The following is a 230,686-nucleotide window of genomic DNA, read 5'->3' as shown; positions in this document are numbered from 1 at the left end:
GGATCGGCATCGGCAAGACGACGACGTCGCCGTGGGGGTACGCGACGAGCGGCGCGTAGGTCGACCGCATCGGCTCGGCCTCGTCGTAGACGAACCAGCCGGGCGCGGCCGCGGCCAGCAGCGCGGCCCGGTCGGCGTCGTCGCGGCAGCGCACCGCGACGACCAGCGTCAGGTCGCCGTGGACGTGGACGCCGCCGGGCACGACCTCGGCGCCGCGCTTCCACGCCAGGGCCCGCAGCTCGGGGAACGCGTCGTCGACGGCGTACTGGACCGCCAGCACCGAGGCGCCGATCGCCACCAGCTCGCGCGGCGAGCCCTCGTCGCTCGGCCAGCTCGTCCCGGTCGCGACCTGGGCGACGCCCTCGTCGGTGAACAGCTGCTGCCACGCGGGCGAGCACCCGCCGTCGGGCACCCAGCCCGGGGTCAGCTCGGCCAGGTACGCGTCGGCGTCGGCGACGGTGGCGAAGGTCGCGACCAGCACGCACTCGCCGCTGTTGTTGCCCGAGAACGCCTGCCACACCGCGATCGGCGGCGGCGCCGCGGGGGGCGCCGTCACCGGGTGCAGCCGGGCGCAGCCGACCCGCGGCGACGGCGCCGCCAGGCGCGCCTGCTGGGTCCGCCAGGCCGCGAGGATCTCGGCGGCGGTCGCGCCCGGCAGGCCGCGGTCCTGGAACGAGCAGCTCTGGACCTGGCGGTCGGGCGTGATCGAGACGAAGTCGCGGCCGGCGCCGCAGTCCCCGGCGTCGCCGGTCGGCAGCCGCGGCGCCGCGACCCGGTCGCCGAAGCACACCGACAGCCGGCAGGCCACGGGGCTGTCGGCGATGATCGCCGCGAGGCGCGCGCGCCCGGCGTCGTCGAGGTGGCGGGCGCGCTCGGGGCCGACGTACGACAGGAGCGACGCGTCGTGACAGCCGCGGGCCGCGAGGTCGGCCAGGCGCGCGGGCAGGGTCGGCAGCGCCGCGGCGTCGACGAGCAGGTTGGCGCCCCAGCGCTGGCCGGCCCCGGCGAGCACCTCGACCGCCGGGCGCCACGGCACGTCGTCGTAGATCGACAGGCGCACCTGGCCCAGCCGGCCGGCGAACGGCGCCCAGGTCGCGGCGCGGATCAGCGTGCCGTTGGTGGTGACGTGCTGCGCCAGCGCGGTCGTCGCGTCGAGCTCGGCGACCAGCTCGGCGAAGCCGCGGAACGCGAACGGCTCGCCGCCGCCGTACGCGACCTCGAGCGTGCCGGCGTCGTGCAGCCCGCGCAGCGCCGCGGCGGCGGTCGCGACCGTCCACGCGCTCGGGCGCGCCACGTCGCGCGAGCAGAAGCCGCAGGTCAGGTTGCAGGCGTTGGTGATGCCGAACATCGCGACCCGGGGCGCCTGCCGCCGCAGCGCGCGGGTCGCCGCGGTCGCGACCCGGACGTGGACGCCGGTCGCGGGCTGGAAGAACAGCGCCGCGCCGTCGAGGGCGTGGGCGCGGAACTGGCGACGGTCGAGCCCGCGTGGCGTCTCCATCGGGCGAGCTTAGCCCCAGGGCTCGCCGGCGGTGACCCGCGGTGCTGCGCCGCGCGCTCGCGTGAGCGCTGGCGCGCGACCCGCGACAACTTGGCCCCCGCGCGGGGGGCGCCGACCCCGGGGCCGGCGCTACGATCGCCCCATGTTCGAAGCCGCCGAGCTGGGTCAGACGGTCGACAAGGAGCTCTACGAGCGCGAGGTCGCGATCCTGCGCGCCGAGCTGCTCGAGGCCCAGCAAGAGCTCCGCCGGGCCGACTTCCCGGTGATCATCGTGATCGGCGGCGTCGACGGCGCCGGCAAGGGCGAGACCGTCAACACCCTGCTCGAGTGGATGGACCCGCGCTACATCGAGACGTTCGCGCTGGGGCCGGCCACCGACGAGGAGCGCGGCCGCCCGCGCTACTGGCGGTTCTGGCGCGCGCTGCCGCCGCGGGGGAAGATCGGCATCTTCTTCGGCGGCTGGCACTCGGCGCCGATCGTCGAGCGCGCCTACAAGCGCATCAAGACCGCCGAGATGGAGCGCCAGCTGGCCGAGGTCGCGGCGTTCGAGCGCCTGCTCGTCGACGACGGCGCGGTGCTGATCAAGTTCTGGATGCACCTGTCCAAGGACCGCCAGCGCAAGCGCCTCAAGACCCTGGCCAAGGATCCGCGCACGCGGTGGCGGGTCACCGAGGCCGACTGGGAGCACTTCGGCATGTACGACCGGTTCGCGCGCATCTCGGCCCACGCGCTGCGCCGGACCTCGACCGGCGACGCGCCGTGGACGATCGTCGAGGGCTTCGACCGGCGGTTCCAGACCCTGACCGTGGGCCGGATGGTGCTGGCGCGGCTGCGGGCGCAACTCGCGGTCCGGGGCCGGCCTGCGCCGACGGCCGCCCCGACGACGGCGCCCGAGGTGACCGCGACGACGGCGCCCGAGGTGGCCGAGGCGGCCGCGACGACCGCGCCCGCGGCGCTCGCCCCGACGACCGCGCCCGAGGTGGCCGCGACGCCCGCCGCGCCGACCGCGCTCGACGTGACCGCGCCCGACGTGACCGTCGCGCCGACCGCGCCCGACGTGACCGCGCCGACCGCGCCCGACGTGACCGCGCCGACCGCGCCGGAGCGCCCCCGGACGATCGTGTCGACGCTCGACCTGACCCAGACGCTCGACGACGACACCTACGAGCGGCGCCTCGAGGAGTGCCAGGGCGCGCTCAACCTGATCTGCCGCAAGGCCGCCAAGGCCGGCCGGTCGACGGTCGTGGTCTACGAGGGCGTCGACGCCGCCGGCAAGGGCGGCAACATCCGCCGGGTGACCCAGGCGCTCGACGCGCGCATGTACCGGATCGTCCCGATCGCCGCGCCGAGCGAGGAGGAGCGCCAGCACCCATACCTGTGGCGGTTCTGGCGCCACCTGCCCCGGGGCGGCAACCTGACGATCTTCGACCGCTCGTGGTACGGGCGGGTCCTGGTCGAGCGGGTCGAGGACCTGTGCCCGCCGGCCGCCTGGATGCGCGCCTACGCCGAGATCAACGACTTCGAGGAGCAGCTGGTCGGCCACGGCATCGTGCTGGTGAAGTTCTGGCTACAGATCAGCAAGGACGAGCAGTTGCGTCGGTTCGAGGAGCGCGCCGCCACCAGCTACAAGCGCTTCAAGATCACGGACGACGACTGGCGCAACCGGGCCCGCTGGGACGCCTACGAGGGCGCGGTCAACGACCTGGTCGAGCGGACCTCGACCGAGCACGCCCCGTGGACCCTCGTCGAGAGCAACAGCAAGCAGTTCGCCCGGATCAAGACCCTGGAGACGCTCCACAACGCCATCGAACGGGCGCTCTAGCCCTGTTTCTCGAGCGCGAGCGACAGATCCTTCGATCTGGGGGCCAGCGGCCACGATCGTACGGGGCGTGCGCTTCCCGATGGCGCGGCACGACGGGATCTGCTCTAGTGCGCCGGTCGCGACATCGCGACCTGTTCGAAGTCCGCGCCGGTATCCATCGACGCGGCCACGTTCACTGATGAGATGAGAGACCCATGAGCACCCGACTGTACGTAGGCAACCTTTCCTTCAACACCTCCGGCGACACCATCCGCGAAGAGTTCTCGGCGCTCGGCGAAGTGACCGACGTCCACGTCGTCATGGACCGCGAGACCGGCCGCCCGCGCGGCTTCGCGTTCGTGACGATGGGCTCGCCGGCCGAGGCCACCAAGGCCATCAGCGAGATGAACGGCAAGATGCTCGACGGTCGGCCGCTCCGCGTCAACGAGGCTGAGGAGCGGTCGCCCCGCGGCGGCGGCGGCGGCGGCGGCGGCGGCTACGGCGGCGGCGGCGGTGGTCGCGGCGGTCGCGGCGGCGGCGGCGGCGGCGGTCGCTACTAGCCAACCCGCGGCGTCCGCGCCGGCCGTCAACCGGTCCAGCGCGGCGTCACCGATGACCGCCGATCACGTGAGTGGTCGGCGGTTCGTCGTTTCGGGCGGCGCGGCGACGGCGGCGGCGGCGGCGGTCGCTACTAGCCAACCCGCGGCGTCCGCGCCGGCCGTCATCCGGTCCAGCGCGGCGTCACCGATGACCGCCGATCACGTGAGTGGTCGGCGGTTCGTCGTTTCGGGCGGCGCGGGCGACGGCGGCGGCGGGTCGATCACCTGCGTGGTCGGCGGATCGTCGTTTCGGGCGGCGGCGGTGGCGGCGGCGGCGGGTCGATCACCTGCGTGGTCGGCGGATCGTCGTTTCGGGCGGCGGCGGCGACGGCGGCGGCGGCCGATCACCTGCGTCGTCGGCGGATCGTCGTTTCGGGCGGCGGTGGCGACGGCGGCGGCGGGTGGTCGCGGTCAGGTCTTGGTCGTCCGCAGCGGGCACTGCAGCGGCTGGCCGCTGGTCGCGACGCGGGTCAAGCCGGGATTCAGGTGCGGAAAGAAGCTCTGCACCCCGATCGGCGAGGTCGCCGCGGGGACGTTGAAGTTGTCGTTCTGCTTGAGCGCGAACCCGATCAGCCCGACCCGGTTGGGGACGTAGATCTCCTTGCAGCGGCGCGCGACCTCGGCGTCGCTCAGGTTGCCCGACAGCCCGGGCATCGGGTTCTGGTGCAGCTTGATGCCCATCTGGTACTGCGACGGGTGGAGCTTCACCTGCTCGAGCGCGCACGCGATCGACTCGGCGTGGTAGCGCTCGCCGCCGTCGTAGCCCATCGGGCGGGCGATGATGTTCGGCAGATCCCGCGCGAGCCAGAACGGCTGGGTGCGGAGGTGCGACGCCTCCTTCGAGGTCTCGCCGTCGGTCGTGAACGTGGCCGTCGCGTAGGTGACGATCCGGTTGTCGGGTGCGAGCAGCTCCGCCATGCGATGGACCAGCACGCGCATGTTCTCGACCGGCGGCGCGAGTCCGGCGATCTCGAGATCGAAGCCGAGCCCGTCGAAGTCGAGCTGACGCTTCACCCAGATGAAGTCGTAGATCGCGTCGGCGTGCGCGCGCACCTCCGCCGGCGACGCCTTGTGGATCCAGGCCTTGAAGGCCTCGCCCTCGGCGGTGTTCTTGTCCTTGGTCCCGACGATCTCGTAGCCGGCGAGGACCTGCAGGCCGCGGGCGTGGGCCTCGTCCAGCAGGGTCTTGCAGAACGCGACGCACGCGTTGTCGCGGTAGTGCGGGTCGTTGGCCTTGGGATCGCCCTTGTTCGGGAAGTTCTGGAAGCCCTGCAGGAAGCCGGCGTGCCAGCGCACCTGCTTGGTCGGATCCGCCGACCGAGGGTCGCCGACGGTCACGGTCTCCAGCGCCGACAGATCGTCGAGGTGGGGCGCCATCGCGTCGAGCACGCCGGTGGCGATCTTCATCTCGGGGATCGTGTTGGCCTTGATCAGCTTGGCGCCGAGCGACAACGACGAGATCGCGAGCCACGCCGAGTGGCGCAGGCGGGCCCGGATCGACACGTCGAGCGTGCCCCCGGGCTTGAGCGACCCCAGCGATTGCTTGGGCGTGACGATCCACTCGCCCGGCATCGCGTCCGGGCCGAGCCGGCGCACGCGCAGCTTGGTCAGCGTCCGATCGAGCACCGGGTTGACGATCAGCGCCGTGCCGTCGGGCCGGACCAGGTTCGAGCGCTCGGCGCCGTCGTCGAAGGTCAGGATCACCTCGTTGCCACGCCACCGGCGGCTGGCCTCGGACGCGGCGGCGGTCACCGGCGCGCCGGGCAGGCCCTCCTCGGTCAGCTTGATCAGGTACTCCTTCTCCCAGACGACGGTCATGGCGACTCCACCGGGTGCGGCGCCCCGTGCTCGGGCTGGGCGTTGGGCTTGCGGCGCCACCACGCGACGAAGCGGAAGTCGAGCGGCGGCGGCTGATCGAGCCGTTGCGCGACCCAGCGCACGACGACGTGGTCCTTGCCGCCGGGCGCCGAGACCGCGGCCGTCAACTCGGTGACGGTGCGGAAGGCCGCGCCGCCGTCGGAGATGCGCTTCTGCAGCGCGAACACCAGCTCGAAGTCGCCGGCGAGCGGCTGGCCCAGCTCGTCGGCGACCTCGACCCGCATCAGCAGGGAGTCGCCGACCGTGAACGGCACGTTGCGAGCGTGGGGCTGGGCCAGCACCGCGGCCACGTCGACGTCGTCGACCACGGCGAGCGGCCCGGGCTCCCCGTCGCCGGTGCGCTCGATCAGCCAGGCTGGCGTGCCCAGCGCGCCCGGCGGGTCGACCCGCAGCGGCACCGACTGCGTCGACTCCGCGCCGTCGACGAACACCTGGTAGCGCACGTCGGCGGGGAGCGCGCGGTCGTGGAGGTCGACCACCCACTCGGCCGTGGCGCGGCCGTCGGCGACGACGCCCTCGAGGTCGGCGACGCCCTCGCCGTCGACCACGGCGACCCGGAACTTCGCCGGGCGGCCGTCGCCCCCAGTCACGGTCGCGACCAGCCGCACCTTCCGGCCGGCGGTGACGCTCACCACCCGCGTCACGGCGACCCCGGCCAGTAGAAGAACTCGGCGCCCGGCAAGAACGTGTCCGCCTTCGCGGCGAGCGTGACCGCGTCGTGCGCGACGTAGGTCTTGCCGGTGGCCACGGAGGTGGCGGCGCCGACCCGCGCACCGGTGACGGCGCCAGCGGCGTCGGTCGTGAACTCGAGCGGCGTGTTCGAACCGTAGACCAGGCATTGCGTGCGCTTGCTCAGGGCCTTGGCGAACTCGTCGAGCGGGCTGCCCGCGGCGGTGGGCACGAGGCAGACCGACAGGAACTTGCCGGCGGTGAGCAGGGCGATCCACAGCGCCAGCGCGTCGGCGTCGTGCTCGAGCTTGGTCGGCCCAGCGGCCGCGGTCACCTGCGCGGCGGTGATCGTCAGCTCGACGCCCTTGGCGCCGGTGAACGCCCGGATTCCGGATCCCGGGCCGACGATCGGCGGCGCGATGATCACCAGGACGTGGCCGCGCACGCCGCCGAACGTCGCGTCCTGGACCGCGACGGGCATGGTCGCCTTGTGGACCTTGATCATCGCCTGTTCGAGCTGGTCGACGAACGACAGGTTGCGGCCGAACTCGAAGGCGACGCTGCTGTCCGGCGCGGCCGCCACCAGCGCGTCGACCCACTGCCGGGCCTGGCGCATCACCGGCGTGTCGGTCGGCGTCGCGAGCGCGAAGATGACCGACGCGGTGTGGTCGGTCGGCGCCAGCGCGGCGTAGGTCTGGATGCTCATCCGGCACCGCCATCGTGGACGGCCGTGAGCTTGGTCTGGGTGGACGCGTCGAGCGTGCCGGTCGGCGGCAGGCCGAAGTTGAGCTGGAAGCGCGTCACCGCCCACGGCAGGTCGCCGACGTCGTAGCCGAGGTTGGCGAGGCGCGCCCGCGCCCCGGCTTCGCCCCCGGGCGGCGGCAGGCTGAGCTCGACCGTCGCCTCGATCAGCGTGGCGTCGTCGGTCGGCACGTAGCGCAGCGTCAGCCGCTCGGTCCCGTCGGGGACCCGGACGGTCACCCGGCCCTGGCCGTCGCTCGCGGCGAAGATGCGGCGTGGCCCCGCGACGATCGTGACCGCGCGGTTCGCGCACGGGCGCCGGGCGTGATCGTGGATCGCGACCGTGACCTCGGTGCCGGGCGCGTCGTCGAGGCTCTCCCAGAACGCGTCGGTGATCACCGCGGGCTCGTCGGTGAAGTCGATCGTGAGGATCGTGCGGCGGAGCCACTCGGGGTACTCGGGGCAGCCGGGCGCGGGGCAGCGGGGCTGGGGCGGGGGCCTCGACCGGACCCTCGAAGAAGAACACCTCGACGCGGCGGTTGGCCTGCTCGTCGGTCTCGTCGGGCGTGGGCACGGCGTTGTGGTGCTCGCCGCAGCCGTGCCGCGCGACGTCGGTGCCGGCGGGCAGCGAGGTGCCGTCGATGCTCATGTAGTCGGTGACGAGCGCGCGGCGGGTCGCGGGGCCGGGCGCGCCGTCGACGGCGAGGCCGCGATCGGTCTGGAAGCGCCGGACGGCGTCCTGGGTGGCGGCGTCGAGCTGGCCGTGCACCGGGCCGGCGTAGTAGGGCGGGCCGCCGTCGGGCAGGGCGGTGAGCATGTGCTGATCCTCGCGCGTGCCCCAGGCCGAGGAGCCCGGGGTGCCGGCGTAGTGCTTGAGCCAGGCGTCGACGTCATCGACCAGGAACGCGGCGACCGCGCCGGCGCGCTCGTCGGACAGGCTCAGGTTGGCGCCGCCGGGGCCGACGGTGTCGGTGTGGCCGGTGACCAGGACCTTGAGGCCAGGGTGGGCCGCGTAGAAGCTGGCGAGGCCGCGGATGCCGGTCAGCGCCGCGGGCAGGATGAAGGTCTTGTTGGTGTCGAACAGGAAGCCGGTCAGGCGGCCGCGCATGACCCGCGGCGGCAGCTTGACCCTGTGACGGTCGCCGGTCGCGAGGGTGAGCGGCGCGCGCTGGTACTCGTGGTCGCTCATGCGGTGGTCGCCTCGGTGGCGCCGGGGGCGGCCGGCGGCGGCGTGTCGCCCTCCGGCACCTGCTGGTCGACGTCGGGGAAGGTCAGCGTGCAGTCGCCGGGCTGCTCGATGTCGTCGATCTTGATCATGCCATCGCCGTCGGTGGTCCCGGTGCGGGTGCGGCCGTCGGGCTGGACCAGCTGGTAGTAGACGCCGACGGCGGGTTGATCGAGCGCGTTGACCACCGCGATCTCGATCTGGTGGACGTCGAGCGGCGGGCGATCCTCCACCGGCGTGTTGCCACCTGGCGTCGGGCCGCCGCCGCCGTTGTCGCCGCCGCCGCCGTCGCCGCCGCCGCCGTTGCCGTTGCCGCCCCCAGCCCCACCGCCCGCGCCGCCTGCGCCGCCCGCGCCGCCCCCGGCCGCGCCACCGCCCGCGCCGGAGCCGGCGCCGCCGTTGGTGCCCGGATCCTCGCCGTCGCCCGACACCTGCCCGTCGCACTTCGCGGCCTTGGGCACGCCGCCGGGGTTGATGTCGATCGTCGAGCCCTTGAGGGCCACCGCGTTGCCCTTGATCGTGAAGGTCGCCGTCGAGGACGCGTCGACGCCCGACGACTTCCCGTACAGCCCCACGGTCGTGCCCTTGACCTCGATCTCACCGGCGCAGATGTCCAGCGCGCTCTGGCACTGCAGCGCGACGTCGCCCTGGCTGGCGGTGAACACGACGCCGTCCTTCGACATCTTGATCGAGCCGACCCCGCCGCCGTCGGTGATCGTCAGCTCCTTCTCCTTGTCGTCGAACGTCAGCTTCGAGCCGGTCTTGGACACGATCGTCCGGCGCTCGTTGGCGCCGTCGTTCTTGTCGGCCGGCTTGTCCTTGCCGTTCCAGAGCGCGCCCAGGATCACCGGGCGCGAGATGTCGCCGTGCTCGAACATGCACAGCACCTCGTCGTCGACCTCGGGCAGCGTGAACCAGCCGCGGTCCTTGCCGGCGCCGGGGCTGACCACGGTCGCCCACCACGACGCGTCCGACATCGACAGGCACGGGAACCGGACCCGCACCCGGCACAGCTTGGCGGGGTCGTCGATGCTGGTGACGACGCCGATCACCGGCTCGTAGATCCGGTCGGCCTCGGCCTCGGCCTCGCGCACGTCGCGCTGGAACAGCTGCAGCAACCCGAGCATCGCCACAGGAGTAGAGTCTCGATCCAGGCGGGTGTGACAGCCGAAAGTCGTCGCACCCGACGGGTCACCCCGCGGGGGTGAGGCGTCCGTTGTACGGTCGCGCGATGTCAGCCACATCCCGGTTCGAGGTCCGCCGCCACGAGCACCACGCCGGCGGGTTGTTCGAGCTGGAGATCACGATCAGCTGGGACGTGATCGATCGCCAGACCGGCGCGACGGTCCGCTCGTTCACCGACGAGTCCTCCGCCCGCTACGACGGCGTGGGCTGGGCTGGCGCCAGCGGCGGCTGCGTCGTCGACGTGACGCTCTCGGCCGACGGCGCGGGCGTCGACGTGCACCGCGCCGGCGGCGCGATCGAGCACGTCGCGCTCGACGGGCCCTGACGGCCGCGGAGCCCGCGGATCAGCTCACAGCCTGAGCAAGAATCGCCCGGCGGCGTAGGTCCGGCCCCCGGGGTCACGGCGCGGGCCCCGGGATGCTCCGGCTCTCAGAGCTTGTAACTCTTTCCGGTCGAGCACCGGTCGACGCGCCGGGAGTTTCGCGTCCTGGGTGGGGGCCCTCATCGGGGCTTGCCCCCGATGGGGGAGGGTTCGGCGACGAACCCTCTGGAACTCAGTACCAGGACAGGCCGAGCTGCAGCGACACGCCGACGACCAGCGCGCCGCTGTAGAGCGCGACCGTGCTCATGCCCTCGGCCGACATCGCCAGGCCGCCGCGGCGCACGAGGTCGAAGCCGGCGGCGCCGCTGCCGCCGAGCCCGCCGAACTGCTCGGTCTGGGCGTCCATCGCGTCGCGGCGGGTGAACGACGCGAAGCCGGCGCCGCCGCGCAGCCAGAACGCGTCGTGCACGTAGAGCTGGCCGCCGAACGTGACCACGGCGCTCTGGTTGGCGGTGCCGTCGTGGGGGAACGCGGTGGCGGCGAGCTCGAGCAGCCAGACCCAGCGCTTCGACGCGACCGAGCCCAGGCGCAGGTCGAAGCCGCCGCCGCCGCCGGTGGCGTTGCCGACGCCGTACCCGAGCTGGATCGCGGGCCCGACCGCGATGCCGATCGCGAAGCCCTCGCGCGCGCTCTCGGGCTCGAGGTTGGCCTCGCGCGCCGCGGCGACCGCGCGGGGATCGGGGCGGATCGGCTTGTCGTCGTCGGCGCGCGCCCGCGTCGGCGTGAGCGCCAGCGTCAGGGCCAGCAGGACCGCGGCCGCGCGCATCTCAGGCGGCAGGCTCGGCGGCGGCCGGCACGGCGGGCGGCGGCTCGGCGGCGGGCGGCACGGCGGGCGGCGGCTCGGCGGCGGGCGGCACGGCGGGCGGCGGCTCGGGGATGAGCAGCCGCGCGACCGGCTGGCCGCCGATCAGGTGCTGCTCGACGATCTCGTCGACGTCGGCGACGGTGACGCCGCCGTACCAGACCTGCTCCGGGTAGACGACGATCGCGACGCCGTGCTCGCACTGGTCGAGGCAGCCGGCGTTGTTGGCGCGGATCGCCTTGCCCAGGCCGCGCGCGGTGAGCTCCTTCTTGAGCGCGTCGCGCACCTCGTTGCCGCCCTTGGCCTTGCAGCAGCCGCGCGGATGGTCGGCGCCGCGCTCGTTGATGCACACGAACACGTGGCGGTCGAGGTGAGGCATCCACGGGCAGCGTAACACAGCGGCGGTCGCGGCCTCGTGGGCGGGCCCGGACGGTCGCGGGCGTCCGGGCCGCGGCCGAGGGCCGGACGATCTGTCCGGTTATCGGACAAACCGGACACGCGCGCGCGGCGGATCGCGTGGTTGCCGCTGGCGCGTGGCGTGCAAACTGGCGCGGGATGCTGAGGATGGTGTGGGCTGGGGGCCTGGTGGTGGCGCTCGTGGGCGGCGCGTGTGTCGAGCGGCCCGCGCCCGAGGAGTGTCGGCGCGACGCGCGCGCGGATGAGCGCGATCCGGGGCCGGCGTACACCGGCTTCCAGTGGGCGTGTCGCGAGGGCCCGCGGTGTCCGGAGCGCCTCGACTGCGACGACCCCGACTGGCGTCAGGTCGCGGACCCGGTGCTGGCCCGCGCGACCGCGTGCCTGCTCGGCCCGTGCGAGCGGCGCCGCGAGTGCGTCGACGAGGCCTTCGCGACATGCGACGCCCTCGCGCAGTGATTGCGCGAGGGCCCGCTCGGTGCGCAAGCGTTGCTGCGGAGGCGCGCGGGGCCCGTCCCGGCGAGCGGGAGCCCCTGCACCTGCCTGGGCCTGGCGACAGGCCCTCCGGGACTCAGCTGTGCGCGACGACCATGACCGGGCAGTGCGCGGTGCGCATGACGCGGTCAGCGACCGAGCCGAGGATGGCGCGCGACAGCCCGCCGCGGCCGTGGGAGCCGATCACGATCAGGTCGGCCTTGTGCTCCTTGGCGACCCGCACGAGCTCGTGCGCGGGCGCACCTTCGACGACCAGGGTGTCGACGTCGTGGGCGCCGCGCTCGATGGCGATCTTCTTCTCGGCGGCCAGGTCGCGGCTGACGCGCTCAAGGATCTCGGCGATCGCCGGGCCGCCCGCAACGAATGCGCCCTCGGGCAGCGGGTACATCGGGATCTGGAAGGCCGAGACCATGAGCAGCGGCACCTGCAACCGCGCGGAAAGCTCGGCCGCATAGTCCAGGGCGTGCCGCGCCTGCGTGGAGAAATCGGTGGCGAGCAGGATCCGATGGATGCGCATGCCCCAGACTACTGCATGGAACGGGCCGACGCAGAACGGCGCGTGCGCTGGGGTCAGCGCGCGGCGACGAGCGGCAGGCGGACGCCGAGGCCGCCCGCGACGACGCTCCCGAGGCCGCCGCCGACGCGCTCGCGCATCCCGATCTCGGCCCACGCCGCGATCGCGAGCGTGCCGACGATCCCGCCGCCGTTGCCGGTCGCCACGACCGGGCGCCACAGCTCGACCGACACCCGGCCGAACGCGCCGAGCGCGCGGGTGTCCTCGGTCGACAGCAGCTCGGCGCGGCCGCCGATCCACGCCCGCCAGTGGGCGCCCTCGGCGGCGCGGGCCTCGAGCGCCAGGAACCCGCCGCTGGTGTCGGCCGGCGGCGCAGTCGAGGTCATGCGCGCCGCCTCCGCCGTCGCGGGCGCCGGCACGAAGGTGCCGACCCAGCCGACGCTGACGTCGATCGGCGTCGGCCGCGGGTACAGCGACGCGAAGCTCAGGCCGACCAGCACCTCGGTCGCGGCGACCTCGCCCTGGGGCGTGGCGATCGAGGCCTGGCCGAGCTCCAGCTCCAGCGGCGGGAGCGCGCCGCCGCTGGCGTGGGCGGTGGCGGGCGCGAGGGCGATCAGGGCGAGCACAGCGAGGGTGAGCGGCGGCGCGAGGCGCATCGCGGGCGGTGTCGCAAGCGGCGTTCCACCGCCGATGGCAATGATTGTAGATGGTTGCGTCGTGGTCGGCGTGGCGCAGACGCCACAGCGCGACCGCGGCGTCGCGCGCGTGCGTCAGTCTGCAGGCGGGAGGTCGCCAGCATCGGCGGGCTGTCCCAGCGCCGTCAGTGCGGGCCGAAGGTCGCGCGCAGCCGGGCGTTGGCGATCGGCGTCGGATCGAAGCCGGTGTCGGCCTTGATCGCGTCGACCATGTCCTGCATCGACGCCGCCTGGTTCTTGTGCGCGCGGTAGAAGCGGCCGATCACGCCGTCGAGCACGTCGACGCCGACCGCGGCCGCGACGTCCTTGTAGAAGAACGCGCCCTGCATGTACGGCAGGTTCGTGAACAGGTCGTCCTTGATGATGTCGATGCGGTTGCAGCCGGTCGGCCACGCCGGCGCGCCGCCGGTGGCGATCGCAAGGTCGAGCTCGTCCTGGTACTCGGCCCAGACGTCGCGCTCGAGCGCGGCGCCGCCGGTGACCGCGAGCGCGCGCGCCGCGAGGTAGCTGACGGTGCCCTCGGACAGGACGAAGTCCTCCCAGCAGCGCAGGCGGACGCCGTCGCCGAACCAGCCGTGGGCGGCCTCGTGGGCGTGGGTGACCTCGTCGCTCATCGCGTCCTTGGCGACGTGCCAGTACGGGTGGTGCTCCATGCCGCCGTACAGGCCCTCGCCCCAGACCACCGACACCGACGCGACGTCGCGGCCGAACGCGTAGGGGCCGAGCACGCGCTCGTACCAGTCGAAGACCGCGCGCAGGTGCTTGGTGCCGGCGCGGCCCGCGGTGAGCCCGCCGGGCAGCGTGTACATCGCGACCTTGGTGCCGGCGGCGGTCGCGCCGAGGTCGGTGCGCGTGTACGCGCCGACGGCCCACGCCAGCATGTACGGCGGCGCGTCCGCGGTGATCTCCTCGGGGTAGATCGCCTGCTTGCCGGCGGGCACGCCGTCGAGGGTGAGCGAGAAGCGCGTGCCGTCGGCGGGCTGCGAGTGGCACGGGAACAGGTTGCCGCAGAAGTACGGCCACACCACCGTCGAGCCGCCCGGCAAGAGGCCGTCGGCGGCGTCGTGCTCGGCGAAGCGGTAGCGCACGACCAGCGGGCCGCGCACGTTGCTGACCCTCAGCGCGCCGCCGACGATCTTGTAGCGCCGGTGGCCGCGGTTGTCGGTGACGTCGTCGATCGTCAGCCCGCCGACCTCGAGCGCGACGTTGCCGTACTTCTCGAGCGTGATCGTCGCGACCGCGCGGCGGTCGGCGAGGTCGACGTCGAGGTCGGTGGCGGCGACGTTGACCGCCGAGGCGCCGTCGCCCTTGCCGTCGAGCCAGGTGTCGTCGCCGGGGTCGTCGACCAGGTCGTCGGCGGCGCAGGCGGTGGCGACGAGCGACAGGGCGAGCAACCAGCGGCGCATCCCCCTGAGAACAGCAAGCCCCCTGCCAGGGCCGACCCTACAGATCTCGAGCGGTTGCGGGCGTCTCGCGGCCGGTGGCGCCTCGGGTGGCCGGCGGCTGGGGTGGCGTCGACGCGCCGCGCCGCCCGTGCGATCGTCGCCGCCGGATGACCGAGCGCGCCGCCAGCGATCACCTCGCCGCCAACGTCCGCGCGATCCGCGAGGCGCGCGGCATGTCGCAGCAGCAGATCGCCGCGCTGGCCGGCATCCCACGCGCGACCTGGTCGCACCTGGAGTCGGGCATGGCCAACCCGACGCTCGCGGTCTTGACCAAGGTCGCCGACGCGCTGCAGGTGCGGCTCGACGAGCTGCTCGCGTCGCCGCGCGCGCCGGTGCGCCACGTGCGCGCCGCCGAGCTGCCGACCCGGACCAAGGGCGGCGTGCGCATCCGCAAGCTCTTGCCCGAGCCGCTGCCGGGCCTCGATCTCGAGCGGCTGGTGCTGCCGGCGGGCGCGCGCATGGCCGGCGTGCCGCACGCGCCCGGCACCCGCGAGTACCTCGCGTGCGAGCGCGGCACCGTCGAGCTGTTCGCGTCCGGCGAGACCTTCCGGATCGAGGTCGGCGATCTGGTCGTGTTCCGCGGCGACCAGCGGCACGGCTACCACAACCCCGGCCGCGACGAGGCCGTGGCCTACAGCGTGATCGCGTTCGTGCCGATCGCGTCGTAGCGCGCGCGCCGCGGGTGCGCGATCACGGCGCGGCGGTGGTGCAGCGCTCGGCGAGGCCGGCGGTCACGGCGCGACGGCGGTGCAGCGCTCGGCGAGGCCGGCGATCACGGCGCGGCGGCGGTGCAGCGCTCGGCGAGGCCGGCGGTCACGGCGCTGCGGCGGCGCAGCGCTCGGCGAGGCCGGCGGTCACGGCGCGGCGGCGGTGCAGCTCTCGGCGAGGCCCCCGTCGCACGCGCGCTGGAACCAGGCGCGGGCCGCCGCCGGGTCGACCGCCTCGCCGTGGCCGAAGCTCGCGAGCACGCCCAGGTTGTGGCAGCCGCGCGGCTCGTCGGCCTCGCACGCTTGCAGGTAGAGCGCGCGGGCGCGGGGGTAGTCGATCGCGACGCCGATGCCTTGCTCGTAGAGCACGCCGAGGTTGTTGCACGCGAGCTGGTCGTCGGCGGCGCACGCGCGCTCGAACAGCGTCCGCGCGCGCGGCAGGTCGCGCGCCACGCCGCGCCCGTACTTGTACATGCGCGCGAGGTTGTTGCAGTAGCCCATGAGGCCGCGGTCGCACGGGCTCCGGTACAGCTCGGCGGCGCGGGCCTCGTTCGCCGCGACGCCGCGGCCCTCCTCGTACAGCCCGCCCAGCGCGCCGCAGGCCTCGGGCAGCTCGCCGGTGCACGCGCGCTGGTAGAGCGCGGCCGCGCGCGCCAGGTTCGGCGGCAGCTCGGTGCCTTCGTCGAGCGCCCAGCCCAGGAGGTAGCAGCTCGCGAGGTCGTCGGCGGCGCAGGCCTTCTCCAGGTAGGGGGCGGCGCGCGGCACGTCGCGCAGATCGGCCAGGTCGCCCTCGGCGGTGGCGTAGAGCGCCCCGAGCTGCGCGCACACGCCGACGTCGCCCGCGGCGCACGCGCGGTCGCACGCCTCGAGATCGCCGCCCTCGCAGCGAGGCGGCGTGGCGCTGTGCGGCGCCGTCGCGGTCGTCGGGGCTGGCCGCGGGCGGGGCCCGCCACAGGCGGCGACCGCGATGACCATCATGGCGACGAGCGTGCGCATCGCGCGAGCGTACACGGTCGGGCGCGCGTCGGTCATCGGCGTCGCCGCGGCGGTCGGCGACGGCGCGGCGCGCTAGCGCGCGACCCGGACCGTGGCGGTGAACGTGACGACGCCGTCGAGCCGGCCGGTGGGCCAGGCCGCGGCCGGCAGGACCTCGCCGAGGCACCCGCGCAGGGCCGCGTCGCCCGCGGCCGAGACGATGCGCAGGCCGCGTCGGTCAGGACGATCGGTCAGCATCAGCTCGAGGGTGACGACGCCGCCGGCACCGCGCTGGCGACAGGTCTCGGCGTGCGTGCGCAGCAGGCGCCGCAGGATCGCGCGATCGAAGTCGCCTACCATCCGGGTGATCTCGACCTCCAACGCGGCCTCGGCCGGCGGCGTCACCGGCTGGCCCCCGGCCGGCGGCGTGTTGCCGTAGACCGGCGCCGGCGGCGGCGGGCTCGCGCCGCACGCGGCCGCTGCCACCAGGACCGTCACGAGCGACCGGTGCATCGCTCGAAGGTAACGTCGGGGCCGTCGAGGTGCCAGCCGCCGCGCGTCGGCGGCGCGCGTCGGTGCGTGCGACGCGGTGTGCGAACCAGCGACGGCGTCCTGGCGCGCGATCGTGCGCGGCTGTCAGGGGCGGTCGGCGTCGGCGCGTGCCAGGCTCGAGGGCATGAACCGGTCGTGGGCGTGGGGCGAGGCGTGGTCACCGCGCGGCGCCAGCTCGATGCTACCCGTGGGGGGCACGCTGACGCGTCCTTCGACCGAACGCCATTGCCTGGTTTCGATCCTGTGTGTCCTTGCGTGCGCCTGCGCTGGAACGACGCCGGCCGCGACATCACCCACGAGCCCGGTGCTCGCAGGGCGCGCGCGCACGGTCACCTTCGAGTGCTCGGGCGCGGACCCTGCGCCGAAGCAGTACCCGATGACGTGCGCCCTCGCCGGCCCACTGAGCCACTTCTGGAGCAGCATTGAGCCGCCACTCGAGTGGGCGCCAGGGAAGCTACTTCACGATCCAGCCGGCTCGCCCATCAGCCCATGCCTGAGCGGCATCACTCTTTGCGGCGTATCGGTTCGGGCTCCGGAAGGTAGCCATGCGCTCGCCTGCCGGGCTACCGACCAGCGCTTCGACGGTCCGGTGGAGGTGGTAGCGCCCGACGGGTCGCTCCTGGCCCAGGGGTACTGCGTCAAGGGCTTCCCTGCTGGCACGTGGTTCTGGTGGAACCTCGGCGAACTCGCGCGCACCTGGACCACCTCGGTGACGGCCCACGAAGGCGTCACCTACACGGCGCCCGGCACCTACACGTACGGCAAACACAAGCTCGTCCCAGTGGCGCCGGTAACGCCATGAGCAAGCAGGCGACGTGCACCTGTCAGAGGAACCCTGTGTCAACCTCTTTCGCGTCACGCGGCCTCCTTGCCGACGATGCGAGGGGTGAACGTGAGCGCGTGAATCGTCGATGAGGTTCTTGTGGTTGTTCTTGTTCTTCGTGGGCCTGGCCGCCGGGCTGGCGCTGAGCCTCGCGCTCGGTGGGGGCTCGAGGGCCGCGGGCGAAGGCGTGGGTGCGACGCCACCGACTCCGGCGAGCGACCGTGGGCGTCGCGCGTCCGCGGATGGACCTCGCCGCGATGTCTTGCGGCCCATCCGGCCGATCGCGCCGGCCAACGCAGATTGGGCTCGGTATGAACAGGACGTGACACGCGAGGAGGCCGACCTTGAGTACGCCGAGATCATGGCGGCGATCGATGGAGCGTGGCGGCGTGCGCTGTCGGGGTGCCTGGCGTTGGCGCCGCTGACCGCGATGTTCGGCTATCGCGTCGACGTCGTCAGCACGGGCGATGAGATCGTCGTGTCCGGGGCGCACATCGTCGATGATGCGGAGCAGGCTGAGCAGATCCTGACGTGTGCCGAGCGGGTCCTGGCGCAGGTCGTGCGTGTGCCGCGCCGGCGGCCTGCGGTCACGCCGTTTCGTGGCGCGATCGACATTCCTGCGCTTCGGACGAAGGTCGAGTCGCCGCGGGCGGACCAGCCGGAGTTGCCATGACGAAGCTGCTCCGGATGCGCAACGTCGGCGCGCTCGTCGCGGGGATCTGCGTCGGTGTCGCGATCGGGCAGGCTCGACGGTGCTCCGAGGGGACGCCCGAACGAAGGCAGGGGGCTGCGGACGTCGCGCGTGCGGCCCCGGGCGGCGTCGGTGTGGCACCTGCCCGTGGGACAGCGTCGGTCTCGTTCGCCACGGCGCAGGCGTGGCGGGACCCGTCGAGCCCTTCCTACGATCCGGTGCAGGCCGGCTCCTATTGGGGGATCGATCACCGCGCGATGTTCGACGTCGAGCCCAGGAACGAGGCGTTCGCCACGCCGAGAAGAGGACCTCCGGCGACGCTACGGGGCGTTGCTCGATCGTCTCGACCTCGGGGTCGCGATCGACGAGGTCGAGTGCCGGACGAGCATCTGCCGGATCCGGTTGACGGCGGGGCGCCACGTCGTCGACGAGCGCGTCGCGGGCACCGTGCCGTGGGCCGACTCGGTGAGCCACACGGTGATCGAGACCGAGGCGGGACCCGCGATCGAAGTGCTCGCCGCGTATACCGAGGAGACGCGAGATCAGGCGACGTTCGAGCAGCTCTCGTCGGGCCTGCTCGAGCGCGTCGAGCCCACGCTCGTCGAGGTGCGCGATCGCGCGCTGCGCGGGGACGCTGGCATCAGGTGAGGCGCGTCGGGCGGTGGTGTGGCGCGCGAGCGCTCGCCGCGTTCCCGCGTGGTGTCGAGCGGCCTAGCCTTCGATCAGGTGCGGGAGGAATCGTGACACGTCGGCCTCGCGGGGTCGACCCAGTGCTCCTGCGGTGTGCCGTCCAAACGCACGTCGAGTCGCTCGATCGTGTGGATCGAATGCGGGCTGCGCTCGACCAGCTCCATCGACGTGCCGTCGGAGAAGTGGAGCGTGTACGTGCCGGGCAACAGATAGAGCAGATAGCGGCCATCGGCGGCCGTCGTTGTGCGATCCCAGACTTGCCGCGGGCTGAGCGGAGTTCCTGGCGTCGTGACCTCGACCGTGGCACCAGCGGTCGGCGCGCCGTGTTCGTCGGTGATGACGCCCCACACCACGTTGGCCGTGGGTTCTGGCATGGGAGCGCGCTCGCAGCTGAGAGGCAGCGCGGGCTTGGATGGTGCGAGTGCGGTCGCGCGGCCGCTGCAACTGCCCGCCAGCGCCAGCAAGAGCCGCACGCGCATGCAGAGAGAGGATAGCACGGCCATGCCGCTCGACCGCATGTACTGGCTTGACGACAGCGAACATTGCCGGCTCGGGTTTCCCGGCCGCCCCGACACCAACGCAGGCTACGACATCCATGTAGTCCGTGACGAGCGCCGGCCCACGCCAGACTGGTCCTGGCCCGTGGTCGGCCTGGCGGTCGGCCAGCACACGGTCATGACCGAGTTCGAAGGGTGCGACAACGGCATGCGCGCGGTGCGTCGCGACGATAGCGGCACGTGGTGCGACGTTGTCAGCGGCGGCTTGCCCTGCGCGTGTGAACATCGAGGGCATGAAGGCGTCATGGGCGGCGAGTCGAAGTCGCGACGGTGCTCGGCATTGGAGTGGAACGCGCGCTGGCAGCGCCGCGACGAGGTCGGCGTGGCGAGGCTGAGGCGCTGTCACGCGGGAGGGCTCATTCGGCTGCTGTGGGACATTGCGCACGCAGGTGCGAGAGCCTGCGTGCCGCAGGTAAGACAACTTACGAACGTGCCAGCAAGTGTTTCTGATATTGGTCGTTCCACCGTGCGCTCCAGGATTGCCGCTGGTACGTGTGCGGGGTGCAGGTCAGCGGCGGGATGCGCGATGGCATCGGGATCGAGCGGGGCGACACCGCGTCGACGCGTCGGCACGCGGCGCATCGAGCGGCGACCGCGGCGCGGCGACCGGGCATCCGCTGGGGCCGCGGATTGCGGCGCCGGTCGTCTCTGGATGAGCCCGGAGTTTGTAGGGTCATCTCGTGGGCGTCACCAGGCGCTTCAGCGGCGGGATAACTGAGATCCACTTTGGCCGCCTCGATGAGATCCACCACTGCTCACATGCGCAGTGGCCTGGTTGCCACGTGGCAACCCGAGTCCGCCCCGTCGCAGCCCGTACCGAGCACGTTGCCAGCGAGCGGAGGCCGGGTCAAGGGCGGCGTAGCCGGCTCGCGGCACGCGAGCGAACCCTTGACGCGGCCGAGCACGCGGCGACCGTCGTAGCCGGGCTGGGTCAATATCCCGCCGCCGGGTGGATCCGGACTAGGTCGCCGCTGAAGCCAGGCGCGGCGGGCTCGGAGGCGTCATGTCTTCGGGACCCGACAGCTACACATACGGCGGCTTCGCGCGTGCCCGGCGCGGTGGTGCCATGACCGAGCACGCCTCGCAAGCCCCGGCCGGGCTCGCGACGATCGTTGGACGAGCGAAGGAAGATCGGTAGATGAAGCGCTTTCGTTGGCTTTCTGGGACGCGATCCACGCCCGTGCAGAGTTGCCGCATGCGATTGGTGAAGACGGGCGGGCGGGCGTTGCCACTGGCGCTGTCGATCCTCACGAGCACGGCCTGCTGCGCTCGCGCTGGCCATGAGTCGCGGCCGGGATCATACGTCGTCGAGAAGGCCCCGACGGGGCGGTGGCGCCAGGGCGACTTCCATTGCGCCGTCGGCGAAGTCGAGTCGATTGCCATTCGCGTGGAGCCGCCGTATTGCGCGGCGCGCGTGATCGATCCGCCACCGCTATCAGATGGCCGCGCCGTCATCGAACGTGATCCGCCCCGCGATCCACCACCGAGGCGAACGTCCTGCGCGCTGGGCATGGCCGTCGCATGCGCCACCACGTTCGGAGGCGATCTGGACGCGCATTTGCTATTGTGCCGCGACGCGGCCGGCTTCGTCGACGGTCCGATCGAACTCGTCGGGTCCGATGGCTCGCTCCTCGAGCACACCTTCTGCTCGGCCGGCCGCCCCGTCGGCCCGCGCGTGGTCTGGCGCCGCGGTCAGATCTTCTCGGTCAGCGCCACCGACCCGGAGCGGCGAGGTGTCCGCATCGACGGCGGCCGGTATCTGTATCCGGGACAAGCAACGAACGACGAGCGCTAAGTGGGATGTTTCTGATATTGGTCGTTCCACCTTGCGCTCCAGGATTCCCGCTGGTACGTGTGTGCTGAGGGATCCCCTCGTTTTGAGGGCGTAAATGCGTGAGATTGCTCCCGACGTTTCTTTGTCGTCGACGGAATTTCGGTTCGACGCCGCTGGTTCTCGCGGCATGATGAAACGCCGCGCGATGTCGAGCTTCGTGAAGAACCCGCTGCAGGTCGCCGAGACGATCGACCAAGTCTTCGGTGACGACCTGCACGCGCTGCGGGTGCGGTCGCTGGCGAATGGGGTCGTGGGCGTCTTGGACGCGGCGGTGCTGTCGGTGCACGCGATCGGGCGCGGCTACGCCCACGCGACGAATCACAGCGCGAAGCATGGGGTGAAGCAGACCGACCGCATGCTCAGCAACGACGGGTTCGACATGTGGTCGCTGTTCCAGCCGTGGGCCGAGTTCGTCGTCGGGCCGCGCAAGGAGATCGTGCTCGCGCTGGACTGGACCGAGTTCGACGCTGACGACCACGCGACGCTCGCGGGCTACCTGATGACGAGCCACGGGCGGGCGACGCCGCTGATCTGGCTGACCGTCAAGAAGTCGACGCTGGAGGGCAAGCGCAACGGGTACGAGTACCGGCTGATCGAGCGGCTGCATGAGTGCGTCGCGACTGACGTCAAGATCACGGTGCTGGCAGACCGTGGGTTCGGGGACCAGAAGCTGTACCGGCTGCTCGAGACGCTGGGCTGGGACTACGTGATCCGATTCCGCGCGGCTATCCACGTCGAGGATGCCACCGGTGATCAGCGTCCCGCCGGCAAGTGGTTGCCACCCAGCGGGCGCGCCACGATGATCCGCGGCGCGAAGATCACGCGCACGCGTGCCGAGGTGCCTGCCGTCGTGGTGGTGCATGCGCCGCGCATGAAGGAGGCCTGGTGCCTGGCGACGACGCGGCGCGACGACAAGGCCGCCGATGTCGTCAAACTCTATGGCCGACGGTTCACGATCGAGGAGACGTTCCGCGACCAGAAGAATCTGCGCTTCGGGCTCGGCCTCTCGGCGACGCGCATCGGCAGCACCGACCGCCGCGATCGCCTGCTGCTGCTCGCGGCAGTGGCGCAAGCGCTCTTGACGCTGCTCGGCGCCGCCGGTGAAGCGTGCGGCCTCGATCGCCTCATGAAGACGAACACGTCGAAGAAGCGCACGATGTCGCTGTTCAACCAAGGCCTCAACCTCTACGCCGCGATCCCGATGATGGGCGACGACCGCCTCGCTCCGCTGATGGTCGCGTACGACGCCGAGGTCAAGCAGCACGCGTTCTTCCGCAAGGTCTTTGGCATCATCTGAATGAGGGGATGGCTCAGACGTGTGTGGGGTGCAGGTCAGACGGGAGGTCTTGAACGAGGCGCGGCGTGTCGAGCGGCAGCATCAGACCCACGACTGGCAACCTGACCAGCGACAGAGGCAACAGAGACCTCGAAGCGGAGGCAGAAAAGTGACCGCGCTGCGTCGTGTTCGGTGGGGCGCACCATCACGTTTCGCCCCGGCGTCCCATTTCGTGGTGCGAGGTGAACGGTGATGAAGAAGGCGGGTTGGATCCTGAAGTCCGCGACAGCGTCAGCGCTCCTCTCTGGAGTCGCGTGTCCGAGCCGTCCTCCCCCCGAGGAGCCGGAGCCCGCAGAGGTGTGCACCCCGATGCCGCCGGAGGACTGGGCGCGGACGAGGACCCAGCCGCTCATCTTCGACGTTCCCGAGGTGCGAAAGAAGCTCGACATCCAGCTGGTTGCTCTCTTGCAGAACGTCGAGCGCGTCAACGCCGGCCAGCCAGCCTCCCGGCATCCCAACATCCCCGGCGTCCCGTTGCGCTGCATCCCGGCCGAACTTACGGTGTTGGTCACCCACCGCGGCATCGACATGCAGCCGCTCCTCGACGCCGGGCTACGCGCACCGGGCCAGAAGCCGCGGACTGATGTCGAGACCAATCTTGCGATTGGAGTGGTGTCGCCAGCGCGCCTGATGGATCTCGCCCGGGTGCCCTCGGTGATCAAGATCTCTGCGTCAAGGCGGATGGGCCTCGAGCTCAGCGACAGCGTCCCGCTGATCCGCGCCAAGCAGCTGCGCGATCAGTGGGACGGGGATATCGGGCGGCCGTACCCCGACGGCGCTGGCGTGATCATTGCGGTCATCGACTCGGGGATCGACTTCCGCCACCTGACGTTCCGGAAACCCGACGGCCGCACGCGCATCCTGGGCCTCTGGGATCAGTCGTTGAGCATCCACGCCGGGGATCGCACGCGCCCCGACGCGATCGCAGGCCAGGTGCGTGGACCGGTCTATGACCGTCACGACATCGACCACACGCTGGGGTACTCGACGCCGCCGGGGATTGCTCCCGTGGCGGTGCGCCACCGCGACAGCGCCGTTCGCGGATTCGCCGAGGCCTCCCATGGGACCCATGTCGCCGCGATCGCCGCCGGCAACGGGCTCGCGCCTCACTTTCTCCACTGCAGTGGAGGCAAGTAGCAAGGCGTAGCGCCGGCCGCTGACATCGTGCTCGTCAACGTGTTTGGCGGGCTGTACATTGAGGGTTTCGCCGCTGCATTGCGGTACATCGCCGAGATCGCAGACCAGGAAAACAAGCCATGCGTGGTGAACATCAGCGCCGGCATTACGTGGGGCGCCCACGACGGCAGCGATGAGCTTGAGAGCGAGGCCGAGCGCTTCATGACGCCGACGCCGGGCACCAAGACGCGCGTGGTTGTGAAGTCGGCCGGAAACGAGGCCCAGGCGCGACGACACGCGCGGGCCACCATCGACGAGCAACAGACGGCCACGTTCGCCTTTGAGATCAAGGAAGGCGAGAACCAGAACTGCGAGGTCGGCTTCTGGTACCGGGCTGACGCGACTCTCAGCCTCGAGCTGATCGTGGCCGGCCACAGCTTCGGGGTCCTGGTCCAGGGAGCTCCGAACGCCGGGCTCAATCTGGTCCCGGTCAATCCCAGTGCGCCGCCGACCAGCAGTCGACAGCCAGCCTCCTCTGGGACGAGAATTCGGTGGCCATCGATGCCCTCCATTTCGGCTGTCAATGATTCCGCCGAACGTCGGCGGCGAGCTGTTCCGGGGCCGTGGCACCTCAGGGTGACCAACACCGGCACCGCAGCGGTCGCCGTTGATGCCTGGGTCGATCGCTTCGTGGGTGACGTTCGGTTTCCGAGGCCAGGTGGCCCAGGCGACAACGTCAAGGCGACCGATCTCGGCACCATCACGATCCCGGTACCGCCGTCGGTGTGGTCACAGTCGCCAACCACGACAGCCCAACATGGCTGTCATCGGAATCGATCCAAAAGCAGTCGAGCCTGGGCCCAGCCCGGATCCTGGTAGGCGGCTACCCGAAGCCGACGATCGCGGCGCCCGGCACCAACATCAAAGCGGCCGAGGCCAACCACGACAACGTCTGCCCGCAGTGGATCTGCCCCGCGTGGGTCGAGCAGACCGGGACGAGCATGGCGGCGCCCCATGTCACCGGCGCGCTCGCGCTCCTGCTCCAGCGCTATCCCGACATGCCGCTCGCGGACATTCACGAAAGGCTGCGGACCTCGGCGCGCGGTCCCGTCGACCCGAGCAACGCGACGACATGGTACCGTTGGGGCGCTGGCAAGCTCGACGCCCAGGCGCTCGTGGACTCACCATGGCCGTGGCTGACCTTGGCGACGCCGAGTGACTCGTCGGCGCGCGTGTCGGCCCCTGACGCATCTGCGGCCGTCGTCGACGGCCGTCATCCAGTTGCGGTGTTGGCAGGCCGCGGCGACGCGCTCAACGCCGCGCTGTTCAGCCGGCACCTGAGCGAGGTGCGACGGCTGATCAACACCAACCGGCGAGTCGTGACGCTGTGGCATCGCGCCGGCGGTCCCGCGCTGCTGCACCGCCTGGGCGGACGCGCCGACGAGCGTATGCGCGACGACGAGCGTGCCGCGTACTTTGAGCGGATGCTCGGCCAGCTCACGCGTTACGGAAGCCCTGCGTTGCGCGAGAGCATCGAGCGCCACGGTCCCGGATCCGTTCGCATGATCTCCGACAGCGAGCGGGCGACGTGAGCGCGGCGGTACATCACTGGGGCGCGAGCCAGATCGCGACCGCGCTGGGCGCGCTCAGCGATCAGCCCTGGCCGGATACGACCGTCGCGCTGTTCCGGCGGATGGGCCTGCGTGCCCGGCCATCGGTGACCGGCGACGCAATGCTGATCGCCGCCTGGTCGGTGGTGCAGGAGGCGGCCGGTGGGCTCGAGGCCGCGCGCGAGACATTCGAGGCGGCCAGTGGCGCCGGCAGGATCACCGCAGGCGCCGAGTTGATCGCCGCGGTGGCCGCGGTGACCGGCGCGATCGCGGGCGCGATGGACCAACTCGCCGTGCTGTCGACGTCGGCGACCGACCTGTCAGCGACCGAGCGCGACGACCTGGCCGCGTTCGCTGGCGCGCTGCGCGGCCGGCTGCTCCACGAGGCGTTGATCGGCCTCCTCGCCGAGCACTACCCACGCGCTCGCCAGGTCTTGCAGCTGGCGGGCGTGATCGAGCAGGTCGAGGTCGCGGCAAACGCCGGCTTGGTGCTCGAGCACGCCGAGCCGCGCTTCCGCGGCGACCGGCTCCTGACCCTGTTCCGCGATCCCTGGCAGCTCCTGCGCGAGGTCTACGCCTGGGGCGAGCCAGACTTCGACGGCGTCACGCTCCACCACGCTGTCGCCGTTCTCGTCGAACAGTTGGGCCACGAGGCGACCGTCCTCGAGCCGCTCGGCCTGCCGGCCGGGGTCGAGCTGTATGGGATGGCGATGCACACCGACCCAACGGTGTCGCCGCCCGGTCTCGCCATTTCGATCCGGCAGCCGCTCGCGGTGACCGTGGCCACCGGCGACAGCCTTGGCCCGTGGCAGGGCGCGGTCGCGATCACCGCCACTGTGCCGGTCGATGTCGACCTCGCGGTGCGGCCGCCACTGACCGTCAACCTCGCTACGCCGGCGGTGACGGCCGTGCTGGACGTCGCGATCGGCGGCGCGCGCCACGCTGGCGGCGAACCGCTGCTGGTCGTCGGTGCCGTCGGCGCCTCGCGTATCGAGTTCGACGAATTGGTCGCCGGCCTTGCGGTGTCCGGGAGCTGGAGCGACCCTACTGCCGCGGTCGCGCTGACACCGCGCCTCGAGCTGTCCTGACCGGCGTTCAGCTGGTGCTCCGCGGCGGCGACGCCTTCGTGCGCGGCGCCCTCGGCGACCGCGGGCTCGAAGCCCGCTTCGACCTCGACGCGTCGTGGTCGCCGGCCGCCGGCCTGCGGCTCGGGGGGAGCGCGGCGCTCGTGATCGATCTGCCGGTGCGCACCGGCGGTAGTCGCGCGCGGGTGGACGGCGTGCGCATCACGATCGGGCTCGACGGCGACGCCGTGCACGCCGAGATCGAGGCGAGCGCGACCGCGACGCTCGGGCCGGTGACGGTCGCGATCGGTGGCGCCGGGCTACGTGGGGCGCTGGCTTTCCCCGACGGAGGCGGCAACCTCGGCCCACTGCACGTCACCGGCGGGTTGCGTGCGCCTGATCGCTTCGGCCTTGGGCTCAACGCGGGCCCGGTCTCCGGCGGTGGCTTCATCGAGCGCGACGCGAGCGCTGGACGGTATTCGGGCGCGCTTGCACTCGAGGCGATCGGCGTCGGGCTCGCGGCGATTGGCGTGCTCGACACGGCGGGCCCCGGCTACTCCCTCGCCGCCATCATCGCCGCAGAGTTCCGGCCGGTCCCGCTGCCGCTGGGCTTCACGCTCGAGGGCGTCGGCGGCCTGATCGGCATCCATCGCCGCGTCGACACCGACGCGCTGCGGGCGGCGCTCCGCACGCCGGCGGGGATGGGGGACATCTTCTTCCGGCGGACCCGATCGCGCAGGCGGGGCGGCTGACGACCGACCTGGCGCGGTACTTCCCGGCGGCGGAGGGGCGGTACGTGTTCGGGCCGGCGGTGAAGTTTGGCTGGGGCGCGCCGACGGTGGTGCGGGGACGCTGGCGGTGCTCCTGGAGCTGCCGGCGCCGGCGCGGGTGGTGGTGCTGGGGACCGTGACGACGAAGCTGCCGACGGAGGAGCACGCGGTCGTCGACCTGGCGATGGACGTGGTGGGCGAGGTGGATTTCGGGCAGCGGCGGGTGGCGGTGGACGCGTCGCTGCGGAGCTCGGCGATCGCGGGGTTCCCGCTCCCCGGGGACCTGGCGTTCCGGATGGGCTGGGGGAGCGCGCGGCGCTTCGCGCTGGCGATCGGCGGGGTCCGCTCGCAGTTCCGGCCGCCGGCGGACTTCCGACGCTGCGGCGGGTGCGGGTCGAGCTGGGGTCGGGGACGATCCGCGGCTGGACGCGGAGGGGTTCCTGGCGCTGACGTCGAACACGCTGCAGCTGGGCGCGCGGATCGATCTGTACGCGTCGGCGGGGCCGCTGAACATCACGGGCGCGCTGGGGTTCGAGACGCTGGTGCAGTTCTCGCCGTTCGGGCTGGCGGTGGACGTGTGGGCGGGGGTGGCGCTGCGGCGCGGGACGACGACGTTGGCGGCGGTGAGCTTCGAGGGCCACCTGCAGGGCCCGCAGCCGTGGCGGGTCGACGGCAAGGCGTGCCTGTCGCTGTGGTTCATCGACCTGTGCGTGCCGATCCACGTGCGGTTCGGGGACGGCGCGCCGGCGACGGTGCCGTCGCGGCAGATCTGGCCGGCGCTGCAGGCGGCGCTGGCGGAGCCGGCGGCGTGGGCCGCCGAGGTGCCGCGCGGGCTGGCGGCGGCGGTGGTCGGGACGCCGGTGGACGCCGACGCGAGCCAGCCGCCGGTGGCGCTGGTGGATCCGTGCGCGACCCTGTCGGTGACGCAGCAGGTGGTGCCGCTGGATCGGACGATCACCGCATTCGCGCACGGTCGGCCGGTCGGCGTCGATCGGTTCGAGGTGACCGAGGTGCGGGTCGGCGACGCGGTGATGCCGGCGGCGGCGGTGACGCCGGTGACCGAGTGGTTCGCGCCGGCACAGTTCGAGGCGATGAGCGAGACCGACAAGCTGGCGCGGCCGGGGTTCGAGCAGATGGTGGCGGGCGTGGCGGTGGGCGCGGCGACGGTGCGCGCGGGCTTGCCGCTGGTGCGGGCGCTCGACTACGACACGGTGGTGATCGCCGACGGGCGGCGGCAAGAGGCCGGGCGCTACCGGCCGTCGGTGACCCAGCAGCTCATCGGGACCGCGCTGTCGGCGACCGCGCAGGCGCCGCGGGGCCGCGGCGGCGTCGAGGCGTACGCGCCGCCGATCGGCGCGCCGCCGGCGCTGACGCTGGTGGAAGAGACCTACGTGGTCGCGACGACGGACGCGCTGGCGCCGCGGTGGGACCTGACCGCGGCGGCGACGCGGGGGCAGGCCGAGCTGGCGCTGCGGGCGCACCTGGCGGCGCACCCCGACGACGCGGCGCGCCTGCAGGTGGTGCCGAGCTACGAGGTGGCAGCATGAGTGACAGTGAAGCGGCCCTGCGGTTCTACCCGTGGGTGAGGCGCGGCGCGGCGGCGCAGGTGACGGCGGCGGACGCGGCGGCGGGCGGGACCCGCGCGGCGGTGCCGCGGTCAAGGCACCATGCGCCGCGCAACCGGCGCTCCAAGCAGGGTCGTTGCGTCTCCGCGATAGATCCACAGTTGGTCAGGGCTGTGGTCGCCGCTGGCGCTGCTGCTGGCGGCGAGGTCGTCGCGTCCATCGCCGTCGAAGTCGCCGACGGACAGGCTGAGTGGGAACACCTGTGCAGCCGGGGGCATGGACAATGTGACGGGCGCGACGGCCGGCGCCCCACCGCGGTAGGCCACGATGACACCAGCCGTGTGGGAGCCGGCGATCACATCGCTGCGACCGTCACCGTCGAGGTCTCCAGTGGCCAGGTAGTCGATCGTCGCGCGCGCGACTGGAAACAACAGCTCGGCTGTCCACGCCGGGGCGCCCGTGAGGCCAAGCCGAGCGAGCGACACCCCATGGTCTTTGGCGACGGCCACGGCGGCGCGGCCATCTCCATCGAAGTTGGGTACCACCAGTGGGCTCGGCGGACCGCTCTTGTTGCTGCGTGCAAGCACGTGACCTCGGTCGGCCGCGATGCCATCACTTCCACCGGTGTACACGCGCAACTCGACGACGTCAGTATCTGCTCCTGCGAAACGTGCGTAATTGGCCGCGTCGCGCTGTTGGGCCGGCAGGGTCCGCACGATCACGTCGTCGCACCCATCGCCGTCGAGGTCGCCACCGGCGATGACGTCGATAACGTCCCGGCTGTCGGGATTCGCCGGCCACAGCGCGTGGGGCGCGAGGTCGCTGCCATACACGTAGACGCCGGCACGCCACCGGGGCCGCAGCCCTTGAATGGTCGCCAGCGAGTTCGAGGGTGTTGCGGCGATCAGTTCGAGGCGCCCGTCGCCGTCGAGATCGCCGGCGGCGAGCGACGCGCCGAAACGTGGTGCGGTCCCGAGCACGGTGAGCCGCTCGGGAGTCGCCGCGCTCGAACCGCCGCGGTACAAGTACCCGGCCCCTCCTCGGAATTCGCCACCGCGCTCGCGCGAAGTGACAGTGGACGGGGCGGCGACCACCAGATCGCCGAAGCCGTCGCCGTCGAGGTCGCCGATCGGCACGAGGGCCTCGCCAAAGCCGGTGGTGTCCGCCGGCGCCGTGAGACGAAGCACCGGCCCGTCGCCAAGGCCGGCGTGACCGCCGAGCCAGATCGCCACGCTTCCGGCGGCCGAGAGCGCGAGGTCGTCGATGCCGTCGCCGTTCCAGTCCAGCCGGAACCGTCGCGGTCCGGGCGCCACCGCTTGTGCCGCACAACGAGTTACTGCGTCCGCGCCGGCCTCAGCGCTGCCCGCGCTGGATGGCGGCGGCGCCGAGCGGCCACAGGCCATTGCCACGAACAGTAGGCCGAGCGATGGTGGCATTCGCGCTGCGGCTGTCACGATGGTCACGATGGAGCTTTTTGGGTTGGACCATTGCATCGGCGATAGGTTGATGGTACCACGGCAACATCAAGCGGGAGTCTGGGAATTGGGGCTCGAAGACACCATCGTCGCGCTGGTCACGGCTGGCTTGGACCTCTCCACGGCAACGCATCGATTGCGCGCCATCCACGCGCGCCGCCGCGCTCACGCACTCGTTGAGGACAATCCGACGGGCGCGGCCGAGCAGCTCGCCCTCGTGGTCACGCGCGAGCAAGCGGTGGTCAGTGGCTTCGTAACACAACGCCTGATCGAGCTGACGGCACCCACGGCGATCATTCACGACGCGCTCGTTCCCGCGCATCTCGATCTGGATTCCGTATCGCAGCTCACCTCATCCACGGGTATGGTGGCCAGGAGCTTGCATGGTCGTAAACGCGCCGAGTATCTAGCTCAGCGAGCGCGATGGATTCCACAGATCATCTGGGAAGCGGCCGCACTGCACGGCGACGCGTTGTGGTCGGGGACTGGGGCGTCGCGGACGTTGCGAGCGGACGCCCTCGCGGATCTCTTCGACCGGCGCCTTCGTGTTGTTGAACGGATGACGTACAACGTCAATGTGAGCCCGACGATCCGCGTCTGGCAGGTGCCCGGTGGCGCCACCGGGCCCTGGTTCGATGGGAACCAGATGCGGTTGTTCGAGTACCCCGGTGTCCCCGTGCGCCCATTCCAGAGCATCCTTGGCGGCGACCCCGACTGGCAGGCAAGCGCGGTGGAGATGATCTACGAGCCGGCGGATGGCAGCCCACCCGTACGCCTCCCCGACAGCGTGGCTGACGCGTTCCAACCGATCGCCACGACCTACGGCGTGCTTTGGGTCGAGATGCGTGGCTCCCCGACCGTGACGCGTACCGACGCGTTGCTTGGGCTGTTCGATCTGCCGCGACCGGACTTTCGCCAGCGCGCGTGGCTATTTTGCGACATGGTCGGCGTCGCCTTGGCACTCGAGGCGTTGTGGTTCTCGCGGTGTCGGCGCACCGGCAGCGCGGGCGCGTTCGAGGCCATCTTCGCCGGTCGGGCGCTCGACTACGCAAGCTTGGGGCCCGTCATCTCGCACAGTGGCGTTCGCGACCTCGATATCCTTCTCGCTGACGGAAGCGCCGACCCGTACTTCGAGAACTTGGAAGTCCCGATACACGAACTGCAAATCGGAGATTTCGTGGTCTTCTGGAACAGTCGCATCTACTCGATGTTGGTACACGGCGCCTGGGGGAGCGAATATTCCTACGTGATGCACGTTGAGCGCGATGTCACGACGGGCAAGGTCCGTACGCGGGCGAGTGGGCCGCAGATCTGGCTCGCCGGGCACGGCCTGGCGACCTGTCTTTACAATGCGATGGCGATGGACCTGCTCGACCAGGTTGTGTTGATTCTCGACGGGCTGCGTCAGTTCGTCATTGCCGCAGTTGCGGCCAATCCGACTGCGGAGGAGTTGGTGGCACCGTGGCGGCAGACAAGGCTCCGACGCTGGGATCCGTACGAATCATTCGCCGCGCCGGGTGCCTGGTGGATCGAGATCCCGCGTGGGGTCTGGCAGAATGATTGGGGGTATGGGTCCGCACATGCGGCCGTTGCGGCTATCCCGCGGACCGTGGCCGGTCAGGGCCCGGGCCCGTCGGGCCCAGGCTTCCGACCACCGCCAGTTGGGGATGCGCTGTACTTTCCCCTGATGCAGCCGGTCGTCACTACACTGGCGCCCGACCACGATCCCTGGAGATCCTACCTGGCGCAACGCGCCGCGGACACCGCGTTTCGACCTTTTCTCGACTCTCTTTCTCCTCTGGTCATCGACGCGTCGGTGGCACCCGGGCTCTACTACCGGGGTAGCCAGTCGCCGATTTCGGTCGTCCGGCCACGCGTGAGCGCACCGTGAACACGATCGACGACGCGCTCGTCTGGCTCGGACACTTGCTGGAGCCGCTGGGCCTGGCGACAACCTCCGACGACGCCGTGCGGCGTCTGCTCGAGATCCTCGGGTGGAGCGTGCCCGCGGTGCCGCAATGTGTCCGCGACCTGGGCGGCCCGCTCGCAGGATTGCTCGACAATCTTGCGACGCTGCTGGAGACTCGCATGGAGGTCGAGAGCGACGACGCACCGCCGTCCAGCCTGGTCGCACCGGCGCTCGCGGTCGCGGGGGCGCTGGCCGGGAGCCTCGCAGCGGTGCGTGCACTGCCACCGCTTCTGCGAAGCGAGTTGGGCGCGGCGTGGGTCGACCTGACAGCGATCGACATTGAGTTTGAGCCGCGACTCCTGGGTTGGCTGATCGAGAGCGAGCTGCGTCGGCGCGGTGCCCTGTTGCACGCGCTTCTTGCAGCCGTCGGCGTCCTGGAACGCACCCCAATAAGCGCCGACCCAACCCGGCATCAGCCGCCGTACACGAGGATCACGCTGCGCCCAGAGCGGCTAGTCGACGCATTTCGCAATCCTGGCGACCTCGCGAGCGAGCTGTATGGTTGGCGAACGTCCGCGATCGATGAGGACCGCCTCTTGGGCTGCTTGTTCTCGCTGGGTGTCGCGCTCGGCGCGCCGGGCGAGTTTCGGCGACCGACGTCTGCACTCAGCCGCGTGTTCGCTCCCACTGCGCCGGTCGAGTCGGCGGGCCCACGGGCGGAGCTATGGCTGCCGCTGATTCGTACCGATCTGGTTGGCGTCGATCTGGTCGTGCAGACCGTGCCTGCGACCGCGCCGGGACTGCCCGAAGGCCTCGCGCTGTCCCTGGTTCCCTACGGTGACGTTGGTGGCGCGCTCGATCTCGGCGAAGGCCTGACGCTGACGCTCGAGGCCTCGGCTGCATTCGCGAGCGGGCTCGCAGTCGTGCTGCGGCCTCTGGTCGCGCCAGCGCTTCACCCTCGGGACAGCACGAGCGCGGGCGCCGCGACGACCGGAACACTGGCGCTGGTGCTGGGCGGGCGGAGTGCATCCGATGGTGCCGCAGTCGTCGAGTTGACCGCCGCCGGCGTCGGTGTCTCTCTGCACGAAGTCTCACTTGTCCTTGGCGCCGCGGCGGGAGGCGCGGCACTACCGAGCGCTTTCGCGGAGGTACGCATCGACCGCGGTGAGCTGCGACTCGCTGCCCTTGCCGCGGATGGGGGGGATGGGTTCTTCGCCAGCCTCTTGCCGGGTGGAGGCGTTACCGTGCCGCTGTCGGCGGCGCTGCGGTGGTCAGGGCGAGGGCTGTCGTTCACCGGCAGTGGCGGGCTCGAGGTCGAGACGGCGATCGATCGGCCGATCGGTCCGCTGCGGCTGGGTGCGATCCGTGCGGGGCTCGAACTGACGGACGTCTCGCTTGAGGCGCGGGTCGCGGTCGTAGCGGCGCTGAGCTGGGGCCCGGTGCACCTCGTGATGAATTCGGCGGGGTTTCGCGCTCGACTCGGGGCCAGCCCCGGCAACCTCGGGCCCGTGGATCTGAGTATTGGATGGTTCCCTCCATCGTCAATCGGACTTGCGATTGATGCAAGTGCAGTGCGTGGCGGTGGCTTCATCGAGCGCGACGCGAGCGCTGGACGGTATTCGGGCGCGCTTGCACTCGAGGCGATCGGCGTCGGGCTCGCGGCGATTGGCGTGCTCGACACGGCGGGCCCCGGCTACTCGCTCGCCGCCATCATCGCCGCAGAGTTCCGGCCGGTCCCGCTGCCGCTGGGCTTCACGCTCGAGGGCGTCGGGGGCCTGATCGGCATCCATCGCCGCGTCGACACGGACGCGCTGCGGGCGGCGCTGCGCACTCCCGCCGGCATGGGGGACATCTTCTTCCCGGCGGACCCGATCGCGCAGGCGGGGCGGCTGACGACCGACCTGGCGCGGTACTTCCCGGCGGCGGAGGGGCGGTACGTGTTCGGGCCGGCGGTGAAGTTTGGCTGGGGCGCGCCGACGGTGGTGCGGGGGACGCTGGCGGTGCTCCTGGAGCTGCCGGCGCCGGCGCGGGTGGTGGTGCTGGGCACGGTGACGACGAAGCTGCCGACGGAGGAGCACGCGGTCGTCGACCTGGCGATGGACGTGGTGGGCGAGGTGGACTTCGGGCAGAAGCGGGTGGCGGTGGACGCGTCGCTGCGGAGCTCGACGATCGCGGGGTTCCCGATCACGGGGGACCTGGCGTTCCGGATGCCGGGGACGATCCGCGGCTGGACGCGGAGGGGTTCCTGGCGCTGACGTCGAACACGCTGCAGCTGGGCGCGCGGATCGATCTGTACGCGTCGGCGGGGCCGCTGAACATCACGGGGGCGCTGGGGTTCGAGACGCTGGTGCAGTTCTCGCCGTTCGGGCTGGCGGTGGACGTGTGGGCGGGGGTGGCGCTGCGGCGCGGGACGACGACGCTGGCGGCGGTGAGCTTCGAGGGCCACCTGCAGGGGCCGCAGCCGTGGCGGGTCGACGGCAAGGCGTGCCTGTCGCTGTGGTTCATCGACCTGTGCGTGCCGGTGCACGTGCGGTTCGGGGACGGCGCGCCGGCGACGGTGCCGGCGCGGCAGATCTGGCCGGCGCTGCAGGCGGCGCTGGCGGAGCCGGCGGCGTGGGCCGCCGAGGTGCCGCGGGGGCTGGCGGCGGCGGTGGTCGGGACGCCGGTGGACGCCGACGCGAGCGCGCCGCCGGTGGCGCTGGTGGATCCGTGCGCGACGGTGTCGGTGACGCAGCAGGTGGTGCCGCTGGATCGGACGATCACCGCGTTCGCGCACGGTCGGCCGGTCGGCGTGGACCGGTTCGAGGTGACCGAGGTGCGGGTCGGCGACGCGGTGATGCCGGCGGCGGCGGTGACGCCGGTGACCGAGTGGTTCGCGCCGGCGCAGTTCGAGGCGATGAGCGAGACCGACAAGCTGGCGCGGCCGGGGTTCGAGCAGATGGTGGCGGGCGTGGCGGTGGGCGCGACGACGGTGCGCGCGGGCTTGCCGCTGGTGCGTGCGCTCGACTACGACACGGTGGTGATCGCCGGCGGGCGGCGGCAGGAGGCCGGGCGCTACCGGCCGTCGGTGACGCAGCAGCTCATCGGGACCGCGCTGTCGGCGACCGCGCAGGCGCCGCGGGGCCGCGGCGGCGTCGAGGCGTACGCGCCGCCGATCGGCGCGCCGCCCGCGCTGACGCTGGTGGAAGAGACGTTCGTGATCGCGACGACCGACGCGCTGGCGCCGCGGTGGGATCTGACCGCGGCGGCGACGCGGGGGCAGGCCGAGCTGGCGCTGCGGGCGCACCTGGCGGCGCACCCCGACGACGCGGCGCGCCTGCAGGTGGTGCCGAGCTACGAGGTGGCAGCATGAGTGACAGTGAAGCGGCCCTGCGGTTCTACCCGTGGGTGAGGCGCGGCGCGGCGGCGCAGGTGACGGCGGCGGACGCGGCGGCGGCGCCGGTGGATCGAGGTCGAGGAATTTGTCATACCAGATTGCTTCGGGGCGCCACCTCTGGTATCTTTGCACGCATGGTTGGCGACGGGGAAGCGCAGCGGGCGAAGTCGGGCAACGAGGGAGTCGTGAGGCTTCCAATGAAGCGACTGTCACGACTTTCGATGCGCGCATCGAGGCTCGCGATCGGTTCAAGTGGCTTCGGAAGTTGGTGGGTGGCGCTGCTGGTCGCGGTGCTGTGGAGTGGGTGCCGAACACCCGCGCTTGCCCCGCTGCCGAAAGTGGGGACGTGCAGTGCTCCATCGAAGAGCCGCCGCTCGGCGCTTGGTCCGCGGGTCCATCTGCGCAGAAGCGACGCGCCGACGGACTCATGCTGGCGCTTTCTGGCGGTCGGGTGATGTTCGCGGGCGGACGGGCCGGGGCGAAGGACTCGCCATGTGGCAACGACGTCGAGTTGTTCGAGCCCGCCACCGTGGCGTGGCGCGCGCTCGCGCCATTGCCTGAAGCGATGTGCGACGGCGTCGGCGTCGAGCTTGCGCGGGGTCGTGTCCTGGTCGGGATTCAGTTGCCTGGCCCTCGGCCGAAAGAGGTCGCGCGGCAAGGGTCTGTCGTCTTTGTTCTCTACGACCCATCAAACAACCAGTGGACCGAGGTGGCGCGTGCCGCTGCGCCGTTCAACCTCGATCGCATCGTGCCGCTTCGCGGCGACGAAGCACTGGTCCTAGGATACGATGAAGGTAGCGGACTCGTCGGCAAGACGTGGTCGCCTGCCGGGCTTGCGAAGGTCGTCGTTCCGCCGCAAGTCCCGTACTACAGCATTGTAGCCGTGACCGCGGCAGCTGACCGGTCGCTCGTGTGGTTCTTCGGGGACGCGTCCGTGATGATTTCTGCGGCCCCGGACGCCAGTCCGGCGCCTCTGCCGGGTGCGCGACCGCGCATGGGGATCTCCGCCGCTATCGAGCTGCCCGGCGGTCGGGTCATTGCCAGGACTGGGTCGGGGTGGAAGGGCTGGGACCCAGATGGGGCGATATGGCGCGACATAGCCCCGCCACCGCCGCAGCACCCCGAAGGTGGATTGCTCGCAGTGCCGACGGTGGACGATCGTGTCTTGATTGCGCGCACCGGCACGCTCGACACCGAAGCGAGCCTGTACACGGTTGCCACGGGGAAGTGGGAGCGGATCGCAAGCCCCACGAAGTCGACCGCTTGTTCGCCGCACTCCCCGATGGTCGCATCCTCGCGGTCGACCAGACCGGGCGGACCACGATCTGGAGCACCGAGGCGACGATGGATCTGGCGTGGCGTCGCCTGGCAGCGATCCCCATGCTCCCGCGGGCGGCTCAGTGACGCCGCTCGCGGACGGCCGCCTCCTGGTCGCGGGAGGCAACGTGGGCGACTACCGCACGTCGCAGCGCGATCGTCGTGGATCCGGAGACCGGCGCGTGGGCTGAGACCGGCGCGATGTCCACGCCGCGGATGAACCACACCGCGACGCTGCTGCCGGACGGCCGAGTCCTTGTCGCCGGTGGGAGCGATCAGAACCGCATCGTAAGAACGAGCTACTGGTTCTCGACGAAGGAGCCGGGCTCCTCTGACTACGACGAAGGAGTGTACAATCTCGACACGCTCGAGGTGTGGGATCCCCGACGGGGGCTGGAGTTCAGCTGGGCGGTTGCCGGTTCCGCTGACCGAGCATGCGGCGGCATCGCTGGCGGATGGTCGCGTCGCGCTCGTCGGCGGCTACGCGCGTCGGCGAGTCCCGCAGCGCCTCGCCAATGACAACTGGAAGGTCGCCTACGCCACCTGGAAGTTCGGCGGAGTCTGATCTGGGGATCCGGCGACCAGGCGGGTGGTCGACGTGAACGCGACGCCGCGGCGTGACAGCGTCGGCGTGCTCGCGCGCTGCGGGATGGTCGCGTGCTGGCGCTCGGTGAGGTCCAGAGGGCTAGGAACCCAAGCCACTCGATCTGATCCAGGCGCTCGGCCCGCGAGACAACTCGTTTGCCACAGTCGGCACGCTGCGCGCCCGCGTGCGTCGCCGCTGGCGGTCAGCTCGCGGACGGCACCGTGCTCGTCACGGGGGCTTCCCGCCGTTCGAGGGCACCACGCGCAGGATTGGGCTCCCGATCGAGGCGGTGGGATCCGTCACCAACGGGCCCGCGTCCGCGCTGCCCGAGTTCGACCTACCCCAAGCGCCCCAGGCCGCGCGCGTGCTCCCCGATGGGCGGGTGGTCATTGCGGGGTGCGATCGCACCATTCTGTGGGATCCGGCCACGTCCACCTGGGGCCGCACCGACGACCTCCCGGCCGGCAGCTCCGGCTGCCGGATCCTGGTCCGCAAACAGACGCTGATGGCGATCACGTCCGAGGGCTGCACGTACGAGCTCAGGGGGGCGGCGCCATGACCTCGACATCGCGGCACTCCCCTTGGTGCTCGCCGGGCCGATCGTTCGGCGCGTGACCAGCGCCGAGGCCAGCATCTGGATCGCCTTGCGCGACGCGCGTACCGTCACACTTCAGCTCTACGACGTCGCCACGTCGGTCCCTGGTTGGCACGGCGACCGCTGACTCTCAGCGCATCGGCGATCACCTTCATGTCGCGCTCGTGACGCTGTCGGGTATCTCCCCTGCCATGGGGCGCCATCTACAGCTACGACCTGTGCCTTCTTGCCGATGGCAGCCTCGACGTCACCCATGGACCCAGCGGGCGGGAGTTCGCTGTTCTCGGTGGGGGTCATGACGCGTCACGCCGACCCCGGTGACGCCCACGCGGCGGCCGCTGCCGCCTTGACGTATGGGCCGTCGATCCCGTTGCCGTCCTTCGCACTGTCCCCTGACGACGTGCGTCGCCTTCGCGTGGTGCATGGGTCCTGTCGAGATCCGGACTATGCTGGCGAGGACGGCCTGCTCGCGCTGGACGTCATGATCGCCGATACGGTAGCGCAGCCGTTGAATCGCCCCCACTTGCTGGCACTGACCGGGGATCAGATCTACGCCGATGAGCACTCTGAGCAGCTCCTCGCAATGTGCAGCGAGATCGGCGAGGCCTTGCTGGGCTGGCCCGAGATCCTCCCGCAGGTAGAGGTGCTCGGCAGCGAGCTTCCGCCCGATGAACGGGAAGGCGTCGGAACATTTTCGAGCTTGATGAGCGGCCCCGGTGCCTCCGGCTGTCACTCGCGGAGTTCTGTGCTTCCTATCTGCTCTGGTGGTCGCCAATTCTGTGGCCGACGACCACGGGGCTCTGGAATCGCGAGACGATCAGCTTTGCGACAGATCTGCATCGGGTGCGAAGGGCGCTCGCCAATATTCCCACCTACATGATCTTCGATGATCACGAGGTGAAGAACAGCTGGAACCTCAATCATGAGTGGTGCAGCCGCCTGTTGCCGTCAGTCGCTCGGTCGACGGCTCGTGATGAACGCACTTCTCTCGTTCTCGATCTTCCAAGGATGGGGAAATGATCCACGTGGACCTGGATGGGGTGCGTTTCAGCGGATGATGAGAGTCCTCGACCTCGCAAACGTCGACCGCAGCTATCTTCCTGAATACGAGAATGCGCTGCGGTGGGCGATGTCTATCCCATTCGTTCAACCTGACGGGGCAGCGTCTCCACCTGCGCACGATCTGGGTCGCTGGCACACGGAGGTCCCTCGCCCCGTGTTGATGGCGCCGTCGGTGGCTCCGCTGTCCTTTCATTTTACAGTCGCCGGGCCTGGATATCAGCTACTTGCGCCTGACGAGCGCACCTGGCGAAAGTTCTCGCAACTGGATGACAATCTGAAGGCGGGCGAGCTCCTGTCGGAGCAGGCCTTGGCTGCCCAGATCCCTCCGCCCGCCGGTGCACCGCCCGAGGTGACGTTTGTCCTGTCGTCCTCGGCCCGCGATCCAAGCTCCGATGCCCTGGGTCGTTCGTGTTGAAGCAATGGTGGAGGACATCTATGAGTGGTGGAAGAGCTACCAGGGGGGGCCAGGCCCAACTCGGGCTGGGATTGGGTGGTCGCATACTCGCCAGAGGTCGGGGACATCTGGTACCTGGACAGTGACCCGCTCGAGCGCCTCTTGGCCGCGATCGTTGGGCGCGTCGTCGCCGGAGCGCGACGGCAAGGTCATCATCCTCGCGGGCGACCTGCACTACGCCCTACGCCGCGCGCGTCGCCTATTCCGCCAAGCCGCCTTCTCGGGCGCAGCGAGGCAGCGCCCCAGCGTGCGGTCATCGCCCACTTTGTGTCGAGCGCTTGTCGACGCGAGCGTGAACTCCAACCGACAGCACCGCTGGGGCTACAACTTCCGGAGATCCACGATTCCATCCGATCCGAAACTGTGATTAGGTTGGCCCGGTGCCGTTTGAGCACGCAATCAATACCGCAAGCAGAGATCGATAGAAGCGCGTCCTGGCGCCGCGGCCTAGTGGCCCCAAGGCCCTCAGGCCGATGCCTCCTGTTGACCGTTCGTGCGGAGGATGAGCTCGGCAGCCTGGTCGGGTCGGACCGCCCCCAGACTGGCGCTATCGCATCGACTACGTGGTCGCAGAGGCGTTTGAAGCGCCCTCTCCGCCCCATGTCGAGGGCGACCCGCTTGCACACGCTCAATACTGATGACGATCGCGAGCGCGTACCAAGACTACCAAGGCTCATTCGGCAACGGGAAGGAGGATCGTCGGCAAGAACAATCTCGGGGAGATTGTGCTCGGAAGGCCCTCGCCGGGCATCGTTTCCGCAGCGACCCAGAACCTGTGGTGGCGGATGGCGCCAGGGGTCTCGCCCGAGCCGTGGAGTTCTTTCGTCGTCGGATTCGACGTCGATGACGACGAGTTCCCGATCAGCGACTGGGAGCCCTCCACATGATCGAGCTGATTGGCGCGGTCGTGCGTTGGGCGCGGAGCGTGGGCACGACGGTACGAATTGCGACGGCATCACGTGAGTTTGGGCAGGAGCTGGTGGGCGCGCTGGGCTGGGAGATCGATCGCGTCACGGGCGTGCCGCTGGACCAGGTCCTCGACCGGATCGCAGCCATCGCTGCGAGCCTTGACGAACTCGAGCGATGGGTCGACGAACCGCCGACCGACGTCAGGTCAGCCCTCGACGCACTGGCCACGGTGCAGGCGTTGGTCGACCACGTGTTCACACTGGCCGACGGGTTTGACATCAACGCCGCGCCGCCGGAACTCGATCGGTTCGTCGTCGATCTGCTCGAGGTGATGATCGCCGTGGCGCTCCGCGCGAAGCCCGCGGCGTATCAGGTTGCACTCCTTCTCGGCCTCGTGGTCAGGGATCGCGACGTGGGGCTCCAGCCAGCGATCGTCGATGCCTCAGGCGCGGTGCTTCGGCGCCCGCGCGTGGTGGATCGCGTGCGGCTCGATCGACTGCCAGCGCTGGTCGGGGCGCCGATCAGCACGCTGCGCGCCGAGTACTTCGGCGAGACGGGGCTGGCCGACGATGCCGGCGCGCGCTTGGTCGCGAGCCGCCTGTTCCCGAGACTGGCGGAGTTCCTCGCTTGGTGCGGCCTGGAGACATCGTACGGGCTCAAGTCGAGATACGGCTACGACTACGGCAGCGCGACCACCGACCTGCGGCACATGATGGCGGTGACCCATCGTGTCGATGGTGTCGCGGTAACGCTCGGCGCGGTGCTCGCGGTCGTTCCGACGACACGCGGGGGCCCGGGCTTGCTGATCCGGCCCTCGGGGAGCGGCGAGATCTCGTCCGCCGTCGGCGCGTGGCAACTGTCGACGCGCATCACGGGGAGTCTGGACGCGCTTCTCATTACGCCTGCAGGTGTCCAGACGCACGGCACAGGCGAAGCCGCCGAGATCGAACTGAGCCTCACACGCCCGGCCGGGCAGCCGTCCGGCGCCGCGTTCGATCCCGGCGCGGTGTCGGTCGCGGCCCGTGTTGCGGTGGCACCGACCTCGCGCAACGTCGCGATCCGTGCGGAGCTGCGCGGCGCCCGTCTGGCGCTGGGCGCCGCCACTCATGGCGATGGCTTGCTGGCGCGCGTCACCCCAGGCGGCGCGGCCTCAGCCCAGTTCGACGCGCTTCTCGAGTGGGACCTCGGTGGCGGACTGAGATTCTGCGGCAGCGGAGATCTGACGGCGCGCATACCCGTGGGGGGGCGGTCGAGCGCGCTCGTCTTGGATGCGGTTCGACTCGGTCTGCGGGCCGTCAGCGGCGCGATCTCGCTCGAGGTTGGCGGCGACGTACGGGTCAAGCTTGGACCGGTGGAGCTGGCGGCCGAGAACGTCGGGCTTGAGGTCCGCGTCGATCCCGGCGCGGTGGGTGGGAGCCTGGGGATCGCCGACCTGTCGTTCGGCCCGCGCTGGCCCGAAGGAGTGGGCGTCGGCGTCGACGCCGGTGTGGTGTCCGGCGGCGGCCGCATCCAGACGACGTCCGATGCCGGCGAGCGTCACTACCAAGGCGCCTTGGCCCTGTCGATCTGTGGGGTGTCGGTCTCGGCGCTCGCGGCGCTGGATGCGACTGGTCACAGCTACTCGCTCGCCGCCGTGGTCAGCGCCGAGTTCTCGACGGTCCAACTTGGCCTGGGCTTCACGCTCGAGGGCGTCGGGGGGCTGATCGGGATCCATCGGCGCGTCGACACGGACGCGCTGCGGGCGGCGCTGCGGACGCCGGCGGGCATGGGGGACATCTTCTTCCCGGCGGACCCGATCGCGCAGGCGGGGCGGCTGACGACCGACCTGGCGCGGTACTTCCCGGCGGCGGAGGGGCGGTACGTGTTCGGGCCGGCGGTGAAGTTTGGCTGGGGCGCGCCGACGGTGGTGCGGGGACGCTGGCGGTGCTCCTGGAGCTGCCGGCGCCGGCGCGGGTGGTGGTGCTGGGGACGGTGACGACGAAGCTGCCGACGGAGGAGCACGCGGTCGTCGACCTGGCGATGGACGTGGTGGGCGAGGTGGATTTCCGGGCAGCGGCGGGTGGCGGTGGACGCGTCGCCGCGGAGCTCGACGATCGCGGGGTTCCTGATCACCGGGGACCTGGCGTCCGGATGAGCTGGGGAGCCCGCGGAGCTTCGCGCTGGCGATCGGCGGGTTCCACTCGCAGTTCCGGCGCCGGCGGACTTCCCGACGCTGCGGCGGGTGCGGATCGAGCTGGGGTCGGGGGACGATCCGCGGCTGGACGCGGAGGGGTTCCTGGCGCTGACGTCGAACACGCTGCAGCTGGGCGCGCGGATCGATCTGTACGCGTCGGCGGGGCCGCTGAACATCACGGGCGCGCTGGGGTTCGAGACGCTGGTGCAGTTCTCGCCGTTCGGGCTGGCGGTGGACGTGTGGGCGGGGTGGCGCTGCGGCGCGGGACGACGACGCTGGCGGCGGTGAGCTTCGAGGGCCACCTGCAGGGGCCGCAGCCGTGGCGGGTCGACGGCAAGGCGTGCCTGTCGCTGTGGTTCATCGACCTGTGCGTGCCGGTGCACGTGCGGTTCGGGGACGGCGCGCCGGCGACGGTGCCGGCGCGGCAGATCTGGCCGGCGCTGCAGGCGGCGCTGGCGGAGCCGGCGGCGTGGGCCGCCGAGGTGCCGCGGGGCTGGCGGCGGCGGTGGGGGGGACGCCGGGGGACGCCGCGGGGGGCCAGGCGGCGGGGGCGCTGGTGGACCCGTGCGCGACGTTGTCGGTGACGCAGGAGGTGGTGCCGCTGGAGCGGACGATCACCGCGTACGCGCACGGTCGGCCGGTCGGCGTGGACCGGTTCCACGTGAGTGAGGTGCAGGTGGGTGGCGCGGTGGTGCCGGCGGCGGCGGTGACGCCGGTGAAGGACTGGTTCGCGGCTGCGCAGTTCGAGGCGATGAGCGAGGCGGACAAGCTGGCGCGGCCGGGGTTCGAGGAGATGGTGGCTGGCGTGGCGGTGGGCGCGTCGACGGTGCGCGCGGGCTTGCCGCTGGTGCGTGCGCTCGACTACGACACGGTGGTGGTCGCCAGCGGGCAGCGGCAAGAGGCCGGGCGCTACCGGCCGTCGCGGGACCTGCAGCTGGTATTGTGAATTCTGCTGGGCGCTGATAGAACTAGTCCATGGTAGGCGGAGGTCATGGCGGGCATAGCTTTCGGCGACGGTCCGCGGTCGCTGTTGCGGCGGAAGCGGGCGTGGCCGCATCGCCGGCTAATCCGTCGCGAGCGTCCGGCATCGTTGTGCATGGATGGGCGCTGCGACACCAACCAGTCAAGCGCACGCCTCAGCCTGAAAGCGAACGTTTCGCCACCGAGGTGGTCGCTGCCGGGCGACCGTCGCAGGCTTGAGATGAACTCACAGCGCTCGCGAAATTTGCTCGGGGTAGGGGCTGCCACGTTGCACCCAGGGACCCCAGGGACCAGATCAAAATCCATCGATCCCGTCAAGCGCATCCTGCTGTCACGCTTACTGCCACAACTTCCGACTTCTTCCTTCACGGAGCTCGTCATGCGCATCAGCGTCACCCCGTCGTCATTCTCTCAGCGCGGCGATCGCAATTATGATGGGGTGTCCCGCCTCCGCGCGGGGGTGGCGACCGGAGCACCGCACCCCCGCGCGGGGCGCTCGCGCGAGGCACCGCCTCGGGCCGTGCAGGCGGTGGTGGCGGTGGTGGCGCTGGTGGCGCCAAACTCAGGTTGCGTCAAACCCCCAACCCGGCAGGACGCGCCGGCCATAGCAGCGCCGCTCGAAGGGCGCACTCGCGTGCTCACCTTCCAATGCCCGGGGGCGGATCCGGATCCGATACGCCATCCAATGAGCTGTGCGGTCGAGCGTCGAGGGCCTGGAGATTATATTGTCGTGGATGACGGGCCGTGGAATAGCATCGATCCGCCGTTGCCGGGTGATCCTTTCGCCTCATCGCATGGGGGCGGGCGTCCGATTGAGCCATGTAGACACGGCATCACGATTTGTCGTGTGCCCATTCCTGCGCTCGATGGGAGTCAGGCGCTTGCATGTCGCGATTCCGACGGTCAGAGCAACGGGCCGGTAGAGGTCATCGCACATGACGGTTCCCTGGTCGCCCAGGGATACTGTGTTCATGGAAGGCCCGCTGGGGCATGGTTGCAGTGGAAGCACGGGCGAATGATCGCCATGCGCGCATACGATGAGACCTATGGAGCCTACCTTGAGTACGGCGCTCCAGATTCTTACACATACGGCCCCGACGCGCTGACAACGCGGGTGCAGCCGTGACCGTCAAGCTCTATCCCTCGACCGACGTGCATCTTCTGCGTGGCATGTCGGTCACATTCGACCTGCTGCGGAATTTTAATGAACAGCCCCTGAACGATTGGAATTGGCAGTCCGGCTTCGACTTTGATCTTCCTGCCGCAGTTTCGCTGGCGACGATGACTGGTCTCACGCTCACCGCGTCTACGTCCGCTACAGGCAGCAAGCGAACGTCGCTCATCATGCGAAGCCCTGCCGGGGGGGCGCCAGTGTTGTCGCTTCCGGTGCGCATCTCGGTTCACCGGGCGATTCATCGCTTGTGGTGCTCGACCGCCGATCTCCAGCTTGAGACACAGCGCTCCGATCGCGTCCTTGTCGTGTACGCAGAGTTCGAGGATGCCACCGGTGCGCGTATCATCGTGGACGTCACCGGCCGTGACTTTCTAGCCTACCCTGTAGCAGGGACCGCCGGTCTCACGGTCGGCAGTGACGGCCGCGTGACGACCACCGCGGCCACTGGCACCTGGGTGGTCACGATCGATGTCGCCACAGGGGTGCCCGGGTTATCGGTCACGCCGCTGACTGGGAGTGTGACCATCCAGGTCACCGCACCGTCCGCTGATCTTGCCATCCTGCGCCAGCATCACAATGGAACTGCGATCGCCAAGCGCTCGATTCTGTTTCTAGCTGAAGGCTTCACGGCGGCCACCGAGCAGGAGTTTCATGACCTTTGCAAGGTGCTGACCTTGAAGCTCAGGAAGATTGAGCCGTACGCGCGGCTGATGGAATCACTGGACGTGTTCGGGGCGTTCTTTTCATCTGCGGACGAAGGTGTCTCGATTGGCGCTGACATGGTGCAGGCATCGGCAGGTGCGCCGGCGTATGCGCTCATCCCAGATGACTCGTTCTTGCCGCGGGTGCTGGAAACAATCGGCCACCCCAGCCGTTCGTCTGCGCCGGTGTTCGCGGATCTTGTCGCATTTGTCACCGCCGCGGGCGGTTCGATCAACACGGGCAATCGCACGCTCTGGCAACAGACTTTTGACGTTTGGAGGCAGCTTGGGGTCGCACGGCAGAGCCGAGTTCGCGACACTGCATTTGGGCTTATGATCACGTATCCGCACCATGGTCCGTACGTGGAAAAGTTTCATCCCCCGGCCATCTCCGATGACACGTGGCTGGATGGGTCCGCGAAGTCACGGGGGCCAGCGCGCGCGCCGTTCTTTCCCGATCATCGCCTGCCGCCGCTTCTCGGATCGGTGCCAGTCGATCCCGCGACCGCGCACCGGCCGATGTTGGACACGCTGGTCGGCAAGCTGCGCACACCGGATGGCCCAATGCGGTTTGGGGAGCGCTGGCAGACTGGCGGCGATTCGGAGGGGATGGTCGTGTTCTTGTGTCGGACGGATCTCTATGGTGGAGTATCGATCCCGGGGGCCGTATTGCTGTGTACAGGGAATCAGGTGACTGTCGGCGTGGCCAATTCGCCAATTCATACGACGGCTTCGCCGGCTCAGCACCTCCTTGACGTGGAGGTGGGCGTCACGAGCTCGTACGAGCGTCGGCCGCTAATGGAGATGGCGGACGTGCTTGCGCACGAGCTCGCCCACAGCGCGGCCCTTGGAGCGCTCAACGATGAGTATGGCGGGCGGATGCCGGACGCTTCAGCGCTGCCGGCGGGCTTCCACCACGCCAAGTCGAAGGCGAACTCCGACACGCTTGCCAACGTGCAGGGTGTCGGGCACAGCGTCGATGCCAGCCGGCTGAAGTGGCGATGGCCGCGGGCCGCGGCCGGTGCGGTTGTCGAGGACTGCTTCGTCAGCGGAAGCGACGTCGCTTTCGTTGTCAACCTTTCGCACGCGATACGATGGAAGCGCCGCACCGGGCCTGCTCCGGTGTGGGTGCGCAATGGTCCGCTATGGGAAGCAATTCCGCCGGTGGGGCCGATCGCCGTCAATCCGTTCGAACTCGAGTTGGTGGCCTTCGATCCGCAGACGCAGATCGTACGCTGCCGGCCCCTCGGCGGGGTCAGTGCAGCGGACGTCGTCGACTCGTTCTGGACTCAACTTTCGGTTGGCGGCGCAGTTCCCGACGTGCGGATCGTGCTCCAGCGGACTGATCCAGCAGGCGCGCCGCAGTGGTTGATCAAGCCCGCGGTGCAGGCCGCACTCGCCAATGGACCTTTGACTACCAATGCCTGTAACCCGCTGGGGGTGTTCGATCGGACCGCGTCTGTGACCGGCCTGCGTGCCAGTACGCCAGCGGCCTACGAAGGCGGGGCGGGTCTCGATTGCCTTGTGGTGCGGCCTTCGCGCGCATGCAAGTTGTCGCGGCGCATGGAGGACGTGACGGTGTTGTCGTTCCCTATGATCATCAAACGTCTCCAGGCAGAGGAGTTCTGCGCCGTGTGCCAATACGTTCTGACTTACCAACTCGATGTGTCCCGCTTGCCGGCCGTGGACCGCCTCCTATGAGCACCGATCTGTTTCGCGCCCTCGTCAGCGGCGCGGCGGGCGTGGTCGAGCGACTGGCCACCGTGGGCCGCGATGCAGCGTCGCTGCGCGCGATCGGAAGCCGGCTAGGGTGGAATCTCACCACAGAGTTGGCGCCGATCATGGCGTTGGCGGCCCAGGCGCGGACGGTCGCCTTGATGGCGCAGTCTGTTGGTGACGCTAGCGCGGAGGCTGATTGGTTGGCCTTGGCTGGTTCCATCGCCGATGTGCACGATGCGATCGTTGGGCTTGAGTCCACCGCCTTCGGTGCGGAACTCGATTCCGCCGGGTTTGCTGGCGAGTTCTCAGCGCAGCTCTTGCAGTGGGCTGTGATCGACTACCTCGATCAGGAGCGTCCCGTCCTGGCAGGTGCACTGAGGGCGGCGGGGTTCGTCATGTCGGTCGCACGACCGGCGGAGGGGATCCGGCTCGCGTACGAGGATACGCGGTTTGCGGAGCCCGATTTTGGGGCGCTGTTCGAGTCACCGTCTGCCTGGCTGCGCACGGCGTGGGCGTGGGCGGCGCCAACCTTCCGCAGCGACGCCATGCTCGATCGACTGGCCGAGATGTGCGGGCAGCTGGGTATCGCAGCTGGCTTCGTCCGCGTGGCGCCCCAGGCGGGAGAGGTCGCATCATCACCGCCCGGCGCGATGCGCATGCACCTCATTGCTCGTCTGGTGCGGGGCTTTCTGCCAGCCGGTGATGTGGAGCTGGGGCTCGAGGTGGCCGCTTTCGAGGACGCAGGCGGGCCGGTGGTCGCGATCGTCCCGTACGCACTGGGTGCGCTTGCCGCTGGCGTCAGCGTTGGGGATCTGTACCTCGTCGTGAACGGGCTTGCGAGCGCAGGCGAGCGTGGCTTGGTCGTCCGTCCTGATGGTGTGCAGGTGTCTGACGATCCGCTGTCGACCGGGGCCGCGCCGGTTCACACCTCATTGACGGTCAGCCTCTCGCGCGAGGCAGGTCCGGCGGAATCTGTGACGCACGGCCCGACGAACGTGACGACGCGGGGCTGGCAGGTCATTGCCGGTGGCAAGGGTGCGTTGGCTGGTGGCAGCGAGCTGTGGATCGAACTGAAGCTTCCGAACCTGACGGTCGGGCTACCCGAGGCCGGGAGTGGTTTTGTAGCCTCGGCGATGGGGAGAGCCCCTCGCCAGGTCCCGGCACCACTGACCGTGGGGCTGTCGTCGACGCGTGGCTTGTACCTCGGGGCGACGGGCTTGGTGCTCGACCGCGCGACGTCGCTTCGCCTGGGCGCACTCGAAGTGCAACGGGTCTTGCTGGCGCTGTCCGGTGGGGAACGTGGGGTCGTTTCGGAGATGCGCACGGATTTGGCCATGGCGGTGGGGCCGGTGCAGCTGGTCGCGGAAGGTCTCGGCGTGGCGTTGTCGGTTGGCTTCCCTCGTAGGGGGGGCAACGTTGGCCCGGTTGACCTCGGAGCTGCGCTGTTGGCACCGACGGGATTTGGGGTCGCCATCGACACGGCGCTCGTACGCGGGGCAGGTGAGGTCGCGCGGTTGGGAGCAGTAGAGTACCGGGGCGCATTGGCACTCGAGGTCCAGGGCTTTGCCATCAATGGAATCGGAGTCCTCAACGACGCGCCGGGCGTACGCTCACTAGCGGCTGTGATCGCCGCGTCGTTCCGGCCGATCCCGCTGCCGCTGGGCTTCACGCTGCAGGGCGTCGGGGGGCTGATCGGCATCCATCGGCGCATCGACACGGACGCGCTGCGGGCGGCGCTGCGGACGCCGGCGGGGATGGGGGACGTCTTCTTCCCGGCGGACCCGATCGCGCAGGCGGGGCGGCTGACGACCGACCTGGCGCGGTACTTCCCGGCGGCGGAGGGGCGGTACGTGTTCGGGCCGGCGGTGAAGTTTGGCTGGGGCGCGCCGACGGTGGTGCGGGGACGCTGGCGGTGCTCCTGGAGCTGCCGGCGCCGGCGCGGGTGGTGGTGCTGGGGACGGTGACGACGAAGCTGCCGACGGAGGAGCACGCGGTCGTCGACCTGGCGATGGACGTGGTGGGCGAGGTGGATTTCGGGCAGCGGCGGGTGGCGGTGGACGCGTCGCTGCGGAGCTCGACGATCGCGGGGTTCCCGATCACCGGGGACCTGGCGTTCCGGATGAGCTGGGGGAGCCCGCGGAGCTTCGCGCTGGCGATCGGCGGGTTCCATTCGCAGTTCCGGGCGCCGGCGGACTTCCCGACGCTGCGGCGGGTGCGGATCGAGCTGGGGTCGGGGGACGATCCGCGGCTGGACGCGGAGGGGTTCCTGGCGCTGACGTCGAACACGCTGCAGCTGGGCGCGCGGATCGATCTGTACGCGTCGGCGGGGCCGCTGAACATCACGGGGCGCTGGGGTTCGAGACGCTGGTGCAGTTCTCGCCGTTCGGGCTGGCGGTGGACGTGTGGGCGGGGGTGGCGCTGCGGCGCGGGACGACGACGCTGGCGGCGGTGAGCTTCGAGGGCCACCTGCAGGGGCCGCAGCCGTGGCGGGTCGACGGCAAGGCGTGCCTGTCGCTGTGGTTCATCGACCTGTGCGTGCCGGTGCACGTGCGGTTCGGGGACGGCGCGCCGGCGACGGTGCCGGCGCGGCAGATCTGGCCGGCGCTGCAGGCGGCGCTGGCGGAGCCGGCGGCGTGGGCCGCCGAGGTGCCGCGCGGGCTGGCGGCGGCGGTGGTGGGGACGCCGGTGGACGCCGACGCGAGCGCGCCGGTGGCGCTGGTGGATCCGTGCGCGACGGTGTCGGTGACGCAGCAGGTGGTGCCGCTGGATCGGACGATCACCGCGTTCGCGCACGGTCGGCCGGTCGGCGTGGATCGGTTCCAGGTGACCGAGGTGCGGGTCGGTGACGCGGTGATGCCGGCGGCGGCGGTGACGCCGGTGACCGAGTGGTTCGCGCCGGCGCAGTTCGAGGCGATGAGCGAGACCGACAAGCTGGCGCGGCCGGGGTTCGAGCAGATGGTGGCGGGCGTGGCGGTGGGCGCGACGACGGTGCGCGCGGGCTTGCCGCTGGTGCGGGCGCTCGACTACGACACGGTGGTGATCGCCGACGGGCGGCGGCAGGAGGCCGGGCGCTACCGGCCGTCGGTGACGCAGCAGCTCATCGGGACCGCGCTGTCGGCGACCGCGCAGGCGCCGCGGGGCCGCGGCGGCGTCGAGGCGTACGCGCCGCCGATCGGCGCGCCGCCGGCGTTGACGCTGGTGGACGAGACGTTCGTGATCGCGACGACCGACGCGCTGGCGCCGCGGTGGGACCTGACCGCGGCGGCGACGCGGGGACAGGCCGAGCTGGCGCTGCGGGCGCACCTGGCGGCGCACCCCGACGACGCGGCGCGCCTGCAGGTGGTGCCGAGCTACGAGGTGGCAGCATGAGTGACAGTGAAGCGGCCCTGCGGTTCTACCCGTGGGTGAGGCGCGGCGCGGCGGCGCAGGTGACGGCGGCGGACGCGGCGGCGGGCGGGACCCGCGCGGCGGTGCCGGTGGCGCTGCGCTTCAACGACGACCCGGCGCTCGAGGGGGCGACGACCCTGACCTTGGTGGGGCCGGGCGACGTGACCGGGTTCGACGCGCGGTCGATCAGCCGGCGCTCGCCGCCGGATCGAACGCTGGACGCCGAGCCGAACTACTTCCCGGCGGTGGAGTTCGACCAGGCCGACCTGCCGTGGCGCTACACGCCGCGGGCCGAGGACGCGACCCGGCGGCTGCGGCCGTGGCTGTGCCTGGCGGCGTTCACCGAGGCGGAGCTGGGGGCGTTCGAGCCGACGACGTCGTCGCGGGCGCTGGAGGCCGTGACGATCCTCGCGGGGCCGCCCGAGCAGCCGACGCCGATGCCGCCGGCGGATCAGCTCTGGGCCTGGGCCCACGTGCAGGTGAGCGGCGACGACGGTGCGCCGCTGGCCGAGGTCGTGCTGGGCCAGCCGTCGCGGTGCCTGGCGCGGCTCCTGTGTCCGCGGCGGCTGGCGCCGAGGACGAAGTACCACGTGCTGTTGATCCCGACGTTCGAGGTGGGGCGACGGGCCGGGCTGCGGCTGGCGCTCGGCGACGCGGCGGCGTCGCTCGCGACCGCGTGGGCCGGCGCCGCGCTCGTCGAGGACCTGCGCGTCCCGATCTATCACCGGTGGACGTTCTCGACCGGCTTCGACGGTGACTTCGAGACGCTGGTGCGACGGCTGACGCCGGCGCCGCTGCCGGCCACGGCGGGCAGCCGCGGGCTGGATGTCGCGACGCCCGGCGGTGGCTTGCCGGCGGCGGCGCCGGGGCCGCTGGCGCTGGGTGGGGCGTTGCGCCCGCCGGACAGCCCGGCGCCCGAGGCGATCGCGCCGGAGTTCGTCGACGGCATCGTCACGCTCCTGGACCTGCCGGCGACGGTGCGCGCGGAGGGCGGCACGCCGCTGGTGGCGCCGCCGCTGTACGGCGCGTGGCACGCGCGGCGCGAGACCGTCGCCGAGGCGGCCGCGGCCGGGTGGTTCCGCGAGCTGAACGTGGACCCGCGCGGTCGGGTGGCGGCGGGCATGGGCACCGAGGTCGTGCAGGAGCAGCAAGAGGGGCTGATGGCGTCGGCGTGGGCGCAGGTCGCCGGGATCCGCGAGGCCAACGCGCAGCTCCGCATGGCGCAGGTCGCGCGGGCGGTCGGCGAGCGCCTGCATCGGCGCCACGTGGCAACGGCCGACGACACCCGGGTGCTGGAGCTGACGGCGCCGACCCACGGGCAGATCAAGGCCTCGACGGCGACGGTGCGCGCGCGGGTCGAGGGCAGCCCGGCGCGGCTGGCGCTGGTGTCGAGCGGGCTGCGGCGCGCGGCGCGGCCGCTGGGGCCGGTGGGCCGCCGCCAGGGGCGTCCGGACGTCGTGCGGCCGCACGTGCTCGGGCGCGTGAACGCCGGGACGCTGACGGCGCTGGCCGAGACGCCGCCGGCGCTGCCGCGGTCGGTGCCGACGGTCGGCTGGCTGGAGGACCGCATCAAGCAGACGTTCCCGAGCACGAAGGACGTCGAGGCCGCGCCGCCCGCCGAGAAGGTCTACGCGTGGGATCCGGTCGACGGCGAGGGCCCCGACAAGTGGGACGAGGGCAACGGCGAGGACAGCCCGTCGATGGCCGCGTTCCGCGAGGCGGCGCTGGCGCTCCTGGGGCGGCCCCCGACCTCGAAGGACGGCGAGACCCTGACGCGGCTCGACCTGCCGACCCTGGGCGCGACGGTGGCGGCGGCGATCGATCCGCGCACGACGATCGCGCAGGCGCTGGCCGCGCGGATGGTGCGCGCGCCGGGCTTCGCGTGGTCGCCGAGCGATCCGCTGGCGCCGGTGATGGCGCACCCGGTGTTCCCGCAGCCGATGTTCCAGCCGCTGGCGGCGCGGTCGCCGGACTGGATCTTGCCGGGGCTGTTCGACCTGCCGGCCGACCGGGTGACGCTGGCCAAGACCAACCCGGCGTTCATCGAGGCGTACATGGTGGGGCTCAACCACGAGCTCGCGCGCGAGCTGTTGTGGCGCGAGTACCCGTCGGATCAGCGTGGCAGCTACTTCCGCCAGTTCTGGGATCCGGCGGGCGTCGAGGCGACGCCGGTGCCCGAGACGTCGAAGGACGTGACGCCGCTGCACGGGTGGGACCCGGCGTCGACGCTGGGCAGTCACAGCCCGCGGCCGCTGGCGCCAGGGCAGGAGCACCTGGTGCTGGTCATCCGCGGCGAGGCGCTCCGGCGTTACCCCGGGACGCTGGTGTACGCGCAGCGCGCGACGCGCACGGGCGACGTCGTGGGGCTGGGGATCGAGCAGCTGCGGCCGGTGTTCTCGGGGCGGCTGCCGCCGGACGTGGCGATGTTCGGCTTCGCGCTCACCGACGTCGAGGTGCGCGGCGACGGCACCGCGGCGAACCCGGGCTGGTGCTTTGTCTTCGAGGAGCAGCCGGGCGATCCGCGGTTCGGCCTCGACGAGGGCGCGGCGGGGGCGCCGCCCGCGGTGACCTGGGACGACCTGTCCTGGGGCCACCTGGCGGCGACGCCGGAGGCGCTGGCGGCGATCAACTACGTCGATCTGGCGGTGGATCTGCCGGCGCGGCCGACCGGCGAGGGGGCGAGCGGCGCGGGGTGGCACCTGACCGCGAGCGCCGGGCAGCCGATCGCCCGGGGCGCCGATCACGCTGTCATCACCCTGCAACGAGCGGTGCGCGTCGCGATCCACGGGGCCGATCTGCTCCCGACGCCGACGCCCGCCTGACCCCTGACCTCTCATCCTGGTGAGTACGACCCATGGGCGATCTAGCGCTGGAGCTCGCGCAGCTCAGCACCGAGTATCCGATCGCGCTCTTGCCGGTGCGGCTCGAGACGCGCTTTGTCGCGAGTCCGCCGTCGCTGAAGATCCGGATCTATCCCGATGAGATCGTCGCGGACGGCCACCGGCGCCAGCTGACCACCGACGAGTGGACCGACGCGGTCCAGTACTGGACCGACGGCTGGGCGCCGGCGGCGGAGTACGGGGCGTGGCAGGCGCTGACCTCGCGGTACCCGGCCGAGCGCGCGGCGTGGCTGGTGGAGCGGGCGACGCCGACCAACCTGGCGGCGCGCCCGGCCGAGGCGCCGGTGTTCCCGGCGCCAGACCTGAAGGACGATCTGCTGCCGGAGGTGACGGCGGCGGCGCTGCCTCGGTCGTGGCTGGTGATCGCCTACCGCGGCGGGGTCGAGCAGCACCGGGTGACCAGCGCCGACGTCGCCGAGCCGGTCCACCTGTCGTTCGCGCCGACGGTGGCCGCGGGCGACCCGACGCTGGTGACCCGGGACGGCCTGACGATCGAGCGCGAGCTCCTGTGGACGATCGACTACGACGAGGCGGTCGCGATCGGCATGGCCGTGACCATGCCGCTGACCAGCGCCGATCTGACGGCGGGCTTCGACCGCGTGATCGTGGTCGGCGTGCGGACCCAGACCAGCGCGGCCGACGGGGCGACGCTGGTGACGGACCTGCTCGACGCGCACCGGTACACCCGCGGCGTGGCGCTGGTGCCGCAAGGGACGCCGACCAACAACACCGCGGCGGCGCCGGCGGGCTATCCGACGCCGGGTGACACCGAGGCCCGGTTCGCGCTGGAGCGCGCCAAGGCGTCGATCACGCCGGGGACCGACGGCGTGGCGGTCGCGGCCGCGCTCGGCGTCCCGGCGACGGCGCTGGCGCGGGTCGCGGGGCAGGACCGCACCGAGCAGGCGGGGGCGGCGGCGATGAACCTGGCGCTGTGGCCGTGCACGCTGGGCTACTTCCTGGGCCAGCTGATGGCGCCGCACGTGACCGACGAGCAGATCGCCGCGGCGCGGACGCACTTCCACGAGTTCGTGCGCGGGCGCGGGCCGTTGCCGGTGGTCCGGGTCGGGCGGGTGCCGTACGGCCTCTTGCCGGTGACGTCGAGCGCGCGGTGGCAGGCGGCGGCGCACCCGATCGAGACCGGGCTGGCGACGCTGCTCAAGGGCTGGCGCACGCAGTTCCTGGCGCGCGCGGCCACGGTGCCGCGGGTCGGCGCGACGGCGGATCCCGACGAGGATCTGCTCGGCGTGCTGACGCGCGACGCGCGCAGCCGCGAGGTCCGCACGCGCGAGGTCTACGGGCCGGCGTTCGTCGCCAACCTGTTCTTGCTCCTCGGCGTCGACGGCAGCGGCGCGGCGGCGGCGCGCTTGACGCTGATCGCCCAGGCCCTGGCCGAGGCCGGGTTGACCGGGCTGTCGCCGCGGGTCGCGGAGCTCACGCTGGGCGACCGCGCGCTGCGGATCGGGCGCAACTGGGTCGTCGACGGGGCGGTGTCAGAGACCGCCGCGCTGGCGCCGAACTACATCGACTGGGTCCGCACCGCGGAGCTCATCGATCTGCGGCGGGCCGGGGCCCCGTCGAACCCGGCGTTCGACAACCCGCTGCTGTTCCACCTGCTCCGGCAGGCGACGCTGGTCGAGAGCGCGCGGGTGGGCGTCGACGTCGCGGTCGGGGCTGGCCTCGCCGACGCCGTGGAGCGGGTCGAGCGCGAGCTGCATCGCATCGGCCCGGGCACCGAGGCGCGGCCGACGTCGTGGGAGCGGCTCGACGCGCCGGTGAGCGGCGTGACCGGCGGGCAGACGCTGGCGGCGTGGCTGGGTGATCCGCTGTCGACCGGTGAGATCCGGCAGACGCTGCGCGAGCACCGCGCGGCGCTGGCGACGCTGGCGACGGTGCCGACGGCGGAGCTGTCGCGGCTGTTCATCGAGACGCTCGACGTGTGCTCGCACCGGGTCGACGCGTGGCTGACGTCGCTGGCGACGCGGCGGCTGGCGACGATGCGCGGCGCGCACGCCACCGGGGTGTACGTCGGGGCCTACGGCTGGGTCGAGGAGCTGCGCCCGCGGACGGCGCCGCGGCCGGGCACCGCGGGCGGGTTCATCCACGCGCCGTCGGCGGCCCACGCGACCACCGCGGCGGTGCTGCGCAACGCGCACCTGACGCGGGTCGGGGCGCAGCGGGACCTGGCGGCGGTCGATCTGTCGTCGCGCCGGGTGCGCGGCGCGCTCGAGCTGCTCGACGCGGTCCGGCAGGGCGTGCCGCTGGCCGCGGTCCTGGGCTTCCGGGTCGAGCGCGGGCTCCACGACGCGCAGCTCGATCGCTACATCGCGCCGCTGCGCGCCGCCTTCCCGCTGGGGAACGATCCGGCGCTGCCGGTCACCGGCGGCGAGCGGATCGCCGCGCGCAACGTGGTCGACGGCCTGGCGCTACGGACCGCGCTGGGCGGGCAGACGACCGAGGCAACGATCCCGTGGGCGAGCCTGCCGCCGGTCGACGTCGCCGACCGAAAGGACCTGACGCCGGTCCTGGCCGCGCTCGAGCACGACGTCGACGCGGTCGCCGACCTGCTCCTGGCCGAGACCGTGCACCAGACCGTGCAAGGCAAGACCGAGCGCGCGGCCGGGACCCTGGCGGCGCTGGCCGGTGGCGGCGCGGTGCCGGAGCCCGAGGTGGTGTCGACGCCGCGCCGGGGCGCCAGCGTCACCCACCGGGCGGCGATCGTGCTGGGTGCGCCGGGGAGCGACCCGGCGATGGCGACCTGGACTGCGACGGTGCGCACCGCGGCCGAGCCGCGCCTGGCGAGCTGGGCTGCGCTGCGGCTGGGCGATGCCAGCGCGGTGCAGGCGCGCGTCACGTACCCGGCGCCGACCGAGGCTGATCCGGCGGCGCGCGGCAGCGCGGTCGTGACCCTGGCCCAGCTCGGGATCGGGCCGCTCGACGCGCTGGCGATGGCGCGGCGGACCGGCGCCGACGGCAGCGGCGAGCTCGACCGCCGGCTGCGGGGGCACGCCGCGACGGCGCTGGGCCAGGTCGACGGCGTCGAGATCGAGCACGCGCGCGTCGGTGGCGAGGTGACGTTCCTCGAGCTGGTCGAGGTGGCGAGCTCGCTCAACCAGGTGCTCGACCAGGCGCGGCCGCTGGCGCCCGCGGACGTCGCGGCGGCGGGGGACAAGGTCGGGGACATCGACTTCGCCGAGCTGGCGAGCCGCGCCGACGCCGCGACCGGCGCGCTGACAGCGGCGCGGACGTCGCTGGCGGATGCGCTGGCGGCGGCGGCCGCGGACGACGCGCCGAGCAGCGCGGCGCTCCGGTCCGCCCTGTGGCCGGCCGCGGCGTTCGGCGTGGCCGAGGCGCTGCCGCGTCAGCTCGACGACGGCATCGCCAGCGAGCGCGCGGCGCTCCGGGACGCGGCCGTCGCTGCGCTGGCGACGATCGATCGACGGCTGGCCGAGGCCGCCGCCGCGGCGATAGGCGACGCGCGGCTGCGCGCGCTCTTCGGCGGCACGCTGGTGGTGCTGCCGACCTTCGCGCCGGTGAACCAGCCGGAGCTCGAGCAAGCCGTGGCCTACGGCCCGACGCTGGTTCCGGATCCGGTCGGGGTTCGGCGCTGGTTCGTCGGCGCCGCCGCGGTGCGCCCGCGCCTGGCGGCCTGGCGACTGGCGACCTTGGCCAGCGAGGCGCTGTCGGCCGCGAGGACCGCGCTGGTGCCGGCGCAGGTGCCCCACCGCGTCGGCGCACCCTGGGCCGGCGGGACCTTCGACCTCGCGTCGACGGCGCGGCCGCGGCCGGGGACCGTGTCGCTGGTGATGGATCGCCAGCTCGCGTTCGGGCCGACGATCCCCTGGGCCGGGCTCCTGGTCGACGAGTGGTCCGAGGTGATCCCGAGCGAGGTGCAGGAGACCAGCATCGCGCTCCATCACGACGCGCCCGGCGCCGAGGCCGCGCAGTGCGTGCTCCTGGCGGTGCCGCCCAACCCGAAGGGCGCCTGGGATCTGCCGAGCCTCGAGGCCATCGTCAACGAGACGCTGGAGCTCGCGAAGATCCGCGCGGTCGACAACGAGGCGCTGGGGCCGCTGGGGCTCCTGGCGCCGACGACGTTCCTCGCGGCCAACCTGGCGGACGACACCATGACCGCCGACCTGGCGGCCCTGACCATCGGCGAGGCGACGGTCCTCGCCGCGGAGTAGCCATGCCCTCGATCACCTACTGGAATCGGCTCGAGCCGCGGCCGCGCGCGACGGATCTGGCCGAGGCGCTGACCGCGCGGATCGCCGATCCGGCGTGGCTCTTGGCCCGGCAGTGGCAACTCGGGGAGTTTCAGGGCGAGGACGCCGGCGCGCCCGCGTACGTGAAGGTCGACGCCCAGCTCGGGCGCGTGCGCGGCTGGGGCGCGCCCGGCGCGAGCGCCGAGGCGTTGGCGGCGACCGCGCCGGTGGAGGTCCAGGTGACCGCCGAGCCGGGCGGCGGCGATCTCGCCCACGCCGTCGAGCTGGGGCAGACCTTCGAGCTGTTCCTGGCGCAGGCGTCGGCGACCGACCTGCGCGGGTACTTCCTGACCGCGTACCCGATCGGCGGCGGCGCCGACGACGAGCCGCGGGCGGCGCGGCTGCGCGCGCTGTGGCAGGGGCGGGCGATCGACGGGCTGGCGCTGTGGGTCGCGACGACGCTGGCGGTGCCGCCGGCGCCCGCGGGCGCGGCGCCGCAGCCCAAGCCCAAGGCCGGCGTGCCGTGGGCGGTGCCGGCGGACCGGCGCGCCGCGGCGGGCGCGGCGGTGCAGGCGTTCGTGGCGTGGGTGCAGTCGACTGGCGTGCCCGGCGCCGGGGCGCCGGCGGGCTGGAGCGCCAGCGAGCTCGCCAGCCAGGCGCTGGTCTACGCCGACGCGCCGGCGGGCGGGACGCTGAGCCTGACGGCGACGCCGGACCGTCGCGGCGACCTCGACTGGTACGGCTTCGACGGCGCCAGCGCCGCGGCGCCGGCCGGGACCCCGACCGGCGTCGTCGAGACGATCACGCGCTCGGTGATCCCGGGGCCGGTGCGGTTTCGCGGGATGCCCAACGAGCGGTTCTGGGACTTCGAGGACGCGCGCTATCCGATCGACCTGCTGCGCCCCGACCGGCGCAGCCTGGCGTCGATGATCTTGCTCGACTTCATGCTGGTCCACGGCAACGACTGGTACCTGGTGCCGTTCGCGCAGCCGGTCGGCAGCGCGTGCGCCGCGACGGTGGCGGTGGTCGACGTGTTCGGCACCACGACGATCGTCCCGCGGGCCGAGCCGACCGGGCCGTCGGGGCCGGGCCGGTTCGCGATGTTCGCGATCGATCGGGGCGACGCGGGGCTGGCGGGCGTGCACCTGGTGACCGCGTCGGCGGCGACGTCGGTGCAAGAGAGCGAGCCGCTCGAGCAGGTGCGGTTCCTGCGCGACGAGCAGGCCAACCTGGTGTGGGCGGTCGAGCACGCCATCGTCGGGGCGCTGGGCGCCGGTCGGCGCGCCGCCGACGACGCGCCGGCCGCGGCGGTCGTCGAGCCGCCGCTGCCCGAGGGCGCCGCGCTGCGATATCGGGTGCAGTCGGCGGTGCCCGCGAGCTGGTTCCCGCTCCAGCCGGTCAAGCTCGGCGGGGCGGTGCCCGACGAGGTCGCGCTGGAGCTGGCCGGGTTGGTGGCGCTCGAGGGCGACGGGATCGAGGTGCGCACGCCGCGCGGGCGGATCCTGGCGAGCCCGTCGGGCGCGCCGCTGCGGGTGCGCGAGGAGCAGGTCCCGCGCGAGGGCACGCGCGTCAGCCGGATCGTGCGCCGCGCCCGCGGCACCGACGGCGCGACCTACGTCTGGGTGGCGCGGACGCGGGGCGTCGGCACCGGCGAGGGCAGCGCGGGGCTGCGGTACGACCGCGCGGTCGACGCGCCGCCGGCGGCGGGGTGACGCGCGGGCGCGTCGGGGGCAAGCCCCGACGAGCCACTCCTCCGAGACGCGAGACTCCTGCCGCTGGTCCTCGACCGAAGGAGCTCCGAGCGCGCAAGCGCGCGCTCAGAACTGCTCGGCGCACCAGGGCGCGACCGGCCAGGCGAACAGGCGATCGAGGCGGGCGACGGCGTCGGGGGCGCCGGTGATGCGGCCGGCGCGGGCGAGGGTCGAGGCGGCGACGCCGCCGAGGTAGATCGAGCCGAGGGCGGCGCGGTCGAGGGTGACGTCGACGGCGCTGATCGCGGGCACGCAGGCGGCGACGCCGTCGGTGACGGTCAGGCGCCAGCGCGACGGCTCGCCGTCGTCGCGCACGGCCAGGGTCAGCTCGCCGTCGATGGGGTAGCGGCGCGCGGTCAGCGCGGCGGCGACGTCGTCGACCCGGAGCCAGAGCGTGTCGGTCCGGCGGCGCCGGGTCACGCGCCGGTGGTCGCGCGCGAGCCAGGGCGCGACGCTGTCGACGGGCGCGTTGGCGAACGTCACCCGGGGGAACAGATCGATCGTCGCGAGGTGGCGCCAGAGCGCGGCCTCGGCGTCGGCGTCGAGCGCGATCAGCTCCTCGACGTCGACGGTGCCGGCGGGGCGGCCGTCCTCGAACGCCAGGTGCTGGCGGTAGACGACGTAGCCGCGGGTGACGCCGCCGACGCGCACGACCACGTGCCGGCGCCCGCTGCGGCCGCGCCGCCCCTGCGGGCGATCGAGGATGCGCCGCCACCGCCACCAGTCGTGGGTGCGCGCGTACATGCCGGGCCGCGTCGCGAGCGCCTCGGCGTAGATCGTCGGCAGGGTCGCGAGCGCGTCGTCGTCGGACAGCGCCACGTACGCGCGGTCGGGGCGCGGCTCGAACAGGTCGTCGCCGCCGGTCAGGGTCAGCTCGTCGCTCTCGACCGCGACGCCGTAGCCGTAGCGGCCGTAGATGCTGGCCTCGGACGCGTACAGCCCCGACAGCGGCTCGTGGCGCGCGCGCACGTCGGCGAGGTGCGCGGTCATCAGCCGCCGCAGCAGGCCGCGGCGGCGGTGGGTCGGGCGCACGGTCACGATCGTCAGGCCGCCCATCGCGACGGTGCCGCCGCACGCGGTGAGCCGCAGGTCGTACGCCGCCGTGGTCGCGACCACGGCGTCGCCGTCGAACGCGGCGAACGTGCGGTCGAGCGGCACCAGCGCGCGCACCCGCTCGACGACCTGCGGGTCGGCGGCCGGGTCGGTGCCGAACACGTCGAGCACGCACGCGACGACCGCGGGCACCTCGTCGGCGGTGATCGGGCGGATGGTCACCTCGGTCATCGCGGCACTATCGCACGAGGCCCGGGTGGCCGCCGGGGGGACACCGTTCGCGCTACGCTGGCGCGATGCGCACGCTGGCCGACTGGCTCGCCGAGGCCCCGTTCGGCCTGGGCATGTCGAGCGGGTTCTTCTCGTTCTTCGCCCACACCGGCATGCTGTCGGCGCTGACCGCGCGCGGTCTGGCGCCGGCGCATGTGGGCGGCTCGAGCGCGGGCGCGCTGGTCGCGGGCGCGTTCGCCGCTGGGGTCGCGCCCGAGGCGCTGGCCGAGGTGCTGGTCGGCCTCGACCGCCGTGACTTCTGGGATCCGACGCTGGGGCTGGGGCTCCTGGCCGGCCGCAAGTTCGACGCGCTGCTGCGGCGGGTGCTGCCGGTGACCACGTTCGCGGCGTGCGGGCGCCCGGCGATCATCAGCGTGTTCGACATCGCCAGCCGGACCACGCGGGTGGTGCGCGACGGCGACCTGCCGACGGCGATCCGGGCGTCGTGCGCGGTGCCGGGCATGTTCCAGCCGGTGCGCGTCGACGGGCGCGCCTCGTGGGACGGCGGCATCCTCGATCGACCGGGGCTGGTCGGCATGCCCGCGGGCCGGACGCTGTTCCACCACATCGCGTCGCGCTCGCCGTGGCGCCGGCGCGGCAGCCAGGCGCTGGCGCTGCCGCAGCGGGCCGGCCTGGTCAGCCTGGTGATCGCCGACCTGCCGCGGTCGGGGCCGTTCAAGCTGGCCGCCGGCCGCGCGGCGCTGGCGGCGGCCCGAGCCGCGACCGAGCGCGCGCTCGATCAGCCGCTGGTCGACGGCGTCGTCGCGGTGTGAGCGCAGGCGAGCTTCGGGTGCGCGGCCGGCCGGGCGTCGACCGCGGCGCGGTCGTCGTCGTCGTCGTCGTCGTCGTCGTCGTTCGGAGAGGCGACAGGCGCGCGCGCGCGACGGGCGAGCACGCGCGGTGTCATCGCCGGCGTCAGTGCCAGAGCAGGCTGCGGTCGGCCTCGAGCACCAGCCGATCGCCCTCGACGCGGTACACGCTGGCCGGCGTCGCCGAGGCCGTGCCGCCCCCGCACGAGCGGATGAACATGCTGTCCTCGCCGCTGGGGCGCGCCAGCACGTAGCGATGACCGCCGACGACCGCGGTGGTGATCGCCGAGACCCCGCAGCAGAAGTCGACGTCGGCCAGCGCCCCTTGATCGGCGGTGAGTCGGCGCGCGCCGGCCGCGGTGCGCAGCTCGACCTCAGGGCAGACGGTGTCCTCGGGCATCATCTCCTCGTCGGGATCGGCGGCGTCGGCGGCGTCATCGTCGTCGCGCGGGGTGTCGATCCCCTCGACCAGCGCGAAGCACGCGTCGGCGCTCGGGCAGGTCGGCGGCACGAACGCCGCCAGCTCGGCCTCGGCCGCGACGCCGCAGCGCTCGCCCAGGGCCTGCGCGGCCGCCGCGCGCTCCTCCAGCGCCTCGGGCACCTCGGCGTCCTCGAGCCCGCCGGGGTACGGCGTCGTCACCGTGGTCATCAGCGACTCGCAGTCGTGCGGGAAGCCGGCCTCGAGCAGCGCGGTCCCGAACTCGACGTACGCCGCCAGCCCAGCCGGATCGATGCCGTCGCGCTCGCCCTGCCAGTCGAGCCCGCAGGTGTCCGTCAGCGCGGCCCACGCCGCGGCCCGCGCCGCGGGTGGCTCGCTCGCGTGGGCGTCCAGCTGCTGGTAGTCGGCGGCGGCGCACCGTCGGCTGCCGTCGCCGTGGTGGTGCGTGTCCCAGAACGACGGCAACAGCCGCACGGCCTCGGCGCGACCGACGGGCGTGTTGCCCGGCGCCGCGGCGGGCGCCTTGCCGTGGCAGGCCAGCGCGAGGACGAGCAGCGAGCAAGCGAGCGGAGCGCGGCGCGCGATCATCGTGCCTCCATGGATCGCACATCCAACGCCCGGCCGGGGCGCGATCATCCGCGCCCTCGTGCGCGAGTTGCACGCCCGCGCGTCAACGGCAGGGGTACCCCGGCATCGACGCGCGCGGTCCGCTCGTGGTCTTGCGCGCTCGGCGTTCAGCGCGACGAGCGCGCCTCGTGGGCGGCCTGCTCGGCGGGCGTCGCGGGGCGGAAGGTGGAGTACGGGTACCACCAGCCGTCTTGCCAATCCCAGTCGTCGGGCATGTACGGGCTGCTGCCGTACTCGGGGAAGAGCCGCAGCTCGGCGACGGGCGAGTCCGGGAGCGCGGCGATCCACTCCTTGTCGTCGGGGCCCGCGGGGGCCGGGTTCCGCCGCACGACATAGAGGCTGTAGAGGTTCCCCGCGCCGACGATGCCGAGCTCGGCCTGCAGCTGACCGAGGCGCTCGCGCGCGTTGTCCGAGCGCAGCGCCGTGGGCGGTCGCCAGGTCGTGTGCACCGGCGAGAGCACCTCCGGCCCGCCGACGCCGGCCCAGACCGTCGTGAGGAACGGCGCGCGCTCGCCGTCGGCGCCATCGCCGCGCACGATCTGACACGCGAGCTTGCCGTCCTCGGCGACGAACAGCGCGCCGAGCAGCGCCGCCGGGACGTCGGACGGCGAGGGCGGGACGCGCGGGGCCGGGGCGTCGAGCGGTGGAGGCGCGGCCTGCGCGGGCGGCGCGTCCCGCGGCGCGCAGCGGCGGATCGACTGCGAGACGTCCGGCAGCGTCACGCCGGCGGTCTCGATCTCGCAGGCGTAGTACTGCTCGTAGCGGGTGCCGCAGCGCGGGCAGCGCAGCGCCCGTTCGACGAAGTCGATCTTGCCCTCGCTCGCGCGCCGCTCGTCGACGATCTCGAGCCAGGCGAGCTCGGCCGGCGCGCCGCTCCACCGGTCGTCGGGGTCGATCAGGTCTGGATACCGGGCGCAGACGTCGCAGTCGCCGGGCGACAGCAGGGTGCCCGCGGCGGGCGCGCGCAGGGGCCGGCCCAGGACGCCGCGCTCCACCAGCAGCTCGGCGATGCCCGCGCAGCGGACCATCGCGAGGCCGAGCGCCGTCTCGCCGTGCGCCCCGACGGCGTCGAGCTGGGCGCCGCGTTCGATCAGCAGGCGCGCGACCCGGGCCCGGCCTTCGCGACAAGCGATCATGAGCGGCGTCCAGCCGCGACCGTCGGCCTCGTCGAGGTGCGCGCCCCGGTCGATCGCCGCGCGCACCGCCTCGAGCTTGCCGTCACGGACGAGATCGGCGAACGCCATCGACCGACCGTACGCGCGTGGGGCGATGGCCGCAATCGGGTCGCGCGCTGAGGCGGGGCCCGAGACCGGTCGCGATCGTGGACCGGCGACGCACCCGCGGCGTCGCGCGGCCGATCGGTCGCGCGCGTCGCGCACCGGGCTACGCCGCCGTCGCCTGGCGAAGTTCTGACGGTGGGCGTCGGTCACCGGGCCGCCGCTGTCGAGGATCGCGCGGCCAGGCAGCGAGGCCCCGCGCGCCCGGCATCACGGGCAGCGCCCGACCGCGGTCCGCCTCGGCCCCGATGCGCGGCGCCGGCGGTGGCGCGGGCCGCGACCGACCGCGCGCTCGATCAGCCGCTGGTCGACGGCGGCGGAGCGGCGTGCGCGTCGGCGAACTGCGGGTGCGCGGCCAGCCGGGCGTCGACCGCGGCGCGGTCGGCGTCGTCGACGACGTCCCTCGGGTAGGCGGCGGTCGAGCGCGCGCGGTGGGCGAGCCAGGTCCGATCGAGCAGCCGGTAGTCGGCCAGCGCGGTCGGCGCGAGGCCGTGCAGCGCCAGCGTGGTCTCGGGCTTGGGGCCGGACGGCGCGCCGCGCGCGACGAAGAAGCCGGCGGCCAGCAGCGCCGCGCGCACCGCGGTCGAGCGCGAGTAGGTGACCAGCTCGCACGGCCGCGCGAGCCGGGCCGCGAGCGCGGCGAAGACCGCGCGGGTCCACAGCGCGCCGTCGACCTTGGTCGACCACGGGTCCCACCAGATCACGTCGGGCGCGGGCGCGGCGGCGAGGTGATCGCGCACGTCGCCGCGGGCGAGGGTCCAGGTCAGGCCCGGCCGCTCGAAGCGCGCGCGCGCGGCCAGGCGGTGCGGGCCCGGGTGGCGCAGGTGCGGGAACGCCCGCGGGTGGGCCAGCGCCAGGGTCAGCGCGTCGGTGTCGTGCTCGAAGCTGACCAGCTCGACCGGGCCGTGGCCGGGCGCGCGCGCGAGCGCGCCGAGCAGCGCCATCGCGTTGTGGCCGGCGCCGAGGCCGACGTCCCAGACCACCAGCGGCGCACCGGCGAGCGCGCGGGCGATCGCGCGGGGCTGATCGACGTACAGGCGCGCGGCCTCGTCGTCGGGGTCGTTGACCGAGTGCATCGTCTCGCCCGACGCGACGTGGCGCATCCGGCCGCGGCCGTCCGCGCCCGGCGCGATCGCGAACGCGCCCCGGGTCGGCGTCGGTGCGCGCGGCGGCCGCGGCGGCGGGCCCGGCGGGTGCGCGGGGTCGTCGGCCTCGAGCCGCGGGCGCTGGTCGGCGTAGAACCGCGCGAACGTCCCGGTCGCGAGCGCCGCGCGCATCGCGGCCATCAGCTCGACGTAGAACCGCAGGTTGTGGAAGGCCAGGAGGCTCCAGCCGGTCGGCTCGGCGGCCTTGATCAGGTGGTGCAGGTACGACCTCGGCAGGCGCGCGCACGCCTCGCACGGGCACGCCGGATCGAGCGGGCCGTCGTCGTCGCGGTAGGCCCGGCGCCGCAGCTCGACCCGGCCGACCGAGGTGAACGCGACGCCCTGCTGCGCCAGCGCGGTCGGCAGGATGCAGTCGAACAGATCGACGCCGCGGTGGACGCCCTCGAGCAGATCGATCGGCGTGCCCACGCCCATCAGGTAGCGCGGGCGGTCCCGCGGCAGGCGCTGGGTCACCTCGGCGGTCAGGTCCTCGCGCTGGGTCCGTGGCTCGCCGACCGCGAGGCCGCCGATCGCGTAGCCGTCGAAGCCGGCGATCGCCACCAGCGCGTCGGCGCTCTCGCGGCGTAGGTCGGCGAAGCCGCCGCCCTGGACGATCGCGAACAGCGCGGCCCCGGCGTCGCCGCGCGCGGTCAGCGAGCGCTGGGCCCAGGCGTGGGTGCGCGTCATCGCGGCCGCGGTGGTCGCGCGGTCGCTGGTGGTGGCGACGCACTGATCGAGCACCATCATCACGTCGCTGCCGATGACGAGCTGCGCGGCGATCGCCGACGCCGGCGTCAGCGTCACCACCGGGCCGTCGCGGTGCGGCCGGAACCGCGCGCCGACGTCGTCGATCGTGCACGCGTGCGCGAGCGAGAACACCTGGAAGCCGCCGGAGTCGGTGAGGATCGCGCCGTCCCAGCCGATCCACCGCGCCAGCCCGCCGACCCGGCCGAGCACGTCGAGCCCGGGCCGCTGGACCAGGTGGTAGGTGTTGGCGAGCAGCATGCGCGCGCCGAGCGTCGCCACCTGCGACGGCGGCTGGGTCCGCACCGAGCCGCGGGTGCCGACCGGCATGAACGCGGGCGTGGCGACCGTCGCGCGCCCGGTCTCCAGCCGCCCGAGCCGCGCGTCCGAGCCGGCGGCGGTGGCCTCGACCGCGAACCCCACCGCGGGCTACCGGCGCCGCTTGAAGAGCAGCAGCTGCTGCTCGATGACGATCCGACCGGTGAGCCCGCCGGCGAGCTCCTCGGCGCTGCCGATCGCCAGCGCCACCGGCCGGGCCGCGGCGTAGCCGCCCGGGACCTTGGCGGTCAGGTGGCCGAAGATGAACGTGTTGTCGCCGGCGGCGGCGTTGTACTCGGCGGCGGCGCCGGGCAGCACCGGCAGCTGCACCTCGGCCGCGTCGTGGGGCGCGACCACGTCCCAGGTCCAGCTCGACTTGGTCGCCGAGCGGCTGATCTCGAGCGAGATGAACGTGAGGTCGGGGGTGGCGCCGGTGGTGGCCTCGGTCCAGGTCACCGCGTGGGTGGCGTCGTCGAACGACGCCGACGCGGTGAAGACCGGCAGGAACAGGCCGGTGGTGTCGAGCGTGTAGTCGCCCGCGGTGGGCGCCTCGAGCACGACGTGCTGGCTGAAGCTGCCCTCGCTGCCCCGCGCCGAGGCCACCAGCCGCAGCCCGGCCGGCAGCGGCGGCACCGTCAGCGTCCCGGCGGCGACGCCGGCGACCACGTCGACGCCGAGCGACTCCTGGCGCAGCAGGCCGCGGCTCGACACCACCGCGCGCCCGAGCTCCATGAACGACACGCCCGCGCCGAGGTTGCTGTAGGTCAGCGTCCCGTCGACCTCGGCGGCGTAGGTCCCGGTCAGCGTGACCGCCTGACCGTTGGTGACGGCGACGTCGGTGGCGGTGAAGGTCGAGCGCGGCCCGCCGTCGCCGTTGTCGGCGGTGACCACGAAGTCGGTGGTGGCGCCGCACCCGTACAGCGACACCGGGAAGGTCACCGTCGAGCCGGGCTCGATCAGCACGTCGGCGCTGCCGCACGAGGTCCAGACCGCGTAGTGGCCGTTGGTGCCGTCGGCCGGGATCGTCAGATCGAGGAGGACGTCGAGCTGGGCGCCGGGCGCGCGGATCCGCAGCACGTCGCCGGGCGCGACCGCGAGGATCGTCGCCAGGCGCGGCGCCGAGTTGAACGGATCCGGCAGGAGCGCGGTCACCGAGCCGCCCGCGGCCATCTCGACGCTGGCGACGCCGTCGGCGCCGGTCGGCTGCAGCGCGACGAGCGCGCCGTCGGCGTCCTGGAAGTACACCGGCACGGCCGCGACCGGGCCGGCCTCGTCGACGACCACCACCCGGACCTGGGCCGGCGCCGCGTCGGGCTGGTTGTCGCCGTCGGCCGACGGCGCGTCGCTCGGCCCGGCGTCGGTGATCGAGGAGCCGCCGTCGTCGCAGGCGGCGGCGAGGGCGAGGGTCGCGAGCAGGACGGACGTACGGCGCATCGGGCCAGCCTACACGGCCGGTCGGCACAGGTCACCCGCGCGGCGGGCCGGCGCGACCTCGATCACGCCCGCCCCCACGCCGACCACACGGCGCGCCCGCCGGTCATCTGTCGCGCACACGCCGACCACACGGCGCGCCCGCCGCTCACGCGGGGCTCACACGCTCTTCTTGACGCCGTAGACCAGGAGGCCCAGGAACACCAGCACCGGGATCAGGTACGGCACGACGAACAGCCCGCCCAGCTCGAAGTGCTTCCAGCCGACGATGATCTCGGTCGCGGCCACCGAGCCGGCGATGATGAAGCCGCCGATCGCCTCGGGCCAGTCGGTCTCCATCTTGAGCCCGAGCCAGAACACGACCGCGCCGATCAAGAACGCCACCGCGACCAGCGCCCACGTCGGCAGCCCGACGAACGTGTGGACGCCGTGCTTGGCGGCGGCCGGGTTCGAGAACACCAGGTTGGCGACCAGCGCGCCGACGATCAGCAGCCCGAGCATGATGAGGTACGTCCACATCCGGCCCGCGCCCGTCCCCAGGAACTGTTTCTCTTCGGCCATGGCGCGATCGTATGGCGGCGGCGCCGCCGACGCCAGGGCCGGCGGCGGGCTCGGCACCGGGCGGACCGGCGTGCCGGCGGGCGTGCGCACGCGAGGTGACCGCGCGGACGTCACGAAGTCCGGGTCGCGGACTCCATCAGGTATGCGCATCGCCACGACCACCCTGCTCCTGACCCTCGTCACCGCCGCCGCGTGCTCCAAGAGCGACGCCACCCCGCGTCCGCCCAGCCCGCTGGTCCAGGGCCTCGAGGCCGCCGCCGACGAGAGCTGCGCGTGCAAGGACATGACCTGCTCGGACGCGGTCAACGCCAAGGTCGAGGCGCTGGCCAAGGGCGCCGGCACCATCCCGCCCGCCGACCTGCCGGCGCTGCAAGCCGCACAGGCGCGCATCGACGGGTGTCGGGTCGCGCTCAACCCGCGGCTGATCGCGTACCGGGCCCTGCTCGACGAGGCCTGTGCGTGCGAGACCCCGGCGTGCGCGACCGCGGTCGCCCGCAAGGTCTCGGCGTGGGCGGCGGAGCTCAAGGCGTCGAAGACCACGCTGCGACCCGGCGAGCTCAAGGTCGTCGTGGCGGGCGCGGCGTCGGCCAGCGCGTGCTTCACCGAGCACGGCGTGGCGGTCCCACAGTGAGCGGCGGCGTGGACCGCGCGGTGCGGTGCCGGCCGCGCGCCGAGGAAGCGGCCGACCTGGCGGCCTGACTGCAGCGCCCCGCGCGAGCGCCCCGCGGCCGCGACCGGCCGAAAGCGCTCGAGACGCTCAGCGCGAGGTCAGATCGCGCGTGATGTTCTTCTGGTGCGCCTCGATCGTGCCGCCGCCGATCTCGATCAGCTTGGCGTCGCGCCAGAACTGCTCGACGCGGTACTCGCTGCAGTAGCCGTAGCCGCCCAGCACCTGGATCGCGGCGTCGGCGATGTCCTTGGCCGCGGTCGCGCAGAACAGCTTGGCGGCGTCGGTGCCGAGCCGGTTGCGGGCGTCGGGGCCGCAGGTCGCGGCCACGCCGTAGACCATCGCGCGCATCGCGGTTAGCTTGGCGAAGCCGTCGCCGAGGTAGCGCTGGATCTGGCCGAGGTCGTGGAGCGGCTTGCCGAACGACCGGCGCTCCTGGCTGTAGCGCACCATCACGTCGAGGCAGCGCTGGCCGATGCCGACCGACATCGCGGCCAGGCCGAGGCGCTCGATCTCGAGGTTGCGCATCATGTTGGTGATGCCGCCGCCCTCGCGCCCGAGCAGGTTGGCCGCGGGCACGCGGCACTCGTCGAAGAGGAGCTCGCTCATCGTCGACGCGCGCATGCCCAGCTTGGGGATCTTGGGGCTGGTCGCGAAGCCGGCGAAGCCGCGCTCGACCACGAACGTGGTGATGCGGTCGTCGAGCTTGGCGTAGACGCAGAACAGGTCGGCCTCGGGGCCGTTGGTGATGAAGGTCTTGCGGCCGGTGAGCACGTAGTGATCGCCGTCGCGCCGGGCCACGGTCTGCATGCCGAGCACGTCGGTGCCGGCCGCGGGCTCGGTCATGCCCATCGCGCCGATGACCTCGCCGGTCAGCACCTGCGGCAGGTAGCGCGCGCGCTGGGCCGGGGTGCTGGCCCAGTAGAAGTTGTTGACGAACAGGAGCGCGTGCGCGAGGTAGGCCAGCGCGAACCCGGGGTCGGCGTAGGCCAGCTCCTCGTGGACGATCACCGACGCGACCGCGTCGAGGCCGGCGCCGCCGTCGGCCTCGGGCACGGTCACGCCGAGCAGCCCGAGCTCGCCGGCCTTGCGCAGGAGCCCGATGTTGAGCGTGCCGCGCTCGTCGTGGGCCATGGCCTGGGCCTCGACCTCGCTGCGCGCCCACGCGCGCACGGTGTCGCGCAGCATCGCGTGCTCGTCGGTGGGATGGAGCAGTCGGTCGGGGAGGACGGCCATGGCGCGTTCTACCGCGGCCAGCGCCCGTCGGAAAGCCGCGGCGCGGCGTGGCCGCAGGTATTGGTCGATCGTGAAACCCGGCGACGGCCGCGAGCATCGAAGCCGGCTGTATTACTGTCGGGCATGGCCCGGACCAAGGCAGCTCCGCCCGCGCGGCCACGGGCCAAGGCCGCGCCCACCGCACCGAAGGCGCCCACGGCGGCGAAGACGCCCACGGCGCGGACGCCCGCGAAGGCGCAGCCCGCGAAGGCGCAGCCCGCGAAGGCGCAGCCCGCGAAGGCACAGCCCGCGAAGGCGCAGCGCGCGAAGGCGCAGCGCGCGAAGGCGCAGCGCGCGAAGGCGCAGCGCGCGAAGGCACAGCCCGCGAAGGCGCAGCGCGCGAAGGCGCAGCGCGCGAAGGCGCAGCGCGCGAAGGCGCAGCGCGCGAAGGCGCAGTCGACGCACGCCTCGACCCACCCGCCCAAGCTGCGCTCGCCGGCGACGCTGGCGCTGATCGACCAACTGCGCACGATCTGTCTGGCGCTGCCCGACGCCACCGAGCAGGTGGCCTGGGCCGAGCCGACCTGGCGGATCGGCGGCAAGATCTTCGCGATGTGCGACACGTACCACCACGGCAGCGCGCACCTGTCGGTGTACCTGCCGGCTCCGCTCGGAGCCCAGGCCGCGCTGATCGACAGCGATCCGGCGCGGTTCTTCCGCCCGCCCTACGTCGGCGGCAACGGCTGGGTCGCGGTCGTGCTCGACACGTCGCCCGACTGGGACATGGTCGCGTCGCTGGTCGGCACCGCGTACGCGCTCAAGGCGCCGACGCCGCGTCCGGATCGTCCGCGCGGCCGCGCCACGTCCCCGCGTCGCTGACCGCGCCGGCCTTCGGCGCCAGGCGGCGCGACCGGCGCCGACCGAGCGCGCTACACTGCCGGGCGATGGCTACTGTCGATGCCTGGCGCGGCGACGCGCCGGTGGTGCTGTTCGCCAACCCGACCGCGCAGAGCGGCAAGGCCGCGGACGCGATCCGCACCGCCGAGCAGCTCTTGACCGACGCCGGCGTGCCGCACCGGTTCATCCCGACCGCGCCGGCCGGCGGCACGGTCGACGTCGTGCGCCGGGCGATCGACGACGACGGCGCGCGGGTGGTGATCGCGATGGGCGGCGACGGCACCTTCGCCGAGGTCGCCAAGGGCGTGCTGCGGTCGGGCCACGCCGCGCACGTCGCGATGGGCATGCTGCCGACCGGCACCGCCAACGATCAGGGCAAGTCGTTCGGCCTGGCCGCCGGCGCCGGCGCGCTGGCCGACAACGTCGGCGTGATCGCGGCCGGGCGGGTCACGGCGATCGACGCCGGGCGGATCGAGGTGATCGCCGGCGAGGCCCGGGTGATCCACCGCGATCTGTTCTTCGACTCGGCGTCGGTCGGGTTCGGCGCCGACGCGCTGGTCGCGCGCAACCGCGATCGCGAGCTGGTCGGCAAGATCCCGCTCGCGCGCTTCTTCTACCGCGACATGCTGGTCTACGCCGGCGCGGTGATGCGCAAGTTCGCCGAGAGCTACGTCAGCGACGTGAAGTTCGATCTCGCGGTCGAGATCGACGGGCACCACCACAGCTTCGATTCGCTGCTCGACGTGATCATCAAGAACACGGCGGTGTTCGGAGGCGAGTGGGTGCTCGACCCCGACACCCGCGCCGACGACGGCGTGTTCGAGCTGATCCCGATCTACGGCCGCCGCGACCTCACGTCGAAGCTGTTCGCGTCGCTGCGGCACCTGCCGGTCGACGGCGACACGCTGCGCGATCTCGGCATCGAGCACTCCGAGCCGATCGCCGGGCGCCGGTTCGCGCTGACGGTCACCCAGCCGGGCCAGGCCGGGTACCCCGGGGCCCAGATCGACGGCGAGGAGATCCCGAGCGGGCGCCGCTACCTGATCGACGTGCTGCCGCGGTGCCTGAACCTGATCGTGCCGCGGGCCGCGACCCGCTAGCGCGCCGACCCGAGGTGCGCGCGATCCGTCGACGACGTCGCGGTCCAGCACGCGCGCGCGGAAGCGCACGGCGCCAACGACCCGGGGCTCCGGGCCGGGGACCCGTGGAGGTGGAGCGACGCCCATGGACGATCGGCGTCGGACCGGCGGCGGACCGGCGGCGCCGCACGACCCAATGCGCGCGTCAACGTCGACGGCGGCGCCCCAGCAGCGCGAGCGCGAGCAGGCCCAGCGCCGCGGCGCCGTCGCCGCGCCCGCCGGTCTGGCAGCAGCCGGCGCTCTCGACCGGGAAGTCGCCGTCGTCGCCGCCGTCGGGGCCGCCGGGGCTGACGCCGGCGTCGACGTCGCCGGGGCCGGCGCCACCGACGCACGCGCCGCTGGCCAGGTCGCACGTGCGGCCGCCGCCGCAGACGACGCCGTTGCAGGTGTTGCAGCCCGGCAGGCACACGCCCGACAAGCACGCCAGCCCGGCGCCGCAGGTGACGCCCTGGCACGCGTCGACGCACTGGCCCTGGTGGCAGATGTAGCCGGCGTCGCAGGTCACGGCGGCGCAGTCGCCCTGCAGGTTCTCGCAGCCGGGCACGTCGTCGATGATGCCGTTGCAGTCGTTGTCGGCGCCGTCGCAGCGCTCGGGCGCGGGGGCGAACGAGCGCACGCACTCGATCGCAGCGCCGACGCACTGCGCGACGCCGTACTGGCACATGCCGGGCTCGCCGGTGTCGCACGCCGTGCCGCCGCCGCTGCACTCGACGCCGCTGACGCTGGTGACCAGGTCGGTGAAGTCGTTGTTGGCGGCGTCGAACGTGTCCTCCCACGCGAAGTAGAACTTGCGCGCGGTGATCGCGGAGTCGTAGACGATCAGGTGGATGATCGACTGGGCGCCGGCCTGATCGGGGTTGAGCGCGCGCTGCGAGTAGTACGCGTAGCCCGCGGCGGGCAGGCGATCGACCCGGGCGCAGCAGTCGCCGCCGGCGCACTGACCGCTGGCGCCGTGCTGCTCGGGCGTGGCCAGGAAGAACCCGATCTCGCCGCCGGTCCAGCGCGGGTCGCTGCGCACGTCGAGCACGACCTCGGTGCCCTCGGCGGCGCCGCACGCGATCATCGGGAACAGGTCGGTCGGCGCGGGCGCGCCGCCGGTCACGTTGTACCAGCCGAAGGTGTTCTGGAACCGCGCGGTGCCGCGGCTGACCACCTTGAAGGTCAGCGCGCACGTCGGCGTGAAGGTCTCGGGCGTGAGCGCGCCGTCCTGCCACGGATCGAGGCCGGTGCGCTGGGACGGGATGCAGGTGTTGTCGTTGACCGCGTGGTAGAGCGTGGTCTCGCACGTGCCGGTCGGGATCACGCACGGACCCGGCGGTGGGCACGCCGGGCCGATGTTGCAGCCCGGGCCGCTGGCGCACTCGCACGCCAGCTCGGCCGCGAGCCCGGTCGGCTGGTTGTTGGCGCAGCCCGGCTGCGATGGGATCATCGCGCCGTTGGGCTGCTGCAGCGGCGCCGCCGCGGCGATCCCGGCGGTGGTGGCGAGGACGACGACGATCGACGCGCGGGCGAGCGACATGGCGATGTCGCGAGGTCGCTACAAGGCACGTGCCACGTCGACGGTCGACCAAGTGCCCGGCATCGCGACGACGCGCTCGGTCGCGAGCGCGCGCCGACGTTGCGATCCGCAACCTGCGTGCGCCAGCGCGACGCGACCGCAGTGGCGGCCGGCGTCGCGAACGGATTGCGCGTCAGCGATGATCTTGCACGCGGTCACGACCCTTGGGCTTGTCGTGGTCATGACCGCGGGCCTGGCCGCGCGCCTGCCACGAACCAGCGACCCACGCGTGGCCCTTGCCGCGTCGCTCCCAGCGCCCCGGCTTCCAGTCGTGATCTGCGCGCGTGCGCTCATGGTAGCCATCTCGCCACACCCACTGGCTGCCGCTGCGCTCCCAGTGACCGCCCACCCACACGTAGCCCGAGCGCACCACGATCACCTCGTGGCGTGGTGGGGGCGGCGTCTCGTCGACGATGATCACCCCCGGCGTCGAGACCCAGGCGGAGCCGTGGAGACGGCAGGCGCCGACGGAGGTGGCGACGGCGCCTGCGAGGATCAGGCGAGCGAGGATAGATCGGGTGCGCATATACGACTCATTCTGCATCACCCGTGCCGGCGCTTCCACGGGCGAAGTAGCCGAGAACCTGTGGCCACTGTGGACCGCGCTTGTGCACCGTGGCGCCGTCGCCACGGTAGGCGCTACCACGACATCGGCACCTGGACCTTGGTCTCGCCGGCGGCCTTCGCGAACGCCGCCTTGCTCAGCGCCTCCTTGACGCACCCGTCGAGCTTGGCGACGCCGCTCGCGTCCTTGAGCACGATGTTCTTCACGGTGCCGTCCGCTCGGATCGTGAAGCGGACCTCGGCGCGCTTGCCGGCGACGCTGGTGGTGCCGACGCAGGTCACGATGCGCTTGTGCACCGGCACCAGCCCGGCCTGGACCTGCGTGGGCGGGAGATCGCCGCTGGTGCTCCCGGTCGGCGGCGGCTGGGAGCCGCCGGTCGGCGGCGGCGTGGGCGCGGTGGCGGTGCCCGAGAACGCGATCGCGAGCTGGTAGTTCACGGCGCCGGCCGCGCCGGTCGGGGCCAGCTTGATCGCCACCACCGCGCGCGCCACGCAGGCGTCGAGCGCGTCGCCCAGCTTCGACGTGACCGCGACGTCGCCGATCGCGCCGTCGGGGGCGATCCGCATCTTGATCGCGGCCGCGCCGGCCTTGCCGGGGGCGCGCGCCTGGCACGCCTTGATCGGCGCGCTCGCCGCGAGGAGCTGGTGCTGGATCGTGGACGCGAGGTCGGGCGTCGTGGCCGCGCCGGCGCCGATCTCGACCTCGCCCTTCCACGCGCCGCCCGGGATGGTCCAGACCGCGAGGATGCCGGCCGCGCACTGGGCCGCGGCGCCCTTGCTGACCGCGCGCGCGATGACGCCGCCGTCGGCGGCCACGGTGACCGCGACCCGCACCGCGCCCTTGGTCGGGACCCGCCAGCACACCGCCATGGCCTTGCTGGCCTCAGCCAGCGCGCCGTCGGCGAGCGCGCGCGGATCGCCGCCGGGGCCGCCCTTGACGATCGTGACGTCGGCGGTGGCGGGGGCGGCGCCGAGCGCGAGGGCGACGAGCAGCGAGGGCAGGGAGCGCATGCGGGGTGTGACGACGGCCATGGCGATGGGTTCCTCCGGGCCGCTCGATCGTGTCAGCCCGCGAAGGTCTGCGCCAGTCGCCCGCGCCGGAACACCCACGTCGTGCCCGGAGCCGCGGCGATCCAGCGCTCGTCGCTGGTCAGCGGCTGGGTCGCGACCACCGCGACCCGGTCGCGCGGGGTCGTGACCGCCGCGAAGTCGATGCTGAGATCCTCGTCGGACAGGGTCGCCTTGGCGAACGGCGCGGCCCGGATGATGTGGTGCAGCTTGGTCGAGCAGCGGGCGATCAGCTGGTGGCCGTCGCCGAGCAGGAAGTTGAACGAGCCGCCGTCGCCGATGCGGGCGCCGTGGGCGGCGATGGCCTCGGCGAGCTGGTTGGGCGCGCGCGGGTAGCCGTCGAAGTCGGCGGCGACCGCGCCCAGGAGCGCGCAGAACGCGTACTCGCTGTCGGTGGTGCCGATGGGCTGGAACCGGCCGAGCTGCTGGCGGCGCACCTTGCCGACCGTGCCGTTGTGCGCGAACACGAACTGCCGGCCCCACAGCTCGCGGATGAACGGGTGCGTGTTGACCAGGCTGACCGGCCCGCGGGTGCGCTTGCGCACGTGGGCGATCGCCAGGAGCGTCTTGATCGGGTGCTCGCGGACGAACCGGGCCAGCGGCGAGTCGGCGGCCGCGGCCGGCTCGCGGAACACCCGCGCGGCCTTGCCCTCGTACAGCGCCAGGCCCCAGCCGTCGCCGTGGGGCCCGCGCTTGCCGCCGCGCGCCGCCAGGCCAGCGAACGAGAACACGATGTCGGTCGGGACATTGCACTCCATCCCGAGCAGCTCGCACATGGCCGCGCATCATACGCGGACCACGCCGCCTGTGCGACCATGCGGCCACGTGGCCCACGACTTCCGCCTGTACGCGCACCGCGGCTGCCCGGCCGAGCTCCCCGAGAACACCCTGCCCGCGTTCCAGCGCGCGGTCGACCTCGGCGTCGACGCGCTCGAGCTCGACGTCCACCTGACCCGCGACGGGCACCCGCTGGTCTCGCACGACCCCGACGCGCAGCGCATGAGCGGTCGCGCGGCGCGCTGGACCGACCTCGACCTGCGCGAGGCCCAGGCCCTCGACGTCGGCCACGGCTTCGTCGCCGCCGACGGCAGCCGGCCCCACGCGGACCGCGGCTTCCGGGCGCCGACGCTCGACGAGCTGCTGGCGACGTTCCCGACGGTGCGGCTCAACGTCGACGTCAAGCAGTGGCTGCCCCCGATGGTGCGGCCGCTGCTGGCGCTCCTGCGGCAGCGCAAGGCCGAGGACCGGGTCACGCTCGCCAGCTTCCGTGCGCGCACGCTGATCGCGGTGCGTCGGGGCGGCTACGGCGGCGAGACCGCGCTGGCGCAGACCGAGGTCGCGGCGCTCCTGGCGCTGCCGCGGCGGGTGATCCGCGCGCTGCCGTTCGTCGGCAGCGCCGCCCAGGTGCCGCTGCGGGCCGGGCCGGTGCGGTTCGATCGGCGAGGCTTCATCGACCGCTGCCACCAGCTGGGCCTGCGGGTCGACTTCTGGACCGTCGACGATCCCGCCGAGGCCCGCCGCCTGATCGCGCTCGGCGCCGACGGCGTCATGACCGATGATCCGGCGCGCATGACCGCGGCGCTGCGACCGCCGGGTTGATCGACGACCCGATCGGCGCCCCGGCGCCCGCGCGTAAGCGCCGGGCCGTGCGAACGTTATCGCGGCGTGCGTAGCCTCCTCTTGCCCCTGATCGCCGCGGCCGCCTGTGGCGGGCCTGCGCGCGCCTACCCGCGCTGGTCCCTCGACAGCGGCACCCACCTCGATCACGGCTGCCTCGACGCCGACGCGTTCGTGCGCACGTCGGGCAAGACCGGCGTCGGCGTCACCGTCGCGCTGCGCTCGCACGCGACCTGCGCCGTGACGATCGCCCGGGCCGAGCTGGTCGTCGACGATCTGCGGGTCGCCGCCGAGCTGCCGCCGGTCCAGACCCTGCCTGGGCGCTCGCTGATCTACGCGTGGCTGCCGTTTCCGTTCGACAACAACGGCGCCTGGAACGACGGGAAGCGCCGCGGCCAGTTCGAGCTCGAGGTGATCGTCGGCGACGGCGCGCGCGCGACCTGGATCATCCCGGCCCACCACGCGTTCGCGAGCGGCCGGTACGAGCCGGGCCCGGGAGCGGTGCGATGAGCCGCGCGCTCGTCGTCGGGCTCGCGCTGGCCGCGGCCGCGGGCTGCACCCAGGCGCGCTATCACTCGACCGTCAACGCGCCCGGCATCGTGACGCTGGCGCCGCCGGCGCGCGAGAACGGCTCGCCGGAGCTCTACGTCCCGCCCCAGGACCCCGGCGAGCACGAGCTCTACGTCGCGCCCGGCGTCATCGGCGGCATGGGCGTCGGTCGCCACGAGCCGGGGCCGAACAAGAACGGCGCCGAGCTCGGTCTGTACCTGCGGATGGCGTACAAGACCACGACCCGCAGCCATCACCGCGACGACCTGCCGTGGCCGGCGCCGGGCTGGGCGCTCAACCTGGGCTGGGCGCCGTTGCAGTACGGCCCGCACGCCGAGGTCGGCCCAATCCACGTCGAGGTCGAGCGCCAGTGGTTCCTGGCCTCGGTCGGCCTCGGGGTCGCGGTCTACCCCGACGACGGCACCGCCGGCGTCCAGCTCACCGGCGCGTTCAAGCCCTACGTCGCGCGCGTCCGCTACATGGCCGAGACCGGCTTCGAGGTCTTCGCCGGTCTCCAGCTCGAGCTGCCGCGCGCGATCACCTGGAGCCGCTGAGCGACCTCGGGCGAGCCGCGGCCTGCTCGGCAGGCCTCCGCGCTAGATCGTCGGACGCGCCGATGAAGCGATCGTCGGCCAGGAGTCGAGCTCGGGCCGCGGCCTACTCGGCGGACTTCCACCCAGCTCCCCGCCCCCCCGGCGTTGGTCGGCGACGGGCCGCCCGCGGGCCGCGGCCTACTCGGCGGACTTCCACTCCAGCTCGTTGGACTCGTCGACGAGGCGGTTGTAGGCCTCGAGCAGCTGGTTGCGGCGGACGTCCTCGGCGTCGAGCGGCTTGCCGGCGATCTTCGCGGCCGCGTTGCGCTGCACGTCCTTGAAGGCTCCGAGCACCACGTTGGCGTCGGCGATGAAGGCCACCAGGCCGCCGCCCAGCTCGACCTCCTCGGGGTGCTTGGCGTGGCGGTCGAGGAGCTCGGCGTAGAGCGTCTTGTAGGCCTCGATGGCGTCGCGGACCGCCGCGGGCTCGGCGGCGGGGTCGAGCGCGACGTCGAGCGTGGCCTCGCCCTCGATCATCAACCGCCGGGTGTAGTAGCGCAGCGACTTGCCCTCGCGTTGCTCGAGGCGCGCGAGGCTCCGCGCCATGAGCTCGTCGTTCTGCGCGTCGACCGCGTCGCGGAGCGCCCGGCGGGCGGCCCGCACCGCGTCGAAGCCGGCCAGGATCTGCGGGTGGAGCTCGTTGCCGTGGGCGAAGTCATCGTCCTTGAAGTCGCCCTGCGAGTAGTAGCGATTGCCCTCGAGCAGCAGCGGCTCGAGCTGCTCCAGCGCCGCGCGGTAGGCGACCGCGCGCTGCTCCAGGTCGGGGCGCTTGGGCTCGGCCGTCGCCGCCGCTTCGAGCTCCTTGAAGCAGGGCTCGAGGCGAGCGCCGGTGCTCCGGACGTTGGGCGTGCGGACTCGGTTGATCTCGCCCTTGGCCGATAGATCCTTCGTGTAGTACTGGTAGCTCTCGCTGACGAACGGGTCGACCGTGTTGATGCACTCGATGTAGTGCGCGAGCTTGTCGGACAGGACGTCGTCGGCGGCGGCCTCCTGGTCGGCCGCCGACAGCGGCGGCGCCTCCTGGACGGTGGCGCTGGTGGTGCCGGTCGCCTTGCCCTCCCTCTTGCATGCGGGCAGGGCGAGCGTGGTCGCCGCGAGGGCGAGGGTGACGGCGACGAGACGGTAGGTGGACATGTGCGGTGACGCCTTGGTGGAGGTGGGTTCGCGGACCGAAGCGGCGATGGCTCACTTCGTCCGCGAGGTCCGACGGAGGCGCGCGTCGATATTTGTGACGTCGAATGCGATCACTTTCGGAGGGCGATCGCTCGACGACGATCGCGGGTGTGCGCCGCGGCGCGACCGATGGCGCGACGACGCAAGATCTTGCGCAGGCGCGCAACCCGCGCCCGACCGCGCGGCCGGCGCGCTTCGGGGTACGCTCGCGGGGGTGAAGGGACCCGGAGCGCCCGAGCGCGGCCCCGCCGACGCGCCGCCGGTGGATGAGACCGTCAGCGCCGCGCCGCGCCCCGAGCCGCCGCGCGGCGGCCCGACCGCCCCGGCCGCCGCGCCCACGCTGCCCGCGCGCTTCGAGGCCCGGCGCGAGCTCGGTCGGGGCGCGATGGGCACCGTGATCGTCGCGTTCGACACCGTGCTGCGACGGGAGGTCGCGGTGAAGGTGCTGTCGGGCCCGCGCAGCCGCGATCCGGCCGCGCGGAGCCAGCTCCTCGTCGAGGCCCGGGCCATCGCGCGCCTCGCGCACCCGAACATCGTGCGGGTGCTCGAGGTCGACGTCGCCGCCGGCTGCATCGTCATGGAGCTGGCCCGGGGCGAGACCCTCGCCGCGCGGATCGAGCGCGCGCCGCTCGGCCCGGCCGAGCTCCGCGGCGTCGCGGTCCAGCTGCTCGACGCCCTCGACGCCGCCCATCGGGCTGACGTCCTGCACTGCGACGTCAAGCCCGCCAACGTGATCGTCGACGACGACGGCACCGTGCGCCTCGCCGACTTCGGCGTCGCCCGCCTCGTCGACGAGGGCGTGCGCGACGTCGCGGGCACGCCCGCGTACATGGCGCCGGAGTGCTTCGACGGCGCGGTCGACGCACGGAGCGATCTGTACTCGCTGGGCGCGACGCTCTACCGATGCGCGACCGGGCAGCTGGCGGCGCGCGCGCTCGACCCCGCCGCCCGCGCCGCCGCGCTGCGCGCCCAGCTCCACGACCGCGCGCTCGCGGCCGCGATCGTGCGTGCGCTCGAGCGCGAGCCGGCGCGGCGGCCGCAGAGCGCCGCGGCGTTCCGCGCGCTGCTGGCGCCGCCGACGCCGCGCCGTCGACGGCGGTGGCTGGCGGCCGCCGCGGCGGTCCCGGTCCTGCTGGCTGCGGGTTGGTTCGCCGCGCGGCGAGACGCGCCGCGCCGCGCGTCCCGGCCGCCGCTGCCCGGGCCGGTGGCGCTCTTGCCCCTCACCGACCGCACCGGCGATCCCGAGCTGGCGTTCGCGCCCGCCGGCGTCCCGTACCTGATCGGGCTCGACCTCACGGGCGCGGCCGACGTGGAGATCGTCGACTACTACCGGCTGCGCGCGGCCATCGACGGCGCGCCGACCCCCGCGGCCTGGGACGCGGTGGCGCAGGCCCTGGGCGCCCGGGTCGCGCTCGACGCGAGCGTGGAGGCGCGCGGCGCCGGCGCGCACCTGGTCCTGCGGCTGCGGTCGCTCGCGGCGCCGTCGGTCGAGCTGCGCCGGGCCGAGGCCGACGCCCGCGCGACCGAGGTCCCGACCACCGCGCGTCGGCTCGCGCGGGAGCTGCTCGGCGTCGATCCGTCCGTGGCCACGGCGGTCCGGCCCGGCGAGGTCGAGCTCGCCCTGGCGGTCGCCGCGCTCGAGCGGCACGCGCTCGACGAGGCCGAGCGGACCGTCGAGCGCGCGCTCGCCGCCAGCCCCGCCTGGCCCGAGGCGAACTACGTCGCCGCGCTGATCGGCTGGTGGCGCGGTCGGAGCCCCGACCGCGTGCTCGCCCGCGCCCGTGCCGCTGGGGTCGGCCCGGTCGCACCGGCCCGGCGGGCGTTCCTCGACGGCCTGGTGCTCCTCGTCGGCGGACACCTGCCCGAGGCCAGCGAGCACCTGCGCGGCGCGGTGGCCCTCTACCCCGACGATCGCGATCTCCGCTACGGCCTGTTCGAGGCGCTCTGGCACGCCGGGCGAGGCGCCGAGGCCGTCGCCCAGTACGCGCGGGTCGTGACGATCGCGCCGCGGTTCCAGCTCGGGCTCGACCACGTGTGCGCGTGGGCCTTTGCCCACGGCGACGACGCCGAGCTCACGCGCTGCGTCGCGCGCGCCGACGCGGTCGAGTATCCCGACCGCACGCTCCTGCGCGCCCGCGCGGCGATCGCGCGCCGCGATCCGCGCGCCGCGGTCGCGGTGCTGACCAGCCACCTGGCCGACCCCGCCGCGGCGGCCAGCTACCACGCGGCCGACCTGCTCGTCCTGGCGCAGGCGGCCCGCTTCGATGGCGTGGCCGTGCGAGCGGCGCTCGCGGCGCTGCCGACGACGGGCCAGCGGCCCGAGGACCTGGCGCTGGCAGAGCTCGGCGTCGCGCTCGCGACCGGCGCGCCGCCGGCCGCGGTCGGTCCGCTGCGCGCCACGGCGCGGGCGCGCATGATCGCGTCCGGCGCCAGCCACGTGTTCTGGCTGCGCTACCTGGCGGTCGAGCTCGCGCTGCCCGACGACGGCCACCAGCCCGCGATCCTCGACGGGTTCGCGCGGGTCCGCGCGGCCGACGTCCGCACCGCCGTCGCCGCGGTGCTCGCGGCCGCGCAGCGCGGCGACGACGCCTACCTGGAGGCCGCGCGCGCGTCGCCGTTCGATGAGGCCCGCGAGCTCGCCACCGGCCTCGGCGCGGTGCGGCGCGGCGAGCTGGCGGCGGCCGGCTTCGCGTTCGAGCGGGCCGCTGCGCTCTCGGTCGACGGGCGCTTCTTGCTGCAGGCGCGCTTCCTCGAGGCCAGCGCGTGGCGCGCGCTCGGCGACGCGGCCCGGACCCAGGCCGCGTGCGCCGAGATCATCCATCCCCGCGTGCTCGACTGGTCGTGGACCGCGTTCGTGCGTCCGTGCCTGGGCTGGGCCGCCGCAGACCGCGACCGCTCGCCCGCCGCGGCGGCGGCCCGGGCCGCCCTCGCCGCGCTCCGCTGACGCGCGCGGCGGCCGCGGGCGCTCAATCGGTCGGCTCGTAGCGGCCGACGCGGCGGAGCCCGAAGCGCGCGAGCTTGTAGACGAGCGTGCGCTTCGGCAGGCCGAGGAGCTTGGCCGCGACGCCCTGGTTGCCCTTGGCCTGATCGAGCGCGCGGACGATCAGGCGGATCTCGACCTCGCGCAGCCGATCGCGGAGCACGCCCGTGCCGGTGTCGTCGGCGCCCGCGTCGGCGTCCGCGTCGGCGTCGCCCAGGTCGGCGGCGGCGACGCTCGCGAGCTCGGCGTCGGGGTCGTCGACGCGGACCTGCGCCGACGCGCGCAGCGCCTCCGGCAGATCGGCCAGGCTGAGGCTGTCGCCGACGGCGACCAGCGCCGCGCGCGCCATCGTGTTGCGCAGCTCGCGGACGTTGCCCGGCCACGCGTGATCGAGGAGCGCCTGGGTCACCGCGCCGTCGATCGCGAGGACGTCCTTGCCGGCCGCCGCGCACGCGTCGCGCAGGAAGTGAGCGGCGAGCTCGACCAGATCCTCGGGGCGCGCGCGCAACGGGGGCAGGGCCACCGACAGCGCGTTCAGCCGGTAGTACAGGTCGGCGCGGAACGTCCCGGCCCGGATCATCGCCTCGAGGTCGCGGTGGGTCGCGGCGACCACGCGGGCGTCGACGGCGCGCTCCGCGACCGCCCCGACCGGGGTGACCTGGCCGCGGTCGAGCACGCGCACCAGCGCCGCCTGGGCCGCGAGCGGCAGCTCGGCGATCTCGTCGAGGAAGACCGTGCCCTGGGCGGCCTCCTCGAAGACGCCGGCGCGCTCGGCGGCGGCGGCGGACGCATCCGGCACGTGGCCGAACAGGACGCGCTCGAGCGACGCCTCGGGCACCGCGCCGCAGTTGATCGTCCGGAACGGTCCAGCGCGGCCGCTCGCCCGATGGATCTCGCGCGCGATGAGCTCCTTGCCGGTCCCGGTCTCGCCCAGGATGAGCGCCGGCAGCGCGGCCGGCGCCCACCGGCGCAGCTCGTCGAGCACCGCCCGCATCTGCGCGCTGGCCGCGACCAGGGTCGGCGGCGGTGAGGCGCGCGGCGCCGCGACCTCGACGCACCCGGCGCCCGCGGTCGCCAGCGCGCCGCGGGCGGCGGCAAGGAGCGCCTGGGCGTCGGGCTCGGTCGGCGGACACGCCGCGATCCCCGCGCGCCCATCGCCGCCGAGGGCCCCCTCGATCAGCCGGGTCGCGGTCGCCGCGTCGCCCTGCGCGACCACCACCAGCACGAGATCGTCGGCGTACGGGCCGACCGCGTCGACCGGGCGCACGGCCGCCGACAGCGCCGCGCGGACCGCGCCGCTCGGGCCGGGGGCGACCAGCGCGATCGCGAGCGGTCGACCGAACGTGCGCGCGGCCGCCAGCTCGAGATCCAGCCGATCGAGCACGGCCTCGTCCGAGCGGGTCGGCGCTGGGCCGGCGACCGAGCGCGACAGCGAGGTGACCGAGATCCGGAGATCGCCCAGCTCGCAGGTGTCGCCCGGGAACAGCTCGGCCGAGGCGACCCGCCGACCGCGGACGTGCAGCCCGTTCTTCGAGTCGAGGTCGTCGATGCGCAGGCCGCCGACGAACGGCTGCACGCGCGCGTGCTCCCGCGACAGCGTCGCCTCGGCCACCACCAGATCGGCGGGTGGGCCGCGACCGATGACCACCGGATCGAGGCCGAGGCGTTCGATCCGTGGACCGCCGGCGAGCCAGATCACCAGCGCGACCGGGCTCGCCCGGGTGGCCTCCGCAGCGCGCCGATCGTGGGTCGACTCGTCCAAGCCCGGACAGTATAGGCGTCCGCTGGCGATTGGTGTCCCAGGTCGCGCCGCCGGGCGTACGCTCGCGCGATGCGGCCGACGACCTCGACCCTCGCCGCGTTGATCGCGATGACCGGGTGCCACGCGCGACCGACGGCGCAGCCGCCCGCGGTCGCCGGCGCGCCGATCTCGACCGCCGATGGCGTCACGCGCTGCGGTCCGCACGCCGCGCCGGCGGAGCTGCCGGCGAGCCCGCGGGGCGGGCCCGTGCGCGAGCCGATGTCGCTGTCATCGCGTCCGGCGGCGACCAGCGCCGCGGCGTTCAGCCCCGCCGATCCGGCCCGCGGCGTGCTCGAGGGCCGGCGCGGCCAGATCCTCGGCTGCTACCAGAAGCTCCTGGCGTGGGAGCCCGACGCCGGAGGCAAGGTCCAGACCCGCTTCACGATCAAGCGCGACGGCTCGGTGAGCGACGTCGAGGTGCGCGGCCTCCAGGCGACGATGGACGCGTGCGTGTGCGAGGTGCTCGCCGGCCTGCGGTTCGGGCCGACGATCCGCGGCGTCGTGCGCTACCCGCTGATCTTCAGCCACTGATCTTCGGCCGCTGATCTTCAGCCACGGCCCGTGACGACGGTGCCGGGACGCTCAGAACGTGCGGCGCACGAACGGCACGCGCACCTCGAGGTAGCGCTCGCCCAGGTAGCTGCGCGGCGCCAGCTCGACGTCGGGCAGCGCGATCGCGAGCCGGTGCCCGGCGACCGCGACCTCGAGGCGGGCGTCGAACGCGGCGGCGCCGCGGCGCAGGGAGATGTCGCTCGACAGGCGGAACGACAGCAGCGAGGACTCGCCGTGCAGCAGCAGGCGCGCGCGGCGGGCGCGCTTGTCGAACCGCAGCTCGATGGCGTCGAGCTCGAGCGTCGCGATCTGGGTCTCGAGGCGCGTGAGGTGCGCGTCGAACTGCTCGCCGATCGTCTGCGGGCGGGGCGTGGCGCCGGCCGCGGCCATCGGCGTGAGCAGCGCGGGCGCGGGGGGCGCGCTGGCGATCTTGGCGGCGGGCGCGATCTCGACGCGGCTCGGCGGGTCGGCGTGGGCGCGCGTGACCGCGGTCACCAGCGTCGCGATCACGACGCAGCTCCGCAGTGTGATCGACCCCATGCTCCGACGATCGCGCGGCGCGGGCGCGGCCGTCAACGGAAACCGACGGTGGCTCATCGTCGGAGACGTCGTCGAAGGTGACGCCGCGACGTACCGGTAGGTGAGCGGCGCACCCACGGCGCGGCGCCGACGCCCGCGCGACCACCTGTCACTGCGGTCGTCGTGCGACGAGCCACCGCACGCGGACGTCCCGGTCGACGACTGACCGCGCGCAGCCGGCTCCGGCCGCGCGCCGCGCCGCGCTACTGGCCCCAGGTGGTCGGCGTGTCGGACATCGTGAACGTCAGGCGCGCGGCCTGGCGCAGATCGGCCTGCGTGAGGCGCGGCGTCGTGAGCGGGACGTCGTCGAGGGCGACCGCCGCGACGTACCGGGAGGTGCTCGACGCGCCCGGGGCCTCGATCGTCAGCGCGTGGCCGTCGACGACGATGCGTGCGCGGTCGAAGATCGGCGTCGCGATGACGTAGTCGGCGCTGCCGGCCACGGGGTAGAGGCCGAGCGCGGCCAGCACGTACCACGAGCCGAGGGCGCCGCCGTCGTCGTTGCCGACCAGCCCGCTGGGCGTGTCGGTGTAGTGGTGATCGATGATCCAGCGCGCCCACTCCTGGGTGAGATCGGGGCGGCCGAGCTGCGCGAACAGGAACGCGGCGTTGAGGTCGGGCTCGTTGCCGTGCCAGTAGTACGGGCGCGGGAAGTTGGCGGCCGAGGGGTCGGCGATGTCCCAGTCGCGGCGGGCCTCGGTGAAGAAGGTCTCGAGCTTGGCGATCGCCCCGGCGCGCCCGCCGAACAGCTCGGCCAGGCCGTCGGGGTCGTGGATGCCGGCCATCCACAGCGAGTGCCAGGCGTTGGCCTCGGCGTAGTCGTCGGTCATCGCCAGCGGATCGAACGTGCCGGCGGGGAACGAGCCGTCGGCGTTGCGGGCGCGCAGGAACCCGACCGCGGGATCGAACAGCATCCGCCAGCCGTGGCTGCGGGCGCGCAAGGTCGCGGCGGCGGCGGCGTCGCCCATGTGCTCGGCCAGGTTGGCGAGCGCGAAGTCGTCGTGGGCGTACTCGGTGGTGTGGCTGACCGAGCGGCCCACCGACGCCGGCACGTAGCCGTACTGCATGTACGGCTCGACCCGGTCGCGGCCGCCGCGGCCCTCGGGCGGCGCGGTCGCGTCGAGGGCCGCCCCGCGCAGGAGCGGCCAGATCGCGTCGGCGTGCGCGGTCACGCCGCGCGCGACGGCGTCGGCGATGACCACGTCGCAGCTCGCGCCCAGCATCGTGCCGCTCTCGCCGATCGCGATCGGCCAGCGCGGGCAGCCGCCGATCGCCGCGAACGCCGCGAGCGAGCCGGTCGAGTCGCGGGCGCTGCCGGGCGCCAGCCACGCGTAGAGCGGGTGGACCGTCCGGTAGGTGTCCCACAGCGAGAAGTCGGACATGGGCGTGTAGCCGACCGCGGTCGCGGGCGTCGCCATGCCGTGCAGCTGGTAGCGGCCGTCGGCGTCGCCGATCACCGTCGGCATCAGGAACGCGTGGTACAGGCTCGTGTAGAAGGTGCGGCGCTCGGCCGGCGTGCCGCCGGTGATCGCGACCGCGCCGAGCAAGGTCCGCCAGGCCGCCTGGGCCGCGGCGTAGGTGGCGGCGGCGTCCCAGCCCGGCAGCTCGGCCGCGAGGTTGGCGTCGGCGCCGGCCGCGTCGACCAGCGACACCGCGACCTGGAGCTCGACCGGGCCGCCGGCGAACACCAGCGCCGCGCCGACGCCGGTGCCGGCGGCGTCGGTGCCGGCACCGGGCGGCTGGCCGTCGGCCCAGACCTGGGCGCTGGCCCACGGCGCGCGGGTGCGCGCGGTGAAGTAGAGATCGTAGCCGCCGTAGCCGCCGCTCATGTTGCCGGCGTGGTGGAACCGCCCGCGCACGGTCTGGGCGCCGGCGTCGAGCTGGAGCGCCGCGTCGGTGACGTCGCCGCCGAGCGCGGCCGCGAGGTCGAGCACCAGCGCGCCGCCGCCGCCGGGGAACGTGTAGACGTGGTGCGCGGCGCGGGCGGTGGCGGTGAGCTCGACGGCGACGCCGCTGGCGAGGGTGACCGCGTAGCGGCCGGCGCTGGCGTGCTCGTCGGCCTTGGCGAACTTCGCGCGGTAGTCGGACGCGCGCGGCTTTGCGGGATCGAACGCCGTCGTCGGCATCACCGCCAGCACGCCGTAGTCGGTGGCCCCGGCGCCGTGCAGGTGCAGGTGGGTGAACTGCTCGATCGTGTCGTCCTCGGCGAAGTAGCCCGAGAAGTGCTGGAAGGCGACCGTGCCGAACGCGCCGCTGGTGTCCGGGCCGAGCTTGATCAGGCCGTGGGGGACGACGGCGCCGACGAAGCTCGAGCCGTAGCCGAAGCCGAGGCCGCCGGTGCCGATCGTCGGATCGACCAGCGGCAGCGGGTCGGTGACCTCGGGCAGCGGCGCCGGGGGCGCGTCGTCGCCGCCACACGCGCCCACCAGGACGAGGACCGCGAGCCAGCTCCGCATGGGCGCATGCTACCCCAGCCGCGAGGGTGGGCGCGGCCGATGTGGTAGCGTCGCCGGCCCCATGGACCTGGCGCTCGTCATCGCGATCGCGGCCGTCGCGACCGGCGTGATGGCGGCGGTGGTCGCCGACGCGCGGCTGTGGGTGCTGGCCCCGGTGCGGGCGTTCGCGGTCATGGCGGTGGCGCTGGCGATCGCCGTCCACATCCTGCCCGAGGCCATCGACGGCGGGGGCTGGGGCGTGCTGATCGTGGCCGCCGTCGGCCTGGTCGCGCCGATCGCGCTGGGGCGCGCCACGGCCACGCTCGGCGCGCGTCACCGACGGATGGCCGCCGAGCTCGGCTACGTCGCGGTGCTGGTGCACCAGCTGTCCGACGGCCTGGCCCTGGGCGCGGCCACCGGCGGCGCGGCCGGCGGGGTCCGCCACTGGGATCTGCTGATCGGCGTCGGCGCGCACACCGTGCCGCTGATCGCGATGCTGACCCTGACGTTCGCCGAGCTGGGCGGGCGCAGGAGCGCGATCGTGCGCGCGGTCGGGCTCCTGGCCGCGACGATCGTGGGCATCCTCCTGACCCGGCTCGACGGCTCGGTGCTGCCGTCGGCCGAGCCCTGGCTCAACGCCGCGGTCAGCGGCCTGCTGCTGCACGTGCTGGTGCACGACAGCGGCGACCGCGAGGTCCCGGCGGCGACCCGTCCCCTCGAGGCCGTCGGCGTCGCGATGGGCGCGGCGCTGCCGTTCCTCACCGGCGGTCACGAGCACGGCCCGCTCACCCACGCCCTGCGCGAGAACCTGGCGACGATCGTCGTCGGCGCGTCGCCGTGGATCGTCGCGGGCGGGGCGCTGGCGGTGATCACCGCGCCGGCCTACCGCCGCTCGCCGCGGGCGATGATCAGCACCGTCACCGGTCCGCTGACCGCGCTGGGCCTGGTCGTGGCCGCGTACGCCGCGACCGGGCTGACCAACGTCGACGGGATCGGCTCGGTCGGGGCGGCGCTGATCGACGCGGCGACGGTCGTGCCGCGGCCGATCGCGCTGGTCGCGGCGATCCTGCTGGCGGCGGTGGCGCTGGCGCAGATCGCGCGGGTCGGCCTGCTGACCTGGCTCGGCACCAGCCACGCCCACGATCACGGCCCGGCGCGCGCCCACGATCACGCCGCCCACGATCACGCCGCCCACGGTCACGCCGCCCACGGTCACGCCGCCCGCGATCACGCCGCCCACGATCACGCCGCCCGCGATCACGCCGCCCACGATCACGACGCGTGATCACGCCGCCCACGATCACGCCGCCCACGATCACGCCGCCTGACCGGCGGCCGGGCTACTGGCCCATGAACTGCTCGGCGAACCGCCGCAGGCGCAGCACCGACGGGATGCCGTCCTGCGAGCTGAAGGTCAGCTGCTTGGCGAAGGTGATCTTCGCGGCCGCGCGCCACGCCACGTAGGCGCGCCCGGCTGGCGAGCCCAGGAGCGCGTTGAGCTTGGCCTCGTACTCGCCCTGGACCTTGGCCAGCATCGCGTCGCCCTCGGCCTCGAGGCGCCCGGCCACGGCCTCGCCCTCGGCGGTGACCCGCCGCTTGTACTCGAGGGTCTCGGCCTGGAGGTTCTTGGTGCCGATCAGGTAGGCGTCGGTGACGAGCGCCGGATCGCCCAGCCCGAGCGCCGTCGCGATCCGGGCGCGGGTCTCCTCGCGCGCCTCGGGGGTGAGCGCCGCCAGCGCGGCCCGGGCCTTGCCGGGCACCGGGTCGGCGATGTCGAGGCCGCCGATCTGGTAAGCGCGCTCGAGCTCAGCCTGGCGCTTCTTCCAGTCCTGCTCGCGGGCGCTGGCCAGCGCCGCGGTGCCCTGGTTGTAGTTGTCGAGCTTCTGCTGCTCGGCCGCCAGCTTCTCGCGGGCGCGGTCGAGCAGCTTGTTCTGCTCGTTGAGCTGGATCGCTGCAGCTGCTGCTCGTACTCGGGCCGGAACCGGACCGCGCGGATCAGCACCGCCTGGGCCTCGAGGTTGAGCGGCCCGAGCGCGTCGTTGAGCATGGTCAAGGCCTTGTCGGAGATCTCGAGCCGGCGCTCGGTCTTGTAGAACCCGACCGAGTCGAGGTTGGCCAGCTCCTCGCGCAGCACGCTGACCGCGGTCTGCTCGGCCAGGCGCATGTAGCGGAACCGCCCGTCGGGGTCCTTGCTGTGGTTGCCGGCCTTGACCACCTCGTTCGCGCGCCCGGGCTTGATCCGGACCGGCACCGAGACGTCGAGCGTGACGTTGTTGTTGTCCTTGGTGCGGATCGCCAGCGGCTCCTGGGGCCCGGCCGTGTCCCCGGTGTAGTCGAGGAAGAAGTAGGTCGAGGGCAGATAGGTGAGCTTGTGCAGGCCGGGGATGCGCACGCGCCAGCCAGGCCCGAGGTCGTCGGCGTCGACGCCGCTGGCGGCGCTGCGGCGCACGCCGATCTGGCCGGGCTCGACCTTGGTGAAGAAGATCCACGGCACGATCCACAGCGCGAGCGCGCCGATGACGATGACCTTGGCGACGAGGATGAGCGACTTCACTGGGCACCTCCGAGCCGCTCGACCTGGAGCCGCGACGGCGCGCTGTCGTTGGACCACGGCTGGATGTCGATGACGACGCCCTCGAGCCGCTCGCCGAGGCGCTCCATCACGCGCTCGACCGGCTGGACCCGGAACGCGTCGATCTCGGCCTTCTTCGAGGCGTACTGCGCCTCGAGCTGGCCCTTGAGCTCGATCGCGCGCTGCCGCGACGCCGACAGCGTCGCCTCGCCGCCGGCGACCTTGTCGATCTTGGTGGTGTCGACCGCGCGGTGGGTCTCGGTCTGGGCCGCGACCGCGGTGGCCAGCGCGGCCTCGAGCTCGGCGCGCTTCTCCTGGATGATCTTGTTCTGATCGCGATCGACCTCGGCCAGGCGCCGGCTGCGCTCGGTCTCGGCCCGCTGCAGGTTCGAGTCGATCACCGACAGCTCGTTCTCGGTCTGGTTGCGGGACTCGATCAGCTCCTCGTACTCGTTCGAGAACCGCGGCCGCGGCGTGACGATGCTGGTCACCTCGAGGCCGTGGTGGACCAGCAGCTGGTTGATCCGGCTGCGGGCCCGCTCGGTGGCCTGGCCGAACGTGGTCGGGTTGGACACGCTGATCGTCGACTCCTTGCCGAACTCGTCGCGCAGGATCGAGCGCGCGTAGGGCAGCATCCACATCCGGTAGCGGTTGCCCTCGCCGGCGTCGGCGATGACCCGGGCGCCCTGGGTCGGGATGACCCGGAACAGGATCGTCGTGTCGTTGAACACGAAGTTCGAGCCGTCGGACGCGCGCACGGTCAGCTCGTCGACGTTGAGCGGGTCGATGTACTTGGTGCCCTTCATGTGGAAGGTCTGGGGCGCGGCCTCGATCGTGTAGACCGTGTGGATGCCGAACGGCAGGCGCAGGATCAGCCCGGGCTGGGTGATGGTCTCGACCGCGCCGGTCAGGTTGTTGACCCGGACCGCGACGTGGCCGGGCTCGACGGTGACGCACGAGCGCATCCCGATGACGAGCAGCACGAGCGCGGCCGCGACGAGCCACAGGCGCGCGCGGTTGCCGCCCAGCGAGCGCATCGCTGCCTGGGCGCGCGCGCGCGGATTGTCAGAGCTGGACATGAGTAGCCTTTCGGGCCGTGGACCGGCCTTCCCCGGCGGCAGGATAGCGGATCTCGGCCGGCGCGGGGTAGGCTGCGCCCGGTGCGCGCCCGCCTCGCCGCGATCCGTCGCAGCCTGCCGGACGCGTTCTGGGTGGTGTGGCTGGGGACGCTGGTCAACCGCGCCGGCGGCTTCGTGCTGCCGATGCTCGGCTACTACCTGACCGCCGAGCGCGGCCTCACGCGCGGCCAGGCGGTCGCGATCGCGACCTGCCACGGCGTCGGCATGATGGGGGCGGCGCTGATCGGCGGGGTCCTGGCCGACCGCATCGGCCGGCGCGCGACGATGGCGCTGTCGCTGTTCGCGGGCGCGGTGATGCTGCTGGCGCTGGCCGAGGCCCGCGATCCGACCGCGATCGGCGCGGCCGCGGCGGCGCTGGGGCTGGTCGGCGATCTGTACCGCCCCGCGGTGATGGCGTTCGTCAGCGACGTGGTGCCGGCGGCCGACCGCCCGCGCGCCTTCGGCGTCCTGTACTGGGCGATCAACCTCGGCTTCACGATCGCGCCGCTCGCCGCCGGCGCCATGGCCGGCTGGTCGTACCGGGCGCTGTTCATCGGCGACGCCGTGACGATGGCGCTCTACGGCGTGATCGTCCTGGCGTGGGTGCCCGAGACCCGGCCGGCCGTGGTGGTCGCGCCGACGGCGCCGCGGGTGTCGCTGGCGACGGTCCTGACCGATCGGGTGTTCATGATCTTCGTCGGGCTGATCCTCGCGACGACGCTGGTCTTCCACCAGTCGACGGTGACGCTGTCGCTCCACCTCGAGCACGCCGGCTACGCGACCTCGACCTACGGCGCGATCATCGCGGTCAACGGCGTCCTGATCATCGTCGTGCAGCCGTGGGTGACGGCGTGGCTCGGCGGCCGCGCCAGCGCGCCGGTGCTGGCGGTGGCGGCGGTGCTGTGCGGCGTCGGCATGGGCGGCCACGGCCTCGCCACGACCGTGCCGCTGCACGCGGTCGCGGTCGCGGTCTGGACCTCGGGCGAGATCATGCAGTCGCCGTTCTTCGGCAGCGTGGTCGCGACCCTGGCGCCGCCCGAGGCCCGGGGCCGCTACCAGGGCGTGTTCGGGCTGTCGTCGGGCGTGGCCGCGATGCTGGCGCCGGTGACCGGGCAGGTCACCGTCGCGGCGTTCGGGCCGCGGGGGCCGTGGGCGATGTGCGCGGTGCTCGGCGTGCTCGCGGCCATCGGGCTGCTGGCGACCGCCCGCGGTCGCGCCGCGCGCGGCGTGCGCTGAAGCACCGCGGTCCGGGAGTTGCGTCGCCGGCCGGCACCGTCGACCATGGACCGATGCCGGCACTGTTGCGCCGCGGTCTCGAGACGCTGGTCCGCCCGTTCCCGGCGGCCGAGGTGACCGCGATCGGCGCGGAGGGCGATCCTGCGGCGGCCGGGGTCACCGCCGGCGACGTCGACGCGATCTGGCGCGCCGCGGTCGGCGCCTACGAGTCCGGCCTGTACCCGGCGCTGGCGCTGTGCGTCCGGCGGCGCGGCCACGTGCTGATCGATCGCGCGATCGGCCACGCCCGCGGCAACGGCCCCCACGACGCCGCCGACGTGCGCAAGGTCGCCGCCCGCACCGACGGGCTCTACTGCATGTTCTCGGCGTCGAAGATGGTGACCGCGATGCTGGTGCACCTCCTCGAGGAGCGCCACCTGGTCCACCTCGACGATCCGGTCGCGCATTACGTCCCCGAGTTCGGCAAGAAGGGCAAGCACCGGATCACGCTGCGCCACGTGCTGACCCACCGCGCCGGCATCCCGCGCATCCCGTCGCAGCTCGCCGATCCCAACCTGCTGGGGCGGCCGGCCGAGATCCTGGCGCTCCTGTGCGAGCAGTCGCCGGTGTGGCGGCCCGGGCGGCGCCTCGGCTACCACGCGCTGACCGGCGGCTTCATCCTGGGCGCGGTGATCGAGCGCGTCACCGGCCGCGACGTGCAGCAGTTCCTGCAAGACGAGATCGCGCGGCCGCTCGGGCTCAGCAGCTTCGGCTTCGGGGTGGCGCCGGACCGGCTGCGCGACGTCGCCGAGAACGCGTTCACGGGGCCGCCGGTGGTGCCGCCGCTGGCCGGGTTCATCAAGCGGGCGCTGTCGGTCGGGTTCGCCGACGCGGTGCGGATCTCCAACGACCCGCGGTTCCTGCACGCCGTGATCCCGGCCGGGAACATCTGCACCAGCGCCGGCGACGCCGCGCGGTTCATGCAGCTCTTGCTCGACGGCGGCGAGCTCGACGGCACCCGCGTGTTCGCGCCGCGCACGATCGCGCGCGCGGTCGCCGAGCAGAGCTACCTCGAGCTCGATCTCACGCTGGGCGCGCCGATCCGCTACGGCGCCGGGTTCCTGCTCGGCTCGAACGTCACCAGCCCGTTCGGCCTCGGCACGCCCAAGGCGTTCGGCCACCTCGGCTTCACCAACGTGTTCGTGTGGGCCGACCCCGAGCGCGACCTGGCCGCGGCGCTGCTCACCACCGGGAAGCCGGCGCTGTCGCCGGGGCTGGCGTCGCTGTGGTGGCTGCTGACGACGATCGCCCGGCGGATGCCGCGCGACGGGCGGCGCACGATCAAGGGCGCCTGACCCGATTCGCCAGGGCGCGCGTGTCACGGGCTGAGGCGCGGCGGCCACACTGGCGCGCCGCTGGTGGCGCGCAGGTGGCCGGAATCGCGTCGGGGGCGGCGGTGCGGGCCCCTGGAATTGCGCTTGCAAGCCTGCGTGGCGATGCGCTCGCTCCTCGCGCTCGCCCTCGCCGTCGCCCTCGCCGTCGGCCTGCTCTCGGGCTGCGACACGCTCGACTGCGCCGACGGCGGCGCGCTCCAGGCGTCGTTCGACGACGGCACCGGCGCGGCGGCCACGGCCAACCGCGACGCGTTCGCGCAGGGGCGGCGCGCCGGGCTGGCGTTGACCCGCGCCGACGGCGAGGACGAGGGCCGCGCCGACGGCTACCGCGCGGGCTACGCCGACGGCTTCGCCGGCAGCTACGCCGACGGCTACGCGGTCGGCTGGCGCGCGGGTGGCGCCGCGGGCTCGGGGCCGGGCTGCGACGACGGCGTCGCGGCCGGCGTCGCCGACGGGTGGCAGGACGCCTACGACGCGGCGTGGTCGGCGGCGTGGAGCGACGGCTACGCGCCGGGCTGGGACGACGGATGGACCGCGGGCGCGGCGACCTGCAGCTCGACCTTGCGCGCCGGCGACCGGCCCGATCCCGAGGACGTCGCCGCCTGCTACCAGCGCGGGTACCAGGCCGAGGTCGATCCGTTCGCGTACGAGCGCGGGCTCGCCGAGGGCAAGCGCGCGAACCCCGAGTTCCAGGCCGGCTATCAGGTGGGCTACGCCGCCGGGTGGCCCGCCGGGCAGGTCGACGGCGCCGCCGCCGGCTATCAGCCCGGCTACGACGATGGCTTCGGCGCCGGCTGGGATGACGCCTACGCCGCCGCGTACACGAGCTGCTACCAGCAGGCGTACCCCGACGGCTACGCCGACGGCTACGACCGCGGCTACGCCGACGGCTGGCCGGCCGGCTACGACGAGGGCTACCGCGCCGGCTACGACGAGGGCGCGCGCTGCTAGCGCACGCCGTCGACGAAGGCGTCAACGGTCCACGCCGCCGCCGCGACCGAGCCGGCGGGTGGTGCGCCTGCGTTCATCCCGGCGCGAACGTGATCTCGATCCGCGGCCGACGGTCGAGCGCGAGCACGAACGACAGCGCGTCGTGGCCGCGGCGGGCCTGCACGATCAACGCGTAGCTGCTGTGGCGGCCGGTGACGGTCCAGCCGGCGCGCGCGACCTGCGCTGTCATCGCCATCAGCCGCGCGATCGTGACGACGGCGCCGCCGTCGTAGGCGAACACCAGGTGCGTCATCGACGGCATGCAGTGCGCGGTGCACGCGCCGAGCGTCACCGTCGGGCAGCCGGGCTCGGGCACCTCGGGCGGCACCACCGGCGCCGACGCCGGCGCCGGGCAGGTCGCGGGGCGCGCGGTTGCGGTCGCGGCGGTGGTCGCCACGGTCAGGACGGCGGCCAGCCACGGGGTCGGCACGAGGGCGCTCATGCCCTGCTTGTCATCGCGGCGGCGTCAGGTGTCGCGCCGCGCGCAGCTCACGGTGCGCCGACCTCGCGGGCGACCACCAGCGCGACCAGGCGCGCGCCCAGGGCGACGTACGGGATCGTCAGCGTGGCGGCGGTGTCGGTGGCGGCGTGGTAGTACGGGGTGGTGTCGCCGGACGCGAACTCCTCGCTGACGCCGACCGCCGGGAAGCCGCGCTCGCGGAACGCCTGGTGATCGGTCGAGCCCGTGGCGGTCTCGTCGACGCCCACCCCGAGCGTGGTCGCCGCGGCCTGGTACTGCGCCCACAGGGTCGGCGTCGGCAGCTCGATCTCGAACCGGCGATCGCCGTCGCCGTCCCAGCCGAGCTGATCGAGCGTGTGGACCGCGGTGACGTCGGCGCCGGTCTGGCGCAGGCGGTTCGCGAGGTAGGTCGAGCCGATCAGGCCGATCTCCTCCTGATCGAACAGCACGAACTGGATCCGGCGATCGCGGCAGGCGACGTCGCGCAGCATGCGCGCGACCGCGAGCGTCGTGGCGACGCCCGAGGCGTTGTCGTCGGCCCCGGGGCTGCCGGCGACGGTGTCGAGGTGGGCGCCGACGATCACCAGCGCGGCCCCGGCGCCGCTGGTCGCGGGCAGCTCGCCGACGACGTTGGCGCCCTGGCCGTAGTCGTCGAGGGACGCCGCGAGCCCGAGGCCGGTCAGCTCGGCGGTGAGGAACGTCCGGGTCGCGGCGCGCCGCGTGGCGGTCGCGCGATCGGTCAGGCGGACGCCCGGCGCGAGCTCGGCGGCGCCGGTGAGCTTGGCGATGGTCGAGGTCAGGTAGGCGTCGAGCCAGGCCGGCGCCGCGGTCGGCGCCTGGCACGGGTCGGCGTCGGGCGCGCCGCCGTCGTCGTCGGCGCCGCCGCCGTCGGGCCCGTCGGCGCCCTCGGCCGCGCACGCCGCGGCCAGCGCCAGCGCCAGCGCCGCGAGCGTCCTCACGACCGCGGGCGCTTCGGCGTCGGCGGGGCGCTGAAGTCGGCGCGCGCCTCGACGTGGAAGTGATCGTAGTGGCTGGCGGGATCGTTGCGCGGCGTCAGCACCGTGCGGAACCCACCCGAGTCGTTGAGGTACGCCTCGACCGCGAGCAGCAGCGGGTCGTCCTTGAGGTAGTCGTCCTGCACGACCGCCTTGTGGCCGGTGTCGTCGACGATCGCCCGCACGTCGACGGCGAGGCCGAGCGCGTGCCGCGACAGCGCCTTGAGCACCTTGCCGCGCGTGCGCACCGGCGTGTAGCCGTAGATGCGCGAGAAGTGCAGCTCGCGGACGCCGCGGGCGTGGAGCTCCCGGCCGTGCATCGTCAGCGCCCGCGCGAGCTGGCAGTCCATCACGAACGGCGGCCGGCGGAACGTCGGCACCAGCTTGACCCCGCCGAACACCATCGCCGGCACGGTGATCGGCGTCGCGATCTTGCGCGCGGCCGTGGCCGGCTTCCAGGCCACGCCCAGCCGCGACAGCTCGGTCGTGCAGGCCTTGCCCGCGGCGCGCATCGTCTTCGAGGGCGGCCACGTCCAGCCGTCGGGCATGTTGGCGGGTCGCCGGGGCGCGCGGCGGGTCGCGTGCGCGCGCTTGTGCTTGGGCTTGGGCCGGCGGGCCTCGGCGTCGTCGACGAGGATCCCGAGCGCGAGCAGCGCGGCGAGCACGGCGATCAGGCGGGGCGCCACCGCCGCACCGTACTACGCGGCCCGCGCGCGGGCGCGGCAAAACCGGCGCGGCGGAACTTCGGTCGCCCCCGGCCCGACCAGGCGGAGCCGCGGCGGTACCCTCGCGCCATGGACACCGAGCAGCTCGAGGCCTTGGCGCTCTCCGACGATCGCACCACCGCGCTGGCGCAGCTCGTCGCCGGCAGCGAGGACCACGACTACTGGCGCGCGATCGACCTCCAGCACCGCGGCGCGCTGGCCGAGGTCGACGCGATCCTCGCGACCTGGCCGAGCCACCACGGTCACACCGACCGGTTCCAGCGGCTGCAGCGGCGCCAGCGCTTGCTGCTCGCCGGCGTCGATCTCGCGCGGCACGCCGCCGCGCTGACCGACGAGCTCGGCGTCAGCCACGAGCACCAGCCCGAGACCGAGACCGCGGCCCAGCGCTACCCGAGCGTGCTCGCGCCGACGCGGATCGACGAGGCCGCGCTGGTGGCGCAGGCGCTGGCGCGCGGGCCTGGGCTCGACGGCCTGACCGCGTGGGGCCGCCACGGCCTCGATCCGCGCACGCTCGACGCGACCCGGCGCCGGCAGTACCTCGAGCGCCTCGAGCGCGCCGGGCTGCCCGGGCTGGTCGAGGCCATCGACGACGATCTCGGCGAGCGCTCGTCGCGCGGGTTCGGGTCGCTGCCGATCCACCACCAGCTCACCGCCGCCGACCTCGCCGCGCTGGCGGCGCGGCGGCCGACGCTGCGCGCCGATCCGGCCTGGGTCGCCGCGACGGTCGCGCGCCTGCGCCCGGCCGACCACGTCGACTGGAGCGACGACGTCGACGCGCGGATCGCGTACCTCGACGCCGTGCTCGCGGCGCTGGCGCCGCTGCCGCAGGTGTTCGCGCCCCACCGCGCGCTGGTGCTGTACCACCGCCTCGCGTGCGACCTGCGCACCGGCCAGTTCGACCGCGCGCGGCTGCGCGCGTACCTGGCGCTGCCGCGCTCCGGCGCGAGCGCGAACCGCGCCATCACCGAGCGCTACCAGGCGGGCACGCTGGTCGCGATCGACGGTGGGTTCATGACCGCGGTCGGCCTGCCCGCGGTCGGCGACGATCTGGCGGTGGTGCGCCCGTACGTGCACGCGCTCCTGCGCGACGACGACGGCGCCGACCTGGCCGAGCTGCTCGACGGCGGCTGGCTCACGCGCGCCCGGGCCGAGGTGCGCCTGCTCGCGGGCGCGACCGATCCGCGCTGGGCCGGTCAGCTCGGCGCCGACGCCGTGGCGGCGCTGCGCGACCGGGTCGACCTCGAGCTGGCGCCGACCAACCCGAGCCGCTGGGGCCGGGACGGCGAGGTCGCGGTCACGGTCGCGATCAAGAACGTGCCGACGCTGCGGGTGCGGGTCTTCCGCATCAACACCGCGGCCTGGTTCCACGCCCACGGCGCCGACGTCGATCCGGCGATCGACCTCGACGGCCTGGCCGCCGGCTGGGAGGAGACGCGCGAGCTGCCCCAGGCGCCGATGGTGCGCCACGACCTGCGGCTGGCGCTGCCGGCGTGCGCCGAGCCCGGCGTCTACGTGGTCGAGCTGATCGGCGGCGGGCGCGCCAGCCGCGCGCTGATCCGCCGCGGCGACCTGCGGTGCGCGACCCGGCCGACCGCGGCCGGGATCGCGGTCGACGTCGTCGACGAACGCGGCCAGGCCTGCCCCGGCGCCAGCGTGTGGATGGGCGGCCGCGCCTACCCGGCCGGCGCCAGCGGCGCGATCACGCTGCCGTTCTCGACCCGGCCGGGCTCGACGCCGGTGCTCCTGGTCGACGGCGACGTCGCGGTCGCGGCCCGGGTCGAGCTGCGCGCCGAGACCTACCAGTTCACCGCGGCGTGGCTGCTCGATCGCCAGGCCGTCATCCCGGGCGAGACCGCGCGCGCGGTGGTCCGGCTCGATCTCGCGATCGGCGGCGCGCCGGTGTCGCTGGCCGTGCTCGAGGACGCCTACGTCGAGATCGCGACGACCGATCGCCGCGACGTGACCGCCAAGCAACGCCAGCCGCTGGTCGTGGGCGATCCGCGCGACGCCGTCGTCGAGATCCCCGTGCCGGTCGACGTCCGCGACATCGCGCTCGCGGTCGGCGGGCGCGTGCGCGTGGTGTCCGAGCAGCGCACGATCGACGTGCGCGCCGACCACGCGATCAGCGTCGGCACGATCCACGCGGGCCTGGCCACCGGCGCGGTGTACCTGCGGCCCGGCGCCGACGGCCTGCGGCTGGTCGCGCTGGGCAAGTCGGGTGAGGCGCGCGGTGGCCGGGCGCTGGCGCTGCGGCTGCGGGCCCGCGCGGTCACGCAGCCCGTCGACGTGGTGCTGGCCACCGACGAGCTCGGCGAGGTGTTCCTGGGGCCGCTGCGTGGGATCGAGGCCATCAGCGCGACGCTCGGCGACGTCACCCAGGAGTTCCGGCTCGACGCGCTGGCGCCGACCGCGCCGACCGCGCAGATCGTCGCGGCCGGGACCGAGGTCGTCGTGCTGGTCGCCACCGCACGCGGGGGCGAGGCGCTCGCGGCCCAGGCCTGGTCGCTGGTCGAGCTGCGCGGCGGCGTGCCGACCCGCGACTGCGCGGCCCAGGTGCGGGCCGAGCCCGGTCGGCTGATCGTGTCCGGGCTCGCGCCGGGCCGCTACCGCGCGTGGGCCGCGGGCGTCGACCACGACCTCATCGTCGTGCCGGCCGCGACGCCGGTCGCCCGGGGCTGGGCCGCGCTGCCCCACGCGCTGGTCGAGATCGCCGCGCGCCGGCCGACCACGGCGACGGTCACGGGGACCGCCGCTGGCGACGTCGAGATCGCGATCAGCGACGCGTCGCCGCACACGCGCGTGCACGTGCTCGCGTCCGCGCTGGCGCCGGCGCCGGCGGCCGACCCGCGCCTGACCGCGACCGTGCGCGGGCCGCAGCAGCACGGGGGCGCGCTCGGGCGCGCGACCTACCTGTCGGGCCGCGACATCGGCGACGAGTACCGCTACGTGCTCGACCGCCAGCGCCAGGGCCGCCGCGCCGGCGTGCTGCTCGACAAGCCGTCGCTCTTGCTCAACCCGTGGGCGCTGCGCGCGACCTCGACCTCGGTCCAGGAGGCGCGCCGGGGCGGCGGCTATCCGTCGCCGGCCCCGGCACCGTCGGCGCCGATGCGGGCCGCGAGCATGGCCGGCTACGGCGGCGCCCAGGCGGCGTCGATCGATCCGGCGTTCGCCGCCTACGACTTCCTGGCCGCGGGGCCGATCGTGCTGGCCAACCTCGCGCCCGACGCCGACGGGACGCTCACCGTCGCCGCGGCGGCGCTCGGCGCCGCGACCCAGGTCCACGTGGTCGTCGTCGATCCGTCGGCCACCACCGCCCACCGGCTGCAGCGCGCCGGCGCGCCCCTGGCCGTGCGCGATCTGCGCCTGGCGAGCCCGCTGCCGCTCGATCGCCACGTGCGCGAGGATCGGCGCCTCGTGGCGGCCCCCGCCGGCGCCGCGATCACCGTCGTCGATCGTGCGACCTCGCGGGTCGAGCTGGTCGACACCGTCGACAAGCTCTACCGGGCGCTGTGCGCGCTGTCGGGTGACGCCACGCTCGCGAGCTGGGACTTCCTGGCGCGGTGGCCGTCGTTGCCCGAGGCCGAGCGCCTGAGCCTGTACTCGCGCCACGCCTGCCACGAGCTGGCGCTGTTCATCTACGGCAAGGACCGACCGCTGTTCGATCGGGCGATCAAGCCGTACCTCGCGGCCAAGCTGCACCCGACCTTCATCGATCGCTGGCTCACCGACGCCGACCTGCGCGCGGACCTCGAGCCGTGGCGGCTGGCGCGGCTCAACGCGCTCGAGCTGGCGCTCCTGGCTCGGCGCCACCCCGAGGTCGGGCCGCTGGTGCATCGGCGTCTCGCCGACGCGGTCGAGCTGCTGGCGCCGGACCCGGGCGCCGACGATCGGCTGGTCGACACGATCGTCGCCGGCGGCGCGCTGGCCGGCGACGGCCTCGCCGACGAGTTCGCGGCGGCAGAGGCCGAGCCGATGCTGGAGCTGGCGCGGGGGATCACGACCGAGGGCGTCGGCGGGCTCGGGGGCGGCGGCGCCGCGGCCAAGGCCAGGCCCAAGGCCAAGAAGGGCGCGATGCGCAGTCGCAGCGCCGACCGCGCCGACGACGACGAGTCGGACGACGTGGTCGAGCGCGAGGAGCAGGCGCCGCTGTTTCGCGCCGCCGATCGCACCCAGGAGTGGGCCGAGCACAACTGGTGGCAGCGCCGGGTCGAGTCGGTGGACGCGGCGCTGATCCCGGCGGCGCGGCTGTGGCGCGACCTCGCCGGGCACCCGGGCGGTCGGTTCCTGTCGCCGCACGTCGTCGACGCGGCGGCGAGCCTGCCGGCGGCGATGGCCGCGCTGGCGTTCATCGATCTGCCGTTCGCCGCGGCGCGCCACGCGGTGGTCGCGGCCGGCGCCGGCGCCACGCTCACCGCCGGCAGCGACGCGATCGCCGCGGTGATCGAGGTCGCGGCCGTCGCCGGCCCGCCCAACCAGCAGGTGCTGATCGGCCAGAGCTACTTCCGCGCCGACGACCGCTGGACCTGGGACGGCGCCGAGCAGATCGAGAAGTACGTCACCGGCGAGCTCCTCGTCGGCGTGGTCTACGCCTGCCAGATCGTCGTCACCAACCCGACCAGCCGGACCCAGCAGCTGGCGGTGCTGCACCAGATCCCGGTCGGCGCGATCGCGGTCGGCGGCGCCATCGCCACCGCCACGACCCGCTGCCGGCTCGAGCCGTACCAGAGCACGACCGTCGAGTACCCGTTCTACTTCCCGCGCGCGGGCGGGTTCGATCACTACGGCGCCCAGGTCACGCGCGCCGCCGGCGCCGAGCCGGTGCTGATGGCCGCGATCGAGCCGCGGCGCCTCATAGTGGTCGCCGTGCCCAGCACGGTCGACGCCGGGTCGTGGCCGCACCTGGCCCAGCGCGGCTCGCTCGACGAGGTGTGCCACTTCCTCGCCGAGCGCAACCTCGGGCGGGTCGACCTCGAGGCGATCGCCTGGCGCTGTCGCGACCGCGCCGCGTTCGAGCGCATCACCGCGGCCCTGGCCGGCCGCGGCGTCCTCGACGCCACGCTGTGGTCGTACGCGCTCGTGCACCACGACCGCGTCCGCGCCGGCGAGTGGCTGGCCGCGCTCGGCGCCGACCTCGGCGACGTCGGGCCGACGTTCGCCAGCCCGCTGGTGACGTGGGAGCCGGTCGAGCGCGCGACCTACCAGCACCTCGAGTACGCGCCGCTGATCAACGCCCGCGCCCACCGCCTCGGCGATCGCCGCACGATCCTCAACGACGGCCTGGCCCGGCAGTGGCAGCAGTTCCTCGAGCAGGTCGGCCACCGGCCGCGCCCGCGCGCCGAGGACTTCCTGGCCGCGAGCCACTACCTGTTCGCGATGGATCGCCCCGACGACGCGATCGGGTACCTGGCCCGGGCCGACGACGGCGACGCCCCGGCCGCGCTCCAGCGCGACTACCTGCAGGCCTACGCGGCGATCGTCGCTGGCGACCTCGCCGCCGCGCGCGCGCGGATCGCCGCCCACCTCGAGCACCCGGTCGATCGCTGGCGCACGCGCTTCGCGGCGCTGGCCGCGCTGCTCGACGAGGCCGGCGGCGCCGCGGCCGCGCCGGTGACCGATCCCGACAGCCGCGAGCAGGCGCTGGCGGCGGCCGCGCGGCAGACGCCCACGGTCGCGGTGCGCGTCGACGGCGACGCGGTCGTGCTCGACCACGCCGGGGTCGAGCGGGCGCAGGTCCGCTACTACCGCATGGATCTCGAGCTCCTGTTCTCGCGCCAGCCGTTCTTCGGCGCCGACGGCGGGCGGTTCGGGTTCATCGCGCCCGGACGGGTCGACGAGGTCGAGCTGGCGGCGGTCGGGCCGACCCGGTGCCCGCTGCCGGTCGAGCTGCGCCGCCACAGCCTGGTCATCGAGGCCGTCGCCGGCGGCGCCCGGGCCGCGACCACGCACTTCGCCCACGAGCTCGCCGTCACCGTGACCGCGCCGTACGGGCGCGTGCAGGTCCGCCACGCCGGTACCGGCGCGGCCCGGACCGCGGCCTACGTGAAGTGCTACGCGCGCCTGCGCGGCGGCGCGGTGCAGTTCTACAAGGACGGCTACACCGACCTGTGCGGGCGCTTCGACTACGCGACCCTGTCGACCGACGACCTCGATCGCGTCGAGCGGTTCGCGCTGCTGGTGGTCGACGACGCCGCTGGGGCCACCGTGGTCGAGGCGACGCCGCCGGTGCGGTGACCGCGCGGGTCAGGTCCGGGTGCGGGCGGTGTGGACGATCGCGCTGCTGACCACCGCGGCGGCGTCGACCACCGAGGCGACGCCGACGGTGCGCTGACCGCGCCGGTCAGTTCGGGGTGCGGGCGGGGGTGGCCGATCGCGCTGCTGACCACCGCGGCGGCGTCGACCACCGAGGCGACGCCGCCGGTGCGGTGATCGCGCGGGTCAGGTCCGGGTGCGGGCGGGGGTGGCCGATCGCGCTGCTGACCACCGCGGCGGCGTCGACCACCGAGGCGACGCCGCCGGCGCGGTGCCGGCGCCGGTCAGGTCGGGGTGCGGGCGGTGTGGACGATGGCCATCGACACCGCGGTGTCGACGTCGGGCGCGAACGCCAGCCGCCCGGGGATGCGCTTGATGCCGGCGCGCTCGACCAGCGCCCGCGGCTCGGCGCCCAGGCCGGCGACGATGACCTTGCGGCCGTCGCGGCCGAGCTGGTCGAGCATCGACTCGAGCGCGACCAGGCCGGTCGCGTCCATCACGTCGACCTTCGTCATCGACAGGATCAGGGTCCGGGTGTCGCCGCCGATGGTCTCGAGGGTCTCCATCGCGAGGTGGGCAGCGCCGAAGAACATCGGCCCGGCGATCTCGTACATCCGGACGCCGGGCGGCATGTCGAACCGCTCGGCGGCCCCGGTGTCGAGCGTGACCTTGGTGAGCACGGCCATCCGGCGCATGAACAGCAACGCCGCGAGCATGACGCCGACCGACACCGCGATCACCATGTCGAACACCACGGTCAGCGTGAAGCAGGTCAGCAGGACCAGCACGTCGCTGCGCGGCGCGATCCGGATCAGCCGCACGAAGTGCCGGACCTCGCTCATGTTCTTGGCGACGACGAACAGCAGCGCCGCCATCGCCGCGAGCGGCAGGTAGGCCATCAGCGGCGCCAGCGCGATCGTGCAGGCCAGGATGAACAGCGCGTGGACCACCGACGACAGCGGCGAGCGCGCGCCGGCGCGGATGTTGGTCGCGGTGCGGGCCAGCGCGCCGGTGCAGGCGATGCCGCCGAAGAACGGGCACACCATGTTGCCGACGCCCAGCGCGATCAGCTCGGCGTTGGGATCGTGCTTGGTGCCGGCCATGCCGTCGGCGATCACCGCCGACATCAGCGACTCGATGGCGCCCAAGACCGCGATCGCGAACGCCGACGGCAGGAGCTCCCGGATGAGCCCGTAGGTCAGGCTGAAGGGCTGGCCGTGGGCGTCGCCGAGGTGCCACGGCAGGACCGGCAGCGGCGGCAGCGGCGGGATGCCGTGGACGGTCTCGCCGTCGATCACGACCGTGAACGTCGAGCCGATCGTGTTGGCGTGGAAGCCGTCGATCAGGTGGGCCAGGAGCGCGGTCAGGCCCGCGGCCGCGACCATCGCCAGGAGCGGCGCCGGGACGCGCTTGATGATCCGCGGCAGGCCGATCAGCAGCGCCAGCGTCACCCCGCACACCAGCGCGTCCCAGCCGCTGGCGCTGGCGCGGCCGTCCCAGAGCGCGCCGAGGAAGTCGATCGTGCCGTGGGGCTTGCCGGGCAGGTGGATCCCGAACGCGTCGCGCAGCTGGATCACCGCGATCACCACGGCGATGCCGGCGGTGAAGCCGGTCGTGACCGGGTGGGGGATGAACTGCATCAGCTTGCCGAGCCGCGCGACCCCCCATGAGCACGAGGATCACGCCGGCCATGAAGCCAGCGACCAGCAGCCCGCCGACGCCGTGGCGCGCGACGATCGGCTCGAGGATGACGACGAACGCGGCGGTCGGCCCGGTGATCTGCATCCGGCTGCCGCCGAGCAGGGCGCAGACGATGCCGGCGATGATCGCGGTGTAGAGGCCGTGCTGGGGCGCGACGCCGGTGGTCTTGGCCAGCGCCATCGACAGCGGCAGCGCGACGATGCCGACGACCAGCCCGGCCATCGCGTCGGCCCGCAGGTCGGCCAGCGTGTAGCCCTCCTTCAGGCGGCTGCGCAGCGCCGAGCCGAGCTGATCCTTGATGCCGTAGGCGAGGGCGAGCTGCGAGCGCACCGCATCAGTGAGCTCGTCGACGTACCGCATCAGCCGGCGGACCATAACGCACGCGCTCGGGCGTGTCACGAAACCCCGACGCGGCCGGTTGACACAGCGCGCCCCGCCTGCGACCTGAGCACATGTCGGCACCGGTCTCGCCGGGCGAGTACGCCACGACGCTGCGCGCGTGGCTGGAGGAGGCCGCGCGCGCGGATCCGCACCTGCGCCGCTTCGGCGCGCGGCGCCACCGCTACCAGCTCGCGCCGCCGCTCGCGCCCGCGCGCCTCGACGCGCTCGAGGCGACGATCGGCCAGCGGTTGCCCGACGGATACCGCCGCTTCGTCGGCGAGGTCGGCGGTCACGGCGCCGGGCCGTTCCACGGGCTGTGGCCGCTCGATCACCCGGCGCAGCTCGCGCACGCGCGCGGCGCGTTCGACCCGGACGTCGCGGGCCGGGCCGCCTACCGCGGCGTGGTCGCGCTCGGTCACCTCGGGTGCGGTCAGCTCGCGCTGCTCGTGGTCGGCGGCGCGCGCGCCGGGCAGGTGTGGATCGACGCGCGCACCTGCGCGGGCGCGATCGCCGCGGTCGCGCCCGACTTCGACGCGTACTACCTCGCGTGGGTCCGGGCCATCGCGCGCAACCAGCTGGTGCCGGGCGCCGCCGCGCCAGGCGCGTGCCCGCTGCCGCGCGCGCTGTCGCACTACCTCGGCGCGATCGAACGACGCGCGGGCATCGCGCCGGGCGCGCTCGATGGCGACGCGCTGCGCGCCGCGTTCGCGGGGCTCCCGCCGGCCGCGATCCGGTGCGAGGCCAGCGGCGACGATCCGTACCTGCCGGTGGGGACCGCGCTCGATCCGTGCCCGACCTGCGCCGTGATGCTGGCGCGACTCGAGGGGCTCGGGCTGGCCCCAGATCGGCTCGCGGACGGCCAAACCTGGCCTCCAGAGGACTGGTTTTCGGTCCCCGAATGATGCCGTAAGCTACTGAAATGAAAGTGTATTGACTCGATGACAGGGCCCCGCAAGCCGTGCATCGAGCCTAACGTATTGAAATGTATATCCTGTGGCGCCTCGGCCGGGCCGCAGCGGTGGCCTGCCGGCGCCAAGAAACGGTCTCGGAGGCGATGTCGAGGGCCATTTTCGAGGGGATCTCTGAGGTATAACATGTTGATATTAAAGAGTTAATAGGCGATCGAAAGAGTGGCGCCGGCACCAGCCCGCGATACTCTTTGAAGGTCCCGATGGCAACGAACCTCGCCGCCCAGCACCGACCCGGTTTCTACCCTCAACCGAACGAGTGGACCTGCGGTCCGTTCGCGCTCAAGCACGCCTTGGTCGCGCTCGGCCGGGCGGTCCACGCCAGCGAGATCGCGAAGACCGCGCGCACCCACTGGTGGAGCGGGACCAACGAGATCCGCCTCGCCCGCGCGGCGCGCTCCTTCGACTGCGACCTCGTGCTCGAGCGATCGCGCGACGCCGAGGAGGCCCGCAAGCGGCTGGTCAAGGTGCTGCGCGAGGACCAGGTGCCGGTGCTCTTGTGCGTGGACGGGTGGACGCACTGGATCACCGTGGTCGGGGTCGAGGGCAACCGCTTCCTGGTGATCGACTCCGAGCAGGATCCGGTGCTGACGATCCACACGTGGCCGCAGCTGCGCGTCCGGTGGCACTACGACGACGTCGACTTCGATCGCGAGCGCCCGCCGGTGCTCTACGACCTGCACGCGATCCGGCCGCGGTTCCACGCGCCGATCAAGGCCGACTTCTCGATCGACCGCATCAAGTTCCTGCGCCGGCCCGAGAACCGCAGCCTGGCGATGTACTGGAACGAGTACCTCGAGGACCTGCTCGAGATCTGCAAGCCGGCCGGGCGCCTCACCAATCCGATCTCGATGGCCGAGTTCCTGCGGCGGCACCAGGAGCTGATCGTGTCGCGGGTCGTGTTCTGGCACGGCGACGTCGATCGCGACGGCATCGTCAAGATCCTCAGCAACCTGCGGTTCGTGTCCGAGACCTACGGCCTGGTCATCCCGGCGGCGTCGACCCGCCGGGCCGCGGCCGATCTCGCGATCCTCGTGACGATGTGGACGTGCGCGGTCCGCGGCATCGACGAGATGTACGGCATGGGCCTGGGCGCGGTCGGCGGCAAGCAGGGCCTGCGGCGCTCGCTCAAGCTCCAGGCCGAGCGGCTCAACAAGGTCGTCCGCCGGCCGCGCGCGGCTAGCCGCCGATAAGGCGCGCGACCAGGTCGGGCCGCAGCGCGAGGGCGTCGATCGCGGCGTCGAGGCTGGTCGTGCGCGCGGCCGCGAGCTGGCCCCGGACCTCGGCGTAGCGCACGCGCAGGCGGGCGTCCTCGGCGGTCCGCCAGTCGGCCGGGCGCAGCTGCTCCTCGGGGCCCATGAACGGCTCCTGGATCGCGATCACCTCGGCGTGGGTCAGGCCCGACGTGAGGATCCAGTCGAGCAGCGGCCCGTCGGTGACGTCGGCCAGGCGGATGAAGTTGTCGGTGCGCGCGACCTTGGCCACCAGCGCGTGCGCGCCCGCGCGATCGATCATGGTCGCCGCCGCGCACAGGTGGCCCTCGCGGTCGCGCCAGACGTTGCGGCTGCCGGGGCCGTCGAAGTTGTGCGGGAAGCGGCCGCGGCTGACGTAGCGCGCGAACGCGCGGACGTTGCGATCGCGGCGCTTGGCGAGGACCGCGCGCAGCCGCGCGCGGGCGGCGTCGGACAAGGTCGGGCGGTACTCGAGGTCCCGGTCGGCGGAGTCCTGGACCGGGGCGCGGGCCTCGGCGGCGTCGGCGGGCGGGGCGGCGAAGCCGCGAGCGAGGGCGGGCGTGGCGGCGGTGGTGAGGAGCGTGAGCGAGAGGGCGAGGTGGGCGAGCCGGCGGATCATGTCGAGTTCCTCCTGGACCGGGCGACGAAGGTGAGGGGTCGTGGTCCGTGGAGAGACAAACGCAGCCGCGCGGCCGGCGATCTACGCCAGGTCCGCATCTTCGCTGACGAAATTCTGAGGCGGCCCGCGAGAATCTGACGGCGTCCGTTACGGCCACGGCGCGAGGAGGTCGAACGCGCGCTCGGCGTCGCCGAGCTCGAGCCGGGTCGCCAGATCGATCGCCGCCAGGCGCTCGGCGGCGCCGTCGTCGCCACCCAGCACGCGACCGCGGCGCGCGCGGGCCGCGGCGACCACCGCCATCAGCCCCGCGGCCTCGGCGGCGCTGACCGCCTCGTCGAGCAGCGCGCGCGGGTCGCCGCCGCCGTGGGCCACGATCGCGGCCTCGGTCAGCGCCGCGGGCCCGGTCATCGACGCCATCCCACGCATCGCGCGGGCGTCGACCGCGGCCTCGGTGAGGCGCCCCACGCCGAGCAGCGCCGGCGCGCGCACCGCGAGGATCGTGCTCTTGTTCTGGTCGGTCGCGAGCACGCGCGTGCGCGTCAGGTGGGGCCAGGCCTCCTCGAGCCGCGCCAGCGCCAGATCGTCGCGGCCCCGGAAGCGATCGATCGTCGTCGCGGCCACCAGCTGGCGCGCGAACGAGGTCGGCGCCTGCGCGCGCGGCCACTGCTGCATGGTCGCGGCGAGCTCGGCGTGCAGCGCGTCGGGATCGGCGCCGGCGATCAGATCGACGACGATGCCGGGCCCGGTCTGCGCGCACAGCCGCGCGAAGCGGTCGTCGGTGCTGTCGGCCACCCGCACCAGCGCGCGGCGGCGGCGCGCGAGCTCGCCCCACTCGCCCAGCCAGTAGGTCGCGACGATCCCGAAGTAGTCGGCGACGTGCTGGTCGAACGCGACGCCCGCGACCGCGGTCCGGAACATCGCCGAGGCCTGGTCGCAGTGGAGCCGCGTGGCCCGGTAGTCCGCGCGCAGGAGCGCCGCGACGCCGGCGGCGAGCTCGACCAGCGCCAGCGCGGCCCGGTCGCGGGCCTGGGTGGCGAACGCCCGGGCCTGGGCCAGCGCGTCGCGCACGCGGCGCTCCTGGCTGGGGCCCCGCGCCGCGAGCAGCACCGCGTCGAGGCTGATCGCCCGCGCGGCGTGGCCGGGGCTGCCGCTGTCGAGGGCGTAGCGCACCGCGCGGCTGGTGAACCAGGCCGCGCGCACCGTGTCGAGCATGGTCAGGCCGTTCGACAGCGACAGGCACGCGTCGGCGCGGCCGAGGTCGATCGCCGACGTCGACCTCGCCAGGACCAGGCCGCGCCAGCGGTTGCGGATGCGCTCCATCGTGATCTTGCCGAGCACCCGGCTGTGGCTGACGTCGAGGTCGAGCCCGAGCGAGGTCGCGACCCGGCGGGCCACGCGCACGCCGTCGTCGATGCGGCCGCTGCGCAGGAAGTGCTCGGCCGCGAGCCGCTCGAGATCGATGCGCTCGTCGCCGTCGGCCGCCTGGCTAGCAGCCAGGTATGCCTCGGCCGCCCGCTCGCCCGCGCCCGCGCCGGCGAGCGCCTCGGCCAGCTGCCGGCGCAGGCGCAGCGGCGCCCCCGGCGGCGCGCGCGTCAGCACCAGCTCGCACAGCATCGCGGCGCGCCCCATCGCGAGGGCGTCGCGCGCGCGCTCGACCAGGGCGCCCGCCGCGGCGGCCGCGCGCTCGCCGTCGCCGGCGGCGACCCAGTGCTCGATCTCGCGCGGGTCGTTGGGCGTGTGCTCGGCCAGGACCCCGGCCAGGAGCCGGTGCTCGGTCGCCAGGGTCGGATCGCCGGCGGCGCGCTCGACCGCGCGCGCGACCAGCTCGTGGACCAGCTCGCAGGTGTCGTCGCGGGTGACCCCGGCCACGCGCACCAGCGCCCGCTCGATCAGGTACTCGAGGATGTTGGCCAGCGTGTCGTCGCTCATGTCGAGCGCGTCGCTGATCTGGCCCTGGGTGACCGCCTCGCCCGCGGCCGTGATCATGCGCAGCACGCGCGCCGGATCGGTGGCGAGGCTGCCCACGCGGCGGGTCAGCAAGGTCTCGACGTCGTCGGTCGTGGCGCCGGGGTCGCTGGCCAGCTGCTCGGCGAACATCGGGTTGCCGGCCGCGGCCAGGCCGATCCGGCGGCCGGCCTCGGCGTCGTTGGTCAGCCGGGTCGCGAACGCGATCATGTCGTCGTCGGGCAGCGGCGCGACGTCGAGGAAGCGCAGCCGGATCGGCAGCTCGCGCAGGCGCGCCAGTCGGTCCTGGGCCGAGGTCGGCAGCGCCGCCGCGGTCCGGACGCAGAACACGACCATGCACGGCGGCGACGGATCGCGCAGCGTGTCGAGCAAGAGCGCGAAGCTGTCCGCGGTGGCCCACTGGGCGTCATCGAGGATCGAGATGACCCGCTGCGACCGGGCGATCCCGTGCAGGAGCGCGCGCAGCGCGTCGACCGCGGCGCTGGTGACCTCCTCGGGCGGGTCGGCGCTGGGCCCGGCGATCTCGGCGACGCGCTCGAACGACGGGAACACGCGGGCCAGCGCCTCGGCGCCGTCGGGCACGACCGCGGCGCGCTCATCGGGCGGCAGCGCCTCGAGGTAGCTGGCGAGCGCGTCGATCAGCGCGTCCCAGGCGTTGTAGCGCAGGTGTTCGCGCGGGGCGCAGCGGCCGATCGCGACGACGTGCCCGCGGGCGGCGGCCGCGTCGGCGAACGCGTTGAGGATGGCGCTCTTGCCGACGCCGGCGGCGCCGCGGACCAGGTACAGGGTCGTCTGATCCGCGCGGCCCAGGTCCTCCGTCGCGGCCAGGAGCGCGGCCAGCTCGTCGCGCCGGCCCACGAGCTGGCGCGGGCTGCTGGTCACGCGTCGCCGCCGCGGGGTCCGCGCGGTCGCGGAGCCGAGCGCGAGCGCGACCACCCGGGCGCTGGGGCGGTCGGCGGGGTCGCGGGCCAGCATCGAGGCCACGAGGTGATCGAGATCCGGCGGGACGCCGCGGACCAGGCTCGCGACCCGCGGCGCGTCGCGCTCGGTCTTCGCGACCAGGATCTCGAGCGGGGCGCCCTCGAACGGCGGGTGCCCCGTCAGCAGCTCGAACGCGGTCGCGCCGAGCGCGTAGACGTCGAGGGCCGGCGTAGGCGCGCCGCCGTGGACGAGCTCGGGCGCGATGTACTCGACGGTGCCGGTCAGCTCGAGGCGCCCGCCGCCGATCGGCACCGCCAGGCCGAGGTCGAGCAGCACCACCCGACCCTCGCCGGTCACGGCCACGTTCGAGGGCTTGACGTCGCGGTGGACCACGCCGGCCTGGTGCAGCGCCGCCAGGGCGCCGGCGAGCTGGACCACCGCGGCGCGGGTCCGCTCGACGCGGGCCGCGCCGATCCAGGACGACAGATCGACCCCGTCGATGTACTCCATGGAGAAGCACAGCGACCCGGCGTGCTCGAACAGCTCGCCCAGGCGGACCAAGCTCGTGTGCTTGATCGCGGCCGCGACCCGGAACTCGTGCTTGATCCGGTCGATCGTCGCGGGCGAGCGTTCGTGGAACAGCTTCACCGCAACGGTGCGACCGAACGCCTGATCGAACGCCTCGAAGACCAGGCCCATGCCGCCGGAGCCGAGCTCGCGGACCAGCTCGAACCGATCCGGTAGGATCCGGTCCTGATCTCCGTCCATTGCCAGACCAGCGTCTTGCGACCGGCGGATGAAGTCAATCTGCGGGCCGCGGCGACCGACGATGTCCGCGGGGGAAATCCTATTAGATTCTAGGAGGTTGATGGATGCGACGGGGCGTGGGATTCACCGTTGCGCTCCCCATGAGAATCCTGCCCGTAGCGACCCGGTGGAACAGCCGCGCCCCAAGGCCATCACGCCCCGAGGCCCCGTCACGCGCGCGCGCCTCCCGCTCAGAACGGGATGTCGTCGTCGGGACCGCCGCCACCGCCGCCCGGGCCACCACCGCCGAAATCCGGCTCGGGCGGGGGCGGACCGTCGTCGGCGCCGCGGCCCTTGCCGCCGCCGGCACCACCCTCGCGACCGCTCGACAGGAACTGCACGTCGTTGGCGATCACCTCGGTGATGTAGCGCTTCTGACCTTCCTTGTCGTCGTAGGTCCGGGTCTGGATGCGCCCCTCGATGTACACCTGCCGGCCCTTGGCCAGGTACTTGGCGCAGATCTCGGCGGTCTTGCCCCAGACCACGACGCGGTGCCACTCGGTCCGTTCCTGGCGCTGCCCGTTCTTGTCCTTCCAGCTCTCGCTGGTCGCGACCCGCAGCTCACATACGCCGGCCCCGCTCGGGGTGTAGCGCATGTCCGGGTCGGCCCCGAGGTGTCCGATGAGGATGACTTTGTTGACTCCGCCAGCCATGGGTCAGCTCCTTGAAACCGGGCTGTAGCACGGTCGTATGACACTTGAGGTCGGGGCCCGGCCAGGGCTACAACCGCCCGGATGTACCAGCAGTTGCGCGTCGCCGTCGTGATCCCGGCCTACAACGAGGAGCGGGCGATCGGCGAGGTGGTCGCGCGCGTCCCCGCGTACGTCGACCAGGTGCTCGTCGTCGACGACGCCTCGGCCGACGCGACCGCCGACCACGCCCGCGCCGCCGGGGCGGTCCGGGGCGCGACCGAGGTGCTCGTCCACGATCAGAACCGTGGGGTCGGCGGCGCGATCGTCACCGGCTACCGCCGCGCGCTGGCGCTGGGCGCCGACGCGATCGCGGTCATGGCGGGCGACGGCCAGATGGACCCGGCCGATCTGCCGGCGCTGCTCGATCCGATCGCCGCCGGCGTCGCCGACTACGTCAAGGGCAACCGGTTCCGGCACCCGGAGGTGTGGAGCGCGATGCCGCCGGCGCGGATCGTCGGCAACCTGGTGCTGTCGGCCGCGACCAAGGTGACCTCGGGCTACACCCACGTGTTCGACTCGCAGTGCGGCTACACCGTCGCGTCGGCGGCGGCGCTGCGCGCGATCGACCTCGACCGCGTGTTCCCGCGCTACGGCTACCCCAACGACCTGCTCTCGCACCTGCACACCGCGGCCATGCGCGTGCGCGACGTGCCGGTGCGGCCGGTCTACGGCCCGGCGTGGAAGAGCGGCATCAACCTCGGCACCGCGCTGCACCCGATCCCGTGGGTGCTGTTCCGCTCGTGGAGCGCGCGGGTGGCGACCGAGGCCCGGGCTCGCTGGCGCGCGCGCGCCTGATCGCGCCGCGGGCGCGGCGGCGGCCGCGGTGTCATGCTCCGGCCATGCGTGTCCACGCGGTGGTGGTGGCCCTGACGGTCGCGCTGGCGACCACGACGATGACCAGGGCGATCGCGGCGGCGCCGTCGACCGAGGCCACGGCCTGGTTCGCCGACCTCGACGCGCGCGTCGTCGCCGACCTCGCGGCCGGGCGGCCGCTGGTCGTGCAGGTCCACGTGCCGCTGTGCGAGCGCACGATCATCGCGTGCGGCAACGATCGCCTCGGCGACGGCGACAGCCCGCGGACCAACCTGTACTGGGCCACGACCGAGGGCTTCCTCGGCTGGTTCGGGCGCAAGCGCAGCGGCTGGACGCAGGTGCTCGCCGCCACCGGCGACGCGATCGGCGAGCCCGACGTCCTCGACCTGCGGGTGTGGCGGCGCGAGCTGCCGACGCCGGCGGCCTGGCGCGCGGCCGGGGCGCCGAAGCGGGTCGCGGTCTACGTCGTGGCCCAGGCCTGGCGCGGCACGCAGATCGATCGCGCGCTCACGCGCTACGCCGAGGACCTCTACGGCGCGCACGCCCAGGCGATCGCGCTGCCCGACGGCACGACGCTCGCGGCCGGCGGCGACGCCCACGTGGTCGCGTACGTCGGGCACAACCGCCTGATGGATCTGGCCGCGTTCGACTGGGCCGCGATCGCGGCGCGCGGCGATCAGCGCAGCCGCGGCGTCATCGCGATCGCGTGCCACACGGCGCCGTACATGCAGGGCGTCGTGCCGGGCCCGCACCAGGTGCCGCTGGTCCTGACCCGCGACTTCATGCTGGCGTCGGCGGCGGCGCTCGAGGGCGCGGTCGTGGCGTTCGCGCGCGGCGGCGACTACGCGGCGGTCCGGCGCGGCGCCGCCCAGGGCTACGCCGACGGCGGCGACAAGCCGCTGGCCCGGGTGTTCGGCGCGTTCTCCAACCCCGCCGACAAGCGCTGGGGCACGCCCGGCTACTCGCGCGCGATCAACGAGCACGCCGCCGACCAGTGCGGCGTCAGCGACCGCTGACGCGCGCGGCCCGCTCAGCGCTCGTCGCCATTCGGGCGCGCGCCGCTGGCGCGCGCCGGGGCCGACGTCGGGGCGCAGCGCCGTGGCTCGACGGCGCAGGCGCGGTCGCGGAGCGACGCGGCGCGGGTCGGGTCCGGTGGGAGCTGGTCGCCGGTGGTCAGCAGCTCGGCCGCCGCGAGGCACGCCGAGCCGTAGCCGATGTCGCAGCCCGCGACCAGCGCCGCGACCGCCGCGCGCTCGTCGCGCTCGAGGCCGTCGCCGGTGCGCAGGCGCTCGCCCAGCCGCACGCAGGCTGCGGCGTCGTGGTCGTCGCAGCTGTCTTGCAGCAGCGCCCGCCCGCGCGCCGGATCGCGCGCGACGCCGCGACCGTCGAGGTACAGCTCGGCGAGGCCGAGGCAGCTCGCGGTGTTGTCGATCCGGCACGCGGCCTGATACGCCGCCGTCGCGAGCCCGACCTCGTCGTCGGCGAGCGCCGCGTCGCCGAGCGCGGTGCAGCCGCCGGCGACCCCGAGGTCGCAGCTCCGGCGCAACAGCGCCAGGCCGCGCGCGCGATCGCCGTGCTTGACCTCGTGCGCGCCGGTGGTCTGACACGACATGCCGTCGCCGGCGTCGCACGCCGCGGCGTAGAGGCGACGGGCCTCGACCGCGTCCTGCGGCGCGCCGAGGCCGAGCATGTGGCCGACGTCGCCGCTCGTCGGTTCAGCGCCCCCCGCGCGCGCCGGGTCTCACCCGAGGCAGGCGACGTCCGCGCGCGCGCGTTGGTCCCGGCCGCCGCGCTACGGGTGGGTGAACGACCGCGTGTACTGCGACACGCCGGCCTTGTCGAAGAACTCGCCGGTGAGGCGATCGTCGACGACGGTGACGTAGAGGAAGCCGGGGATGGTGGCGTCCTGCCAGAAGAACTGGTTGCCGCGGTCCCGCAGGCTGGTGACCGTGGCCCCGGCGCCGTTGACGATCAGCTCGGTGCCGCCGAGCGTGTCGGCCTCGTCCAGCCACTGCCGGCTGTGGTCGTGGCCGGCGAAGTACACCTGGCCGACCCCGGCGAGGTGATCGTCGAAGAACGCCTTGACCTCGGAGCCGTTGAGCTGCGGCACCGGGTTGGGGATCGGGATGCCCAGGAGCTCCGGCGCGTCGTAGTTGCCGGCGTTGCCGTGCTCGCCGTTGGAGCGGTACGGGTGGTGGCCGGCGACGAGGATCCACTCGCTGCCGGCCAGCTCCTGCATCGCGGTCGGCAGCCACGCGGCCTGGTCGCCGTACGTGGTGTTGCCCCACATGATCGCGTTGGTGTCGAGCATGAGGAACCCGACGTGGCCGCGCTTGAGCGTGTAGTGGGTCGCCGGCATCTTCCACTTGGTCGACACCTGCGTGTAGTCGACCTCGATCTGCCCCAGGTTCCACTCGTTGCCGACGCCGCCGGCCTCGAACCCGAAGATGTTGCCGCCGTAGTCGTGGTTGCCGAGCACCGCGTAGAACGGCAGGTCGATGTCGGCGTAGGGCTGCTCGAACTTGGACTGCCACTCGGGCGAGGTCACCGAGTCGACGCCCGAGTCGTAGATGTTGTCGCCCAGCATCAGCACGAAGTCGCAGCCGCGGGCCGCGCACACGTCGCGCATCGCCACCGCCACCGCCCGCTGATCCGTGTTGCCCTTGCCGGTGTCGCCGATCGCCGCGAACCGCACCACCTTGGGCGGCGGCGCGTCGATCGCGGCGTCGACCGGGCCCGCGCCGTCGCCTCGGGCGTCAGTGACGTCGATGTCGTCGGCGGCGGGAGTGCCGCCACACGCCGCGGCGAGGCAGGCGGCGAACAGCGTGGGGCGACCCATGGGCGCGGACCTTAGCCGAGGTCGGCCGGCCGTGGTGGGGATTCGTCCGGGGCCCGGTCTGTGAACGACGCGCTCACCGGCGCCGTCAGCGGCCGCGTCGCCGGCCGCACCGCGCGGCCGGCCACGCCGAGCTCACTCGTCAGCGTCAGCGTCGAAGCAGAAGATCCCGTCGATCAGCGCGGCGCCGCTGTCGGCGACCTGGCTGGCGTCGGCGAACTCGATGGTGTCGTGGAACCACCCGGCACCTCGGGCGTCGACGTAGCCGATGCCGTCGTTGGGCGTGTAGATCACCGGCACCAGCTGCAGGTCCCGCTGCCCGGGGCCGCCGCGCGGCGCGCGGTGGGCGTCGCTGGCCGCGCACGCGGCCGCGCCGATCAGCCACGGCCCGTCGTCGGGGTCCTCGCACTCGAGGCCGCCGAACGCCCGCTCGAACGCGAGCACGGCGTCGTGGGCCTCGTAGCCGCGCGCGCCCAGCAACGCCCGCAGCGCGTCATCGCCGACGGGCGCGGTCCAGGTCGCATCGAAGGCCTCGAGCCGGGCGAGGACCCGAGCCGGCAGCGGGAGGGCACGCAGGGCGGCGGCACGCACGCCCGCGAGCGTAGCCCATCCTGACCCGTGCGGTCACCGCGCCGCCGGGCCCAGGGCCAGGCGCACGCCGACGCCGACGGTCGCCTCCTCGGTGAGCCCGCGGATGCCCTTGCGGTTGCCGACGTCGCCGGCGACGTAGACCATGACGTCGCCCATCGGCGAGGTCAGCGCGACGCCGACCAGGGCCCGCAGCAGGTACGCGTCGGCGAAGCGCCGGCCGCCGAGTTGGCGGCCTGCTCGGCCGAGGTCAACGCCAGCACCGATCGCGGCGCGCCGGCGCCGTCGACCCACAGCGCCGGGCCGCGGGCGCAGGCCTCGTCGACGCTGGCCACCCAGGCGGCCGGGGCCGCGACCTCGCCGCCGGCGGTGCGCGGCAGCGCCTCCCACAACCACAGGCTGCGGTCGGGGTACTCGAGCGCCACCGGCGCGTCGAGCGCGGCGACGCCGGGCGGCGGCGGCACGACGCAGTCGCGCGTCACCTCGCCGGCCGGGCTGGTGTGCTCGTCGATCGTCGTGATGCACCCGCTGGCGAGCGCCAGCGCGAGCAGGGTCGTGGGCAAGCGCATGCCTCATTGACACGCGAGCGGGCCGGCGTGGGAAGGGCGAACGTCGCCCGGCGTGGTCAGGCGGCCGGCGTCGTGGCCAGCTCGCGGCGCCGGATGCGCTTGTCGAGGTAGTAGTCGCGGCCGCGCCAGAACTCACGAGCCACGCCGACGACCGAGACGCCCATCGCCGCCAGCACCAGCGCGGTCGCCTGCGCGGGGATGGCGACCGCGAGGCCCAGCAGCGCCGCGCCGCCGAGCGTGCGCAGGCCCCACGCGATCGCGCCGGCCGCGTGGCGGTGGTGCGACAGCAGGTTGTCGAGCCCGCCAGCCGCCAGCTCGAGCGACACCATCGTGATCAGCGGCCAGGCCGGGGCCGGGCTCTCCGACAGCGCCGCGAACGCGGTCAGCGGCAGCGCGACCGAGCCGAGCAGGCGCACGGCGTCGCCGCGGTTGAAGTCGCCGCGCCCGCGCAGCTGCGAGAACCCGGCGAAGACGTAGTCGAGGCCCGACAGCCAGGTGATGGCGACGATCACGCCCATCACGGCCTTCATCGTCCACGCCGGGTTGTGCATGTGGATCGCCAGGATGCCGACGAACGCGCCGCTCATCCAGAACGCGCCCGGCCACAGCTTCTTCTTGATCGCGTAGAGCGCGCCGGCGGCGACCAGCGGGCCGAGGATGCCGATCCAGAAGATCACGGTCATCGGTCGATCGCGCCCGATCAGCGGGAACAGCACCAGCATCCCGATGCCCTGCATCTGGGTCCAGGTCTTGGCCTTGGCCAGGTAGCTGGTCTTGAGCGACAGCGCGCGCTGCTCGTAGGCCGAGCGCAGCGCGGTCACCAGGAACTCGCGCACGAACATGAACGCGCACGCCCACACCGGCACCAGGCCGATCTGATCGTCGGCGAACGGCATGTACGCCAGGGCGATGAAGACCTTGTCGGCGATCGGGTCGAGCAGGCCGCCGAACACCGTCGGCCCGTACTTGCGGGCCAGGTAGCCGTCGACGAAGTCGGTGCAGCCGATCAGCGTGCCGAACACCAGCGCGAACCACAGGTAGTCCTGGTTGCCGGTGGCGTAGCCCCGGTACACCAGCCACGAGATGAGCGGCATCGTGACCAGGCGCGCCTCGGTCACCATGTTGGCGCTGATCAGCGGCCGCTTGGGCGGGGGCGTCGACACGGCGGCACCCTACCGCAAAACCTGGCCGCGGGGGTCCGACCGGCCGCCGCCTCACGTCGGCGGCGGCACCGGGATGGACACCACGCACTGCACGTCGAGGTAGGCGCCGGCCGGGCCGGGCACGTCGCGCGCGACGTCGATGCGCCAGTGCTCGTCGGTCTGGGTGCACTCGGGGGCGGCCACGATCTGCCAGCACGGCCGCGCCACGCCGGCCGCGCACGCCGCCAGCGGCCGCTCCGCCCGCCCGGGGCCGTCGGGCTCGGTGATCTCGACCACCGCGCACTCGGGCTGGAGCCCCGGCGCGATCGGATCGCGATCGGCCGGCGCCGCCGCGAAGCACGCCCCGCCCAGCGGCGGCAGGCTGTCGATGATGCCGGCGAGCGCCGAGCTCAGGTCGCCGGTGCAGATCGTCTCGCGGTGGCTGGCGGTGCCGACCGCGTCGAGGAACCCGCCCAGCCGGATGCCGGGCGCGGCGGCGCCGAGCCCGCCGGTGCAGCCCGGCGCCAGGGCGGCGCGGTTGCCGTCGGGGATCACCTCGACGTGGTCGTCGTCGCCGATGATCGCCGCGACGAAGAGCTGATCGGGATCGTCCTTGAGGTCGCGCAGGAACGCCGCGTACTGCTCGATCTCGACCAGGTACGGCGAGTCGGTGCGCGCGACGCAGCCGGTGCGGACGCCGGGCGCGCGCGGGTCGGCGACCGGGTCGCAGGTCACGCCGTGCTCGAAGCACCGGAAGTCGCTGAACGGCCCCAGCACCGGATCGGCCCCGGGCGTGAACAGGCGATCGTCGTCGACCGAGCAGTCGTCCTCGTCGGCGAGGATGATCACGCCCAGCGTCGCCGAGCGGCGCAGGAAGCCGGGGTTGGCGCCCTCGGCCAGCGCCGCCTGCATCGACGCGAGGTGCTGCTCGAAGCCGCAGCCGTCGGTGCCGACGTCGGCCGTGCACGCGAACGCGGCGCCGACCGAGCCGGTGTAGTTGGTGACGCGGTCGCCGGTCGGGCCCACGACGTCGCTGATGAACGTGGCGCCGCCCAGCGCCGGGCACGCCGCGCCGTGCAGGCGCCCGCCGTCGCCGCCGGTGGTCGTGCAGTGGGGGTTGCCGGTGTCGACGCGGCCGGTGCCCAGGTCCGAGCTGACGACGCCGATGTGCAGATCGGGGCGGCGTCCGCCCAGCGTGTCGAGGCGGCTGATCAGCTCGGGGAAGCGGGTCTCGAGGGACATGTGCTCCAGCTCCATCGAGCTCGAGTCGTCGATGACGAACAAGAGATCGAGCTCGCGGTTGAGGCTGACCGGGAGCAGCTTCTGCTCGACCGAGTCGGGTGAAGGATCGAGGCGGTTGATCCCGCGGTCGATGCAGCCGACCGCAGGGACCACGAGCGCGAGTGCCACCAACGCGGGACGCATGGCGCGACCTTTCTGCGCGAGCTGCGGCGACACCGCCGGATCGATCGCGCACCAGGTCAGTGGCCGCCGCGCCGCCATCCGTCACGCGTTCACGCGCTCACGCGCTCACGCGCTCACGCGCCCACGCGCTTTGATCGCCCCCACGCGCTCACGCGCTTCGATCGCCCGCGCCCTCACGATCGCGCGCCGAAAAGACGAACGGCCCGGCGTGAGCCGAGCCGTCCTGGCATCCCCCTGGATGCGCCGTACCTCTTCGCCTCAGGACCCCGCGCGTCTCGTCGCGTATCAGCGGGGTCTCGAAAGAACCACGGTCTACGATCCGGGCCGTTTCACGTTGTCCCGAGCGTCGACGTGCCGCCGGGCCGTTTCAGGTTGTCCCGAGCGTCGACGTGCCGCCGTGGCTCGGTGCAGACCCCCCGACCACCGTAGCCCCCAACACCTGCCTGGGCCCCGGCGCATGCCGGGGTGCGGGGTCTCGAAAGAGCCACGATCTACGATCCGGGCCGTTTCACGTTGTCCCGAGCGTCGACGTGCCGCCGTGGCTCGGTGCAGACCCCCCGACCACCGTAGCCCCCAACACCTGCCTGGGCCCCGGCGCATGCCGGGGAGCGGGGTCTCGAAAGAGCCACGATCTACGATCCGGGCCGTTTCACGTTGTCCCGAGCGTCGACGTGCCGCCGTGGCTCGGTGCAGACCCCCGACCACCGTAGCCCCCAACACCTGCCTGGGCCCCGGCGCATGCCGGGGGAGGAGCTTTGCGAAAGCTCCTCAAACTAGATCGTCACGCACTGAACTTCGAGCACGGTGTTGTCGGGCACCGAGACGCCGCCGCGGTCGACCTCGATGGCGCGGTTGGCCGGGGCGTCCGCGCAGCGGACGGGGTCAGAGATGAAGCGCCAGCACGGCACGGCGCCGCCGCTCACGTCACACGACGGCACGATGGTCTCCATGCGGTTGACGCCGTTCGGGTCGGTCACGTCCGACACCGAGCACTCGGGCTGCACGCCCGGGATGGTGGGGTTGCGATCCGACAGCTCGGCCTCGATGCACGGGTTGCCGACGGCCAGCTTGAGGAGGTCGGCGATCTGGGTCATCGCGTCCGCCAGGTTGTCGTTGCACACCGTCGTGGTGGTGTTGCGGGTCGGGAACGACTCGAGGAACGACTTCATGCGGATGGCGGGGACGGCGTTGCCCGAGGCCGAGCTGCACGACGCGAGCAGGGCCGGGCGGGTCGCGTCGTCCGGGTCGGGGCCGACGGTGATCGAGCTCTGGTCGTCGACGTTGCCGATGATGCCGGCGACGACGACCTTCTTGTCATCGTCGGGCTTGAGGCTCTTGAAGTAGTCGACGTACGGCTGCACGTCCTTCATGTACTGCGAGTTGGTCCGCGGCTGGCAGCCGGTGCGGGTGCCGAAGGCGCGCGGGTTGGTGTCGTTGGGGCACTCGACGCCGAACTCCGTGCAGCGGAACGACGTGCGCGGGCCGAGCGGCGAGGCGATCGTGCCGTTGGGATCGCCGAACAGCTGGCCGTCGCCCTTGGTCGAGCAGTCGTCCTCGTCGGTGATGAAGATGAGCGCGAGCAGCGCGTTGGGCCGCAGGAAGCCGGCGTTCTTGCCCGGCTGCAGCGCGCGGTACGCCGACTCGAGCGGGGCCTCGAAGCCGCAGCCCGTGGTGCCGAGCCGCGCCATGCAGCCGAACAGCATGCTGAGGTCACCCGAGTAGTTGCGCTGGCGGGTGCCGTCGGCGAGCTGGATGTCCTCGATGTACGCGGCGGTGAGGCCGGCGCAGGCGTTGGTCTGGAGGTTGCCGTCGTCGCCCTGGGGCTGCGACGCCGAGCTGCAGCCGCCGATGTTGACGCCGCCCGTGCCGACGTTGGTCGAGACCACGCCGATGTGCGCGTCCGGGAAGCCGCCCTCGATGGTGTTGAGGACGTTGATGAACGCCGGGAAGTTGGCGGTGAGGCCCGCCTGCTCCTCGATCATCGAGCCCGAGTCATCGACGATGAACAGGATGTCGATGTTGCGGTTGAGCTTGACCGGGATCGACTTCTTCTCGACGTTCTCGGGGATCGGGTCGACCTCCGACAGCGAGCGGTCGGGGCAACCGGCGAGGAGCGACCCCGCGATGACACTGGCGAGGGTGGGTAGGGCGAAACGGCGCATGGTGCCTCCAGATAGAATCAAGCGATGCCGGCGACGATGCTCGGGAACTCGCGAACTAGCTCGTGAAGTAGCAAGGCGGCGGCCAGGATAGATCGAAGTCAGGCCGCGTGGTTAGTCGATCCCGAGATCAATCTGCACTGACAATTCGGTTGCGGATCGTAAACAAGGTTGGCGGATCGGCGTATCTCGGGAGTGGTCGGCTGGGGGCCGGTCTGCGCGTCGTTCGTGGTCGCGCCAGCGACGGCGTGGTACCCTTGATGGGTCTGTTCCCGCAGTCCAGACGGGTAGCACTGAGGGTGCAAGCGACAGAAATTATTTGATTCTTGATCCCTGATCGCGAAATAATTTGCCTGCGTATCGGCCATACACCTACGATGTAGGTAAGAGTGGCATCAGGTAGGCAAGACAACCTTCAGATCGGGACGCCATGGCGAAGAACTGCATAGGCCTCGACATCGGCTCGAGCAGCATCAAGGCGGTGCAGCTCAAGAAGTCCCGCACCGGCTATGCGCTGACCGCGTTCGGGATGCAGCCGCTGGTGCCGCAGACCATCGTCGATGGCGCGATCATGGATCAGGCCGCCGTGGTGGAGGCGATCCGCGCGCTCTGGAGCCGGCTCAAGCTGCGCCAGAAGGACGTCGCGATCGCGATCGCGGGCCACTCGGTCATCATCAAGAAGATCGCGGTGCCGCAGACCCGGGCCGATGATCTGGACAACCAGATCAAGCAAGAGGCCGAGCACCACATCCCGTTCGCCAAGGACGACGTCGAGATCGACTACCACGTCGTCAACCCGCAGAACCCGATGGGCCAGACCGAGCTGCTGCTGGTCGCGGCCAAGCGCGAGACCGTGGCCGACTACGTCCAGGTCGTGCGCGACGCCGCGTTGACCCCGCACGTGGTCGACGTGGCCTCGTTCGCCAGCCAGAACGGGTTCGAGCTCAACTACGCCCTCGACCCGCGCGAGACCGCCGTGATCATCACGATCGGCGCCGCGATCTCGAACATCAACATCGTCCGCGGCGGCGCCAGCCTGTTCACGCGCGACGTGACGATCGGTGGCAACGCGTTCACCGAGGAGATCCAGAAGCAGCTCGGGGTGTCGGCCGACGAGGCCGAGGCCTACAAGGTCGGCGGCAGCTACGACGAGCACGGCGTCGTGCCGCAGGAGGTCGAGCGGATCATCGAGGGCGTCGCCGAGGTGATCGCCGGCGAGTTCCAGCGCTCGCTCGACTTCTTCATGGCGACCTCGGCCGACGCCAACGTCACCCGGGTGTGCCTGGCCGGCGGCACCGCCAAGGTCGCCGCGCTGCACCGCGCGATCGAGCGCCGCAGCCGCCTGACCGTCGAGGTCATCGACAGCTGGAAGCGGGTCGAGATCGACCCCGGCCTCGATCGGGGCTACCTCGCGGCGCACTCGCCCGAGGCCCTGGTCGGGCTCGGCCTGGCGCTGCGATCGCCGGGAGACAAGTGAGGCTGGCCCCATGATCAAGATCAACCTACTTCCTCAGCGCAAGCCTCGGCGGCAGGCGGAGCCCGGTCAGTTCGAGGTCGGGCTGGTCATGGCCGGCATGGCCGCGGCGGCCGCGGTCATGTTCTTCGCGGTCCACCGACCCCTGGCGGCCAAGCGCGATCGCATCAAGGCCGAGGTGGCCGAGCTGTCCGACAAGAACGCGCGCGCGACCAAGAAGGTCGCCGACCTGCCGGCGCTCAAGGCCGCGGTCGACGCCGAGACGAAGCGCAAGGAGTCGATCGATCGCCTGGTCGGGACCACGGTCCTGCCCGACAACGTCCTGCACGAGCTGTCGCGGATCCTCACCAGCGAGGGGCCGACGATGTCGCTGGCCATGACCACGCTCACCGGCAACACCGCCGACGGCGATCCCAACAAGCGGTTCTCGGCCGACTGGGATCCCAAGCACGTCTGGATCACGAGCTTCACGACCAAGGGTGACACCTTCACGCTCGAGGGTGGCGCCCAGGCCGAGTCGGACATCCCGCAGCTCGCGAAGCGGATGGCGGCCTCGGTGTACTTCAACGAGGTGACCTCGCCCAAGAGCGAGCGGGTCGAGCCGACCAACCAGGTCGGGGCGGGCACCGCGGCCTACTACAAGTTCACGCTGAGCGGAAAGGTGCTGTACTGATGGCCGGCGCACTCGCAGAGTTCTCGCGGCGTCCGCCCGGGACGCGGGCCGCGATCTACGCCGGCGTCGCCGCGGCGCTGGGGCTCCTGTACTGGCAGTTCGGCCTGTCGCCGGTGCGGTCCGCCGTCAAGGACGCCGAGGAGGCCCGCGACAGCGCGAACGGCCAGGCCCGCGAGCTGGCCAAGCAGAAGAAGGAGCGCGACGAGCTGGTCGCGACCCAGGAGGAGCTCAAGTCCCAGATCGAGCAGAACCAGAAGGCGCTGCCGACCGACGCCGAGATGCCCGCGTTCTTCGACATGCTGGCGCGCAAGTTCACCCAGGCCGGCGTCCAGGTGAACCGACGCGAGGTCAAGCGCGAGATCTCGGTCGAGAACTTCGTCAAGGCGCCGGTCGACGTCGAGATCGTCGGCAGCTACTACCAGATCAATCAGTTCTTCGCGTCGCTGCGGCCGCACACCGACGCGGCCGCCGGCAAGCAGGGCGTGGGGGCGGGTGAGAAGGATCGCATCGTCACGATCGAGGACGTGACCGTCTCCAACCCCCGGGTCGTGAACAACCGGCTCCTGCTGACCGCGAAGTTCACCGCCTCGACGTTCCGCGCCATCGCGCCGCCGCCGCCGCCGACGCCCGCGCCCGCGCCCGCGCCCGCGCCCGGCGCCGCCCCGGCCACCGGCGCGGCGCCGACGACCGGCGGGCCGGATCCGGCGACGTCCAAGGGCCCGCTGACCCCGGCCTCGGCCAAGCGCGCGGTCGAGGACAGCAACGCCGCCGCCGAGCAGCGCGTGCGCGAGGCCGGCCAGGAGCCGCCGCCCGCGGGCAGCGGCGTCGACCGCCTGAAGGGAGGCCAGTGATGCGCACGCTCGCGTGGATGTCCATGGCCGTGACGGTCCTCGCCGCGTGCGGCGAGGATGAGGCGCCGCCGCCGCCGCCGTCGCGCCGCGCCGCGGCCGCCGCGGCCGCCGCCCAGCCTGGGCGCGGCGCGCCGGGCGCCGCCGCGGGGGCGCTCCCGACCTACGCCAAGATCGAGGGTCGCCCCGACCTCAAGAAGGGCGAGGCCGCGACCCTGCGGCACGCGTTCGTGCCGGCCGACTTCGAGCCCGACGTCAACGGCGTCTCGAACCGCGACCCGTTCCGCAGCTACGTGGTCGTCCAGGTCAGCACCAACACCGAGGCCCGCCCGACCGAGGAGCTCGGCCGCGCCGAAAAATGCGCCAACAAGAAGCTGGCCGCGCCCGACACCTCGATCCAGCAGCTCCGCCTGATCGGCGTGATCTCGCGCGGCACGATGCGGGTCGCGACGTTCGTCGACTCGGCCGACGTCGGCTGGGTCGTCCGCCTCGGCGACTGCATCGGCAGCGAGCACGCGAAGGTCGCCAAGATCGGCGAGGCGTTCGTCACCGTCGAGAACGTCGCCCCGGCGACGCCGGCCGACCCGACGCCGACCGCGACCGGGAAGAACTACAAGCTCCACGACACCGAGCTCATCGATCAGATGACCAACCAGGCCGACCCCGACGGTCCGCGCATCCGGCGGGGGCCGCGCACGCCCGACCTCGCGCCGCCCCCCGAGCCGGGTTCCGGCCCCAGCGGAGCCCAGTAGCCGCCAAAAATTTGTGATCCCGGCAGCGCCGGGGCGACAATTTGTTTCCCGAGCGTCGCGACCGCGCGACCTGCACTCGGCGCCCGCGGGGCGCCCCGTCCGAGATCTGTCCGGTTTCCGTACCGCGGGGGCTGCCCCCGAGGAGTCGTCATGCCCGAGCTCAAGCTTCGCACCTGGATCATCGCGCTGGTCGCCGTCATCGTCGTCGGACGAACGCCGCCGGCGAGCGCGGGACCTCGCAACCAGATCGGAGCCGTCACGATCGACACCGATCGCGGCACGACGACGATCCGCGTCCGGGGATCGGACACGCCGACGTTCACCGTCTACAAGCTCGAACGGCCGACCCGCGTCGTCGTCGACCTGGCCAGCGCCGAGCTGGCCGAGGCGGTGCGCGGCGACGAGCCGGCGATCACCTACTCGGTCGGGGCCTGGGCCGTCGGCCAGGTGGTGGCGATGGGGCTCGAGGACGGCAGCTCGTCGGTCCGCGTGGTCGCGACCCTGGCCCGGCCGGGGCGCTACGACGTCAAGGCCGACGGCACGGACGTCGTCATCAAGATCGTCGCGCGCGATCCGGCGCCGGCGACCGCGTCGGCGGACGAGCTCGCCGCGGCGCAGGCGGCGGCGGCGACGGCCAAGGCCGACGCCGCGCGCATGACCGCCACGGCGCAGGCCGCGACCGCGCAGGCGGCGACCGCGCAGCGCGAGGCCGCGACCGCGAAGCGTGAGGCCGAGGCCGCGAAGGCCACGGCGCGGGCCGAGCTCGCGCGCGCGACCCAGGCGCAGGCAGCGGCCGAGGCGGCCCAGCGCGCCGCCGCGTCGGCGGACCAGGCCGATCGCGGCCGCGCCGCCCAGCAGCTGGCCGCGGCCCAGGCCGAGGCGACCCGAACCAAGGCGGCGGCCCAGGCCGCGGCGCAGGCGGCGACGCGCGCGCAGGCGGCGGCCCACGCGACCCAGGTCGCGGCCGAGGCCGAGCTGGCCCGCGCCAAGCAGATGACCGACGACGCCACCCGCGAGGCCGCGCGCATCCGCGCCTCGGCCCAGGGCGACGCCCAGAAGACCCGCGCCGACGCGGCCCGCGACGTCGCCGCCGCCAAGGCCGCCAGCGATCGCGATCGCGCGGCCGCGAGCGCCGCCCGGATCGAGGCCGACCGCGACGTCGCCGCCGCCAAGGCCGCCAGCGATCGCGATCGCGCGGCCGCCAGCGCCGCCCGGATCGAGGCGGACCGCATGCTCGCCGCTGCCAAGGCCGCGCAGCAGCGCGTCGAGGATGACGCCCGCGCCGCCGCCAGCCGCGCCGCCGATGCCAGCGCGGCCCAGCGCGCCGCCGAGGCCCGGCAGCAGGCCGCCGAGGCCGCGGCCGCCACCGCCGCGCGCGAGCGCGCCACCGCCGAGGCGGCGCTCAAGGCCGCCACCGCCCAGAAGGCCAACGCGGCCGGCGCCTCGGGCGACGCCCGCAAGGCCCGCGCCGACGCCGACGCCGCGATGAAGGTCGCCCAGGCGCAGCTGGCCAAGGCCGACGGCGCACGCGCCGACGCCGCGCGGGCGCGCGCGGCCGCCGAGACCGCGGTCGTGGCCGCGCGCCGCGAGGCCGCGGACGCCCGCGTCGCCGTCGACGGCGCGCGCACCGCCCAGGCCGCCGCCGAGGCCGCGACCGCCAAGGCCGTGCGCGAGCGCGCCGCCGCGGAGCTGCGCGCGTCGGAGATGACCGCCGCGGCCGATCAGGCCGAGGCGCGCAAGCGCACCGCCGAGCGCGCCGCCGCCGCGGCCACCGCCGCCGCGGCCACCGCCGCCGCGGAGCAGACGAGCGCGCAGGACGCCGCGGCCGCCGCCCAGCGCGCCGCCATCGCCGCCCAGCAGGCCGCCGCCGACGCCCGCGCCAAGCGCGAGGTCGAGGAGCGCGCCGCCGCGGCCGCCCGCACCGCCGCCACGCAGACCATCGCCGACGCCCGCGCCAAGCGCGAGGCCGAGGAGCGCGCCGCCGCGGCCGCCCGGGCCAGCGCCGCGCGCTCGGTCGCCGACGCGGCCGCCCAGCGCGCCGCGGATGAGGCCGCCGCCGCGTCGGCCCGCGCCGCCGCCGCGTCGGCCCGCGCGGCCGCCGCCCAGACCCTCGCCGACGCCCGCGCGCAGCGCGAGGCTGAGGCCCGGGCCGCCGATCAGTCCACCGCCAGCGCCCGCGCCGCGGCCGAGCGCGCGCTGGCCGAGACCCGCGCCAAGCGCGAGGCCGAGGAGCGCGCGCTGGCCGAGGCCCGCGCCGCGCGCGCCGCCGAGGAGCAGGCCGCCAAGGCCGCGACCACCGCGCGCGCCACCGCCGACGCGCAGCGCGCCGCCGCGGAGCGCGCCGCCACCGAGCTCAAGCAGTCGCTCGCCGCCGAGGACCGCCGCGGCCGAGGCCGCGCGCGCCAAGGCCCGCGCCGCCACCGACGCCCGCGCCGCCGCCGCCCGCAGCCACGCCTCGGCCGACGACCGCGCCCGCGCCGACGCCGAGGTCCGCCGCCTGACCGCGGCGGCCACCGCCGCGACCACCGCGCTCGCCGCCCGCACCCGCGAGGTCAGCGAGCGCCGTGACGAGGTCGAGCGCCTCGACGCCGCCAAGGCCACCGCCGTCGCCGAGCTGGCGCGGCAGCAGGCCGCCGCGATCGGCGCCCGCACCGCCCGCGAGCGCGAGGAGGCCCGCCTCGCCGAGGCCCGCACGCGCGCGAGGCCGAGGAGCGCACGCTGGCCCAGCTGCGCGCCGACGCCGCCAAGGCCAAGTCGACCACGCCCGCGCCGCCCGCGCCCCGGCCGGCCCCGGCGACCCGCATCACCGCCGTGACGTTCGCGCCCGACGCCGACGATCACGTCGTCACGATCGGCCTGGCCGGCGCCGGCGCCACCGCCGAGCTGGTCCGCGCCGACGCCCGCCGCGCCGAGCTGGTCGTGCGCGGCGCGACCTTGCCCGCCGACCTGACCCGGACCCTCGACGCCAGCCGCTTCGGCGGGCCGATCCGCACCGTCTCGAGCTACACCGACCGCGCCTCGGGCGACGTCCGGGTCGTCGTCGAGCTGAGCCGCGCGGCCCAGCCGCGGCTCGATACCCGGGCCGGCTCGGTCCAGCTCCGCTTCGCGGCCGCCGCGCCGAGGGTCACCAGCCAGCGGGTGCCGAGCCCGGTCATCGGCGGCTTCGGCGCCACGTCGGCGCCGGTGACCCAGACCTCGGTCGCGTAGGTCGGCAAGCGCAAGGTCTACCGCGGCGCCACGATCGAGCTCGACTTCAAGGACGCCGACATCCACGACCTGCTGCGCGCGCTGGCGCGGGTCGGCAACGTCAACATCATCGTGCCCGACGAGATCCGCGCGGCGGTGACCGTGCAGCTCAAGCGCGTGCCCTGGGACCAGGCGCTCGAGGTCATCCTCGCGTCGAAGGGCATGTGGTACCGCAAGGAGGGCAACCTCTACCGCATCGGCGACCGCAAGGTGCTCGACGCCGAGGACGAGGCCGAGGCCGCGCGCCGCAAGGCGCTGATCGAACTCGAGGCCCCGCGGCCCGAGGTGTTCACCCTCAACTACGCCAACGCGGGCGACCTCTCGACCAAGCTGGCGCCGCTGCTGTCGCCGAAGGGCAAGATCGAGGTCGACGAGCGCACGAACTCGCTGATCGTCAACGACGTCAAGGCCAACCGGTCCGAGATCGTCGACCTGGCGGCGCGGCTCGACACCCAGACGCCGCAGATCTCGATCGAGGCGCGCATCGTCGAGGCCCGCAGCAACTTCAAGCGCGAGTTCGGCATCCAGTGGGGCGGCCGCGCCAACGCCAGCGCCGCCGGCGGCAACGCCACCGGCCTGATCTTCCCGTCGAGCCTCGGCTTCCTCGGCGCCGGCGACGACCCGACCACCAAGGGCGCGCCCGGCCTGGCGACCCCGACCGACTTCGCCGTCAACCTGCCGGTCACGCCCAACGGCGCGCTCGGCATGACGCTGGGCTCGGTCGGCGGCAACGTCGACATCAACCTGCGCCTGTCGGCGATGGAGGACAGCGGCACGGCGCGCATCATCTCGGCGCCCAAGGTCACCGTGCTCAACAACGTCGAGGCGACGATGAAGCAGGGCGTCCGCATCCCGATCTCGCAGACCTCGGCCCAGGGCACCCAGACCGTGTTCGTCGAGGCCAACCTCGAGCTCAAGGTCACGCCGTACGTGTCGCAGCGCGACTGCGCGGTCGTGATGGACGTCCAGGTGATCAAGGCCGAGCCCAACTTCGCGCGGCTCGGCGCCCGTGGCGACCCGACGATCGAGAACCGCGAGGCCCAGAGCCGGATCCTGGTCGCCGACGGCGAGACCTCGGTGATGGGCGGCATCTACACCCGCAACACCAGCCTCACCTACAACAAGATCCCGGTGCTCGGTGACATCCCGGTGCTCGGGTGGCTGTTCAAGAGCCGCCGCGAGGCCGACGACCGCGCCGAGCTCTTGATCTTCATCACGCCCAAGATCACCAACAAGGCGTCGCTGCGCTGCCAGCCGTGAGCGGCTGCGCGCGCGCTCGGCTCCCGCCATGCCCGATGTCCCGGTGTTCCTGATCGGCTTCGCCGCCGCCGGCAAGACCTCGGTCGGCCGGCGGCTGGCCGACGCGCTCGGCCGGCGGCTGATCGATCTCGACGACGCGATCGCCGCCGCGGCCGGGCAGCCGGTGCCGGCGCTGGTGGCGGCCGACGAGCCCGGGTTCCGGCGGCGCGAGGCCGCGGCGCTGGCCGAGGCCGCCGCAGCCCCCGACGCGCCGATCGTCGCCACCGGCGGCGGCGCCGCGGCCCACGGCGACAACCTCGCGCGCATGCAGGCGGCGGGCGTGGTGATCGCGCTCGACGTGTCGCTGGCCACCGCGCGCGACCGCGCCGCGCCCGGCACCCGCCCGCTGCTCGAGCGGCCGGCGGCCGAGGTCGAGGCGCTGTTCCGCCGGCGCGCGCCGATCTACCGGCGCGCCCACGCCACGATCGCCACCGCCGGGCGCAGCGTCGCCGAGGTCGCCGCGGCCGCGGCCGACGCGGTCGCGCGGGTCGGGTCGACCACGCCCCGGCACCCGTGGGTCGCGCTCGGGGACCGCAGCTACCCGATCGTCATCGACGACCGTCCGCTGACCGAGCTGCTGGCGCCGCACGTGCGCCCCGGGCGCCACGCGCTCATCACCGATCGCAACCTCGCGCCCTGGACCGGTCCGGTGGCCGCCGCGCTGGCGGGCCACGGCGCCGAGCTCCACGTCGAGGTGATCGCGCCCGGCGAGGCCTCGAAGTCGCTCGCGACCTACGAGGCGCTGTGCGCGGCGCTGATCGCCGCCGGCCTCGATCGCGGCGGCACGATCTACGCGCTCGGCGGCGGCGTCGTCGGCGATCTGGCCGGGTTCGTGGCCGCGACGCTGTACCGCGGCCTCGACGTCGTCCACCTGCCGACGACCCTGGTGGCGATGACCGACGCCGCCATCGGCGGCAAGACCGCGGTCGATCTCCCCGCCGGCAAGAACCTGATCGGCGCGTTCCATCAGCCGCGCGCGGTGCTGGCCCACCTGCCGACGCTGGGGACCCTGCCGCCGCGCGAGCGCGCCGCCGGGTTCGGCGAGCTGTGGAAGTACGCGCTGCTCGACGGCGAGGCGCTGTGGACCGCGGTCGAGGCGCTGGCCCCCTGGGCGCGCACCGACGGGCCGGCGCCGGCCGGGACCGCCGCGGTCATCACCGCCGCCGCCACGATCAAGGCCGCGATCGTCAGCGCCGACGAGCGCGAGCGCGCCGGCGTCCGCGTGCTGCTCAACCTCGGCCACACCGTCGGCCACGCGATCGAGGCCGCCGCCGACTGGCGCCTGCTCCACGGCGAGGCGGTCGGGCTGGGCCTGCGGGCGATGGCCCGCGTCTCGCACCGGCTCGGCCTGGCCGGCGCCGACCTCGAGCCGCGGATCGTCGCCGCCCTGACCGCGACCGGCCTGCCGGCCCAGCTCGACCCCTGGCTCGGCCCCGACGTGCTGGGCCGGATCGCCGTCGACAAGAAGCGCGCTGGCGCCGAGGTGCGCTTCGTCGCCTGTGCCGCCCCGGGTGACTGCCAGGTGGTCGCCTTGCCTACCACCGCCTTCGCCGATCTTTTGCGGCCGTGACCGCATGTTTGCTACGATCGATCTTCGACGAGGAGAGCCCATGTCCCGTCCCCAGTACCTGACCACCTTCGCGCTCGTGCTACCGCTGGCCGCCCTCGCCGCTGCCTGCGTCAGCGACAACGCCGACTCCGGCCTCGTGATCGTCCGCAACATCGCGCCCGAGCCGGGGTGCGTGGTCTCGACCAGCTCCGACGTCTTCAAGGCGTCCGGACGCATCGAGGCCGACAGCCCGGTCGGCTACATCTTCACGCCGCTGGTCCGCAACGACCTGGTGACCGGCGACGGCGAGAACCAGACCGCGAAGTCGGTGTTCATCAGCGGCGCCCGGGTGACGATCGACTTCTACGATCCGGATCTGTTCACCGCGGCCGAGCAGACCACGATGGACACCGCCGGCCTGACCAAGTTCGTCTCGCCCAGCTCGGGCGCGATCGATCCCGACGGCGGCACCGCCACGTTCCAGCTCGAGATCGTGCCGACCGAGCTGCTGACGGCGATCGGCGCCAAGCTCACGCCGACCGCGGCCACCCCGGACCCGTCGGCCTTGCTCGACGTCCGCGTCCAGTTCTTCGGCACCCGCTCGGGCTCGGACGTGTCCTCGAACGTGTTCCGCTACCCGGTCGGCGTGTGCGTCGACTGCCTCACCAGGGTGCTGGGCCCATGCGAGGGCCTCGCCGCCGACGGCGAGTACGGGACCGGCGGCAACTGCGGCCCGGTCCAGGACGGCGACCTCGATTGTTGCACCGACGCCCTCGGCGGGCTGGTGTGCCCGGCGGTACCCGCGACGCCGCAGATGTGAATTGACCCGGCGCGCCGCGGCCGTCGCGAGCGCCCGTGATATACCTGCCGACACGCCCATCGCGGCGCGTAGCCGAGGAGCCCGCTTGTTCGCTGAAATCCTCAAGAAGGTGGTCGACAACATCGATGGGAGCCTCGGCGCCGTGATCATGGGCCTCGACGGGATCCCCGTCGAGACCTACACGCGCCAGCCCGATCGGGTCGACGTGAATACGGTCGGGATGGAGTTCAGCTTCATCCTGACCCAGGCGCGGAAGGCCGCCGACAGCGCCAAGCTCGGCGCGTTCGAGGAGATGACCGTCAAGGCCGAGCGCCTCACGCTGGCGCTGCGCATGGTGTCGCCGCAGTACTTCCTGGCGGTGGCGCTGGCGCCCGACGGCAACCTCGGCAAGACCCGCTTCTTGATGCGCCTGGCCGCGCCCCAGCTCGTCGCCCAGCTATGACCCGGCGCGGGGCGCGCCGCGCGCCGGAGCGGCCGATCCCGCCGCGGGTGCTGGTGCTGCACGGCCCCAACCTGAACCTGCTCGGCACGCGCGACCCGATGATCTACGGGACGACGACGCTGGCCGAGATCGACGCCGAGCTGCAGGTCCGGGCGACCGCGCGCGGCGCCGCGATCGAGATCCTGCAGTCGAACCACGAGGGCGCGCTCGTCGACGCGATCCAGGGCGCGCGCGGTCGCTGCGACGCGATCGTCATCAACCCCGGGGCCTACACCCACACCAGCATCGCGATCCGCGACGCGCTCGAGGGCGTCGCCGTCCCCGCGGTCGAGGTCCACCTGTCGAACCTGCACGCCCGCGAGGACTTCCGCCGCGAGTCGCTGGTCGCGGCGCGCTGCGTCGGACAAATCTGCGGTTTCGGCGCGCAAAGCTACTTCCTGGGACTGGACGCGGCGCTAGCGATTGTGGAACGTAGGCGCGCCGAGCGGCCGCGCGACGCCTGATCTGTCCCCACTCCTCGTGGCCGTGTGCGGCCCGAGCGAGTGCGCCGCTGGCGCCCCACTACGACGAGACATCCATGGCTACTGGACGCAAGGGTTCGAAGCAGACCACGCCCGCGATCGCGGCGCCCGCCAGCGCGGCGGCACCTACCGTCGCGGTGACGGGCGCTGGCGGCGACGACATCGTCGCGATCGCGCGCGGCCTGGCCGCGGCGGTGTCCGAGCACCACCTCACCGAGCTGATCATCGAGACCCCCGACGCCACCTTCACGGTGCGCCGGGGCGGTCCGCAGTTCGTCGCGGCCGCGCCGATGCCAGCGCTGGCACCGGCGGCGGTCCACGCCGCGCCGGCGCCCGCCGTCCACGCGGCGGCCCACCCGGCCGCGCCGGCCGCCGCCGTCGACGACAAGGCCCACATCGTCAAGTCGCCGTTCGTGGGCACGTTCTACCGGCGCCCCAACCCCGACTCGCCCGAGTACGTGAAGGTCAACGACAAGGTCGGCAAGGGCTCGGTGCTTTGCATCATCGAGGCCATGAAGCTCATGAACGAGATCGAGGCCGACATCGCCGGCACGCTCCTGGCGGTGCTGGCCGAGGACGGCGCGCCGGTCGAGTACGATCAGCCGCTGTTCAAGATCGCCGTCCCGTAGCCGCCATGTTCAAGAAGGTCCTGGTCGCCAATCGTGGCGAGATCGCGCTGCGGATCATCCGCGCGGTCCGCGAGATGGGGATGAAGTCGGTCGCGGTCTACTCGACCGCCGACGCCGACGCGCTCCACGTCAAGTTCGCGGACCAGGCGGTGTGCATCGGGCCCGCGCCGTCGCGCCAGAGCTACCTGAACATCCCGTCGCTGATCAGCGCCGCCGAGATCACCGGCGCCGACGCCATCCACCCCGGCTACGGGTTCCTGGCCGAGGACCCCGAGTTCGCCGAGGTCTGCGACAAGTGCGGGCTCACGTGGATCGGCCCCCCGGCCCACGCGATGCGCCTGATGGGCGACAAGATCAGCGCCCGGGCCGCGATGAGCGAGGCCGGCGTGCCGATCCTGCCCGGCACCGGGACGATCAACACCGAGGACGAGCTCCGGTCCCACGCCGCGCGCATCGGCCTGCCGGTGATCCTCAAGGCCGCCGCCGGCGGTGGCGGCCGCGGGATGAAGATCATCCACGACCCCGCGCGCCTGGTCAACGACTGGGGCACCGGGCGGTCGGAGGCCGCCGCCGCGTTCGGCAACCCCGACATGTACATGGAGAAGTACTGCGAGCGGCCGCGCCACATCGAGATCCAGGTGGTCGCCGATCGGCACGGCAACTACGCCCACCTCGGCGAGCGCGAGTGCTCGATCCAGCGTCGCCACCAGAAGGTCATCGAGGAGGCGCCGTCGCTGGCGTTGCCCGACGGCGTCCGCACCGAGCTGACCGACGCCGCGGTCAAGGCGATCTCGGCGATCGGCTACTACAACGTCGGCACGCTCGAGTTCCTGCTCGATCGCGACGGCAAGTTCTACTTCATGGAGATGAACACGCGCCTGCAGGTCGAGCACCCGGTCACCGAGCTGGTGACCGGCCTCGACCTGGTGCGCGAGCAGCTCCGGATCGCGATGGGCGAGCGGCTGTCGTTCAGCGGCGTGCGGCGGCCGCGTGGCCACGCCATCGAGATGCGCATCAACGCCGAGGACCCCAACAACTTCGCGCCGTGGCCGGGGCGGATCACCGCGCTGCACCTGCCGGGCGGCCTCGGGGTCCGGGTCGACACGCACATCTACCAGGGCTACGTCGTGCCCCCCAACTACGACTCGATGATCGCCAAGGTCATCGTCCACGACGTCGACCGCCCCAGCGCGATCCGTCGGGCCCGCCGCTGCCTCGACGAGATCGTGATCGAGGGCCCCCGGACCAACATCCCGTTCCTGCGCCGGCTGATGGACTCGCCGGAGTTCCGAGCCGGCGACTTCGACACCGGGTTCGTCGCGCGCTTCCTGGCCGAGTCCAAGTCGGCGTAGTCGCGCCGGTTTCGGAGGAGCTGGGGGCTGGAGGCCGCGGGGCTGACAACCCGGTTGGCCGCTCGCGGCCGGCGCGTCGCTGCGCCTGCAACGTAAAGCTACCGAATCATTGAATCTCTAGCTTGACCCAGGTGACGGCCAGCACGTACGCTCAGCGCTGTTGCGGCTCCACCCCTTCCCGGGTCCCGGTGGCGCGTTTTCGCCCGCCGGCACCCCGCCCCTCGTGGGTGGGTAGCGTCATGGCCTTCAATAAAGAGAAGGTGATGGATGCGGCCCGGAAGTTCGTCGAGAAGGGCCAGGTCGACAAGGCCATCAAGGAGTACCTCCGGGTGGTCCGCGAGGATCCCCAGGACGTCCGGGTCTGGCTCAAGATCGGCGATCTCTACGCGCGCAAGGGCCAGAAGCAGGAGGCCACCGACACGTACCTGAAGGTCGCCCGGTTCTACCAGGACCAGGGCTTCTTCACGAAGGCGGTGGCGGTCTTCAAGCAGATCCTCAAGCTCGACGGGCGCCTCGTCGAGGTGCACCTGAAGCTGGCCGAGCTGTACCGGCAGCTCGGCCTCATGTCCGACGCCATGCAGCACTTCGAGCAGGTGGCGGCGCACTTCCACCGCGAGGGCAAGACCAAGGAGGCGCTCGCGACGGTCCGGCAGCTGGTCGATCTCGATCCCAGCAACGTCGCGACCCGGATCAAGCTGGCCGAGCTGTACTCGAAGGAGGGGATGACCGAGGAGGCGGTGATCGAGTTCACCGCGGTGTGCGAGCAGCTGCGGCGCCAGAACCGCCTCGACGACTTCGTCAAGGTCGCCGAGCGCCTGCTCTGGCACCGGCCCGAGCTGCGCGAGCTCAACCGCGAGCTGGCCGGCCTGTACCTGCGCAAGGGCGATCCCCGGCGCGCGCTCCAGAAGCTGCAGATCTGCTTCAAGGCCGATCCGCGTGACGTCGAGACGCTGGCGCTGCTGGCGCAGGCGTTCCAGGCGCTCGATCAGCGGGCCAAGACCGTCTCGGTGCTCAAGGAGCTGGCGCGGATCCTCGACGAGGGCAAGGAGCGCGGCAAGGCCGAGGAGGTCTACCGCAAGATCCTGCAGTTCGCGCCGGCCGACCCCGACGCGCTCGCGTTCCTCGGGGGCGGCGCCCCAGCCGCGGCGGTCCCGGCGCCGGCGCCACCGCCCGCGCCGACGCCCGGCCGCGCTGGCCGCGCGCGGCAAGCTCAACCTCACCGGCGACGTGCCGGCGCTGCGCGCGCCCAACGATCCGCGCATGACCGGCGCGATGCCGCTCATCGACGAGCGGGCCCTGGCCCACGAGTTCGAGCTGCCCGAGGACGACGCCGCGTACGCGACCGACGAGGTCGCCGACGGCGATCTGGTCGAGGAGGTCGACGACGGCGGCGGGCTCGGCCGCGCCGGCCGGAACGCCGCCGACTTCGCCGCCGACTTCGCGATGGACGATCGCGACGCCCGCGCCGGCTCGGCCGCCGGCGAGGAGCACGCCGACGAGATCGCCAAGATCCTGACCGAGACCGACGTCTACGTGAAGTACGGCCTGCACCAGAAGGCCGTCGACCACCTGCGCAAGGTGTTCGCGCTCGATCCCGAGAACGTCGAGGCGCGCGAGCGGCTCAAGGACGTGCTCCTGGCCCAGGGCCGCGAGCGCGAGGCGATCGTCGAGCTGCTGCGCCTGGCCGAGGTCACGGCCAGCTACGACGGCGAGCGCGCCGAGGGCTACCTGCGCGAGATCCTCGGGGTCGACGGCGGCAACCGGGCCGCCCACGAGCTGATCGAGCGCTTCGGCCTGGACCTCGACGTCGGCAACGTCGCCCGCGCCCCGTCGGAGTTCTCGCTCGATCCGCGCGAGCTGGCCAACGGCGCGGTCGCGCCGGTCGAGGACGACTTCGCGCTCGAGCACGTCGACTACGGCCCGACGACGCGGTCGCCAGGGCGCGCCGACTCGTTCGACGGCATCGATCCGGCGGTGTTCGAGCGCGCGCCCAGCGCCCAGCCCATCGGTCGCGCCGGCCCGGCGCGCGGCCGCGGCGAGGTCGACAGCTTCGCGCCGAGCGCGAGCGACAGCACCCGGCAGGTCGCGGCGTCCGAGGTCGCGGCCCTGGTCGCGCGCACCCGTCACGAGCCGGTCGCCGACGTCGCGATGGGATCGCCGCCGCCGTTCCGAGCCCCGGCGGTGGTCCACGTGCCCGACACGTGGCAGGGGGATCGGGTGCAGGGCCATCGGGCGCAGGGTGACCGGGCGCAGGCCGACCGGGCGCAGGCCGACCGGGCCGAGCGCGGGCCGACCCGCGACGTCCAGGCGATGCGCGACGCGATCGACGCCGAGCTCGACGACGCGCTCGCCGACGACATCGATCAGCAGGTCGCGGCCGAGCTCAGCGGCCACGGGGTCCTGCCGACCTTCGAGGCCACGACCGCCACCGCGCCGGCGAGCGACGACGGCGCGGTCGACGAGGCCGAGCTCGAGCTGCCGTTCGATCCCGAGGCCGCGCGCGCGTTCGACGCGGTCATGCGTCGGCAGGCCAGCCCGAACTCCAACGAGGTCTCGACCTACGACGGGGCGGCGCCGAGCTACGTGCCGGCCGCGACCTACAACGATCCCGACGGCGCCACCCGCCTGGGCATGCCGCCGGGGCTCGTGGCCGAGCCCTACGACGCCAGCTACGCCGCGTCGACCAGCGAGGGCGCGGCCTACGACGGCTACGCCGATCCGCCCGCCTACAGCGCGCCCGGGTACGTCGACCCCGCCGCCTACGCCGATCCGGCGGCGGGCTACGCCGATCCGGCGGCGGGCTACGCCGATCCGGCGGCGGGCTACGCCGATCCGGGCGCGTACGATCAGGCCGCCTACGCCGACGCGCCGGTCTACGTCGAGCCGCCCGCGTACGACGGGCGCACGATCGACGAGGACGCGCTGGCGTACGACGGCCGCCCGCTCGAGGACGTGCTCGAGGAGGCCGACGACTACGCGGCGCAGGGCCTGCTCACCGAGGCCATCGCCCAGCTCCGGGCGCTGCTCGCGCGCCACCCGAACCACCCGCTGGTGTCGATGCGCCTGCGCGACCTCGAGACCGCGGTCCAGCAGGGCGGTGACTCCGGCGGCACCCAGACCGTCGACGTCGACGATCTCGAGGAGCTCGCGGCCGACGAGCTCGAGGCCGAGATCGATCCCAGCGACGACGTCGAGGTGGCGTTCGACGAGGCCCAGCGCGTGCTCGCGGCCCGCCACGATCCCAGCGGCGCCAAGCTGCGGCCGGCGGTCGTGCTCGAGCGGCCGGTCGAGGACTCCGACGCGGACACCCACTTCGATCTGGGCCTCGCCTACAAGGAGATGGGCCTGTTCGACGAGGCCATCAAGGCCTTCGACAAGGTCACGTCGACGCCGCACCGCGAGGTCCAGAGCCGCATGATGATCGGCATGTGCCACCGCGAGCAGAACAACCTGTCCGAGGCGGTGCACCAGTTCAAGGCCGGCCTGCACGCGTCGTCGATCACCGATCGCGAGCGCCAGAGCCTGCTCTACGAGATCGGCACCACCTACGAGGCGCTGGGCGATCCGCGCGAGGCCATCTACTACTACGAGATGGTCGTGAAGCGCGACCCGCGGTTCCTCGACGCCGCCGAGCGCATGCAGCGCCTCCAGGGCGGTCGTGGCCCCGCCGACGCGGCGGCCGCGATCGACAGCCTGCTCGACGACGAGTAGCGCGCGGCCGGGCGCCGCGTGCCGGCTGGGTCGCCCGCGGGGGGCGGTGTCAACGTCGACAACGTTTCGGGTTCGTCGCCGACCGCCCTCGCGCGGGTCGCAGGCGACGGGAGGTCCGGCGGACCGTCGCGACCAGGAGTTGTCAGAGTTGACACCGTCCCCTTGGCGCGGTCAGTAACAGGTCGAGTCGTAGGTGTACGACGTGGGCGCGTCGCCGTATTGGATCCAGCGATCGAACGGGCCGTAGCCGAACGCCCACCGGCCGCACTGGAACAAGCCGTGCTCGGCGATGCAGTCGTCATCGCAATCCGAGCGGCAGGCGGCGCCCGCATCGCCGGCCGCGCACGCGTCGTAGCAGGCGTCGTGGACGCGGCAGCCCTCCGCCGACCCGCACTCGCGCATCGCGTACGTGCACACCTTGGCGTGCCAGCCACAGTCGGCGGTCTGCCACTCGTGGCACTGGGTGACCGTCGGCAGCGACCGGCAGGTGCCGGCGCAATCCGCGCCGCAGGTGCCGCGGCACTGGCTCCCGACGGCGTTGTGGGGGTTGACGGGTTCGACCCCGGGCAAGGTGGCGTCGCAGGTCGGCTCCGGTTGCGCGGTGCACGTGGGCGACGGCGATGGCGATGGTGATGGCGACGGCGACGGCGACGGCGTGGGGGACGGCGACGGTGTTGGCGACGCGGTCGGCGTGGGGGACGGCGACGGCGACGGTGACACGGTCGGCGATGCCGTCGGCGACGTGGTCGGGGAGCCGGATCCCAGCGCCACCTCCGATTCGACGTCGCCGGTGGATGAGGTCTCGGCTTCGTCGGTAAGGCACCCGCCGATCAGCAGGACGACGGCGCCGAGGGCGATCATGCGGGGTTGCATCATGGCTCGGTCGTGTTGCAACCGTCGGACCGGCCGGGGCGCGCGCGCCAGGCCGATCGTCTGGACCTGCGGCCACGCCGCTGCAGGCCCGGACCCGCACCTCGCTGCCCGGAGTCCGCGGCGGCGGGAGGGGACGGTGTCAACGTTGACGACTCCGGGCTCGTCCAGGTCTGCGCCAGGTCGTCGCCGCCCGGGCGCCGCTCGGACGCGGACGGCGCAGCAGTCGCAGTCATCGGGACGTGCCAGGCGAGTTCGTCGCCGGGCGCGGGGCCATCGCCGGCGGGCGGCGCTGACGAGGGCTGCAGCTCAGTCGCGGTACCAGAAGATGTCGGTGCGGCCGTCATGGTCGAAGTCGCCCGCGACCGGATTGAACACACCGTAGACCGAGGCCCGCCGGGACGTGAACTGGGTCGCCTGCGCGGCGCCGGCCCAGATGTAGTCGGTCGTGTGGGCCGGCGCGTCCCAGAAGATGTCGTCGCGGCCGTCGCCGTCGAAGTCGCCGGCGATCGGGAGGTAGCTGTCGACGACGTTGATCCCCGCGACCTTCGTGAACGACGTCGAGCCGTTGCCCAGCGCGTACCAGAGGCGGTCGGCGCCGGCGCCGGCCTTGTACCAGAAGATGTCGTCACCGCGCGCGCCATCGAAGTCGCCCACCACCGGGACGAACGGGCCGCCGGCGTCGACCGCGTAGTGGGCGAGCGACGTGAACGTGGTGCCGCCGGTCGAGTACCAGCGGTTCACGTAGCCGCCGGGCGGGTAGTACCAGAAGATGTCGTCGCCGAGGATGCCGTCGAAGTTGCCGACGATCGGCACGTAGCCCGTCGAGCCGACCGACGCGCTGGTCGTGGTGAAGGTGCGGTTGGCCTGGCCCCACTTGATGTAGTCGGGCGCGGCGCCGGGCCCGTACAGGAACAGGTCGGCGCGGTGGTCACCGTTGAAGTCGCCGGCGAACACGACGAAGTTGGTCGCGGGGAACCAGCCGCTGGTGACCGCTTGCTTGTCGAAGGTGCGGTCGGCGCGGCCCCACCACATCCGGACCTTGGTGTCGCCCGGGTAGTACCAGAGGATGTCGTCGTGACCGTCGTCGTCGAAGTCGCCGCTGATCGGCTGGTACCCGGTGCCGCCGATCGGCGTGTCGGCGGCCGCGAACGTGAACGCGAAGTCAGGATCGGGGCCGTTGGCCCAGGCGATGAAGTCCTCGGCGCCGGTGCCGAGCAGCGGTCGCTTCGACCACAGCTGCGCCGAGGTCGTGCCCAGCGGCGGCTGCCCGGTGGTCTGATCGACGTACGTCGAGCTCGTGGTGTTTGTGAACGCCATGTCGGTCGTGAGGTACGCCTGCATCTTGAGCAGGTCGGAGTCGGAGATGAACGCGGGCGTGCGGTAGTCGACGCGGAACGCGGTCGTCGGCATCGCGTAGCCAGGGCCGTAGCCGCCCATGACGTTGACCTCGACCCCGAAGCTCGACGGGGGCGTATGGAGCGCGCCGTTCCATCGGATCAGGCCAGCGACGCGCGGGTCGCCCCACGGCACCGTGTACGTCGTGTTGCCGATGATGAAGTCGCACTGCGGCGCGTCGAACGGGCCGCCCTTGGATTGGCACGGCGCGCCGCCATCGGACTGGATGACGATCTCCTGGCCGGCGCACGGGTTGGCCTGGTAGTCAGCCTTCGAACTCCAGAACACGGGGCCGGTGCTGGTCAAGCACGCGCGCAGGTCCCACGCGTCAGCCGGGGTCCAGTGGAGTCCGGTGGCCGGATCGATGAGCGCGCTGCCGGCCTCGCTCAGGTGCCGCCCGCCCATGAAGTGCCCCATCTCGTGGGCGAGGTTGGTCGAGGCCTCGGCGCGGCCATCGATGGTGGTCCACATCGTGGCGCCGGCCATGTTGAGGCAACGGCCCGACTGGGGGGCGTTCGCCGAGCTGCCGTCGCCGTCGAGCACCCACACCAGCACCTCATCGGCGCGGCCCCAGTACCCGGCTCCAGCCACCAGCCAGGAGCCACGCGCCTTCTGCTCGTTGTCCGCGAACGCGTTGGCGGGCAGGTCAGGGAAGACCTGCTGCAGCTCCGCGCGGACCTGCGCCCAGCTCACCATCGTCTGGACATTGCGGTGGTAGGTCAGCGGCATGTGGTAGCGCTCGATCGAGCGGGTCCAGAACTTCACGCCCAGCGGCGCGAACACGTCGTTGACGCGGTCGACCGACGCGCGGATCATGTCCGGGGAGATGTAGTCGTCGCAGGTCGGTGTGCCAGGCGCACAGTTCAGGCCCTCGACGAACCGGAGCGGGATCAAGCGCGTGATGGCCACGCGCGCGGTCGCGGCGGGCGGCGCGTCGATCTCGGGGGTGACGCCGCCGTCATCCACGCAGGCGGTCAAGGCGATCGCGGCCGCAGCCGCGGTCAGGTGCATTCTTGTCGAGCCCATGAGTAACCTCCACCCCGGTCGAGTCGGTCGGCCCGCGCGCGTGACCGCGGCATCACGCCACGCGCACGACATTGCCGGCTCTGACCGCCCTCGCGCCGAATCGCGACCGACCGGGAGGGAATGGGGACGGTGTCAACTTTGACAATCTTTCGATCGTCCACGTCGCAGCGCGGTCGCAGCGGCCCGGAACGCGCGTGGGTTCGCTCCAGCCCCGCGCCCCTGGTTCGACGTCGGCCCGCCCTCGCGCGGATCGCCGCTGACCGGCGCTCCCGCCGACCACCGCGCCCCAAAGATTGTCGAAGTTGACACCGTCCCCTCGCTCGCCCTCGCTCGCTCGCTCGCCACGCGAGAGCGGTTGGCAGGCGGCGGCGCGGCCGGGCGCGGGGGCCGCACGCGATCGGCGCGGCGGCGCCTCACCGAACGCGGCGGAGGCGACCGCGCGCACCTTGCCGTCGTACGCCGAACCATTGCCGGCCGGCCGTCGGCCGCGGCATGATCCCGCAATGTCAGTGGACCGTGAGCTGCTGGCGCGCTGGCGAACCCTCGTCGCGCGGCGAGATCCGGAGGCCGCGGAGGGCTGGGAAGATGAGCCGTCGCCATACTTCCTGCACTCGTTCCGACCCGATGGCGCGGGGCTCGAGGAGCTGTTCGTCGACATGCCGCACGGCGAGGAGGTGCTGGCGCGGCTGCGGGCCGTGTTCAAGGCGGGCGACGCGACGAGCGGGCACGCGTACCTGGTGCCGCGCAAGGCGCCGCTCGCGACGCGCGCGCAGCTCCGCGGCTGGGCCCAGGGGTACCTGGAGGCGCTGGCACAGATCGCGCGCGCGGTCGATGCTACGGGGCCGGGGGCGCTCGCGCTCACGGAGGGCGGGCTCGAGGTCGAGGTCGAGGTCGGCCTGGCACCCGAGGAGACCGAGGCGTCGGAGATGCGCACGGTCGTCTACGAGCTGGTGACCGACTTCGGGCACTCGCTGACGCCTGCTTCGGCGCACGGCGACCTGCTTGATGAGCCGCTGTACTGTCTGGCCAACGACTACGCGCTCGCGTTCTACGTGCTGTGGCCGCAGCTGGCGGCGTCGGCCTCGGCGACGGTGGCCGATCCGTTCGCGCCCTACTTCGAGCTGTGGCGCCACCAGGCGACGCTGCGGTACGCGAGCGGCGGCGTCCAGGTCTACGTGCCGGCGCGCGCGCGGGGCGGCCAAGTTGGCGAGCGCCTCACGGTCGGCGCCGCCCGCCGCCGACGGCCCCGCGCTCGACGCGGCGTGGGCGGCGCTGGAGGAGGGCTTGGGCGCCGACCTGACGCTGCTCCGGCGCGGCGCGAAGCCAGGCGAGCTGGCTGAGCTCGAGCGCGCGCTGGGGCAAGCGATCCACCCGTCGGTGCGGGCGGCGCTCCTGCGCCACGATGGCTCGCGCGATCTGCTCGGCGAGTCGATCGAATGGCAGCTCCTGAACGCGCGGGAGGTCTGTGAGATGCGGCGCGACTGGGGCACGGCGGCGCCGACGGGGTGGTGGCCGCTCGCAGCGAACGAGCCACGGCTCCTGTGCGTGGACGGGCGCGGGTGCGTGATGGAGGTCGACGTGGACTTCGAGGAGCGGCCGCGCGCGATCGCGGCCTCGGTGGCGGCCTGGCTGACCGCGATCGCGCCGCCGCCGCGGGTCCGCCCGGACGATGGGCTCGTGCCGCTGATCGAGCAACTGGTGGCGGATGGCGAGCTGGAGCTGGCCGAGGGTGCGAGCCTCGATCAGCTGGCCGACGCGATCCGCGAGAGGATGACCGACGGCGACGACGCCAAGCAGCGCGCGACCCTGGCCCTCGCGGCGCTGATCCGCAGCGCGTTGGTCGAGGAGGTCTACCTCGACGAGGCCGCGCTCGCGCGACGGCTGGCGGCGCTGACGTGAGAGCCCAAGGGGAGCCCTAGGGGGACGGTGTCAACTTTGACAACTTATGGTTCGTTCCGGTCGGCGCCCGGTCGCGCTCGGTACGCACGCGAGTCGCTGCCGCTCGGTACGCGCGCGGGCCGCTCGCTACGCGCCATCTGCGTTCGACGCCGGCGCGCCTCTCGGGGACCGCTTCCGACCGGAGTTCCGGCGGGTCGGCCCCCAAGATTGTCAAAGTTGACACCGTCCCCCTTCCCCTCGCGCCGGCTGACCAGGGCGTCGAGGGGACGGTGTCAACTTTGACAACTTTTCGGACGTCCAGGCCGCAGCCCGGTCGCAACTGATGTACGAGCGGCGGTATCGGTAGCCGCCCGCTGGGGTCTGCGCGGCGCGAGGCGCCGGCTAGCGGATCCGCCACTGCTGTGTAACTGGCTGAGATTACATGGCGCCGGGCCGGCACAGCGCGTGCTCCTACCGGTCCCATGCGCACGCCCCTCCTGCTCGTCGCCGCCGTCACCGCTGGCCTCGCGTCCACGGCGTGCACCGACGGCGTCGATCTCGACGCCGACGACCCCGAGGACAGCGTCTTCGTCGACGACGGCAAGGCCGACGACTTCCTGAGCCTGTCGGCCCAGGAGTACACGCTCGAGGGCCACTCGACCGTCGTGCTCGACGCCGCGCTCGCCGATCGGCCGGCGACCGAGCGCCTGGCCGCGGCCAAGCAGCTGATCGGCTACAAGCAGATCGCGATCGCGTGGTTCGTCACGCAGTACCTGGTCGACAAGGAGGAGGAGGATCCCAACGCGTCGTTCGGCGGCTTCGGCGGCATGGCCAAGGCCGGCGCCTACGAGGACCTCGAGATCAGCGAGCGCGCCGATCACGTGACCTTCGACTTCACGTTCCGGCAGATCGCCGCCGGCGGGCGCTCGCTGATGAACCGCCTGCCGACCCGCGTCGTCGGCGGCGAGACCGTCTTCGATCTCGAGATCGGCCGCCCGAGCAACGCCGAGCTGGCGCAGCTCGAGACCAACGCCGAGTGGTACCGCAACGCGCCGTGGGACGGCTGGAACCCGGCGACGGTCGCGGCCGACAAGAAGGAGAACATCACCTTCGCGATCGCCCGGGCCCAGCCCTCGACCGACGGCTTCTTCGATCTCGCGCGGCTCACCGAGGACGGCAAGCTCGACATCGACGTGTACTTCGGCTGGGACTACCACGCGCAGTACCACCTCGTGCACTCGCAGCAGTTCTTCACCTGGCTGAAGGCCCAGGGCTTCCGCGCGCCGGTGGCGAGCTGGGACAAGCTGACCACGACCTCGGGCGCGTTCACCCGCACGGTCAAGGCCGACGGCCGCACCATCACCGTCGAGGTCCGGATGTACTTCGGCAAGCCCGGCGCCAGCACCGACCCCGACACCGACGCCGGCGGCCGGCGCCTCGAGCAGCTGGCGCTGAACTCGCTCGCGCGCCGCGACGTGATCGTCTACTCCGGCCACTCGGGCCCGTTCTACGGGTTCGCGCTCGCGAACTGGAAGAAGACCGACGAGGGCGATCTCGACGACGCCGACATCCGGGTCGCGCCGATGCCGGCCGATCGCTACCAGGTGGTCTTCGCCGAGGGCTGCGACACGTACCAGATCGGCACCGCGTTCAAGGAGAACCCGAACAAGCGCGGCGCCAACGTCGACGTCATCACGACCACGTCGTTCTCGGACGCGTCGACCCCGGCCCCGGTCGAGCACTTCATCAACGCCCTGCTCGCGCGCGACAGCCAGCAGCGCCTGCGGCCGCAGCCGGTGTCGGGCCTGCTGACCCGCCTCGACGGCAACTCGGCCGGCTTCACGTCGATGTACGGCATGCACGGCATCGACGACAACCCCAAGGTCGTGCCGTGGGCGCGCACGGACCGCTTCGGCTCCAAGTGCAAGACCAACGCTGACTGCGGCGGCCCGGGCAACCTGTGCGTCGGCGCGACCGCCGCCACCAAGAAGTGCACCGCCGCGTGCGCGGGCGTCGGCGGCTGCGGCGACGGCTACACCTGCCGCGCGGTCGCGTCGAGCTCGTCGGCCACGATCTACGGCAAGGCCTGCGCGAAGCTCTGAGCGCCGCGGACCGCGTGGGCCGCGCGCCCTGAGCTCCGGGGGCGGATCGCGCGGCCGCGCTCCCGGCGCAGACCGCTGGCACTTCGCCGCGCTGGCCTCGGGCCGCCGCGTGCTGCGCGCGGCCGATGGCGCTGCCCACGTCCCGCGCGCGCTACGCCGCCAGCACTTCCTGGGCGCGCAGCACCGCGGCCGGCCGCTTCTTCACGCCGAGCCGCTGGTACAGGCGGAACAGCCGGCTCTTGATCGTGCCGGTGCGGACGCCGAGGCTCTGCGCGATCTCGTCGTTCGACAGCCCGCGCCACAGGAGCGACAGCAGGCGGGCGTCGGTGATCGGCAGCCCCAGGCCGCGCGCCAGCTGCTCGGCGATCTGCCGGGCGCCCGAGCCTTGCGCCACCGCCAGCTCGAGCAGCAGCGCCCCGGGTCGCGGCAGCGCCCGGGCCCGCAGCCGCACGGTCAGGTCGCCGTGGACCAGGCGCTCGACCGCCTGACCCTGGCGGTCGACCTGGGCCCGGACCGCCGGCAGCGCCTCGGCCAGCCAGGTCGGCATGACCGCGAGCGGGCTCTCCAGGAACGAGCGCGCGCTGGCGTTCATATAGAGGGCGCGATTGGTGGCGTCGGCCACCACCACCGCCAGCTCCGCGCTCTCGAGCACCGACATCAACAGGTCGACCGTCGCGGTCGGCGCGTCCGACGCCCGGGGCATCAAGATCGCGCGGTCCAGTGCGACAGGGGTGAACGGGGTCGTGGAGGTCAGCATCACCTACCTTTGTTCACGTCTCGTGCCGAACCGTGAACCCAGGTTTCGCAGCCACTTGCGCCGCTGATCGGCTGTCCGGAGCCGGACACCGGTGATCGGAGGCGATCACTGCGGGTTGCAGTCCGCCCGTCAGCCGCGGTCGCCGCCCCGCGTCAGGCGCGGTCGTCAGGCGCCGTCGCCGCCCAGCACCAGGGCCAGGTTGGTCGCGGTGACCCGGTGCAGCGAGGCGCTCAGCGACACCGGCCGGAAGCCGTCGAAGACCAGCTCGATCTTGTCGATCGGGCCGATGTGGAGCCGGTCGCAGGTGCCCGACAGCCCGCCGGCGCGCACGTCCTTGAGGGTCATGTCGAGCACGCCGATCGCCGCCGTGAGCGCGCCGGGCCCCGGGGGGTGGACCAGGCCGCCGCCGACCTGGAGGTCGACGATGCCAGGGGCGTCGTCGCCACCGAACAGGATCGCGCCGCCGCCGACGTCGACGTGACGGGGCGCCGCCATCGACAGCTTCACCGCGACGTCGGAGATCGCCAGCGACCGGAGGGTCTGGCGACCGCCGCTGCCGTCCTTGGTCCCGGCCCTGCGGCCGCGGCTCTCCGGGATCCGGAAGTCAGCCAGGCACCGCAGCGGCACCCGGTTGAACACGGCGATCATCATGGCCGCGGGGTCGAGCGCCCACGAGATGATCTCCTTGGTCGCCATCAGCGGGACGCCCCAGCCGACCTGGAACCGACCGTCTTCGATCCCGACGTCGACGAACTGCCCCTCGAGCCACGACAGCCCCGACTCGAGCGCGCGGTAGTCGAAGCAGCCGTCCTTGATCGCCACCTTCACGTGCTGATCGAGCGTGCGCGTGCCGACCACCGGCAGGTCGAGCACCACCTTGAGCCGGAACGCCAGCTCGCCGTTGACCGCGTCGAGGAAGTGCAGCTTGCCCTGCCGCAGCGGCGGCGGTCCGGGCGGCGGTGGCGGCGGTGTCGGCGGCGTCGGCAGGTGGAACGCCGACAGGTCCGGCAGCTTGAGCCGCATGTCCGCGAGCGACGCGTGCGAGGCCACCAGCTCCATGCCGCCGCCCGCGGCCCGCGTCAGCACGAGGCCATGCGGGAACTCGGCCCGCGCGAACTTCAGCTCGAACCGCCCTTGCTTGTCGCGCACGACCAGGTCGCCCGCCGACGCCGACTCGGTCGACCACTGCACCCGCGCCAGGCTCGCGCGGAGCTGATCGAACGCGACCTCGCGCGCGCGGTACTCGATCGTGCCGGCCTCGCCGCGGAGCGCGTCGATGTGAGCGCGCGGAAAGTCGAGGCGGCGCGCATCGTCGGATATGGTCACACCAAAGCCGTCGACCTTGATGTCACCCGTGGCACGCTGAGAGGACACGCCACATCCTAGCCCAGGCGGGCGGCTCGCGTCCCCGGCTGGCGACGCATCTTACCGTAACGACTGATGGGTCGGGCCGCATGCGAACATCTTTGTGATCCCGGTCGACAACGTGGGGGGCGATGTTGCATACTCGGCGAACCGTGGAAGGTGTACTGGGTTCGTACCGGATCATGAAGAAGCTGGGGGAGGGCGGCATGGGCGCCGTGTTCCTCGCGGAGCACGCGCTGATCGGCCGCCGTGCAGCGGTGAAAGTCCTGCACCCGGCGATGTCGTCCAACCAGGACATCGTGCAGCGCTTCTTCAACGAGGCGCGGGCCGCGACCGCGATCGCCGACCCCGGCATCGTCCAGATCTTCGATTTCGGCTACCACACCGACGGCAGCGCCTACATCGTCATGGAGTTCCTCGAGGGCGAGGCGCTCGACACGCGGCTCAAGCGCCAGGGCCGGCTCGCGCCCGAGGACGCGCTGCGGATCCTGCGGCAGGTGGCGTCGTCGCTGCACGCCGCCCACAGCCGCGGCATCATCCACCGCGATCTCAAGCCCGAGAACATCTTCCTCGTGCCCGACCGCGAGGTCGCCGGCGGCGAGCGGCCCAAGATCCTCGACTTCGGCATCGCCAAGCTGTCCAACGACGCGGGCAGCAAGGTGAAGACCCAGACCGCGGCGATCATGGGCACGCCGCTGTACATGTCGCCCGAGCAGTGTCGCGGCGCCGGCCACGTCGATCACCGCAGCGATCAATACGCGCTCGGGTGCATGCTCTATCACCTGCTCGTCGGGCGGGTGCCGTTCGACGGCGAGGGCGTCGGCGAGATCATCGCGGCCCACATGATGACGCCGCCGACGGCGCCGTCGCAGTGGGTGCCGGGGCTGCCGCCGGCGGTCGACGCGCTGGTGCTGCGGCTCCTGGCCAAGCGGCCCGAGGAGCGGTTCGCCGACGCGGCCGAGCTGGCCCAGGCCTGCGACGCGCTGCTGAGCGGCGGCATGCACCAGCCGGCGTCGTCGTTCGTCGGCAGCGCGCAGCTGCCCACGGTCATGGCGCCGAGCGCCGCGGGCATGAGCGGCGCCGGGATCACGGGCGCGCCCGGCCTGACGACGCTGTCGGGCGCCGCGGGCGCGGCGCCGGCCCGGGGCACCGTCGCGTCGCCGCCGGGCAAGAAGCGCGGCGGCGTGATCGCGATCGGGGCGGTCGGGGCGGTCGCGGCGGTCGCGGTCGCGGTGGTGCTGGCCTCGGGCGGCGGCAAGGGCACGGGCGCGACGCCCGGCAGCGCCGCCCAGACGCCGACGCCGGTCGAGCCGGGGCCGATCGCGGCGACGGCGGTCGAGCCTGCGGCGGTCGAGCCTGCGGCGGTCGAGCCTGCGGCGGTCGAGGACAAGCCCGCGGCCGCGCCGGCGCTGCCCGACGCCGAGATCGCGCTGGTGTTCGCGATCGACAACTCCGGCTCGATGGCCGGGCGCGAGAAGCTCGTGCGCGCGGCGCTGCGCGACGCGCTGGCCGCGCTGCCGGACGACGCGCTGGTCGGGCTGGTGAGCTTCGACAGCGCCGCGGCGGTGGTCGCGCCGCTCGCGGTGATCGATCGCGCGGCGCTGGCCGCCCAGGTCGACGCGCTGCGCCCCGGCGGCGGCAGCAACCTGGTCGCCGGCCTGGCCAGCGCCCGCGCGACCGTGCGCGTCGCGCCGGCGAGCGCCACGCGCACCGTGCTGGTGCTCGCCGAGAGCGTCGGGCCCACCGAGGGGCTCGCGGCCGAGGTCGCGGCCACGCTCGCCGATCGGATCCGGGTGTCGACGTTCGCGCTCGACGGGGCCGATCGCAAGACGCTCGCGGGCATCGCCAAGCAGACCGGCGGCGCGGCCTACGACAAGCTGCGCAGCGGCGACGTCGCGCGGGCCTTCAGCAAGGAGATCACGCACCTGAGCGGCGGCGACGTCGCGACGACGACGACGCGGCCCACCGGCCGGCCCGGCAGCGGCAAGAAGGATCCGCCTGGCGGCGCCGGGGCCGGGACCGCGGTCACCACGACGCCGCCGACGACCACGACGACCACGACGACCACGACGACCACCGACAAGCCCAAGGTCCCGGGCGACCTCGACGGCGACGGCATCCCCGACGAGCGCTGACCGCGCGTCGTGTTCCGGCCCCATCACTCACCGAACTCCGAGAGAGCCATGCGCACCATCCTGTCGCTCCTGCCCGTCGCCGCGATCCTCGTCGGCGCCACGCTCGCCCACGCCCAGCCCGACACCCGCGGCGCCGAGGCGCTGTTCCGCCAGGGCAAGACCCTCATGACCGAGGGCAAGCTGGCCGAGGCTTGCTCGGCGTTCGAGGGCAGCTACCGCAAGGACCCGGCCACGTCGACGTTGCTCAACATCGCCGACTGCCGCGAGAAGAACGGCCAGTTCTCCTCGGCGTGGGGCGCGTTCGTCGAGGCCGAGCGCCGGAGCCGCGGCTCGACCGACCCGGCGCAGCAGGCGATCAACGCGCTCTCGAAGGAGCGCGCCGCCAAGCTCGAGCCGCGCATCTCGTTCCTGACGATCAGCGTGCCCGACGAGGCCCGCGTCGACGGCCTCGTGATCACGCGCGACGATGAGCCCGTCGACGGCGCCGAGTGGAACCGCAGCCTGCCCGCCGACATCGGCACGCACACGATCGTCGCCAAGGCGCCGGCCTACGAGTCGTGGTCGACGACCGTGACGATCGCCGCCGAGCAGGAGAAGCAGTCGGTCACGATCCCGAAGTTCCGGCCGCTGCCCAAGCCCAAGCTCGGCACCAAGGTCGACGTGATCGATCCGTCGCCGATCACCGCCAAGCGCAAGCTCGCCATCGGCCTCGCGGCCGTCGGCGTGGTCGGCATCGGCACGGGCATCGGCCTGTACTTCCCGGCCAAGAGCCAGAACGAGGACGCGATCAACGAGCCCGACAACGCCAAGCAGAAGGCGCTGTGGGAGTCCGCCAACCAGAAGTACCTCATCGCTCAGATCGCCGGTGGCGTCGGCGTCGCCGCGCTCGGCGCGGCCGCGTACCTCTGGTTCACCGGCAAGCCGCGGACGATCGAGCGGCCCATGGTGACGTTCGCGCCGTCGGTGACCCCCACCGGCGCCGGCCTCGTCGCCGCCGGCTGGTTCTGACGTCGCGGCAGATCACCGCGTTGGTCGAGCGCGGGGCGCCTGGCGCCGGACGCCGCGGCAGATCACCGGACCGGGCGCGCGACGCGCGGGGCGCTCGGCGCCTGACGCCGCGGCAGATCAGCGGACCGGGCGCGCGACGCGCGGGGCGCTCGGCGCCGCCAGCCAGGCCCGCAGCGCCGCGATCTCGTCGCCGCCGTCGCTGCGCGCGTAGTCGGTGATCGCCGCGTCGGCCAGGGTCCGGGCCCGCGCCCGGGCGGTGGGCTGCGCGCGCCACAGCGCGCGCGCCAGCAGGTCGCGGGTCTCGGCCAGCTCGTACGGCGCCGACGCGGACGCCTCGCGGATCGCCAGCGCGCGCTCGAGCCAGGCGACCGCCGCGGCCGGGTCGCGCGCGAGATCGAGCTGCGCCAGCCCCATCAGCGGGTACGCGACCATGTCGCCGTCCGGCCCGAGGATGCGCTCGAACAGCGCGCGCGACTCCTGGTAGCGGGCCCGGGCCCCGGTCCGGTCTCCGGACAGCCGCAGGATGTCGCCGAGGTTGGACAGCACGGTCGCGATGCCGCGTTCGTCGCTGCCGCCGTTGGCCTGTCGGATCGCGAGCGCCCGCTCGAGGTGCGCGCGGGCGCCGGCCAGGTCGCCGCCGCGCCGGGCGGCGTCGCCGAGGTTGTTCTCGACCATCGCGAGCAGCGGGTGCTGCTCGCCCAGCGCGGCGCGGTAGATCGCGCCGGCCTGCGTGAAGCTGGCCACGGCCTGGGCGTCGTCGCCCTCGGCCAGCGCGACCGCGCCCAGCGACATGAGCGCGTTGCCTCGCTCGACGTGCTCGGGCGGCAGCGAGCGCTCGATGATCGCCAGCGCGGCCTGGTAGTGGCGCCGCGCCGGCGCGAGCTCGCCCAGGGCGTAGTGGACGTGGCCGAGGTTCACGTGGGAGACCGCGACCAGCGGGTGGTCGGCGCCAAGCGCGCGCTCACGGGCGGCCAGGGCCTCCTCGTGGTGGACGCGGGCAAGGTCGAGCGCGCCCTGCATGCGCTCGAGCTCGGCCACGTCGTGGATCGCCTGGGCCACCTGGGGATCGTCGGCGGGCAGGGCGCCGCGCCGCAGCGCGAGCGCCTGCGCGAACTCGTCCTGGGCGTCGGCGTAGCGGGCCTGGCCGCGCCGCACCAGCCCGCGCATCTGGTGGAGGTCCGCGCGCAGCAGCGGATCGTCGCCGGCGCGGATCACCGCGGCCTCGGCCGCCCGCGCCAGCAGCAAGCCGTCGTCGTGGCGCGCGAGCCGGTGCCCGACGATCTCGACCAGGGCGGTCCAGCTGCGCGCGACCAGCGCGTCGTCATGGGCGGCCGCGCCCGCGGTGACCGCCTGTTCGAGCGTGGTGATCGCGTCCTGGTTGCGCCCGACCGCGCCCTCGAGCTGGCCGCGCCGGAACAGCGCCTCGGCGATCACCGGCGCGTAGCCGGTGGCCTGGGCGGCGGTGGCCGCGGCGGTCGCGCGGGCGAGGCCGTCGGCGTAGCGACCGGCGCGGCCCAGGCCGGTCGCCCCGGCGAGCTGATCGCGCGCGGCGTCGACGCGGGCGCGGACGGCGCCGTCGGTCGGCGGCGGGATCGGCGCCATCAGGCGCGCGAGATCGGCGCAGCCATCGACCGGCGTGATCGCGCCGGCGGCCTCGAGCGCGCGCGCGACCAGGGCGCGGTCGGCGCGGGCGAACGCGGTGACCAGCGCCGCCAGCTCGGCGCGGCGATCGTCGAGGCAGCGGGTGCGCAGGTCGAGCGCGGCGGCCGACTGGGTCCGGCGCACGTGGGTCGCGCGGCAGGCGTCGGCGCGCATCGCGATCCAGCCCGCGGCGTAGCCGTCGAGCCGCGCGATCGTGCGCTGGGCGATCGCCGCGCCGTCGGGGTGCCCGCTGGCGGCGAACGCGGCCGCGAGCGCGGTCCGCGCGTCCGGGTGCCACACCGTCGCCAGCTCGGCGTCGACGTGACACGCCGCGCTCGCCGGCGCGCCGCGACCCACGACCAGCACGAGCGCGAGCGCGGCCACCGGCGCCGCGGCGATCAGCGCCCACCGTCGTCGCCGCGGCCGCAGCGTGGCCTCGAGCTCGTCGACCAGCGCGGTCATGTCCGGGTAGCGGTCGGCGGGCGCGTGGGCCAGCCCGCGCTCGAGCGTCCGCCGCAGGCGGCGCTCGATCGTCGCCGGCACCGCCGCGCGCAGCCGCGGCACCGGCCCGGTCATCGCGGCGAGCAGGTCGGGCACGGTGGTCGCGAGGTACGGTCGGCGCCCGTCGAGCGCCTCGAACAGCGCCACGCAGAAGCCGTACTGATCGCTGCGCGCGTCGCCGGTGCTGACGGCCGCGAGCTGCTCGGGCGCCATGTACGCCGGCGTGCCGATCAGCTGGCCGGTGCGGGTCGAGGCCGGGTCGAGCCCGCCCGACGGATCGATCGCGACCGCGCGCCCGGGCGCGGCGACGTTGTCATGGCTGTCGCGATCGCCGGCCCGCGCGTCGTCGCGGTCGCCGGCCCGCGCGCCATCGCGGTCGCCGGCCCGCGCGCCATCGCGCGCACCATCGCGCGCGCCATCGCGCGCACCATCGCGCTCGTCGCGCTCGTTGCGCTCGTCGCGCTCGTCGCGCTCGTCGCGCTCGTCGCCCTGCGCCAGCGCGGCGGTGCGCGCCAGCCCGAAGTCGGCGACCCGGACCCGACCGTCGTCGCCGACGAGGATGTTGCTGGGCTTGACGTCGCGGTGCGCGACGCCGGCGGCGTGCGCAGCGGCCAGGCCGCGCCCCGCCTGGACGAACACGCCGACGATCGCGCGCCAGTCGCGGCCCGCGCCGAGCCACGCCGCCAGCGTCGAGCCCGCGACCAGCTCGGCGGTCAGGTAGACGCGGTCGCCGACGGTGCCGACGTCATGGACCGGCAGCACGTTGGGGTGCGCGAGGCGCGCCATCGCCTGGGCCTCGCGCCGCAGCCGCGCGGTGCGCTCGGCGTCGCGGGGGGCGTCGGCGCCGCCCTCGCGCAGGACCTTCAGCGCGATCTTGCGATCGAGCTCGCGATCGTACGCGGCGTACACCACCGCCATCGCGCCGGCGCCGACCACGTCGAGCAGCACGTAGCGCTCGGGCAGCCCCGGCGGTCGGGCGGGTCGCGCCTCGGGCTCGTCGACCTCGGCCGGGCGCAGCCGCCGGCGGGCTCGTCCGCCGCCGCCGTCGGCGCCGGCGCGTACAGCGCCAGCAGCTCGCGACAGCGCGGGCACCCGTCGACGTGATCGTCGAGCGCGCGGCTGGCGTCCGGAGGCAACAGCCCGGCGACGAACTCGACCAGGCGGTTGTCGTCGGGGCACATCATCGCGCCGCCAGCCTACCGCGCCCGCGCGCCGCTCACCTGGCCACCGGGAAGCCCCAGTACGCCCGGAGCTTGGTCTGGGCCTGGTCGGCGTGGACCTCGAGCGGGAAGCCCTGCGCGGGGTCGGGCTTGAGGTCGAGGCGCATGCTCATGAACACGCCCGGCTTGATGCCGCTCGCGAGGTCCTTGCGGATCCACGCGGTGCGCGGCGTGTTCTTGACGGTCTGCGTGCCCTTGGCCACGCAGCTCTCGCGGTACTCGACCCGGCCGTCGGGCAGGATGCGGTTGACGCGGTTGGTCTCCTTGCAGCTCCACACCGGCTCCTTCCACGACACGGTCTTGAAGCTGACCACGACGCCGTCGCCCTTGGCCACGACCTTCGCGACCTGGCCCTTCTGATCGCGGTCCCAGTTGATCTGGTTGAAGGTGGCCTCCCACGCCTTGACCATCCAGTCGTGGTCGCGATCGATCGCCGGCAGCGGCCCGCCGAAGGTGCCGGGCTGGACCGGGAACCGGAACTTCTCGGCCGCGATCTCGCTGACGACGTCGAGCGTCGCCCAGAACGCGGCGGTGCGCGGGCCGCGGCGGCTGCGGCCCAGCCCGAGGAGCTTGTGCTCGGTGTCGGCGAGCGCGTGGCGGCCCTGCATCGAGTCGCACGCGACCAGGGCCTTGAGCAGCGGCTGGCCGACGTCGTCGTTGACCGCGTCGACGACGTCGTCCTTGGTCGTCGGCGCGCGGCTCGCGACGTGCTGCTGCAGCGCCTCGCGCAGGGTCTCGCCGCAGGTCGTGAGCGTGCGCGGGTCGGCGTCGCGGAACGCGTCCTCCATCGCGAACGCTTGATCGAGCGCGGCCTTGTTCGTGGCGCGCAGCTTCACCCAGGCGGCGAAGCCCTGGGCTGGCGTCTCGAGGATGCGCGCGTAGGCGGGGTCGGTGCTGACCAGGGCCTTCCACCCGGCCTGGTAGCTGGTCAGGAGCTTGCGCGTGTACGCGAACATCTCGCGGGCCCGGACCCGCGCGAGCGGGCTCAGCTTCAGCGCGTCGACGGCGCGGTCGAACGCGCGGCGGTCGAGCTTGACGGCGTCGTGGCCGCACACGGCCCAGCGCCCGAGCGCGCGGTCGGCGGTCGCCGGGTCGATGCTGCTGGCGCCCGGGTTGAGGCAGCGCAGCACCCAGGTCAGCCGCACCAGCTCGTCGGGCGGCTCGGCGGCGCGGTCGATCCAGTAGCTGGCGGCGCCCATCTCGGCGCCGCCATCGGTGCCGTAGCCGACCTCGGCCGGCAACCCCCGAGCAGCCGATCGCCTGGGCGCGGAACAGCTTGAACAGGCGCTCGGCCGGCGCGTCGGCCTTGCTGCCCCCACAGCGGCTTGCACTCGGCGGTCGTGACCTTCTGGGCGTCGCGCAGCTGCGGGCGGGCGGCCATCGCCTCGCGATCCTCGCGCTCGGTGGTGCCGACGATGTTGAGCCAGCCCTGGCGGTAGAACGCGATCCACTGCTGGCGGGCGGCGTCGTCGGGGCGATCGCAGGCCAGGGCGGCGATCTGCTGCAGCAGGTCCTCCGAGTAGCCGCTGCGCTGGAGCTCGTCGTACGGGATGCTGGCGGGCAGCCACGGCCGCGGCTTGTAGCCGGCGCACCAGGTCGGGGCCATCGGCTTGACGGTCTCGACGCCGGGCGCGAGCGGATCGTTCCACGACGGCGCGCCCGGATCGGGCTGACCCTTCTGGGCGAGGGCGGTCGCGTACAGGCCGGCGAGCGCCGGGACCAGGCAGAGAAGAAAGGCGAGGCGGTGACGCATGCTCCCCGGACGGCCGTCGCCCCGGGCGTAGCGTTTTTCTTTGCACGACCCGCCGAGCGCGCATCCCCGCGATAGGCTTGGGTGTGGAGGGGTCGTGAGCAGCCGTCCTGACGTCGCCGGGTTCCTCGCCGCGCTCGATCCTGCGATCCGGGATCGCTGGGCCGAGGTGCCGGACCTGGCCGCGCGCCTCGCCGACCTGGTCGCGGTCGCCCGCGCGGCGTGGCCCGACCTCGTCGACGACGCCGCCGACCTGCTGGCGTACGTCGCCGCGCGGGTCCCGCTCGATCCCGGCCCCGACGAGATCCTGGGCTCGCTGCGCCCCGCCGACCTGGCCCTGGCCCGGGCCTGCGCGCGCGGCGTCGCCACCGCGATCGAGCGCTTCGAGGCCGCGCTGTTCGACGAGGTCGACGCGGCCTGGGGCCGGGTCCGGGACGCGCCGCTCGATCGCGGCGAGCTCCGCCAGGCGGTGCGCGCGAAGCTGTTCGTCGCTGACGATCGACCGCCGCGGGTGGCCACGTACCAGGGGCGCGGCGAGCTCCGGGCCTGGGTGCGGATGGCGTCGACGCGGATCTTGCTCGACGAGCTGCGCGCGCGGGCCGCCCGCCCTGCGCGGCCCGGCGGCGATCACGACCTCGCCGACCTCGCCGGCGCCGGCGACGATCCCGAGCTCGGGTTCCTCAAGCGTCGCTACCGCGCCGACTTCCGCGCCGCGTTCGCCGAGGCCCTCGCCAGCCTCGCGCCCCGCGCGCGCAACATCCTGCGCCACCGCTACCTCGACGGCCTCGACGTCGAGGCCCTCGCCGCGCTCTACGGCCTGCACCGGGTCAGCATGTCGCGCACCCTGACCCGCATCCGCGACGAGCTCCACGCCGCCATCCGCCGCGCGTTCATGGCCCGCGCCTCGGCGTCGATCGCGACGAGTTCGAGAGCATCAGGACGCTCATCGGCAGCCGCCTCGACGTCAGCCTGTCCGGGTTGCTCGCGTCGACCGACCGCGGCGGGTGAGCGGCGGCTCCGGCTCCGGCTCCGGCTCCGGCTCCGGCTCCGGCTCCGGCTCCGGCTCCGGCTCCGGCTCCGGCTCCGGCTCCGGCTCCGGCTCCGGCTCCGGGGGCCTCACAATGGTCAATCATGTTGACCAATGGCGCCGCCCGGAATATGGTCAATACAGTTGACCATCCTGGAGGACGCCATGCCCGTGATCCCGACCCCGACCGCGCCGACCCATCAGCTGCCGCACGCGGCCTTCACCTCGCTCGCCACGCCCCGGCGCGGCAGCCAGGAGACCAGCGTCTGGCGCGTCGTGCTCGCGCCCGGCACGCCCGGCGTGCCGCACCAGGTGACGCGCGAGGAGATCTTCGTCGTGCTCGCCGGCGCCGCGCGGGTCGTGCTCGGCGGCGTCGAGTCGAGCGCCGCCGCCGGCGACGCCATCGTCGTGCCGCCCGACACCAGCTTCCAGCTCGAGGCCGCCGGGGCCGAGGCGGTCGAGCTGATGTGCTGCATGCCGGTCGGCGGCCAGGCCCGCGGCGCCGACGGCCAGGTGTTCACGCCGCCCTGGGCCCAGTAGCCGTGGCCGCGACCGCGCCGCCGCTGTTCCTCGCCCGGCTCCTCGGCATGGCCTTCGGCACGCTCGTCGACGATCTGCACGCGCGCTCCGCGCTCGCGGCTACACCGACGTGCGCCCGTCGTTCGGGTTCATCCTGCTCGAGGCCGCGCAGGCGCGATCGACCATCACCGACGTCGCCGCGCTGATGGGCGGCAGTAAGCAGGCCGCCTCGAAGCTGGTCGCCACCGTCCGCGCCCGCGGCTACGTCGCGCTCACGCCCAGCCCCGACGACGCCCGCGCCAAGCTCGTGACGCTGACGCCCGCGGCCGCCGCCTCGCGGCCGCCGTCGAGTCGATCTACACCGAGCTCGAGGCCGAGTGGGCCGCCCGCATCGGCGCCCCCGCCTCACCGCCCTCCGCCGCGACCTCGAGCGCGCCGTCCGCCTCCGCCACGACGGCGCCCTCCCGCCGCTCCGCCCGACGCGGTAGGTGCCACCGCCGCGGCGGCCGCTCGGCATCGCCGCCCGCCGCCACCGACTTACGCACCGCCCGCTTGACTGCCGACGGCGGCGCGATAGAGTCGGCCCCGCTGCGGGATTAACTCAGTGGTAGAGTGTCAGCTTCCCAAGCTGAACGTCGAGGGTTCGAATCCCTTATCCCGCTCGAAGGTTCGCGAGCAGCGCGCAGGGGTTGCGAGATCGAGGTGGGCGAGCGCCTCTTCCGCGGTTCCGCCTCAGGTTCCACCTGCACGCTGCCCGTCGCGCTCGCGCCTGGTCGAATACGGCCCCGCAAGTCGCGGTCGAGGCGTGCGGGACATCGCGCGCGATGATCGGATCGTCCACGCGTCGATCTCAGCGCTGTCGCCAGTAGCCGGGCCAGCGCTTCCCGTGCGCAATCGCGACCACCTCGACGGAGACGTCATCGACGATGAAGAAGACAACGTAGGGGAACCGACGCACCGGACGGAAACGGTGGGGAATGCCGGGTCGCCAGATCGGCGCGGCGAAACGGCGACTCGCCGATGCGCTCGAACACTTCGTCGATCGCGGCGACGAGCTCAGCGCCGAGTCCAAGCTTGCGCGCTTCGTACCATTGGGCCGCAGCCAGCAACTCGTCTTCGGCCTCGGGCCGAACCCGGAGCAGGCGCACTACTGGGTCGCTAGCTTCGCGAGGATCCGTGCTCGAACGGCGGACCACTCGGGCGCGGGTTCGGTGCGCGCGGCCGCAGCCGCCTCGCGACGAACCAGCTCGGCCTGCCACGCTTCGTCCCACCCGCTATCCGCGGGCCCGTCGACGCTCGCGATCAGCTCCGACGCGAGGGTCAGCCGCTCGTCCTCGGAGAGGGCGAGGGCCTGATCGAGGAGCTTCGGCGCCGTGCTCACGGGCAGATCCTAGCAGGATCCCGGTCCCACCGAAGGTCCCACCGCAGGCGCGACGCTGCGAGACGACGCGAGACGACGCGCTCCGCCAGCCATCCTCACCCGGCCAGCTTGGCGGCGAGCATGTCGCGCAGCGCGCGGACGCGGGCGGGGAGCTGTGCGACGGGCGCTGACACGAGGTAGAGCGGCGCCGACGCGAGCGCGTAGCCGGGGACGACGCGGACGAGGTCGCCGCGGGCGACGGGGCGGGCGGCGACGAACGTGGGCAGGAGCGCGATGCCGCCGTCGGCGCAGGCGAGCTCGGCGAGGGTCGTGAAGTCGGCGCACGCGATCGAGGGCGGGCGGGGGCGGCCGGCGGGCGCGAAGGTGCGGACGCCGCGGACCATGGGCCACATCACCTCGTGGCTGGTGAACTCGGCGGCGCTGCGCGCTGAGCTGCGCGATCGGGGACGCGTCTTCTGGGAGCAGCGAGCCGACGCAATGGCGAGGACGTCGGCCGCTACATCCGCGCGGTCTTCGACAGCGACGACGTGCTCTCGCAGCTGCGCGCGGTGCAGGGCATCGTCACCCACCTCGAGACCTTCCCGGTCGAGCGCGCCCGGGGCGACGTTGCCAAACGGCGTTCCGCGTGCCGAGCCGGTCGCCGGCGCACGGGACCTGACCTGGATCGGTGGATGCGGTAGTTTCTCCCGGCCATGTGGCCATTCGGCAAGAAGAACCCCACCGACGAGCTCTGGTCCTGGTTCCGAAAACATGGAGAGACCTTCCGCGATCCTCGCTCTCTCGATCCGCGCGCGATCGAGAAATTGGGGAGGCTGCTGTCGGCGATCGAGGACGGCATCGTGTACGAGTTCGTGATGGCCGACGGGCGCGCGAACGAGCTCGTGATCAGCGCGGATGGCCGCCCGGGGCTGTTCGGGACCGTCATCGACATCGTGAACGCCGCGCCCTCGCTCGCGGGCTGGAAGATCACAGCGTTTCGACAACCCGGACCGATGACCGGCACCATCGAGATGGGCGACGTGAAGCTGTCGTACGAAGACATCTGGTTCCAATCGAGCAACGACGGAGGACGAACGAACCTCGTTCTCGGCGTTCGCGGGATGACGGAGGAGAACCACCAGCAGCTCGCCGGGGCGGTCTTCATCCTGCTCGACGACGCGCTCGGCGAGTTCGTCGCGGGTACGTCGCTGGGCGCGGTGGACTTCGCTGACCTCCCAGCAGATCCGCCGTCGAAAGGGTTCCGGCCGCTCGTCGAGGTGACCCAGGTCGTCAAGCGCATCGTGCAGTAGCACTGATCGCGTGCGGGGAGGTGACGCGTCCGGGCGCGATCCGGCTTTGCGGGCGGTGTGATCTCGCGAACTTGATGATCGCTGGACCCACCTCCCGAGCTTCCCGCGCTGAACGTCGAGGTTCGAATCCCTTGCCCCGCGCGAAGCAGCGCGACGCATGTTGGCCGGCTGAGATCGCTCTCAGCCGGTCGCTTTCGTTCGAGCTCCCGATGCACAGCGTTCGGGTTTCCGGTGGCGCGCGCCCGCGACCGGGTCCGCACGCCAACGCGCTCCGCCCGTCACCCTCACCCGGCCAGCTCCGCTGCCAGCATGTCCCGCAGCGCGCGGACGCGGGCGGGGAGCTGCGCGACGGGCGCGGACACGAGGTAGAGCGGCGCCGACGCGAGGGCGTAGCCGGGGACGACGCGGACCAGCTCGCCGCGGGCGACGGGGCGGGCGGCGACGAACGTGGGCAGCAGCGCGATGCCGCCGTCGGCGCAGGCGAGCTCGGCGAGGGTCGTGAAGTCGGCGCACGCGATCGAGGGTGGGCGCGGGCGCCCGGCGGGCGCGAAGGTGCGGACGCCGCGGACCATGGGCCACATCACCTCGTGGCTGGTGAACTCGGCGGCGGTGCGCGGCGTGCCGCGGCGCGCGAGGTAGCCGGGGCTGGCGAAGAAGCCGGCGGTCAGCGCGCGCAGCCGGCGCGCCACGAGGCTGCCGGCGCCGGGGCGGCCGAGGCGCAGCGCGAGGTCGACGCCGCGCGTGAACGCGACCACCTGGTCGGTCAGCTCGAGCTGGAGCTGCACGGCCGGGAACTGGGCGCGGAACCGCGGCAGCAGCGGCGCCACCAGCGTGCGCCCGATCTCGTGGGTCGTCGTCAACGTCACCACGCCGCTGGCGACGGCCTGCGCCGCGGGGGCCGCGGCGACCGCGGCCTCGAGCTCACCCAGCGGCGCGACCACCCGGCGGGCCAGCGCCTCGCCCTCGGGCGTCGGCCGCACGCTGCGGGTCGTGCGCACGAACAGGCGCACGCCCAGCTCGCGCTCGAGCGCGCCGATGACCCGGCTGACCCGGGTCCGGTCGACGCCGAGGCCGCGGGCGGCGACGGTGAACGAGCGGGCCTGGGCGACCCGCGCGAAGACCTGGAGGTGGTTCAAGTCCATTGATGTGATTCTGGCACCAATGACGTGCCCGATCGACGGATTGTTGTCCGCGGTCCGCGGCCGCAAGGTGGGCCCATGACCCTCCACCTCGCCCGCATCGTCTCATCGTCGTTCGTCGTCGCTGCCGCGCTGGCCGCGGCGGCCTGTCACCACGGTCGGCCCCGCACCCCGGCCGGCATGACCCTGGCGGCGGCGCCCGCGCCCGCGCCGCTGGCCACGCTGGTGTGGGTCGGCCGCGGCGCCGCCGAGCGCTACGCGGACGGTCGCTGGCACCGCGCGCCGGCCTTCGACTACGAGTTCTCGGTCGAGCAGCGCCGCTACGCCGACCACTGGGACTCGGTCAAGACCATGCGCCGCTACCACCCGGACTACGACGGCTCGGCCGGGCCGCGGCTGCAGGTCTACCTGTTCCACCTGGCGCTGGCCCCGGGCGCCGCCGGCGAGGTCGCGTACCGCGTCGGCTCGACCCTGGGGGCCGGCCACGGGCGCGGCGATGGCGAGTTCCGCGAGGCGGTGCTCGAGATCGACGCCGACGTCAGCATGTTCGCGCCGTTCGACCGCTACCGGATCACCCAGCGCTACCAGTACGAGGACGGTCGCCTGACCGAGGACGTCGAGCTGAACGACGGCGCCGCGCCGTGGGTCCGCAACCACGAGGAGGCGGTGCTGTTCGGGCCGTCCCGGTTCGCCCAGCCGCCGACGACGTTGACCGCCCGGGCGCCGTGAGCCGGCGACGCGGGCCTGGCGTGGCGCTGGCGGCCGCCGGGCCGCCGGCTACAGCGACAGGATGTCGATGCCGACGTTGGCCATGATGCCCTGGGCGTCGCCGCTGTCGCCGAGGCTGGGCAGCCACAGCGAGACGCGGCCGCTGAGCTTGCCCTTCTGGTAGCCGGCGCCGACGTTGGCGCCGAGCTTGGTCTCCGAGTCGCTGGCGCTGCCGATCGACGCGCGCAGGACGGTCAGGCCGATCTCGCCGGCGACGAACAGCCCGCCGCTGCCGACGTTGTAGCGCGCGCCGACGTAGAAGGGGATGTACGACGTCGAGACCATGGCGGGCGTGCCGACGTCGGCGATGTAGCCGGCGCGGACGCTGACGCCGAGCTCGGGGGTGAGCGGCAGCTCGAAGCGCAGCAGGCCACCGACGGCGAAGTCCGCGAAGTCGCCGTAGTCGCCGAGCGGCAACACCGCGACGCCGTCCACACCGAGGACCTTCGGGCCCTTCTCGTTGTCGGCCGCGGCGACCGCGGGCACGGCGATGACCGCGAGCAGGGTGAGCAAGAACGAACGGTGGACCTTCATTGGGTATCCTCGCTGGCCGCGTCGGCGACCGGATGAATGGACGGTGACGCGCAACGGTAGCATCAGCCTCGATCGGATTTCAGAATCGGACCTCGCGATGGCGCGATGACACGCCGCGCGATGGCGGCGGGTCTGGGTGCGGGCGATCGGCGCCTGCGATCCGCCGCGGACGGCCCGATCGGCGACGGCCTGCCGCGGACGGGACCCGCTCGGGGCCCGCACGAACGCGTGACCCAGCCTTGAGGGACCGCCACGGTGCGAGTAGAACGGCCGCATGCGCTCCCTGCTGTTCGCCGCTCCGCTCGCTGTCATCGCCGCCTGCGGCGGCTCGTCTCACCCGGCCGCGCCGGCGCCGTCGGCGCCGGTCGCGTGGAGGGACATGGACGCCGACCAGCGGCACGAGTTCATGGAGGACGTCGTCATGCCCAAGGCCAAGGAGGTGTTCATGGCCTTCGACGCCGAGGCGTACAAGGACATGGACTGCGGCACCTGCCACGGCCCCGGCGCGGACGACCGCTCGTTCGAGATGCCCAACCCCGACATCAAGGCGCTGCCGTCGTCGAAGGAGGCGTACATGGCCTGGATCGGCCAGGACGCCGAGGCCGCGCGCATGACCAAGTTCATGGGCGAGCAGGTCGAGCCGATGATGATCGAGCTCCTCCAGATGACGCCGTTCGAGCCCGAGACCGGCAAGGGCGAGTTCGGGTGCATGAACTGCCACACGCTCGAGGGCGGCGCGCCGGCGACGCCCTGAATCCTCAGGCGCCGAGCGCGGTCGGGGCCGCGGCCTCGTCGACCTGCGCGAGCTCGGCGTCGTCGAACGGCCGGTCACGCAGGCGCTGCCGTGGCGATGGATCGCACGACGCCCGATCACGCGCCAGCGCCCGTGCGCGCGCCCGGTCAGCGCGCCGGGCGCGTCAGCAGCGCGAGGCGGATCATCCAGGTCGGGCTCTCGAGCAGCAGATCGCCTGGCGTCGCGGCGCCGACCGACCAGCGCGGGAACAGCACGTCGAGGCTGAAGCCGCCGTCGCGCGACAGGTAGACGTCGGCGCCGGCCTTGAGCGTGTAGCCGAACGACACCGTCTCATCGAAGACCGCGCCGGCGCAGTCGGCGCAGGAGAGCTGGAACAGGCCGCCGACGCTGCCGCCGAGATCGGCGCGCACGCTCCAGGTGTCGCCGCCGGCGACGCGCGGGCTCAGCACCAGGCCGACGCTGAACGGCATGACGATGAAGCCGTGCGGGTCGGCGCTCATGAGCGGGGACTCGAGCGACGTGCGGTACAGGCCGAGCTGGATGGCGCCGCCGCCGCCGTCCCGCCCGCTGTGCGCGTCGAGCTCGACGCCGAGGGTCGCGCCGCCGCTCGAGCGCATGCCGTCCGCGCCGGTCACCGACCAGCCGGGGCCGACCGCGGCGCCCAGCTCGAGGGCGGTCATCCTGACCTTGGGTGCGGGCGCGCCACCGCCGGTCACGACCACGCCGCCGCCGCCGCCCGGGGTCGGGACCTCCTCGCAGAACTCGAGACCGCCGAGGTTGCCCTCGCTGACGAACTCATCGGCGCGGCCGTCGTGGTCGCGCGCGTACTCGCAGTCCGCGCGCGACGCGAACGGGCCTTCGCGGCCGCTGATCGCTAGCTGGTGGGGTGCGCACCTGCCCGTACAGGACCACTCGTAGTACCAGGCGCCGGCGGCCGCGACCGCGGGGAACCCGACCACCGTCAGCATTCCGATGAGGGCAGCGCACGATCGCGCACTGGTGTTCCGCATGACGCGCTGATCTGCAAGTGATGTACCGGTCGACGATCCAGGGCGCGACGCCAGCTTGCGCGTCGACGGAGCTCCGGTACGCGCAGGCCCTGCCGCGTGGTGAGCGACGCCCTGCAAGCGCCGCGCGCGGGCTCCTGCCCCGCGCGGTCGCGGGCACGACCTGACGAGGCGTCGAGGTCGTCGGCGGTGCACGTCGTCGGCGCCGCGCCGCCGACCGGCGCGCGCTACACTGCCGCCCCACCGCCGATGTACACGACGATCCTGTTCGACCTCGACCACACGCTGTTCGACTCCGACACGTCGGAGGCCCAGGCGTTCGCGGGCGCGCTCACCGCGGTGGGCGTGGCCGACCCGGACCGCTACTTCCCTCAGTACAGCGCGATCAATCGCGGGCTGTGGGCCGCGGTCGAGCGCGGCGAGCTGGCGACGAGCGCGGTCAACGCGCGGCGGTTCGAGGCGCTGGTCAGCGCGGCCGAGCTCGACGCCGACCCGCGCGTGCTCGCCGACGCCTTCGTCGTCGGGATGGGGGCGTCCGGCGACCTCTACCCAGGGGCGCGCGCGCTGCTGGCCGAGCTGGCCGGGCACGCCCACGTCGCCCTGGCCCTGGTGACCAACGGGCTGGCCGCGGTGCAGCGCGCGCGGGTGGCGCGCCTGGCGCTCGACGAGTACTTCGACGCGATCGTGGTGTCGTCGGAGGTCGGCGTCGCCAAGCCGGCGCCGGCGATCTTCGACGTGGCGTTCGCGCAGCTCGGCGAGCCAGCGCCGAGCACGGCGGTGATGATCGGCGACAGCCTCACCTCCGACCTCCAGGGCGGTCGGCGCTACGGCATCGCGACCTGCTGGTACAACCCGCACCGGCGCGCGGCCGCCGATCGCGCGCTGATCGACCACGAGATCGCGGCCCTCGACGAGGTCCGCGCGCTGGTCGCCGCGCCCGCGCTCGACTGATCCGCGATCGCGTCGGTCCATGGCGGGCACCTTCCAGACACTGCGCTTCGTGGGGCCGCTCGGCGGTGCCCGGTCGACCTGGCCGGCCGCGCTGTTCGACGGGATCGCCCAGCACGCGCGCGGGCGCGGCGAGGTCCGCGCGATCCGACGGCTGGTGTGGCGGGACGTGCACGGCCTGGCGGCGAGCGCCTGGGACCAGCTCGGCGTCCAGCCGAGCGACCTCGAGGTCGTGCCGAGCGGCGAGGCGTTGACGGTCGAGGACCGCGCCGACGCCGGCGGTGCGTCGATGCGCGAGGTGTTGACGGCCTGGCCGGCGTCGCCGTGGGCGGGCGTCTGCGTCGAGCTCGACCTGTGGGCGGGCCCCGACGGCTTCCCGGCCATCTTCGGCGCGTGTCACTGGTTCGTGTGGTGGTTCACCGACCGGTGGTGCGTGAGCGCGATGGTCGAGTATCCGACGAGCTCGGTGGCGCGCGATCCGCGCTGGACGGCGTGGATCGGCGCCTTCCACGCGGACGCCGCGGACGCGCTGGGCTGCACGCCCGGTCAGCGGGGCGCCGGTCTCGACGTGTTCGCGCCCTGAGGCGGGGCGGCGGCCCCGACGGGTTCGCGCCCTGCACGTCGAGGTGGGAGCGCGTCACGCACAACGCGGTGGCGCCGACCGCGTGCCCGTGACCGGGCGCGTCGCCGTCGCGGCGACTCATGGGCGCGGGTCGGGCGGGACCCAGGTCACCGCGGCCGGCGCGTCCGCGCGGAGCGTGCACGCGCCGTGGTGGGTCTCGGTGCGGTCGTACTGACTGGTGAAGTCGCGGTCGAGCGTGTAGCTGAAGCTGGCGGTCCAGCCGCTCGAGGTCGCGTCGACGCGGGCGACGGCGATGGCCTCGTCCTGGCTGACGGACAGCGCCGGCCAGCCCAGCCGGGCGCGGACCGCGGCGACCAGGATCCGGCGCAGTGCCGGCGGCGCCCCGGGCGGAGCGCTGAAGCGGACCCGGTGATCCTGGGCAGTGCGCGCCAGGACGACGGGGGCGTCGTCGCGGTCGTCCGTCGAGTTCAACGCGGGCACGCGCCATAGTAGTGGATCTCGGGCGTGAACGCGTGGCCGCGGGCCGGATCGGCGCAGACGTGGACGTGGTAGCGGTCGGTGAAGTACGCGGTGCCGTCGCCGGCGCGGAGCTCGCCGAGGTGGCCGCCCTGCGCGTCGAGGCTGGTCGGGGCGGCGCCGTCGAGCTCGGTGCAGCCCAGGACGACCGTGCCGTCGCACAGGATCCCGTACAGCTCGACCGCGGCGTCGCCCGGCACGGTGGTCGTCACGTCGCCGGCCGCGGCCAGGACCTCGAGCGGGCCCGGCGTCGGGCGGTGGTAGTGGTAGGTGCCGCGCTGCTCGGGGTGGGCCTCGTAGCCGTCGAACGTGAAGCGCTCGGCGGCGATGTCGTCGCCAGGCGCGGCGGTGCCGGTGAACAGCGCCACCGAGTCGATCGCGACGCCGATGGGTCCGAGCCCGTACTCGGCGGGGCTGGTGCCGGCGGTGGCGTCGATCAGGTCGGGGATGATCGGCACGCCCGCGAAGGCCGGCGCGTCGGGGATCGTGATCGAGATGGCCTGGCGCGCGAGCTGGTTGGGGTTGGGGTGGTACGCGGCCCCGCGCGAGGTGTCGAACGCCGCGAAGTTGGGGCTGGCGTCGCCGTAGTAATAGGACGGGTGCGGCGGCAGGTCCTCGGTGGTGATCGTCACGCTGGCGGCGCCGCGGGTGATCGTGACGCACTTGAAGTAGCGCTGGTAGAACGCCGGCGCGTCGGCGGCGACCGACGTGGTGCAGGTCGCCAGGGTCCGGACGTCGGAGGTCGCGTCGGGGCCGGCGGCGGTGTCGTCACCACCGCAGGCGAGGGCGAGGACGAGCGGGGACAAGAGCAGGGTAGGACGGCGCATGGGGTGATGGCCTCTGCAACCGGCGGACCGCGGCGGACGACGTCGTGGGCGTCCGTGCACGCGGCGGCGACCGCGCGTCCTGCGGATCCTGCAGGCCGGGTCCGCAGGAGTGCAGCGCCGGCGCCACAGTCGTCACAGCGCTGGTTCGACCGCGGCCGGGCTACGCCAGCGGTCGCGAGGGCCGGCCCGATCGTGGCGGCGGCGTTGCGCTGCACGCGACACGTTGACGATCATCGCGTCGACCGCGAGCGGCGTGCCACCGCCGCCGGTCGCCGCCGGCCGCGGCGCGCGACGAGGGCGACGAGCGCGACGAGCGCGCCCCCCGACCACGGTGGCCGGCCCTGGGCGCCGCAGCAGCCGCCGGGATCGCGGCCCCCGGCGCCGGCGTCGAGGCCGGCGTCACCGCCGCCGCCGCTGAGCACCGCGACCTGCGCCGGCGCGGTGACGGTCTGGTTGCCGTGGTCGTCGACCGCGGTGATGACGACGGAGATCGTCGCCGGCAGCGCGACGGTCGTGACCGCGCGGTAGAGATCGCCGCCGATCGGGCGCGCGGCGATCGGCGCGCCGCCGTCGATCGTGACGTGGACGTCGCGCAGGTGCAGCGCGACGTCGGAGGTCGCGCGGTCGACCAGCGCGAACCGCAGCGCGGTGGCGCCGGCGACGGTCGTGACCTGGGTCTCGAGGGCGCGCACCCGCGGGCCGCGGCGGTCGATCGCCTGGGCCGGGGCGCCCAGGTACACGCGGTTGAGGAACGCGCCGCCCTCGCCCTGGGCGGTGATCGCGTCGAGGCGGCCGTCGCCGTCGAGGTCCCCGAGGTCGAGCCCGAGCGTGCTGTCGTCGACCGGCGGGAACGCGTCGGCGACCGCGGCGAACCGGCCGGTCCCGTCGTTGACGAGCACGCGCTCGACGCCCGACAGCGACGCGACGATCGCGTCGAGGTCGCCGTCGTCATCGACGTCGACGCACTGGACCTCGTTGTCGTCGGCGCTCGGGTCGCCGGTGACCCGGGCCGCGGTCTCGTCGGTGAAGCGGCCGGCGCCGTCGTTGATCAGCAGCTGCTCGCGCAGCGGCGCGGCGCCGTTGTCGAGCCACAGGTCGAGATCGCCGTCGCCGTCGACGTCGCAGGCGTCGGGGCCGTAGACGTAGGGCCCGGTCTGATCGGGCAGGTCGGCGCCGGCGGCCGCGAACTGGCCGTGGCCGTCGTTGCGGTACAGGAGCGACTCGCCGACCCGGCTGGCCACGATCAGATCGAGGTCGAAGTCGCCGTCGGCGTCGAACAGATCGACGTCGATCGGGCCGGTGCCGGTGCCGCCGGTCGTGGTCGGGGGCACGGCGCCGGCGACCTCGGCGAAGTGGCCGGTGCCGTCGTTGTGGTAGGCCAGCACCCGGCTGGCGGCGTCGGGCGGCGCGTCGCCCCAGTCGGTGATGATCAGGTCGAGGTCGCCGTCGCCGTCGAGGTCGCCGAGGCGCACCGCGCCGGCGCGCGAGCTGGTGCCGAGGCGCGCGGCGCCGTCCTCGACGAACCGCAGCGGGCCGGCGCCGCTGTTGATGAACACCGCGTCGGGCTGCAGCGCCCAGGCGTCGGGCGCGATCAGGTCGAGGTCGCCGTCGCCGTCGACGTCGCCGATCGCGACCTGGCGCAGGCGCCCGGCGAACCCGGCCACCGCGGTCGCGCCGACCTCGGTCAGCGCGCCGGCGCCGTCGTTGACGTAGACCGCCATCGGCGCGGTCGTGCCGGCGCGGTAGTAGCCGCCACCCGACGCGAACACCGCGTCGAGGTCGCCGTCGCCGTCGAGGTCGGCGAGCGCGACGTAGTTCGAGTAGCAGCCCTCGTTGCTGGTCGCGCACGGCTGCGGCTGCCCGAGCCGCTCGGTGTGCTCGACGAACAGCGGCGCCGCGGCCGCGGGGCCGGCGAGCGCGGCGACGATCAGCCCGGCGGCGGGGCGGCGCGGGGACGGTCGGCGCATCCGCGGACAGTACGGTCGATCGCCCCGCTCGTCGGGGGGGCTCGGGTCGCGGGACCTCACACGCGCTGTCAGGGTGCTCCGGGGTGGTGCGGAGCCGGCACGGGTGGTCGCGCACCGGCGCTGGGTCTCTGGTGGACGCGCCGCGCGCTGCGGCGCCCATCGGCCGCGCAGGGATCCCCGCAGCTTGCGCCGCGCGGCGCAGCGCGTCGTGAAAATTGATGTAGGCGGACCGGCGCGTTTGTGGTGACATCGCGGCCCCCAACCCGATGAGGTCCCCCGTGAAGCTTGTCCGCGTCCCGTTCCTTCAGATCTCGACCGCGATGCTCCTGGCGATGGCGGTGGCGGCGTGTGGCCCGGCGGCAGGCGGCAGCGATGACGACGACGACGGCACCGGCGTCGACGCGGCGAACAACCCCAACTGCGCCAACCCGGTGCCCGAGATCTGCAACAACGGGATCGACGACGACTGCGACAACATCGGCGACTGCGACGACGCGGACTGCTCGAGCGACCCCGCGTGCTCGAACCCGAACTGCGGCACGCTCGAGGAGCAGGCCGGCTCGCTGGTGCTGCCCGACGGCGCGTGCCCCGAGGACGAGACCCTCCCCTGCGACGGCTACGAGAGCCAGCTCAACTTCACGGGCTTCAGCAACGGCCAGACCCTCAACGACGTCTCGAAGCTGCTCGGCGTGTGCGTCAACATGGAGCACACCTGGATGCGCGACCTGGTGATCTACGCGCAGTGCCCGAACGGCACGCGCGTGATGCTCTCGGACTTCGAGGGCCACTCTGGCGGCGAGGTGCTGCTGGGCCAGCCGCTGCCGGACGACGGCCCGACGCCCGGCGTGGGCTGGGACTACTGCTGGACCCCGACCGCGACCAACCTGCCGTGGATCCCGTACGCCAACGCCAACAACGTCGGCACGCTCCCGGCCGGCGACTACCAGTCGTCGCAGCCGCTGACCGCGTTCGTCGGCTGCCCGCTCAACGGCAACTGGACGCTGCGCGTCGAGGATCGCTGGGGCATCGACAACGGCTTCATCTTCAACTGGTCGGTGAAGTTCGACGCGTCGATCGTCGAGGACTGCGCGAGCTGGCCGGGCTGAGGCGGCGGTGATGGCGCGCCGCCGGCCAGGGGGGCCGCGGCGCGCGACGGGTGCGGTGGGAACGGGTGTGTTCGGGGCGGTGGCGCAGGCGGCGTGAGCGGCGTCGTCAGGCGTCCGCGGGCGCGGCGCGCGGGCGGGCCTTGCGCGCCAGCGCGCGGGCGTCGCGGCTCGCGCCCTTGGCGGTGAGCCCCGGGAACCGTGCCAGCAGGTGCTCACCGACCGGCCCCAGCACCGCGTCGCGATCCTTGACCAGCTCGAGCAGGGGCGCGGCGCGCGTGACCACGATCGCGAGGTCGGTGTCGACCAGCGCGTCGAGGCGATCGCAGATCGCGGCGCGCAGCGCGTCGGCCGACAGCGCGTCGAGCACCGCGCGCGCGGTCGTGCGCTTGAGCACCGCCGGACGCTCCTCGATGAACTCGATCAGCTGCGGCACCGCGGCCGGGCCGACCGCGACCAGCGCGTCGGCGATGATCTCTGGCCGCCACGCCGCGGCGTAGGCCTCGAGCAGCGCGTGCACGCCGCGGACGTCGCCGAGGTAGCCCAGCGCCATCGCGGCGGTCACGGCGGCGTCGTTGCCGCGGCCCCGGCGGCCCAGGGCGGTGATGAACGTGTCGACGCTGTCGCCGTCGCCGAGGCGGCCGAGCGCGCGGCCGGCGGCGTCGCGGACGTCGCCGGCGATGTCGCCCGCGAACGACAGGCGCAGGAGCGGGATCGCCTCCTCGTCGCCGAGGTCGGCGAGCGCCTCGGCCGCGCGCGCGCGCTCGTCCTTGCCCGAGGCGTTGAAGAGCTGGCGGCGCAGCGCCTCGCGCGCCGCGCGATCGCTGGGGTCGACGCCGGTCGCGCGCTGCAGCGCGGCGCGAGCGAGGCCGCGCACGGCGTGATCGCTGTGACGCTCGGCCGCGGTCCGCAGGCTGGCGATCGCGGCCGCGCCGCCGATCGCCTCGAGCACGCGCAGGGCGGTCAGCGTGGCCATGCGCGGCGGGGCCAGCGTGCGGCCGCGGCGCCGGCGCGGGGGCGCCCCGGCGCCGTCGTCGATGAGCGCGCCCGCCTCGGCCAGCGCCCGCTCCGGGAACTGCCGCGCCGCGAGCGCGACGTACGGCGACGCGCTGCCGTCGGCCCAGGTCGGGAACACGTCACCGAGCAGCGCGTCGGCCGACAGGCCCTGGTAGTGGCGCGCGTAGCGGGTCGCGGCCTCGAACCGATCGAGCTCGCCGCGCGCGACCCGCGCGGCGATCGCCGCGGGCGCCAGCGCCTCGTCGCTGGCGCGCACGTACACGCTCGCGTACATCGCCGACGCCTCGAGCGCCGCGCGATCGACCGCGGCCGCGCCGGCCAGGCGCGCGAGCGCGATGCCGAGCACCTGGTGCAGCTTGATCAGATCGTCGAGGCGCGCGTCGGCGTCGCGCGCCGGCAGCGCCGCCAGGAGGTCGGCCGGCTTGGCCAGCCCGAGCTCGCGCAGCCGCGCCACGAGCGGCTCGACCCGGCGCGCGGTCACCGAGGTCAGGCCGGCGTGGAGCAGGCCGGCCAGCTCCTCGCGCACCTCGCCCAGCGCGATGGCCGCGGTCGACAGGCCCATCGCGCGCGCGGTCGCGGCCCAGCGCGAGCGGCCGGGCGCGGCCGGCGTCGCCACCGCGACCTTGCGGGTCCGGGCTGGGTCGACGACGACGACGCTGCGCAGCTCGAGGCCGGCGCGGCCGCGGACGACCACCGCCAGCGGCGCCACGGTCGGCAGGGCCCCGTCGAGGCTGAGGTCGCCGATCAGCGCCACCAGCGCGACCCCGGCCAGGCCGGTGGCCAGGCGGTCGGCGACGCGCTCGTCGTCGGGCAGGAACAGCGCGGCCCCGCCGGCGTCGACGAGCTGCAGGCGCCCGCGGTCGGCGATGAGCATGTCGCACGCGATCGTCACCGGCAGCGCGTCGGGCGCGAACAGGTCCTTGCGGTGGTCCTGGAGCGCGGCCAGCGCGGCCTTGACGTCGGGCAGCGCGCCGGCCTGCAGCCGCGCCAGCGCGTCGCCGGTCAGCGGCGCCCGCGTCGGCGGGTCGAGGTCGAGGCGACGGGGCGCGTACGACGGGTACAGGCTGCCGCTGGCGCCGCGCAGCACCGCGCCGGCGTGGCTGGGCTTGGGCGGCGTCCGCTTGGCCAGGAACCGCGGCAGGATCTGCTTCTCGCTGTAGTGCCCGCCGCTGGCGACGTCGACCAGGCGGCTCTCGCGGATCACGAAGTCGTCGGCGGTCTCGCGGGTCACGAACGCGATCTCGATCAGCTCGAGGTCGGTGATCGGCGCACGATCCTTCTTGGTCCAGGTCTTGCCGATCAGCTCCTCGACGTGGCGATCGTCGAGGGGCTCGCCCGCGAGGTGCTTCTCGACCTTGCGGGCGGTGAGCAGCAGGTCGGCCAGGAGCTCGGCGTAGCCCGACTCGTCGAGCGCGCCGCCGGCCGCCAGCAGGTCGGCCACCGCGACGGTCTTGGCCGACAGCCGCCGCAGCTTGTGCTCGCGCAGGTTCTCGCCGAGCGCGCGGATCTGCGGCGGCCGATCGTCGGCCATCGCGGCCACGCCGGCCACCGCCAGCTCGCGCACCAGCGTCAGCACCTGGGCCACGCCGGCGCGCATCAGCTCGGCGGCGTCGACCTTGCCGGTCCTGACCGCCTTCTTCTTGCCGTCGGCGGGGCCGGCCGGCGCGGTGTCGGCGACCGCGAACGCGTCGGGCGTGCGCGACCACGCGACCAGCAGCGCCGCGGCGTGCTTGCAGAACGGCCGGCTGCGCGCGGCCATGCACGAGCACCGGCCGCGCGGGCCCTTGTCGTCGAAGACGATCTGGACCTTGTAGGTCTGGCTGCCGGCGGCGTCGGCGAACAGCTTGTGCTGGTAGCGGGCCAGGTGGGCCAGGCCGCCGTCGTCGGCGATCTTGGCGCCCTTGGCCAGCTCGCTCGCGTCGGTGACGATCGCGCGTAGCTCGGGCAGTCCGATCCGGGGAGCGTCGGCCATGGGTCCTCTAGTGCCCGGCGGCGTGCTCGGCGATGACGCCGGCCGGGTCCTGGTGCTTCATGATCCGCTCGACCACGCGCACCAGCAGCCGGGGCGTGCAGCCGAAACAGTGGGCGCCGAGCGCGGTCAGGCGCGCGGCCAGGGCGTGATCGTAGCTGGGCGTGCCGCCGTCGGTCAGCGCCAGCAGCACCAGCACCTTGGCCTTGGCCTCGACCAGCGCGCGGACGCGCGCGACCAGCGCCTCGACGTCGCCGCCCTCGTACAGGTCGGTGATCAGGAGGAAGATGGTCTTGTCGGGTCGCTCGATGAAGTGATCCTGGGCGTACGCGACCGCGCGGTTGATGTCGGTGCCACCGCCGAGCTGCGACGCGAACAGCACGTCGACCGGATCGACCAGGAGCGGGGTCACGTCGACGATCTCGGTGTCGAAGAACAACAAGCGCGTGCGCAGCACGTCGAGCGACGCGAAGATCGCGCCCATCACCGAGCTGTAGACCACGCTCGCGGCCATCGAGCCCGACTGGTCGACCGCGATCACCATGTCCCAGTCGTGGTGGCGCCGCTGGTTGGCCCAGAAGTAGACCCGCTCGGGCACCAGCCGCTGGCGCTCGCGATCCCAGCCGCGCAGGTTCTTGGTGATCGTGCGCTTCCAGTCGAGGTTGCGGGCCAGCGGCAGCGGGCTGTCCTGGTTGCGGCGCGCGGCGCCCAGCAGCGTGGTGCGGACCTCGGCCTCGAGCTGACGCTTGAGGTCGTCGACCACCTCGCGCACGATCTGGCGGGCCAGGTCCTTGGCCTGGTCGGGCACCAGCCCCCGCGCGGCGAGCAGCGTCGCCACCAGGTCGACGTTCTTCTCCAGGTACGGCAGGGTCTCGGGCTCGAACAAGAGCTCGGTCAGGCCGCGCTGCTCGATCGCGTCCTTCTGCACCAGCGCGATCACCTCGCGGTCGAAGAACTCGCGCAGGAGCCCGAGCCACTTCGGCAGGTACGGGCGCGAGCCGCCGCGGCCGCCACGCTGGCCGCCGTCGTAGACGAAGCCGAGCGCGCCGTCGAAGTCGACCAGGCGATCGCTGCCGACGCCGGGCAGGCCGCCGTGGCCGGCGAGCCCGGCCAGGCGCAGCTCGGGCGCGACCTGCTCGGCCTCGGGGCCGAGCGCGAGGCGCCAGCGCAAGAGCGCGTCGGCGTCGGCGGGCGCGAGCGGGGTCGGCGGGGGCTTGGCGGGCTTGCTCATAGCAGATCGTCGAGGTCGTCCATCGCCGAGGCCAGATCGGCGCTGATCTCGGCCAGCTTGTCGACGTCCCGGGCGGCGAGCACCTGGGCCGCGGCGGTGGCGGCGCCGCCGATCTGGCGCACCGCCAGCAGGTGCTCGAGCAGGTACCGGCGCTCGGTCGCGCCCAGCCCGGCGAAGGCGCGGCGCAGGAGCGGGACGATGTCGCGGAAGCGCTCGCCGTCGATGCCCTGCATGAACTGATCGAGCGCGGCGACGATCGCGCGGTTCTTGACCAGCACCAGCGCGTTGACGCCGAGGAAGCCCTCGAGGAACGCCGCGCCGGCGCGGGGATCGACCAGGTTCGACAGCCGCAGCGCGACCAGCGCCACCACCTCGGCCTCGGTCAGGCGCTCGCCCAGGTACAGGAGCCCGGCCAGGAGCCCGCCGCAGGTCGGGTGGATCCGATCGCCGCCGGCCAGCGCGCGGGCGGTCGTGAACCACAGCTCGCGATCGAGCTGGCGCTGGGCCAGGGCCAGCTCGTGCAGGATCCGCAGCGCCTCGCGGGCCGGCGCGATCGCGGCGTCGTCGCCCTGGCACGCGCCCTCGACCCGCAGCACCGCGCGCGTGAAGGTCTTGTCGAGCAGCTCGCCGAGCACCGAGGCGTCGGCGGCGGTGCCGCGCGACGAGCCGTAGCTGACCAGGCCGGCCAGCGCGCGCGCGGCCCGGGCCAGCGACCGGAGATCGTCATCGGTCGCGGCCAGGCGCTCGGTCGCCGTCAGCGCCTCGCCCACCACCTGCGCCGCCCGCGCCACCACCGCCTCCATCAGCACGTGGGCGGCGGCGGCCGAGGTCGTGGCGGCGGCCAGCTGGGTCGACAGGGTCCGCTCGACCACCTGGCCCAGGCTGTCGCCCAGGACGATCCGCTCGACCAGCGCGACGTCGGTCGACGGCGTCCACTGGGCCTCCCAGTGCTCGCGGACCCGGGCCAGGGCGTCGGCGCCGCCGGCGGTGTCGTCGGTGGCGGTCGCGGTCGTGGCGACCGCCTGGGCGCCGCGGTAGGTGGCGTAGGGCACGTCGGCGATGCGCAGGCGGTGCAAGAACACGCTGGTGTCGACCTGGACCAGATCGGCGAGCTTGAGCGTGAACGCCTCGGCCTCGTCGCTGGCGGGCAGGCCGCGCGCGCGGACCTCGCGCCAGAACTCGTCCTGCAGCGAGTTCTTGCCGATGCGGGCCCCGACCTTGCCGACGGTCTTGCCGACGACGGTCGGCCACAGGAAGCCGTCGACGTGGGCGCGCTCGCCGCGGCACATCGTCGCGACGCTGGCGTCGCGCAGCTCGTCGAGCCCGGGCGCGTGCTTGCCGCGCAGCTGGGTCAGCGCCATCGCCAGGCGGTAGGCCTCGATCGTGTCGGCCAGGCTGGCCGCGAACCCGCGCACGCGCAGGTGCTCGGTGAACTCGATCAAGAGCTCGAGCGTGGCCCGGGCGTAGTCGCAGCCGCGATCGTGCGCGCGCTGGTAGTAGCGCGGCGCGCGGTTGCCGGCGCCGTAGCCGACCTGGGCCGCGAGGCGCGTGAACGAGTAGGGGATCAGCGTGGTCGCGGTCGCGACCGTGGCGGACACGAGCGCGTCGAGCGCGGGCTCGACCTCGCCGTTGACCAGCGCCGCGGCGTGGGCGCCACCGACGACCACGACGATCTGCCCCGGCGCGGTGCCGCGCTCGAGCTCGGCGACGATGTGTCGGGCCATGCGCGCGTCGCGGGCGCGATCGAGCTCGCGCGTCGACGGCCGCGCCGCCTCGCACCAGCCCAGCAGCACGCGCCGGAACTCGTCGGCGCTGTAGGCCGGGGCCTCGAACCACGCCTCCCACAGCTCCTCGAACGAGCGGAAGCCGTGGGCCCGGGCCAGCGTGAGGTCGGGGTCGTCGTCGGGGGCGTCGGCCGCGGTCGGTGCGTCGGCGTCCTCGGCGCTGCCGTCGGCGCCGCCGGCGCCGTCGCCGTCCCCATCATCGCCCCCCTCCTCGAGGGCGGCCAGCGCCGCGCGCGTGCGGTCGTACGCGATCCGCTCGCCGCTCGAGACGTCGATGCACTCGATCCGCGCGCCGTGGGTGTGGGCCCAGCGCAGCGCCACGTACTCGGGCGAGTAGCTGGCCAGCGGGTACACGCTCGAGGCGGGATCGCCGTCGGTGCGGTACGCGAGGATCGCGACCGGCGGCTCGGTGTCGGCGTCGAACAGGTGCGGCACGATCGGCGCGGCGTCGCGCGGCGCCTCGACCATGACGACCGTCGGGCGCAGCGCGTCGAGGAACGCCAGCACGGCGGCGCTGGTCCGGGGCGAGTGGTGGCGGACCGGGAAGATCGCGACCTCGCGCAGCCGCGCCAGCGACGCCCCCAGGTCGCCGGCCAAGGTCGGCGGCCCGACCGGCGCGCCCGGTTCGTCCGGCGCGGTCGGCCCGATCGCCGTCGGCGCGTCGGCGCCCGGCGCGGGTGCGCGCGGCGCGGCCTTCTTGCGCGGGGCCGCCATGATCAGCCGCGCACGTGGGCCTTGGTGGCTGCGTGGAGCTCCTTCCACGGGCCCGACCGGCCCTTGGCGACGGTCTCGACGTACTCCCGCAGCACCTTCACGTCGTCGGCGTTCTCCTTGGCGATCGCGCCGACCAGCGCGCGCGTCACCTCGGCGGCGGTGACCGTCGCGCCGCCGAAGCTCTGGGCCAGGATGCCGCTGCCGAACAGGACCGAGATCGCCTCGGCGGTCGACAGCACCGCGGCCGGGGACTTCACCTTGGTCTTGCCGTCCTTGGTGAGGCCGGCCCGCAGCTCCTGGAACACCGTGACCAGCATCCGGGCCAGGTCGGCCGGCGGCTCGATGCCGACCTGGTAGTCGGCGCGCAGCTCGGCCTCGCGCCGGGTCACGATCGCGATCTCCTGCTCGAGGTCCTCGACCACCGGGACGGTGACGAAGTTGAAGCGGCGCTTGAGCGCGGCGCTCATCTCGTTGACGCCGCGATCGCGGGTGTTGGCGGTCGCGATGATGTTGAAGCCGCGCTGCGCGCTGACGATCTGGCCGAGCTCGGGGATCGAGGTCTGCTTCTCCGACAGGATCGAGATCAACGAGTCCTGGATCTCCGCCGAGGTCCGGGTGATCTCCTCGAGCCGCGCGCACTTGCCCTCGCGCATGGCCCGCAGCACCGGCGACGCCACCAGCGCCTGCTCGCTCGGCCCGGCCGCGAGCAGCATGGCGTAGTTCCACCCGTACTTGATGTGCTCCTCGCTGGTGCCGGCGGTGCCCTGGACCACCAGCGCGCTCGTGCCGCTGATCGCCGCGGCCAGGTGCTCCGACAGCCAGCTCTTCGCGGTGCCAGGCTCGCCGGCCAGCATGAGCGCGCGATCCGACGCCAGCGTCGCGATCGCGACCTGCACCAGCGCGCGATCGCCGATGTACTTGGGCGTGATCGGCACGCCGTCGACCGGCGCGGCGCCGCCCATGATGTAGGCCTCGACCGCGCGCGGCGACAGCGCCCAGCCGGGCGGTCGCGGGTGCGCGTCGGTGCGGGCCAGCGCGGCCAGCTCGGCCTCGTACTTGCGTTCGGCGGGCAGTCGGATCTCGGCCATGGGTCCCCCGCGGGCAGGGTAGCGAAGATCGCGGCGCGCGCGGGCCGGCGCCGGCGCATTACGAGGGCGGCCGTCAGCCTTCGGCGTCGGTCTCGCCGTCGGTTCGCAGTCCGTGGGCCTCGAGCCAGCGGTAGATCTGGCGTCGGTCGCGGCCGAAATGGCGCGCGACCGCGCGCACCGAGTGGCCGTGCTGCGCCCAGGCCGCGACGAACTCGTCGCGCGACGGCACCGGGGGCCGCGCCCGCGGCGGTGTGGCCACGGGCGCGGGTGGCGGCGGCAGGGCCGCGGTCGGGGGCGATGGCGACGCGGCCCCGTGCTCGACGCGCTCGGGGCCGGGCTGGCGGCCGAGCTTGATCGGGACCGCCGCGACCGCGGTGGCCTCGCGCAGTTCGCTCGGGTCGACGGCCCGGAGCCGGGCCGGCACGACGCGGACCGCGGCCGGGGGCGTGCCGTCGTGGGGGAGCGGCGTCTCGACCATGCGCGGACATCCTACCGTGCGCGTGACGCGCGACGACCGGGCGGCACACGCTAACGACCCCCGGCGCGGCCGCGATCATGGCGTCGGCGCCGCGCGCGCGACGTGATCGGGCTGCAGGTCCGTCGCCGAGCCGATGGCCGTCGCGATCGAGATCGAGGACATGGTCGCGACGCGGATCCTGAGCCCCGCCGGCCTGGCGTTCTGACGGCGCACGGTCACGCCGGGCGGGTCGCGCCGAGATCGAGCGCGAGGGTGATCGCCGCGAGGATGGGCACCACGTGCCGCGCCGGCACGCAGTAGCGCCGGTCGACCTGGACCACGACGCCGAGCGCGAGCAGGTCGCGCAGGTGGTGGTACATCGGGCCCGGCGAGCGCCCGCCGACGACGCGCCGCAGCTCGGCCGCGGTGCGCGGACCGTCGATCAGCGCCAGCAGGATGCGCACGCGGTGGACGTTGCCGAACACCGCCAGGACCTCGGCGACCCGCGCGGGGTCGGCCTCGACCACCGCGTCGATCGACCGCTCGATGCCCCAGAGGGCCTGGCCGCCGGCGGTGGTGACCGCGCCGCCGTACACGATCGCGCCGCTGCGGCCGCCGCGTCGGCGCGCGCCCGCTGGGTTCCGGCGCTCGATCAGGGCCAGCAGGTCGTCGCCCGGTGGCGCCGCCGCGGGCGCGCGCCGGGCCCGCGGGCGCTCGAGCTGGGCGACCTTGCGGGTCAGCGCGTCGAGCTGAGCGGCGAGCTGGGGGACCGTCGGAGCGCGCGACATCGCCGCCGATGGTCGCACGCGCGCGCGCTTCACTCGATGCCGAGCGAGGTGATCCGGTGGGGCGGGGCCGTCTCGACGGACAACGTCACGCCGACCGCGCCGGTGGCGCAGGCCAGCGTCGCGGAGATGCCCCGGTCGGTCGTTCCCAGCAGCTCCCAGCGCGCGCACGCGCCGGCGCCGTCGGTGAGGGTCCGCAGCCCGACGCGCAGCTCGGCCGGTGGGATCGCGGTCAGGAAGTCTGGGGCGAAGGTGGCCGTGAGCGCCGCGTCGGTGACGGTCGGCGCGGCGAGCAACCCGAGCAGGCGGTCGAGGGCGACGCCCGCGCGCGCCGCGGTGGCGTCGTCGATCGCCGCCGGCGCGCACGTGCCCAGCGCGGTGCCGTGCGCGGCCGCGCGCAGCAGCTCGACCGCGACGCACTCGACGCGGCGATCGTCGCCGCCGGCGCGCAGGACCACCGCCGCGAGGCCGCGGGTGGGCAGCGCCACCAGCGACGTGACGTAGTCGCTCGTCGAGCCGGCGTGGCCGATCAGCGGATCGTCGTCGAGCGCGCCGACCAGCCACGCCGCGCCGACGTGGCCGGGCAGCGGATCGTCGGTGATCGCGACCGCGTGGCTGGACGACGCCAGCACCTCGGGCGCGTCGCCGAGGGCCAGCCGGACCAGCCCGGCGAGGTCGTCGGCGCTGGCGTACAGCCCGCCGGCGGGCTCGAACGCGCCGAGCTGCCAGTGGGGCATGTCGACCTCGCCGCCGGGGCCGACGCCGATCGCGAGCCGATCGACGGGCACGGCCGCGCGATCCCAGGTCGCCGTGCGCATGCCGAGCGGCGTCAGCACGCGCGCGTCCGCGTACGCGCGCCAGGGCTGACCGCTGGCGCGGGCGACCACGAGGCCCGCCACCGCCATGCCGGCGTTGGAGTACTCGAACGCGCTGCCGGGGGCGAACCGCAGCGGGCCCGCCAGCGCGCGCAGCATGGCGGCCTCGGTCGGGGGCGTCGCGGTCGTGTACGGCGCCGAGCCGTCACCGAGCGAAGGGATGCCGCTGGTGTGGGTCACCAGGTGGCGCAAGGTCACGCCGCCGACGTGCGGCGCCAGCTCGGGCACCCAGCGCGTCAGCGGGTCGTCGAGCGTGACCGCGCCGGCGTCGCGGAGCTGCAGGAGCGCGGTGGCGGTCACGACCTTGGTGATCGAGCCGATGCGGTAGATCGTGGCGTGGTCGGGTGGCGGCCCGCCGTGGGCGTCGCGGGCGCCGACGCCGTGACTCCAGCGCAGGCCGGTGCGGTCGTACAGCGCGATCACCGCCGACGGCGCGTCGGCCAGCTCGCGCTCGGCCCAGCGCGCCAGGCCGGGCGCGTCCGCGAGGATCGGCAGCGCGCTCGGCGGAGGCGGCGGCGGTTCGGCTGGGGGACGGGCCGCGCGCCCGCCGCAGGCGGCGGCCAGCACGACGGCGAACGCCCCGCGCGCGGCGCCGACACGGGGGCTCTGGTGATTTGCTCTCATATTCCAGAATTCTAGAGCAATGGGCGCGCGCCGCAACTGCCCGAACGACGGGGGCCGAAGATCACGGCGTCGGGTCCGCGCCGCGCGCGCCGACCGCAGGCCGGGCGCGATCGACCCGCGCGCGGGCGCGCTCACGGCGCCGGCGCCGCGCCGCGGATCCGGGCCGCGCGCCGGGCCGACCACGCGGCCTCGTCGTCGAGCCCGAGCCGGGCCCAGACCGCGGCCAGCGCGTCCTCGCGCGCGGCCACGTCGAAGCCGACCGCCCACCACAGCTTGCGCAGGCACACCGGGCACAGGTGCAGCGGGTGGCGGTCGAACTCGTCCTGGTGGTTGGCGCCGGCCGCGACGCAGTGCCAGTGGGTGCAGTGGGCGACGCCGAACATGTGCGCGATCTCGTGGACCAGCACCTGGGCCGAGCGCCGCGTCAGGGTGCGGCGCCAGTCGGCCGGGCGCGGCTCGTCGTAGAACGCCGGGTCGTAGCGCGCGAAGCTCTGCACGCCGACCCGCTCGGTGAACGTGGCCTGGCCGTAGACGAAGTTCCAGGCGGGGTCGGGGTACAGGTCGACCATCGTCACCGCCATCAGGGCGTAGGCGTCGCGCGGCACCTGCAGCGTCAGCCACCGCAGCACGTCGGGCGCGAGCACCTGCGGCTTGTGCGAGCTCGGGTTGGTGCGCGTGGTCGGCGCCACGGTCGCCAGCGCCGCGGCCGGCAGGATCCGCACCTCGAGCGCGAAGAACGCGTGGACCACCTCGGCCAGGTCCGCGAGCGGCGGCGTCACGTCGGGCGGCAGCTCGCCGATCGGCAGCAGGTACAGCACCCGGCGGCGATCGTCGGGCCGGTTGGGCGACGAGCGCTCGTACTGATCGAACGTCTGGCCGGGCTCCTGGTACTCCGCCAGCCAGTCGCCGGGCGCGGGCTCGGGGCGCGGCGCGTAGTCGCACGACGGATCGAGCGCGCGCTGGACGTCGGGCGGCAGCCCGGCGGTGGCGCCGATCGCGCGGACCGGGGCCGGCACCACCGGCGCGGGCGCGCGCGGCGCACGCCGGGCCAGCGCCGGGGCCAGCGGCGCGTCGCCGCCGCACGCCGCCACCACCAGCGCCACGAGCGCGCACGCGACCGCCCGGGTCACGACACCATCGGCCGGGTCGCCGCGATGCTGGCGCGGGCGCCGATCGCGGCCCGGAGCGCGGCGAAGTCGTCGGCGTGGCGCTCGGTCGGGTAGGTCTTGCGGAAGTCCATCCAGTCGAGCGCGCACACCAGCGACAGCTCGGCCAGGCCGAGGCCGCGGGCCGGGTCGTAGGCGGGCAGCTCGCCGGCGACCCAGTCGAAGATCGCCGCGGCGCGGTCGACCTGGCGCGGGCCGAACGGGATCGTCATCGGGTCGAACCCGTCGCGCGACAGGTAGAAGACCTGGACGATCGAGTCGAGCGCGGCGTCGATCGCGTTGACGACGTTGGCCTCGTGCCAGCGATCGCGCGGCGCCCGCAGCGGGCCGTAGCCGCGGGTCGTGGTCAGCCAGTCGATGATCACCCGCGAGTCGAAGAGCGTGCGGCCGTCGACCTCGGCCACCGGCACCTTCCAGATCGGCGACAGCGCCCGCAGCGCCTCCTGGCCGTGGTCGTGGGCGGTGTTGACGAACTCGTACGCGACGTCGAGCTCGGCCGCGACGACGCGGACCCGGCGGACGAACGGCGACGTGGTGGTGCCGAAGAGCTTCATGCGCGGCAGTGTAGCGGACCGCGCGCGCCGTCGGGCGGCCCGGCCTACAGCAGCGACGCGGGCGTGCTGGTCACGAGCTTGATGAACTCCTCGCGGGTCGCCAGCTCGAGGAAGACGCCGCGCACGGCGCTGGTGACCAGGCGGGCCTCGTGGGCGCCGACGCCGCGGGCGGCCATGCACATGTGCAGGCCCTCGATGTAGACCGCGGCGCCCTGGCTGTCGAGCTTCTCGTGGAGGATCGTCGCCAGCTCGTGGGTCAGGTCCTCTTGCAGGCGCGGGCCGCGGGCCATCATCTTGACCAGCCGCGACATCTTCGACAGGCCCAGCACCTTGCGGGTCGGGATGTACGCCACCGAGATCCGGTAGATCACCGGCAGCAGGTGGTGCGGACACACGCCGAACGCGGTGTTGTGCTTCGAGATCACCATCTCGCCGTACTTGGCAGGGAAGGTCTTGGCCAGGAGCGCGCCGATCTCGTCGGTGACCGCCTGGTTCGGCAGCACCAGCTCGTGGAAGCCCTTGGCGGCCCGGGCGGCGGTGTCGACGAAGTTCTCGTCGGTCACCTCGTACCCGAGCACGCCGAGCCCCTCGACGATCTTGGTGTAGCCCTCGGTGAACAGCGCCAGCGCCTTCGGGTCGAGCTCCATGGGTCCGTCTCGTCTACCGCGCGCGCGGGGGCTTGCCAAGCCGCGCGAGGCGCAAGAGCGCCGTGGTCGCCGTCGACACGCCCAGCGCGTCGGCGGCCGCAACCTCGACCCAGCGGACGGCGTCATAGCGCGGCGCCGCCACGCGCGCGCGCCCGCGGGCCCGCGCGCGCACCAGCGTCAGCTCGAGCCGGCGGTGCGACAGCGTCTGGTGGTGGCGGCCGAGCTCGACCGGCGCGGCCGCCAGCGTCAGCCCGACCGCGGCCGCGGCCCCGACGGCGTCGGCGCCCTGGGGCAGCTCCCAGAGGCCGCCGTAGAGGCCCGTGGCGGCCCGGCGGGCCACCAGCACGCGCGCGCCGCGGGCCAGCCACAGCGCCACCTCGACCATCCGCGGCAGGTCGGCCGCGCGCTTGCGCTTCGGCACCACCGGCAGCTCGGCCTGGCGGCCGTCGCGGGCCGCGACGCACTGTCCGGAAAGCGGACATTCGGCGCAGCGCGGTGAGGTCGGCGTGCACACCGTCGCGCCCAGCTCCATCAGCCCCTGGTTGAGCTCGCCGGGGTCGGCCGCGGCCGGCAGCGCCGCGACCAGGGCCTCGGCCTCGGCCCACACCCGGCGCTGGCCGGCGGTCGACTTGACGTCGTCGTCGAGCCCGCGCACGCGCGCCAGCACCCGCGCGACGTTGCCGTCGACCAGCGCCGCCCGCTCGCGGTAGGCGATCGACGCGATCGCGCCCGCGGTGTACGCGCCGACGCCGGGCAGGGCCCGCAGCCCGACCGCGTCGGCCGGCATCGCGCCGCCCGCGGCCACGACCACGCGGGCCCCGCGGACCAGGTTGCGCGCGCGCGAGTAGTAGCCCAGGCCGGCCCACGCCTCCATGACCGCGTCGTCCTCGGCCGCGGCCAGCGCGCCCACCGTCGGGAACCGCGTCATCCACCGCTGCCAGTACGGGATCACCGTCGCCACCCGCGTCTGCTGCAGCATGATCTCGCTGACCCAGATCGCGTACGGGTCGCGGGTGCGCCGCCACGGCAGGTCGCGCCGGTGCCGGCGGTAGTGGTCGACGATCGCGATCGCCAGCGCGCGCACGCCGCGGTGCTACCACGTCCGCGTCAGCGCCGGTCGCGGGCCTGGGCCACGAGCGCCATCAGCTCGAACAGGATCGCCGCGCCCAGGTGCGCGGTCAGGTCGGCGTGGTCGAGCGCGGGCGCGATCTCGACCAGGTCGGCGCCGACCAGGCGCACGCCCTCGAGCGCGCGGATCAGCGCCAGGGCCTCGCGGCTGGTGAGCCCGCCCGGCACCGGCGCGGTCGTGCCGGGCGCCGCCGCCGGATCGACGACGCCGATGTCGAACGACAGGTACGCCGGCCGCTTGCCGATGCGCTCGCGCAGCTCGCCGGCGACGCGGTAGACGCCGCGAGTCGCGAGCTCGCTGATGAAGAACAGGTGGTTGCCGGCGCCGAGCGTCAGCGCCGCCTCGTCGGCCGACTCCCACGACCCGCGCACGCCGACGTGGTGGAGCTGGCCCGGCGCGACCAGGCCCTCGGTGATCAGGTGGCGCATCGGCGTGCGGTGGTGCCACGCGTCGCCGCTGGCGTCGGCGCCGCTGGTGTCGAGGTGCGCGTCGAGGTGGATGATCGCGAGCGGGCCGTGGGTGGCCGCGAGCGCGCGCACGGTCGGCACCGTCACCGCCTGGTCACCGCCGACGACCAGCGGCACCGCGCCCGCGGCCGCGATCGCGCCGACCTCGGCGGTCACCGCCGCGCGCATGGCCGCGCGGTCGAGCGGCGCGAACGTGGCGTCGCCGGCGTCGGCGCACGTCACGGTGCGGAACACGTCGATGCCGGCGGTGGCGTGGTAGCTGTGCAGGCGCGCGCTGGTGCGGCGCAGCGCGGCCGGGGCCAGGCGCGCGCCGGCCTGGGCGGCGGCGCCGGCGTCGCTCGGCACGCCCAGCAGCGCGACGTCGGTGCCGGCGAAGCGGCCCGGGCCCGCGCCGATCGTCGGCAGGCGGAAGAACGAGGTCGGGGCGTCGCGCCGGGCCGGCTGAGGCGCCTGCTGCGGCGACGGGCGCGCGCGCTGGGCCTGGGCGGTCAAGAGCGCGTCGGTGGTCGCGTCGGCGGGGCGGGGCCGCTGCCGGCGCTGGGCGTCGAGGAGCGCGTCGATGATCATGGTCAGCCTCGGGCGCGCTCGGCGAGCGCGTGGGTGATGGCGTGGCGGGCGCGGCGGGCGAGGTCGTCGGGGGCGTCGTCGGCGTGGGGCCACAGCGCGGCGCACACCTGCAGGTGCACGCGCGCGTGCAGGCGCCGCGTCGACAGCCGCCAGTAGTGCGGCAGGAACGCGCGGCCGTCGGCCCAGGCCAGCGCCGGCTCGGAGCACCGGATCGCGATCGGCACCACCGGCACCCGCGCCAGCATGGCGAGCCCGAAGCCGCCGCGGCGGAACCGCAGCACGCGCGTGCCGTCGGTGGTCGCGCCCTCGGGGAAGTTGAGCACGCTGACGCCGGCCCGCAGGGTCGCGAGCGCCGTGCGCAGGGCCCGGGCGCGCGCCAGCGGCCGGTCGCGGTCGACGAAGTGCACGCCGAGCGCGGTGGCGGCGGTCCCGACGATCGGCCAGGCCGCCACGTCGGCGCCGGCCAGCGGCAGCGCCGGCGCCCGCGCCAGGATCGCCAGCGGATCGAGGTAGGACAGGTGGTTGGCGACCATCAGGCACGGCCAGTCGGGCAGGGCGCCGTCGACCTCGACGTCGACGCCGTGGATCGCGCACAGCTCGGCGACCGTGCTCGACAGCGCCCGGGCCTGGGCCGCGGGCGTCGCGGCGGCGCGGGCGATGCGGGCCTCGCCCACGGCGGCCAGGGTGGTGACGGCGGCGCGGGCGATCCGGGCGGGGCCGCGCGCCCCACGGATCGGATCGCGCGACGCCAGCGACCCGGGCACGTCGACGACGACCGTGTCGGCGGTCATGCGAGCTCCCGCGCGCCGGGCAGGTCGACGATCGCGGCGGCGGTCATGCGCCCGGCTGCGCGCTCACGCGCCGGGCGATCATCAGGAGTGCGGTCGAGTCGGTGCGTCATCGAGGGTGCTCCCAGTGGTTCACCGGATCGATCGCACGCGCGCGTGGCGACGCGGCCACGGCTCCGCGGCTGCGCGCCGACGTTCGCGCCAAGCTCTGGTCGCGAGGCCTGCTCACGCGCGGCCGTGACCTCGCGGTCACCGCGCCGTCACGATCGTCGCCGCCGCGCTACGCTGACCCCGTGGACGACACCGTCACGGTCCGCTGCCCCTACTGCCGCGAGCACGTCGAGCTGTACGTCGATCCCGACTCGCACGGCCAGCTGGTCGAGGACTGCGCGGTCTGCTGTCGGCCGTGGCTGGTCACCGTCGAGCGCGACCGCGGCCGGCTGCGGGTCCAGGTCGTCCGCGCGCAGTAGCCGACCGCGACACGCCGCCGACGCCGACCCGCAGCCCCGACGAGCTGGCCGCGACCTCGTCACCACGTCGCGTGGACGGTGAGATCGTCACGTCGGCGTCGCGGTCTCGAAGGGGCGCCGGCGGCCCTGGCGCTAGAACACGCCGCCGACGCCGACGCGCAGCCCCGACGAGCTGGCCGCGACCTGGGGCGTCCACCGCGGCCGCCGCTCGGTGCGGGTCGTCTGCGCGATGAACCCGGCGTCGATCACCACCGCGGCGCCGTAGCCGACGAGGCCGCCGATCATGGTCTCGCCGAGGCCGCAGAACCACTCCTCGGGGCCGCACGTGGCCATCGCGGCGCCGAGGGCGGCCCCGCCGACGATCAGCCCGGCGCGCAGCGCGACGGAGCCGGCGGCGCGCCCGGGATCGCCGTGGCGGAGGTGCATCGCCGCGGGCCCGAGCATGACCACGCCCGCGCCCAGCCACCCGGCGGTCTCGTTGTCGGCGGCGCCGCCCGCGACCATGATCGCGAGGCCGGCGGCGTCCATCGCGAGCACCTCGAGCCCGTAGCGGTCGACCACCTTGACGGTCTCGGTCCGCTCCTCGAAGCCCTGGGTGCTCGACATCGTGGTGCTGGGCTGCGCCGCCGCGACCGAGGTCACGGTGGCCAGCGTGGCGAGGACGACCAGGGCGATGCGCATCATCATGCCGGCGACCAGTGCATTGGTCGTGCCGCGGCATCGGCGGCGGAGCGACAACGACTTACGCGGGGTTGGGGTGACGAGGACCTGACGGGCTGTCGGTGGTTCAACCGGAATCGGAGCCGGATCCGGAACCGAAACCGAAGCCGGAGCCGGAGCCGCTCCTGCGCCCCCGAAACGGCCGACGGCGGCCATCGCTGGCCGCCGTCGTCGTCACGTCACGAGCTGATCGAGCGATCAGTCCATGTCGTGGTCGTGGCCGTGGCCACCGGCGCCCTTGTCTTCCTTCTTGGGCTTCTCGGCGATCAGGGTCTCGGTGGTGAGCATCAGGCCCGAGACCGAGGCCGCGTTCTGCAGCGCGGTGCGGACGACCTTGGTCGGGTCGATGACGCCGGCCGCGACCAGGTCCTCGAAGATCAGCTTGGCGGCGTTGTAGCCGAACGCGCCCTGGCCCTCGCGGACCTTGTTGACGATGATCGAGCCGTCGACGCCGGCGTTGGCCGAGATCTGACGGAGCGGCTCCTCGAGCGCGCGCCGGACGATGTTGACGCCGTAGCGGCGGTCGTCGTCGAACGTGAGCTTGTCGAGCGACGCGATCGAGCGGATCAGGGCGACGCCGCCGCCGGGGACGATGCCCTCCTCGACGGCCGCGCGGGTCGCGTGCATCGCGTCCTCGACGCGGGCCTTCTTCTCCTTCATCTCGACCTCGGTGGCCGCGCCGACGCGGATGACCGCGACGCCGCCGACCAGCTTGGCCAGGCGCTCCTGGAGCTTCTCGCGGTCGTAGTCCGAGGACGTGTCCTCGATCGTGCCGCGGATCGTCTTCACGCGCGCGTCGATGTCGGCCTTCTTGCCGGCGCCATCGATGATCGTCGTGTTCTCCTTGTCGACCGTGATGCGCTTGGCGGTGCCGAGGTCCTTGATCGTGAGGTTCTCGAGCTTGAGGCCGAGGTCCTCGGTGACCGCCTGGCCGCCGGTCAGCACGGCGATGTCCTTGAGCATCTCCTTGCGGCGATCGCCGAAGCCGGGCGCCTTGACCGCGCAGATCTGCAGCGTGCCGCGGAGCTTGTTGACGACCAGCGTGGCCAGGGCCTCACCGTCGACGTCCTCGGCGATGATCAGCAGCGGGCGGCCAGCCTTGGCGACCTGCTCGAGGAGCGGCAGGAGCTCCTTCATGTTGCTGATCTTCTTCTCGTGGGTCAGCACGAAGCAGTCGTTCAGCACGACCTCCATGCGCTCGGCGTCGGTCACGAAGTACGGCGACAGGTAGCCGCGATCGAACTGCATGCCCTCGACCACGTCGAGCTCGCTGTTGAGCGTCTTGGCCTCCTCGACCGTGATGACGCCCTCCTTGCCGACCTTCTCCATCGCCTCGGCGATCATGTCGCCGATCGTCGCGTCGCCGTTGGCCGAGATCGTGCCGACCTGGGCGATGTCCTTCTTGCCCTTGGTCGGGGTCGACATGCCCTTCAGGTGCTCGATGATCGCGGCCACCGAGGCCTCGATGCCGCGCTTGAGGTCCATCGGGTTCAGGCCGGCGGCGACCAGCTTGGCGCCCTCGTTGTAGATGGCCTGGGCCAGCACGGTGGCGGTGGTGGTGCCGTCGCCGGCCACGTCGGAGGTCTTGGACGCGACCTCCTTCACCATCTGCGCGCCCATGTTCTGGAACTTGTTCTCGATCTCCACTTCCTTGGCGACGGTGACGCCGTCCTTGGTGACCGTGGGCGAGCCCCAGCTCTTCTCGATGACGACGTTACGACCGCGCGGGCCGAGGGTGACCTTGACCGCGTTGGCGAGCAGGTTCAGGCCCTTGGCGATCTCGGAGCGAGCGGCAGACGAAAAAACGATCTCTTTGGCAGCCATGTGGAATCTCTCAGGTGACGAGACCCGGTGGGTCTCGAGGGTCGATGGAACGGGTACAGGAGCGTGCCCCTCGGGGCGGTGCCCCTCGGGTCACAGCGCGGGACTACTCGAGGACGGCGAGGATGTCGTCCTCGCGCATGATCAGGTGCTCCTCACCATCGATCTTGACCTCGCTGCCGCTGTACTTCGAGAACAGCACCTTGTCGCCGGGCTTGACGTCGAGGGCGATCAGCTTGCCCTCCTTGTCGCGCTTGCCCGAGCCGACGGCGACGACCTTCGCCTGGATCGGCTTCTCCTTGGCGGTGTCGGGGATGAACAGGCCACCGGCGGTCTTGGTCTCCTCCTCGAGGCGCTTGACGAGGATGCGGTCGTGCAGCGGACGGATCGTCATGGGTCTTGGTCTCCGGAACGTGTCGGTTGTCAGTGTGGTGCGGCGTGACTGCCGCGGCGGGGCAGGTTGTAGTCACGGGTTGAGCGCTTGGCAACCCCCGAGGTGGGAGTGCCAAATTATTCTGAAAAACCTAGGTTTTTTGATGTGTTATCGAGTACGTTCGGAGGCCGCCAGGGCCAGTGCCGGGCCATCGCGCGGCGAGGTGAGGTGGGTGCCCAGCGCCGAGGCCGCTCGGACCCGGCGGACCGGGGCGTGATACTTCACGAGCCGCCATGACCCTCGCCGACGATCCCCTGCTCGCCTGGCGCCCTCAGTTCCCGGCGCTCGAGCGCTGCGTCCACATGGTCTCGCACTCGCTCGGGTGCGTCCCGGCCAAGGCCGAGGAGGACCTGGCCGAGTTCTACGACCTGTGGCACACCCGCTCGATCACCGCGTGGGACGAGTGGATCCCCGAGCTCGGCCGCGCCGCCGCCCGCATCGAGAAGCTGATCTCGGCGCCGGCGGGGACCGTCACGACCCAGCCGAACGTGTCGAGCGCGATGGCGTGCCTGGCGTCGTGCTTCGAGTTCGCGCCGGCGCGCAACAAGGTCGTCTACGAGTCGCTGATGTTCCCGTCGGTGTCGTACGTGTGGAAGGCCGAGGAGCGGCGCGGCGCGCAGGTGGTGGTGGTCGAGTCCCCCGACGGCGCGACCGTCGACGTCGACGCCGTGTGCGCGGCCATCGACGAGCACACGCTGCTCGTGCCGATCCAGCACGTCGTGTTCAGCTCGGCGTTCATCCAGGACGCCAAGAAGATCGCCCGGCGCGCGGCCGCGGTCGGCGCCCACGTGATCCTCGACTGCTACCAGTCGATCGGCGCGATCCCGATCGACGTGGTCGACCTGGGCGTCTCGTTCGCGTGCGGCGGCTCGATCAAGTACCTGTGCGGCGGCCCCGGCGCCGGCTGGCTGTACGTGCGCAAGGATCTGATCGACAGGTTCGAGCCGCGCACGACCGGGTGGTTCGCCAACGCGCACCCGTTCGCGTTCACGATGCCCGCGCAGAGCTACGCCGACACGATCTGGCGCTACCTCGCGGGCACGCCGGTGATCTCGGCGCTGTACCAGGCGCGGGCCGGCCAGACGATCGTCGGCGAGATCGGCGTGGCGGCGATCCGCGACAAGTCGCTGGCGCTGACCGCCCGCGCGATCGAGCTGGTCGACGAGGCCGGCTTCACGCTGACCAGCCCGCGCGCGGCCGAGCGGCGCGGCGGCTCGGTGGTGTTCGACTTCGTCGGCGCCGCCGACGTGGCCCGCGAGCTCAACCGCCGCCGGTACTTCTGCGACCACCGCCCCGGCGTCGGCATCCGGATCGCCCCGCACTTCTACTCGAAGCGCGAGGAGGTCGACCTGTTCTTCGGCGAGCTGAAGCAGATCCGCGGCTAGGGCGGCTGGGCGTGGCGTCGCGCCGCGACGCGCCCGCGCAAAATCGCCGCATCGACGCTCGGCGCGGGCCGTGGCAAGTGGCCACCATGCGCCTCCCGTCGCTCGTGCTCGCCTGGGTCGTGATGGTCGGCTGCGCCGCGCGGACGCCGGGCGATCAGGCCCGGGCGCTCGACGAGCGGCTGGTCGCGCCGTGCTGCTGGCGCCAGACCGTCGCCGACCACGACTCGCCGCTCGCCACGCAGATCCGGGCCGAGATCCGCACCCGGCTGGCGGCCGGGGAGACGCCGGCCGCCATCGAGCAGCGCTACGTCGACGAGTACGGTCCGCGGGTGCTGGCGCTGGGCCGGGCCGGCGAGGATCCGCGCGGCGCCATGGGGACGGCGATGGCCATCGTCGCGATCGCCGGGCTCGGCGTCGTGGTCTGGCTCGGGCGGCGCTGGGTGCGGCGTGCGGCCCCGATCGCCAGCGCCGGCGGCGGCGCGATCGCGCCGCCCACGCCGGTGGACGCCGCGGCGGCCGAGCGGCTCGACGACGAACTCGCCGCGACCGAGTGATCCGCGGCCGTCGGCGCGCCCGTCACGCGCTCGGCGGCGCGCCCGTCACGCGCTCGGCGGTGTGGTCGGCGGCGACGCGAACAGCGTGGTCGGCGTCAGGTCCTTGCGCGGGCGGCCGCGCTTGCGCGGCGCGGCCTCGGCGGTGGCCGCGGCGCTGGCGGCTGGTGGGCGCTGCGTGCGGCTGCGCGGCAACACCAGCGCGTCGAGGCGCGCGGCCAGGTCGGCGCTGCCGTCGCCGTCGGCGTAGACCCGGGCGTAGGCCAGGGCCCGGTGCGCGCGCAGGTGCAGGTCGTCCCGCCCGTCGGTCAGGCGCTGGCGCAGCGCCGCGGCCGCCGCGTCGAGCCGGGCCAGCTCGGCGGCGTCGTCGTCGACCTGGGTGACCAGCGCGGCCAGCGCGCCGCCGTCGACGCCGGGGAAGCTGACCGAGGCCAGCGGTCCGGCGAAGATGGTGACCAGCTCGCGCACCGATGGATCGACGGCGTCGCTGGGCGGGGAAGCGGGCGAAGAGGCGGTGGGCGACGAGGAGGTAGGCGAAGAGGTGGGGCTCGGGCTCGAAGGTGCAGGCACGAAGGACTCCTTTGGGAATGACTGAACACTCGATCAGTACGCGAGTTCTTGTCGCCGATCAAGTTTCCCCACCGCGTCACCCAGGCGTACCCGGCGACGCCCCGCCGGCCGCGCGACACGCGCGATCGCTTCGGCGATCGTGCGCACGATGAAGACCAACCTCGCCGCGCTCGCCCTGACCGCCACCCTCGCCGCGACCGCCGGCGGCTGCTACGGCAGCTACGGCGCGTTCCACAAGGTCCACAAGTGGAACGGCACCGCGTCGGGGGACAAGTGGGCCCGATCCGCCATCCACCTGGCGCTGTGGATCGTCCCGGTCTACGAGCTGACGCTGGTCGGCGACTTCCTGATCTTCAACACGATCGAGCACCTGACCGGCGACCAGGTCTTCAAGTGACCGCGCCGATGCGGGCCCGTTAGCCGTGGACGGCCCGGGACCGACGACGCATGCTCCGGCCATGATCTCCCGCACGCTCTCGTCTGTCCTCGTCGCCCTGCTGACGACCGCCGCGCTGTCGGGCTGTGGCGACGCCAAGCGGTTCCGCTATCCCACCGCCGACTCGCCGCTGCGGCTCGACCGCGTCGTCTTGTACCGCAACGGCGTCGGCTACTTCGAGCGGACCGGCAAGATCGACGGCGACATCCTGACGCTCAAGGTCCGCAAGGATCAGGTCAACGATCTGCTCAAGAGCCTGACCGTGGTCGAGCGCACCAGCGGGCGCGCGGTCAGCGTGTCGATGCCGCTCGATCCCCAGACCTGGGCCAACGCCGCGCTCGCGACGCTGCGCCCGGGGCAGGGCAGCCTGGCCCAGGTGCTCGACTCGCTGCGCGGCAGCACGGTGACGCTCGCCACCAGCGACGGCCGCGTCCACGGGCCGGGTCGCGATGGTCGAGCAGCTGACCGAGGCGGCCGGCGACGACGACGACGCGCCCCGCACCGACCACCGCGTGACCTTGCTCGACGGCGACGCCCTGCGCGTGGTCCGGCTGTCGACGGTGCGCGGCGTGACGCTCGAGGACGGCGACCTGGCGATGCAGTTCAACCGCACGCTCGACGCCTCGGCCGGCGAGGGCATGTTCCAGCAGGTCGAGGTGTCGATCCGGCTGGTCGGCGCGTCGACCCACGATCTGCTCGTGAGCTACGTGGTCGCGGCGCCGATGTGGAAGCCGACCTACCGCGTGGTCGTGCCCAAGGAGGGCACCGGCAAGGCGCTCCTGCAGGCGTGGGCGGTCGTCGACAACACCAGCGGCGAGGAGTGGGACCAGGTCAAGCTGGCGCTGACCTCGGGCGCGCCGATCGCGTTCCGCTACGACCTGCACACGCCGCGCGAGGTCGCGCGGCCCGACATGACCGCGGTCGGCGACCAGCGCCAGGCGGTCGCGGCCGTCGGCGAGACCACGTACGCGCCGTCACCCGCGGCGCCGCCGCCGAGCGTGGCGTCGCGCGCGCCGTCGCGGCCGGCGCCCAAGCCCTCGGGCGGCGGCTACGGGCGCGCGGCGGCCAAGGCGGATCTGGACGACGAGGACGGCGACTACTACGCCAACGAGGAGAGCGCGGCCGACTACCCCGACGCGGAGCCGTCGATGACGATCGACGCCGACGCGCTGCGCCGCTCGACGATGGCCCAGGCCCGGGCCGAGACCACCTCGGGCCAGACCCGGTTCGAGCTCGGCGAGCGCGTGACCGTGCCCGAGGGCACCTCGACGATGGTCGCGATCGTCAACGTCGACGTCGACGGCGAGCAGGCGTTCCTGTTCCGGCCGGGCGGGGCCGGGCCCGGCTACCCGTACAACCCGTACCGCGTGGTCCGGTTCAAGAACTCGACGCCGTTCGTCCTCGAGCCCGGCCCGATCGGCATCTACGCCGGCGGCAGCTTCGTCGGTGAGGGCCTGTCGGAGGCGGTCGGCGCCGGGACCAGCGCGACGATCCCGTTCGCGGTCGAGACCAACGTCATGGTGTCGACCGACGTCTCGACCGACTCCGACGAGATGCACCTGGTCAAGATGTCGCGCGGCGTGCTCGAGGTGGAGCGGTTCTCGCGCCGCACGACGAGCTACACGGTCAAGGCCCGGACCGACGACGACGGCTTCACGCTGCTGATCCGCCACGGCAAGGCCGGCAGCAGCTACGTGCTCGCCAACCGGCCCGAGGCCACCGAGGATCTGCCCGACGGCTACCTGGTGCGCCTGGTGGTCCCGGCCGGCGCGCGCGAGGGCAAGCTGACGCTGGTCGAGCAGACCCCGAGCCGCAGCACGATCAGCATCTGGAACTCGCCGGCGCTCGATCTGCTCGATCGGCTGCTGGTCGACGCCTCGCTCGGCGCCGACGCCAAGCAGAAGCTGAAGCCGATCCTCGACCGGCGCCGCGCGGTCGCCAAGCTCGAGGAGCAGCTCGCCGGGCTGACCAAGAAGCGCGACCAGCTCGATCAGCGGGCCAACGAGCTGCGCGAGAACCTGCGCGCGATCGCCAAGAACCCGCAGGCCGGCGAGCAGCGCGCCAAGTGGACCAAGCAGCTCGACGAGTTCGCCAGCGAGGGCAACAAGCTCGGCGCCCAGCTGGCCGACCTCGAGGCCAAGCGCCTCGATCAACGGATCGAGCTCGAGAACGCGCTCGAGTCGTTCGAGCTGGTCATGCCGACCAAGCCGTAGCTCGGCCGCCCCGGCGCCGGCTGCGGCGGGCAGCTCAGGGCCTCGGCTGGTCATGCCGACCCGTAGTTCGGGCCGGCCGCGCTGCGCGCGCAGCCGCAGGGCCTCGGCCGTCGAGCCCGCGGCGCCGGCGGGCCGGCGCGCTACGGCGCGCAGCCCAGGCGCCGGAACGTGGTCGGCTGCTCGATCCACGCGCCGTCCTGCTCGAACCGGTTGGGGGCGATCCAGGTGTTGCCGTCGACGGGGCCGCGGAACCAGTCGTCGATGTAGTTGCCGGTCGCGCCGCCGCAGGTGTGGTGCTCGGACAGGACGGTGACGGTGCGGACCTCGAGCCCGATGCTGGTCAGCGCGGCCTCGCACCGCAGCGAGGTGACGCCCCAGGCGGGGCCGCCACCCGCGCACGTCGGCGGGCGCACGGCGTCGGCGGGCGCGTCCCACCAGCGGGTCTCCTGGGCGCAGGTCAGCTGTCCGCCCTGGCGGCGCAGCTCGACGCGGAACTCGTTCCAGTGATCGTTCTCGAAGAACCGCCCGACCCACAGCCCGGCGATCGGATCGGGGCACGCGGCGGCGACCGCGATCACGCCGGCGTCGACGGCGGGCGGTGGGGCGTCGGGTGGGACCACCGCCAGCCGCGGCGGCGCGGTCAGCGGCGGCGGCTCCGGCGGCGGCGCGGCGTCGCGGCCGCACGCGCTCACCAGCGCCAGCGCGGGCAGCCACCTCATGGCGCGCAGCTCAGGCGGCGGAAGGTGTACGGCTTGTCGAGGTCGTCGCCGCCGTCGTTGTTGCTCGAGGTCCAGGTGTTGTCGTGCAGCTCGCCGGTGAAGTGGTCGAGGTTGTAGCCGGGGAACTCGTCGGCGCAGGTGTGGCTCTCGGACAGGATCGTCACGCTGCGCACGTCGAGCGTCGCCGCCTGCTCGACCGGCGCGCACGACAGGTAGACCAGGTGGTACGACACGCCGCCGCGCGGGCACGGCGGCGGCGCGACGCTGGTGGCGTCGCCGTACCACGACCGGGACTCCTGGGCGCAGGTGAGTTGCCCGCCCTGGCGGTCGAGGCGGAGCCGGTGCTCGTTCCACTTGACGCCGTCGAAGCGCCGCGCGACCCACAGGCCGACGACCGGATCCGGACAGCCGGGCTGCGCCGCCGGGATCGCCTCGGCCGCGACCGCCGAGGTCGACGACGGCTGGCGCGTGGGCAGCGGCCAGTCGTTGGGCTGATCGCACGCGCCCAGCGCGAGGCTGCCCGCGACGACGAGTCCCAGGCGCGCGTGGCCCGACGGCATGCCGCTATCCTAGCGTAGCCACGCCCGTCCTGCCGCCGCTGACCGAGCGCGCTTGGGCCGGTCCCGCGGCCGCTGACCGAGCGCGCTTGGGCAGGTCCTCGGGCCGCTGGTCGACGGAGCTTGGGCGGTCCTGCCGCCGCCGATCGACGGAGCTTAAGCCGGCTTCAGGAGTCGTCGCCCCTGGTCGCGCGCGCCGACAGTGGCTGCCAGCACAGCTGGGGCCGAGTTTCGGTCGACGGGCCAACCGCGACAGTGCGACCATGGTCCGACGAACCGGTGACGCCCGTGTGACCGTCCGGTCGCACCACCGTCACCCCGCCTGTTCAGGAGCCCATGCGCGCACCCATCCTCGCCACCTGCTCGATCCTCGTCGCCGTCGCCGTCGCGGGCTGCGGGGGCGACGACGGTGGCTCGGGCGATCCCGACGCCGGCGGCATCGACGCGATGCTCGGCGACCCGACGGTCCTGGTCGGCACCTTCGCGATCAACCTGGTCGACGATGATCCGCCGAACACCACGATCACCGGGACCGTCTACGACCGCACTCCCCCTGCGCTGGTCTTGTGGGACGTGACGACCACCGACGGCGACTGTCAGCTGCTGATCCCGCACGTGCCGTTCTGCGCGACGCCCTGTGGCAGCACCGCGGCGTGCGTCGCCGATGACGTGTGCGCGCCGAACGCCATGAGGCAGGACGTCGGCACCGTCCACGTCACGGGCGTCCACACCACCACTGGCGCCTCCGAGTTCGATCTGATCAGGACCACGGACTACCTCGTGCCAGGGACCATCACGCTCCTGTTCCCCGGGTTCGCCCCCGGCGATCCGATCACCGTGGCGGCGTCGGGCGCCGCGTTCACGCCCGCGTTCACGATGGCCACCGTCGGCATCGCGCCGCTGGTGGTGACCAGCCCGGATCCGGCGCTGATGCGCGGCGCCGCGGTCGATCTGGGCTGGACCGCGCCGGCCAGCGGCGCGACCTCGCGCATCGCGGTCAAGCTCGACATCAGCCACCACGGCGGCCTGAAGGGCAAGATCGTGTGCGACACCGCCGACGACGGCGCGCTGACCCTGGGTGGCGCGATGATCACGCAGCTGCTCGACCTCGGCGCCGCAGGCTTCCCGACGATCGAGCTGACGCGCACGATCAGCGGCTCCGGGCTCACCACCGCCGGCCGGGTCGACCTGACGATCAGCTCGGCGATCGAGCGCGCGGTGACCGTGCCGGGCATCACCTCGTGCACCGGTGACGAGGACTGCACGCCGCCGGCGACCTGCCAGTCCGACCTGACGTGTCAGTGACCTCGACGACCTGGGCGTCACCTACGCAGTGACCGCGCAGTGTCCCGCCCCAAATGACCTGTCCGTGACCCGCCCCGTGACCCGCCCCGTGACCCGCCACCCCGAGGGAGCCATGCGCGCTGTGATCGCCCTGACCGTTGGCCTGTCCACGATCGTCGCCACGACCGCCTGCGGCGGCGACGACGCCCCGGCCGAGACCGACGCGGCCGTCGACGCCGATCCGACGACCTTGCCGCACTTCAGCTTCTTCGTGACCAGCCTGCGGGCGCTGCAGGAGCTGTCCGGCAACTCGATGGGCTTCGGCGGCGATCTGCGCTTCGGCGAGACCGGCCCCGGCGCCGGGCTGCGCGGCGCCGACAAGCTGTGCGACACGATCGCCGAGCGCAGCATGCCCGGCGCCGGCGCCAAGCAATGGCGCGCGTTCCTGTCGGTCTCCGACGGCGGCGCCGGCACGCCGGTCCACGCGATCGAGCGCATCGGCGCCGGCCCCTGGTACGACCGCGTCGGGCGGATGCTGGCGCCCGACCTGGCGTCGCTGATGTCGATCCGGCCGCAGGGCGGCGACCCGACGATCAAGAACGACTTCCCCAACGAGGACGGCGTCACCAACCACAACCCCGACCTGACCGGCGACGTCGACAACCACGACATGCTGACCGGGTCCAACGCCCAGGGCCGGCTCGAGTCGGCCGACCGCACCTGCCTCGACTGGACCGCCAACGCCGGCGACGAGCAGCTCGAGGGCGAGCCCCGGGTCGGGCACTCGTGGCCACGCGACGGCTCGCAGATCCAGATCAACGGCTGGATGTCGTCGCTGATCGAGTCGGGCTGCGCGCCCGGCGTGTCGCTGATCGAGATGGGGCCGCCCGACCCGAACTCCAACACCGTCGGCTCAGGCGGCGGCTACGGCGGGTTCTATTGCTTCGCGCTGATCCCGTGATCCCGTGATCCGCCGGTTCCGACTTCCTTACGGTTCGCGTGCGAGCGTGGCCGCCTCAACTTGCCTCGTGAGGTCTCCGATGAAGAAGCTCTCTGTGATCGGCCTGATCGCGCTCCTCGGCGCGCTGGCCTGCGGCGGCGGCGGTGATGACAGCCCGGCCGATGACGCGGGCGCCGACGACGCCGCGCTCGATCCCGACGCCGGCCCCGCGATCGACGCGCCCGGCATCGACGCCGATCCGACGACGCTGCCGCACTTCAGCTTCTTCGTGACCAGCCTGCGGGCGCTGCAGGAGCTGTCGGGCAACCCGATGGGCTTCGGCGGCGATCTGCGTTTCGGCGAGACCGGTCCGGGCGCGGGCCTCCGCGGCGCCGACAAGCTGTGCGCCGCGATCGCCGAGCGCAGCATGCCCGGCGCCGGCGCCAAGCAGTGGCGCGCGTTCCTGTCGGCCACCGACGACGGCGCCGGCGCTCAGGTCCACGCGATCGAGCGCATCGGCGCCGGGCCCTGGTACGACCGCGTCGGTCGCATGTTGGCGCCGAACCTGGCGTCGCTCATGTCGATCCGACCGCAGGGCGGCGACGCGACGATCAAGAACGACTTCCCCAACGAGGACGGCGTCACCAACCACAACCCCGACCTGACCGGCAACGTCGACAACCACGACATGCTGACCGGGACCAACGCCCAGGGCCGGCTCGAGGCCGCGAACCGCACCTGCCTCGACTGGACCGCCAACGCCGGCAACAAGCCGCTCGAGGGCCAGCCCCGGGTCGGGCACTCGTGGCCGCGCGACGGCTCGCAGATCCAGATCAACGGCTGGATGTCGTCGCTGATCGAGTCGGGCTGCGCGCCGGGCGTGTCGCTGATCGAGATGGGGCCGCCCAACCCGAACTCCAACACGGTCGGCTCGGGCGGCGGCTACGGCGGGTTCTACTGCTTCGCGCTGGTGCCGTGATGCGGGCCGCCCTGACGACGCTGCTGCTCGCCGTCGCCGTGTTCGGCGTCGCGGCCTGCGGCGATGACATGGCCACCACCGACGGCGGCGTCGACGCCGGCCCCGACGCGTTCCAGGTGACCGAGGGCCCGTGCCAGATCGCCGACGTGGCCGATCCGCCCGACGAGCTGGCCACCGTGACCTGCCAGGGCGACTTCGCGACCCTGGCGTCGCTGCCGCTCGACGCGACCCTGCCGGGCTCGCAGTCGGTCAAGGTCGTGCTCGATCAGGAGGGCGGCGACGCGCTGCACTTCATGAACACGGTCCGGTACGAGATCCACTACGCGTTCGTCTCGACCCACCTGTCGGGCAACGGCCTGCCGGTGGTGGGCACGCTGGCCGACTTCAACTCGACCCAGTACTTCGCGCCGGACCGCCGCTTCCTGCTGGGCGCGGTGACCTACTACGAGCAGCCCGACAAGTGGGTGCTCGAGCTGGCGCCGTACGACACCGCGTCGGCCGAGCTCGTCACCAAGCTGTTCCTGGCGGTCAAGCACGCGGCGTACTTCGGCCCGATGCTCGCGTTCCACCCGACCTCGTCGGCCCACGAGACGCTCGCCGCGACGCTACCGGCGTCGGTGCCGGTGGTCACGACCGACCAGCTCTACGCCGACACCGACTACCAGCCGCTGTCGCTGGGCACCGCCTATGGCTACGTCCACTTCACCACCGCGGCCGCGCTCGACACCGAGTTCCTGTCGCCGCGCGACATCGTCGTGCTCGACGAGGTGCCCAACGACATCTCGGTGGTCCAGGGCCTGATCACCCAGGCGTTCCAGACGCCGCTCTCGCACGTCAACGTGCTGTCCCGCAACCGCCACACGCCCAACATGGGGCTGCGCGGCGCGGTCACCAACCCGATCTTGCGCGGGTTCGACGGCCAGCTGGTGCGGCTCGACGTCACCGCCGACGCGTGGACGATGGCGGCCGCGACCTTGCCCGACGCCCAGGCCTGGTGGGACGCGCACGCGCCGGCGCCGGTGACGCTGCCGACCGCCGACCGGCTCGAGACCGCGTTCGCCGACCTCGGCGACGTCACGCCCGAGCCGACCGCCGGGCAGACCTTGCGCGACGCCCTGCGCGCCGCGGTCACGGTCTACGGCGGCAAGGCCGCGCATTACTCGATCCTGACCCGCACGGCCAACGTGCCGATCAAGCCCGGGTTCGCGGTCCCGATGGCCTGGTACTTCCGGTTCATGACCGACAACGGGTTCTTCGCCCGGATCGACGCCCTGCTGACGGATCCGCAGTTCCTGGGCGATCAGGCCACCCGGGCCGCGGCGCTGGCGCAGCTCCGCGCCGACATCCTGGTCGCGCCGTTCGATCCCGCGTTCGACGCGCTGCTCACCGCCAAGGCCGCCGAGTACCCGACCGCGACCAAGCTGCGCTTCCGCACCAGCAGCAACAGCGAGGACCTCGACGGGTTCCCGTGCGCGGGCTGCTACAACTCGTACTCGGGGCTGCGCTCGGATCTCGAGGCCATGAAGACCGCGATCCGCAAGGTCTACGCCGACGTCTGGACCTTCCGCACGTTCGAGGAGCGCACCTACTACGGGGTCGATCACGGCAGCGTCGGCATGGCGCTCCTGGTCCACGAGAACTTCGAGGCCGAGGAGGCCAACGGCGTGTCGGTGACCGCGAACCCGTTCGACGCCAGCGGGCTCGACCCGGCGTTCTACATCAACGTGCAGTACGGCGGTGACATCGAGGTCGTGGCGCCGCCGCCCGGGTTCACCAGCGATCAGATCGTCTACTACTTCAACCAGCCCAACCAGCCGGCCAGCTACCTGACCCACTCGAACGTGATCGCCGCCGGGACCACCGTGCTGTCGACGACGCAGCTCTACGCGCTCGGCCGGGCCCTCGACGCGATCCACACCCGGTTCTCGCCCGCCTACGGCCCGGCCGGGGGCAATAACGGCTGGTACGCGATGGACGTCGAGTTCAAGTTCGACGATCAGCTCACGCCCGGCACGCCGACCCTGTACGTCAAGCAGGCCCGCCCGTACCCGGATCCGTTCGGCGGCCTCGAGTAGCGCGGGGCGCCGGGCTGCGCCGCCCGCGGCCGGCAGCGCTCGCCCGTCGTCAGGTTCGATCCCAGGCGTACGCGAGGCCCTCGACCGCGAGCTCCAACGCTTCAAGATTCCTGAGTATCAGCGAATCGCACGGGGCGGCAGCGCGGGGTGGCGGCGCGACGTGGCCTCGGCCGCGGCGGCCGGCGCGGGGGCCGCCAACGTGGCGTCAGGGGCCATCCATGTGATGACAACTCTCGAATGAACGTCTTCCGCGGTTTGTGCATCAGAACCAGCGATGAGGCGCGCCTGGGCGAGTGTACTGGTGGTCGCGGTGATGGCATGCCAGGGTTCCGGTGCCGTGGTCGACGCCCCTGCGGTCGACGCCCCTGCGCTCGACGCCGGCGGGGACGCCCCGACCCTCGACGCGGCGGTCGATGGCGGGGTCGATGGCGGGGTCGATGCGGCGGTCGATGCACCGGTGGTCGATGCGGCGATCGACGCCCCGGTGGTCGACGCGGCGATCGACGCCCCGGCCGTGGTCGACGCGGCGATCGACGCCCCGGCCGTGGTCGACGCCCCGGCGGTCGATGCGGCGGTCGATGCGGCGGTCGATGCGGCGGTCGACGCGGCGGTGGTCGACGCCCCGGCGGTCGATGCGGCGGTCGATGCGGCGGTCGATGCGGCAGTGGTCGACGCGGCGGTGGTCGACGCCCCGACCGACGCGGCGGTCGACGCGGCGGTGGTCGACGCGGCGGTCGACGCGGCAGTGGTCGACGCCCCGACCGACGCGGCGGTCGACGCGGCGGTGGTCGACGCCCCGACCGACGCGGCGGTGGTCGACGCGGCGGTGGTCGACGCGGCGGTGGTCGACGCGGCGGCGGTCGACGCAAGCGTGACCGACGCCCCGACCGATGCCCCGATCGACGCCGCGATCCCCTGGGGACCGACGGTCGTCCTCGGACCCGTCGCGTCCGTCATCGGCGAGCTCGCGTGTACGTCGTTCGGCGCCCACCTGGGCTGGGCGGTCACGATCCTGTCGTTCGGGGATTTCAGGCTGTATCGGGACGACGTACTGCACGCGCAGCACTCGGGGCTGACCACTCCGCTTTGCACGATCGTCGAGCTCGCCAATGGTCACCTGGCCTACGCTGCGCCAGCAGCCTCGTATGAGACCGTCTTCGAGTCGTTGACCGCGCTTGCGACGACGCTGCCCGGACTCCACCAGGTGTTGTGGGCCGATCCCGGGGGCGGAATCCTCGTGCTCCGGTACCAGCCCTACCCGGACGTCTACGTCAGCCGTCTCGACGCCGCGCTCGTGTACGAGCCGGGCTTTGGCGCGGGGGGCGTGATCGCGCTGCCCGGCGCGATCGATCGGACGATCGGCCAGGGCGGCGCGACCGCGCCGGTCGTGACGTTCCAGGTCGGCGGGCAGCTGCTGCGATACGACGCACGGTCCGGTGCGCCGATCTGGGACGTCAGCGGCCCCAGCGCCGTCGCGCTGGGCGTGGCGCCGGCGGACCTGCTCACGATCGCGCCGTTGGCGTCGAACGGCCTCGCGCTGATCGTCCGGGGACCGGCCGCGACCGAGGTGACGATCCATCGCATCGCCGCGGACGGCACGCGCGCGACGCCGCAGGTCGTCGACGTCGCGCTCCCGCCCGTCGACGTGGTCACCGATCCCAGCGGACGCGTCACGCTGTCCTTCGCGGGCGCGCCCAACACGCTGCGCCTCACCCGGCTCGACGCGCACACGGGCGCGCTCGATCCCTCGTTCGGGGGCGCCGGCCTCGCCACGGTGGAGATCCCGCCGCAGTCCTGCTTCGGCGACCCCATCGTCGCGTGGCAGTGGAAGCTCAGCGGCGCGCTCGACGACGGCTCCCTGGCGTTCCTGGGGTTCCTCAGCTGCGAATTGTGGACCCACGATCGGAGCAGCCAGTGGTTCTACTACCGGTTCAGTCCATGATCGCCGTGCCGTGTGTCCCGACCGTGGACGCCGCCACACCTCACGCAACCGCGCGGACCACGAATCCCGCGTCGGCGATCCGGACCTCGAACCGCTGATCGAAGCCCTCGGCGGCCCCGGGCGCGACCAGCCGCTTGGCCACCGACAGGACCCCGAGGTCGGGCACGCGCGCGCCCCCCCCGGCGTTGCGGACGAGCGCCTCGGCGACCGCGAGCGGGAACCAGTACGACACGACCCGCGCGCCGTGGGCGCGGCCGAGCTCGATCAGCGGCCCGCGCTCGACCGGCGACGGGTTGGTGTTGTCGACCACGACCGATCGTCCGGCGGCGAGCGCGGCGGCGATCAGCTGGCGCTGGCGGCGCTCGCGGTTGCGGGCGTTGGGCCAGGCGTCCTTGCTGACGACCTCGTGGGTGGCCGCGAGCCGCTCCCGGCAGAACGTGCTCTTGCCCGCGGCCTGCAGCCCGGTGAGGATCACCAGCTCGAGCACGGTCAGCGGCTCAGGGGCTCGTGCCCGTCGAACAGCACCGCGGCCAGGTTGCCGATCTTGCGCGCCGGCGGCAGCTCGAGCTCGACGACGTGGCCGCGCACGACGACGGCGCCGGGCGCGGGCCGGTGGGGCTCGGGGATCGCCGCTCGCTCGTCGTCGGTCAGGACCCGCTCGCGGGCGCGGCGCTGCAGGTACGAGCCGCGCTTGAAGAACGCGGGGTAGTCGTTCCAGTTGACGCCGACCCGGTGCAGGAGCTCGTGCTTGGCGGCCGAGTCCTGGCCGTGGAGCTCGCGGTCGGCGTAGTAGGCCGCCGCCGCCATCGACACGCTGTTCTTGGTCGCGTCGTCCTCGCGCCACACGAAGACGTCGGTGGCGTCGGCCAGGGTCGGCACCTGCCACACCCGGCAGTCGAAGTGCGGCACGGCCTCGGCCTTGGCCGGCAGCTCGCGGGCCACGAGCTGGACGAACCGGGCCGAGGCCAGCCCGGCCAGCACCGACGCCAGCTTCTGGAACCGGCCGTCGAACGCGTAGTCGCGGGCCGAGGTCGATGGCTCGTACCAGGCCAGCGTGATCTCGTCGCTCTGGGTGTAGCCGATCGCGGCGCTGAGCTCCGCGACCAGGTGGCGGGTCGTCTCGATCATGCAGCGCGACATGGCCGGGTCGTACGGCCGCTGCAGATCGCGGGTGAAGGTGTGGAAGGCGCGGCCGTCGAGCCGGGCCAGCAGCGGCAGCCCGCGCATCGCGCGCCGCCCGGCCTCGGCCTGCTCGAACTGCTTGCACCGGTCGCCGAGCCCGTCGTTCGCCATCGTCGTGGTCCTCGTGGTCGATGCCGCGCGCTCAGGGGCACGCGGGGAACTGGGCGGCGCCGGCGCGGGTGACGTCGTCGCCGAGCGCGACGTCGCCGTCCTCGAGCACGTGGCCGCGCTGGTCGGTGACGCGCAGCTGGTACGGGCCCGGGCCCAGGCCCGACGCCTCGATGAAGTAGTTGTAGTCGACGCGCGGCAGCTCGACGTAGGCGTCGCCGCGCAGCGCCTCGAGCTTGGCGATCGGGTAGCGGTGGTTGCGCACCTGGATCGCGGTCCAGAACGCGTTGGCGCCGTCCTTGAAGTGGTAGGCGATGGGGCCGGTGACGTCACACGCCACGGCCCGCCAGGTGATCGGGACGCGGCCGGCGGCCAGCGGCGACAGCAGCGCGAACGCCTCGGGGCTGAGATCGAGATCGCCCTGCGCGCACTCGGGGCACTGATCGACCACGCGCACGGTCACCGTGCCGCTCGGGCCGGTGACGGCGAGGCAGGCGCCGCACCAGGCCGCGGTCCGGTAGTCGACCGCGTTCATCGCCGCGACCATCAGGTCCTGGGGCGACGCATCGAAGCTGCAGTTGCCGGCGCCGGTCGCCGCGTAGTACGTGCCCTCGCCGGCGGCCTCGGCCGGCACCGCGTCGCAGCTGCCGCCGGGGAGGTCGGCGCTGGCGCCATCGCCGCCGCACGCGGCGAGGACCATCGCGGCCGCCCACGCGCCGGACCTTCGCTGGACGCGCATCATCGGCGATTGTCGCACAGGTCCGCGCGCCGTACGCGAACGCCAGCGCGGCGGCGCCCCGATGATCGGCTAGGCTGAGGGCGTGCTGATGCTCCGCTCGGTCCGCCATGGGCTCGCCGCCGCCGGCGCGCTGACCGCGCTCGTCAGCATGCCGCCGCCGGCGCGGGCCGACGACGACTGGCTCGGGCCCGACAAGGCGCTGCATTTCGGCGCCTCGGCCGGGCTCGCCGCCGGCGGCTACGGCGCCAGCGCGATCTGGGTGGCGCCCGCTGGCAGCGCGCGGCGATCGGCGCGGCGGTGGCGGTGACCGCGGGCGCCACGAAGGAGGCGTGGGACGCGACCGGCCGCGGCGATCCGTCGTGGAAGGACGCGGCCTGGGATGGGGTCGGCACGGTCGCGGGCGTCGCGGTCGCGGTGGTCATCGATCTGGTCGTGGCGCGCTTCGACGCGCCGTGACCCACGTTCGCGGAGGGCGCTGCTCGCGCGCCGGGCAGCGTCGGCTACTATCCAGCACCGCCGGTTGACGCGGATTCGGTGGCGCGGCCGTGAACGGTCCGTGCGCGTCGCGCAACTAAGCCTCGGTAGTCCTGGCATGCCACCCAGCTGGTCGCTCCGTCTCAAGTCCACCCTCCGCCGCCCGCCGCGCGTGAGCGTCGGTCGATTCCTCGCCGCGCAGCGCGCCGGGGAGATCGCGATCGAGGACGAGTTCTTCTGGCAGCTCCAGCTCGCGTCAGGCGTGTTCAAGGCGACCAACCAGCACCGCTTCGACGACACGTTCGACCTGATCCGCCGCGCCATCCCCCCGGAGCTGACCCAGCTGCGGATCCTCGACGTCGCGTGCTCCTCGGGGATCTCGACGGTCGAGCTGCACCGGGCGCTAGCGCGGCCGGGGTTGGTGATCGAGACCGTCGGCACCGACATCGCCACCAAGGTCATGCACGCGACCACCGGGCACGGTGACGCGCTGGTCTACGATCTCGCAGGGAACATCCTCGGCGCCGAGATCGACGGCATGCTCATCAACCGGCGCCCGAACCGCGCGGTCCGGATACAACACCCGTGGCGGACCTACCGCGCGCGGCGGCTCGTCGCCCGGCACGAGCGCGGCGGCGCCTTCCGCCCGGGCGCGGGCGCGACCGTGTCCGAGGTCCCGCTGGTGTCCTCGGCGGTCGCGCGCACCCCGGGCGTGACGATCGTCGAGGAGGACATACTGCGCCCCCAGGTCGTCGGGACCTTCGACCTCATCCGCGCCGCCAACGTGCTCAACCGCGGCTACTTCTCTGAGGAGCGGCTGCGGTCGTTCGTCACGGCGTTGCTGACGCGGGTGCGGGCGGGTGCGCTGCTGTTCGTCGTGCGGACCACCGACAAGATCAACCACGGCACGCTGTGGCGCGTGACCGACACCGGCGTCACGGCGATCGATCGGGTCGGCGACGGCAGCGACATCGGGGCGCTGGTCGAGGACGCCGCCCGGACCAGCGGTACCCGGCGAGCGGACGCACAGGAAGGTTGAGAGGTCGCCGAGCTGTGCCGGCCCGGCGCCGACCTGATCATCGCCGACTGCAGCTCGGCCAACCTGTTCCCCCGGCTCGGGCTGCGGCACCCGATCAGCAAGAGCATCGAGTGGGAGAAGCACCAGCCGCCCGAGGTCTGGGCCCGCGAGCTGGCGGAGGTCGGCTTCGAGCGACCGGAGATCCGCTGGACGTCGTACACCCGGCTCGGCCGGCTGGGCTGGTTGCTCACCTCGAACCGCTGGGCCGCGTACGTCCTGACCGGCCACTTCATCCTGCGGATGAAGCGGCGCTGACCCGCCGGTCGATGAGCGCCTCCGCCACCGCCTTCGTCGGGTCGATCCCGGAGCTCTACGATCGCCACCTCGGCCCGGTGCTGTTCGAGCCGTACGCGCGCGAGCTGGCGCGGCGACTGCCGCCGGGGCCGCTCCGGATCCTCGAGATCGCGGCGGGGACGGGACGGCTCACCCGGCAGCTGCTCGCGGCGCTCCCGGCGACCGGCGCGGTCATCGCGACCGATCTCAACCCGCCGATGCTGGTCGAGGCCGCGCAGCGGATCACCGACGCGCGGGTGACCTGGCGTCAGGCCGACGCGCAGGCGCTGCCGCTGGCCGCGGGCGAGGTCGACGTCGTCGCGTGCCAGTTCGGCCTGATGTTCGTGCCCGACAAGGCGCAGGCGGTCCGCGAGATGCGCCGGGTGCTCCGGCCGGGTGGTCGGGCGCTGATCAGCACCTGGGACGCGCTCGGTCGCAACGTCGCGTCGCGGATCCTGCACGCGCTGGCGGTGGCGCTGGCGCCCGACGATCCGCCCGCGTTCATGCTGACCCCGTTCTCGATGTTCGATCCGGCCGCGCTGCACGCGCTGTTCGGGGCCGCCGGGTTCGCCGAGGTGCGGGTCGAGACGGTCGAGGTCATCGGCGAGAGCCCGTCGGCGGCGGACTTCGCGATCGGCCTGGTCCGCGGCAACCCGCTGTGGCTCCAGCTGGTCGAGCGGGGCGTCGACGCGCCGGCCTTCGAGCGCCAGGTCACCGCTGCGCTCGTCGCCGAGTTCGGCGACTGTCCGTGTCGGCACCCGCTGTCGGCGCACGTCGTCACGGCGATCGCCTGACCGCGACCAGGCCGACCTGGAGGGTCTGATTGCTGCGCAGCGGCGTCGGATGCTCGCGTATGATCATGAAATTGCGTGAATTGTTCGTTGCAACATAGATTTCTGTTGCAACGCACAAATGGCGGCGCTACTAGTGTCGGCATGACGACGCCGGCTCAGTCGACCATGCCGTGGTGGAGAGAACCGACCCGGGGCCAGTGGGCCTCGTTCGCGGCCGCGTGGGTGGGCTGGGTGCTCGATGCCTTCGACTTCACCATCTACATCCTGGTGATGTCGGACATCGCCAAGGAGTTCGGCGTCGGCACCGCCGCGGTGGCGGGGTCGCTGACCTTGACCCTGCTGGTGCGCCTGGCCGGCGGCGGCGTGGCCGGGTGGATGGCCGACCGCTGGGGCCGGCGCCTGCCGCTGATGCTGTCGCTGGTCTGGTTCGCGGTCTTCGACGCCGCGATCTTCTTCGCGCCGTCGTTCACGTGGGTGCTGGTGTTCCGCACGCTGTTCGGGTTCGGCATGGGCGCGGAGTGGACCGCCGGCACCGCGCTGGCGATGGAGAGCTTCCCGGCGCGCAGCCGCAAGATCGCCTCGGGCCTGCTCCAGGCCGGCTGGCCGGTCGGGTTCTTCCTGGCCGCGATCACCGCGTACTTCGTCGTGCCGGCCTGGGGCTGGCGCTCGATGTTCCTGATCGCGGTGGCGCCGGCGCTGCTGGTGCTGCCGATCCGCTTCATGGTGCCCGACGACCGCGCCCACGCGTCGGCCGCGACCACGGCGTCGAAGGGCGCGCTGCGCGATCTGTGGGTGCCGGCGGTGCGCACGCGCATCGTCCTCGGCGCGATCGTGATGGCGCTCGGCTTCGTCGTCTACTACGGCCTGACCACGACCCACTCGCTGATCCAGCTGCGCGAGCTGGGGCTGTCGCAGCAGACCGCGTTCGCGAACGTGTGCTGGTTCCAGGTCGGCATGCTGGTCGGCGTGATCGTCGCCGGCATCGTGGCCGATCGCTTCGGCGTGATCGCCGCGCTGGTGACGCCGGCGCTGCTGATGGTGCCGGCGCTGCCGCTGTTCGTCGGCGCGTACCCGGGCCTGGTCACCGTGGGCGCGGTCCTGGGCGGCCTGCTCGGCGCCGGCTACTCGGGCGTCACGCCGGTGCTGGTGACCAGCCTGTTCCCCGAGCACGTCCGGGCCCGCGCGATCGGGCTGGTCTACCACCTGGGCGCGCTCCTGGCCGCGTTCGTCCCGTGGGGCATCCCCGCGCTCGCCGCGCGCATGGACTGGAAGCTGTCGACCGCGGTCGAGGTCGTCGTCGGCGCCGGGCTCGTGGCGATGGCCGCGGCGGTGTTCGGCCTGCGGCGCATGCTGGCGCCGACCACCAGCCCGATCGACGTCGAGGACGCGCCCGCGGTGGCCGCGGCGATCGTCGACGCGCCGGCGGTCGAGGTGCCGGCGCTGGCGGTCGCGGTCCCGCCGCCCGCCGTCGACGCGGCGCGTCCAGCCGCGCACCTGTCGTAGCGCTGGCGTCGACGCCGCCGGCCCGGTACCGTCCGCGCGGGGAGCCAGGAGCCAGCATGTCGCGACACCTCACGATCACCTCGACCTTGGTCCTCGCCGTCGCCGCGTGCGGCCCCACCGCGTCCGGCCCGTCGGGCGACGACGACGACACCGTCGACGCCGCCCGCGCCATCGACGCCGGCTTCGACGACGACGGCGGCACCGTCGACGACGGCTGCGCCAAGATCGACATCCTGTTCGTCATCGACAACTCGGGGTCGATGGCGCAGGAGCAGGCGAACCGGGCCGCCAACTTCCCGCAGTTCATCTCGGTGATCGAGCAGTCGGGCCTGGACTACCGGGTCGCGGTCACGACGACCGGCATGGACTACGCGTACACCCAGGAGGCCATCCCGGGCTTCCCGCTGCCGATGAGCCAGGACGGCGGCGATAACGGCGCGATGCTCCGGCCCGGCGGCTGCACCCTGCCGCGCCGCTGGATCGAGCTGGGCGATCCCGACCCGGCGACGCTGTTCGCGTGCGCGGCCAACGTCGGCACCAGCGGGCCCTCGGACGAGATGCCGCTGGCGGCGATGCGGGCGGCCTTCGACGAGCGGATCGCCGACGGCACCAACGCCGGGTTCCGGCGCGAGGACGCGCTCTTGGCGGTGGTGATCCTGACCGACGAGAACGACTGCAGCTACGAGCAGCCGGTCACGCTCGGGTTCGCCCAGTCGCTGTGCGACGCGCAGCAGGAGCCGGTCGCGAACTACGCCGCGTTCCTCGACGGGTTCACCGGCGATCGCGGGCGCTGGGCCGCGGCGGTGATCGCGGGCCCCGGGCCAGGCGCGTGCAGCTCGAGCTTCGGTGACGCCGACTACGCCGCGCGCCTCGATCAGTTCGTCGGTCTGGCGGGCCCATCGAACGGCGTGCTGTCATCGATCTGCGCCGGCGATCTGACGCTGGGGCTGACCGAGGCCCTCGAGCTGTTCGACACCGCGTGCCAGAACTTCCCGCCGATCGGCCGCGTCGTCCCGCGCTGAGGCGCGCCGCGCGGTCAGAACCCGACCCAGCCGCCGAGCGTGCCCTCGGCGATGAACAGCGACGCGTCGGGCGCGTCGATCGGCGCGTGGACGGTGCCGCCGCCCTCGAGCAGGACGCCGACGTGCGGCGTGATGATCACGCGCACGACCGCGCGGGTCGACGACATGAAGAAGCTGCCGCTGGTCTGCACGAACGTGCGGTTGCCGAGCGTCAGGTCGAGGTGGGCCCACTGCTTGCCGACCGCGAGGCTGACGAGGCCGGCGGCGCCGCCGTCGGCGTCCTCGAGATCGAGCTCCTCGCCCAGCGCCGACACCAGCGTGATCGCGCGGCCGGCGCCGGCCCCGACCGCGAGGGCCAGGCCGTGGCGGCGGGTGTGCAGGATGCCGTAGCGGACCTCGGCGAACGAGTTCCAGACCTCGTTCTGGGCCAGCACCTCGACGTCGTCGGTGATCGCGACCGCGGCGTGGAGCACCGTGTTGACCTCGCCGAGGCGCGAGGCGGCGACGCCCGCGGTCAGCTCGACCCGGCCCGCCGGCATGGTCTCGGCCGGGCGCACCATCGAGTAGGTGCCGCAGGCGGTCGCGGCGAGCACAGCGACGGGCGCGAGCCGGTACAGGCGCATGCCACCACGGTGACCACCGCGGCGCCGGCGGCAATGCGACAAGGTGTCCGGCGCCCACGCCGGGCCCGGCGCGGCGCTCGCCGACGATCACGCAGCTGGAGCCGGGCCGGGGCGCCGGCGGATCGTGGGCGTCGGTGCGCTCGACCCCGGGCGCAGCCACGCGACCAGCCGGACCTGGTCGTCCCGGGCCGCGTTCATGCGCACGCGCGCTCGCTCGGGGAGCCCGCGGCCGCGCCGGCGGGCGGAACCCGCGGTCGGCGCGTGCGCGCGGTCATCCGGTGCGCTACACGACGTCGGTGACCACGGTCCTCGCGACCCGCGACCTGTGCAAGCGCTACCGTGGTCGCACCGTGGTCGACCACGTCACGCTCACGGTCGAGCGCGGCGACGTCTACGGCTTCCTCGGGCCCAACGGCGCCGGCAAGAGCACGACCCTGCGCATGCTGATGGGCCTGGTCCGGCCCAGCGCCGGCCAGGTCGAGCTGTTCGGGCGGCCGCCGAGCGATCGCCGGGTGCTGGCCCGGGTCGGCGCGATCGTCGAGTCGCCGTCGCTGTACGGCTACCTGACCGGGCGCGAGAACCTGCGGATGCTCGCTGACCTCTCGGGCGGCGTCGCCGCGGCCCGCATGGACGAGGTGCTCGAGCGCGTCGACCTGCGCGATCGCGCCGACGATCCGGTGCGCATCTACTCGCACGGGATGAAGCAGCGCCTGGCGATCGCGGCGGCGCTCTTGCCGCGGCCCGAGCTGATCATCCTCGACGAGCCGACCAACGGCCTCGACCCGATGGGCATCCGGGCGATGCGCGAGCTGGTCCGCAGCCTGGCCGCCGACGACGGCCTGACGATCGTGCTGTCGAGCCACCTGCTGGTCGAGGTCGAGCAGGTCTGCAACCGCGCGGCGATCATCGTGCGCGGGCGCAAGCGCTGGGAGGGCGCGGTCGCCGAGCTGCTGGCCGGGCGTCAGCGGGTGCGGCTGCGGGCCCGGCCGCTCGCGCGCGCCCTGGCGGTGGCGGTCGACCTCGGCGGCACCGCGGTGGAGGTCGCGACCGAGCCCGGCCTGGCCCACGTCGGCGGGGTCGAGCCGGCGGCGCTGGTGGCCCGCCTGGTCGCGGCCGGGATCGAGGTCGACGAGGTCGCGGCCGAGTCGCCGACGCTCGAAGAGGTGTTCGTCTCGGTGGTCGGCGCCGCGGAGGCCGCGTGAAGCACGTGCTCAAGCTCACCCGCTGGGAGCTGTGGAAGCTGGCGCGGCGGCCGTCGTCGTACGTCGGCTTCGTGCTGTGCCTGGTGTTCTCGGCCGTCGCGCTGATCGGCTTCGAGTGGTCACAGTACAAGGGCAAGAAGATCGGCGGGCTCGCGATCGATCCGTCGCAGTACTTGAACGGCCCGTTCTTCGCGAACTTCGTCCTCAACATCGGCTTCTTCGCGCTCTTGCCGCTGGTGGCGGCGACCGTGGCCGGCAGCCAGCTCGCCGGCGAGAGCAAGGACGGCACGCTGCGCGCGCTCTTGGTGCGACCGCCGTCGCGGACCGCGGTGTACCTGGCCAAGGCCCTGGCGAGCCTGATCTGGCTCGAGCTGATGGTGATCTTCCTGTGCCTGCTCGCGCTCCTGATCGGCCACGTCGCCTACGGCGGCGGCTCGCTGCTCATCTACATCTGGGAGTTCCGCGAGGACGGCTTCTGGATCGTGCCGGCCGGCGACTGGCCGGCGCTGATGGCGCTGGCGTGCCTGGGCGCGGGCGCGGCGCTGGCGATCATCATCGCGGCGTCGCTGTGCATCTCGGCGGTGACCGACAACCCGGTCGTGGCCCACGTCGGCACGCTCGGCGGCTTCTTCATCTCGTCGGTGCTGCAGCGCCTGCCCGATCAGCTCATGGGCGCGTCGTTCAAGCAGGCGCTGCCCACGACCCACATGAACTTCTGGCACGAGCTGTACCGCTGGTACCACCCGGGCGGCTCGACGGTCGATCACGGTCGGCTCTGGACCGACGTCGCCTGGTGCGGCGGCCTGACCCTGGCGTTCTTCACGCTCGGGCTGGTGCTGTTCCGCCGCCGCGACCTCACCACCTGACGCGTCGCGCGTCGCGTCGCGCGCGCCCTGCCGCGGCCCCCCCCCCCCCCCCCCGCGTCCCGTCGCTACTCGGCGTAGCTGGCGGCGCCGTCGAGCGGCAGCCGCATGCCGTCGTACGGCAGCTCGCGGCCGATGACGACCGGCGCGCAGGTCGAGACGCCGGCGCCGACGATGCGGTACGGCAGGTTCTGCATGATCGACTGGTAGGCGCCGGTGGCGCGGTCGAGCGAGCGCACGGTCGAGTTGGTGTTGCCGAGGATGTCCGACGTGGTCACGAACACGTAGAACTTGCCGCCCCACTGCGCGAACGCCCACGCGGCCACGGTGCCGCCGAGCCCGCCGGGGATGCTCAGCCGGTTGCCGAGGCCGCCGCCGGTGGTCTTGTCGATCTGCTGGACGAACGCGGTCGACGTGCCCGGGTAGAAGCCCCACAGCGTGGCGTCGCCGAGCCCGGTCAGCTCGGGGCCGTACTCGACGGTCGCGGTCAGCGCGCCGATGCGGCTGATCGTCAGCGCGCCCGGCGCGATCACGCCGAGGTCACCGCCGAGCATCGCGTCGGCGTCGCCGCCGCCGATCCACAGCTTCTCGGTGTCGCCGCCGGCGGTGTCGGTGACGTAGCCCATGCCGAAGACGTCCCAGCGGCGCCCGGCGTTCTGCTGCTTGACGAAGCTGGTGGTCGAGCACGCGGCGTTGGCGGTCGAGACGTTGAAGATCTCGCCGCTCGAGTACAGGACCCACGCGGTGGCGTCGCGATCGACCGCCATCGAGAACGGGGTCGCCGGGCCGATGCCGCCGGTCAGCGACGGGCCGGCCGGGCAGCTGAGCTGGCCGATCTGGCGGAACGGGCTGGTCGCGGTGCCGATGTTGCGCGGGTCGAACGACAGCAGGTTGTTGGTGTCGTCGACGACGTAGATCAGGTCGACGCCGTCGGCCGAGCACGCGCGCATGCACATGCCGCCGGCGCACTCGGTCCCGGCGGCGCAGGCCTCGACGGTGTTGCCGAACGTGCCGTCGGAGTTGCACGCCACCACGGCGTTGCCGTTGCAGGTGTTGACGCCGGGGTTGCACTCGACGCAGCCGCCGAGGCTGTTGTTGCACGCGGTCGCGCAGCTCTCGGTGACGACCCACTCGCCGTTGCGGCAGGTCTCGTACTGGTTGCCGACGCACTGCGTGCCGCTGCCGGTGCAGGGCTGGCCGGTGCCGGCGTCGAGGTCGGGGATGTCGTCGCCACTGGCAGACGGGCCGCAGCCGACGAGGGCGGTTGCGAGGAACAGACCGGCGAACGGAACCAGAGCGCGACCAAGCATGGGCAGACCTCCTGCGCGGCGACGGGGAACGATGTCCGTACTTACCGCGCCGGCCGGCCCGCGGGGAAGCGCGATCCACCCATCCGTGCCGACGGTGCGGCCTGACGCACGCTGGTAGCAGTGCTGCCAGGCTTGGTCAGGACCGGCCGGCGAGGTAGGTTCCGACCGTGACCGTCGTCCGGCCGTTCGCGTGCGTCGTCGCCGCCGATCTCGACGGAGGCATCGGCAAGGACAACGACCTGCCGTGGCCGCGCCTGTCGACCGACCTGCGGACCTTCAAGCGGGTGACCTCGGCCGCCGCGCCGGGGCAGACCAACGCGCTGGTCATGGGCCGCCTGACCTGGGACTCGGTCCCGCCGACGCTGCGGCCGCTGCCGGGGCGCCAAAACGTGGTCGTGTCCCGGGCGCTGGCGGCGGCGCCGGACGGCGTGTGGCTGGCGCGCTCGCTCGACGAGGCCCTGGCGCGGACCAGCGCCGATCCCGGCATCGATCGGGTGTTCGTGATCGGCGGCGGTCAGATCTACGCGCAGGCGTTCGCGCACCCGGCCTGCGCCGAGGTCGTCCTGACCCGGCTGCAGGCGCGGTATCAGTGCGACACCTTCATCCCGCCGCTGCCGGTCGACTTCGTCCTGGCCGAGGTCCTGGCGCCGGAGGTCCACGAGGCCGGCATCAGCTACGCGATCGAGCGCTGGGTGCGGCCCGCGGCCTGAACGCTCATCGCAGGCGCGATCGAGCGCTGGGTCCGGCCCGCGGCCTGAACGCTCATCAAGGTCGCGCCCGGGGCGCGAGTGCGCGACACTGGCGGAGATGTCGCTCCCACCGCTGCCTCCGTCGTCGACGTTCGAGCACGCCGGCCGTCGCATCGCGTACCGCACCTTCGGCCAGGGCGAGCGCGCGGTCGTGCTGACCCACGGCCTGCTCATGGACAGCCGGATGTACTCGGCCCTGGCGCCGACGCTCGCGGCGCGGGGCTACCGGGTCGTCACGGTCGACATGCTCGGCCACGGCGACTCGGCGCCGGTGACCGACATGACCGCGCACTCGATGCCGGCCTACGGCGCCGACGTGATCGCGCTGCTCGACCATCTGGGCGTGGCGCAGGCGGTGATCGGCGGCACCTCGCTGGGCGCCAACGTCGCGCTCGAGGCCGCGGCGGCCGCGCCCGAGCGCGTGCGGGCGCTGTTCCTCGAGATGCCGGTGCTCGAGAACGGCCTGGCCGGGGCCGCGGCGCTGTTCGTGCCGCTGGCGCTGGCGCTGCGGGTCAGCCAGCGCACGATGCGGTTCGCCAGCAGCCTGGCGCGGCGGATCCCGCGCACGCACTTCCTCGTCGACGTGATGCTCGACTTCGTGCGGCGCGATCCCGCCACGTCGCTGGCGATCCTCGACGGCCTGACCTTCGGCCGGACCGCGCCCCCGGCCGACGAGCGCCGGCGCATGCCGCACCCGGCGATGGTGGTCGGCCACCCCTCCGATCCGATCCACCCGTTCTCGGACGCTGATCGCACCGCGCGCGAGCTGGTGCGCGGGCGCCTGGTCGCGGCCGACTCGATGTACGAGTGGCGGCTGCGCCCGACCCGCCTCGACACCGAGCTGATCGAGTTCCTGCGCGAGGTGTGGAGCGAGCCGCAGCCGGTCGCCGGTGTGCTGGCGGCCGCCGGCGCGTAGAAAAGCGACGCCGGGGGTCGCGCCCCGGCCGCCGACGTATCTTCCGGCCATGGGCCACGAGATCTCCGGCAAGCTCCACGCGATCTTCGACACGACGCAGGTGTCGGAGCGGTTCACCAAGCGCGAGTTCGTCGTCGAGCTGACCGACAACCCCAAGTACCCGCAGCTGGTGCAGTTCCAGCTCACCGGCGATCGCTGCGGCCAGCTCGATGGCATGAGCGTCGGCGACGAGGTCACGCTCGAGTTCAGCCTGCGCGGCCGCGAGTGGAAGAGCCCGCGCGGCGAGACCAAGTACTTCAACAGCCTCGACGTCTGGCGGATCGAGCAGGGGCGCGGCAGCGGCGGCGGCGGTCGCGGCGGCGGCGGCGGCGGTGGTGGTCGGCGCGACGATCGCCGCGACGATCCGCGCGGTGGTCGCGGCGGCGGCTCGACCCGGCCGCCGGCGAGCGCGCCGCGCGATCCGCGCGACGGCGACGTGCCGCCGCTGTCGGACGACGATCGGCCCTTCGGCGGCGGGACGCGCGAGATCGTCGACGACGATCTGCCGTTCTGAGCCCCGCGCGGGTCCGGTGATCCCCTCCACGCACGTGGCGCTGGTCTACTGCGACACCCGGCGCGCGGCGGGGTGGCGGGCGGCCTTCGCCGAGATCGGGATCACGGCGATCGTCGACGAGACCGTCGGCGACGACGCCGAGAAGGGCGCGTGGGTGGTCGCGGTGCCGCGGCGCAAGCTGGTCGCCGCCAACGATCTGGTCACCGCGGTCACCCAGGGCCGGCGCGCGCTGCCGGCCGGCCGGCCCGGCGCGGGCGCGGCCGTCGCGGTGGCGGTGATCGTCGCGCTGATCGCGATGCTCGCGCGCGGGTTCTGAGCTGGCCGGGCTCCGAGGCCTCCGTCGCGCGCTGGCCTGGGCGTCGGCGTCTCGCGCTCAGGGCTCGAGGGCGGGCGCGAGCGGCGTCGGCGCCGGCGGGGGCCGTCGCTCGGGGCGCGGCGGCGCGGGGATCCCGGCCCGGGCGAGCCCGCGCTCGCACAGCTCGAGCAGCGACGGGCGTTGGTCGGCGGCCAGCCGTTCGCAGCGCGCGTATTCCTGGCGCGCGGTCGTGAGCTCGTCGACCGGGGCGGTGGCGTCGGTCAGGTCGAGGGCGTGGCGGTGGAGCGCCAGCTGGCCCAGGCCGGCGTGGGCGCGGATGACGGCGTCACCGTCGGCGTCGGGGCCAGCCAGCACGCGCAGGTAGGCGGCCTGGGCGTCGGCGGCGGCGAGCTCGACCTGGGCGCGCCAGGCGTCACCGCGCCGCGCGGGCGGCGGGGTCGCGATCGCCAGGACCACCTCGAGCGCGGCGTCCGCGAGCAGCACCTGGCCGTCGGCGCGTGGCCCGCGCTGGAGCAGCGCGAGCGCGAACCGGGCCAGCGCGCGATCGCGCGGCGCGCGCTTCGGCGCCAGGCACAGGCCGTCGCTCGGCGCGACCGGGCACGCCGCGTCCCAGACCAGCGCGGCGAACGCGGCGTCGCGATCGGCGTCACCGGCGCGCCAGGACGTGATCGCCGTGGTGAGCAGCCGGCGGGCCTGGGCGCGCTCGCCGTGCGCCAAGCGAGCGGCGGCGACCGCCGCGAGGTTCAGGCCGGCGTCGCGGCGGGCGCGCGGGGCCGCCGAGGTCGCGAGCCACGTGGCGTCGCGTTCCGCGCGATCGCGGTCCCCCAGCGCCAGGCGCAGCGCGACCGCGTCGGCCATGCGCCCGGCCGCGGTGGCGTCGCCAGCATAGGTGTGGGCGTAGCGCGCCCAGTCGTCGGCGGCGACCGCGATGCGCCCGATCCGCTCGGCCAGCGCGGCGTGCTGCTGCAGCGCGCGGGCCGCCAGCGGCGCGCGGGGTCGATCGCGCAAGATCGCGTCGAGCCGGGCCAGCGCGCGGTCGGCCTCGCCGGCCCAGGCCGCGCACAGGGCCGCGTTGTAGACGACCTCGACGTCGTCGGCGCTCAACGGGCTGGCCGCGACCTGATCGTAGAGGTCGGCGCAGCGCGCGAAGCCGTCGCGATCGCCGGTGCGCTGGGCGGCCTGCTCGGCCTGCTCGGCCTGCTTGCGCAGCGCATGGCGCTCGATCAGCGCGAGCCGCTCGGCCAGCTCGGGGTGCGCGCGCACCAGCGCGGCGTCGGTGTGGAGGCGATGGGCGAGCGCGACCAGCTCGTCGTAGCGGCGCGTCTGGTTGAGCCCGTCGAGCAGCAACGCGGCGGCGTACCCGGCGAGGTCGGCGCTGGGATCGTGGGCGACGACGACCTCGAAGTCGCCCGCGGCCTCGTCGAACCGGTTGGCCCGGCGCAGCACGTCGCCGCGCAGGAAGCGCAGCTCCGCGAGCTCGTCCGTGCTGGGCGCGCCCAGCGCCAGGTGGAGGTCGATCGCTTCGACGAACCCGGCCTCGTCCGCGGTGAGGGGCCGCGCCTCCGGGGGGCGATCCAGATCGCTGGCGTCGACCGGGCGCCGGCGCGGAGCGACCGCTGGGTCGACCGCGAGCGCGTTCTTCCAGGCCAGGACGGCGGCCTCGGCGGCGCGCGCGCGCAGGCCGTGGTCGTGCGCCGTCGCGGCGGCGACCGTGGTGAACGCGCGTGCCGCGGCGCGCCATCGCTCGGCGGCGACCGCCCGATCGGGCTCGCGCTCGGCCTCGGCCCAGGCCGTCTCGCCAGGGGCCAGCGCCGGATCGATCGGCCCCGAGGTCGCCGGTCGCGGGTAGCGCGGAGGCGCGGCGCCGGCCGTCAGCGGGCCGCCGAAAAGGACCATCGCCGTCGCCAGCCACGCGAGGTGCGCCATCGACTGTCCGACACCAGCGCCCGGCGCGGGTTGCCGGAAAGTGGCCTTCGGCCCGGCGCGTCGGCCTCGAGGTAGCGGCTGCAGCCCTGGACCTCGTCGTTGAGGTACAGGACCTCGCACGCGTGGGCCGCGGCCTTGGCCCGGAACCGCGCCGCGCGGATCAGCGCCCGAGCCGGCGCGGATCGCGCTAGCGTGCGCTAGCGTGCGCGAGCGTGGCGTCGCTGGCCCGAACGTGGCGCGGCCCCGGAGCCCTATGTCAGCTGACCTCGACCTCTGCGCGCTCGCCGGCGCGACCGCCGCGATCTATCAACGTCAGGCCGCGCGCTTCGACGCGGAGCGGTCGCGGTCGCTGCGCGAGCGCGGTTGGCTGGCGCGGTTGGCGGCGTTGGTGCCGGCGCGGGGCGCGATCCTCGACGTGGGCTGCGGCGCGGGCGAGCCGATCGCCGCGCACCTCGTGCAGGCGGGGTTCGCGGTCACCGGCGTCGACGTCGTCGACGCGATGCTGGCCCTCGCGCGCGCGCGGCACCCGACCGGCGACTGGCGTCACGCCGACATGCGCTCGTTGGATCTACCCGAGCGCTTCGACGGCATCATCGGCTGGAACAGCTTCTTCCACCTCACGCCCGAGGAGCAGCGGCGCACCCTGCCGCGCCTCGTCGCCCACCTGCGGCCCCGCGGCGCGCTGATGCTGACCGTCGGCCACGTCGCCGGCGAGGTCACGGGCGTGGTCGGCGGCGAGCGCGTCTACCACGCCAGCCTGGCGCCGGCCGAGTACGAGGCGGTGATCGCCGAGCTGGGGCTCGAGGTCGTGCTGTTCACGCGCGAGGATCCGGCGTGCGATCACCACACCGTGCTGCTGGCCCGCGCGCGCGGGTGACGCGTCGATCAGGGCGGGAGGATCGACACGCGCACGCGGTGGTAGGGGGCGGGCTCGCCGCGGCAGCCGTCGGCGATGTAGAGCCGCCCGTTGACCTGGTCGAGGCCGATGCCCTCGAGCCCGTGCAGCTGCGCCGCGGTCGGGACGTCGTGGTCGAGCCAGCCGTCGACGCCGCTGCCGATGGGCGTGTCGACGACGCCGGCGCGCAGCCGTCGGATGACGAAGTTGTTGGTGTCGGTGATGTAGAGGGCGCCGTCGGCGGCGAGCGCCAGCGCCTGCGGGCCCGAGAACGACGCGGCCAGCGCGGCGCCGTCGGCGTTGCCGGCGACGCCGGTGCCGGCCAGGGTCGAGACCGTCCCGTCGAGCGCGACCCGGCGGATCACGTGGTTGCCCAGCTCGGCCACGGCCAGGCTGCCGTCGGCGAGCTGGACCACGCCGTAGGGGTACGCGAAGCGGGCGGCGCCGCCGACGTCGTCGACGAAGCCCGGCGCGTCGAAGGCACCGGCGAGCGGGCTCACCAGGTTCGTCACCGGATCGTAGAGCTGGATCACGTGGTGGACGTAGTCGGCCAGCGCCAGCCGTCCGTCGGCGAGCGCGGTGAGCCCGCGCGGCCGTCCCAGGTCCTGCGCCAGCGGCGTCGCGACACCGGTCGCGGTGTCGACGCGCCACAGCGTGCCGGTCAGCGGCGAGTGCTGGCCCTGGGGATTGTCGTCGGTCTGGACGTAGAGGTCGCCGGCGGCGGTGAAGGCGAGGCCGAACGGCTTGATGAAGTTGGCCTGCTGGGTCAGCGTGCGGACGGTGCCGGTCGGGGTCGACACCCGGATCCGGTGGTTGTCGAAGTCAGCGATGTAGATGTCGCCGTCCGGGCCGACGGCGACGTTCACCGGGTTGGCCAGCTTGGCGGTGCCGCGGACGCCATCGGTGGCACCGGGGTCCGCGCAGCCGGTGACCGTGCTGACCCCGGCGGTGAACGGCGGCAGGACGCACGGTCCCGGGGCGTCGATGGGCGCGTCGATGGGCGCGTCGGGCGCAGCCGCGTCGACGGGGGCGTCGAGGTCCGCGGCGTCGGCGGGCGCGTCGACGGGGGCGTCGATGGGCGCGTCGGGAACGGCGGCGTCGACGGGCGCGTCGACGGGCGCGTCGGGAACGGCGGCGTCGATGGGGGCGTCGACCGCGGCGTCGGGGATCGCAGCGTCGGAGACGGCCGCGTCGGGAATGGCCGCGTCGGGAATGGCCGCGTCGGGAATGGCCGCGTCGGGAATGGCCGCGTCGGGAACGGCCGCGTCGGGAATGCCCGCGTCGGGAGTGCCCGCGTCGGGAGTGCCCGCGTCGGGAGTGCCCGCGTCGGGACCCGCGGCGTCCGTTACCGTGGCGTCCGTGATCGCCGCGTCGACGGCGGCGGCGTCGAGGGAGCTCGGGGTGTCGCCGCACGCCGTCAAGCCCATCAGCAAGAGCCCCAGGAGCCACCACCTCACCGACCATCGCATGCCCGCATTCTACCCCCCCCGGGGTAGGCGGTATCGGCAAATTTCGTACGAATGCGGTCGCTGCGGCGGAACCGACGCCTACACCGCGACCGCGAACTTGATGAACGGATGGTGCTGGTAGCCCTCGAGCGAGATGTCCTCGAACCCGAGCTCGAGCATCGGCTTGTCGGCCAGGACCAGCCGCGGCAGGGGCATCGGTGCCCGGGTGAGTTGCTGCTGCACGCCGTCGAGGTGGTTGGCGTAGATGTGGGCGTCGCCGAGCGTGTGGATGAAGTAGCGCGGTCGCTTGCCGGTGTCCTGGGCGATCATCGCCAGCAAGAGCGCGTACGACGCGATGTTGAACGGCACGCCCAGCGCCAGGTCGGCCGAGCGCTGGTAGAGCTGGAGGTCGAGCCAGTCGCCGCTGACGTAGAGCTGGAAGAACGCGTGGCACGGCGGCAGCTTCATCTTCGGCAGATCGGCCACGTTCCATGCGCTGACGATGATGCGGCGCGACGTCGGATCGGTCCGGATCATCCGCACCGCCTCGGCCAGCTGATCGATGCCGGGCCGGTCGTCGTCGGCGCCCCACCGACGCCACTGGTGGCCGTAGATCGGCCCGAGGTCGCCGCGCTCGTCGGCCCACGCGTCCCAGATCGGCGTGTGCTGCGTGAGGTCGTCGTGGATGTTGGTGGACCCGCGCAGGAACCACAGCAGCTCGCGCACCACCGCCGGGAACAGCACCTTCTTGGTGGTGACGATCGGGAAGCCGTCGCGGAGGTCGTAGCGGCTCTGGGCGCCGAAGATCGACACCGTGCCGACGCCGGTGCGATCGGTGCGGCGCTCGCCGTCCTGGAGCACCTGGCGCAGCAGATCGAGGTACGGGACCATGGTCCGCGTATACCACCCGCGTCCGACGGCGACGTGGTACGACGCGGCGTGGTGCCACAGGCTGCGCGGTTCGCCGAGCTGGTCGAGCGTTACGAGGGGTTCCTGTTCGACGCGTACGGCGTCCTGGTCGACGCGCAGGGGCCGGCGCCGGGCGCGGCCGCGGCGCTGGCGGCGGTGCGGGCGGCCGGCAAGCCGCTGGCGGTGGTCACCAACGACGCGTCGCGGCTGCCGGCCACCGCCGCCGCGCGGTTCGCCGGGCTCGGGCTGGCGATCGCCGAGGCCGAGGTGGTGTCGTCGGGGGATCTGCTGGGGCCGCACGCGGCGCGCCACGGTCTGATCGGGGCCCGCGCGCTGGTGCTCGGCACCGGCGACGCGCGCGCGTACGGGCGCGCGGCCGGGCTCGAGGTCGTCGAGATCTCCGACGACGCGGCGATCGACGCGCTGGTCATCTGCGACGACGCCGGCTTCGAGTTCCTGCCCGGCATGAACGCGGCGGTGACCGCGTGCGTGCGCGCGCTCGACGCCGGGCGGCCGCTGGCGCTGGTGGTCGCCAACCCCGACCTGGTGTTCCCGCGCGGCGCCGGCGCGCTCGGCTTCACCGCGGGCACGATGGCGACGATGATCGAGGCGGTGCTGGGGCGGCGCTACGCGGCGCCGCCGCGGTTCGTCGCCCTGGGCAAGCCGGCGCCGGCGATCTTCACCGAGGCGCGGGCGCGCATCGGCGTGACCCAGCCGGTGCTGATGGTCGGCGATCAGCTCGAGACCGACATCGCCGGGGCCCGCGCGGTCGGCCTCGACGCGGCGCTGGTCGCGGGGGTGTCGGTGTGGCGGGCGGGCGTCGCGCCGCCCGAGCGCGCGCCGCACTGGCTGCTCGAGCGGCTGTGAGCTCAGATCAGGGCTTGTCAGTCTTTCGGTCGAGTCGAGCACCGGTCCACGCGCCGGGAGGTTCGCGTCGCGGAGGGGAGGCTCGTCGGGGCTTGCCCCCGACGAGGGGAGGCCTGGCGACAGGCCTCCCCTGGAAGCTCAGGCGGCCGCGAAGTTCCAGGCCTTGACCACGATCGCGTGCGCGCGCAGGTGCGCGTCGAGCGCGGCCCAGGCGGCGGTCGAGCGGGCCTCGGCCAGCGCGGCCAGCGACGGCAGGTCGATCGCGATCGCCAGGTCCCACTTCGCGGCCGAGTCGTCGGCCGGGACGCCGAGGCGCAGGGTCAGCGCTGGCAGCGCCGCCAGCCCGCGCGCGATCGTCAGCGCGTCGGCACGGCCGGCGTCGGTCGCGTGCGCGGGCGCCAGGCGGACGAAGCAGTGGTGGGTGATCACGGCGTCGGCTCGTCGGCGAGCGCGGCGCGCCACGTCGCCAGATCGGGCGGCAGCGGGCTGTCCCACGCCAGCGGCGCGTCGGTGATGGGGTGCCGGAACCCGAGGTGGGCCGCGTGCAGGGCCAGCCGCGGCGGCCGCGGTCGAAAGCGCCGCGCGACCTCGTCGCCGTGCTGGTGATCGCCCAGCACCGCGTGCCCGAGCTCGGCCAGGTGCACGCGGATCTGGTGGGTGCGGCCGGTCTCGAGCCGCAGCCGGACCTCGCTGGCGCGGCCCCCGGCCAGCGGCGCGATCGCCTCGACGTGGGTCACCGCGCGCTGTCCGGCGACCGGACGATCGATCGTGGTCACCGTCGCCGGCACCGCCCCGGCCACGATCGCGACGTAGGCCCGGGTCAGGTCGTGGGCGACGAACCGCGCCGCGAGGATCCGGTTGGCCGCGGCGGTGCGCGCGAACACCAGCAGGCCGCTGGTCGGTCGATCGATGCGGTGGACCAGGAACACCTCGCCGCCGCCCGGGCGTCGGCGCAGGCGATCGAGCGCGTCGCCGCGGTCGCTCTCGGGCGTCGGCGCGGTCACCATGCCGGCGGGCTTGTCGACGACGAGCAGGTGCTCGTCCTCGTAGACGATCGGCAGGAGCGGCTCGGGCGCCGCCGGGCCGGGCGCGACCGCGCGCTCGAACGCGCCGCCGAGCGTGGCCTCGATCACCTGGCCGGCCCGGACCGGGCGGCTGGCGACCTTGACCCGGGCGCGATCGACGAACACGCCGCCGAGGTCGATCAGCGCGCGGGCGCGGCGGCGCGACAGCCCGGGCACGCCGGCCGCGAGCGCCTGGTCGAGGCGGGTGCCGTCGCCGTCGGCGGCGATCGTGAAGCGGACGGTGTCGGCCACGCGCGCATGATGGGGGCGTCCGGGCCAGCGGTCAACGCGCGCGCCTGCTAGGCTGCACCGCGTGAAGCTCTCCTCGCTTGCCCTCCGCTCGGTCCTCGCGGCGTCGATCGCGGCGCTCGCCGCCGGCTGCGTCCTCACCTCGTCGAAGGCGCCGCCGCCGCCGTCGGGCGGCCCGGTGGCGCCGGCCGCCGACCCGGCGCTGACCGCCGACGGCCAGCACTTCGCCGCCAGCCGCACCTATCAGGGCGAGTGCGCCCCGCCGGGCAGCCGCGGCGGTTGCTACTCGGTGACGCTCGAGCCCGACGGCGGCTACCGCCACGTGCTGCTCGACGCGGCCATCACCGGCACCTACGTGATCAGCGGCAGCCAGGTCCAGTTCACGCCGGCGGGCTCGGCGCCGCCCGAGACGATGACGCTGTCGGCCGACCGCACCCGCCTCGACGACTTCGTCTACCAGCCGGCGGACGGCCCGACCCAGGGCCCGGTCCAGGGCCCGATCGTCCCCTGACGCGCCGTCGAGCTCGGGTCGAGCAGCGACCCGGGGCGGTGACCCCATCTCGAAGGCCAGGGCCTACAGCGCCAGGTCGGCGAGCGCGATCTCGATCAGCTCGTCGCGCGTGCGATCGACGACCACGAGCGTGTGGGCGACCGGATCGATCGCGAGGCCGTCGATCGCGGTGACGCCGAAGCGCCCGAGATCGTCGACGGGCGTGAGCGTGAACGTCGCGAAGTCGTAGCGGTGCAGCTGGTCGCCGGCGCCCAGCAAGAGGGCGTCGCCGCCGAGCGCGACCATGCCGCCGGCGTCGAACTGGCCCGGCAGCGCGCGCCAGCTCAGGTCGACGCCGGTGGCGCTGTCGTACGAGGCGAGCTCGGTGCGCAGGAGGTTGCCGTCGACGTCGAAGGTGCGCGGCTGTGCGTAGAGCCGCCCCGCGGCCGGGTCGTACGCGACCGCGGCGGTGCGCTGCTCCTCATCGTCGGGGAAGCCGCCGGGCTCGTAGCAGAAGTACTGCTGCATCGTGTCGGCGCTCAGATCGAGCAAGAAGCCGTCGCCGATCGCGGTCAGGGCGAACCGGGCGTCGCCGAGCGCGACCAGATCGGTGTACGGCGGACGGATCGGCACGCCCGGGTCGGGCAGGGCGCCGAGCGCCCGCACCAGCGTGGCGTGGCCGGCCGCGTCGACCCGCCACAGGCCGGCCTGCTCGTCGAGCACCAGCCGCGCCCCGGCGGCGTCGATCGCGACCCCGACCGGGCTCGCGTCGGCGGTGGCCAGCGCGGCGCGGAGATCGACGCGCGCGACCACCGGCTCCGGCGGCGCGGGCTCGCTGCAAGCGGTGGCGATGACGGTGAGGCCGAGGACAGGGAGCCAGCGAGTGAACATCACGGGGGCGGTAGCAAGCAGTGTGCCCCGATGACGGCACGTCATCCCGCGCCCTTCGTCGACGGCGCGCGTGGATTTTCGCGGGGGCCCCTCGGGAATTCGAGGGCGTGGGTGGGGCTTTTGCGTTAGCGTCACGTCGTGGAGGTCTTCGTCGTCGTGATCGTGGTGGCCGCGATCGGGGGCGTCGTCTGGGGCATCGTCCGGGCGTCGACCCGGCGCGACATGCTGCGCGAGCTGGCCGCGTCGCTCGGCGGCGAGGCCACCAGCAACACCGCCGCCGGGCAGCTCGACGGCGTCCGGGTCCGGCTCGAGTTCGCCACCCGCGGCTCGGGCTCGTCGTCGGAGTCGTGGACCTACGTCGACGGGGTCCTCCCGTCGGGGTATCCGCTGGTGCTGCACCTCGAGGAGCACGGCTGGTTCGACGCCGGCAAGATCGCGCGCGGCGAGATGATCGACGTGGTGGTCGGCGACCTGCCGTTCGATCAGAAGTTCCGGATCGAGGGCGCCCCGGCGGACGTGGTGCAGCGGCTGCTCACCCCGCCGACCCGGGCCTACCTGCTGGCGCAGCGGCGGGTCGAGCTCACGACCACGCCGGGCAACCTGCGCATGGCGGTGCGGGGTTGGCTCGAGCAGCCAGCGGACGCCCGCGCGGCGCTGGCGCTCGTCGCCGGGCTGGCCAGCGGCCTGCGCGCCGCCAGCCTCGCGCTCGACGCCGAGGTGCCGATGACGACCGGGGCCGGCGGCGCCTACCGCGCCGGCCCCGACGACGCGCCGCTGCGCGCGGCCCGGGAGGCGCGCGCCGAGGAGGTGGCGCGGGTCGAGGCGACGCGGACCGCGCGGCTCGCGCGTCAGCGGTTCATCGTGATCGCGATCGCCGTCGCGATCGCGGCCGTGCTGGCCACCATGATCGCGGCGCGCTGAGCCGGCGACCTACCCGTCGTCGTCTACCAGTCGTCGCCGTCGCCGTGCTGGCTACCATGATCGCGGCGGGTTCTGAGCCGGCCCGCTGAGCCCGCGACCTACCAGTCGTCGCCTACCAGTCGTCGCCGTCGCCGCGGCGCTTGGCGCCGCCGCGGCGGCCCTCGTCGCGGCGCCCGCCGGGCGCGCCGCGCTTGCGATCGTCGCCGCCGCCGCCAGGCGGACGGGGCGCGCCGAAGCCCCCACCGGGCGGACGGGGCGCGCCGAAGCCGGCGCCGGGCGGGCGCGGCGTGTAGCCACCGCCGGGCGGGCGCGGCGTATAGCTACCGCCGCCGCCACCTCCGCCAGGTGGGCCGCCGAACGAGCGCGGCCCGCGCGCGTCGCGCTCGCGCGCTTCGTTGATGCGCAGGGCGCGGCCGTCGAGGTCAGCGCCGTCGAGCTCCTTCAGCGCCTGCTCGGCGAACTCGGCCGTGGCCATCTCGACGAACGCGAAGCCGCGGGAGCGCCCGGTCTCACGATCCATGATGACCGAGACGCTGGCGACTTCGCGGCCGTTGCTGCCGAAGAGCTGCCGGAGCGATTCCTCGTTCGTGTTGTAGTTCAGGTTGCCCACGTAGAGCTTCGTACCCATGGAACTCAAGATCTCCTGCGCGATTGCCGGTTCGATTTGGGGAGCGGTCAGATAAATAACGCCAGAACTCACGCGGGCACGCAATGGGATCCGGAGCCAGCCCGGCGGCACCCCCTCGGCGGCGCTGTGACACGTGTGTCGCGGGCGGGGCCCGCACACGCGCCGGAACGACCGTAAGTTCCCGACATGCTTCGCGCGTTGTCGGCATCCCGCTTGCGATACCGTGCCCCATGGCTCTGGAATCCTGCACCTCCTGTGATGGCCTGGTCCCGGCGCGCGCCCGGGTGTGTCCCCACTGCGCGCACGCGCGCTCGGCGCTGCGCGGTGTGCTGGCGCGCGCCGCCGGCCTCGCCGCCGGTGGCCTCGCGGCGATGACGTTGATGGCCTGCTACGGCGGGCCGGCGTACTACGACGACTGCGTCGACCAGGACGACGACGGCTGGTTCCCGGCCTGCTACGCCGCGGCCTGCGATCCGGAGATCGATCCCAACTGCGACTGCGACGACACGCGGCCCGACGTGTACCCGGGCGCGCCCGACTCGCTCGGCGACGGCGTCGACCAGGACTGCTCGGGCGCCGACGGCCCCGGCAAGCGGCGGGTCGACGCGGGGATCGACGCGCCCGACGACGCCGAGGTCGACGCCGCTGATGACGCGGGCGCGGCCCCGCCGCCGATCGACGCGCTCGGCGACCTCGACGGCGTGTAGCCAGCATCGCGAGCGGGGCGGGGCTCGTGGTACGAGACGCGCGTGCTCTACCGCGCGCTGTTCTGGCTGGTCCTGCGCCGGCTCTCGGCCGAGACCGCGCACCGGCTCGGCTTCGGGCTCCTGCGCGCGCTGATGGTCGTGCCCGGCGCCAAGGCGATCGCGCGGCGGCTGTGCGGCGCGCGCGATCCGGCGCTGCGCCTGACCGTGTTCGGACGCGAGCTGGCGTCGCCGCTGGGTCTCGCGGCCGGCTTCGACAAGGACGGCAAGGGGCCGGCCGCGCTGGCCGCGCTCGGCTTCGGCTTCGTCGAGCTCGGCACGATCACCGCGCAGCCGCAGCCCGGCAACCCGCGGCCGCGCATGTTCCGGCTGCCGCGCGATCGCGCGCTGATCAACCGGCTCGGCTTCAACAACGGCGGCGCCGAGGCCGCCGCGGCGCGGCTGGCGCGGCGGCCGCGCGGCGTCGCGCTGCTCGGCCTCAACATCGGCAAGACCAAGATCGTCGACGAGGCCGGCGCGCTCGCCGACTACGCGCGCTCGGCCGAGCTGCTGGCGCCGCTGGCCGACTACCTGGTGGTCAACGTCAGCTCGCCCAACACGCCGGGGCTGCGCGACCTGCAGGCGGTCGACAAGCTGCGGCCGCTGCTGGCGCACGTGCGCGCGACGCTCGATCGCGCGTCGCCGGCGCGGCGCGTGCCGCTGCTGGTGAAGATCGCGCCCGACCTCGCCGACGACGACATCGACGCGGTCGCCGACCTGGCCCTCGAGCTGGGCCTCGACGGCGTCATCGCCACCAACACCACGATCGCCCGCACCGGGCTGACGACGCCCGACGCCGAGGTCGCCGCGCTCGGCGCCGGTGGGCTGTCGGGCGCGCCGCTGACGGCGCGGAGCCTCGCGGTCCTGCGGCGCCTGCGCGCGCGGGTCGGCGAGCGGCTGGTGTTGATCGCGGTCGGCGGCGTCGAGACCGCCGACGACGCCTGGGCTCGCATCACGGCGGGCGCCACGCTGGTGCAGGGCTACACCGGCTTCGTCTACGGTGGCCCGCTGTGGCCCCGGCGCGTCCACCGCGGCCTCGCGGCGCGGCTGCGCGCGGCCGGGCTGACCTCGCTGCGCGCCGCGATCGGCCGCGACGCGGGCTGACGGCTCACCGTCGCGGTGCCTGCGGGTTGGGCGCGGTCGGCACCCAGGTCGGCAGGCCCAGCTCGCTGGCCAAGAGCGCCGCCAGCGCGTTGGCGTCGTCGAGCGAGTCGGTCACCGCCAGCAGGAAGTCCTGGACGCCGGCGCGCACGCGCACGTGCCAGATCACGTTCGACCAGGAGCCGTTGTAGACGCCGACGCAGAAGATGTGGGTGACGCGGTCGCGCCGCAGCCGCCGCACGCCCGCGGCGGTGATCGTGGTCGCGTCGATCTTGATCCGGTTGCGGCGGCGACGCAGCAGCAGCGACAGCGCGGTCGGCGGGCCGCCGATGATCAGCGCGGTCACGACGCTGGAAACGTCGATGACCGTGAACACCGCCCACAGGCTGCTCCACACGACCGCGCCGACGCTGACGCGGCCTTCGCCGCGCCGGCGCGGGAAGTCGATCTGGAGCGCGTCGCCGACCCGGCGCTCGATGAACGGGTGGGCCGACGCGCGGAACGGGCCAGCCTCGGCCAGCACCGGCGGTGGTGGCGGCGGCGCCGCGCGCACGATCGCCATGCCCTCGGGCGGCGGTTCCGGACGTGGGAACGTCGGCACCAGCGGCACGAACATCGGCGGCGGCATCGGCGGCGGTGACCGTTCGAGCTCCACCGGGACG

General features: G+C 73.6%; 199 protein-coding genes, 1 tRNA gene and 3 pseudogenes (2 of these 203 running past the window's edge). 107 read left to right on the top strand and 96 right to left on the bottom strand.

Annotated features, from left to right (window positions below; all coding sequences use genetic code 11):
* Window positions 1-1,498 carry the 5' portion of a radical SAM protein gene (locus tag IPL61_36585; GenBank protein MBK9036711.1) on the bottom strand. It extends 680 nt beyond the left edge of the window, so only the first 1,498 of its 2,178 coding nucleotides appear in the window; it begins with the start codon at window positions 1,496-1,498; its stop codon lies beyond the left edge, outside the window.
* Window positions 1,499-1,640: 142 nt separating this feature from the next.
* Here IPL61_36585 and IPL61_36580 point away from each other — a divergent pair, with 142 nt between their 5' ends.
* Together IPL61_36580 and IPL61_36575 are read left to right on the top strand one after the other, a co-directional pair.
* Window positions 1,641-3,320 (top strand): hypothetical protein, encoded by a 1,680-nt coding sequence (locus IPL61_36580; protein ID MBK9036710.1) that lies wholly within the window; start codon window positions 1,641-1,643, stop codon window positions 3,318-3,320.
* Window positions 3,321-3,514: 194 nt separating this feature from the next.
* Window positions 3,515-3,859 (top strand): RNA-binding protein, encoded by a 345-nt coding sequence (locus tag IPL61_36575; protein MBK9036709.1) that lies wholly within the window; start codon window positions 3,515-3,517, stop codon window positions 3,857-3,859.
* A 450-nt stretch (window positions 3,860-4,309) separates the two neighbouring features.
* Here IPL61_36575 and IPL61_36570 read toward each other — a convergent pair whose 3' ends face one another.
* From IPL61_36570 to IPL61_36555, 4 genes are read right to left on the bottom strand one after another with little or no spacing between them, the layout of a single operon-like run.
* A complete protein-coding gene (locus IPL61_36570) occupies window positions 4,310-5,716 on the bottom strand; it encodes a hypothetical protein (protein MBK9036708.1) in 1,407 nt (468 codons plus the stop codon).
* Window positions 5,713-6,420: a hypothetical protein gene (locus tag IPL61_36565; GenBank protein MBK9036707.1), complete on the bottom strand. Its 708-nt coding sequence runs from the start codon at window positions 6,418-6,420 to the stop codon at window positions 5,713-5,715. The genes IPL61_36570 and IPL61_36565 overlap by 4 nt, the downstream gene beginning before the upstream one ends.
* On the bottom strand, window positions 6,417-8,375 hold the full coding sequence (locus IPL61_36560; protein ID MBK9036706.1) for a peptidoglycan-binding protein: 1,959 nt from the start codon (window positions 8,373-8,375) through the stop codon (window positions 6,417-6,419). The genes IPL61_36565 and IPL61_36560 overlap by 4 nt, the downstream gene beginning before the upstream one ends.
* Window positions 8,372-9,538 carry a hypothetical protein gene (locus IPL61_36555; GenBank protein ID MBK9036705.1) on the bottom strand — a complete coding sequence of 389 codons (1,167 nt, stop codon included), beginning with the start codon at window positions 9,536-9,538 and terminating at the stop codon, window positions 8,372-8,374. Before IPL61_36555 ends, IPL61_36560 begins: the two co-directional genes overlap by 4 nt.
* Before the next feature lie 104 nt (window positions 9,539-9,642).
* Here IPL61_36555 and IPL61_36550 point away from each other — a divergent pair, with 104 nt between their 5' ends.
* Window positions 9,643-9,921 (top strand): hypothetical protein, encoded by a 279-nt coding sequence (locus IPL61_36550; GenBank protein MBK9036704.1) that lies wholly within the window; start codon window positions 9,643-9,645, stop codon window positions 9,919-9,921.
* A gap of 229 nt (window positions 9,922-10,150) precedes the next feature.
* On the opposite strand, the gene IPL61_36545 is transcribed toward IPL61_36550, so the two are convergent.
* Together IPL61_36545 and IPL61_36540 are read right to left on the bottom strand one after the other, a co-directional pair.
* Window positions 10,151-10,744: a hypothetical protein gene (locus tag IPL61_36545; GenBank protein ID MBK9036703.1), complete on the bottom strand. Its 594-nt coding sequence runs from the start codon at window positions 10,742-10,744 to the stop codon at window positions 10,151-10,153.
* A 106-nt stretch (window positions 10,745-10,850) separates the two neighbouring features.
* Window positions 10,851-11,159, bottom strand: a pseudogene (locus IPL61_36540) ((2Fe-2S) ferredoxin domain-containing protein).
* Window positions 11,160-11,344: 185 nt separating this feature from the next.
* On the opposite strand from IPL61_36540, the gene IPL61_36535 reads away from it, so the two are divergent.
* Complete coding sequence (locus IPL61_36535) at window positions 11,345-11,653, top strand: hypothetical protein (protein ID MBK9036702.1); 309 nt, start codon at window positions 11,345-11,347, stop codon at window positions 11,651-11,653.
* Window positions 11,654-11,765: 112 nt separating this feature from the next.
* Here the strand turns inward: IPL61_36535 and IPL61_36530 are convergent, their stop codons facing one another.
* The 3 genes from IPL61_36530 to IPL61_36520 all read right to left on the bottom strand — a co-directional run bounded on the left by IPL61_36530 (window position 11,766) and on the right by IPL61_36520 (window position 14,304).
* Entirely contained in the window at window positions 11,766-12,206 is a 441-nt protein-coding gene (locus IPL61_36530) for a universal stress protein (protein ID MBK9036701.1), read from the bottom strand.
* A 53-nt stretch (window positions 12,207-12,259) separates the two neighbouring features.
* Window positions 12,260-12,859, bottom strand: a complete 600-nt coding sequence (locus tag IPL61_36525) for a hypothetical protein (protein MBK9036700.1) — start codon at window positions 12,857-12,859, stop codon at window positions 12,260-12,262.
* A 164-nt stretch (window positions 12,860-13,023) separates the two neighbouring features.
* The gene (locus IPL61_36520; GenBank protein MBK9036699.1) at window positions 13,024-14,304 is read right to left on the bottom strand and encodes a peptidase M1; all 1,281 of its coding nucleotides are present in this window, start codon (window positions 14,302-14,304) and stop codon (window positions 13,024-13,026) included.
* A gap of 146 nt (window positions 14,305-14,450) precedes the next feature.
* On the opposite strand from IPL61_36520, the gene IPL61_36515 reads away from it, so the two are divergent.
* Window positions 14,451-15,011 carry a helix-turn-helix transcriptional regulator gene (locus IPL61_36515; protein MBK9036698.1) on the top strand — a complete coding sequence of 187 codons (561 nt, stop codon included), beginning with the start codon at window positions 14,451-14,453 and terminating at the stop codon, window positions 15,009-15,011.
* Between the two features lie 186 nt (window positions 15,012-15,197).
* Here IPL61_36515 and IPL61_36510 read toward each other — a convergent pair whose 3' ends face one another.
* Complete coding sequence (locus IPL61_36510; protein MBK9036697.1) at window positions 15,198-16,046, bottom strand: sel1 repeat family protein; 849 nt, start codon at window positions 16,044-16,046, stop codon at window positions 15,198-15,200.
* Between the two features lie 72 nt (window positions 16,047-16,118).
* Entirely contained in the window at window positions 16,119-16,538 is a 420-nt protein-coding gene (locus IPL61_36505; protein MBK9036696.1) for a hypothetical protein, read from the bottom strand.
* A 415-nt stretch (window positions 16,539-16,953) separates the two neighbouring features.
* Here IPL61_36505 and IPL61_36500 point away from each other — a divergent pair, with 415 nt between their 5' ends.
* The 3 genes from IPL61_36500 (at window position 16,954) to IPL61_36490 (ending at window position 18,739) form a co-directional block, all read left to right on the top strand.
* A complete protein-coding gene (locus tag IPL61_36500) occupies window positions 16,954-17,379 on the top strand; it encodes a hypothetical protein (GenBank protein MBK9036695.1) in 426 nt (141 codons plus the stop codon).
* Between the two features lie 124 nt (window positions 17,380-17,503).
* Window positions 17,504-18,073 (top strand): hypothetical protein, encoded by a 570-nt coding sequence (locus tag IPL61_36495; GenBank protein MBK9036694.1) that lies wholly within the window; start codon window positions 17,504-17,506, stop codon window positions 18,071-18,073.
* 348 nt (window positions 18,074-18,421) lie between these two features.
* Window positions 18,422-18,739, top strand: coding sequence for a hypothetical protein (locus tag IPL61_36490; GenBank protein MBK9036693.1), 318 nt, complete (start codon window positions 18,422-18,424; stop codon window positions 18,737-18,739).
* A 74-nt stretch (window positions 18,740-18,813) separates the two neighbouring features.
* On the opposite strand, the gene IPL61_36485 is transcribed toward IPL61_36490, so the two are convergent.
* Entirely contained in the window at window positions 18,814-19,260 is a 447-nt protein-coding gene (locus tag IPL61_36485) for a carboxypeptidase regulatory-like domain-containing protein (GenBank protein ID MBK9036692.1), read from the bottom strand.
* A gap of 1,273 nt (window positions 19,261-20,533) precedes the next feature.
* On the opposite strand from IPL61_36485, the gene IPL61_36480 reads away from it, so the two are divergent.
* The 8 genes from IPL61_36480 to IPL61_36445 all read left to right on the top strand — a co-directional run bounded on the left by IPL61_36480 (window position 20,534) and on the right by IPL61_36445 (window position 28,615).
* A complete protein-coding gene (locus IPL61_36480) occupies window positions 20,534-21,133 on the top strand; it encodes a hypothetical protein (protein MBK9036691.1) in 600 nt (199 codons plus the stop codon).
* Between the two features lie 184 nt (window positions 21,134-21,317).
* Window positions 21,318-22,469 carry an IS4 family transposase gene (locus IPL61_36475; GenBank protein ID MBK9036690.1) on the top strand — a complete coding sequence of 384 codons (1,152 nt, stop codon included), beginning with the start codon at window positions 21,318-21,320 and terminating at the stop codon, window positions 22,467-22,469.
* A gap of 408 nt (window positions 22,470-22,877) precedes the next feature.
* Window positions 22,878-23,645, top strand: coding sequence for a S8 family serine peptidase (locus IPL61_36470; GenBank protein MBK9036689.1), 768 nt, complete (start codon window positions 22,878-22,880; stop codon window positions 23,643-23,645).
* A gap of 27 nt (window positions 23,646-23,672) precedes the next feature.
* Entirely contained in the window at window positions 23,673-24,503 is an 831-nt protein-coding gene (locus tag IPL61_36465; protein MBK9036688.1) for a hypothetical protein, read from the top strand.
* Window positions 24,410-25,216: a S8 family serine peptidase gene (locus IPL61_36460; GenBank protein MBK9036687.1), complete on the top strand. Its 807-nt coding sequence runs from the start codon at window positions 24,410-24,412 to the stop codon at window positions 25,214-25,216. Before IPL61_36465 ends, IPL61_36460 begins: the two co-directional genes overlap by 94 nt.
* Window positions 25,213-26,322 (top strand): hypothetical protein, encoded by a 1,110-nt coding sequence (locus tag IPL61_36455; protein MBK9036686.1) that lies wholly within the window; start codon window positions 25,213-25,215, stop codon window positions 26,320-26,322. The genes IPL61_36460 and IPL61_36455 overlap by 4 nt, the downstream gene beginning before the upstream one ends.
* 14 nt (window positions 26,323-26,336) lie before the next feature.
* Window positions 26,337-27,050, top strand: a complete 714-nt coding sequence (locus IPL61_36450) for a hypothetical protein (GenBank protein ID MBK9036685.1) — start codon at window positions 26,337-26,339, stop codon at window positions 27,048-27,050.
* 560 nt (window positions 27,051-27,610) lie between these two features.
* Window positions 27,611-28,615, top strand: a complete 1,005-nt coding sequence (locus IPL61_36445) for a hypothetical protein (protein ID MBK9036684.1) — start codon at window positions 27,611-27,613, stop codon at window positions 28,613-28,615.
* A gap of 110 nt (window positions 28,616-28,725) precedes the next feature.
* Here the strand turns inward: IPL61_36445 and IPL61_36440 are convergent, their stop codons facing one another.
* The gene (locus IPL61_36440; GenBank protein MBK9036683.1) at window positions 28,726-30,126 is read right to left on the bottom strand and encodes an FG-GAP repeat protein; all 1,401 of its coding nucleotides are present in this window, start codon (window positions 30,124-30,126) and stop codon (window positions 28,726-28,728) included.
* Here IPL61_36440 and IPL61_36435 point away from each other — a divergent pair.
* The 15 genes from IPL61_36435 to IPL61_36365 all read left to right on the top strand — a co-directional run bounded on the left by IPL61_36435 (window position 30,089) and on the right by IPL61_36365 (window position 59,265).
* Complete coding sequence (locus IPL61_36435; GenBank protein ID MBK9036682.1) at window positions 30,089-31,999, top strand: hypothetical protein; 1,911 nt, start codon at window positions 30,089-30,091, stop codon at window positions 31,997-31,999. The genes IPL61_36440 and IPL61_36435 overlap by 38 nt on opposite strands.
* Complete coding sequence (locus IPL61_36430) at window positions 31,996-34,272, top strand: hypothetical protein (protein MBK9036681.1); 2,277 nt, start codon at window positions 31,996-31,998, stop codon at window positions 34,270-34,272. Before IPL61_36435 ends, IPL61_36430 begins: the two co-directional genes overlap by 4 nt.
* A 92-nt stretch (window positions 34,273-34,364) precedes the next feature.
* A complete protein-coding gene (locus IPL61_36425; GenBank protein ID MBK9036680.1) occupies window positions 34,365-35,369 on the top strand; it encodes a hypothetical protein in 1,005 nt (334 codons plus the stop codon).
* A gap of 1,497 nt (window positions 35,370-36,866) precedes the next feature.
* Window positions 36,867-37,229 carry a hypothetical protein gene (locus IPL61_36420; protein ID MBK9036679.1) on the top strand — a complete coding sequence of 121 codons (363 nt, stop codon included), beginning with the start codon at window positions 36,867-36,869 and terminating at the stop codon, window positions 37,227-37,229.
* Between the two features lie 3,061 nt (window positions 37,230-40,290).
* Window positions 40,291-42,291, top strand: a complete 2,001-nt coding sequence (locus IPL61_36415) for a hypothetical protein (GenBank protein MBK9036678.1) — start codon at window positions 40,291-40,293, stop codon at window positions 42,289-42,291.
* Window positions 42,292-42,537: 246 nt separating this feature from the next.
* Window positions 42,538-42,777: a hypothetical protein gene (locus tag IPL61_36410; GenBank protein MBK9036677.1), complete on the top strand. Its 240-nt coding sequence runs from the start codon at window positions 42,538-42,540 to the stop codon at window positions 42,775-42,777.
* Window positions 42,774-43,073, top strand: coding sequence for a hypothetical protein (locus IPL61_36405; GenBank protein ID MBK9036676.1), 300 nt, complete (start codon window positions 42,774-42,776; stop codon window positions 43,071-43,073). The genes IPL61_36410 and IPL61_36405 overlap by 4 nt, the downstream gene beginning before the upstream one ends.
* On the top strand, window positions 43,070-43,435 hold the full coding sequence (locus IPL61_36400; GenBank protein ID MBK9036675.1) for a hypothetical protein: 366 nt from the start codon (window positions 43,070-43,072) through the stop codon (window positions 43,433-43,435). Before IPL61_36405 ends, IPL61_36400 begins: the two co-directional genes overlap by 4 nt.
* 1,157 nt (window positions 43,436-44,592) lie before the next feature.
* Window positions 44,593-47,046 (top strand): hypothetical protein, encoded by a 2,454-nt coding sequence (locus IPL61_36395; protein ID MBK9036674.1) that lies wholly within the window; start codon window positions 44,593-44,595, stop codon window positions 47,044-47,046.
* Complete coding sequence (locus tag IPL61_36390; GenBank protein MBK9036673.1) at window positions 47,043-49,028, top strand: hypothetical protein; 1,986 nt, start codon at window positions 47,043-47,045, stop codon at window positions 49,026-49,028. The genes IPL61_36395 and IPL61_36390 overlap by 4 nt, the downstream gene beginning before the upstream one ends.
* Window positions 48,977-49,516 carry a hypothetical protein gene (locus IPL61_36385; protein ID MBK9036672.1) on the top strand — a complete coding sequence of 180 codons (540 nt, stop codon included), beginning with the start codon at window positions 48,977-48,979 and terminating at the stop codon, window positions 49,514-49,516. Before IPL61_36390 ends, IPL61_36385 begins: the two co-directional genes overlap by 52 nt.
* Window positions 49,432-50,433 (top strand): hypothetical protein, encoded by a 1,002-nt coding sequence (locus IPL61_36380; GenBank protein ID MBK9036671.1) that lies wholly within the window; start codon window positions 49,432-49,434, stop codon window positions 50,431-50,433. Before IPL61_36385 ends, IPL61_36380 begins: the two co-directional genes overlap by 85 nt.
* On the top strand, window positions 50,430-53,273 hold the full coding sequence (locus IPL61_36375; protein MBK9036670.1) for a hypothetical protein: 2,844 nt from the start codon (window positions 50,430-50,432) through the stop codon (window positions 53,271-53,273). Before IPL61_36380 ends, IPL61_36375 begins: the two co-directional genes overlap by 4 nt.
* 32 nt (window positions 53,274-53,305) lie before the next feature.
* Entirely contained in the window at window positions 53,306-57,535 is a 4,230-nt protein-coding gene (locus IPL61_36370) for a hypothetical protein (GenBank protein ID MBK9036669.1), read from the top strand.
* A 2-nt stretch (window positions 57,536-57,537) separates the two neighbouring features.
* Window positions 57,538-59,265, top strand: coding sequence for a hypothetical protein (locus IPL61_36365; protein ID MBK9036668.1), 1,728 nt, complete (start codon window positions 57,538-57,540; stop codon window positions 59,263-59,265).
* Window positions 59,266-59,370: 105 nt separating this feature from the next.
* Here IPL61_36365 and IPL61_36360 read toward each other — a convergent pair whose 3' ends face one another.
* Window positions 59,371-60,588 carry a GNAT family N-acetyltransferase gene (locus IPL61_36360; GenBank protein MBK9036667.1) on the bottom strand — a complete coding sequence of 406 codons (1,218 nt, stop codon included), beginning with the start codon at window positions 60,586-60,588 and terminating at the stop codon, window positions 59,371-59,373.
* A 65-nt stretch (window positions 60,589-60,653) separates the two neighbouring features.
* Between IPL61_36360 and IPL61_36355 the strand changes: the two genes are divergently transcribed.
* Entirely contained in the window at window positions 60,654-61,400 is a 747-nt protein-coding gene (locus IPL61_36355; protein MBK9036666.1) for a patatin-like phospholipase family protein, read from the top strand.
* Here IPL61_36355 and IPL61_36350 read toward each other — a convergent pair.
* From IPL61_36350 to IPL61_36325, 6 genes are all read right to left on the bottom strand, one after another.
* Complete coding sequence (locus IPL61_36350; protein ID MBK9036665.1) at window positions 61,367-61,522, bottom strand: hypothetical protein; 156 nt, start codon at window positions 61,520-61,522, stop codon at window positions 61,367-61,369. The genes IPL61_36355 and IPL61_36350 overlap by 34 nt on opposite strands.
* Window positions 61,523-61,542: 20 nt before the next feature.
* Window positions 61,543-62,463, bottom strand: coding sequence for a hypothetical protein (locus IPL61_36345; protein ID MBK9036664.1), 921 nt, complete (start codon window positions 62,461-62,463; stop codon window positions 61,543-61,545).
* 146 nt (window positions 62,464-62,609) lie between these two features.
* Window positions 62,610-63,746, bottom strand: coding sequence for an ankyrin repeat domain-containing protein (locus tag IPL61_36340; protein MBK9036663.1), 1,137 nt, complete (start codon window positions 63,744-63,746; stop codon window positions 62,610-62,612).
* Window positions 63,747-64,075: 329 nt separating this feature from the next.
* Complete coding sequence (gene tgt, locus IPL61_36335; GenBank protein MBK9036662.1) at window positions 64,076-66,091, bottom strand: tRNA guanosine(34) transglycosylase Tgt; 2,016 nt, start codon at window positions 66,089-66,091, stop codon at window positions 64,076-64,078.
* 6 nt (window positions 66,092-66,097) lie between these two features.
* A complete protein-coding gene (locus IPL61_36330; GenBank protein ID MBK9036661.1) occupies window positions 66,098-67,420 on the bottom strand; it encodes a hypothetical protein in 1,323 nt (440 codons plus the stop codon).
* Window positions 67,421-67,576: 156 nt separating this feature from the next.
* Window positions 67,577-67,978, bottom strand: a complete 402-nt coding sequence (locus tag IPL61_36325) for a hypothetical protein (protein MBK9036660.1) — start codon at window positions 67,976-67,978, stop codon at window positions 67,577-67,579.
* 142 nt (window positions 67,979-68,120) lie between these two features.
* On the opposite strand from IPL61_36325, the gene IPL61_36320 reads away from it, so the two are divergent.
* Window positions 68,121-68,609 carry a hypothetical protein gene (locus tag IPL61_36320; protein MBK9036659.1) on the top strand — a complete coding sequence of 163 codons (489 nt, stop codon included), beginning with the start codon at window positions 68,121-68,123 and terminating at the stop codon, window positions 68,607-68,609.
* A gap of 126 nt (window positions 68,610-68,735) precedes the next feature.
* On the opposite strand, the gene IPL61_36315 is transcribed toward IPL61_36320, so the two are convergent.
* Window positions 68,736-69,881, bottom strand: a complete 1,146-nt coding sequence (locus IPL61_36315) for an acyl-CoA dehydrogenase family protein (protein ID MBK9036658.1) — start codon at window positions 69,879-69,881, stop codon at window positions 68,736-68,738.
* Window positions 69,882-70,004: 123 nt separating this feature from the next.
* Between IPL61_36315 and IPL61_36310 the strand changes: the two genes are divergently transcribed.
* Together IPL61_36310 and IPL61_36305 are read left to right on the top strand one after the other, a co-directional pair.
* A complete protein-coding gene (locus tag IPL61_36310) occupies window positions 70,005-70,739 on the top strand; it encodes an MmcQ/YjbR family DNA-binding protein (protein ID MBK9036657.1) in 735 nt (244 codons plus the stop codon).
* A 65-nt stretch (window positions 70,740-70,804) separates the two neighbouring features.
* A complete protein-coding gene (locus tag IPL61_36305; GenBank protein ID MBK9036656.1) occupies window positions 70,805-71,857 on the top strand; it encodes a hypothetical protein in 1,053 nt (350 codons plus the stop codon).
* 184 nt (window positions 71,858-72,041) lie between these two features.
* Here the strand turns inward: IPL61_36305 and IPL61_36300 are convergent, their stop codons facing one another.
* The 4 genes from IPL61_36300 to IPL61_36285 all read right to left on the bottom strand — a co-directional run bounded on the left by IPL61_36300 (window position 72,042) and on the right by IPL61_36285 (window position 75,862).
* Entirely contained in the window at window positions 72,042-73,415 is a 1,374-nt protein-coding gene (locus IPL61_36300) for a DUF4114 domain-containing protein (protein ID MBK9036655.1), read from the bottom strand.
* 172 nt (window positions 73,416-73,587) lie between these two features.
* The gene (locus IPL61_36295; protein MBK9036654.1) at window positions 73,588-74,019 is read right to left on the bottom strand and encodes a YXWGXW repeat-containing protein; all 432 of its coding nucleotides are present in this window, start codon (window positions 74,017-74,019) and stop codon (window positions 73,588-73,590) included.
* A 74-nt stretch (window positions 74,020-74,093) separates the two neighbouring features.
* Window positions 74,094-75,029 carry a TonB C-terminal domain-containing protein gene (locus IPL61_36290; GenBank protein ID MBK9036653.1) on the bottom strand — a complete coding sequence of 312 codons (936 nt, stop codon included), beginning with the start codon at window positions 75,027-75,029 and terminating at the stop codon, window positions 74,094-74,096.
* 53 nt (window positions 75,030-75,082) lie between these two features.
* Window positions 75,083-75,862: a class II glutamine amidotransferase gene (locus IPL61_36285; GenBank protein MBK9036652.1), complete on the bottom strand. Its 780-nt coding sequence runs from the start codon at window positions 75,860-75,862 to the stop codon at window positions 75,083-75,085.
* Between the two features lie 49 nt (window positions 75,863-75,911).
* Between IPL61_36285 and IPL61_36280 the strand changes: the two genes are divergently transcribed.
* From IPL61_36280 to IPL61_36270, 3 genes are all read left to right on the top strand, one after another.
* Window positions 75,912-76,685, top strand: a complete 774-nt coding sequence (locus tag IPL61_36280) for a glycerophosphodiester phosphodiesterase (protein ID MBK9036651.1) — start codon at window positions 75,912-75,914, stop codon at window positions 76,683-76,685.
* 66 nt (window positions 76,686-76,751) lie between these two features.
* On the top strand, window positions 76,752-77,213 hold the full coding sequence (locus tag IPL61_36275) for a hypothetical protein (protein ID MBK9036650.1): 462 nt from the start codon (window positions 76,752-76,754) through the stop codon (window positions 77,211-77,213).
* Window positions 77,210-77,806: a hypothetical protein gene (locus IPL61_36270; protein ID MBK9036649.1), complete on the top strand. Its 597-nt coding sequence runs from the start codon at window positions 77,210-77,212 to the stop codon at window positions 77,804-77,806. Before IPL61_36275 ends, IPL61_36270 begins: the two co-directional genes overlap by 4 nt.
* A gap of 177 nt (window positions 77,807-77,983) precedes the next feature.
* Here the strand turns inward: IPL61_36270 and IPL61_36265 are convergent, their stop codons facing one another.
* Window positions 77,984-78,979, bottom strand: coding sequence for a DUF3829 domain-containing protein (locus IPL61_36265; GenBank protein MBK9036648.1), 996 nt, complete (start codon window positions 78,977-78,979; stop codon window positions 77,984-77,986).
* 253 nt (window positions 78,980-79,232) lie between these two features.
* On the opposite strand from IPL61_36265, the gene IPL61_36260 reads away from it, so the two are divergent.
* Complete coding sequence (locus IPL61_36260; GenBank protein MBK9036647.1) at window positions 79,233-81,962, top strand: protein kinase; 2,730 nt, start codon at window positions 79,233-79,235, stop codon at window positions 81,960-81,962.
* 22 nt (window positions 81,963-81,984) lie between these two features.
* Here the strand turns inward: IPL61_36260 and IPL61_36255 are convergent, their stop codons facing one another.
* Window positions 81,985-83,760: a sigma 54-interacting transcriptional regulator gene (locus tag IPL61_36255; GenBank protein ID MBK9036646.1), complete on the bottom strand. Its 1,776-nt coding sequence runs from the start codon at window positions 83,758-83,760 to the stop codon at window positions 81,985-81,987.
* A gap of 69 nt (window positions 83,761-83,829) precedes the next feature.
* On the opposite strand from IPL61_36255, the gene IPL61_36250 reads away from it, so the two are divergent.
* Window positions 83,830-84,330, top strand: a complete 501-nt coding sequence (locus tag IPL61_36250) for an AgmX/PglI C-terminal domain-containing protein (protein MBK9036645.1) — start codon at window positions 83,830-83,832, stop codon at window positions 84,328-84,330.
* A 51-nt stretch (window positions 84,331-84,381) separates the two neighbouring features.
* Here IPL61_36250 and IPL61_36245 read toward each other — a convergent pair whose 3' ends face one another.
* Together IPL61_36245 and IPL61_36240 are read right to left on the bottom strand one after the other, a co-directional pair.
* Complete coding sequence (locus tag IPL61_36245; GenBank protein ID MBK9036644.1) at window positions 84,382-84,891, bottom strand: hypothetical protein; 510 nt, start codon at window positions 84,889-84,891, stop codon at window positions 84,382-84,384.
* A 242-nt stretch (window positions 84,892-85,133) separates the two neighbouring features.
* Window positions 85,134-87,386 carry a GH92 family glycosyl hydrolase gene (locus tag IPL61_36240; GenBank protein MBK9036643.1) on the bottom strand — a complete coding sequence of 751 codons (2,253 nt, stop codon included), beginning with the start codon at window positions 87,384-87,386 and terminating at the stop codon, window positions 85,134-85,136.
* Window positions 87,387-87,447: 61 nt separating this feature from the next.
* Between IPL61_36240 and IPL61_36235 the strand changes: the two genes are divergently transcribed.
* Window positions 87,448-88,650, top strand: coding sequence for a hypothetical protein (locus IPL61_36235; protein MBK9036642.1), 1,203 nt, complete (start codon window positions 87,448-87,450; stop codon window positions 88,648-88,650).
* Window positions 88,651-89,001: 351 nt separating this feature from the next.
* Here the strand turns inward: IPL61_36235 and IPL61_36230 are convergent, their stop codons facing one another.
* Together IPL61_36230 and IPL61_36225 are read right to left on the bottom strand one after the other, a co-directional pair.
* Window positions 89,002-89,919: an SPFH domain-containing protein gene (locus IPL61_36230; protein ID MBK9036641.1), complete on the bottom strand. Its 918-nt coding sequence runs from the start codon at window positions 89,917-89,919 to the stop codon at window positions 89,002-89,004.
* Complete coding sequence (locus tag IPL61_36225; protein MBK9036640.1) at window positions 89,916-91,016, bottom strand: hypothetical protein; 1,101 nt, start codon at window positions 91,014-91,016, stop codon at window positions 89,916-89,918. Before IPL61_36225 ends, IPL61_36230 begins: the two co-directional genes overlap by 4 nt.
* Before the next feature lie 81 nt (window positions 91,017-91,097).
* Here IPL61_36225 and IPL61_36220 point away from each other — a divergent pair, with 81 nt between their 5' ends.
* The 3 genes from IPL61_36220 (at window position 91,098) to IPL61_36210 (ending at window position 94,615) form a co-directional block, all read left to right on the top strand.
* A complete protein-coding gene (locus tag IPL61_36220; protein MBK9036639.1) occupies window positions 91,098-92,291 on the top strand; it encodes an MFS transporter in 1,194 nt (397 codons plus the stop codon).
* 53 nt (window positions 92,292-92,344) lie between these two features.
* Complete coding sequence (locus tag IPL61_36215) at window positions 92,345-93,625, top strand: beta-lactamase family protein (protein MBK9036638.1); 1,281 nt, start codon at window positions 92,345-92,347, stop codon at window positions 93,623-93,625.
* 141 nt (window positions 93,626-93,766) lie between these two features.
* Window positions 93,767-94,615 carry a hypothetical protein gene (locus IPL61_36210; GenBank protein ID MBK9036637.1) on the top strand — a complete coding sequence of 283 codons (849 nt, stop codon included), beginning with the start codon at window positions 93,767-93,769 and terminating at the stop codon, window positions 94,613-94,615.
* Between the two features lie 73 nt (window positions 94,616-94,688).
* Here IPL61_36210 and IPL61_36205 read toward each other — a convergent pair whose 3' ends face one another.
* The 3 genes from IPL61_36205 to IPL61_36195 are packed head-to-tail and all read right to left on the bottom strand — an operon-like array spanning window position 94,689 to window position 96,795.
* Window positions 94,689-95,096: a hypothetical protein gene (locus IPL61_36205; GenBank protein MBK9036636.1), complete on the bottom strand. Its 408-nt coding sequence runs from the start codon at window positions 95,094-95,096 to the stop codon at window positions 94,689-94,691.
* 47 nt (window positions 95,097-95,143) lie between these two features.
* Complete coding sequence (locus IPL61_36200) at window positions 95,144-96,073, bottom strand: M20/M25/M40 family metallo-hydrolase (protein ID MBK9036635.1); 930 nt, start codon at window positions 96,071-96,073, stop codon at window positions 95,144-95,146.
* Window positions 96,070-96,795, bottom strand: a complete 726-nt coding sequence (locus tag IPL61_36195; GenBank protein ID MBK9036634.1) for an extensin family protein — start codon at window positions 96,793-96,795, stop codon at window positions 96,070-96,072. The genes IPL61_36200 and IPL61_36195 overlap by 4 nt, the downstream gene beginning before the upstream one ends.
* Window positions 96,796-96,903: 108 nt before the next feature.
* On the opposite strand from IPL61_36195, the gene IPL61_36190 reads away from it, so the two are divergent.
* Window positions 96,904-103,065, top strand: coding sequence for a hypothetical protein (locus IPL61_36190; protein ID MBK9036633.1), 6,162 nt, complete (start codon window positions 96,904-96,906; stop codon window positions 103,063-103,065).
* Window positions 103,066-103,367: 302 nt separating this feature from the next.
* On the opposite strand, the pseudogene dauA reads toward IPL61_36190, so the two are convergent.
* Window positions 103,368-105,144, bottom strand: a pseudogene (gene dauA, locus IPL61_36185) (C4-dicarboxylic acid transporter DauA).
* Between the two features lie 92 nt (window positions 105,145-105,236).
* Between dauA and IPL61_36180 the strand changes: the two are divergent.
* Window positions 105,237-106,067 carry an SMI1/KNR4 family protein gene (locus tag IPL61_36180; protein MBK9036632.1) on the top strand — a complete coding sequence of 277 codons (831 nt, stop codon included), beginning with the start codon at window positions 105,237-105,239 and terminating at the stop codon, window positions 106,065-106,067.
* A 269-nt stretch (window positions 106,068-106,336) separates the two neighbouring features.
* On the top strand, window positions 106,337-107,326 hold the full coding sequence (locus IPL61_36175) for a hypothetical protein (protein ID MBK9036631.1): 990 nt from the start codon (window positions 106,337-106,339) through the stop codon (window positions 107,324-107,326).
* Here IPL61_36175 and IPL61_36170 read toward each other — a convergent pair.
* The 3 genes from IPL61_36170 to IPL61_36160 all read right to left on the bottom strand — a co-directional run bounded on the left by IPL61_36170 (window position 107,313) and on the right by IPL61_36160 (window position 112,330).
* Entirely contained in the window at window positions 107,313-107,984 is a 672-nt protein-coding gene (locus IPL61_36170) for a hypothetical protein (GenBank protein MBK9036630.1), read from the bottom strand. The two genes, IPL61_36175 and IPL61_36170, sit on opposite strands and share 14 nt — an antisense overlap.
* Window positions 107,985-108,131: 147 nt before the next feature.
* Window positions 108,132-111,638, bottom strand: a complete 3,507-nt coding sequence (locus IPL61_36165; GenBank protein ID MBK9036629.1) for a serine/threonine-protein kinase PknK — start codon at window positions 111,636-111,638, stop codon at window positions 108,132-108,134.
* A 230-nt stretch (window positions 111,639-111,868) separates the two neighbouring features.
* Window positions 111,869-112,330 carry a single-stranded DNA-binding protein gene (locus IPL61_36160; GenBank protein ID MBK9036628.1) on the bottom strand — a complete coding sequence of 154 codons (462 nt, stop codon included), beginning with the start codon at window positions 112,328-112,330 and terminating at the stop codon, window positions 111,869-111,871.
* Window positions 112,331-112,411: 81 nt separating this feature from the next.
* On the opposite strand from IPL61_36160, the gene IPL61_36155 reads away from it, so the two are divergent.
* Both IPL61_36155 and IPL61_36150 read left to right on the top strand, forming a co-directional pair.
* Window positions 112,412-113,164 carry a glycosyltransferase family 2 protein gene (locus IPL61_36155; GenBank protein ID MBK9036627.1) on the top strand — a complete coding sequence of 251 codons (753 nt, stop codon included), beginning with the start codon at window positions 112,412-112,414 and terminating at the stop codon, window positions 113,162-113,164.
* A 44-nt stretch (window positions 113,165-113,208) separates the two neighbouring features.
* Window positions 113,209-114,198: a hypothetical protein gene (locus tag IPL61_36150; GenBank protein ID MBK9036626.1), complete on the top strand. Its 990-nt coding sequence runs from the start codon at window positions 113,209-113,211 to the stop codon at window positions 114,196-114,198.
* Between the two features lie 14 nt (window positions 114,199-114,212).
* Here IPL61_36150 and IPL61_36145 read toward each other — a convergent pair whose 3' ends face one another.
* The 7 genes from IPL61_36145 to IPL61_36115 form a co-directional block, all read right to left on the bottom strand.
* The gene (locus tag IPL61_36145) at window positions 114,213-114,872 is read right to left on the bottom strand and encodes a sel1 repeat family protein (protein MBK9036625.1); all 660 of its coding nucleotides are present in this window, start codon (window positions 114,870-114,872) and stop codon (window positions 114,213-114,215) included.
* Window positions 114,873-114,974: 102 nt separating this feature from the next.
* Window positions 114,975-116,021: a metallophosphoesterase gene (locus tag IPL61_36140; protein ID MBK9036624.1), complete on the bottom strand. Its 1,047-nt coding sequence runs from the start codon at window positions 116,019-116,021 to the stop codon at window positions 114,975-114,977.
* Window positions 116,022-116,153: 132 nt separating this feature from the next.
* Window positions 116,154-116,609 (bottom strand): hypothetical protein, encoded by a 456-nt coding sequence (locus tag IPL61_36135; protein ID MBK9036623.1) that lies wholly within the window; start codon window positions 116,607-116,609, stop codon window positions 116,154-116,156.
* Between the two features lie 164 nt (window positions 116,610-116,773).
* Complete coding sequence (locus tag IPL61_36130; GenBank protein ID MBK9036622.1) at window positions 116,774-117,175, bottom strand: hypothetical protein; 402 nt, start codon at window positions 117,173-117,175, stop codon at window positions 116,774-116,776.
* A gap of 56 nt (window positions 117,176-117,231) precedes the next feature.
* Complete coding sequence (locus IPL61_36125; GenBank protein ID MBK9036621.1) at window positions 117,232-118,338, bottom strand: CDP-alcohol phosphatidyltransferase family protein; 1,107 nt, start codon at window positions 118,336-118,338, stop codon at window positions 117,232-117,234.
* A 51-nt stretch (window positions 118,339-118,389) separates the two neighbouring features.
* Window positions 118,390-119,742, bottom strand: coding sequence for a hypothetical protein (locus IPL61_36120; GenBank protein MBK9036620.1), 1,353 nt, complete (start codon window positions 119,740-119,742; stop codon window positions 118,390-118,392).
* A 773-nt stretch (window positions 119,743-120,515) separates the two neighbouring features.
* Complete coding sequence (locus IPL61_36115) at window positions 120,516-121,904, bottom strand: hypothetical protein (GenBank protein ID MBK9036619.1); 1,389 nt, start codon at window positions 121,902-121,904, stop codon at window positions 120,516-120,518.
* A gap of 427 nt (window positions 121,905-122,331) precedes the next feature.
* On the opposite strand from IPL61_36115, the gene pilM reads away from it, so the two are divergent.
* The 15 genes and pseudogenes from pilM (at window position 122,332) to IPL61_36040 (ending at window position 139,217) form a co-directional block, all read left to right on the top strand.
* Window positions 122,332-123,378, top strand: coding sequence for a type IV pilus assembly protein PilM (pilM, locus tag IPL61_36110; protein MBK9036618.1), 1,047 nt, complete (start codon window positions 122,332-122,334; stop codon window positions 123,376-123,378).
* A gap of 10 nt (window positions 123,379-123,388) precedes the next feature.
* The gene (locus IPL61_36105; GenBank protein ID MBK9036617.1) at window positions 123,389-124,048 is read left to right on the top strand and encodes a PilN domain-containing protein; all 660 of its coding nucleotides are present in this window, start codon (window positions 123,389-123,391) and stop codon (window positions 124,046-124,048) included.
* Window positions 124,048-124,899 (top strand): type 4a pilus biogenesis protein PilO, encoded by an 852-nt coding sequence (gene pilO / locus IPL61_36100; protein ID MBK9036616.1) that lies wholly within the window; start codon window positions 124,048-124,050, stop codon window positions 124,897-124,899. Before IPL61_36105 ends, pilO begins: the two co-directional genes overlap by 1 nt.
* A 17-nt stretch (window positions 124,900-124,916) precedes the next feature.
* Window positions 124,917-125,648 (top strand): hypothetical protein, encoded by a 732-nt coding sequence (locus tag IPL61_36095; protein MBK9036615.1) that lies wholly within the window; start codon window positions 124,917-124,919, stop codon window positions 125,646-125,648.
* Between the two features lie 150 nt (window positions 125,649-125,798).
* The gene (locus IPL61_36090; GenBank protein MBK9036614.1) at window positions 125,799-128,216 is read left to right on the top strand and encodes an AMIN domain-containing protein; all 2,418 of its coding nucleotides are present in this window, start codon (window positions 125,799-125,801) and stop codon (window positions 128,214-128,216) included.
* 243 nt (window positions 128,217-128,459) lie between these two features.
* Entirely contained in the window at window positions 128,460-128,855 is a 396-nt protein-coding gene (locus IPL61_36085) for a hypothetical protein (GenBank protein ID MBK9036613.1), read from the top strand.
* Window positions 128,856-128,888: 33 nt separating this feature from the next.
* A complete protein-coding gene (gene pilQ, locus IPL61_36080; protein MBK9036612.1) occupies window positions 128,889-130,154 on the top strand; it encodes a type IV pilus secretin PilQ in 1,266 nt (421 codons plus the stop codon).
* 28 nt (window positions 130,155-130,182) lie between these two features.
* Window positions 130,183-131,763 (top strand): bifunctional shikimate kinase/3-dehydroquinate synthase, encoded by a 1,581-nt coding sequence (locus tag IPL61_36075; GenBank protein MBK9036611.1) that lies wholly within the window; start codon window positions 130,183-130,185, stop codon window positions 131,761-131,763.
* Window positions 131,764-131,803: 40 nt separating this feature from the next.
* Entirely contained in the window at window positions 131,804-132,562 is a 759-nt protein-coding gene (locus IPL61_36070) for a hypothetical protein (protein MBK9036610.1), read from the top strand.
* An 85-nt stretch (window positions 132,563-132,647) separates the two neighbouring features.
* Window positions 132,648-133,004 (top strand): roadblock/LC7 domain-containing protein, encoded by a 357-nt coding sequence (locus tag IPL61_36065; GenBank protein ID MBK9036609.1) that lies wholly within the window; start codon window positions 132,648-132,650, stop codon window positions 133,002-133,004.
* Complete coding sequence (gene aroQ, locus IPL61_36060; GenBank protein ID MBK9036608.1) at window positions 133,001-133,507, top strand: type II 3-dehydroquinate dehydratase; 507 nt, start codon at window positions 133,001-133,003, stop codon at window positions 133,505-133,507. The genes IPL61_36065 and aroQ overlap by 4 nt, the downstream gene beginning before the upstream one ends.
* 74 nt (window positions 133,508-133,581) lie before the next feature.
* Window positions 133,582-134,154 (top strand): acetyl-CoA carboxylase biotin carboxyl carrier protein, encoded by a 573-nt coding sequence (gene accB, locus IPL61_36055; protein MBK9036607.1) that lies wholly within the window; start codon window positions 133,582-133,584, stop codon window positions 134,152-134,154.
* Between the two features lie 5 nt (window positions 134,155-134,159).
* Window positions 134,160-135,506, top strand: a complete 1,347-nt coding sequence (accC, locus tag IPL61_36050) for an acetyl-CoA carboxylase biotin carboxylase subunit (GenBank protein ID MBK9036606.1) — start codon at window positions 134,160-134,162, stop codon at window positions 135,504-135,506.
* A 239-nt stretch (window positions 135,507-135,745) separates the two neighbouring features.
* Window positions 135,746-136,108: pseudogene (locus tag IPL61_36045) on the top strand (tetratricopeptide repeat protein).
* A 658-nt stretch (window positions 136,109-136,766) separates the two neighbouring features.
* A complete protein-coding gene (locus tag IPL61_36040; GenBank protein ID MBK9036605.1) occupies window positions 136,767-139,217 on the top strand; it encodes a tetratricopeptide repeat protein in 2,451 nt (816 codons plus the stop codon).
* A gap of 171 nt (window positions 139,218-139,388) precedes the next feature.
* Here IPL61_36040 and IPL61_36035 read toward each other — a convergent pair whose 3' ends face one another.
* Together IPL61_36035 and IPL61_36030 are read right to left on the bottom strand one after the other, a co-directional pair.
* Entirely contained in the window at window positions 139,389-139,787 is a 399-nt protein-coding gene (locus IPL61_36035; GenBank protein MBK9036604.1) for a hypothetical protein, read from the bottom strand.
* A gap of 609 nt (window positions 139,788-140,396) precedes the next feature.
* Window positions 140,397-142,511, bottom strand: coding sequence for a VCBS repeat-containing protein (locus tag IPL61_36030; GenBank protein MBK9036603.1), 2,115 nt, complete (start codon window positions 142,509-142,511; stop codon window positions 140,397-140,399).
* A gap of 503 nt (window positions 142,512-143,014) precedes the next feature.
* On the opposite strand from IPL61_36030, the gene IPL61_36025 reads away from it, so the two are divergent.
* From IPL61_36025 to IPL61_36015, 3 genes are all read left to right on the top strand, one after another.
* The gene (locus IPL61_36025) at window positions 143,015-143,851 is read left to right on the top strand and encodes a hypothetical protein (protein MBK9036602.1); all 837 of its coding nucleotides are present in this window, start codon (window positions 143,015-143,017) and stop codon (window positions 143,849-143,851) included.
* On the top strand, window positions 143,796-144,410 hold the full coding sequence (locus IPL61_36020; GenBank protein ID MBK9036601.1) for an SMI1/KNR4 family protein: 615 nt from the start codon (window positions 143,796-143,798) through the stop codon (window positions 144,408-144,410). The genes IPL61_36025 and IPL61_36020 overlap by 56 nt, the downstream gene beginning before the upstream one ends.
* A gap of 461 nt (window positions 144,411-144,871) precedes the next feature.
* Window positions 144,872-146,491 (top strand): hypothetical protein, encoded by a 1,620-nt coding sequence (locus IPL61_36015; protein ID MBK9036600.1) that lies wholly within the window; start codon window positions 144,872-144,874, stop codon window positions 146,489-146,491.
* Between the two features lie 151 nt (window positions 146,492-146,642).
* Here the strand turns inward: IPL61_36015 and IPL61_36010 are convergent, their stop codons facing one another.
* Window positions 146,643-147,194: a hypothetical protein gene (locus IPL61_36010; protein MBK9036599.1), complete on the bottom strand. Its 552-nt coding sequence runs from the start codon at window positions 147,192-147,194 to the stop codon at window positions 146,643-146,645.
* Between the two features lie 219 nt (window positions 147,195-147,413).
* A complete protein-coding gene (locus IPL61_36005) occupies window positions 147,414-148,622 on the bottom strand; it encodes a hypothetical protein (protein MBK9036598.1) in 1,209 nt (402 codons plus the stop codon).
* 173 nt (window positions 148,623-148,795) lie between these two features.
* Between IPL61_36005 and IPL61_36000 the strand changes: the two genes are divergently transcribed.
* On the top strand, window positions 148,796-150,748 hold the full coding sequence (locus IPL61_36000; GenBank protein ID MBK9036597.1) for a protein kinase: 1,953 nt from the start codon (window positions 148,796-148,798) through the stop codon (window positions 150,746-150,748).
* 48 nt (window positions 150,749-150,796) lie between these two features.
* Complete coding sequence (locus IPL61_35995) at window positions 150,797-151,756, top strand: hypothetical protein (protein ID MBK9036596.1); 960 nt, start codon at window positions 150,797-150,799, stop codon at window positions 151,754-151,756.
* A gap of 117 nt (window positions 151,757-151,873) precedes the next feature.
* Here IPL61_35995 and IPL61_35990 read toward each other — a convergent pair whose 3' ends face one another.
* From IPL61_35990 to IPL61_35975, 4 genes are read right to left on the bottom strand one after another with little or no spacing between them, the layout of a single operon-like run.
* Entirely contained in the window at window positions 151,874-154,846 is a 2,973-nt protein-coding gene (locus IPL61_35990; GenBank protein ID MBK9036595.1) for a serine/threonine protein kinase, read from the bottom strand.
* Window positions 154,762-155,082 carry a zf-HC2 domain-containing protein gene (locus IPL61_35985; GenBank protein MBK9036594.1) on the bottom strand — a complete coding sequence of 107 codons (321 nt, stop codon included), beginning with the start codon at window positions 155,080-155,082 and terminating at the stop codon, window positions 154,762-154,764. Before IPL61_35985 ends, IPL61_35990 begins: the two co-directional genes overlap by 85 nt.
* Window positions 155,083-155,114: 32 nt before the next feature.
* The gene (locus tag IPL61_35980) at window positions 155,115-156,359 is read right to left on the bottom strand and encodes a hypothetical protein (protein ID MBK9036593.1); all 1,245 of its coding nucleotides are present in this window, start codon (window positions 156,357-156,359) and stop codon (window positions 155,115-155,117) included.
* Window positions 156,254-156,871, bottom strand: a complete 618-nt coding sequence (locus tag IPL61_35975) for a hypothetical protein (protein ID MBK9036592.1) — start codon at window positions 156,869-156,871, stop codon at window positions 156,254-156,256. Before IPL61_35975 ends, IPL61_35980 begins: the two co-directional genes overlap by 106 nt.
* A 94-nt stretch (window positions 156,872-156,965) precedes the next feature.
* Here IPL61_35975 and IPL61_35970 point away from each other — a divergent pair, with 94 nt between their 5' ends.
* The 4 genes from IPL61_35970 to IPL61_35955 all read left to right on the top strand — a co-directional run bounded on the left by IPL61_35970 (window position 156,966) and on the right by IPL61_35955 (window position 159,076).
* Window positions 156,966-158,006, top strand: a complete 1,041-nt coding sequence (locus IPL61_35970; protein ID MBK9036591.1) for a sigma-70 family RNA polymerase sigma factor — start codon at window positions 156,966-156,968, stop codon at window positions 158,004-158,006.
* A gap of 54 nt (window positions 158,007-158,060) precedes the next feature.
* Entirely contained in the window at window positions 158,061-158,435 is a 375-nt protein-coding gene (locus tag IPL61_35965; protein MBK9036590.1) for a cupin domain-containing protein, read from the top strand.
* A gap of 109 nt (window positions 158,436-158,544) precedes the next feature.
* The gene (locus tag IPL61_35960) at window positions 158,545-158,970 is read left to right on the top strand and encodes a winged helix-turn-helix transcriptional regulator (GenBank protein ID MBK9036589.1); all 426 of its coding nucleotides are present in this window, start codon (window positions 158,545-158,547) and stop codon (window positions 158,968-158,970) included.
* A gap of 34 nt (window positions 158,971-159,004) precedes the next feature.
* Window positions 159,005-159,076, top strand: a tRNA-Gly gene (locus tag IPL61_35955).
* Between the two features lie 255 nt (window positions 159,077-159,331).
* Here IPL61_35955 and IPL61_35950 read toward each other — a convergent pair.
* The 3 genes from IPL61_35950 to IPL61_35940 all read right to left on the bottom strand — a co-directional run bounded on the left by IPL61_35950 (window position 159,332) and on the right by IPL61_35940 (window position 160,178).
* Entirely contained in the window at window positions 159,332-159,562 is a 231-nt protein-coding gene (locus IPL61_35950) for a hypothetical protein (protein ID MBK9036588.1), read from the bottom strand.
* Window positions 159,562-159,795: an addiction module protein gene (locus IPL61_35945; protein ID MBK9036587.1), complete on the bottom strand. Its 234-nt coding sequence runs from the start codon at window positions 159,793-159,795 to the stop codon at window positions 159,562-159,564. Before IPL61_35945 ends, IPL61_35950 begins: the two co-directional genes overlap by 1 nt.
* 95 nt (window positions 159,796-159,890) lie before the next feature.
* On the bottom strand, window positions 159,891-160,178 hold the full coding sequence (locus IPL61_35940) for a hypothetical protein (protein ID MBK9036586.1): 288 nt from the start codon (window positions 160,176-160,178) through the stop codon (window positions 159,891-159,893).
* A gap of 309 nt (window positions 160,179-160,487) precedes the next feature.
* Here IPL61_35940 and IPL61_35935 point away from each other — a divergent pair, with 309 nt between their 5' ends.
* On the top strand, window positions 160,488-161,084 hold the full coding sequence (locus IPL61_35935) for a hypothetical protein (protein MBK9036585.1): 597 nt from the start codon (window positions 160,488-160,490) through the stop codon (window positions 161,082-161,084).
* Window positions 161,085-161,368: 284 nt separating this feature from the next.
* On the opposite strand, the gene IPL61_35930 is transcribed toward IPL61_35935, so the two are convergent.
* On the bottom strand, window positions 161,369-162,226 hold the full coding sequence (locus tag IPL61_35930) for a LysR family transcriptional regulator (protein MBK9036584.1): 858 nt from the start codon (window positions 162,224-162,226) through the stop codon (window positions 161,369-161,371).
* 75 nt (window positions 162,227-162,301) lie between these two features.
* On the opposite strand from IPL61_35930, the gene IPL61_35925 reads away from it, so the two are divergent.
* A complete protein-coding gene (locus tag IPL61_35925; protein ID MBK9036583.1) occupies window positions 162,302-162,952 on the top strand; it encodes a hypothetical protein in 651 nt (216 codons plus the stop codon).
* A 48-nt stretch (window positions 162,953-163,000) separates the two neighbouring features.
* Here the strand turns inward: IPL61_35925 and IPL61_35920 are convergent, their stop codons facing one another.
* The gene (locus IPL61_35920) at window positions 163,001-163,525 is read right to left on the bottom strand and encodes a hypothetical protein (protein ID MBK9036582.1); all 525 of its coding nucleotides are present in this window, start codon (window positions 163,523-163,525) and stop codon (window positions 163,001-163,003) included.
* 274 nt (window positions 163,526-163,799) lie between these two features.
* Here IPL61_35920 and IPL61_35915 point away from each other — a divergent pair, with 274 nt between their 5' ends.
* On the top strand, window positions 163,800-164,279 hold the full coding sequence (locus IPL61_35915) for a hypothetical protein (GenBank protein ID MBK9036581.1): 480 nt from the start codon (window positions 163,800-163,802) through the stop codon (window positions 164,277-164,279).
* A gap of 146 nt (window positions 164,280-164,425) precedes the next feature.
* Here IPL61_35915 and IPL61_35910 read toward each other — a convergent pair whose 3' ends face one another.
* Window positions 164,426-165,247 (bottom strand): hypothetical protein, encoded by an 822-nt coding sequence (locus IPL61_35910; GenBank protein MBK9036580.1) that lies wholly within the window; start codon window positions 165,245-165,247, stop codon window positions 164,426-164,428.
* A gap of 228 nt (window positions 165,248-165,475) precedes the next feature.
* On the opposite strand from IPL61_35910, the gene IPL61_35905 reads away from it, so the two are divergent.
* On the top strand, window positions 165,476-166,237 hold the full coding sequence (locus tag IPL61_35905) for a noncanonical pyrimidine nucleotidase, YjjG family (GenBank protein ID MBK9036579.1): 762 nt from the start codon (window positions 165,476-165,478) through the stop codon (window positions 166,235-166,237).
* 19 nt (window positions 166,238-166,256) lie between these two features.
* Complete coding sequence (locus IPL61_35900) at window positions 166,257-166,817, top strand: hypothetical protein (protein MBK9036578.1); 561 nt, start codon at window positions 166,257-166,259, stop codon at window positions 166,815-166,817.
* A 117-nt stretch (window positions 166,818-166,934) separates the two neighbouring features.
* Here the strand turns inward: IPL61_35900 and IPL61_35895 are convergent, their stop codons facing one another.
* From IPL61_35895 to IPL61_35885, 3 genes are all read right to left on the bottom strand, one after another.
* Window positions 166,935-167,297 (bottom strand): hypothetical protein, encoded by a 363-nt coding sequence (locus IPL61_35895; protein ID MBK9036577.1) that lies wholly within the window; start codon window positions 167,295-167,297, stop codon window positions 166,935-166,937.
* Window positions 167,285-168,160: a YHYH protein gene (locus IPL61_35890; protein ID MBK9036576.1), complete on the bottom strand. Its 876-nt coding sequence runs from the start codon at window positions 168,158-168,160 to the stop codon at window positions 167,285-167,287. The genes IPL61_35895 and IPL61_35890 overlap by 13 nt, the downstream gene beginning before the upstream one ends.
* Before the next feature lie 230 nt (window positions 168,161-168,390).
* A complete protein-coding gene (locus IPL61_35885; GenBank protein ID MBK9036575.1) occupies window positions 168,391-170,127 on the bottom strand; it encodes a VCBS repeat-containing protein in 1,737 nt (578 codons plus the stop codon).
* 278 nt (window positions 170,128-170,405) lie between these two features.
* Between IPL61_35885 and IPL61_35880 the strand changes: the two genes are divergently transcribed.
* Window positions 170,406-171,233, top strand: a complete 828-nt coding sequence (locus tag IPL61_35880) for a hypothetical protein (GenBank protein ID MBK9036574.1) — start codon at window positions 170,406-170,408, stop codon at window positions 171,231-171,233.
* Between the two features lie 106 nt (window positions 171,234-171,339).
* On the opposite strand, the gene IPL61_35875 is transcribed toward IPL61_35880, so the two are convergent.
* From IPL61_35875 to IPL61_35815, 13 genes are all read right to left on the bottom strand, one after another.
* On the bottom strand, window positions 171,340-174,219 hold the full coding sequence (locus tag IPL61_35875; protein ID MBK9036573.1) for an SWIM zinc finger family protein: 2,880 nt from the start codon (window positions 174,217-174,219) through the stop codon (window positions 171,340-171,342).
* Window positions 174,220-174,226: 7 nt separating this feature from the next.
* Complete coding sequence (locus IPL61_35870; protein ID MBK9036572.1) at window positions 174,227-175,447, bottom strand: VWA domain-containing protein; 1,221 nt, start codon at window positions 175,445-175,447, stop codon at window positions 174,227-174,229.
* Complete coding sequence (locus IPL61_35865; GenBank protein MBK9036571.1) at window positions 175,444-177,804, bottom strand: hypothetical protein; 2,361 nt, start codon at window positions 177,802-177,804, stop codon at window positions 175,444-175,446. The genes IPL61_35870 and IPL61_35865 overlap by 4 nt, the downstream gene beginning before the upstream one ends.
* A gap of 143 nt (window positions 177,805-177,947) precedes the next feature.
* Window positions 177,948-179,033, bottom strand: a complete 1,086-nt coding sequence (locus tag IPL61_35860) for an AAA family ATPase (protein ID MBK9036570.1) — start codon at window positions 179,031-179,033, stop codon at window positions 177,948-177,950.
* A 73-nt stretch (window positions 179,034-179,106) separates the two neighbouring features.
* Complete coding sequence (locus IPL61_35855) at window positions 179,107-179,511, bottom strand: helix-turn-helix domain-containing protein (GenBank protein ID MBK9036569.1); 405 nt, start codon at window positions 179,509-179,511, stop codon at window positions 179,107-179,109.
* Between the two features lie 215 nt (window positions 179,512-179,726).
* A complete protein-coding gene (locus tag IPL61_35850; GenBank protein ID MBK9036568.1) occupies window positions 179,727-180,278 on the bottom strand; it encodes a winged helix-turn-helix transcriptional regulator in 552 nt (183 codons plus the stop codon).
* A 29-nt stretch (window positions 180,279-180,307) separates the two neighbouring features.
* A complete protein-coding gene (locus IPL61_35845) occupies window positions 180,308-181,774 on the bottom strand; it encodes a beta-lactamase family protein (protein ID MBK9036567.1) in 1,467 nt (488 codons plus the stop codon).
* A gap of 131 nt (window positions 181,775-181,905) precedes the next feature.
* Window positions 181,906-182,904: a hypothetical protein gene (locus tag IPL61_35840; GenBank protein ID MBK9036566.1), complete on the bottom strand. Its 999-nt coding sequence runs from the start codon at window positions 182,902-182,904 to the stop codon at window positions 181,906-181,908.
* Window positions 182,901-183,494 carry a glutathione S-transferase family protein gene (locus IPL61_35835; GenBank protein MBK9036565.1) on the bottom strand — a complete coding sequence of 198 codons (594 nt, stop codon included), beginning with the start codon at window positions 183,492-183,494 and terminating at the stop codon, window positions 182,901-182,903. Before IPL61_35835 ends, IPL61_35840 begins: the two co-directional genes overlap by 4 nt.
* 44 nt (window positions 183,495-183,538) lie before the next feature.
* Window positions 183,539-184,141: a GTP cyclohydrolase I gene (locus tag IPL61_35830; protein MBK9036564.1), complete on the bottom strand. Its 603-nt coding sequence runs from the start codon at window positions 184,139-184,141 to the stop codon at window positions 183,539-183,541.
* A 13-nt stretch (window positions 184,142-184,154) separates the two neighbouring features.
* Window positions 184,155-185,225: an A/G-specific adenine glycosylase gene (mutY, locus tag IPL61_35825; protein MBK9036563.1), complete on the bottom strand. Its 1,071-nt coding sequence runs from the start codon at window positions 185,223-185,225 to the stop codon at window positions 184,155-184,157.
* Between the two features lie 23 nt (window positions 185,226-185,248).
* The gene (locus tag IPL61_35820) at window positions 185,249-186,304 is read right to left on the bottom strand and encodes an arginase family protein (protein MBK9036562.1); all 1,056 of its coding nucleotides are present in this window, start codon (window positions 186,302-186,304) and stop codon (window positions 185,249-185,251) included.
* A gap of 2 nt (window positions 186,305-186,306) precedes the next feature.
* Window positions 186,307-187,095 carry a 1-acyl-sn-glycerol-3-phosphate acyltransferase gene (locus tag IPL61_35815; GenBank protein MBK9036561.1) on the bottom strand — a complete coding sequence of 263 codons (789 nt, stop codon included), beginning with the start codon at window positions 187,093-187,095 and terminating at the stop codon, window positions 186,307-186,309.
* Window positions 187,096-187,385: 290 nt separating this feature from the next.
* On the opposite strand from IPL61_35815, the gene IPL61_35810 reads away from it, so the two are divergent.
* Entirely contained in the window at window positions 187,386-187,562 is a 177-nt protein-coding gene (locus IPL61_35810; protein ID MBK9036560.1) for a CPXCG motif-containing cysteine-rich protein, read from the top strand.
* A 132-nt stretch (window positions 187,563-187,694) separates the two neighbouring features.
* Here IPL61_35810 and IPL61_35805 read toward each other — a convergent pair whose 3' ends face one another.
* From IPL61_35805 to groES, 3 genes are all read right to left on the bottom strand, one after another.
* On the bottom strand, window positions 187,695-188,249 hold the full coding sequence (locus IPL61_35805) for a hypothetical protein (protein ID MBK9036559.1): 555 nt from the start codon (window positions 188,247-188,249) through the stop codon (window positions 187,695-187,697).
* Between the two features lie 231 nt (window positions 188,250-188,480).
* Entirely contained in the window at window positions 188,481-190,106 is a 1,626-nt protein-coding gene (gene groL, locus IPL61_35800) for a chaperonin GroEL (protein ID MBK9036558.1), read from the bottom strand.
* 103 nt (window positions 190,107-190,209) lie between these two features.
* A complete protein-coding gene (gene groES, locus IPL61_35795; protein ID MBK9036557.1) occupies window positions 190,210-190,497 on the bottom strand; it encodes a co-chaperone GroES in 288 nt (95 codons plus the stop codon).
* Window positions 190,498-190,769: 272 nt separating this feature from the next.
* Here groES and IPL61_35790 point away from each other — a divergent pair, with 272 nt between their 5' ends.
* Together IPL61_35790 and IPL61_35785 are read left to right on the top strand one after the other, a co-directional pair.
* The gene (locus IPL61_35790; GenBank protein ID MBK9036556.1) at window positions 190,770-191,921 is read left to right on the top strand and encodes an aminotransferase class V-fold PLP-dependent enzyme; all 1,152 of its coding nucleotides are present in this window, start codon (window positions 190,770-190,772) and stop codon (window positions 191,919-191,921) included.
* 11 nt (window positions 191,922-191,932) lie between these two features.
* Complete coding sequence (locus IPL61_35785) at window positions 191,933-192,475, top strand: cytochrome c-type biogenesis protein CcmH (protein ID MBK9036555.1); 543 nt, start codon at window positions 191,933-191,935, stop codon at window positions 192,473-192,475.
* 45 nt (window positions 192,476-192,520) lie between these two features.
* Here the strand turns inward: IPL61_35785 and IPL61_35780 are convergent, their stop codons facing one another.
* Complete coding sequence (locus IPL61_35780) at window positions 192,521-192,940, bottom strand: hypothetical protein (GenBank protein MBK9036554.1); 420 nt, start codon at window positions 192,938-192,940, stop codon at window positions 192,521-192,523.
* Between the two features lie 250 nt (window positions 192,941-193,190).
* Between IPL61_35780 and IPL61_35775 the strand changes: the two genes are divergently transcribed.
* A complete protein-coding gene (locus tag IPL61_35775) occupies window positions 193,191-193,439 on the top strand; it encodes a DUF3332 family protein (protein MBK9036553.1) in 249 nt (82 codons plus the stop codon).
* Window positions 193,440-193,458: 19 nt separating this feature from the next.
* Here the strand turns inward: IPL61_35775 and IPL61_35770 are convergent, their stop codons facing one another.
* Window positions 193,459-193,914 (bottom strand): hypothetical protein, encoded by a 456-nt coding sequence (locus IPL61_35770; protein MBK9036552.1) that lies wholly within the window; start codon window positions 193,912-193,914, stop codon window positions 193,459-193,461.
* Between the two features lie 13 nt (window positions 193,915-193,927).
* Between IPL61_35770 and IPL61_35765 the strand changes: the two genes are divergently transcribed.
* Window positions 193,928-195,691, top strand: a complete 1,764-nt coding sequence (locus IPL61_35765) for a DUF4139 domain-containing protein (GenBank protein ID MBK9036551.1) — start codon at window positions 193,928-193,930, stop codon at window positions 195,689-195,691.
* A gap of 140 nt (window positions 195,692-195,831) precedes the next feature.
* On the opposite strand, the gene IPL61_35760 is transcribed toward IPL61_35765, so the two are convergent.
* Together IPL61_35760 and IPL61_35755 are read right to left on the bottom strand one after the other, a co-directional pair.
* Window positions 195,832-196,410, bottom strand: coding sequence for a hypothetical protein (locus tag IPL61_35760; GenBank protein MBK9036550.1), 579 nt, complete (start codon window positions 196,408-196,410; stop codon window positions 195,832-195,834).
* A complete protein-coding gene (locus tag IPL61_35755) occupies window positions 196,407-196,970 on the bottom strand; it encodes a hypothetical protein (GenBank protein MBK9036549.1) in 564 nt (187 codons plus the stop codon). Before IPL61_35755 ends, IPL61_35760 begins: the two co-directional genes overlap by 4 nt.
* Before the next feature lie 333 nt (window positions 196,971-197,303).
* On the opposite strand from IPL61_35755, the gene IPL61_35750 reads away from it, so the two are divergent.
* The 5 genes from IPL61_35750 (at window position 197,304) to IPL61_35730 (ending at window position 204,187) form a co-directional block, all read left to right on the top strand.
* Window positions 197,304-198,272, top strand: a complete 969-nt coding sequence (locus tag IPL61_35750; GenBank protein MBK9036548.1) for a hypothetical protein — start codon at window positions 197,304-197,306, stop codon at window positions 198,270-198,272.
* Window positions 198,273-198,522: 250 nt separating this feature from the next.
* On the top strand, window positions 198,523-199,212 hold the full coding sequence (locus IPL61_35745; protein ID MBK9036547.1) for a hypothetical protein: 690 nt from the start codon (window positions 198,523-198,525) through the stop codon (window positions 199,210-199,212).
* A 268-nt stretch (window positions 199,213-199,480) separates the two neighbouring features.
* On the top strand, window positions 199,481-200,170 hold the full coding sequence (locus tag IPL61_35740) for a hypothetical protein (GenBank protein ID MBK9036546.1): 690 nt from the start codon (window positions 199,481-199,483) through the stop codon (window positions 200,168-200,170).
* Window positions 200,171-200,238: 68 nt separating this feature from the next.
* Window positions 200,239-202,245 (top strand): hypothetical protein, encoded by a 2,007-nt coding sequence (locus IPL61_35735; protein MBK9036545.1) that lies wholly within the window; start codon window positions 200,239-200,241, stop codon window positions 202,243-202,245.
* A gap of 274 nt (window positions 202,246-202,519) precedes the next feature.
* Window positions 202,520-204,187, top strand: coding sequence for a hypothetical protein (locus IPL61_35730; GenBank protein ID MBK9036544.1), 1,668 nt, complete (start codon window positions 202,520-202,522; stop codon window positions 204,185-204,187).
* A 40-nt stretch (window positions 204,188-204,227) separates the two neighbouring features.
* On the opposite strand, the gene IPL61_35725 is transcribed toward IPL61_35730, so the two are convergent.
* The 3 genes from IPL61_35725 to IPL61_35715 are packed head-to-tail and all read right to left on the bottom strand — an operon-like array spanning window position 204,228 to window position 206,216.
* Complete coding sequence (locus IPL61_35725; GenBank protein MBK9036543.1) at window positions 204,228-204,674, bottom strand: AAA family ATPase; 447 nt, start codon at window positions 204,672-204,674, stop codon at window positions 204,228-204,230.
* Window positions 204,675-204,676: 2 nt separating this feature from the next.
* Window positions 204,677-205,480, bottom strand: a complete 804-nt coding sequence (locus tag IPL61_35720) for a hypothetical protein (protein ID MBK9036542.1) — start codon at window positions 205,478-205,480, stop codon at window positions 204,677-204,679.
* Between the two features lie 31 nt (window positions 205,481-205,511).
* On the bottom strand, window positions 205,512-206,216 hold the full coding sequence (locus IPL61_35715; protein ID MBK9036541.1) for a hypothetical protein: 705 nt from the start codon (window positions 206,214-206,216) through the stop codon (window positions 205,512-205,514).
* A gap of 82 nt (window positions 206,217-206,298) precedes the next feature.
* On the opposite strand from IPL61_35715, the gene IPL61_35710 reads away from it, so the two are divergent.
* The 6 genes from IPL61_35710 to IPL61_35685 all read left to right on the top strand — a co-directional run bounded on the left by IPL61_35710 (window position 206,299) and on the right by IPL61_35685 (window position 211,360).
* Window positions 206,299-206,523 (top strand): hypothetical protein, encoded by a 225-nt coding sequence (locus IPL61_35710; protein MBK9036540.1) that lies wholly within the window; start codon window positions 206,299-206,301, stop codon window positions 206,521-206,523.
* Complete coding sequence (locus IPL61_35705) at window positions 206,514-206,672, top strand: hypothetical protein (GenBank protein MBK9036539.1); 159 nt, start codon at window positions 206,514-206,516, stop codon at window positions 206,670-206,672. The genes IPL61_35710 and IPL61_35705 overlap by 10 nt, the downstream gene beginning before the upstream one ends.
* Before the next feature lie 136 nt (window positions 206,673-206,808).
* On the top strand, window positions 206,809-207,729 hold the full coding sequence (locus tag IPL61_35700; protein MBK9036538.1) for a hypothetical protein: 921 nt from the start codon (window positions 206,809-206,811) through the stop codon (window positions 207,727-207,729).
* Between the two features lie 305 nt (window positions 207,730-208,034).
* Window positions 208,035-208,835: a methyltransferase domain-containing protein gene (locus IPL61_35695; GenBank protein MBK9036537.1), complete on the top strand. Its 801-nt coding sequence runs from the start codon at window positions 208,035-208,037 to the stop codon at window positions 208,833-208,835.
* Between the two features lie 141 nt (window positions 208,836-208,976).
* Window positions 208,977-210,338, top strand: a complete 1,362-nt coding sequence (locus tag IPL61_35690) for an MFS transporter (GenBank protein MBK9036536.1) — start codon at window positions 208,977-208,979, stop codon at window positions 210,336-210,338.
* Between the two features lie 56 nt (window positions 210,339-210,394).
* Complete coding sequence (locus IPL61_35685) at window positions 210,395-211,360, top strand: VWA domain-containing protein (protein ID MBK9036535.1); 966 nt, start codon at window positions 210,395-210,397, stop codon at window positions 211,358-211,360.
* Window positions 211,361-211,374: 14 nt separating this feature from the next.
* Here IPL61_35685 and IPL61_35680 read toward each other — a convergent pair whose 3' ends face one another.
* Window positions 211,375-211,983 carry a hypothetical protein gene (locus IPL61_35680; protein ID MBK9036534.1) on the bottom strand — a complete coding sequence of 203 codons (609 nt, stop codon included), beginning with the start codon at window positions 211,981-211,983 and terminating at the stop codon, window positions 211,375-211,377.
* 296 nt (window positions 211,984-212,279) lie between these two features.
* Between IPL61_35680 and IPL61_35675 the strand changes: the two genes are divergently transcribed.
* Together IPL61_35675 and IPL61_35670 are read left to right on the top strand one after the other, a co-directional pair.
* Window positions 212,280-213,185: an ABC transporter ATP-binding protein gene (locus IPL61_35675; protein ID MBK9036533.1), complete on the top strand. Its 906-nt coding sequence runs from the start codon at window positions 212,280-212,282 to the stop codon at window positions 213,183-213,185.
* Entirely contained in the window at window positions 213,182-214,051 is an 870-nt protein-coding gene (locus IPL61_35670) for an ABC transporter permease subunit (protein MBK9036532.1), read from the top strand. The genes IPL61_35675 and IPL61_35670 overlap by 4 nt, the downstream gene beginning before the upstream one ends.
* Before the next feature lie 65 nt (window positions 214,052-214,116).
* Here the strand turns inward: IPL61_35670 and IPL61_35665 are convergent, their stop codons facing one another.
* Window positions 214,117-215,358, bottom strand: coding sequence for a hypothetical protein (locus tag IPL61_35665; protein ID MBK9036531.1), 1,242 nt, complete (start codon window positions 215,356-215,358; stop codon window positions 214,117-214,119).
* 167 nt (window positions 215,359-215,525) lie between these two features.
* Between IPL61_35665 and IPL61_35660 the strand changes: the two genes are divergently transcribed.
* From IPL61_35660 to IPL61_35645, 4 genes are all read left to right on the top strand, one after another.
* Window positions 215,526-216,068 carry a dihydrofolate reductase gene (locus IPL61_35660; protein ID MBK9036530.1) on the top strand — a complete coding sequence of 181 codons (543 nt, stop codon included), beginning with the start codon at window positions 215,526-215,528 and terminating at the stop codon, window positions 216,066-216,068.
* Between the two features lie 97 nt (window positions 216,069-216,165).
* Complete coding sequence (locus tag IPL61_35655) at window positions 216,166-217,023, top strand: alpha/beta hydrolase (protein MBK9036529.1); 858 nt, start codon at window positions 216,166-216,168, stop codon at window positions 217,021-217,023.
* 49 nt (window positions 217,024-217,072) lie between these two features.
* The gene (locus IPL61_35650) at window positions 217,073-217,576 is read left to right on the top strand and encodes a DUF3127 domain-containing protein (GenBank protein MBK9036528.1); all 504 of its coding nucleotides are present in this window, start codon (window positions 217,073-217,075) and stop codon (window positions 217,574-217,576) included.
* Window positions 217,577-217,592: 16 nt separating this feature from the next.
* Window positions 217,593-217,892 (top strand): hypothetical protein, encoded by a 300-nt coding sequence (locus IPL61_35645; protein MBK9036527.1) that lies wholly within the window; start codon window positions 217,593-217,595, stop codon window positions 217,890-217,892.
* Between the two features lie 57 nt (window positions 217,893-217,949).
* Here IPL61_35645 and IPL61_35640 read toward each other — a convergent pair whose 3' ends face one another.
* Window positions 217,950-219,818: a hypothetical protein gene (locus tag IPL61_35640; protein ID MBK9036526.1), complete on the bottom strand. Its 1,869-nt coding sequence runs from the start codon at window positions 219,816-219,818 to the stop codon at window positions 217,950-217,952.
* A gap of 253 nt (window positions 219,819-220,071) precedes the next feature.
* On the opposite strand from IPL61_35640, the gene IPL61_35635 reads away from it, so the two are divergent.
* Window positions 220,072-220,695 (top strand): class I SAM-dependent methyltransferase, encoded by a 624-nt coding sequence (locus IPL61_35635; protein ID MBK9036525.1) that lies wholly within the window; start codon window positions 220,072-220,074, stop codon window positions 220,693-220,695.
* An 8-nt stretch (window positions 220,696-220,703) separates the two neighbouring features.
* On the opposite strand, the gene IPL61_35630 is transcribed toward IPL61_35635, so the two are convergent.
* Window positions 220,704-222,182 carry a hypothetical protein gene (locus IPL61_35630; protein MBK9036524.1) on the bottom strand — a complete coding sequence of 493 codons (1,479 nt, stop codon included), beginning with the start codon at window positions 222,180-222,182 and terminating at the stop codon, window positions 220,704-220,706.
* Window positions 222,183-222,260: 78 nt separating this feature from the next.
* On the bottom strand, window positions 222,261-223,052 hold the full coding sequence (locus IPL61_35625) for a thymidylate synthase (GenBank protein MBK9036523.1): 792 nt from the start codon (window positions 223,050-223,052) through the stop codon (window positions 222,261-222,263).
* A gap of 48 nt (window positions 223,053-223,100) precedes the next feature.
* On the opposite strand from IPL61_35625, the gene IPL61_35620 reads away from it, so the two are divergent.
* Window positions 223,101-223,937 (top strand): TIGR01459 family HAD-type hydrolase, encoded by an 837-nt coding sequence (locus IPL61_35620; protein MBK9036522.1) that lies wholly within the window; start codon window positions 223,101-223,103, stop codon window positions 223,935-223,937.
* 138 nt (window positions 223,938-224,075) lie between these two features.
* Here IPL61_35620 and IPL61_35615 read toward each other — a convergent pair whose 3' ends face one another.
* Window positions 224,076-224,366, bottom strand: coding sequence for a hypothetical protein (locus IPL61_35615; protein MBK9036521.1), 291 nt, complete (start codon window positions 224,364-224,366; stop codon window positions 224,076-224,078).
* Entirely contained in the window at window positions 224,363-225,253 is an 891-nt protein-coding gene (locus tag IPL61_35610; protein ID MBK9036520.1) for an RluA family pseudouridine synthase, read from the bottom strand. The genes IPL61_35615 and IPL61_35610 overlap by 4 nt, the downstream gene beginning before the upstream one ends.
* Window positions 225,254-225,314: 61 nt before the next feature.
* Between IPL61_35610 and IPL61_35605 the strand changes: the two genes are divergently transcribed.
* Window positions 225,315-225,761 (top strand): hypothetical protein, encoded by a 447-nt coding sequence (locus IPL61_35605; protein ID MBK9036519.1) that lies wholly within the window; start codon window positions 225,315-225,317, stop codon window positions 225,759-225,761.
* A gap of 63 nt (window positions 225,762-225,824) precedes the next feature.
* Here the strand turns inward: IPL61_35605 and IPL61_35600 are convergent, their stop codons facing one another.
* Window positions 225,825-226,631, bottom strand: coding sequence for a hypothetical protein (locus tag IPL61_35600; GenBank protein ID MBK9036518.1), 807 nt, complete (start codon window positions 226,629-226,631; stop codon window positions 225,825-225,827).
* A gap of 138 nt (window positions 226,632-226,769) precedes the next feature.
* On the opposite strand from IPL61_35600, the gene IPL61_35595 reads away from it, so the two are divergent.
* Window positions 226,770-227,552 carry a hypothetical protein gene (locus IPL61_35595; protein MBK9036517.1) on the top strand — a complete coding sequence of 261 codons (783 nt, stop codon included), beginning with the start codon at window positions 226,770-226,772 and terminating at the stop codon, window positions 227,550-227,552.
* Between the two features lie 112 nt (window positions 227,553-227,664).
* Here the strand turns inward: IPL61_35595 and IPL61_35590 are convergent, their stop codons facing one another.
* Complete coding sequence (locus IPL61_35590; GenBank protein MBK9036516.1) at window positions 227,665-228,180, bottom strand: RNA-binding protein; 516 nt, start codon at window positions 228,178-228,180, stop codon at window positions 227,665-227,667.
* Between the two features lie 83 nt (window positions 228,181-228,263).
* On the opposite strand from IPL61_35590, the gene IPL61_35585 reads away from it, so the two are divergent.
* Both IPL61_35585 and IPL61_35580 read left to right on the top strand, forming a co-directional pair.
* Window positions 228,264-228,887, top strand: a complete 624-nt coding sequence (locus tag IPL61_35585; protein MBK9036515.1) for a putative metal-binding motif-containing protein — start codon at window positions 228,264-228,266, stop codon at window positions 228,885-228,887.
* Between the two features lie 42 nt (window positions 228,888-228,929).
* Window positions 228,930-230,027, top strand: a complete 1,098-nt coding sequence (locus tag IPL61_35580; GenBank protein MBK9036514.1) for a quinone-dependent dihydroorotate dehydrogenase — start codon at window positions 228,930-228,932, stop codon at window positions 230,025-230,027.
* Between the two features lie 4 nt (window positions 230,028-230,031).
* Here IPL61_35580 and IPL61_35575 read toward each other — a convergent pair whose 3' ends face one another.
* Window positions 230,032-230,686, bottom strand: partial view of a hypothetical protein gene (locus IPL61_35575; GenBank protein ID MBK9036513.1) — the 3' portion only. It continues 95 nt past the right edge of the window; the window shows 655 of its 750 coding nt (coding positions 96-750); the start codon falls outside the window, past its right edge — the gene reads right to left on this strand; the stop codon is at window positions 230,032-230,034.

It is taken from the genome of Myxococcales bacterium, from assembly GCA_016717005.1.
Lineage (GTDB): Bacteria > Myxococcota_A > Polyangia > Haliangiales > Haliangiaceae > UBA2376.
This window is presented reverse-complemented; position numbering and strand designations above follow the sequence as displayed.

Excerpts from the sequence above, each read along its gene's own strand:
- IPL61_36580 (MBK9036710.1), top strand. The coding sequence starts at position 1,641 with ATGTTCGAAGCCGCCGAGCTGGGTCAGACGGTCGACAAGGAGCTCTAC.
- IPL61_36575 (MBK9036709.1), top strand. The coding sequence starts at position 3,515 with ATGAGCACCCGACTGTACGTAGGCAACCTTTCCTTCAACACCTCCGGC.
- IPL61_36570 (MBK9036708.1), bottom strand. The coding sequence starts at position 5,716 with ATGACCGTCGTCTGGGAGAAGGAGTACCTGATCAAGCTGACCGAGGAG.
- IPL61_36560 (MBK9036706.1), bottom strand. The coding sequence starts at position 8,375 with ATGAGCGACCACGAGTACCAGCGCGCGCCGCTCACCCTCGCGACCGGC.
- IPL61_36555 (MBK9036705.1), bottom strand. The coding sequence starts at position 9,538 with ATGCTCGGGTTGCTGCAGCTGTTCCAGCGCGACGTGCGCGAGGCCGAG.
- IPL61_36550 (MBK9036704.1), top strand. The coding sequence starts at position 9,643 with ATGTCAGCCACATCCCGGTTCGAGGTCCGCCGCCACGAGCACCACGCC.
- IPL61_36545 (MBK9036703.1), bottom strand. The coding sequence starts at position 10,744 with ATGCGCGCGGCCGCGGTCCTGCTGGCCCTGACGCTGGCGCTCACGCCG.
- IPL61_36535 (MBK9036702.1), top strand. The coding sequence starts at position 11,345 with ATGGTGTGGGCTGGGGGCCTGGTGGTGGCGCTCGTGGGCGGCGCGTGT.
- IPL61_36530 (MBK9036701.1), bottom strand. The coding sequence starts at position 12,206 with ATGCGCATCCATCGGATCCTGCTCGCCACCGATTTCTCCACGCAGGCG.
- IPL61_36525 (MBK9036700.1), bottom strand. The coding sequence starts at position 12,859 with ATGCGCCTCGCGCCGCCGCTCACCCTCGCTGTGCTCGCCCTGATCGCC.
- IPL61_36520 (MBK9036699.1), bottom strand. The coding sequence starts at position 14,304 with ATGCGCCGCTGGTTGCTCGCCCTGTCGCTCGTCGCCACCGCCTGCGCC.
- IPL61_36515 (MBK9036698.1), top strand. The coding sequence starts at position 14,451 with ATGACCGAGCGCGCCGCCAGCGATCACCTCGCCGCCAACGTCCGCGCG.
- IPL61_36510 (MBK9036697.1), bottom strand. The coding sequence starts at position 16,046 with ATGCGCACGCTCGTCGCCATGATGGTCATCGCGGTCGCCGCCTGTGGC.
- IPL61_36505 (MBK9036696.1), bottom strand. The coding sequence starts at position 16,538 with ATGCACCGGTCGCTCGTGACGGTCCTGGTGGCAGCGGCCGCGTGCGGC.
- IPL61_36500 (MBK9036695.1), top strand. The coding sequence starts at position 16,954 with ATGACGTGCGCCCTCGCCGGCCCACTGAGCCACTTCTGGAGCAGCATT.
- IPL61_36485 (MBK9036692.1), bottom strand. The coding sequence starts at position 19,260 with ATGCGCGTGCGGCTCTTGCTGGCGCTGGCGGGCAGTTGCAGCGGCCGC.
- IPL61_36480 (MBK9036691.1), top strand. The coding sequence starts at position 20,534 with ATGCGATTGGTGAAGACGGGCGGGCGGGCGTTGCCACTGGCGCTGTCG.
- IPL61_36475 (MBK9036690.1), top strand. The coding sequence starts at position 21,318 with ATGTCGAGCTTCGTGAAGAACCCGCTGCAGGTCGCCGAGACGATCGAC.
- IPL61_36435 (MBK9036682.1), top strand. The coding sequence starts at position 30,089 with ATGGTCACGATGGAGCTTTTTGGGTTGGACCATTGCATCGGCGATAGG.
- IPL61_36440 (MBK9036683.1), bottom strand. The coding sequence starts at position 30,126 with ATGCAATGGTCCAACCCAAAAAGCTCCATCGTGACCATCGTGACAGCC.
- IPL61_36415 (MBK9036678.1), top strand. The coding sequence starts at position 40,291 with ATGATCGAGCTGATTGGCGCGGTCGTGCGTTGGGCGCGGAGCGTGGGC.
- IPL61_36390 (MBK9036673.1), top strand. The coding sequence starts at position 47,043 with ATGAGCACCGATCTGTTTCGCGCCCTCGTCAGCGGCGCGGCGGGCGTG.
- IPL61_36375 (MBK9036670.1), top strand. The coding sequence starts at position 50,430 with ATGAGTGACAGTGAAGCGGCCCTGCGGTTCTACCCGTGGGTGAGGCGC.
- IPL61_36370 (MBK9036669.1), top strand. The coding sequence starts at position 53,306 with ATGGGCGATCTAGCGCTGGAGCTCGCGCAGCTCAGCACCGAGTATCCG.
- IPL61_36365 (MBK9036668.1), top strand. The coding sequence starts at position 57,538 with ATGCCCTCGATCACCTACTGGAATCGGCTCGAGCCGCGGCCGCGCGCG.
- IPL61_36360 (MBK9036667.1), bottom strand. The coding sequence starts at position 60,588 with ATGACCGAGGTGACCATCCGCCCGATCACCGCCGACGAGGTGCCCGCG.
- IPL61_36355 (MBK9036666.1), top strand. The coding sequence starts at position 60,654 with ATGCGCACGCTGGCCGACTGGCTCGCCGAGGCCCCGTTCGGCCTGGGC.
- IPL61_36345 (MBK9036664.1), bottom strand. The coding sequence starts at position 62,463 with ATGATCGCGCGCCGCGCTCCGCTCGCTTGCTCGCTGCTCGTCCTCGCG.
- IPL61_36340 (MBK9036663.1), bottom strand. The coding sequence starts at position 63,746 with ATGGCGTTCGCCGATCTCGTCCGTGACGGCAAGCTCGAGGCGGTGCGC.
- IPL61_36330 (MBK9036661.1), bottom strand. The coding sequence starts at position 67,420 with ATGCGCCGTACGTCCGTCCTGCTCGCGACCCTCGCCCTCGCCGCCGCC.
- IPL61_36325 (MBK9036660.1), bottom strand. The coding sequence starts at position 67,978 with ATGGCCGAAGAGAAACAGTTCCTGGGGACGGGCGCGGGCCGGATGTGG.
- IPL61_36320 (MBK9036659.1), top strand. The coding sequence starts at position 68,121 with ATGCGCATCGCCACGACCACCCTGCTCCTGACCCTCGTCACCGCCGCC.
- IPL61_36315 (MBK9036658.1), bottom strand. The coding sequence starts at position 69,881 with ATGGCCGTCCTCCCCGACCGACTGCTCCATCCCACCGACGAGCACGCG.
- IPL61_36310 (MBK9036657.1), top strand. The coding sequence starts at position 70,005 with ATGGCCCGGACCAAGGCAGCTCCGCCCGCGCGGCCACGGGCCAAGGCC.
- IPL61_36305 (MBK9036656.1), top strand. The coding sequence starts at position 70,805 with ATGGCTACTGTCGATGCCTGGCGCGGCGACGCGCCGGTGGTGCTGTTC.
- IPL61_36300 (MBK9036655.1), bottom strand. The coding sequence starts at position 73,415 with ATGTCGCTCGCCCGCGCGTCGATCGTCGTCGTCCTCGCCACCACCGCC.
- IPL61_36290 (MBK9036653.1), bottom strand. The coding sequence starts at position 75,029 with ATGCGCTCCCTGCCCTCGCTGCTCGTCGCCCTCGCGCTCGGCGCCGCC.
- IPL61_36285 (MBK9036652.1), bottom strand. The coding sequence starts at position 75,862 with ATGTGCGAGCTGCTCGGGATGGAGTGCAATGTCCCGACCGACATCGTG.
- IPL61_36270 (MBK9036649.1), top strand. The coding sequence starts at position 77,210 with ATGAGCCGCGCGCTCGTCGTCGGGCTCGCGCTGGCCGCGGCCGCGGGC.
- IPL61_36265 (MBK9036648.1), bottom strand. The coding sequence starts at position 78,979 with ATGTCCACCTACCGTCTCGTCGCCGTCACCCTCGCCCTCGCGGCGACC.
- IPL61_36250 (MBK9036645.1), top strand. The coding sequence starts at position 83,830 with ATGCGGCCGACGACCTCGACCCTCGCCGCGTTGATCGCGATGACCGGG.
- IPL61_36245 (MBK9036644.1), bottom strand. The coding sequence starts at position 84,891 with ATGGGGTCGATCACACTGCGGAGCTGCGTCGTGATCGCGACGCTGGTG.
- IPL61_36240 (MBK9036643.1), bottom strand. The coding sequence starts at position 87,386 with ATGCGGAGCTGGCTCGCGGTCCTCGTCCTGGTGGGCGCGTGTGGCGGC.
- IPL61_36235 (MBK9036642.1), top strand. The coding sequence starts at position 87,448 with ATGGACCTGGCGCTCGTCATCGCGATCGCGGCCGTCGCGACCGGCGTG.
- IPL61_36225 (MBK9036640.1), bottom strand. The coding sequence starts at position 91,016 with ATGTCCAGCTCTGACAATCCGCGCGCGCGCGCCCAGGCAGCGATGCGC.
- IPL61_36215 (MBK9036638.1), top strand. The coding sequence starts at position 92,345 with ATGCCGGCACTGTTGCGCCGCGGTCTCGAGACGCTGGTCCGCCCGTTC.
- IPL61_36210 (MBK9036637.1), top strand. The coding sequence starts at position 93,767 with ATGCGCTCGCTCCTCGCGCTCGCCCTCGCCGTCGCCCTCGCCGTCGGC.
- IPL61_36205 (MBK9036636.1), bottom strand. The coding sequence starts at position 95,096 with ATGAGCGCCCTCGTGCCGACCCCGTGGCTGGCCGCCGTCCTGACCGTG.
- IPL61_36190 (MBK9036633.1), top strand. The coding sequence starts at position 96,904 with ATGGACACCGAGCAGCTCGAGGCCTTGGCGCTCTCCGACGATCGCACC.
- IPL61_36180 (MBK9036632.1), top strand. The coding sequence starts at position 105,237 with ATGTCGGCACCGGTCTCGCCGGGCGAGTACGCCACGACGCTGCGCGCG.
- IPL61_36175 (MBK9036631.1), top strand. The coding sequence starts at position 106,337 with ATGGCAACGAACCTCGCCGCCCAGCACCGACCCGGTTTCTACCCTCAA.
- IPL61_36170 (MBK9036630.1), bottom strand. The coding sequence starts at position 107,984 with ATGATCCGCCGGCTCGCCCACCTCGCCCTCTCGCTCACGCTCCTCACC.
- IPL61_36165 (MBK9036629.1), bottom strand. The coding sequence starts at position 111,638 with ATGGACGGAGATCAGGACCGGATCCTACCGGATCGGTTCGAGCTGGTC.
- IPL61_36160 (MBK9036628.1), bottom strand. The coding sequence starts at position 112,330 with ATGGCTGGCGGAGTCAACAAAGTCATCCTCATCGGACACCTCGGGGCC.
- IPL61_36155 (MBK9036627.1), top strand. The coding sequence starts at position 112,412 with ATGTACCAGCAGTTGCGCGTCGCCGTCGTGATCCCGGCCTACAACGAG.
- IPL61_36150 (MBK9036626.1), top strand. The coding sequence starts at position 113,209 with ATGCGTGTCCACGCGGTGGTGGTGGCCCTGACGGTCGCGCTGGCGACC.
- IPL61_36145 (MBK9036625.1), bottom strand. The coding sequence starts at position 114,872 with ATGCTCGGCCTCGGCGCGCCGCAGGACGCGGTCGAGGCCCGTCGCCTC.
- IPL61_36140 (MBK9036624.1), bottom strand. The coding sequence starts at position 116,021 with ATGGGTCGCCCCACGCTGTTCGCCGCCTGCCTCGCCGCGGCGTGTGGC.
- IPL61_36130 (MBK9036622.1), bottom strand. The coding sequence starts at position 117,175 with ATGCGCTTGCCCACGACCCTGCTCGCGCTGGCGCTCGCCAGCGGGTGC.
- IPL61_36120 (MBK9036620.1), bottom strand. The coding sequence starts at position 119,742 with ATGCGTCCCGCGTTGGTGGCACTCGCGCTCGTGGTCCCTGCGGTCGGC.
- IPL61_36115 (MBK9036619.1), bottom strand. The coding sequence starts at position 121,904 with ATGCGCCGTTTCGCCCTACCCACCCTCGCCAGTGTCATCGCGGGGTCG.
- pilM (MBK9036618.1), top strand. The coding sequence starts at position 122,332 with ATGGCGAAGAACTGCATAGGCCTCGACATCGGCTCGAGCAGCATCAAG.
- IPL61_36105 (MBK9036617.1), top strand. The coding sequence starts at position 123,389 with ATGATCAAGATCAACCTACTTCCTCAGCGCAAGCCTCGGCGGCAGGCG.
- pilO (MBK9036616.1), top strand. The coding sequence starts at position 124,048 with ATGGCCGGCGCACTCGCAGAGTTCTCGCGGCGTCCGCCCGGGACGCGG.
- IPL61_36095 (MBK9036615.1), top strand. The coding sequence starts at position 124,917 with ATGTCCATGGCCGTGACGGTCCTCGCCGCGTGCGGCGAGGATGAGGCG.
- IPL61_36090 (MBK9036614.1), top strand. The coding sequence starts at position 125,799 with ATGCCCGAGCTCAAGCTTCGCACCTGGATCATCGCGCTGGTCGCCGTC.
- IPL61_36075 (MBK9036611.1), top strand. The coding sequence starts at position 130,183 with ATGCCCGATGTCCCGGTGTTCCTGATCGGCTTCGCCGCCGCCGGCAAG.
- IPL61_36070 (MBK9036610.1), top strand. The coding sequence starts at position 131,804 with ATGTCCCGTCCCCAGTACCTGACCACCTTCGCGCTCGTGCTACCGCTG.
- aroQ (MBK9036608.1), top strand. The coding sequence starts at position 133,001 with ATGACCCGGCGCGGGGCGCGCCGCGCGCCGGAGCGGCCGATCCCGCCG.
- accB (MBK9036607.1), top strand. The coding sequence starts at position 133,582 with ATGGCTACTGGACGCAAGGGTTCGAAGCAGACCACGCCCGCGATCGCG.
- accC (MBK9036606.1), top strand. The coding sequence starts at position 134,160 with ATGTTCAAGAAGGTCCTGGTCGCCAATCGTGGCGAGATCGCGCTGCGG.
- IPL61_36040 (MBK9036605.1), top strand. The coding sequence starts at position 136,767 with ATGACCGGCGCGATGCCGCTCATCGACGAGCGGGCCCTGGCCCACGAG.
- IPL61_36030 (MBK9036603.1), bottom strand. The coding sequence starts at position 142,511 with ATGGGCTCGACAAGAATGCACCTGACCGCGGCTGCGGCCGCGATCGCC.
- IPL61_36025 (MBK9036602.1), top strand. The coding sequence starts at position 143,015 with ATGTCAGTGGACCGTGAGCTGCTGGCGCGCTGGCGAACCCTCGTCGCG.
- IPL61_36015 (MBK9036600.1), top strand. The coding sequence starts at position 144,872 with ATGCGCACGCCCCTCCTGCTCGTCGCCGCCGTCACCGCTGGCCTCGCG.
- IPL61_36010 (MBK9036599.1), bottom strand. The coding sequence starts at position 147,194 with ATGCCCCGGGCGTCGGACGCGCCGACCGCGACGGTCGACCTGTTGATG.
- IPL61_36000 (MBK9036597.1), top strand. The coding sequence starts at position 148,796 with ATGAAGAAGCTGGGGGAGGGCGGCATGGGCGCCGTGTTCCTCGCGGAG.
- IPL61_35995 (MBK9036596.1), top strand. The coding sequence starts at position 150,797 with ATGCGCACCATCCTGTCGCTCCTGCCCGTCGCCGCGATCCTCGTCGGC.
- IPL61_35985 (MBK9036594.1), bottom strand. The coding sequence starts at position 155,082 with ATGATGTGCCCCGACGACAACCGCCTGGTCGAGTTCGTCGCCGGGCTG.
- IPL61_35975 (MBK9036592.1), bottom strand. The coding sequence starts at position 156,871 with ATGCGTCACCGCCTCGCCTTTCTTCTCTGCCTGGTCCCGGCGCTCGCC.
- IPL61_35965 (MBK9036590.1), top strand. The coding sequence starts at position 158,061 with ATGCCCGTGATCCCGACCCCGACCGCGCCGACCCATCAGCTGCCGCAC.
- IPL61_35940 (MBK9036586.1), bottom strand. The coding sequence starts at position 160,178 with ATGGTCCGCGGCGTCCGCACCTTCGCGCCCGCCGGCCGCCCCCGCCCG.
- IPL61_35935 (MBK9036585.1), top strand. The coding sequence starts at position 160,488 with ATGTGGCCATTCGGCAAGAAGAACCCCACCGACGAGCTCTGGTCCTGG.
- IPL61_35930 (MBK9036584.1), bottom strand. The coding sequence starts at position 162,226 with ATGGACTTGAACCACCTCCAGGTCTTCGCGCGGGTCGCCCAGGCCCGC.
- IPL61_35925 (MBK9036583.1), top strand. The coding sequence starts at position 162,302 with ATGACCCTCCACCTCGCCCGCATCGTCTCATCGTCGTTCGTCGTCGCT.
- IPL61_35920 (MBK9036582.1), bottom strand. The coding sequence starts at position 163,525 with ATGAAGGTCCACCGTTCGTTCTTGCTCACCCTGCTCGCGGTCATCGCC.
- IPL61_35915 (MBK9036581.1), top strand. The coding sequence starts at position 163,800 with ATGCGCTCCCTGCTGTTCGCCGCTCCGCTCGCTGTCATCGCCGCCTGC.
- IPL61_35910 (MBK9036580.1), bottom strand. The coding sequence starts at position 165,247 with ATGCTGACGGTGGTCGGGTTCCCCGCGGTCGCGGCCGCCGGCGCCTGG.
- IPL61_35900 (MBK9036578.1), top strand. The coding sequence starts at position 166,257 with ATGGCGGGCACCTTCCAGACACTGCGCTTCGTGGGGCCGCTCGGCGGT.
- IPL61_35890 (MBK9036576.1), bottom strand. The coding sequence starts at position 168,160 with ATGCGCCGTCCTACCCTGCTCTTGTCCCCGCTCGTCCTCGCCCTCGCC.
- IPL61_35885 (MBK9036575.1), bottom strand. The coding sequence starts at position 170,127 with ATGCGCCGACCGTCCCCGCGCCGCCCCGCCGCCGGGCTGATCGTCGCC.
- IPL61_35875 (MBK9036573.1), bottom strand. The coding sequence starts at position 174,219 with ATGGCCGACGCTCCCCGGATCGGACTGCCCGAGCTACGCGCGATCGTC.
- IPL61_35870 (MBK9036572.1), bottom strand. The coding sequence starts at position 175,447 with ATGAGCAAGCCCGCCAAGCCCCCGCCGACCCCGCTCGCGCCCGCCGAC.
- IPL61_35860 (MBK9036570.1), bottom strand. The coding sequence starts at position 179,033 with ATGGCCGAGATCCGACTGCCCGCCGAACGCAAGTACGAGGCCGAGCTG.
- IPL61_35855 (MBK9036569.1), bottom strand. The coding sequence starts at position 179,511 with ATGGTCGAGACGCCGCTCCCCCACGACGGCACGCCCCCGGCCGCGGTC.
- IPL61_35850 (MBK9036568.1), bottom strand. The coding sequence starts at position 180,278 with ATGTCGCGCGCTCCGACGGTCCCCCAGCTCGCCGCTCAGCTCGACGCG.
- IPL61_35845 (MBK9036567.1), bottom strand. The coding sequence starts at position 181,774 with ATGAGAGCAAATCACCAGAGCCCCCGTGTCGGCGCCGCGCGCGGGGCG.
- IPL61_35835 (MBK9036565.1), bottom strand. The coding sequence starts at position 183,494 with ATGAAGCTCTTCGGCACCACCACGTCGCCGTTCGTCCGCCGGGTCCGC.
- IPL61_35830 (MBK9036564.1), bottom strand. The coding sequence starts at position 184,141 with ATGGAGCTCGACCCGAAGGCGCTGGCGCTGTTCACCGAGGGCTACACC.
- IPL61_35820 (MBK9036562.1), bottom strand. The coding sequence starts at position 186,304 with ATGATCATCGACGCGCTCCTCGACGCCCAGCGCCGGCAGCGGCCCCGC.
- IPL61_35815 (MBK9036561.1), bottom strand. The coding sequence starts at position 187,095 with ATGACCGCCGACACGGTCGTCGTCGACGTGCCCGGGTCGCTGGCGTCG.
- IPL61_35805 (MBK9036559.1), bottom strand. The coding sequence starts at position 188,249 with ATGATGATGCGCATCGCCCTGGTCGTCCTCGCCACGCTGGCCACCGTG.
- groL (MBK9036558.1), bottom strand. The coding sequence starts at position 190,106 with ATGGCTGCCAAAGAGATCGTTTTTTCGTCTGCCGCTCGCTCCGAGATC.
- groES (MBK9036557.1), bottom strand. The coding sequence starts at position 190,497 with ATGACGATCCGTCCGCTGCACGACCGCATCCTCGTCAAGCGCCTCGAG.
- IPL61_35790 (MBK9036556.1), top strand. The coding sequence starts at position 190,770 with ATGACCCTCGCCGACGATCCCCTGCTCGCCTGGCGCCCTCAGTTCCCG.
- IPL61_35775 (MBK9036553.1), top strand. The coding sequence starts at position 193,191 with ATGAAGACCAACCTCGCCGCGCTCGCCCTGACCGCCACCCTCGCCGCG.
- IPL61_35765 (MBK9036551.1), top strand. The coding sequence starts at position 193,928 with ATGGTCGAGCAGCTGACCGAGGCGGCCGGCGACGACGACGACGCGCCC.
- IPL61_35760 (MBK9036550.1), bottom strand. The coding sequence starts at position 196,410 with ATGAGGTGGCTGCCCGCGCTGGCGCTGGTGAGCGCGTGCGGCCGCGAC.
- IPL61_35755 (MBK9036549.1), bottom strand. The coding sequence starts at position 196,970 with ATGCCGTCGGGCCACGCGCGCCTGGGACTCGTCGTCGCGGGCAGCCTC.
- IPL61_35750 (MBK9036548.1), top strand. The coding sequence starts at position 197,304 with ATGCGCGCACCCATCCTCGCCACCTGCTCGATCCTCGTCGCCGTCGCC.
- IPL61_35735 (MBK9036545.1), top strand. The coding sequence starts at position 200,239 with ATGGCCACCACCGACGGCGGCGTCGACGCCGGCCCCGACGCGTTCCAG.
- IPL61_35730 (MBK9036544.1), top strand. The coding sequence starts at position 202,520 with ATGAGGCGCGCCTGGGCGAGTGTACTGGTGGTCGCGGTGATGGCATGC.
- IPL61_35720 (MBK9036542.1), bottom strand. The coding sequence starts at position 205,480 with ATGGCGAACGACGGGCTCGGCGACCGGTGCAAGCAGTTCGAGCAGGCC.
- IPL61_35715 (MBK9036541.1), bottom strand. The coding sequence starts at position 206,216 with ATGCGCGTCCAGCGAAGGTCCGGCGCGTGGGCGGCCGCGATGGTCCTC.
- IPL61_35700 (MBK9036538.1), top strand. The coding sequence starts at position 206,809 with ATGCCACCCAGCTGGTCGCTCCGTCTCAAGTCCACCCTCCGCCGCCCG.
- IPL61_35695 (MBK9036537.1), top strand. The coding sequence starts at position 208,035 with ATGAGCGCCTCCGCCACCGCCTTCGTCGGGTCGATCCCGGAGCTCTAC.
- IPL61_35690 (MBK9036536.1), top strand. The coding sequence starts at position 208,977 with ATGACGACGCCGGCTCAGTCGACCATGCCGTGGTGGAGAGAACCGACC.
- IPL61_35685 (MBK9036535.1), top strand. The coding sequence starts at position 210,395 with ATGTCGCGACACCTCACGATCACCTCGACCTTGGTCCTCGCCGTCGCC.
- IPL61_35680 (MBK9036534.1), bottom strand. The coding sequence starts at position 211,983 with ATGCGCCTGTACCGGCTCGCGCCCGTCGCTGTGCTCGCCGCGACCGCC.
- IPL61_35665 (MBK9036531.1), bottom strand. The coding sequence starts at position 215,358 with ATGCTTGGTCGCGCTCTGGTTCCGTTCGCCGGTCTGTTCCTCGCAACC.
- IPL61_35655 (MBK9036529.1), top strand. The coding sequence starts at position 216,166 with ATGTCGCTCCCACCGCTGCCTCCGTCGTCGACGTTCGAGCACGCCGGC.
- IPL61_35650 (MBK9036528.1), top strand. The coding sequence starts at position 217,073 with ATGGGCCACGAGATCTCCGGCAAGCTCCACGCGATCTTCGACACGACG.
- IPL61_35640 (MBK9036526.1), bottom strand. The coding sequence starts at position 219,818 with ATGGCGCACCTCGCGTGGCTGGCGACGGCGATGGTCCTTTTCGGCGGC.
- IPL61_35635 (MBK9036525.1), top strand. The coding sequence starts at position 220,072 with ATGTCAGCTGACCTCGACCTCTGCGCGCTCGCCGGCGCGACCGCCGCG.
- IPL61_35630 (MBK9036524.1), bottom strand. The coding sequence starts at position 222,182 with ATGCGATGGTCGGTGAGGTGGTGGCTCCTGGGGCTCTTGCTGATGGGC.
- IPL61_35625 (MBK9036523.1), bottom strand. The coding sequence starts at position 223,052 with ATGGTCCCGTACCTCGATCTGCTGCGCCAGGTGCTCCAGGACGGCGAG.
- IPL61_35600 (MBK9036518.1), bottom strand. The coding sequence starts at position 226,631 with ATGTTCACTCGCTGGCTCCCTGTCCTCGGCCTCACCGTCATCGCCACC.
- IPL61_35590 (MBK9036516.1), bottom strand. The coding sequence starts at position 228,180 with ATGGGTACGAAGCTCTACGTGGGCAACCTGAACTACAACACGAACGAG.
- IPL61_35585 (MBK9036515.1), top strand. The coding sequence starts at position 228,264 with ATGGGATCCGGAGCCAGCCCGGCGGCACCCCCTCGGCGGCGCTGTGAC.